185 protein-coding genes and 1 pseudogene are annotated in these 199,775 nt (G+C 71.1%); 123 read left to right on the plus strand and 63 right to left on the minus strand.

Features of this window, described 5'->3' with window-relative positions:
* Positions 1–184 precede the first annotated feature (184 nt).
* Positions 185–913, minus strand: coding sequence for an SAM-dependent methyltransferase (locus HNR30_RS36215; RefSeq protein WP_181614669.1), 729 nt, complete (start codon positions 911–913; stop codon positions 185–187).
* Positions 894–1,604, minus strand: coding sequence for a winged helix-turn-helix transcriptional regulator (locus HNR30_RS36220; protein WP_181614670.1), 711 nt, complete (start codon positions 1,602–1,604; stop codon positions 894–896). Before HNR30_RS36220 ends, HNR30_RS36215 begins: the two co-directional genes overlap by 20 nt.
* A 76-nt stretch (positions 1,605–1,680) precedes the next feature.
* Here HNR30_RS36220 and HNR30_RS36225 point away from each other — a divergent pair, with 76 nt between their 5' ends.
* Positions 1,681–2,649 carry a class I SAM-dependent methyltransferase gene (locus tag HNR30_RS36225; protein ID WP_181614671.1) on the plus strand — a complete coding sequence of 323 codons (969 nt, stop codon included), beginning with the start codon at positions 1,681–1,683 and terminating at the stop codon, positions 2,647–2,649.
* 23 nt (positions 2,650–2,672) lie between these two features.
* Here HNR30_RS36225 and HNR30_RS36230 read toward each other — a convergent pair whose 3' ends face one another.
* Positions 2,673–4,319 (minus strand): hypothetical protein, encoded by a 1,647-nt coding sequence (locus HNR30_RS36230; protein ID WP_181615244.1) that lies wholly within the window; start codon positions 4,317–4,319, stop codon positions 2,673–2,675.
* Between HNR30_RS36230 and HNR30_RS36235 the strand changes: the two genes are divergently transcribed.
* Positions 4,263–5,564: a hypothetical protein gene (locus HNR30_RS36235; RefSeq protein WP_220134425.1), complete on the plus strand. Its 1,302-nt coding sequence runs from the start codon at positions 4,263–4,265 to the stop codon at positions 5,562–5,564. The two genes, HNR30_RS36230 and HNR30_RS36235, sit on opposite strands and share 57 nt — an antisense overlap.
* A 121-nt stretch (positions 5,565–5,685) precedes the next feature.
* On the opposite strand, the gene HNR30_RS36240 is transcribed toward HNR30_RS36235, so the two are convergent.
* Positions 5,686–6,558 (minus strand): MBL fold metallo-hydrolase, encoded by an 873-nt coding sequence (locus HNR30_RS36240; protein WP_246380031.1) that lies wholly within the window; start codon positions 6,556–6,558, stop codon positions 5,686–5,688.
* Positions 6,559–6,721: 163 nt separating this feature from the next.
* Here HNR30_RS36240 and HNR30_RS36245 point away from each other — a divergent pair, with 163 nt between their 5' ends.
* Both HNR30_RS36245 and HNR30_RS36250 read left to right on the plus strand, forming a co-directional pair.
* Positions 6,722–7,123: a single-stranded DNA-binding protein gene (locus HNR30_RS36245; protein WP_181614672.1), complete on the plus strand. Its 402-nt coding sequence runs from the start codon at positions 6,722–6,724 to the stop codon at positions 7,121–7,123.
* 60 nt (positions 7,124–7,183) lie between these two features.
* Complete coding sequence (locus tag HNR30_RS36250) at positions 7,184–7,699, plus strand: MaoC family dehydratase (protein ID WP_181614673.1); 516 nt, start codon at positions 7,184–7,186, stop codon at positions 7,697–7,699.
* Positions 7,700–8,257: 558 nt separating this feature from the next.
* Here HNR30_RS36250 and HNR30_RS36255 read toward each other — a convergent pair.
* Complete coding sequence (locus HNR30_RS36255) at positions 8,258–9,499, minus strand: DUF1015 family protein (RefSeq protein ID WP_246380012.1); 1,242 nt, start codon at positions 9,497–9,499, stop codon at positions 8,258–8,260.
* Positions 9,500–9,550: 51 nt separating this feature from the next.
* Here HNR30_RS36255 and HNR30_RS36260 point away from each other — a divergent pair, with 51 nt between their 5' ends.
* Positions 9,551–9,943 (plus strand): tetratricopeptide repeat protein, encoded by a 393-nt coding sequence (locus tag HNR30_RS36260; protein ID WP_181614675.1) that lies wholly within the window; start codon positions 9,551–9,553, stop codon positions 9,941–9,943.
* A 426-nt stretch (positions 9,944–10,369) separates the two neighbouring features.
* Here the strand turns inward: HNR30_RS36260 and HNR30_RS36265 are convergent, their stop codons facing one another.
* Positions 10,370–10,792 (minus strand): TipAS antibiotic-recognition domain-containing protein, encoded by a 423-nt coding sequence (locus HNR30_RS36265; RefSeq protein WP_181614676.1) that lies wholly within the window; start codon positions 10,790–10,792, stop codon positions 10,370–10,372.
* Between the two features lie 49 nt (positions 10,793–10,841).
* Between HNR30_RS36265 and HNR30_RS36270 the strand changes: the two genes are divergently transcribed.
* The gene (locus HNR30_RS36270; RefSeq protein WP_181614677.1) at positions 10,842–11,834 is read left to right on the plus strand and encodes an HAD-IIA family hydrolase; all 993 of its coding nucleotides are present in this window, start codon (positions 10,842–10,844) and stop codon (positions 11,832–11,834) included.
* Positions 11,835–11,864: 30 nt separating this feature from the next.
* Here the strand turns inward: HNR30_RS36270 and HNR30_RS36275 are convergent, their stop codons facing one another.
* The 3 genes from HNR30_RS36275 to HNR30_RS36285 are packed head-to-tail and all read right to left on the minus strand — an operon-like array spanning position 11,865 to position 13,718.
* Positions 11,865–12,620 (minus strand): ABC transporter permease, encoded by a 756-nt coding sequence (locus HNR30_RS36275; protein ID WP_181614678.1) that lies wholly within the window; start codon positions 12,618–12,620, stop codon positions 11,865–11,867.
* Entirely contained in the window at positions 12,620–13,345 is a 726-nt protein-coding gene (locus tag HNR30_RS36280) for an ABC transporter ATP-binding protein (RefSeq protein ID WP_181614679.1), read from the minus strand. The genes HNR30_RS36275 and HNR30_RS36280 overlap by 1 nt, the downstream gene beginning before the upstream one ends.
* Before the next feature lie 34 nt (positions 13,346–13,379).
* Positions 13,380–13,718 carry an SCP2 sterol-binding domain-containing protein gene (locus tag HNR30_RS36285; RefSeq protein ID WP_181614680.1) on the minus strand — a complete coding sequence of 113 codons (339 nt, stop codon included), beginning with the start codon at positions 13,716–13,718 and terminating at the stop codon, positions 13,380–13,382.
* A 104-nt stretch (positions 13,719–13,822) separates the two neighbouring features.
* Here HNR30_RS36285 and HNR30_RS49640 point away from each other — a divergent pair, with 104 nt between their 5' ends.
* The 13 genes from HNR30_RS49640 (at position 13,823) to HNR30_RS36345 (ending at position 26,859) form a co-directional block, all read left to right on the plus strand.
* The gene (locus HNR30_RS49640; RefSeq protein WP_281389923.1) at positions 13,823–13,957 is read left to right on the plus strand and encodes a hypothetical protein; all 135 of its coding nucleotides are present in this window, start codon (positions 13,823–13,825) and stop codon (positions 13,955–13,957) included.
* Positions 13,958–13,979: 22 nt separating this feature from the next.
* Positions 13,980–14,792: a TlyA family RNA methyltransferase gene (locus tag HNR30_RS36290; RefSeq protein ID WP_181614681.1), complete on the plus strand. Its 813-nt coding sequence runs from the start codon at positions 13,980–13,982 to the stop codon at positions 14,790–14,792.
* Complete coding sequence (locus HNR30_RS36295) at positions 14,789–15,721, plus strand: NAD kinase (RefSeq protein ID WP_246380013.1); 933 nt, start codon at positions 14,789–14,791, stop codon at positions 15,719–15,721. Before HNR30_RS36290 ends, HNR30_RS36295 begins: the two co-directional genes overlap by 4 nt.
* A gap of 81 nt (positions 15,722–15,802) precedes the next feature.
* Entirely contained in the window at positions 15,803–17,506 is a 1,704-nt protein-coding gene (gene recN / locus HNR30_RS36300; RefSeq protein ID WP_181614682.1) for a DNA repair protein RecN, read from the plus strand.
* 73 nt (positions 17,507–17,579) lie between these two features.
* Entirely contained in the window at positions 17,580–18,776 is a 1,197-nt protein-coding gene (gene steA, locus HNR30_RS36305) for a putative cytokinetic ring protein SteA (protein ID WP_181614683.1), read from the plus strand.
* Positions 18,773–19,732: a copper transporter gene (locus HNR30_RS36310; protein ID WP_181614684.1), complete on the plus strand. Its 960-nt coding sequence runs from the start codon at positions 18,773–18,775 to the stop codon at positions 19,730–19,732. Before steA ends, HNR30_RS36310 begins: the two co-directional genes overlap by 4 nt.
* Before the next feature lie 2 nt (positions 19,733–19,734).
* A complete protein-coding gene (locus HNR30_RS36315; RefSeq protein WP_181614685.1) occupies positions 19,735–20,676 on the plus strand; it encodes a hypothetical protein in 942 nt (313 codons plus the stop codon).
* A gap of 67 nt (positions 20,677–20,743) precedes the next feature.
* Positions 20,744–22,369: a murein biosynthesis integral membrane protein MurJ gene (murJ, locus tag HNR30_RS36320; protein ID WP_312894891.1), complete on the plus strand. Its 1,626-nt coding sequence runs from the start codon at positions 20,744–20,746 to the stop codon at positions 22,367–22,369.
* Positions 22,370–22,408: 39 nt separating this feature from the next.
* Positions 22,409–23,839, plus strand: a complete 1,431-nt coding sequence (locus HNR30_RS36325) for a glycosyltransferase family 4 protein (RefSeq protein ID WP_181614686.1) — start codon at positions 22,409–22,411, stop codon at positions 23,837–23,839.
* 183 nt (positions 23,840–24,022) lie between these two features.
* Positions 24,023–24,997: a TerC family protein gene (locus HNR30_RS36330; protein ID WP_181614687.1), complete on the plus strand. Its 975-nt coding sequence runs from the start codon at positions 24,023–24,025 to the stop codon at positions 24,995–24,997.
* A 93-nt stretch (positions 24,998–25,090) separates the two neighbouring features.
* Entirely contained in the window at positions 25,091–25,735 is a 645-nt protein-coding gene (locus HNR30_RS36335) for a phosphatidylserine decarboxylase (RefSeq protein ID WP_181614688.1), read from the plus strand.
* A complete protein-coding gene (locus tag HNR30_RS36340) occupies positions 25,722–26,531 on the plus strand; it encodes a CDP-alcohol phosphatidyltransferase family protein (protein WP_181614689.1) in 810 nt (269 codons plus the stop codon). Before HNR30_RS36335 ends, HNR30_RS36340 begins: the two co-directional genes overlap by 14 nt.
* 64 nt (positions 26,532–26,595) lie before the next feature.
* A complete protein-coding gene (locus HNR30_RS36345) occupies positions 26,596–26,859 on the plus strand; it encodes a hypothetical protein (RefSeq protein WP_181614690.1) in 264 nt (87 codons plus the stop codon).
* 119 nt (positions 26,860–26,978) lie between these two features.
* Here the strand turns inward: HNR30_RS36345 and HNR30_RS36350 are convergent, their stop codons facing one another.
* Together HNR30_RS36350 and HNR30_RS36355 are read right to left on the minus strand one after the other, a co-directional pair.
* Complete coding sequence (locus tag HNR30_RS36350) at positions 26,979–27,620, minus strand: MBL fold metallo-hydrolase (RefSeq protein WP_181614691.1); 642 nt, start codon at positions 27,618–27,620, stop codon at positions 26,979–26,981.
* Positions 27,617–28,381 carry a maleylpyruvate isomerase family mycothiol-dependent enzyme gene (locus HNR30_RS36355; RefSeq protein WP_181614692.1) on the minus strand — a complete coding sequence of 255 codons (765 nt, stop codon included), beginning with the start codon at positions 28,379–28,381 and terminating at the stop codon, positions 27,617–27,619. The genes HNR30_RS36350 and HNR30_RS36355 overlap by 4 nt, the downstream gene beginning before the upstream one ends.
* Positions 28,382–28,592: 211 nt before the next feature.
* Between HNR30_RS36355 and uvrA the strand changes: the two genes are divergently transcribed.
* Positions 28,593–31,433 (plus strand): excinuclease ABC subunit UvrA, encoded by a 2,841-nt coding sequence (gene uvrA / locus HNR30_RS36360; RefSeq protein WP_181614693.1) that lies wholly within the window; start codon positions 28,593–28,595, stop codon positions 31,431–31,433.
* A 45-nt stretch (positions 31,434–31,478) separates the two neighbouring features.
* On the opposite strand, the gene HNR30_RS36365 is transcribed toward uvrA, so the two are convergent.
* Positions 31,479–32,219 carry a DUF2306 domain-containing protein gene (locus tag HNR30_RS36365; protein WP_181614694.1) on the minus strand — a complete coding sequence of 247 codons (741 nt, stop codon included), beginning with the start codon at positions 32,217–32,219 and terminating at the stop codon, positions 31,479–31,481.
* Between the two features lie 231 nt (positions 32,220–32,450).
* Here HNR30_RS36365 and HNR30_RS36370 point away from each other — a divergent pair, with 231 nt between their 5' ends.
* The 7 genes and pseudogenes from HNR30_RS36370 to whiA all read left to right on the plus strand — a co-directional run bounded on the left by HNR30_RS36370 (position 32,451) and on the right by whiA (position 39,566).
* Positions 32,451–32,870 (plus strand): Rieske (2Fe-2S) protein, encoded by a 420-nt coding sequence (locus tag HNR30_RS36370; RefSeq protein ID WP_181614695.1) that lies wholly within the window; start codon positions 32,451–32,453, stop codon positions 32,868–32,870.
* Positions 32,871–32,976: 106 nt separating this feature from the next.
* The gene (locus HNR30_RS36375) at positions 32,977–33,435 is read left to right on the plus strand and encodes a Rieske (2Fe-2S) protein (protein ID WP_181614696.1); all 459 of its coding nucleotides are present in this window, start codon (positions 32,977–32,979) and stop codon (positions 33,433–33,435) included.
* Between the two features lie 31 nt (positions 33,436–33,466).
* The gene (locus tag HNR30_RS36380) at positions 33,467–33,949 is read left to right on the plus strand and encodes a Rieske (2Fe-2S) protein (RefSeq protein WP_181614697.1); all 483 of its coding nucleotides are present in this window, start codon (positions 33,467–33,469) and stop codon (positions 33,947–33,949) included.
* A gap of 165 nt (positions 33,950–34,114) precedes the next feature.
* A pseudogene (gene uvrC, locus HNR30_RS36385) lies at positions 34,115–36,406 on the plus strand (excinuclease ABC subunit UvrC); the annotation flags it as partial.
* 14 nt (positions 36,407–36,420) lie between these two features.
* Entirely contained in the window at positions 36,421–37,284 is an 864-nt protein-coding gene (rapZ, locus tag HNR30_RS36390; protein WP_181614699.1) for an RNase adapter RapZ, read from the plus strand.
* 311 nt (positions 37,285–37,595) lie between these two features.
* Positions 37,596–38,513, plus strand: coding sequence for a gluconeogenesis factor YvcK family protein (locus HNR30_RS36395; RefSeq protein WP_181615173.1), 918 nt, complete (start codon positions 37,596–37,598; stop codon positions 38,511–38,513).
* A 72-nt stretch (positions 38,514–38,585) separates the two neighbouring features.
* Complete coding sequence (gene whiA / locus HNR30_RS36400) at positions 38,586–39,566, plus strand: DNA-binding protein WhiA (RefSeq protein ID WP_181614700.1); 981 nt, start codon at positions 38,586–38,588, stop codon at positions 39,564–39,566.
* A gap of 428 nt (positions 39,567–39,994) precedes the next feature.
* Here whiA and HNR30_RS36405 read toward each other — a convergent pair whose 3' ends face one another.
* Positions 39,995–40,573: a hypothetical protein gene (locus HNR30_RS36405; RefSeq protein WP_181614701.1), complete on the minus strand. Its 579-nt coding sequence runs from the start codon at positions 40,571–40,573 to the stop codon at positions 39,995–39,997.
* 173 nt (positions 40,574–40,746) lie between these two features.
* Here HNR30_RS36405 and gap point away from each other — a divergent pair, with 173 nt between their 5' ends.
* The 5 genes from gap (at position 40,747) to HNR30_RS36430 (ending at position 44,443) form a co-directional block, all read left to right on the plus strand.
* A complete protein-coding gene (gene gap / locus HNR30_RS36410; RefSeq protein ID WP_181614702.1) occupies positions 40,747–41,751 on the plus strand; it encodes a type I glyceraldehyde-3-phosphate dehydrogenase in 1,005 nt (334 codons plus the stop codon).
* A complete protein-coding gene (locus HNR30_RS36415; protein ID WP_181614703.1) occupies positions 41,751–42,926 on the plus strand; it encodes a phosphoglycerate kinase in 1,176 nt (391 codons plus the stop codon). Before gap ends, HNR30_RS36415 begins: the two co-directional genes overlap by 1 nt.
* Before the next feature lie 18 nt (positions 42,927–42,944).
* Positions 42,945–43,700 (plus strand): triose-phosphate isomerase, encoded by a 756-nt coding sequence (tpiA, locus tag HNR30_RS36420; protein WP_181615174.1) that lies wholly within the window; start codon positions 42,945–42,947, stop codon positions 43,698–43,700.
* A 94-nt stretch (positions 43,701–43,794) separates the two neighbouring features.
* Complete coding sequence (secG, locus tag HNR30_RS36425) at positions 43,795–44,025, plus strand: preprotein translocase subunit SecG (RefSeq protein ID WP_181614704.1); 231 nt, start codon at positions 43,795–43,797, stop codon at positions 44,023–44,025.
* Between the two features lie 73 nt (positions 44,026–44,098).
* Positions 44,099–44,443, plus strand: a complete 345-nt coding sequence (locus HNR30_RS36430) for an RNA polymerase-binding protein RbpA (RefSeq protein ID WP_181614705.1) — start codon at positions 44,099–44,101, stop codon at positions 44,441–44,443.
* A 94-nt stretch (positions 44,444–44,537) separates the two neighbouring features.
* Here the strand turns inward: HNR30_RS36430 and HNR30_RS36435 are convergent, their stop codons facing one another.
* The 3 genes from HNR30_RS36435 to HNR30_RS36445 form a co-directional block, all read right to left on the minus strand.
* Complete coding sequence (locus tag HNR30_RS36435) at positions 44,538–46,136, minus strand: amidohydrolase (RefSeq protein ID WP_181614706.1); 1,599 nt, start codon at positions 46,134–46,136, stop codon at positions 44,538–44,540.
* A gap of 52 nt (positions 46,137–46,188) precedes the next feature.
* Positions 46,189–47,964, minus strand: coding sequence for a PP2C family protein-serine/threonine phosphatase (locus HNR30_RS36440; protein ID WP_181614707.1), 1,776 nt, complete (start codon positions 47,962–47,964; stop codon positions 46,189–46,191).
* Between the two features lie 83 nt (positions 47,965–48,047).
* Positions 48,048–49,448, minus strand: a complete 1,401-nt coding sequence (locus HNR30_RS36445; protein WP_181614708.1) for an NAD(P)/FAD-dependent oxidoreductase — start codon at positions 49,446–49,448, stop codon at positions 48,048–48,050.
* Between the two features lie 75 nt (positions 49,449–49,523).
* Between HNR30_RS36445 and HNR30_RS36450 the strand changes: the two genes are divergently transcribed.
* Positions 49,524–50,549 carry a GNAT family N-acetyltransferase gene (locus HNR30_RS36450; RefSeq protein ID WP_181614709.1) on the plus strand — a complete coding sequence of 342 codons (1,026 nt, stop codon included), beginning with the start codon at positions 49,524–49,526 and terminating at the stop codon, positions 50,547–50,549.
* On the opposite strand, the gene HNR30_RS50805 is transcribed toward HNR30_RS36450, so the two are convergent.
* The gene (locus HNR30_RS50805) at positions 50,517–51,320 is read right to left on the minus strand and encodes a Clp protease N-terminal domain-containing protein (RefSeq protein WP_486348563.1); all 804 of its coding nucleotides are present in this window, start codon (positions 51,318–51,320) and stop codon (positions 50,517–50,519) included. The two genes, HNR30_RS36450 and HNR30_RS50805, sit on opposite strands and share 33 nt — an antisense overlap.
* 62 nt (positions 51,321–51,382) lie before the next feature.
* Here HNR30_RS50805 and HNR30_RS36460 point away from each other — a divergent pair, with 62 nt between their 5' ends.
* Genes HNR30_RS36460 through add form a run of 4 tightly spaced genes read left to right on the plus strand, consistent with a single transcriptional unit; the run spans position 51,383 to position 54,652 of the window.
* Positions 51,383–52,132, plus strand: coding sequence for a hypothetical protein (locus tag HNR30_RS36460; RefSeq protein WP_181614710.1), 750 nt, complete (start codon positions 51,383–51,385; stop codon positions 52,130–52,132).
* A gap of 36 nt (positions 52,133–52,168) precedes the next feature.
* Positions 52,169–52,999 carry an oxidoreductase gene (locus tag HNR30_RS36465; RefSeq protein ID WP_181614711.1) on the plus strand — a complete coding sequence of 277 codons (831 nt, stop codon included), beginning with the start codon at positions 52,169–52,171 and terminating at the stop codon, positions 52,997–52,999.
* Positions 53,000–53,011: 12 nt separating this feature from the next.
* The gene (locus HNR30_RS36470) at positions 53,012–53,572 is read left to right on the plus strand and encodes a TetR/AcrR family transcriptional regulator (protein WP_181614712.1); all 561 of its coding nucleotides are present in this window, start codon (positions 53,012–53,014) and stop codon (positions 53,570–53,572) included.
* 54 nt (positions 53,573–53,626) lie between these two features.
* Positions 53,627–54,652, plus strand: a complete 1,026-nt coding sequence (gene add, locus HNR30_RS36475) for an adenosine deaminase (protein WP_181614713.1) — start codon at positions 53,627–53,629, stop codon at positions 54,650–54,652.
* A 3-nt stretch (positions 54,653–54,655) separates the two neighbouring features.
* Here the strand turns inward: add and HNR30_RS36480 are convergent, their stop codons facing one another.
* The 13 genes from HNR30_RS36480 to tkt form a co-directional block, all read right to left on the minus strand.
* Positions 54,656–55,171, minus strand: a complete 516-nt coding sequence (locus HNR30_RS36480) for a hypothetical protein (RefSeq protein ID WP_181614714.1) — start codon at positions 55,169–55,171, stop codon at positions 54,656–54,658.
* 20 nt (positions 55,172–55,191) lie between these two features.
* Positions 55,192–56,448: a DUF58 domain-containing protein gene (locus tag HNR30_RS36485; RefSeq protein ID WP_181614715.1), complete on the minus strand. Its 1,257-nt coding sequence runs from the start codon at positions 56,446–56,448 to the stop codon at positions 55,192–55,194.
* The gene (locus HNR30_RS36490) at positions 56,445–57,419 is read right to left on the minus strand and encodes an AAA family ATPase (RefSeq protein WP_181614716.1); all 975 of its coding nucleotides are present in this window, start codon (positions 57,417–57,419) and stop codon (positions 56,445–56,447) included. Before HNR30_RS36490 ends, HNR30_RS36485 begins: the two co-directional genes overlap by 4 nt.
* Entirely contained in the window at positions 57,420–57,896 is a 477-nt protein-coding gene (locus HNR30_RS36495; protein WP_181614717.1) for a hypothetical protein, read from the minus strand.
* Entirely contained in the window at positions 57,893–58,567 is a 675-nt protein-coding gene (locus HNR30_RS36500) for a DUF4129 domain-containing protein (RefSeq protein ID WP_181614718.1), read from the minus strand. Before HNR30_RS36500 ends, HNR30_RS36495 begins: the two co-directional genes overlap by 4 nt.
* A gap of 70 nt (positions 58,568–58,637) precedes the next feature.
* On the minus strand, positions 58,638–59,324 hold the full coding sequence (locus tag HNR30_RS36505; RefSeq protein ID WP_181614719.1) for a DUF4129 domain-containing protein: 687 nt from the start codon (positions 59,322–59,324) through the stop codon (positions 58,638–58,640).
* A complete protein-coding gene (locus HNR30_RS50430; RefSeq protein WP_181614720.1) occupies positions 59,321–59,992 on the minus strand; it encodes a DUF4129 domain-containing protein in 672 nt (223 codons plus the stop codon). The genes HNR30_RS36505 and HNR30_RS50430 overlap by 4 nt, the downstream gene beginning before the upstream one ends.
* 33 nt (positions 59,993–60,025) lie before the next feature.
* Positions 60,026–60,598 carry an SLATT domain-containing protein gene (locus HNR30_RS36515; protein ID WP_181614721.1) on the minus strand — a complete coding sequence of 191 codons (573 nt, stop codon included), beginning with the start codon at positions 60,596–60,598 and terminating at the stop codon, positions 60,026–60,028.
* Positions 60,599–60,631: 33 nt separating this feature from the next.
* Complete coding sequence (gene pgl / locus HNR30_RS36520; RefSeq protein WP_181614722.1) at positions 60,632–61,408, minus strand: 6-phosphogluconolactonase; 777 nt, start codon at positions 61,406–61,408, stop codon at positions 60,632–60,634.
* A 104-nt stretch (positions 61,409–61,512) separates the two neighbouring features.
* Positions 61,513–62,424 carry a glucose-6-phosphate dehydrogenase assembly protein OpcA gene (locus tag HNR30_RS36525; protein WP_181614723.1) on the minus strand — a complete coding sequence of 304 codons (912 nt, stop codon included), beginning with the start codon at positions 62,422–62,424 and terminating at the stop codon, positions 61,513–61,515.
* On the minus strand, positions 62,421–64,028 hold the full coding sequence (zwf, locus tag HNR30_RS36530; RefSeq protein WP_246380015.1) for a glucose-6-phosphate dehydrogenase: 1,608 nt from the start codon (positions 64,026–64,028) through the stop codon (positions 62,421–62,423). Before zwf ends, HNR30_RS36525 begins: the two co-directional genes overlap by 4 nt.
* A complete protein-coding gene (gene tal / locus HNR30_RS36535; protein WP_181614724.1) occupies positions 64,025–65,122 on the minus strand; it encodes a transaldolase in 1,098 nt (365 codons plus the stop codon). Before tal ends, zwf begins: the two co-directional genes overlap by 4 nt.
* Position 65,123: 1 nt before the next feature.
* Complete coding sequence (gene tkt, locus HNR30_RS36540; RefSeq protein WP_312894894.1) at positions 65,124–67,217, minus strand: transketolase; 2,094 nt, start codon at positions 67,215–67,217, stop codon at positions 65,124–65,126.
* Between the two features lie 201 nt (positions 67,218–67,418).
* On the opposite strand from tkt, the gene HNR30_RS36545 reads away from it, so the two are divergent.
* From HNR30_RS36545 to HNR30_RS36560, 4 genes are read left to right on the plus strand one after another with little or no spacing between them, the layout of a single operon-like run.
* Complete coding sequence (locus HNR30_RS36545) at positions 67,419–68,372, plus strand: heme o synthase (RefSeq protein WP_181614725.1); 954 nt, start codon at positions 67,419–67,421, stop codon at positions 68,370–68,372.
* Between the two features lie 42 nt (positions 68,373–68,414).
* Positions 68,415–68,807, plus strand: coding sequence for an ArsR/SmtB family transcription factor (locus HNR30_RS36550; protein ID WP_181614726.1), 393 nt, complete (start codon positions 68,415–68,417; stop codon positions 68,805–68,807).
* Positions 68,797–69,744 carry a cation diffusion facilitator family transporter gene (locus HNR30_RS36555; RefSeq protein WP_181614727.1) on the plus strand — a complete coding sequence of 316 codons (948 nt, stop codon included), beginning with the start codon at positions 68,797–68,799 and terminating at the stop codon, positions 69,742–69,744. Before HNR30_RS36550 ends, HNR30_RS36555 begins: the two co-directional genes overlap by 11 nt.
* Before the next feature lie 17 nt (positions 69,745–69,761).
* Complete coding sequence (locus tag HNR30_RS36560) at positions 69,762–70,958, plus strand: PrsW family intramembrane metalloprotease (protein WP_181614728.1); 1,197 nt, start codon at positions 69,762–69,764, stop codon at positions 70,956–70,958.
* Here HNR30_RS36560 and HNR30_RS36565 read toward each other — a convergent pair whose 3' ends face one another.
* Together HNR30_RS36565 and HNR30_RS36570 are read right to left on the minus strand one after the other, a co-directional pair.
* The gene (locus tag HNR30_RS36565) at positions 70,959–71,612 is read right to left on the minus strand and encodes a SanA/YdcF family protein (protein ID WP_312894896.1); all 654 of its coding nucleotides are present in this window, start codon (positions 71,610–71,612) and stop codon (positions 70,959–70,961) included. It abuts the gene before it with no gap.
* A 30-nt stretch (positions 71,613–71,642) separates the two neighbouring features.
* Complete coding sequence (locus HNR30_RS36570) at positions 71,643–72,608, minus strand: COX15/CtaA family protein (RefSeq protein WP_312894897.1); 966 nt, start codon at positions 72,606–72,608, stop codon at positions 71,643–71,645.
* A gap of 52 nt (positions 72,609–72,660) precedes the next feature.
* Between HNR30_RS36570 and HNR30_RS36575 the strand changes: the two genes are divergently transcribed.
* From HNR30_RS36575 to HNR30_RS36630, 11 genes are all read left to right on the plus strand, one after another.
* Positions 72,661–73,215, plus strand: coding sequence for a hypothetical protein (locus tag HNR30_RS36575; RefSeq protein ID WP_181614731.1), 555 nt, complete (start codon positions 72,661–72,663; stop codon positions 73,213–73,215).
* 4 nt (positions 73,216–73,219) lie between these two features.
* Positions 73,220–74,182: an ArsR/SmtB family transcription factor gene (locus HNR30_RS36580; RefSeq protein ID WP_181614732.1), complete on the plus strand. Its 963-nt coding sequence runs from the start codon at positions 73,220–73,222 to the stop codon at positions 74,180–74,182.
* A 289-nt stretch (positions 74,183–74,471) separates the two neighbouring features.
* Positions 74,472–75,602: an NAD(P)/FAD-dependent oxidoreductase gene (locus tag HNR30_RS36585; protein WP_376771778.1), complete on the plus strand. Its 1,131-nt coding sequence runs from the start codon at positions 74,472–74,474 to the stop codon at positions 75,600–75,602.
* Positions 75,599–75,871 carry a (2Fe-2S)-binding protein gene (locus tag HNR30_RS36590; RefSeq protein ID WP_181614734.1) on the plus strand — a complete coding sequence of 91 codons (273 nt, stop codon included), beginning with the start codon at positions 75,599–75,601 and terminating at the stop codon, positions 75,869–75,871. The genes HNR30_RS36585 and HNR30_RS36590 overlap by 4 nt, the downstream gene beginning before the upstream one ends.
* Positions 75,868–77,268, plus strand: coding sequence for an FAD/NAD(P)-dependent oxidoreductase (locus HNR30_RS36595; protein ID WP_181614735.1), 1,401 nt, complete (start codon positions 75,868–75,870; stop codon positions 77,266–77,268). Before HNR30_RS36590 ends, HNR30_RS36595 begins: the two co-directional genes overlap by 4 nt.
* A complete protein-coding gene (locus HNR30_RS36600) occupies positions 77,252–78,145 on the plus strand; it encodes a dihydrodipicolinate synthase family protein (RefSeq protein WP_181614736.1) in 894 nt (297 codons plus the stop codon). Before HNR30_RS36595 ends, HNR30_RS36600 begins: the two co-directional genes overlap by 17 nt.
* Positions 78,142–79,143, plus strand: a complete 1,002-nt coding sequence (locus tag HNR30_RS36605) for a proline racemase family protein (protein ID WP_181614737.1) — start codon at positions 78,142–78,144, stop codon at positions 79,141–79,143. The genes HNR30_RS36600 and HNR30_RS36605 overlap by 4 nt, the downstream gene beginning before the upstream one ends.
* Positions 79,140–80,096: a proline racemase family protein gene (locus HNR30_RS36610; RefSeq protein ID WP_181614738.1), complete on the plus strand. Its 957-nt coding sequence runs from the start codon at positions 79,140–79,142 to the stop codon at positions 80,094–80,096. Before HNR30_RS36605 ends, HNR30_RS36610 begins: the two co-directional genes overlap by 4 nt.
* 95 nt (positions 80,097–80,191) lie before the next feature.
* Positions 80,192–81,505 (plus strand): ornithine cyclodeaminase family protein, encoded by a 1,314-nt coding sequence (locus tag HNR30_RS48555; RefSeq protein WP_246380016.1) that lies wholly within the window; start codon positions 80,192–80,194, stop codon positions 81,503–81,505.
* A gap of 19 nt (positions 81,506–81,524) precedes the next feature.
* A complete protein-coding gene (locus HNR30_RS36625) occupies positions 81,525–82,199 on the plus strand; it encodes a GntR family transcriptional regulator (protein WP_181614739.1) in 675 nt (224 codons plus the stop codon).
* A 117-nt stretch (positions 82,200–82,316) separates the two neighbouring features.
* Entirely contained in the window at positions 82,317–82,895 is a 579-nt protein-coding gene (locus HNR30_RS36630; RefSeq protein ID WP_181614740.1) for a DoxX family protein, read from the plus strand.
* A gap of 63 nt (positions 82,896–82,958) precedes the next feature.
* Here the strand turns inward: HNR30_RS36630 and HNR30_RS36635 are convergent, their stop codons facing one another.
* The 3 genes from HNR30_RS36635 to HNR30_RS36645 form a co-directional block, all read right to left on the minus strand.
* Positions 82,959–83,885, minus strand: a complete 927-nt coding sequence (locus HNR30_RS36635; protein WP_312894900.1) for an EamA family transporter — start codon at positions 83,883–83,885, stop codon at positions 82,959–82,961.
* A gap of 69 nt (positions 83,886–83,954) precedes the next feature.
* Entirely contained in the window at positions 83,955–84,671 is a 717-nt protein-coding gene (locus HNR30_RS36640) for an ABC transporter permease (protein ID WP_181615178.1), read from the minus strand.
* A gap of 133 nt (positions 84,672–84,804) precedes the next feature.
* A complete protein-coding gene (locus tag HNR30_RS36645; protein WP_181614741.1) occupies positions 84,805–85,713 on the minus strand; it encodes an ABC transporter ATP-binding protein in 909 nt (302 codons plus the stop codon).
* Between the two features lie 99 nt (positions 85,714–85,812).
* Between HNR30_RS36645 and HNR30_RS50695 the strand changes: the two genes are divergently transcribed.
* The 11 genes from HNR30_RS50695 to HNR30_RS36700 all read left to right on the plus strand — a co-directional run bounded on the left by HNR30_RS50695 (position 85,813) and on the right by HNR30_RS36700 (position 95,963).
* Positions 85,813–85,992, plus strand: a complete 180-nt coding sequence (locus HNR30_RS50695) for a VOC family protein (protein WP_344983263.1) — start codon at positions 85,813–85,815, stop codon at positions 85,990–85,992.
* Positions 85,993–86,073: 81 nt separating this feature from the next.
* A complete protein-coding gene (locus tag HNR30_RS36655; RefSeq protein ID WP_181614742.1) occupies positions 86,074–87,279 on the plus strand; it encodes a multidrug effflux MFS transporter in 1,206 nt (401 codons plus the stop codon).
* 81 nt (positions 87,280–87,360) lie between these two features.
* Positions 87,361–88,029 carry a helix-turn-helix transcriptional regulator gene (locus HNR30_RS36660; RefSeq protein ID WP_181615180.1) on the plus strand — a complete coding sequence of 223 codons (669 nt, stop codon included), beginning with the start codon at positions 87,361–87,363 and terminating at the stop codon, positions 88,027–88,029.
* Entirely contained in the window at positions 88,026–89,438 is a 1,413-nt protein-coding gene (gene sufB, locus HNR30_RS36665; RefSeq protein WP_181614743.1) for a Fe-S cluster assembly protein SufB, read from the plus strand. The genes HNR30_RS36660 and sufB overlap by 4 nt, the downstream gene beginning before the upstream one ends.
* The gene (gene sufD / locus HNR30_RS36670) at positions 89,438–90,556 is read left to right on the plus strand and encodes a Fe-S cluster assembly protein SufD (RefSeq protein ID WP_181614744.1); all 1,119 of its coding nucleotides are present in this window, start codon (positions 89,438–89,440) and stop codon (positions 90,554–90,556) included. The genes sufB and sufD overlap by 1 nt, the downstream gene beginning before the upstream one ends.
* Positions 90,553–90,870, plus strand: coding sequence for a non-heme iron oxygenase ferredoxin subunit (locus HNR30_RS36675; protein WP_181614745.1), 318 nt, complete (start codon positions 90,553–90,555; stop codon positions 90,868–90,870). The genes sufD and HNR30_RS36675 overlap by 4 nt, the downstream gene beginning before the upstream one ends.
* The gene (gene sufC, locus HNR30_RS36680; RefSeq protein WP_181614746.1) at positions 90,870–91,616 is read left to right on the plus strand and encodes a Fe-S cluster assembly ATPase SufC; all 747 of its coding nucleotides are present in this window, start codon (positions 90,870–90,872) and stop codon (positions 91,614–91,616) included. Before HNR30_RS36675 ends, sufC begins: the two co-directional genes overlap by 1 nt.
* Positions 91,613–92,860: a cysteine desulfurase gene (locus tag HNR30_RS36685; protein WP_181614747.1), complete on the plus strand. Its 1,248-nt coding sequence runs from the start codon at positions 91,613–91,615 to the stop codon at positions 92,858–92,860. Before sufC ends, HNR30_RS36685 begins: the two co-directional genes overlap by 4 nt.
* Before the next feature lies 1 nt (position 92,861).
* A complete protein-coding gene (sufU, locus tag HNR30_RS36690; protein WP_181614748.1) occupies positions 92,862–93,299 on the plus strand; it encodes a Fe-S cluster assembly sulfur transfer protein SufU in 438 nt (145 codons plus the stop codon).
* Entirely contained in the window at positions 93,296–93,658 is a 363-nt protein-coding gene (locus HNR30_RS36695) for a metal-sulfur cluster assembly factor (protein ID WP_181614749.1), read from the plus strand. The genes sufU and HNR30_RS36695 overlap by 4 nt, the downstream gene beginning before the upstream one ends.
* 298 nt (positions 93,659–93,956) lie before the next feature.
* Entirely contained in the window at positions 93,957–95,963 is a 2,007-nt protein-coding gene (locus HNR30_RS36700; RefSeq protein ID WP_246380017.1) for a DEAD/DEAH box helicase, read from the plus strand.
* A gap of 361 nt (positions 95,964–96,324) precedes the next feature.
* Here HNR30_RS36700 and HNR30_RS36705 read toward each other — a convergent pair whose 3' ends face one another.
* Both HNR30_RS36705 and HNR30_RS36710 read right to left on the minus strand, forming a co-directional pair.
* On the minus strand, positions 96,325–98,832 hold the full coding sequence (locus HNR30_RS36705; RefSeq protein ID WP_181614751.1) for a glycoside hydrolase family 9 protein: 2,508 nt from the start codon (positions 98,830–98,832) through the stop codon (positions 96,325–96,327).
* Between the two features lie 109 nt (positions 98,833–98,941).
* Positions 98,942–100,243, minus strand: coding sequence for a hypothetical protein (locus HNR30_RS36710; protein ID WP_181614752.1), 1,302 nt, complete (start codon positions 100,241–100,243; stop codon positions 98,942–98,944).
* Positions 100,244–100,831: 588 nt separating this feature from the next.
* Here HNR30_RS36710 and HNR30_RS36715 point away from each other — a divergent pair.
* From HNR30_RS36715 to HNR30_RS36740, 6 genes are all read left to right on the plus strand, one after another.
* Positions 100,832–101,449 (plus strand): DUF6875 domain-containing protein, encoded by a 618-nt coding sequence (locus tag HNR30_RS36715; protein WP_181614753.1) that lies wholly within the window; start codon positions 100,832–100,834, stop codon positions 101,447–101,449.
* Entirely contained in the window at positions 101,446–105,594 is a 4,149-nt protein-coding gene (locus HNR30_RS36720) for a non-ribosomal peptide synthetase (RefSeq protein ID WP_181614754.1), read from the plus strand. Before HNR30_RS36715 ends, HNR30_RS36720 begins: the two co-directional genes overlap by 4 nt.
* On the plus strand, positions 105,591–106,886 hold the full coding sequence (locus tag HNR30_RS36725) for an MFS transporter (RefSeq protein WP_181614755.1): 1,296 nt from the start codon (positions 105,591–105,593) through the stop codon (positions 106,884–106,886). The genes HNR30_RS36720 and HNR30_RS36725 overlap by 4 nt, the downstream gene beginning before the upstream one ends.
* Positions 106,887–106,894: 8 nt before the next feature.
* Complete coding sequence (locus HNR30_RS36730; protein WP_181614756.1) at positions 106,895–107,947, plus strand: SAM-dependent methyltransferase; 1,053 nt, start codon at positions 106,895–106,897, stop codon at positions 107,945–107,947.
* An 86-nt stretch (positions 107,948–108,033) separates the two neighbouring features.
* Positions 108,034–110,373, plus strand: a complete 2,340-nt coding sequence (locus tag HNR30_RS36735; RefSeq protein WP_312894903.1) for a glycoside hydrolase family 2 protein — start codon at positions 108,034–108,036, stop codon at positions 110,371–110,373.
* Positions 110,374–110,440: 67 nt separating this feature from the next.
* On the plus strand, positions 110,441–111,400 hold the full coding sequence (locus HNR30_RS36740) for an acetylxylan esterase (RefSeq protein WP_181614758.1): 960 nt from the start codon (positions 110,441–110,443) through the stop codon (positions 111,398–111,400).
* Positions 111,401–111,428: 28 nt separating this feature from the next.
* Here the strand turns inward: HNR30_RS36740 and HNR30_RS36745 are convergent, their stop codons facing one another.
* Positions 111,429–112,427 (minus strand): LacI family DNA-binding transcriptional regulator, encoded by a 999-nt coding sequence (locus HNR30_RS36745; protein WP_181615181.1) that lies wholly within the window; start codon positions 112,425–112,427, stop codon positions 111,429–111,431.
* Between the two features lie 51 nt (positions 112,428–112,478).
* Between HNR30_RS36745 and HNR30_RS36750 the strand changes: the two genes are divergently transcribed.
* A complete protein-coding gene (locus HNR30_RS36750; protein WP_181614759.1) occupies positions 112,479–112,682 on the plus strand; it encodes a hypothetical protein in 204 nt (67 codons plus the stop codon).
* Between the two features lie 11 nt (positions 112,683–112,693).
* On the opposite strand, the gene HNR30_RS49650 is transcribed toward HNR30_RS36750, so the two are convergent.
* Positions 112,694–116,020 carry a S8 family serine peptidase gene (locus HNR30_RS49650; RefSeq protein WP_181614760.1) on the minus strand — a complete coding sequence of 1,109 codons (3,327 nt, stop codon included), beginning with the start codon at positions 116,018–116,020 and terminating at the stop codon, positions 112,694–112,696.
* 239 nt (positions 116,021–116,259) lie between these two features.
* Between HNR30_RS49650 and manA the strand changes: the two genes are divergently transcribed.
* The 5 genes from manA to HNR30_RS36780 all read left to right on the plus strand — a co-directional run bounded on the left by manA (position 116,260) and on the right by HNR30_RS36780 (position 119,757).
* Positions 116,260–117,339 (plus strand): mannose-6-phosphate isomerase, class I, encoded by a 1,080-nt coding sequence (gene manA, locus HNR30_RS36760; protein ID WP_181614761.1) that lies wholly within the window; start codon positions 116,260–116,262, stop codon positions 117,337–117,339.
* Between the two features lie 73 nt (positions 117,340–117,412).
* Entirely contained in the window at positions 117,413–117,676 is a 264-nt protein-coding gene (locus tag HNR30_RS36765; RefSeq protein WP_181614762.1) for a phosphoribosyl-ATP diphosphatase, read from the plus strand.
* A complete protein-coding gene (gene hisG / locus HNR30_RS36770) occupies positions 117,676–118,521 on the plus strand; it encodes an ATP phosphoribosyltransferase (protein ID WP_220134429.1) in 846 nt (281 codons plus the stop codon). Before HNR30_RS36765 ends, hisG begins: the two co-directional genes overlap by 1 nt.
* Positions 118,522–118,744: 223 nt before the next feature.
* Entirely contained in the window at positions 118,745–119,089 is a 345-nt protein-coding gene (locus tag HNR30_RS36775) for a carbonic anhydrase (RefSeq protein WP_181614764.1), read from the plus strand.
* A gap of 62 nt (positions 119,090–119,151) precedes the next feature.
* Positions 119,152–119,757: a class I SAM-dependent methyltransferase gene (locus HNR30_RS36780; protein WP_181614765.1), complete on the plus strand. Its 606-nt coding sequence runs from the start codon at positions 119,152–119,154 to the stop codon at positions 119,755–119,757.
* Here the strand turns inward: HNR30_RS36780 and HNR30_RS36785 are convergent.
* Both HNR30_RS36785 and HNR30_RS36790 read right to left on the minus strand, forming a co-directional pair.
* Positions 119,745–120,167: a hypothetical protein gene (locus tag HNR30_RS36785; protein ID WP_181614766.1), complete on the minus strand. Its 423-nt coding sequence runs from the start codon at positions 120,165–120,167 to the stop codon at positions 119,745–119,747. The two genes, HNR30_RS36780 and HNR30_RS36785, sit on opposite strands and share 13 nt — an antisense overlap.
* A 39-nt stretch (positions 120,168–120,206) precedes the next feature.
* Positions 120,207–121,490: an aminotransferase class V-fold PLP-dependent enzyme gene (locus tag HNR30_RS36790; protein WP_181614767.1), complete on the minus strand. Its 1,284-nt coding sequence runs from the start codon at positions 121,488–121,490 to the stop codon at positions 120,207–120,209.
* 19 nt (positions 121,491–121,509) lie between these two features.
* Here HNR30_RS36790 and HNR30_RS36795 point away from each other — a divergent pair, with 19 nt between their 5' ends.
* A complete protein-coding gene (locus tag HNR30_RS36795) occupies positions 121,510–121,893 on the plus strand; it encodes a nuclear transport factor 2 family protein (protein ID WP_181614768.1) in 384 nt (127 codons plus the stop codon).
* Here HNR30_RS36795 and HNR30_RS36800 read toward each other — a convergent pair.
* Positions 121,871–122,908: an EAL domain-containing protein gene (locus HNR30_RS36800; RefSeq protein WP_312894905.1), complete on the minus strand. Its 1,038-nt coding sequence runs from the start codon at positions 122,906–122,908 to the stop codon at positions 121,871–121,873. The genes HNR30_RS36795 and HNR30_RS36800 overlap by 23 nt on opposite strands.
* Positions 122,909–123,017: 109 nt before the next feature.
* Here HNR30_RS36800 and HNR30_RS36805 point away from each other — a divergent pair, with 109 nt between their 5' ends.
* From HNR30_RS36805 to HNR30_RS36825, 5 genes are all read left to right on the plus strand, one after another.
* Complete coding sequence (locus HNR30_RS36805; protein ID WP_181614769.1) at positions 123,018–123,686, plus strand: acVLRF1 family peptidyl-tRNA hydrolase; 669 nt, start codon at positions 123,018–123,020, stop codon at positions 123,684–123,686.
* 110 nt (positions 123,687–123,796) lie between these two features.
* On the plus strand, positions 123,797–125,395 hold the full coding sequence (locus HNR30_RS36810; protein ID WP_181614770.1) for an ABC-F family ATP-binding cassette domain-containing protein: 1,599 nt from the start codon (positions 123,797–123,799) through the stop codon (positions 125,393–125,395).
* 113 nt (positions 125,396–125,508) lie between these two features.
* A complete protein-coding gene (locus tag HNR30_RS36815; RefSeq protein WP_020547488.1) occupies positions 125,509–125,724 on the plus strand; it encodes a helix-turn-helix domain-containing protein in 216 nt (71 codons plus the stop codon).
* Positions 125,725–125,858: 134 nt separating this feature from the next.
* Complete coding sequence (locus HNR30_RS36820) at positions 125,859–126,614, plus strand: enoyl-CoA hydratase/isomerase family protein (protein WP_312894906.1); 756 nt, start codon at positions 125,859–125,861, stop codon at positions 126,612–126,614.
* A gap of 69 nt (positions 126,615–126,683) precedes the next feature.
* On the plus strand, positions 126,684–128,570 hold the full coding sequence (locus HNR30_RS36825) for an ABC transporter ATP-binding protein (RefSeq protein ID WP_220134430.1): 1,887 nt from the start codon (positions 126,684–126,686) through the stop codon (positions 128,568–128,570).
* Between the two features lie 5 nt (positions 128,571–128,575).
* On the opposite strand, the gene HNR30_RS36830 is transcribed toward HNR30_RS36825, so the two are convergent.
* Positions 128,576–129,442: a sulfotransferase family protein gene (locus tag HNR30_RS36830; RefSeq protein WP_181614772.1), complete on the minus strand. Its 867-nt coding sequence runs from the start codon at positions 129,440–129,442 to the stop codon at positions 128,576–128,578.
* Between the two features lie 30 nt (positions 129,443–129,472).
* On the opposite strand from HNR30_RS36830, the gene HNR30_RS36835 reads away from it, so the two are divergent.
* The 4 genes from HNR30_RS36835 to HNR30_RS36850 are packed head-to-tail and all read left to right on the plus strand — an operon-like array spanning position 129,473 to position 132,514.
* On the plus strand, positions 129,473–130,192 hold the full coding sequence (locus HNR30_RS36835; protein WP_312894907.1) for an SIR2 family NAD-dependent protein deacylase: 720 nt from the start codon (positions 129,473–129,475) through the stop codon (positions 130,190–130,192).
* Positions 130,179–131,102: a S66 peptidase family protein gene (locus HNR30_RS36840; RefSeq protein WP_181614773.1), complete on the plus strand. Its 924-nt coding sequence runs from the start codon at positions 130,179–130,181 to the stop codon at positions 131,100–131,102. Before HNR30_RS36835 ends, HNR30_RS36840 begins: the two co-directional genes overlap by 14 nt.
* A gap of 42 nt (positions 131,103–131,144) precedes the next feature.
* Positions 131,145–132,035 carry a hypothetical protein gene (locus HNR30_RS36845; RefSeq protein WP_181614774.1) on the plus strand — a complete coding sequence of 297 codons (891 nt, stop codon included), beginning with the start codon at positions 131,145–131,147 and terminating at the stop codon, positions 132,033–132,035.
* An 11-nt stretch (positions 132,036–132,046) separates the two neighbouring features.
* On the plus strand, positions 132,047–132,514 hold the full coding sequence (locus HNR30_RS36850) for a hypothetical protein (protein ID WP_181614775.1): 468 nt from the start codon (positions 132,047–132,049) through the stop codon (positions 132,512–132,514).
* A 1-nt stretch (position 132,515) separates the two neighbouring features.
* Here the strand turns inward: HNR30_RS36850 and HNR30_RS36855 are convergent, their stop codons facing one another.
* Together HNR30_RS36855 and yczE are read right to left on the minus strand one after the other, a co-directional pair.
* Positions 132,516–134,270: a glycoside hydrolase family 15 protein gene (locus HNR30_RS36855; RefSeq protein ID WP_181614776.1), complete on the minus strand. Its 1,755-nt coding sequence runs from the start codon at positions 134,268–134,270 to the stop codon at positions 132,516–132,518.
* Positions 134,271–134,315: 45 nt separating this feature from the next.
* Complete coding sequence (gene yczE, locus HNR30_RS36860) at positions 134,316–134,912, minus strand: membrane protein YczE (protein ID WP_181614777.1); 597 nt, start codon at positions 134,910–134,912, stop codon at positions 134,316–134,318.
* Positions 134,913–134,973: 61 nt separating this feature from the next.
* Here yczE and yczR point away from each other — a divergent pair, with 61 nt between their 5' ends.
* Positions 134,974–136,401, plus strand: a complete 1,428-nt coding sequence (yczR, locus tag HNR30_RS36865) for a MocR-like transcription factor YczR (RefSeq protein ID WP_181614778.1) — start codon at positions 134,974–134,976, stop codon at positions 136,399–136,401.
* Between the two features lie 64 nt (positions 136,402–136,465).
* Here the strand turns inward: yczR and HNR30_RS36870 are convergent, their stop codons facing one another.
* On the minus strand, positions 136,466–137,080 hold the full coding sequence (locus HNR30_RS36870; protein ID WP_181614779.1) for a trimeric intracellular cation channel family protein: 615 nt from the start codon (positions 137,078–137,080) through the stop codon (positions 136,466–136,468).
* Between the two features lie 6 nt (positions 137,081–137,086).
* Positions 137,087–138,547: a peptide MFS transporter gene (locus tag HNR30_RS36875; RefSeq protein ID WP_181614780.1), complete on the minus strand. Its 1,461-nt coding sequence runs from the start codon at positions 138,545–138,547 to the stop codon at positions 137,087–137,089.
* 113 nt (positions 138,548–138,660) lie between these two features.
* Here HNR30_RS36875 and HNR30_RS36880 point away from each other — a divergent pair, with 113 nt between their 5' ends.
* The 5 genes from HNR30_RS36880 (at position 138,661) to HNR30_RS50435 (ending at position 143,970) form a co-directional block, all read left to right on the plus strand.
* Positions 138,661–139,845: a hypothetical protein gene (locus HNR30_RS36880; protein ID WP_181614781.1), complete on the plus strand. Its 1,185-nt coding sequence runs from the start codon at positions 138,661–138,663 to the stop codon at positions 139,843–139,845.
* A 133-nt stretch (positions 139,846–139,978) separates the two neighbouring features.
* Complete coding sequence (locus tag HNR30_RS36885; protein WP_181614782.1) at positions 139,979–140,458, plus strand: hypothetical protein; 480 nt, start codon at positions 139,979–139,981, stop codon at positions 140,456–140,458.
* Positions 140,459–140,607: 149 nt separating this feature from the next.
* Complete coding sequence (locus HNR30_RS36890) at positions 140,608–141,795, plus strand: RtcB family protein (RefSeq protein ID WP_181614783.1); 1,188 nt, start codon at positions 140,608–140,610, stop codon at positions 141,793–141,795.
* A 134-nt stretch (positions 141,796–141,929) separates the two neighbouring features.
* Positions 141,930–142,919 carry a GTP 3',8-cyclase MoaA gene (gene moaA / locus HNR30_RS36895; RefSeq protein WP_181614784.1) on the plus strand — a complete coding sequence of 330 codons (990 nt, stop codon included), beginning with the start codon at positions 141,930–141,932 and terminating at the stop codon, positions 142,917–142,919.
* 262 nt (positions 142,920–143,181) lie between these two features.
* On the plus strand, positions 143,182–143,970 hold the full coding sequence (locus HNR30_RS50435; protein ID WP_312894908.1) for an NTP transferase domain-containing protein: 789 nt from the start codon (positions 143,182–143,184) through the stop codon (positions 143,968–143,970).
* Positions 143,971–144,266: 296 nt separating this feature from the next.
* Here HNR30_RS50435 and HNR30_RS50440 read toward each other — a convergent pair whose 3' ends face one another.
* Positions 144,267–144,581 carry a DUF3099 domain-containing protein gene (locus tag HNR30_RS50440; protein ID WP_181615185.1) on the minus strand — a complete coding sequence of 105 codons (315 nt, stop codon included), beginning with the start codon at positions 144,579–144,581 and terminating at the stop codon, positions 144,267–144,269.
* Positions 144,582–144,702: 121 nt separating this feature from the next.
* Between HNR30_RS50440 and HNR30_RS36910 the strand changes: the two genes are divergently transcribed.
* Positions 144,703–145,719 carry a linear amide C-N hydrolase gene (locus HNR30_RS36910; RefSeq protein ID WP_181614786.1) on the plus strand — a complete coding sequence of 339 codons (1,017 nt, stop codon included), beginning with the start codon at positions 144,703–144,705 and terminating at the stop codon, positions 145,717–145,719.
* Positions 145,720–145,769: 50 nt separating this feature from the next.
* Here the strand turns inward: HNR30_RS36910 and HNR30_RS36915 are convergent, their stop codons facing one another.
* Both HNR30_RS36915 and HNR30_RS36920 read right to left on the minus strand, forming a co-directional pair.
* Entirely contained in the window at positions 145,770–147,125 is a 1,356-nt protein-coding gene (locus HNR30_RS36915; RefSeq protein ID WP_181615186.1) for a metallopeptidase TldD-related protein, read from the minus strand.
* Positions 147,126–147,136: 11 nt separating this feature from the next.
* Positions 147,137–148,630: a TldD/PmbA family protein gene (locus tag HNR30_RS36920; RefSeq protein WP_181614787.1), complete on the minus strand. Its 1,494-nt coding sequence runs from the start codon at positions 148,628–148,630 to the stop codon at positions 147,137–147,139.
* Positions 148,631–148,707: 77 nt separating this feature from the next.
* On the opposite strand from HNR30_RS36920, the gene fabG reads away from it, so the two are divergent.
* Together fabG and fabI are read left to right on the plus strand one after the other, a co-directional pair.
* Positions 148,708–149,403, plus strand: a complete 696-nt coding sequence (gene fabG, locus HNR30_RS36925) for a 3-oxoacyl-ACP reductase FabG (protein WP_181614788.1) — start codon at positions 148,708–148,710, stop codon at positions 149,401–149,403.
* 2 nt (positions 149,404–149,405) lie between these two features.
* A complete protein-coding gene (gene fabI / locus HNR30_RS36930) occupies positions 149,406–150,170 on the plus strand; it encodes an enoyl-ACP reductase FabI (protein ID WP_220134432.1) in 765 nt (254 codons plus the stop codon).
* Between the two features lie 32 nt (positions 150,171–150,202).
* On the opposite strand, the gene HNR30_RS36935 is transcribed toward fabI, so the two are convergent.
* From HNR30_RS36935 to HNR30_RS36950, 4 genes are all read right to left on the minus strand, one after another.
* A complete protein-coding gene (locus HNR30_RS36935; protein ID WP_181614789.1) occupies positions 150,203–150,967 on the minus strand; it encodes an AMP-binding protein in 765 nt (254 codons plus the stop codon).
* Between the two features lie 285 nt (positions 150,968–151,252).
* Positions 151,253–153,646, minus strand: a complete 2,394-nt coding sequence (locus tag HNR30_RS36940; RefSeq protein WP_181614790.1) for an ATP-binding protein — start codon at positions 153,644–153,646, stop codon at positions 151,253–151,255.
* 51 nt (positions 153,647–153,697) lie between these two features.
* The gene (locus HNR30_RS36945; protein WP_181614791.1) at positions 153,698–154,543 is read right to left on the minus strand and encodes a hypothetical protein; all 846 of its coding nucleotides are present in this window, start codon (positions 154,541–154,543) and stop codon (positions 153,698–153,700) included.
* Between the two features lie 112 nt (positions 154,544–154,655).
* The gene (locus HNR30_RS36950) at positions 154,656–155,600 is read right to left on the minus strand and encodes an aldo/keto reductase (protein WP_181614792.1); all 945 of its coding nucleotides are present in this window, start codon (positions 155,598–155,600) and stop codon (positions 154,656–154,658) included.
* A gap of 51 nt (positions 155,601–155,651) precedes the next feature.
* On the opposite strand from HNR30_RS36950, the gene HNR30_RS36955 reads away from it, so the two are divergent.
* The 5 genes from HNR30_RS36955 to mshC all read left to right on the plus strand — a co-directional run bounded on the left by HNR30_RS36955 (position 155,652) and on the right by mshC (position 159,700).
* Entirely contained in the window at positions 155,652–156,338 is a 687-nt protein-coding gene (locus HNR30_RS36955; protein WP_181614793.1) for an Rv2135c family putative phosphatase, read from the plus strand.
* Positions 156,339–156,347: 9 nt separating this feature from the next.
* The gene (locus tag HNR30_RS36960) at positions 156,348–156,914 is read left to right on the plus strand and encodes an Rv2134c family protein (RefSeq protein ID WP_181614794.1); all 567 of its coding nucleotides are present in this window, start codon (positions 156,348–156,350) and stop codon (positions 156,912–156,914) included.
* Between the two features lie 100 nt (positions 156,915–157,014).
* Complete coding sequence (locus HNR30_RS36965; RefSeq protein WP_312894910.1) at positions 157,015–157,785, plus strand: Rv2133c family protein; 771 nt, start codon at positions 157,015–157,017, stop codon at positions 157,783–157,785.
* A 60-nt stretch (positions 157,786–157,845) separates the two neighbouring features.
* Positions 157,846–158,520, plus strand: coding sequence for an NRDE family protein (locus HNR30_RS36970; RefSeq protein ID WP_181614795.1), 675 nt, complete (start codon positions 157,846–157,848; stop codon positions 158,518–158,520).
* Positions 158,489–159,700, plus strand: coding sequence for a cysteine--1-D-myo-inosityl 2-amino-2-deoxy-alpha-D-glucopyranoside ligase (mshC, locus tag HNR30_RS36975; RefSeq protein WP_181614796.1), 1,212 nt, complete (start codon positions 158,489–158,491; stop codon positions 159,698–159,700). The genes HNR30_RS36970 and mshC overlap by 32 nt, the downstream gene beginning before the upstream one ends.
* Positions 159,701–159,707: 7 nt before the next feature.
* Here the strand turns inward: mshC and HNR30_RS36980 are convergent, their stop codons facing one another.
* Positions 159,708–160,889 (minus strand): glycosyltransferase, encoded by a 1,182-nt coding sequence (locus tag HNR30_RS36980; RefSeq protein WP_181614797.1) that lies wholly within the window; start codon positions 160,887–160,889, stop codon positions 159,708–159,710.
* Positions 160,890–160,974: 85 nt separating this feature from the next.
* Here HNR30_RS36980 and HNR30_RS36985 point away from each other — a divergent pair, with 85 nt between their 5' ends.
* Together HNR30_RS36985 and HNR30_RS36990 are read left to right on the plus strand one after the other, a co-directional pair.
* Complete coding sequence (locus HNR30_RS36985; RefSeq protein WP_220134433.1) at positions 160,975–161,613, plus strand: HAD-IIIA family hydrolase; 639 nt, start codon at positions 160,975–160,977, stop codon at positions 161,611–161,613.
* A 69-nt stretch (positions 161,614–161,682) separates the two neighbouring features.
* A complete protein-coding gene (locus HNR30_RS36990; RefSeq protein ID WP_220134434.1) occupies positions 161,683–161,940 on the plus strand; it encodes a WhiB family transcriptional regulator in 258 nt (85 codons plus the stop codon).
* A gap of 108 nt (positions 161,941–162,048) precedes the next feature.
* Here the strand turns inward: HNR30_RS36990 and HNR30_RS36995 are convergent, their stop codons facing one another.
* Both HNR30_RS36995 and HNR30_RS37000 read right to left on the minus strand, forming a co-directional pair.
* On the minus strand, positions 162,049–162,729 hold the full coding sequence (locus HNR30_RS36995) for a hypothetical protein (RefSeq protein WP_181614798.1): 681 nt from the start codon (positions 162,727–162,729) through the stop codon (positions 162,049–162,051).
* A 122-nt stretch (positions 162,730–162,851) separates the two neighbouring features.
* Positions 162,852–163,274: a peptide deformylase gene (locus tag HNR30_RS37000; RefSeq protein WP_312894911.1), complete on the minus strand. Its 423-nt coding sequence runs from the start codon at positions 163,272–163,274 to the stop codon at positions 162,852–162,854.
* A gap of 167 nt (positions 163,275–163,441) precedes the next feature.
* Here HNR30_RS37000 and HNR30_RS37005 point away from each other — a divergent pair, with 167 nt between their 5' ends.
* The 7 genes from HNR30_RS37005 to HNR30_RS37035 all read left to right on the plus strand — a co-directional run bounded on the left by HNR30_RS37005 (position 163,442) and on the right by HNR30_RS37035 (position 173,058).
* Entirely contained in the window at positions 163,442–164,737 is a 1,296-nt protein-coding gene (locus HNR30_RS37005; RefSeq protein WP_181614800.1) for an MFS transporter, read from the plus strand.
* Positions 164,738–164,795: 58 nt separating this feature from the next.
* A complete protein-coding gene (locus tag HNR30_RS37010; RefSeq protein ID WP_181614801.1) occupies positions 164,796–166,838 on the plus strand; it encodes a molybdopterin oxidoreductase family protein in 2,043 nt (680 codons plus the stop codon).
* Positions 166,835–168,229 carry an FAD-dependent oxidoreductase gene (locus HNR30_RS37015; protein ID WP_181614802.1) on the plus strand — a complete coding sequence of 465 codons (1,395 nt, stop codon included), beginning with the start codon at positions 166,835–166,837 and terminating at the stop codon, positions 168,227–168,229. Before HNR30_RS37010 ends, HNR30_RS37015 begins: the two co-directional genes overlap by 4 nt.
* Before the next feature lie 65 nt (positions 168,230–168,294).
* A complete protein-coding gene (gene nirB / locus HNR30_RS37020) occupies positions 168,295–170,718 on the plus strand; it encodes a nitrite reductase large subunit NirB (RefSeq protein ID WP_181615191.1) in 2,424 nt (807 codons plus the stop codon).
* Complete coding sequence (gene nirD / locus HNR30_RS37025; RefSeq protein ID WP_181614803.1) at positions 170,715–171,044, plus strand: nitrite reductase small subunit NirD; 330 nt, start codon at positions 170,715–170,717, stop codon at positions 171,042–171,044. Before nirB ends, nirD begins: the two co-directional genes overlap by 4 nt.
* A 23-nt stretch (positions 171,045–171,067) precedes the next feature.
* Positions 171,068–172,237, plus strand: a complete 1,170-nt coding sequence (locus HNR30_RS37030; protein WP_181614804.1) for a uroporphyrinogen-III synthase — start codon at positions 171,068–171,070, stop codon at positions 172,235–172,237.
* The gene (locus HNR30_RS37035) at positions 172,234–173,058 is read left to right on the plus strand and encodes a sirohydrochlorin chelatase (protein ID WP_312894912.1); all 825 of its coding nucleotides are present in this window, start codon (positions 172,234–172,236) and stop codon (positions 173,056–173,058) included. The genes HNR30_RS37030 and HNR30_RS37035 overlap by 4 nt, the downstream gene beginning before the upstream one ends.
* Positions 173,059–173,534: 476 nt before the next feature.
* Here HNR30_RS37035 and HNR30_RS37040 read toward each other — a convergent pair whose 3' ends face one another.
* From HNR30_RS37040 to HNR30_RS37050, 3 genes are all read right to left on the minus strand, one after another.
* Positions 173,535–174,059 (minus strand): hypothetical protein, encoded by a 525-nt coding sequence (locus HNR30_RS37040; RefSeq protein ID WP_181614806.1) that lies wholly within the window; start codon positions 174,057–174,059, stop codon positions 173,535–173,537.
* A gap of 251 nt (positions 174,060–174,310) precedes the next feature.
* Complete coding sequence (locus HNR30_RS37045; RefSeq protein WP_181614807.1) at positions 174,311–175,165, minus strand: PAC2 family protein; 855 nt, start codon at positions 175,163–175,165, stop codon at positions 174,311–174,313.
* A 191-nt stretch (positions 175,166–175,356) separates the two neighbouring features.
* Complete coding sequence (locus HNR30_RS37050; protein WP_181614808.1) at positions 175,357–175,863, minus strand: universal stress protein; 507 nt, start codon at positions 175,861–175,863, stop codon at positions 175,357–175,359.
* Positions 175,864–175,920: 57 nt separating this feature from the next.
* Between HNR30_RS37050 and metH the strand changes: the two genes are divergently transcribed.
* The 13 genes from metH to HNR30_RS37115 all read left to right on the plus strand — a co-directional run bounded on the left by metH (position 175,921) and on the right by HNR30_RS37115 (position 193,338).
* On the plus strand, positions 175,921–179,379 hold the full coding sequence (gene metH, locus HNR30_RS37055; RefSeq protein ID WP_181614809.1) for a methionine synthase: 3,459 nt from the start codon (positions 175,921–175,923) through the stop codon (positions 179,377–179,379).
* A gap of 566 nt (positions 179,380–179,945) precedes the next feature.
* Positions 179,946–180,596: an HAD family hydrolase gene (locus tag HNR30_RS37060; RefSeq protein ID WP_181614810.1), complete on the plus strand. Its 651-nt coding sequence runs from the start codon at positions 179,946–179,948 to the stop codon at positions 180,594–180,596.
* Between the two features lie 125 nt (positions 180,597–180,721).
* Positions 180,722–182,398 (plus strand): ABC transporter substrate-binding protein, encoded by a 1,677-nt coding sequence (locus tag HNR30_RS37065; RefSeq protein WP_181614811.1) that lies wholly within the window; start codon positions 180,722–180,724, stop codon positions 182,396–182,398.
* On the plus strand, positions 182,399–183,406 hold the full coding sequence (locus HNR30_RS37070; protein WP_181614812.1) for an ABC transporter permease: 1,008 nt from the start codon (positions 182,399–182,401) through the stop codon (positions 183,404–183,406).
* Positions 183,403–184,311 (plus strand): ABC transporter permease, encoded by a 909-nt coding sequence (locus HNR30_RS37075; protein WP_181614813.1) that lies wholly within the window; start codon positions 183,403–183,405, stop codon positions 184,309–184,311. Before HNR30_RS37070 ends, HNR30_RS37075 begins: the two co-directional genes overlap by 4 nt.
* Positions 184,312–184,315: 4 nt before the next feature.
* Positions 184,316–185,302 (plus strand): ABC transporter ATP-binding protein, encoded by a 987-nt coding sequence (locus tag HNR30_RS37080; protein ID WP_312894913.1) that lies wholly within the window; start codon positions 184,316–184,318, stop codon positions 185,300–185,302.
* The gene (locus tag HNR30_RS37085) at positions 185,292–186,344 is read left to right on the plus strand and encodes an ABC transporter ATP-binding protein (RefSeq protein ID WP_181614814.1); all 1,053 of its coding nucleotides are present in this window, start codon (positions 185,292–185,294) and stop codon (positions 186,342–186,344) included. Before HNR30_RS37080 ends, HNR30_RS37085 begins: the two co-directional genes overlap by 11 nt.
* Positions 186,345–186,542: 198 nt before the next feature.
* Positions 186,543–187,082, plus strand: coding sequence for a cellulose synthase (locus HNR30_RS37090; RefSeq protein ID WP_181614815.1), 540 nt, complete (start codon positions 186,543–186,545; stop codon positions 187,080–187,082).
* A 317-nt stretch (positions 187,083–187,399) separates the two neighbouring features.
* Positions 187,400–188,410 (plus strand): ABC transporter permease, encoded by a 1,011-nt coding sequence (locus HNR30_RS37095; protein WP_181614816.1) that lies wholly within the window; start codon positions 187,400–187,402, stop codon positions 188,408–188,410.
* Positions 188,411–188,427: 17 nt separating this feature from the next.
* Positions 188,428–190,206 carry an ABC transporter substrate-binding protein gene (locus tag HNR30_RS37100; protein ID WP_181614817.1) on the plus strand — a complete coding sequence of 593 codons (1,779 nt, stop codon included), beginning with the start codon at positions 188,428–188,430 and terminating at the stop codon, positions 190,204–190,206.
* 68 nt (positions 190,207–190,274) lie between these two features.
* Positions 190,275–191,288, plus strand: a complete 1,014-nt coding sequence (locus tag HNR30_RS37105; protein WP_181615193.1) for an ABC transporter permease — start codon at positions 190,275–190,277, stop codon at positions 191,286–191,288.
* Positions 191,285–192,307 carry an ABC transporter ATP-binding protein gene (locus tag HNR30_RS37110; protein ID WP_181614818.1) on the plus strand — a complete coding sequence of 341 codons (1,023 nt, stop codon included), beginning with the start codon at positions 191,285–191,287 and terminating at the stop codon, positions 192,305–192,307. Before HNR30_RS37105 ends, HNR30_RS37110 begins: the two co-directional genes overlap by 4 nt.
* On the plus strand, positions 192,304–193,338 hold the full coding sequence (locus HNR30_RS37115; RefSeq protein ID WP_181614819.1) for an ABC transporter ATP-binding protein: 1,035 nt from the start codon (positions 192,304–192,306) through the stop codon (positions 193,336–193,338). The genes HNR30_RS37110 and HNR30_RS37115 overlap by 4 nt, the downstream gene beginning before the upstream one ends.
* 4 nt (positions 193,339–193,342) lie before the next feature.
* Here the strand turns inward: HNR30_RS37115 and HNR30_RS37120 are convergent, their stop codons facing one another.
* From HNR30_RS37120 to HNR30_RS37130, 3 genes are all read right to left on the minus strand, one after another.
* Positions 193,343–194,035 carry a response regulator gene (locus HNR30_RS37120; RefSeq protein ID WP_181614820.1) on the minus strand — a complete coding sequence of 231 codons (693 nt, stop codon included), beginning with the start codon at positions 194,033–194,035 and terminating at the stop codon, positions 193,343–193,345.
* Positions 194,036–194,048: 13 nt separating this feature from the next.
* Positions 194,049–195,209, minus strand: coding sequence for a sensor histidine kinase (locus HNR30_RS37125; RefSeq protein ID WP_312894914.1), 1,161 nt, complete (start codon positions 195,207–195,209; stop codon positions 194,049–194,051).
* A gap of 78 nt (positions 195,210–195,287) precedes the next feature.
* Complete coding sequence (locus HNR30_RS37130) at positions 195,288–196,148, minus strand: RecB family exonuclease (protein ID WP_181614821.1); 861 nt, start codon at positions 196,146–196,148, stop codon at positions 195,288–195,290.
* Positions 196,149–196,280: 132 nt separating this feature from the next.
* Here HNR30_RS37130 and HNR30_RS37135 point away from each other — a divergent pair, with 132 nt between their 5' ends.
* Together HNR30_RS37135 and HNR30_RS49665 are read left to right on the plus strand one after the other, a co-directional pair.
* A complete protein-coding gene (locus HNR30_RS37135; RefSeq protein ID WP_312894915.1) occupies positions 196,281–197,417 on the plus strand; it encodes a site-2 protease family protein in 1,137 nt (378 codons plus the stop codon).
* Positions 197,418–197,590: 173 nt separating this feature from the next.
* Positions 197,591–199,465: an FHA domain-containing protein gene (locus HNR30_RS49665; protein ID WP_312894916.1), complete on the plus strand. Its 1,875-nt coding sequence runs from the start codon at positions 197,591–197,593 to the stop codon at positions 199,463–199,465.
* The last annotated feature ends 310 nt before the right edge of the window (positions 199,466–199,775 follow it).

Here is a 199,775-nt window from a genome sequence, read left to right on the forward strand (position 1 = left end):
TAAGCTTCTCTGCGCCGATGGTACTGCACTCGCCAGGGTGTGGGAGAGTAGGTCGCCGCCGCACAAATATTGATCAGAAAGGCCCGCCCGGGGTGACTCGGTGCGGGCCTTTCTGCGTTTGCAGGAACACAGGAGACCCACCCGTGCACCGGGCCTCCTGGCGTTTACGTGGTCCCATCGACCCTCAGAGGGGCCGTGCGACGAAGACGCCCCATCCGAGGTGGTCCCGCTGCCACTCGAGATAGGGCCGGCGAGAGTTCGCCAGGAACTCCTTGACCTCCTCGATCTCCTCGTCGTCCGGGTTGTCGCGGATCCAGTCGCTGAGGGTCATCCACTGGCTGGCCACGTACCGATCCCAGCTGTCCTGGTCGGCCAGCACCATCTCGACGAGTTCGAGCCCGGCCGCCTCGAACCGTTCGGCGGTTCCCGCCAGCGAGGTGAACTCCGAGAACTCCTCGCCCTTGCCCTTCGGCGGAGGGCTGATCCAGTACGGCTCGCCGACGAGCACCAGGCCGGACTGCTTGAGCGGCTTGCGGATCAACTCCAAAGTCCCGGCGAGCCCACCGCCGATCCATGTCGCACCGATGCACGAGACGATGTCGAAGGAGTCCTCCTCCGCCTCGTAAGCGCCCGCGTCGCCGTACACGAAACTGACCTGGTCCTCGACACCCAGCTCCACCGCCCGCTTCCCGGCCGCCTCCAGGAAGACGCGGCTGATGTCGACGCCGACGCCCTGCAGGCCGTACTGAAGGGACCACGTGCTGAGCAGCTCACCCTTGCCGCATGCCAGGTCGAGCTGGCGGGTGCCGGGGGCTATGCGGCAGATCTCGCCGAGCAGGCGGAGTTTGTCCTCGGTGAACGGGTTGAGGATGCGGTGGCCGGCTTCGGCGATCTCATGGAAGCGGAGTGACATGGTAGCCATCGTGGCCCAAAGCGTCTGATTCGGGCGAATCCATTTCCGGACGCTCGACCGGCGCGAACTTGCTCAGCAGGAACCAGCGGGGCTCGAAGGAGCCGCTGACGCGCAGCTGGTCGCGTCGTCTGGCCTCCGCCCAGCTGACGTCGCCGCGCCAGACCGCGGTCATGATGGGCAGCGGCACCTCCAGCCGGGCGGCGACCTCGTAGCCGGGGTCGAAGTCGCACGTGTCCGCGCCGTCGCGGGTGAGCACCAGCCACCATTCGCGGCCCGCTCCCGGCAGGTCGCCGAAGACGACCTGGACCACCGTACGGCCGGTGGGCAGGGCGGTCAGGTCGACGCTGCGCCGGATGTCCCACATGAGCAGGTGAGGGTCGAGGTCGGGGTCGCCCAGATCGGGCATCCATCGTGTGCCCCAGGTGCCGAGCAGTTCGACGAGGGGCTGCAGCTCCTTGCCCGCGGGGGTGAGCAGGTAGCGACCGTCGGGGGTCTTGACCGCTATGCCGTACCTGACCAGATCTCTCAGGCGGCGGCTGAGCAGCGTCGGGGACATCTTGGGCACGCCCCGGCGGATCTCGTTGAATTGCTGGCTGCCGCACATCAGCTCGCGCAGGATCAGCAGCGTCCAGCGCTGATCGAGCAACTCGGCCGCCTTGGCGATGGGGCAGAACTGTCCGTAGCCCTTCATGCTCCATTTTGTGTACCAGTCGCGCTCCAGTTCCAGCACTATGCCGATATATCCCTGGACAGGGACCGTGGACTTCATGACAGCAGAGATTCTTCTCAACCACGTAGCCGGATACGTCGGACACCGGACGGTCTCCATGGGGCTGCGCACCGGCCTCATCGCCACCCTGGCCGAGGCGCCCGCCACCGCCGACAAACTGGCCGAGCAGCTCGGCTTCGACCCCTTCTACGTCGCCACCTGGTGCAGGGGCGCCTTCGCCGCCGGGGTCGTCACCCGTGAGGGCGACACCTACGCTCTCGACCCGCTCACCGCCGAGCTCCTGCTCGACCTCGACAGCCCCCGCTACGTCGGCGGCCTGTTCCCGCAGATGGAGCAGTACGAGTTCCTCACCCGTTTCGAGGAGGTCCTGGGCAGCGGCGAGCGGCTCTGGTGGGACGCGTGCCGTCCGGAGTTCATCGCGGGCGTCGCCAACACCGGCACGCCGTTCTACAACCGGCTCGTCCCCGACGGGCTCAACCGCATCCCCGGCCTCGCCGAGCGGCTTGAGGCGGGATGCAGGATCCTGGAGACCGCATGCGGTGCGGGTCGCGGTCTCGTACGGCTCGCACGGGCCTTCCCCGCCTGCTCGCTCACCGGCGTCGACGGAGACGCGTACTCGATCTCGCAGATCCGTGACGTCGACGCCACCCTCGTCGTGTCGCCGCTCGAGGAGATGAGCTTCGCCGAGCCGTACACGCTCGTGCTCAACAACATCTCCATGCACGAGTGCCGTGACATCGACGAGGTCGCCAAGCGGGTGTTCGCCGCGCTGGAGCCGGGCGGATGGTTCGTCATCTCCGACTTCCCCTTCCCTTCGACCGACGAGGGACTCAAGAGCGTGCCGGGCCGCATCATGTCCGGCGTGCAGTATTTCGAGGCGCAGATCGACGACCAGCTGCTGCCTCGCGAGCGGTACGACGACCTTCTGGCCAGGCACGGGTTCGTGGAACTCGGGTGGTTCCAGCTGTCCCCCGTACATGCCGTCACCTACGGGCGACGCCCTTGAGTCACGTGGGCATCACAGCCTTGCTAGGCTGGTGAGACCGGGCCACCCCACCACGGGTGGCCTTCGTCGCGTAAAGCGTCAGCCACGTGAATGGACCAGAAGTGAACAGAGACAACGGATCGGACGACGACCGCCGGCGCGAAGACTCCCCTCGGTACGGGGAGCGGCGCTCCTATGGTGGTGACCGGGGACGGGACTCCAGCGGGGGCCGTCCGTTCCGTTCTGGCGACCGGCCGCGCGAGGAGCGCGGCGGGCGTCCAGAGGGCGGCTACCAGCGGCGGGACGACCGCGGCGGCTACCGCGGTTCCCGCGACGACCGCGGCCCGCGCCGCGAGGACGGCCCGCGTGAAGGTGGCCCCCGCGAGGGCGGCTACCGCGGGCGTGACGACCGCGGGCCTCGTGAAGGGTCTCGTGAGGGCGGCGGCGGCCGTCCGGGCGGTTACCGTGACAACCCCGGCTACCGTGATGACCGCGGCCCCCGTCGTGAAGGCGGCGGCTACCGTGACCGCGACGATCGTGGTCCGCGTCGTGAGGGTGGCGGCTTCCGTGACAACCCCGGCTATCGCGGGTCCCGCGATGACCGCGGACCGCGTCGCGAGGGTGGCTACCGCGACCGCGACGACCGCGCGCCGCGTGAGGGCGGTGCCCGTGAGGGCGGCTTCCGTGACAATCCCGGCTATCGTGGCGGCCCCCGTCGTGAGGGCGGGTTCCGTGACGATCGTGGCCCTCGTCGTGAGGGCGGCGGTTTCCGCGACGGCGCTGGTGATCGTGGTCCTCGTCGTGAGGGCGGCTACCGCGACAACCCCCGCTTCGGTGACGACCGTGGTCCGCGTCGTGAAGGTGGCGGTTTCCGTGACGATCGTGGTCCGCGTCGTGAGGGCGGCGGTTACCGCGACAACCCCGGTAACCGTGACGACCGTGGCCCTCGTCGTGAGGGCGGTTTCCGCGATGACCGTGGCCCTCGTCGTGAAGGCGGCGGCTTCCGCGACAGCGCTGGTGACCGTGGTCCCCGTCGTGAGGGCGGGTTCCGTGACGATCGTGGCCCTCGTCGTGAGGGTGGCGGTTTCCGCGACAGTGCCGGTGATCGTGGTCCTCGTCGTGAGGGCGGCTACCGCGACAACCCCCGCTTCGGTGACGACCGTGGTCCGCGTCGTGAAGGTGGCGGTTTCCGTGACGATCGTGGTCCGCGCCGTGAGGGCGGCGGTTACCGCGACAACCCCGGCAACCGTGACGACCGCGGCCCCCGTCGCGAGGGCGGCTTCCGTGACGATCGCGGTCCGCGTCGCGAGGGCGGCGGCTACCGCGACAGCGCCGGTGACCGTGGTCCCCGTCGTGAGGGCGGTTTCCGCGACGATCGTGGCCCCCGTCGCGAGGGCGGTTTCCGCGATGACCGTGGTCCGCGTCGTGAAGGCGGCGGCTTCCGCGATGACCGTGGTCCCCGCCGCGAAGGTGGCGGTTACGGTGGCGACCGTCGCCCCTTCACCCGCGACCGTGACGGCGGCCAGCCCGGAGCCCGCGCCCGCTTCGGCAGGCCCGACCGTGAGGACGCGCCCCAGCGCGAGCGCCTCCCCGAGGTCGCACCCGACATCACCACCGAAGACCTCGACCGCGACGTGCGCGACGAGCTCCGTTCCCTGCCCGGTGACCTGGCCGACCTCGTCGGCCGCCACCTGGTCGCCGCCGAGCGCGCACTCGCGGACGACGACCCGGAGAAGGCTCACGAGCACGTCAAGGTCGCCCGCAGGTTCGCCGCCAGACTCGGCGTGGTCCGCGAGGCGGCGGGAATCGTCGCCTACCGCGCCGGCCACTACGCAGAGGCGCTCAGCGATCTTCGCGCGGCTCGACGCCTGACCGGCTCCGACGCGTACCTGCCCGTGATGGCCGACTGCGAGCGCGGTCTCGGCCGTCCCGAGCGTGCGCTCGACCTGGTCAAGTCCCGCGAGGCCGAGCGCCTCGACCGTGCGGGCCACATCGAACTGGCCATCGTCGAGTCCGGCGCCCGCCGCGACCTCGGCCAGCACGACGCGGCGGTCATCACCCTGCAGCGCCTCCCCGAACTGCGCGACCCCCAGCCGCGTCCCTGGTCGGCCCGCCTGGCCTACGCCTACGCGGACGCCCTCGCCGAGGCCGGCCACCAGCAGGCGGCCGTCGACTGGTTCGCCCGCGCGGCGGCCTTCGACGAAGACGGCGAGACCGACGCCGCCGACCGCCACGCCGAGCTGACGGGCGCGTTCATCGAGGACATCGAAGAGGACTTCGACGAGGACCTGGATGAGGACGCCGACGTCGACCTCGGCGACGTGCTCGCGTCCGACGCGACGGAGGACGACGAGGACGAAGACGACGACGAGGAGCGAGACGTCGAGGAGATCGACGACCGGTACGACGACCAGGACGACCAGGGCGAGGACCAGGACGACCGGTATGACGACGACCGGGACGACGACCGCGACGAAGACGACCAGGACGAAGACGAGCGAGACGTCGAGGACGCCCTAGACGGCGACGACGACCGCGAAACCGGCGAACTGGACGAGGACCTCGACGACGAGTACGACGCATACGACGACTCGGACGAGGACGACTCGGACGACGACGAGCGAGACGAGGACTTCGACGACTCCGACGAGGACGACGACGCCGCTGACGAGGACGAGGACGAGGACAAGTCGGACGAAGCGTCCGTTGAGGCCGACGCCCCCGTCGACGACGACCGAGACATCTCCGTCGACGCGGAGCAGTCCAAGGTCAAGCCCTCGAAGGCCCTCGACGGCGACATCGACGCCGAAGCCGACGAGCAGCGCAAGCGCGGCGTGACCCCCGCCTTCATCGAGCCCGTCTACGGCGACGTCCTCGACCAGCCCGCCGAGGACAAGGACAAGCAGCAGGACGAGGACAAGGGCGACCAGCACTGACCTCAGGCCCGCTCCGCCGTACAAGAGCGATCTCGTACGGCGGAGCGGGCACGTCACTAGCCCCCAACTCCCGCCAGCTACGGCGGAGCGGGCACAGTCACGAGCCCCCAGCTCCCGTCACCTACGGTGAGACCTTGCCCAGCCAGTGCATGATCCCCGCGACGTTCGACTCGGCCGGGCTGAGCAGTTCGAACCGCTCCGCGAGGTCGTCGGCCTTCAGTGCCGCGTAGCGCTCCCGGGTCCGATCACGAACCATCGCCACCGCGTGGTCGAGGTCCATGCCCTCCCCATGAGCCTGCCGGGTCAGATCAACCCAGACGTTGAGCTCCTCCGCCGACCGCTCCAGCACATCCTGGACTTCGTCGACCGGCCCGTAATGGCTGAACAGCAACCGCTGGGGCTGCAGGGCGCGGAAGAGCGAGATCGAGTCCAGCGCGGTCTGCAGGTCGAAGTCCGGTGGCGGCGTCGCCGGCCGTACATCGCCGGTTTCCGGGATGAACACCCCGGCCGCGTCCCCGACGTAAAGGTCGCCGGTGGCCGAGTCCACCAATCCCACGTGATGCTTGGCATGTCCCGGCGAGTAGTGGCTCGTCAGCTTCCTCCCGTTGCCGAGGTCGACGGAGCCGGTGTCGCCGAGGGCGACGATGCGTTCGGCCTCGGTGGGGGACATCTCGCCGAAGAGCGTGTCGAGCCGGTCACCCCAGACCATCCGGGCGCTGGCCATCAGGCGTCCAGGATCCACCAGATGCCTGGCGCCCTTCTCATGCACGACGACCTGGGCGTTCGGGAAGTATCCGGCGATGTCGCCGACCCCGCCCGCGTGGTCGAGGTGGATGTGCGTGACGACCACGGTGGCCAGGTCGCCGGGGCCGACCCCGAGGGAGGCGATGGCGTCGCGCACCGTCTGCGACGACGTCGCGGTCCCCGTCTCGACCAGGCATGGCCGATCGCTCATGATCAGATAGCCGGCGGTGATGCCCGAATAACCGGCCATCCTGGTGTCGATCTCGTATACGTCGCCGCCGAGGGCGGTGATGGTGTCGTCCACTGGCAACTCCCGACATGAACGGCTGTCCACAGAACGGCATTCGAGCCGCTCCGGCCTCCCCATCATCGTAAAGAGTGATCTCCGAATCCAACGCGACCGGGGAGGTCACATGGACCGCAACGAAGTGGTGCTGGTCGGACGTCTGTCAGCCGTGCCCGAGCAGAGATCGATGCCCAGCGGCGACACGCTCACCACCTGGAAGGTCATCGTCAAAAGGCGCCCAGGTCCTGGCCGCAGCCGCCGGCCCTGCGACATCGTCCCGTGCGTCACCTTCGACCCTGAGGTGGCCGACGCTCTCGCGGCCATCGAAGCCCGCACCATGATCGAGATGACCGGCTCGCTGCGCTCACGCATCTTCGGGCCCAACGGAGCCAAGGTCTGGCGCTACGAGGTCGAGGCCAAGACCGTGGCCCCCGTGGAGCCGTCCCTGTCAGAGCCATCCCCTGAGCCAACGGAGCCGGCGGAACCCTCCGCGCCGCGCAGCGTCTCCGACCTCGCCGGTGTGGCATGACGACCATTGACCGCGGAAACGTCAGATCATGAGCTTGGGCCCCCTGACAACGGAGGACGCATGACGGTGCACGAACCCGCCCTCGGCCGCTACTACGAGGATTTCCAGGTGGGAGATGTCTACCAGCATCCCCTCGGCCGCACGATCAGCGAAGCCGACAACACCTGGTTCACCCTGCTGACGATGAACACCAACCAGAACCACTTCAACGCGCACTTCGCGGAGAAGGCTCCGGTAGGCAAGATCATCGTCAACTCGGGTCTCACCGTAGCCATCGTCCTGGGGCTGTCCGTCATCGACGTGAGCCAGACCGCGCTGATGAACCTGGGCTGGGACAACATCCGGCTGACCCACCCGGTGTTCATCGGCGACACGTTGTACGCGGAGTCGCTGGTGACGGAGAAACGGGAGTCCCGGTCGCGGCCTTACGCGGGGATCGTCACGTGCCGGACCCGAGGGCTCAACCAGGACGGGGACGAGCTCCTCTCGTGGACGCGCACCGTAATGGTCTACAAGCGGTCGGCGCCGCATGACAAGGGCTACTTCCCGGCGGCGAAAAACGGGCCAATGACTTAACCGCGCCCTGCCTGCGCGGCACCCGGCCGGGCAACTGCGTGCGGTGGCCGGCCCGGCCCCGGCACGCCATTGGACGGGTCGGCACCTGCATGCCATTGGCCGGCCCGGCCGCGGCATGCGCGAGGGTTGGCCGGGCTGGGTGTGCGCGGTGATCAGCTGAGCTGGGGTGTGCGAGGCGGCCCGTCCGGCCTCGGCGTGCGGTGGTCGGTCAGGGTGCGGCGTGCGCGGTGAACGGTCGGCTGAGGCATGGGTGGCGGCCCGTCCGGCCAACGGCTTGCGGGGCGGGCGGTGCGGCCAACGGCATGTGCAGCGGCCGGTACGGACTGATCGGGCGGTACGAGCAGGTCGCCCGGCAATCGGGCGAGGAGTCAGGTCGTACGCCCACGGGCAGGAGGCGGCGCTTCCTCTGCCCCTGAGACGTGATCAAGACCAGCAGCTGAGGCAAGACGGCCCTGGGGCGCGTCCGACGTCGGCGCCGCCTCAATCCGGGGCAGCAGCGCTGGGATCAGTAAGTCGGCAGCAGCGCTGGCGTCAGCCAATCCGTCAGCAATGCTGGCGTCAGTCGATGTCGAAGGTCCTGAGCACCAGGCCCGTCCGAGGCTTGGGACCGAAGGAGGTGGACTTGCGAGGCACCCGTTCCCCCTCTGCCGCCACGGCGAGCACATCGCCGACCGCCAAGGCGCGCAGAATCACCGCCGTGCCCTGCGTCTCCACGGCCAGCCGTACGGCGGCCGCGGCGTCGTGGTGCACGATCCGCACCGAATGCTCGTCGTCCTGCATCCCCCACACCTTCGGCAGCACGAACTCGGTCAGAACGGCCGTGTTGAGCGAGTTCCAGCGGTCCGAGTGCTCCGCGGGCATGGCGTGGGCGAGTTGCAGAGGGTCGGGGTCGGTCATGAGATGGAAGCCGTCCTCGCCGCCGAGGAGGAAGGAGGGTTCGGTCGCGTCGTCGAGGGCTTCGAGGGCGGCGGGGAGCGAATCGAAGTCGTGCACCTGCCATGAGCCCTTGGCGCGGGCGGCGGCCTCCGACAGGGGCAGCCCCGGGATGACGCGGTGGATGGCTTTGAGGTCGGGCGGGTAGGCGTCGGAGTCGACGAGGAGGGCGAGGCCGAAGTCCCAGGGGCCGTCACCGCGGCCGGCGGCGCGTTCGCGGCGCTGCAGTTCGCGGTAGGTGGCGTAACGATGGTGCCCGTCGGCGATGAGCGCCTGCTTGTCGTGGAGGTGGGCGTTGATGTTCGCGATGGCGCCGGGATCGGTGATGGCCCACAGGCGGTGCCGTACGCCGTCGGAGGTCTGCGTGTCGATGAGTGGTTCGTCCGTCATCGACAGGTCGGGGCCGCCGGAGTAGAGCAGGAAGATGGGCTCCAGGTTCGCCTGGGTGGTGCTCATGAGCGCGAGCCGGTCGGCGACGGGGCCCGGCATGACGTTCTCGTGGGGGAGCACGATGCCCTGCGACGGGTCGGCCAGGCAGACGTCGCCGATGAGGCCGCGCTGGAGCACGCCGGGGCCGCTCTGCTCGTAGACGTAGAGGCCGGGGGTGTCGTCGGGCACCAGGACTCCCTTGGCCAGCCATTCCTGGAGGGTGTCGCGCGCCTGGTCGTACCTGCGGTCGCTGCCGCTGGGCAGGATCAGGCGGACCACGTTGTCGGGGTGCAGGTCGAGCAGCTCGTCGACGTCGGAGTCGGAGATCAGATCGTAGGGTGGGGAGGTCACCTTGGCCGGGTCGTCCACGGCGAACCGGACTCCGCGGAACGGACGCAGCATGAGCCCATCGGGCACCGGCAGTTCGGGTGTCGCCATATCGGGCATGTTCCCACATAGCCGGTGGAAGTCGTGAGGAGGCCCCAGACCATGACCGATCCCGAGGGTGATGTTTACGACTGGTATCAGCGCGGGGTGCGGTTGCTGAGCGAAGGGAGCCCGGCGGCCGCGGCTGCTCTCCTGGAGCGCGCCGCACTGGCCGAGCCCGAGTCACGCAGCATTCGTGAGGCGCTGGCCAGGGCTCAGTTCAATTCGCGGCAGTACGCCCTGGCCGCCGAGAGCTTCAGGAGGATCGTCACGGCCAACCCGGCGGAGGACTACGCCTACTTCGGGCTCGGGCTGGCGTTGTGGCGGACGGGGGACATGGAGGGGGCTCAGGAGCCGCTGGCGATCGCCGTCGCCATGCGGCCCGACGAGCGTCACTACGCCCAGGCGCTGCGCAGCGTCCGGGCCACCTTGCAGGCTCGTCGGCGGAGCGCCTGACGGGAGGCTCTGTCGTCGGGTTGACCCGGTGCGCGGGGGCGCCGGGCGGGGCTTTGGAAGGTCCGTGGGCGGCACGTGCGGGCGGGCGGGGGCCACGAAGCGGGCCGGGCAGGCGAAGCGGGCGGAGGCAACGCAACGGGCGGGGGAGACGAGGGGTGAGAAGGCCGGGGCGAGCCGCCTCAGGCAGTGGTCTCAGGCGATGGCTTCGGGTGGTGACCTGCGGGGCCGACCTGCGGGGCCGACCTGCGGGGCCGACCTGCGGGGGCGACCTGCGGTGGTGACCTGCGGTGGTGACCTGCGCGGCTGACCTGCGGTGGTGACCTGCGGGGTGCCCCTCAGAATCGGTGGTCTCGGCGGTGGCCTTGGGCGCCGGTCTCGGGCGCCGCCCTCGGGCGGTGGCCCGGAGGCGGGCCCGAGGTGGTGATCTCAGGCGGTGGCGCGGTTGGCGTTGGCCAGGATGGCGTCTCGCATGAAGACGGCCAGCCCCGGCTCCGTGCGGTCGATGTTGGCCGTGAAGCGGGGATCCGCCACGTACATCTCCCCAAGCCCCCGATGGATCTCGTACGTGCAGTCGTAGCACCACCGGGTCAGCAGCTGCCGGTGCTCCTCCGCCAGCTCCATGGCCGTGTCGCCCGTCGCGGGTGCGCCCGAGCGCAGCAGGTCCGCCATGCGGTTCGACAGGTCGCCGAAGGCCGCCATGAACTGCTGCCAGTCCTGCTTGCCGAAGGACGACATGCGACGTTGGGACTGCTCCCAGGCGTCCGTGCCGCCCCACCGCTGCTCGGCCTCCGCGGCGTAGTCGCCGGGGTTGAAATCGCCGAACAGTTCGACGCGTTCCTCAGGTGTCATGACCACGACGCTAGAGTCTCACGCAGCGTGAGAGTCAAACGGAGGCCCTGTGCTGATCGACGGCTACGACACCCTGCTGCTCGACCTCGACGGGGTCGTCTATCTGGGGCCGCAGGCGGTGGAGGGGGCTCCTGAGGCGCTGCAGCGGGCGCAGAAGACGACGAAGCTCGCCTACGTCACCAACAACGCCTCCCGCACGCCCGCCGCCATCGCCCAGCATCTGCGGGATCTGGGTGCTCCGGCGGAGGCGGGAGATGTGGTGACGTCGGCTCAGGCGGCGGCGCGGCTCATCGCGGAGCGGGTGCCCGCAGGGGCGAAGGTGCTGGTGGTCGGTGGGACCGGGCTGCGGCAGGCGCTCAGGGAGCGCGGGCTGCGGCCGGTGAGCACGGCTGCCGAGCGTCCGGCGGCGGTGGTGCAGGGGATCGCGCCGGGGATCTCGTACGGGTTGCTGTCCGAGGGGACGCTGGCGGTGCGGCAGGGCGCGTTGTTCGTGGCGTCCAACGGGGATTCGACGATGCCGACGGCCCGGGGGGAGCTGCCGGGCAACGGGGCGATGGTGCGGGTGATCGCGGCGGCCACGGGGGTGGAGCCCGTCTACGCGGGCAAGCCTCAGCCGCCGCTGCATCGGGAGTCGATCATCCGGACGGGGGCGGAGCGTCCGCTGGTCGTGGGGGATCGGCTCGACACCGACATCGAGGGGGCGACGGGGGCGGGGGTCGACAGCCTGCTGGTGCTGACCGGGGTGGCGGCTCCGGTCGACGTGCTGACCGCCGTGCCCCGGCATCGGCCCACCTACATCGGGCGCGATTTGTCGGCTTTGCAGGCGCCGTACTCAGAGGGCGACGACGGCGGGTGGCGGGCCGAGTGGCGCGAGGGGCGGCTGCACCTGGAAGGGGAGGGCGACGGGATCGTGGGGCTCCGGGTGGCGGCCAGGGCCGCCTGGGAGCGCGACAACACCGACGCCGCCGCTGTGGCGCCGGCGTTGGAGCGGCTCGACCAGGCGCTGAACGGAGCGGAGCGGGGCGGCAGAGCTACGGCGTAGCCGCGGGAGCAGTAAACGGGCGGCCAAGCGCTACGCCACCCGCTGCCCCGTCTGCCGCGCGAACTGCCACACCCCCACCCCCAGCAGCGCGCCGGAGGCCACCCCCAGCACCCCCAGCGCCACCGGCACCCCTCCGCCCCACCCCTCCATCACCAGCAACCGCATCGCCTCGATCGCGTACGTGAGCGGGTTGGCCCGCGCGATCGGCTCCATCCACGCCGGCATGGAGTCCACCGGCACGAACGCGTTGCTCATGAACAACAGCGGCAGCGTCGCGAACCCCGTGATCGCGAAGAAGGTCCCGTGGGACGGCGCCGCGCAGGCCAGGGCCAGCGCGGCCGAGGTGATCGCGAGGGTGAGCAGCGCCGTGGTCACCAGGATCCCGATCACCCCCGGCACGCCGGTCGCCGGCCGTACGCCCAGGGGGAGGGCGATGAGCAGGATCACGATCACCTGCGCGGAGTTCATCCCCACCTGGAACACGAACCGCGACAGCAGGATGGACCCGCGCCTGATCGGCATGCTGAGCAGCTTGTCGAGATAGCCGGTCTCCTTGTCGAACAGCAGCGGCATCGCGGCCGTCACACTGTTGCCGACGACGGTGAAGGCGATGACGCCTGGCAGGGCGAAGGCGATGTAGTCGTCGATGACGACGGCCCCCGACAGTCCTCCGGCGAAGAAGACGAGCCAGACGGCGGGCTGCAGCACGCTGAAGAGCAGGTTCAGCCGCTCGCGGAAAAGGATGATCACCCAGCGCCTGGTCAGGGCGAGGACCTCCTGTGTCATCAGGACACCTCCCGTCCGGTGTGGGCGAGGAAGACGTCGTCGAGGGTGAGCACGCCTAGAGCCTCCTTGAGCTCGGCGGGTGTGCCGGTGGCGACGGTGCGGCCGTGGTCGATGATGGTGAGCCGGTCGCAGAGCCGGTCGGCCTCGTCCATGTAGTTGGTGGCCAGCAGGACGGCGACGCCGAGGGTGCGGATGTGCTCCCACACGTGGTGGCGTGACTGCACGTCGAGGCCGAGGGTGGGCTCGTCGAGGATGAGCAGTTCGGGCCGGTGCAGCAAGCCGCAGGCGAGTTCGAGGCGCTTCTGCATGCCGCCGGAGTACTCCTGGACGAGCTGGTCGGCGTGTTCGGTGAGCCCGACGAGGTCCAGGACCTCGGCGGCGCGTTCCTTCACCCGTCTGCGCGGCACGTGGTAGAGGGACGCCTCGATCTCGGCCTTCTCGCGGCCGGTGAGCAGGTAGTAGCCCATGGGGGAGACCTGCTGCATGACGTAGCCGATGCTCCGCCGTACGGCGTCGGGGTCGTCGCGGATGTCGTGGCCGCACACGCGGGCGGTGCCCGAGGAGGCGGGCAGGAGCGTGGCGAGCATGCGGATGGTGGTGGTCTTGCCCGCGCCGTTGGGGCCGAGCAGGCCGACGATCTCGCCGGGCGCGATGTGGAAGGTGAGGGCGTCGACGGCGGTGCGTTCGCCGAAGGTGCGGCCGAGTGCCTCGGTCTCAACGATCATTAAGACCTCCCGTAACAGTTAACGCAAAAGTTAACTATAGCAGGCGGCGCAGGCGCAACAGGTCCCCGAAGCTCGCGTCGATCTTGACCTTGCCGCCGAGCAGGGCACGGCCCATGTCCAGTTCGCCGTCGACCAGCCTGATGAGGTCGTCGCTGGCCATCGTCAGCTTGATGTCGGCCTTGGCGTCGTCCGGAGCGTCGAAGATCTCCAGCCGGCCCTCGCGCAGGCGGCCGTGGAAGGTCACATCGAGGTCCGGAATGCGGCAGCTGACCGTACGGTCCACGACATGCTTGGCGCGGTCCGCCTCGCCGATCTCGTCGAACTGCGCGACGAGCTTGACCAGAGCCTCGCGGCACTCCTCGACGCTTGCCATGTGGCGCATCCCTTCGCAGGTCGATATCCGAGAACGTATCCCGGTGTCGACAGTTTGAACGTGCGACAGACCGGGTCGAGTGCCGGGTGCGTTACGGTCGTCTCATGAGTGATGAGCGGGTCGATGCGGTCGTGCGCGGGCTCGACCGCGTGGCCGGGCTGCCGGTGGGGGAGCAAGTGGCGGTTTTCGAGCAGGCGTGCTCGGCCCTGGAGGAGGCCCTGGCCTCGGCGGAGGCATGATCACAGTGCTCGGAGCACGAGGGTGAGCCGCCGGGTCAGGCTCGACGCCGAGCTGGTCCGCAGGGGGCTGGCCAGGTCCAGGGAGCAGGCCGCCCAGCTCATCGAGGAGGGACGGGTCGCCGTCGGCGGCCAGGTCAAGACCAAGCCCGCCACGCAGGTCGGCACCGACGCGGCGGTCGTCGTCAGCACCGACGAGGGCCCCGACTACGTTTCGCGCGGAGCGCACAAGCTGCTCGGCGCGCTGGAGACCTTCAAGGCGCTGCGCGTCGAGGGCCGCCACTGCCTCGACGCCGGAGCCTCCACGGGCGGCTTCACCGACGTGCTGCTGCGCCACGGCGCCGCCCGCGTGCTCGCCGTCGACGTCGGCTACGGCCAGCTGGCCTGGAGCCTGCGCACCGACGAGCGCGTCACCGTCATGGAGCGGGTCAACGTGCGCGACCTGACGCCCGAGATGATCGGCGACGTCCCGCCGAGCCTGATCGTGGGCGACCTGTCGTTCATCTCGCTCAAACTCGTCCTGCCCGCCCTGTCACGGGTCGCCGCCGCTGACGCCGACTTCGTCATGCTGGTGAAGCCGCAGTTCGAGGTGGGCAAGGAGCGAGTGGGCGCCGGAGGCGTCGTGCGCGACCCCGAACTCCGGGCCGATGCCGTACGGCAGGCGGCCGCGGCGGCGCGGCAGCTGGGCTTGACGGTCCGCGGCGTCACCTACAGCCCGCTGCCCGGACCGTCGGGCAACGTCGAATACCTGCTGTGGCTGGGCAAGGGCCAGGGCGAACCACCGGTCGACGACATCGAGGCCGAACTGCTGCGAGCCGTGGCGGAAGGGCCCCAATGAAGCGAGGGATGCGCGTGCCGTACACCAGTGGCACCAGGATCGTCCTGGTCAGCGTGCACACCGGACGCGAGGCCGCCATCGACAGCGCGCGGCTGGTGATCGGCCGCCTGCTCGCTGCGGGCTTCGTGGTCAGGGTGCTCGACACCGAGGCCCGCGACGTCGGCTGCCCCGGCGTCGAGGTGGTGTGCTGCGAGCCGGAGGCCGCCAAGGACGCCGAGATGATGATCGTGCTCGGCGGCGACGGCTCGCTGCTGCGCTCGGCCGAGGTGGCCAGGCCCGCGGGCACCCCGCTGTTCGCCGTCAACCTCGGGCACGTCGGCTTCCTGGCCGAGGCCGAGGTGGAGAACCTCGAGGCGGCCGTCGACAGCCTGGTCGCCGGGCGCTACGACGTCGAGGAGCGCATGACCATCGACGTGGTGGCCAGGCAGAACGGCACGCTGATCGCCGACACCTGGGCGCTCAACGAGGCCACCGTGGAAAAGCGTGATCGCATGCTGGAGGTCGTCGCCGAGATCGACGGCCGCCCGCTGTCGCGCTGGGGCTGCGACGGGGTGATCTGCGCGACACCGACCGGCTCGACCGCCTACGCCTTCTCGGCCGGCGGCCCGGTCGTGTGGCCGGAGGTCGAGGCGCTGCTGATGGTGCCGATCAGCGCCCACGCGCTGTTCGCCAAGCCGCTGGTGGTCTCGCCGCGCTCGACCCTGGCGGTGGAGATCCTGCCCGACACGCCCGGCGGGGTGCTGTGGTGCGACGGGCGCCGCCGCTTCGACCTGCCCGCGGGCACCCGCGTTGAGGTGCGCAGATCCGACACGCCGGTACGGCTGGCGCGGATCCAGGGTTTGGAGCACACCGGAGCGCCCTTCACCGATCGGCTCGTCGCGAAATTCGAGCTTCCGGTGCAGGGATGGCGTGGCAGGGTGCGTCCCTGAGACCCTTGATGCGCGGTCAAGTGCGTCCTGGTGAGCGTAGGATCACATGCGCACAGGTGTTCGGAGCGACGGGAGTGTGCGGTGCGACCAAGGGTCGAGGAGGTCCGCATCCAGGGGCTCGGCGTCATCGACGAGGCCGTGCTCCAGCTATCGCCGGGCTTCAACGTGGTCACGGGCGAGACGGGCGCGGGCAAGACGATGGTCGTGACCGGCCTCGGGCTGCTGTTCGGCGGCCGGGCCGACCCCTCGCGCATCCGGCCGGGCGCCGATCGCGCGACGGTCGAGGGCACGCTCGTCATCGAGGCGGGCGGCCGGGTGGCCCAGCAGGTCGAGGACATCGGCGGTGAGGTCGAAGAGGGCGAGCTGATCATCTCACGGACGGTGAGTGCGGAAGGCCGTTCGCGCGCGTGGCTGGGCGGGCGCACCGTCCCGGTCGGCACGCTGACCTACCTCGCCGACGACCTGGTGGCCGTCCACGGCCAGATGGACCAGCAGCGCCTGCTCCAGGCCGCCAGGCAGCGCGCCGCCCTCGACCGCTACGCCGGCGAGGACCTGGTCAAGCCGCTGCGCGCCTACCGCCAGTCCTACAAGCGCCACAAGCAGGTCTCCGCGCTGCTGGAGGAGCTGACCGCCAAGGCGCGCGAGCGGGTCCAGGAGGCCGACCTGCTGCGCTTCAGCCTCGACGAGATCGAGAAGGCCGCCCCCAAGGCGGGCGAGGACGTGGAGCTGCGCGAAGAGGAGGAGCGCCTCTCGCACGCCGACACCCTGCGCACCGCCGCCACCACCGCCCATACCGCCCTGCTGGGCGACCCCATGTCCGACAGCGCCTTCGACGTGATCGCCCTGCTCGGGCAGGCGCGCTCGGCCATCGAGGGGGTGCGCGACTTCGACCCGTCGCTGGGCGGCGTCGCCGAGCGGCTGGCCGAGGCGGGCTATCTGATCTCCGACGTGGCCACCGACCTGGCCGCCTACGCCGAGTCCATCGAGGCCGATCCCGTACGGCTCAGCGTCGTGCAAGAACGCCGGGCCCTGCTCACCGGCCTGATCCGCAAGTACGCCGACTCCTCGGAGGGCGTGCTCGCCTGGGCCGAGCAGGCCGCCGCCCGCCTGACCGAGCTCGAAGGCGACGACGACCGCATCGACGACCTCCAGCGCGAATACACCGAGCTCACCGGCAAGCTGACCGAGCTGGCCTCCGATCTCACCCGCATCCGCCAGGGAGCCGCCGAGCGGTTCGGCGACGCCGTGACCGAGGAGCTGACCGCGCTGGCGATGCCGCACGCGCGGGTGGTGGTGCATCTCACACAGAGCGGCGAGTTCGGCCCCGAGGGCGTCGACGAGGTCGAGCTGCGCATGGCCGCGCATCCGGCGGCGCCCCCGCTGCCGCTGCACAAGGGCGCCTCGGGCGGTGAGCTGTCGCGCGTCATGCTGGCGATCGAGGTGGTGTTCGCCGGTGCCGACCCGGTGCCGACCTTCGTCTTCGACGAGGTCGACGCGGGTGTCGGCGGCAAGGCGGCGGTCGAGATCGGCCGCCGCCTGGCCCGGCTGGCCCGCACCGCCCAGGTGATCGTCGTCACCCACCTGCCCCAGGTGGCCGCCTTCGCCGACCAGCACCTGGTGGTCGAGAAGGCCTCCGACGGCAGCGTGGTGCGCAGCGGCGTCGTCGCGCTCGACCACGAGAACAGGGTGCGCGAACTGTCGCGCATGCTGGCGGGGTTGGAAGATTCCGAACTGGGCAGGGCGCACGCGGAGGAATTGCTCGCACTGGCCGCAGCCGACAGGTGATCCTGCGTGACGTAACGGACACGCCGCGCAGTGCATGGCCCCCGGACTGCTGGGCTCTGGCAGGATGGTCTTGATGAAGGTACCCGGGAACAGATTGCCGGGCCTCCGCAGCAGGAAGGGCAACGACCTTCCCGGACTGACGGCAGTGGCGAGAATCGATCGCCGGACCAAGAGGCTGACCAAGCGTCTCAAGGCCGGCGAGATCGCGATCATCGATCACGTCGACGTCGACCGAGTAAGCGCGGAGGCCCTGGTCGCGTGCGGTGTCGCCGCGGTGGTCAACGTGGCCGCCGGGTGCAGTGGCCGCTACCCCAACCTCGGGCCCCAGATCCTCGTCGAGGCGGGTGTGCCGTTCGTCGACAACGCCACCCCCGAGCTGTTCGAGCGGATCAAGGACGGCGACGTCGTCAGGGTCCACGAGGGCGTCGTCTACCTCGACGACGAGATCGCCGGCAAGGGCGACGTGCAGACCCTCGAGACCGTCGAGGCCGCCATGGCGGAGGCCCGCGCCGGGCTGTCGGTGCAGATCGAGTCGTTCGCGGTCAACACCATGGAATTCGTCCGGGGTGAAGGCAAGCTCCTCATCGACGGCGTCAGCGTGCCCGAGATCAGGACCAAGATCGAAGGCCGCCACGTGCTCATCGTGGTGCGCGGCCACCACTACCGCGAAGACCTGGCCATGCTGCGCCCCTACATCAGGGAGTTCAGGCCGGTGCTCCTCGGCGTCGACGGCGGCGCCGACGCCCTGCTCGAGGCGGGCTACCTGCCCGACATGATCATCGGAGACTTCGACTCCGTCTCCACCAAGGCGCTGACCTGCGGAGCGGAGCTCGTCGTCCACGCCTACCGCGACGGCCGCGCCCCCGGCCTGGAGCGCGTCCACCAGCTCGGCCGCGAGGCCGTCGTCTTCCCGGCGATCGGCACCAGCGAAGACATCGCCATGCTCATGGCCGACGACAAGGGCGCCGAGCTGATGGTCGCCGTCGGCACCCACTGGACCCTCGAGGAGTTCCTCGACAAGGGCCGCTCGGGCATGGCCAGCACCTGGCTGACCCGCCTGCGCGTGGGCAGCAAGCTGATCGAGCCCAAGGGCGTCAGCCTGCTCTACCGCAGCAGGATCTCCCTCAGCTCGCTGATCCTCCTGGCCCTGGCCGCGCTCGTCACCATGGGCGTCGCCCTCGGCGTCTCCCCGCTCGGCCAGACGTGGCTGAACGGACTGCAGGACTTCTGGAACGGCTTCATCTTCTGGCTGGTCGGACTCTTCTCGTGATCGATTTTCGCTATCACCTCGTCTCCATCGTGGCCATCTTCCTGGCCCTGGCGACGGGCATCGTGCTGGGCACGACCCTGCTGCAGGAGCCGGCTCTCGAGTCGGCCAAGCAGGTCACCGACACCCTGACCGCCGAGAAGCAGGAGCTGCGCACCCAGCTCGACGCTCTCAACCGGCGCGAGAAGGGCAACGACGCCTTCGTCACCGCGATGACACCCCAGCTGGTCTCCGGCGACCTGACCGGGCAGCGGCTGCTGCTGGTCGACATGCCGGGCGCCACCGCCTCCCTGCGCGAACTGCAGGAGCAGGTGCTGCAGCAGGCGGGAGGGAGCATCGTCGGGCGCATCTCGCTGTCGGAGCGGTTCCTCGACTCCAACGACAACCTGCTCAACGAGTCGTCCACCACCCTCCAGCCGACCGGGGTCGCCTTCCCGCCCGACGCCACGCCGTACGACAAGGCGGGGATCGTCCTGGGCAACGCGCTGATGACCAAGGAAGACGCCACAGAGACGCTGGGCGGCCTGGCGCTCACCGCCTTCGAGAGCGGGGGGCTCATCTCCGTCGAGGACGAGATCACCGCCCGCGCCACGCTCGCGGTCGTGTTCGCCCCCGAGACGCCGTTCCAGGGGGAGACGGCCGAGGCGCAGGCCGCCGGGGTGGTCGCCCTGACCGACGGCCTCGACGCCTACGGGCGCGGCGCGCTCATCGCCTCCACCGTCACCTCCACCGCGACCGGCGGCGTGCTCGGGGCGCTGCGCGACGACGGCGACGCCTCCAAGCGGATCTCCAGCATCGACACCCTCAATATGCCCGCCGGGCGCGTCGTGGTCGTCTACGCTCTGCAGGAACAGGTGGCCGGCGGAGCCGGCCAGTACGGGATCGGCACCGGCGCCTCGGCCTTCCAGCCGCCGGTGCCCGCCGTCCCGACACCGACCCCCACCCTCTCCGGGAGCTGATCGTGGCCCGTGCGCTGCTGCACGCCCTGGCCGGCGGCGCCGTCGGCGCCGTCGCCGCCCGCGTCGCCTACACCGCCTTCACCCGGCGCGCCGCCGGCAAGGACGACCGGTGGAACCGCACCAACCACCGCGGCGAGACGCTCACCCTGCTCGAAGGCCCCGCGCTGGTCGCGGGCGCGGCGGCGGGCGCGGCCCTGACACCCGGGCTTCCCGGACGGCTGCGGCTGGCGGCGCTGGTGGCCGGCGCGGGCAGCGGCGCCCTGGGCGCCTACGACGACCTGTACGGCACGGCGTCGTCGAAGGGCTTCAAGGGGCACCTGAGCGCGCTCGCCCGCGGTGAGGTGACCAGCGGAGCGGTCAAGATCCTCGGAATCGGCGCCACGGGCATGCTGGCGGCGGGTCTGACGCGCGGCGGTGCGGGGGCGGCGCGCCCGGCATCGGACGTCGACGGCGCGTCGCTGTCCGGCGTCGCATCGGTTTCCGGCGGCGGCTTCGGCGTCTCGCCTTCCGGTGGCGGCCTCTTCGACGTGCTGGTCAACGGTGCTCTCATCGCAGGGAGCGCGAACCTGGCCAACCTCTTCGACCTGCGCCCCGGCCGGGCGATCAAGGTGGGCCTGCTCACCGGGGGCCCCCTGCTGGCCGCCGCCGTCCTGCGCGACCGGCCCGCCGCGGCGGCGCTGGCCGCGATCCCGCTGGGCGCGGCCGCCGCGCTGCTGCCCGAGGACCTGGGCGAGCGGGCCATGCTCGGCGACGCCGGAGCCAACGCCCTGGGAGCCCTCATCGGCCTGGCAGCCGCCACCCAGCTGGGGCGTCCCGGACGGCTGGCCGTCCTCGGCACCGTCGCCGCGCTGACCGCTGCCTCCGAGAAGATCAGCTTCACCAAGGTGATCGCGGGCAACCCGGCGCTCAACAAGATCGACATGCTGGGACGCCGGGCCGTCTGAGGTCCAAGACTGTCGCCGCCGTCTGCCAGGATGCATCTCTGTGGCGAAAGGACGGGGGGCTGAGCGAGTGAGCGGGCGGGCGGTCAAGACCGTCGCCGGGGCGGCGCTGCTGATCGCGGCGATCACGATGGTCGCGCGAGTGATCGGCTTCGGCCGCTACCTGGTGCAGTCGGTCACCCTCGAGAACGGCTGCCTCAACTCCGCCTACAGCACCGCCAACTACGTCCCCAACATCGTCTTCGAGCTGGTCGCCGGAGGCGCGCTGGCCGGGATGGTCGTCCCCGTGCTGTCGGCCGCCGCGGCCGACCCCGCGAGGAAGGACGAGACCGGCCGCATCGCCTCGGCGCTGCTGACCTGGGTGACGCTGGTCCTGCTGCCGCTCACCGTGGCCGTCGCGGTGTTCGCCGAGCCCATCGTGCGCCTGCTCACCCCCTCCGGCATGCAGGGGTGCGACAGCGCCCAGGTCATCGCGGTCGGCGCCGACATGCTGCTCGTCTTCGCCCCGCGCATGCTCTTCTTCGGCCTGGCCGTGGTGCTCTACGGCGTGCTGCAGGCGCACCGCCGCTTCCTCGGCCCCGCCCTGGCCCCGCTGGTCTCCAGCCTGCTCATCATCGGCTCCTACCTGGCCTTCCTGCCCGTCTCCAACGGCGCCCAGGACGACCTGTCCGCGCTGACGGAAGCCGGGGAGCTGGTGCTGTCGGTGGGGGCCACCATCGCCGCGGCGGCGATGGTCGTCACCGTGCTCGGGCCCGTGGCCAGGCTCCGGCTGCGCTGGCGGCCCACCCTCTCCTTCCCGCCCGGCGTCGCCGCCGAGGCGCGCAGGCTCGGCCTGGCGGGGCTGGCCGTCCTCATCGCCCAGCAGGTGACGCTGATCGTCGCGATCCGGCTGGCCAACAGCGCCGTCGGTGCGGTGCCGGTCTACAACTACGCGTGGGCGCTGCTGCAGCTCCCCTACGCCGTGCTCGCCGTACCCATCGGCACCAGCGCCTTCCCTTCGCTGTCCACCAAGGCGGCCAACGGCGAGAAGCAGGGCTTCGACGCCCTGTCCGCCTCGACCACGCGGGCGGTGCTGCTGCTGTCGGGGCTGGCGGCCGGGGTGATGGCGGCGGTGGCGATCCCGACGGCGCGGGTGTTCCTGGAGGGCAGGAGCGGGGCGGAGCCGGAGATGATGGCCTGGGCCGTCGCGCTGTTCGCACCCGGGCTGATCGGATACTGCCTGCTGTTCCACCTGGGGCGGGTGCTGTACTCCTCCGGCCACGGCCGGGCCGCGGCCACGGCGACGGTGACCGGATGGATGGTCACGCTCGTGTCGCAGCCGGCGCTGGTGGCCGTGATGGACTCGCCGCAGCTCGTGGTGGGGGCGCTGGCGCTGGGCAGCACGCTCGGGATGAGCGTGGGAGGGGTGCTGATCGGCCTGGCCGTACGGCGGGCGCACGGGTCCCGTGCCCTGGCCGGGCTCGGCCGGGCCCTGGCCGCGGCGGTCGCCGGGGCGGTCGTCGCGTTCCTCGCGGGCACGGCGCTGGCGTGGCCGCTTCGCGAGGCGGGGGCCGCGGCTAGCCTCGCGGTCGCGGTGGGCGCGGCCGTGCTGGCGGGTGGCGGGTTCCTGGCGGTCGCCTCCGTGGTCGACCGGGAGGACGCCAAGGCGGCACTCGGGCGCGTGCTGCGCCGGCGCGGGGTGCCCAGCGGTGGGTGATCAGTGTTGGTGGGTGGCGGTGCGGTGAGGGAGGCTTCGATGGGAGAGTCGCTTCGGGTGGCGCTGGTTCTCGGCACCACCTCGGGAGGCACGGGCAGGCACGTGCGCATGCTCGCCGCCGGGCTCGCGCGCCACGGGCACCGGGTCGTGGTGATCGGGCCCCGCAGCACGGAAGAGTCCTTCGACTTCACGGGAGCCGGGGCACGCTTCGTCGAGGTGCCCGTCTCCGATCGGCCGCACCCGGTCAACGACGCCCGCGCGGTGGCGGCGATGCGGCGCGCGACCAGGGAGGCGGATGTCGTGCACGCGCATGGGCTGCGTGCCGGAGCGCTGGCCGCGCTCGCTCTCGTCGGCGGGCGGGCGAGGCTTGTGGTGACGCTGCACAACGCGCTCACCGCCTCAGGGGCGATCGGGGCGGTCTACGGGGTGCTGGAGCGGATCGTGGCTCGCCGCGCCGACCTGGTGCTGGGCGTCTCGCGCGACCTGACGGAGCGGATGACGGCACTGGGGGCTCGCGAGGTGGGCCTGGCCGTGGTGCCCGCGCCGCCGCTCAGGCCGGTCACGCGCCCGGCCGCCGAGGTACGGGCCGAACTCCTGCGGGGCAACGGCGCCGTGGACCCAGCCGCCGGGGTGCCGGGCGGAACGGCGCCGGGCGGAACGGCGCCGGGCGGAACGGCGCCGGGCGGAACGACGCCGGGCGGGGCACAGGCAGATGGCGCGGGCTCGGGTCCCTCCGGCTCGGGTCTCGCGGGGTCGGGTCGCGCGAGCTCCGGTCTCGCAGGCGCCGATGCTGCGGGTTCGGGTGCTGCGGGCTCCGGTGCTGCGGGTTCGGGTGCTGCGGGCTCCGGTGGCGCCGGCTCGAGTCCCGCGAGCTCGGGTGGCGACAGCTCGGGCGACACCGCCTCCGGTGACACGGCCCCGCGTGTGGGAGCTGCGGCGGCGCGGGAGGGCGCGGAGCGTCCCATCGTCCTGAGCAACGTCCGCCTGGCCCAGCAAAAAGGCCTCGACCTCCTGCTCGACGCCGCCCGGGGCCCGTGGCCCGAGCCGGCGCCGCTGTTCGTGATCGCGGGTGACGGCCCCCTGCGCGAGGAGCTTCAGCGCCGCATCGACGCCGAGCACCTCCCCGTGCGCCTGCTCGGCTGGCGCGACGACGTGCCCGACCTGCTCGCCGCCGCCGACGTGGCGTTGTGGCCGAGCAGGTGGGAGGGCCAGCCCCTGTCGATGAGCGAGGCGCTCATGGCGGGCGTGCCCGTGGTCGCCACCGAGGTGGGCGGCATTCCGGACCTGCTCGCGGGTGCCGGGCTGCTGGTGCCGTACGGCGACGCGGCGGCGATGGGCCGTGCCGTACAGCAGGCTCTGCGGCGGCGGGAGGGGCTCGCGCGGGCGTCGGCCGAGCGCGGCAGCGCGCTTCCTGACGAGAGGGCGGCGATTGACGCAGTTTTGACGGTCTACCCCGTGAGGGGAAGATAAAGGGCTGGTTCGGCGTTCCCCTATACTGCTTGGGTTAGGGAGGGGAGTATCCCTTCGCGGCAGCCTCGTCATCACGGTGCAGCCCGATTCCATCGGGCCCCCGGGGCTGCCGGTCCGCACGCTATCGGGCTGGCGGGAGAGACCTCCGGTCGTCTGTCATGCGCGCCGGAAGGTTAGTGAACCGTGGTCGTACCTATGTGGGCGTGGATCGCCGTCATCGCCGGATTGCTGGTCGTCATCGCCGTTGATCTATGGATCGTCGACCGCGGCGAGGCCAAAGAGTTCACCATGCGCCAGGCGGGCTTCTGGGTGACGTTCTACGTCGCCTTGGCGGTCGCGTTCGGCATCGTGATGTGGATCTGGGGCGGCGGACAGGTGGCCGGTGAGTTCTTCGCCGGTTACATCACGGAATACTCGTTGTCCGTCGACAACCTGTTCATCTTCTTCATCATCATGAGCAGGTTCGCGGTGCCGCGCGAATACCAGCACAAGGTGCTGCTGGTCGGCATCCTGATGGCGCTGGTGATGCGCGGCATCTTCATCGCGCTCGGCGCCACGGCCCTCGAGCGGTTCTCCTGGCTGTTCTACGTGTTCGGCGCCTTCCTGGTGTACACCGCGATCAACATCGTGCGCGGCCACCTCAAGGGCGACGACGAGGAGTTCAAGGAGAACGCCCTGCTCCGCTGGGTGCGCCGGGCCTTCCCGACCACCCCGACCTATGTCGGCTCCAAGGTGACCGTCAAGATCGACGGCAGGCGCATGGTCACCCCGATGCTGATCGTGATGGTCGCCATCGGCTCCACCGACCTGCTGTTCGCGCTCGACTCGATCCCGGCCATCTTCGGCCTGACGCAGGACCCGTTCATCGTCTTCACCGCCAACGCGTTCGCCCTGATGGGACTACGTCAGCTGTACTTCCTGCTGGGTGGTCTGCTGGAGCGGCTGGTCTACATCAGCTACGGCCTCGCGTTCATCCTCGCTTTCATCGGGGTTAAGCTGGTATTCCACGCGCTGCACGAAAGCGGCGTCGCGTGGGCACCTGAGATCTCGATCACGGTCTCACTCGCCGTGATCGCCGCCACGATGGTCATCACCACCGTGGCCAGCCTCCTGAAGTCCAGGAGCGACAAGAAGAAGGCCGAACTGCCGCAGGGGTAGCGAAACGGCCCGTGAGGCGCTTTGCTTGTGAGGTTGCGCCACGTGATAGGTAACATCACGGCGAAGCGCCAGTCCGTAGTCACCGTCTAAAGGTTGTCCGTGTCAGATTCCGCTAAGCCCGGGCGCGTTCGTCTCGCCCGTGGTGTCACTCCGTGGTTCCTTCCGACGGTCGCCGCGGCGGCGACCACTGCGCTGCTGTCCGCCAAGGACAAGCGCTGGGCGCTGGCGGCCGTGCCGCTCACGGCGCTCACGGGAGGCATGCTCTGGTTCTTCCGCGACCCCGAGAGGGATCCCGGACTGGGCCGCGTTCTTTCGCCCGCCGACGGCGTCGTGCAGAGCATCGACCCGTGGCCCGACGGCCGCACCCGGGTCGCGATCTTCATGAGCCCGCTGAACGTCCACGTCAACCGCGCTCCCCTTGCGGGGACCGTCACTTCCGTGGAGCATGTGGCGGGTGGGTTCCTGCCGGCGTTCAACAAGGACAGTGACCAGAACGAGCGCGTGGTGTGGCATTTCGACACCGCGCTCGGCGACATCGAGATGGTGCAGATCGCGGGCGCGGTGGCGCGCCGGATCGTGCCGTACCTGACCGCGGGCGCCAAGGTCGTCCAGACCGAGCGCATCGGGCTCATCAGGTTCGGCTCGCGTGTCGACATCTACCTTCCCGAAGGCATCTCTCCGGCGGTCACCGTCGGGGAGAAGACGACAGCGGGGGTGACCAGAATTGACCGCGGCTGACGCGGGACGCTGGGAGGAGACCGCCGACGAGCCCCAGGGGCCCGTCGGAAAGGCCTTCCGGCTCTCGGCTGCCGACTCGCTGTCGCTGGGCAACGCCCTGTGCGGCTTCCTGTCCGTGTGCGTCATGGCCACGGCGGCGATCCAGTCGCTGCAGGCGGGCCACGGGCTGAAGGTCGAGCCGCGCTTCTTCGCGACCGCGGTCGTGCTCCTGCTCATCGGCGCCACCTGTGACCTGTTCGACGGCTTGGTGGCCCGGCGTTTCCGCGCCTCGGCCATGGGCGCGGAGCTCGACAACCTGGCCGACGTGATCAGCTTCGGCTTCGCGCCGGCCTTCATGGTCGTGATCTGGGGCAGTTCGTCCGGCGATCTGCAGCTGTGGAGCGTCCTGCTGGTCGCGGGCGCCATCCTGCTCGCCGGCGTCGTCCGGCTGGCGCGTTTCGCCTGCGTCAAGACCAAGAGCGGCGACTTCATGGGCCTGCCCATCCCGATGGGCGCCATGACGGTCATCTCGATCATCATGCTCTTCACCACGCCCAACTACCTGGTGCTGGCCGCCCTGCTGGGCGTCGCGTGGCTGATGGTCAGCCGCATCGAGTATCCCAAGCCGAAAGGCCAGCTGCTGGCCGTCGTGCTGGCCTGGATCCTGGTCAACGTCGCCTTCCTGACCTTCTGGGTGGCCTTCCCCGAGAACGGCGACCTGCCCATCAAGGTCGGCGGCGCGATGCAGATCGCGCTGGTGGCGGCCATCCCGCTGCGCATGCTGTTCTACAAGCGCGAGAAGCGCAAGGTCAGCTGAACGACCGACGACTTCTTCTTCGATGGCCGGGGACATTTGCCCGGCCATCGGGTTTCATGGCCTCATGCGCGAGCACACCCGCACCTACTTCCTGGGCCGGCTGGCCGACGAGCTCGAGGCGCGGGGGCTTGAGGTGACGCTCCGATCGGATCCGCCGGCGCTCAAGGTCAGCAGTGCGGAGTCGGCCATGCTCACCGAGACCGTCGACTGCGTGCCGCTGTCGGACGGCTGGTTCTACCGCTGGTCGTGGGGCGAGGTGCTGGGCCTGGCCGACGATCCGGAAGGAGCCGCGCAACGCATCGCGCGGCTCTTCCAATTCCGCGTCTGAACAGGGCCGCGTCCCGGCCGATCGCCTGAGCGCCGCTTCTGGCCGCGAAGCCAGAGTGCCGCCTCCGGCCGCGAAGCCCCTGAGCGAGGCGCTTCCGGCCGCGACGCCTGAGTGGGCCGTTACCAGCCGCGCTCCCTCCACTCCGCCAGCGACGGGCGCTCGGCGCCGAGCGTGGAGTCCTTGCCATGGCCCGGGTAGAACCACGTCTCGTCGGGCAGCCGCTCGAACAGCCGCTGCACCACGTCGTCGAACAGCTGCGTGAACCGCTCGGGATCCTTGTTGGTGTTGCCCACACCCCCGGGGAACAGCGAGTCGCCCGTGAACAGGTGACCGTTGTAGTGCAGCGCGATCGAGCCGGGCGTGTGGCCGCGCAGGTGGATCACCTCCAGCTCCACCTCCCCGACGGCGATCTTGTCGCCGTGCTCGACGGTGCGGTCGGCCGCGACGGGCAGGGCGGGGGCGTCGAGCGGATGGGCGACGGTCTTCGCACCGGTCACCCTGGTCATCTGCTCCAGCGCCTGCCAGTGGTCGCCGTGCTGGTGGGTGGTGACGATCGTGTCGAGCGAACCGCCGTCGAGCAGGGCGAGCAGCCGGTCGGCGTCGTTGGCCGCGTCGACGAGGAGCTGCTGTCCGGTCGCCGTGCAGCGGAGCAGGTAGGCGTTGTTCTCCCAGGGACCCACGGCCAGCTTGGTGATCGTCAGCTCGGGAAGTTCGCGCACGTCGGCCGGCCCGCCGACCTGGACGTCGCCGCTGTAAGTCATGGGTACTCCTCCGGGGGTGCTGCGGGCAGATCGGCGGGCGCCGTGGTGACCATCCAGGGTGGTGGCGATGGCGGCCCGCCCTTACCGGACACCACACTAACCCCCTCGCCTGCCGACCGCCCGGTGAGCCAGGCGAGGACATCCGCCGCCGATCCCGCGACCGCCGGGCCGTCGCCGAGGCCGCCGAACACCCCGCCGCCCGGTGACGGCAGGTGGATCTCGCTGATCGTGCTCATGCCGTACGGCCAGCAGGCCAGGCAATCGTGCAGCTCCCGGAGTGCGAAGGGTTCGGGCCAGTCCCGCGGGCCGTACCCGGCGGCGAGGTCGACGTGGTGGTAGCGCACCTCGCGGATCCTGCGCACCAGCAGGTACCAGCCGGGGTGCGGCGGAGGGAGCATGCCGCTGACCGTGCCCTGCCATGCGGAGGCGGGCATCGAGGCGATCTCGCCGGCCAGCCGTACGGACGTGGAGGTGAGGTCGGCCAGTTGCTCGGCGGCGGGGCGGCCGGCGCCGTGCTCGATCTCGGCCTCGCGGGTCTCGGGTGAGGGGTACTGCGGTGTCGGCTCGCCGGTGCGCGCCCAGGTGAGCAGGCGCACGATGCTCTCGGCGTTACGGGACAGATGGGTGAGCACGTGCCCGCGCGACCATCCGGGAAGCGCGGAAGGGGCGGCCACCTCGGCGTCGCCGAGGCGGGCGGCGGTGGCCTGGAGGTCGTCGGTGGCGTCGGCCAGTTCCCTCGAAAGCAAGGTGATGAGGGTCATGTGCCGATATTTCACCATGGCATAAAGCCGCACGCAGCAGGGTTGTACCTCTGAAGGCGGGGTGGCCCTATCCGGGAAGCCGTAGTCTGGAGGGGCCGCTGATTTTTGGCTGGCGCTTTCTGGCCGGTGGGTTGAGCGCGGCCCAAAATTGTCGGACCCCCCGCCTATCATCCCCGTGGACCTATCCACTCTCTACAGATCCGGGATCGCCGTGGCAGACCGCTTGATCGTGCGTGGGGCACGAGAGCACAACCTCAAGGACGTCTCGCTTGACCTTCCGCGAGACTCCCTGATCGTTTTCACCGGCCTGTCCGGCTCGGGCAAGTCGAGCCTGGCCTTCGACACGATCTTCGCCGAGGGCCAGCGGCGTTACGTCGAGTCGTTGTCCTCCTACGCGCGCCAGTTCCTGGGCCAGATGGACAAGCCCGACGTCGACTTCATCGAGGGACTGTCGCCGGCCGTCTCCATCGACCAGAAGTCCACCAGCCGCAACCCCCGCTCGACCGTCGGCACGATCACCGAGGTCTACGACTACCTGCGGCTGCTGTGGGCCCGCATCGGCAAGCCGCACTGCCCGGTGTGCGCCAGGCCGATCGCGCGCCAGACGCCGCAGCAGATCGTCGACCGCGTGATGGAGCTCGACGAGGGCACCCGCTTCCAGGTGCTCGCGCCGGTGATCAGAGAGCGCAAGGGCGAATACGCCGAGCTCTTCCGCGAGCTGCAGACCAAGGGCTTCGCCAGGGCGCGCGTCGACGGCACCGTCATCAGGCTGGAAGAGCCGCCGACGCTGAAGAAGTACGAGAAGCACACCATCGAGGTGATCGTCGACCGGCTCGCGGTCAAGGCCTCCTCGGCCAGGCGGCTCAACGACTCGGTCGAGACCGCGCTGCAGCTGTCCGGCGGCACGATCACGCTGGAGTTCGTCGACCTGCCGGAAGACGACCCCAACCGCGAGCGCTTCTACTCCGAGCACCTCTACTGCCCCTACGACGACCTGTCGTTCGAGGAGCTCGAGCCGCGCTCGTTCTCCTTCAACTCGCCCTTCGGCGCCTGTCCCGAGTGCACGGGCCTGGGCACCAAGATGGAGGTCGACCCCGACCTGGTCGTGCCCGACCCCGAGAAGAGTCTCGACGAGGGCGCGCTGCACCCCTGGTCGGGCGGGCACACGACCGAATACTTCGGCCGCCTCATCGAGGCCCTCGGCCTGGCCATGGGCTTCACCATGGACACCCCGTGGGAGAAGCTGCCGAAGAAGGCGCAGAAGTCCCTGCTGTTCGGTCACGACGAGCAGGTCCACGTGCGCTACTCCAACCGTTACGGCAGGCAGCGCGCCTACTACACCACCTACGAGGGCGTCATCGCCTGGGTGCAGCGCCGCCACGCCGAGGCCGAGAGCGACGCCACCCGCGAGCGCTTCGAGGGCTACATGCGCGAGGTGCCGTGCCCGGCCTGCAAGGGCGCGCGGCTCAAGCCGGTCTCGCTGGCCGTCACCGTGGCCGGCAAGTCGATCGCCGAGGTCTCGGGCATGTCGATCGGCGAGTGCGCCGGCTTCCTGGCCGAGCTGAAGCTGTCCGACCGCGACATGCAGATCGCCGAGCGGGTGGTCAAGGAGATCAACGCCCGGATGGGCTTCCTGCTCGACGTCGGCCTCGACTACCTGACCATGGACCGGGCGGCGGGCACGCTGGCCGGCGGCGAGGCGCAGCGCATCCGGCTGGCCACCCAGATCGGCTCGGGGCTCGTGGGCGTGCTCTACGTCCTCGACGAGCCCTCCATCGGCCTGCACCAGCGCGACAACATGCGGTTGCTCGACACGCTGATCCGCCTGCGCGACATGGGCAACACCCTGATCGTCGTCGAGCACGACGAAGACACGATCGAGGCGGCCGACTGGATCGTCGACATCGGCCCGGGCGCGGGCGAGCACGGCGGCCAGGTCGTCGTCTCCGGCACCGTCCAGGACCTGCTGACCTCGGAGGAGTCGCTCACCGGCGCCTACCTGTCGGGACGGCGCTCCATCGTGGTGCCGCCGATCCGCCGCCCGCGCAACAAGAAGCGGCAGATCTCGGTGAAGGGCGCGCGCGAGCACAACCTCACCGGCGTCGACGTCGACTTCCCGCTCGGCGTCTTCACCGCGGTCACCGGCGTCTCCGGCTCGGGCAAGTCGACGCTCGTCAACGACATCCTCTACAACGCCCTGGCCAAGGAGCTCAACGGCGCGCGTACGGTTCCCGGCCGCCACTCGCGCGTCACCGGCATGGACCAGGTCGACAAGGTCGTCCACGTCGACCAGTCGCCGATCGGGCGCACCCCGCGCTCCAACCCGGCGACCTACACCGGTGTCTTCGACCACGTGCGCAAGCTCTTCGCCGCCACCACCGAGGCCAAGGTCCGCGGCTACCAGCCGGGGCGGTTCAGCTTCAACGTCAAGGGCGGGCGCTGCGAGGCGTGCTCCGGCGACGGCACGATCAAGATCGAGATGAACTTCCTTCCCGACGTCTACGTGCCGTGCGAGGTCTGCCACGGGGCCCGCTACAACCGCGAGACCCTCGAGGTCCACTACAAGGGCAAGACGATCGCCGAGGTCCTCGACATGCCGATCGAGGAGGCCCTGGGCTTCTTCGAGGCCATCCCGGCCATCAAGCGCCACCTCCAGACGCTCAACGACGTCGGCCTGGGATACGTCCGGCTCGGGCAGCCCGCCACGACGTTGTCCGGCGGCGAGGCGCAGCGAGTCAAGCTCGCCTCCGAGCTCCAGCGGCGGCAGACCGGGCGCACCATCTACGTGCTCGACGAGCCGACCACCGGCCTGCACTTCGAAGACATCCGGCGCCTGCTCGGCGTGCTCGGACGCCTGGTCGACGGCGGCAACACGGTCATCGTCATCGAGCACAACCTCGACGTCATCAAGACGGCCGACTGGCTCATCGACATGGGACCCGAGGGCGGCTCGCGCGGAGGCACCGTGGTCGCCACCGGCACGCCGGAGGAGGTCGCCATGGTGGAGGCGTCGCACACCGGGCGGTTCCTGAAGAAGATCCTCGAGCTGTGACCCGGGTACGGCGGGGCGTCGTGCCCCGCCGTACCCTCCTAAAGGTCAGATCGCGGCACGGCGCCTGGCGCGGCGGCGGGAGGCGTCGCGTTCGAGCCACCACTCGGCGGCCAGGAGCGGCAGCACCCATCCCAGCCAGGTGTTCATTCCCGCGGCGGCCTCCGTCAGCCACGCGGGGTTGCCGGCGTAGCGGGGCACCTCCGACAGGCTGAGGATGGTGACCACGCCCCACAGGCGGTTGGTGATGATCGACATGCACAGCGCGAAGCTGCGCACCATCCACCTGCGGTGTTCGGCGAAACGACGGTGGCGGGCCAGGCGGAAGCCGACGAACGTGTAGCCCAGCCACAGCAGCGCCAGGAGCACGTCGCTGGCCATCGCCACCGGGCCGAAAGGGGTGGCGATCCCGATGACCAGGCCCATCAGGCCCGACGGGAGCACGCCGGCGAAGACGTACACCCGGCCGATGCGGCGATGCGCCGCCGGGTGACGGTTGCGGAACCAGGGCCAGATCTGCAGGCAGCAGCTGACCATGGCGATCGAGCCGAAGATCACGTGCAGCGAGAGCATGACGAAGTGCGGGGGGAACCACTCGGGGGCGGGAACGCGTGACCGGGTCGCGTCCAGGCTGAGGTAGGGCGGCAGCGAGAAGGCCAGGAAGGCGGCGACCACGACGAACAGTGGTGCCACCCAGGGGCGGCGCCACCAGCGCGGGGCTGCGGGCGGGCGTCGTGGGGCGGTGACGGAGGCGTCGGGCGTTCCGGGATCGGGGGTGATCGTCGTCATGACCGCGACGGTGCACCCTGCCGCTGACCGCTCGCCCACCGTGCGCTGACCGTGGGGGCACGGCACAGGGCAGACGACGGTAGGCGGGCTCCACCGGGGGCCTGGTCCTTGGATTCCCGCCCTTGATCTTGGCCACGCCCCCCGGATCACGGACCGGTCACCCCCGCCCATAAAGTTGTGTGACAGCAAAGGCCCCGTATGGCGTGGGCAACGGGGGAATCTGGAGGCAACATGTCGATCGGGGGTTCCGGCATGCCCGGAGTCGGGCGGCGCGAGGTTCTGGGCGCGGCCGGGGCGGCGGTGTGCGGGGTGGCGCTCGCCGGGTGCGGCGGCAACGCCAAGCCCAACGTCGCCGGCATCAAGGGCAAGGTGATCGCCAAGACGGCCGACGTGCCGGTCGGCGGCGGCGCCCTGATCGCCAAGTGGAAGATCGTCATCACCCAGCCCACCGCCGGCGTCTACAAGGCCTTCAGCGCCGCCTGCCCCCACAAGGGCTGCTCGGTCAGCAAGCCCAAGGACGGCAAGATGACCTGCCCCTGCCACGGCAGCCAGTTCTCCGCCGAGACCGGCCAGTGCCTCAAGGGCCCGGCCGACGCCCCGCTCACCGCCTACCAGGTGAAGGTCGAGGGCGACGGGCTCATCCTCGTCTGAACCGGTAATTCTCCCTAGTTCCGCCACTTCCGTTCCGCCAGGCTGAACCAGCGTCACGGCGCGAGCCGTACCTGAAGAAGAAAGACCAACCTGGGAGGAACGGATCATGGGTGACACGACACGTCGCGCGGTGATGCTCGGAACCGGGGGCGCCGGCCTGGCGGCCCTGCTGACCGCCTGCTCCGGCTACGGTCAGCCGGCCGCCGACACCAGCGCGGAGGTCGAGCCCACCGGCGACGCGGGCGGCGGCGCCGAGTCGAAGGCGCCCAAGAAGAAGGCGGCGGGTCTGGCCAAGACCGGCGACATCCCCGAAGGCGGCGGCAAGATCTTCAAGGACGAGAAGGTCGTCATCACCCAGCCGAAGGCCGGCGAGTTCAAGGCGTTCAGCGCCACCTGCACCCACCAGGGATGCACCGTGGGCAGCATCTCCAACGGCACGATCAACTGCCCATGCCACGGCAGCACCTTCAACATCGCCGACGGGTCCGTCGCCAGCGGGCCCGCACAGAAGCCGCTCCCGGAAATGGGGATAAATGTGGACGGTGACTCGATCACCCTTTCATGAATTTTTAACGAGCCTGCGCTTGGCTGATCGCATGCGAGAGCAATCACAGACGCGCAGGGCCGTCATCGCGGGCGTGGGAGTCGGCGGGCTGGCCGTGGCCATCGCCGCCTGCGGTGGCGAGACCACCACCGGCGGAGCCACGAGCGGCGCCACCAGCGAGGCCGCCTCGCCGACCACGCCCGCCTCCTCCGCCCAGGCCACCAGCGGAGGCGGCGGCGGCAGCGGGAGCGGCGCACTGGCCACGACCGCCGACATCCCCGTGGGAGGCGGCGCGGTCTTCAAGGACCAGAAGGTCGTCATCACCCAGCCGACGGCGGGTGAGTTCAAGGGATTCAGCGCCGTGTGCACGCATCAGGGGTGCATCGTCGCCAGCGTGGCCAACGGGGAGATCGTGTGCCCGTGCCACGGCGGGAAGTACAAGATCACCGATGGTTCCGTGGTCGCGGGGCCGCCGCCGAAGCCGCTCCCCGAGCAGGCGATCACGGTGGAGGGTGACAACATCTCGCTGGCCTGACCGGGCCTGCGCGGGTCGCTTCACCGAGCGCTGAGCCCGGGCGGGTGCCGTGCCGATCACGGCTCGCCCGGGCTACGCCGCGTTCGGGGCTCTGCCGTACGGCACGCGGCCCGGCACCCGCTTCTGGGGTCCCCTGACACTCGAGCGCGACCCCGATTGTCAGTCATGGCCGATAGGCTCGGGGACGTGGCGAGCACCTTGAGTTTCCGGCCCCGACCGGGGTCCATCCCCGACGAACCAGGCGTCTACCGGTTCCGCGACTCGGGCTCCCGCGTGATCTACGTGGGCAAGGCCAAGAGCCTGCGGCAGCGGCTCAACTCCTACTTCGCCGACTTCGCCGCCCTGCACCCCCGCACCCAGACGATGCTCTCCACCGCCGCCGCCGTCGACTGGACCGTGGTCGGCACCGAGGTCGAGGCGCTGCAGCTCGAATACTCCTGGATCAAGGAGTTCGACCCCCGCTTCAACGTCAAGTATCGCGACGACAAGTCCTACCCCTACCTGGCGGTCACGCTGGCCGAGGAGTATCCGCGCGTCCAGGTGATGCGCGGCGCGCGCAGGAAGGGCAACCGCTACTTCGGCCCCTACTCCCACGCCTGGGCGATCCGCGAGACGGTCGACCTGCTGCTCAGGGTCTTCCCGGTGCGCACCTGCAGCTCCGGGGTGTTCAAGCGGGCCGGTCAGATCGGCCGGCCGTGCCTGCTCGGCTACATCGACAAGTGCTCCGCGCCCTGCGTCGGACGGGTGACGGAGCAGGAGCACCGGGCGCTGGCCGAAGACTTCTGCGACTTCATGGCGGGCAACACCGGGCGTTTCATCAAGCGGCTCGAGAAGGAGATGCGCGAAGCCGCCGGCGAGATGGAGTACGAAAAGGCGGCGCGCATCCGCGACGACATCCAGGCGCTGCAGCGCGCGCTGGAGAAGCAGGCGGTGGTGCTGGGCGAGGCCACCGACGCCGACGTGATCGCGCTCGCCGAGGACCAGCTCGAAGCCGCCGTCCAGGTGTTCTACGTGCGCGGTGGGCGCATCCGCGGACAGCGCGGATGGGTCGTCGACAAGGTCGAGGAGACCACACCCGCCGAGCTCGTCGAACACTTCCTCCTGCAGATCTACGCCGAGGCCGAGATTCCGCGCGAGGTGCTCGTGCCCTCGCTGCCGCCCGACGTCGACGCCGTCACCGAACTGCTGGCCGAGCAGCGCGGCGCCCGGGTGGCGATCAGGGTGCCGCAGCGGGGCGACAAGAAGGCGCTCATGGAGACGGTCGAGCGCAACGCCAAGGAGTCGCTCGTCCAGCACAAGGTGCGCCGCGCCAGCGACCTGACCACGCGCAGCCAGGCTCTGCAGGAGATCGCCGAGGCGCTGGAGCTCGACCAGGCGCCGCTGCGCATCGAGTGCTACGACGTCTCCCACCTGCAGGGGGAGAACGTGGTGGCGTCGATGGTGGTGTTCGAGGACGGGCTGGCGCGCAAGAGCGAATACCGGCGGTTCGCGGTGAAGACCAAGGAAGGCGACGTCGCCTCGATCTACGAGGTGATCCAGCGGCGGTTCAAGCGCTATCTGGAGGAGAGGTCGGCGACCGGGGAGCTCGCGCCGGATCCGGGGGCGGGCGGGCTGTCGTCCGACGAGGCGGAGGTCTTCGAGTCGGCCGTCTCCGAGCCCCACCGCGTCACCGGCCCGGGAGGCGGCCGGGCGTTCGAGCGCGGCTCGGCTGGCGCCGGAGAGCGGGGCCGCGACAGCCGTACGGCAGGCGGCACGCAGCGCACGGGCGCCGAGGGCGGCGCGGCCCGTGGCGCCGCGCCCCAGGATGACGAAGGTACGGCGGGCGGCGCCGGGGTGGTGAGCGGTGGTGAGCGTGGCACGGCGGGCGGATCGGCCGATGTCGCCAGGGAGCCCGCGCCCGTCGCGGTCGCCGGTGGGGCGGCGGCGCGCAAGCGCAGGCGGCGCGGCGAGGTCGAGCCGCTCGGCGACGAGGTCGATCGCGCGGCCGGCCCCATCGACCCCGAGACCGGCAGGCCGCGCAAGTTCGCCTACCCCCCGAACCTGGTGGTGGTCGACGGCGGCCCCGCCCAGGCGGCGGCGGCCCAGCGGGCGCTCGACGAGCTCGGCATCGACGACGTCAGCGTCTGCGGCCTGGCCAAACGCCTCGAAGAGGTCTGGGTGCCCGGCGACGACCAGCCCGTCATCATGGCCCGTTCGAGCGAGGGACTCTACCTCCTGCAACGGGTCCGTGACGAGGCGCACAGGTTCGCCATCACTTACCATCGATCCAAGAGGGCCAAGAGCCTCAAGGAGAGCGCTCTCGACAGCGTGCCGGGCCTAGGGCCGGCACGCAAGCAGGCCCTGCTGAAGCATTTCGGGTCGGTGAAGCGGCTGCGCGAGGCGAGCGTCACTGAGATCTGCGAGGTCCAGGGCATCGGGCCCGCGATCGCCGAAGTGATCGTCGCGACTCTGAAAGGGGAGGGATAGGTCCCATGAGCGAGCCGGCATTCGTCATCGTCACCGGCATGTCGGGGGCGGGGCGGAGCACTGCCGCCAAGGCCCTGGAGGACTTGAGCTGGTTCGTCATCGACAACCTGCCGCCGGGCCTGCTGTTCGCCATGGCCGAGGAGGCGGGCCGGGTCAAGCTGGCCGCCGACAAGGTGGCCGCCGTGGTCGACGTGCGCAGCCTCGCCTTCACCACCGACCTCAACGCCGCCATCGAGGAGCTCGAGGGCCGCGGCGTGCCGGTGCGCGTCGTCTTCCTGGAGGCGGGCGACGAGGAACTGGTCAAGCGGTTCGAGAACGTCAGGCGCCCGCACCCGCTCCAGGGTGAGGGGCGGCTCGTCGACGGCATCGCGCGCGAGCGCGGCATCCTGCGCGAGGTGCGGGCCAACGCCGACCTCGTCATCGACACCTCGTCGCTCAACGTGCACGAGCTGCGCAACAAGATCGTCGCCTACTTCGGCGGCGAGCAGCGGCCCGGGCTGCGGGTCAACGTCGTGTCGTTCGGGTTCAAGTACGGCCTGCCGGTCGACGCCGACCTGGTCGTCGACTGCCGCTTCCTGCCCAACCCGCACTGGGTGCCCGAACTGCGGCCCATGAACGGGCTGGAGCCCCCGGTGCGCGACTACGTGCTCAACCAGCGGGGCGCCAAGGAGTTCCTCGACGCCTACGAAGAGGTGCTCGGGGTCGTCGCCGCAGGTTACACACGTGAGGGCAAGAGCTACGCGACCCTGGCCGTCGGGTGCACCGGCGGCAAGCACCGCAGCGTCGCCATGGCCGAGCAGATCGCCGGCCGGTTGCGCGACCGCGGCATGGAGGTCCAGGTCAGCCACCGGGATGTGGGCCGCGAGTGACCGACGTACCCCACGCCCTCGGCGCCGCTTCCCCCAGCACAGCGGCAGGCACCGAGGCGGCTGCCGTCGCGTGCCCGTTTTCTGGTGATAGTGGCGGAGTTGTGATGGAGGAGCTCGACAACCGGGCCGCTGCCGTACCCCCTGCGGAAGCCGTATTGAGCGACGCCGGGGCAACGGAACAGGTGGCGGCCAGGCCTGGTGACGGCGGGACGCGGGGGCGGGACGCGGGCGCGGAGGACAGTGGCGGGCAGGTGGCGGTCGTGCCGTCGAAGGAGCGGCCAGGTCCCGCGCGGGTGAGTGGCGGACCGCGGGTGGTGGCGCTGGGCGGCGGTCACGGCCTGTACGCCTCGCTCTCCGCCCTGCGCGCCGTCACCAGCGAGCTGACCGCCATCGTCACCGTCGCCGACGACGGCGGCTCCAGCGGACGGCTCAGGCGCGAGCTCGGCGTCCTGCCGCCCGGCGACCTGCGCATGGCCCTGGCGGCGCTCTGCGGCGACGACGAATGGGGCAGCACCTGGAGCGAGGTGGTGCAGCACCGCTTCAGGAGCGAGGGCGAGCTCCACGGCCACGCGGTCGGCAACCTGCTGATCGTGGCCCTGTGGGAGCTGCTCGGCGACCCGGTCAAGGGCTTGGAGTGGGTCGGCAGGCTCCTGGGCGCCCACGGCAGGGTGCTGCCGATGGCGAGCGTGCCGCTCGACATCGTCGCCGAGGTGGAGCTCGACGGGCGCATCAGCACGGTCAGGGGCCAGGTGGCGTGCGCGCTCACGCCGGGCCGCGTGCAGTCGATCTCGCTGGTGCCCGAGAACCCTCCCGCCAGGCCGGAGGCCGTCGAGGCGATCATGCAGGCTGACTGGGTGATCTTCGGTCCGGGCAGCTGGTTCACCAGCGTGCTGCCGCACCTGATGGTGCCCGAGCTGGCCAGGGCGCTGCACGACACGAAGGCGCGCAGGCTGGTGACGCTGAACCTGGCGCCGCAGCCGGGCGAGACGGACGACTTCTCCCCGCAACAGCACCTCGAGGTGCTCCGGCAGCACGCTCCCGAGCTGCCGATCGACGTGGTCCTGGCCGACGCGCAGATCGTCGACGACCGGGGCGCGCTCGACAAGGCGGCCGCGACAATGGGCGCCAGACTGGTCATGTCGGACGTTGCCGCGCAAGACGGATCGGCACGTCATGACCCACGACGTCTTGCCTCCGTCCTGGACGAGATTTTCCTCCAGAAGCGTTGATCCTGGTCGTCGCGCCCCAAAGGTGCGAGAGACTGCTGAGGAGCAAGTCTTAGTGGGGGAGGACTAACGCTTATGGCGATGACAGGTGTAGTGAAGGACGAGCTGAGCCGACTGCCGGTGTTGAAGCCTTGCTGCCGCAAGGCGGAGGTGTCGACGCTGCTGCGGTTCGCGAGCGGGCTGCACCTGGTCGGCGGGCGCATCGTGATCGAGGCCGAACTCGACACCAACGCCACGGCGCGGCGGCTGATCAAGGACATCGGCGAGGTTTTCGGGCACAAGGCCGAGGTCATGGTGCTCGCACCCGCCGGGCTGCGCAAGGGCTCGCGCTACGTGGTGCGCGTCTACAAGGACGGCGAGGCGCTGGCCAGGCAGACGGGCCTCATCGACAACCACGGCCGCCCGGTGCGCGGCCTGCCGCGCCAGGTGGTCTCCGGCGCGTCCTGCGACGCCGAGGCGGCCTGGCGGGGGGCGTTCCTCGCCCACGGTTCGCTCACCGAGCCCGGCAGGTCGATGTCGCTCGAGGTGACCTGCCCGGGGCCCGAGGCGGCACTGGCGCTCGTCGGATCGGCGCGCCGCCTGAAGATCCACGCCAAGGCGCGCGAGGTGCGCGGCGTCGACCGCGTCGTGGTACGCGACGGTGACGCCATCAGCGCCCTGCTCACCCGCCTGGGCGCTCACGACAGCGTGCTGGCCTGGGAGGAGCGGCGCATGCGCCGCGAGGTGCGCGCGACCGCCAACCGGCTGGCCAACTTCGACGACGCCAACCTGCGCCGCTCGGCCCGCGCCGCCGTGGCGGCCGGAGCGCGGGTGCAGCGGGCCCTGGAGATTCTCGCCGACGACGCGCCCGAGCACCTGGTGACGGCCGGGCGGCTGCGCGTCGAGCACAAGCAGGCCTCCCTGGAGGAGCTCGGCCAGCTGGCCGACCCGCCGCTGACCAAGGACGCCATCGCGGGCCGCATCAGGCGGCTGCTGGCCATGGCCGACAAGCGGGCCTCCGACATGGGGATCCCCAACACGGAGGCGAACCTCACGGCCGACATGCTCGCGCCGTAACGCGCCGTGAGGCTGAGACGAACGGGTCGCGCGCAGGGCGGGCGGCCCGTTGTCGTCTTCCCCGTGGGGTCGTGCGTAAGGGGCGCGGCTCGTTGTCGTCTCCCGCGGGTGAGGGTGATGGCGTAGCCGACGATGAGCCCCGCGGCGGGCGTTTGCCCGGGAACCCATGGCAGCCCGTTGCCCGCCGGCAGGGCACGCGCGAGCTCGTCGACGAAGCCAACGGCGACGCTGAAGGCGGTGGCGGCCAGGAGGGTGGCGATGGCGCCCGCGACCACGCAGAGAGGGCGTCATGCAGGGCGGAGCGCCTCACGGGGCCACGCAAGAGGCCCCGTGAGGCAGGGCGCCTCACAGGGCCACGCAGGAGGCCGTCGCATAAGGCAGAGCGCCTGACCGTGCCACGCAGAGGCCGTCGTGTAAGGCGGGGAGCCTCACAGGCCGCCCTCGGGCTTGTGCACCGGCACAGCGGGCTCGAAGGCGCCGCGGAAGCCGTCGTCCGCGTCGGGCGTGGGCTCTGTGGTCTCGACCACCGGCGTGGCGGCCTTGCCGCGCAGGCGCCGTACCCGCAGGCTCACGATGAGTGCCGCCGGCACGACTCCGGCGGCGAGTGTCCCCCAGAAGTCGCCGCTGGTCATGATCTCCGGATAGGTCCGCAGGTAGGCCAGGCCGCGCTCGCCGTAGGAGTGCGTGGGCTGGCCCAGCCGGAACAGCGCGGCGAGCATCGCGACGATGACGCCGAGCACCCTGGTCACGACGGCGAAGACGACGGCCGCGGCGGCCAGCAGGTAGGTGCGCGGACGCACCGCCGCGACGGACAGCCCGATCACCAGGCCGCCGAGAGCGCCGAGCACGTAGAGCTCGGACTTCTCCGGCGGGCCGAAGAAGTGAAGCACCGGCGTCGGGATCTGCGGCGCGAAGTAGCCGTAGGCGCCGTAGAGGGCCATGGCGGCGATCGTCGCCGCCAGCCCGGCTATCAGGCCTCGCAGTAGTCCCGTACTTCGCGCTTTCATCGGCACCCCCGTGCTTAACTCTGACGAGTCCGGGCACTTTACTCGATCTCTGCAAAATCCGTCCAAAAAAGCAGGCAAAAGAGGGTGCACCCTGAAGAGGTCTAAACCAATCCGGTTCCGATAGGGTTCGTGCTTGAGGTTTCAGCCCGCAGATTTCGAGGAGACCGGTTCCCGTGAGCATCCGCGTAGGAGTCAACGGCTTCGGCCGCATCGGCCGTAACTTCTGGCGAGCGGTGGCCGCCAGCGGCAAAGACATCGAGATCGTCGCCGTCAACGACCTGACCGACAACGCGACGCTCGCCCACCTGCTGAAGTACGACAGCATCCTGGGCCGCCTGCCGTACGAGGTGAAGGCGACCGCCGACGAGATCGTCGTGGACGGCAAGACCATCAAGGCCTTCGCCGAGCGTGACCCCGCCAAGCTGCCCTGGGGCGACCTGGGTGTTGACATCGTGGTGGAGTCGACCGGCTTCTTCACCGACGCCAACAAGGCCAAGGTGCACGCCGAGAACGGCGCGAAGAAGGTCATCATCTCGGCCCCGGCCAAGAACGAGGACGTCACCGTCGTCATGGGTGTCAACCATGACAAGTACGACCCGGCCAGCCACACGGTGATCTCCAACGCCTCCTGCACCACCAACTGCCTGGCCCCGCTGGCCAAGGTCCTCAACGACGCCTTCGGCATCGAGAAGGGCCTCATGACCACGATCCACGCCTACACGCAGGACCAGAACCTGCAGGACGGCCCGCACGCCGACCTGCGCCGCGCCCGCGCCGCCGCCCTGAACGTGGTGCCGACCTCCACCGGTGCCGCCAAGGCCATCGGCCTGGTGCTGCCGGAGCTGAAGGGCAAGCTCGACGGCTTCGCGATGCGCGTGCCGATCCCCACCGGCTCGGCCACCGACCTCACCGTGGAGCTCAAGGCCACCCCGAGCGTCGAGGAGATCAACGCCGCCTACAAGGCCGCTGCCGAGGGCCCCCTCAAGGGCATCCTCACCTACACCGAGGACGACATCGTCTCCGCCGACATCGTCACCGACCCGGCCTCCTGCATCTTCGACTCCGGGCTGACCAAGGTGATCGGCAACCAGGCCAAGGTCATCGGCTGGTACGACAACGAGTGGGGTTACTCCAACCGCCTCGCCGACCTCATCGAGCTGGTGGGCAAGGACCTCTGATGCTGCAAGACGTGAAGGGTCGGCGCGTCCTGGTACGCGCCGACCTCAACGTCCCCCTCGACGGGGACGTGATCACCGACGACGGGCGTATCCGCGCCTCCCTGCCGACCATCAAGGCGCTGCAGGAGCAGGGCGCGAAGGTCATCGTCTGCGCCCACCTGGGCCGCCCCAAGGGCGAGCCCAACCCCAAGTACTCCCTGGCCCCGGTCGCCCGGCGCCTGCGCGAGCTGCTGGGCGGGCAGGTGGCCTTCGCGAGCGACACCGTCGGCCCCGAGGCCGAGGCCGTCGTCGACGAGCTCCACGACGGCCAGGTGGCCCTGCTGGAGAACCTTCGCTACAACCCGGGCGAAGAGTCCAAGGACGAGGCCGTACGGCAGGCGTTCGCGCGGGAGCTGGCGGGCCTGGCCGAGCTGTACGTGGGTGACGGCTTCGGCGCGGTGCACCGCAAGCACGCCTCCGTCTACGACGTGCCCAAGCTCCTCCCGCACACGATGGGCGGCCTGGTCAAGGCCGAGGTCGAGGTGCTGAAGAAGCTCACCGAGAGCCCCGAGCGCCCCTACGTGGTCGTGCTGGGCGGCGCCAAGGTCTCCGACAAGCTCGGCGTCATCGCCAACCTGCTGACCAAGGTCGACCGGCTGCTCATCGGCGGCGGCATGGCCTACACCTTCCTCAAGGCCCAGGGCCACGAGGTCGGCAGGAGCCTGCTGCAGGAGGACCAGCTCGACCAGGTGCGCGGCTTCCTCAACGAGGCCGTCAAGCGCGGCGTGGAGCTCGTGCTGCCGGTCGACGTGCTGGCCGCCACCCACTTCGCCGAGGACGCCGAGTACGAGGTCGTCGCGGCCGACGCGATCCCGGCCGACCGCGAGGGGCTCGACATCGGTCCCAGGACGCGGGAGCTGTTCGCCTCCAAGCTGTCCGACGCGCGCACGGTGTTCTGGAACGGCCCGATGGGCGTCTTCGAGTTCGAGGCGTTCGCCGGGGGCACCAGGGCCGTGGCCGAGGCGCTGATCCGGTCCGAGGCCTACACGGTCGTCGGCGGCGGCGACTCCGCGGCCGCCGTACGGAAACTCGGCCTTCCGGAAGACGGTTTCTCGCACATCTCCACCGGCGGCGGTGCCAGCCTGGAGTACCTCGAAGGTAAGACCCTGCCCGGACTCGCCGCTCTGGAGGACTGACCCGTGCGCAAGCCGCTCATGGCCGGCAACTGGAAGATGAACCTCAACCACCTCGAGGCCATCAAGCTCGTCCAGTCGCTGGCGTTCGGCCTGTCCGACAAGGACTTCGACAAGGTGGACGTGGCGGTGCTGCCGCCGTTCACCGACCTGCGGAGCGTGCAGACGCTCGTCGACGGCGACCGCTACAGGATCGTCTACGGCGCGCAGGATCTGTCGCAGTACGACGCCGGCGCCTACACCGGCGAGATCTCCGGCGCGATGCTGGCCAAGCTGGGCTGCAGCTACGTGGTGATCGGCCACTCGGAGCGCCGGCAGTACCACGACGAGGACGACGCCCTGGTCAACGCCAAGGTGCACGCCGCGCTGCGGCACTCGCTGACGCCGATCCTGTGCGTGGGCGAGGGGCTGCCGGTACGGCAGGCGGGCGGCCATGTGGCCTACACCCTGTCGCAGCTCGACGGTGGACTGCGCAAAGTCTCCGCCGAGCAGGCACAATCGATGGTGGTGGCCTACGAGCCGGTGTGGGCGATCGGCACCGGTGAGGTGGCCACCCCCGACGACGCCCAGGAGGTCTGCGCGGCGCTGCGGCAGCGACTCGCCGAGCTCTACGACGCGCAGGTGGCCGAAGGTGTTCGTATCCTTTACGGAGGCTCGGTGAAGTCCGGCAACATCGCCGGGATCATGGCGCAGGCCGATGTCGACGGCGCCCTCGTCGGAGGGGCCAGCATCGACGCGGCCGACTTCGTCAAGATCTGCCGTTATGGCACCAACTGAGGCATAACGGGGGCGCGACTTGACAGCAGGTCGTACCCTCTAGAAGCAAGTTTGAATCGTCACGCGTTCAGAGCACCTGAAAGACAGGTTTACCGTGGTCATCGGAATCTCCATCGCCGTTATCCTGGCGAGCTGCCTCATGATCCTGCTCGTCCTGCTCCACAAGGGTAAGGGTGGCGGTCTGTCCGACATGTTCGGCGGTGGCTTCTCGTCGAACTTCGGTGGTTCCTCGGTGGTGGAGCGCAACCTCGACCGGCTGACCGTCATCACGGGCACGGTCTGGTTCGTCTGCATCATCGCTCTGGGCCTGCTGCTCAAGCAGTAGTAACGCCCGTCTGACGCGTGACAGTGATTCTCCCCCCGCGCGCGCGTGGGGCGTTCGAGCGAGGAGTTCATCCGTGGGTAGTGGCAACGCGATCCGTGGCAGCCGCGTAGGCGCCGGGCCGATGGGGGAGGCCGAGCGCGGCGAGGCCGCCCCACGTGTGCGCGTGGCGTTCTGGTGCGCCAACATGCACGAGACGCGCCCGAGTTTCGCCAGTGACGCGGCCGTTCCCGAGCTGTGGGACTGCCCGCGTTGCGGCCTTCCGGCCGGCCAGGACCAGGCCAACCCGCCGGCGCCGCCGAGGAACGAGCCGTACAAGACGCACCTGGCCTACGTGAAGGAGCGCCGGAGCGACAAGGACGGCAAGGCCATCCTCGAGGAGGCGCTCGAGCGCCTGCGCACGAACAAGAGTCCCTGGTAGGAGTTCTTCGCTGAAGCCCCCATCGGCCCAGGCCGATGGGGGCTTCAGCGTGCTCGGGGGGTGAAAACGCGCGACGGCGAGGGCCGCCGGGTGATCAGGCCTCGTGGACCGCCTCGCCGTCCACGAACGTCATCCTGACCTTCGTGGTCCACAGGTCCTGCGCCGGGAGGTCGAACGGGTCGCGGTCCAGCACCACCAGGTCGGCGGGGCGGCCCGGCTCGATGACCCCGGCGGGCGAGCGGTTGATCCAGGCGGAACCGGCCGTGTACGCGGTCAGCGCCGTCGTCAGGTCCAGCTTCTGGCCGGGAAGGAACGGCGTCTGCGCCGTCGGGTAGCCGGCGTGCACCGAGCTGCCCGGCTCGGTGCGGTTGACCGCCACGTGCATCGCCTGCAGCGGGTCGGCGTTGGAGACCGGCCAGTCGCTGCCCGCGCAGAAGCGGGCGCCCGCCTGCTGCAGGTCGGCGAAGGGGTACTGCCACGACGAGCGGGGCTCGCCGAGGTAGGGGATGGTCAGCTCGTCCATCTGGGCGTGGTGGGTCGCCCACAGGGGTTGCAGGTTGGCCGTCACGCCGAGTTCGGCGAAGCGCGGGATGTCGCTCGGCTCGATGATCTGCAGGTGCGCGATGTGGTGGCGGTTGGCCGGGTCGGTCCCGGTGAAGCTGTCGAGGGCCTCGCGCACGGCGCGCTCGCCGATCGCGTGGAAGTGGATCTGGAAACCGTGCCGGTCCAGCTCGGCCACGTAGCCCTTGAGCAGGTCCGGGTCCACGTACGACAGGCCCGTGCCGCCGCACAGGCAGTACGGCTCCAGCACCGCGGCGGTGTAGTTCTCCGCGATGCCGTCCTGCATGATCTTGACGGAGGTGGCCGAGAACCGGTCGAGGCCCTCCGCCGACTTGCGGCGCTGGAGGAGATCCTCGATCTGCTCGGCGCCCCTGGTGCGCTCCCACCACAGCGCGCCCACCACGCGGGCCCTGAGACGGCCGGAGGCGGCCGCGGAGACGTAGGTGGGCAGCTGGTCGTCGGAGCCCGCGTAGGAGCCCACGATGGCGTCCTGCCAGCCGGTGATGCCCAGGCTGAACAGGTGGCGCTGCGCGTCGACGAGGGCGTCGTCCATGTCCTGCTGGGTGGGCCGCGGGGTCAGCAGGCCCACCAGGTCCATCGCGCCCTCGTGGAGCACACCGGTCGGCGTGCCGTCGGCGTCGCGCTCGATCCTGCCGTCGGCCGGGTCGGGGGTCTGCCTGGTGATGCCCGCGCGCTCGAGCGCCCTGGTGTTCACCCAGGCCGCGTGGTGGTCACGCTGGATGAGGTAGACCGGGCGGTCCAGGAAGTCGAGCTGCTCGCGGCGGGGAAGGCCGCCGGGGAAGGCCGACATGTCCCAGCCGCCGCCGTCGACCCACTCCCTGCCGGGGTGGGCGGCCGCGTACTGCGCCACCCTGGCCACGTACTCATCCAGCCCGTAGACCTCCGACAGGTCGCACTTGGCCCGCTCCAGCCCGGCCTGCACCGGGTGGATGTGCGCGTCGGTGAATCCCGGCGTCAGCAGGCCGCCCGCCAGGTCGACGGTCTCGTGCGCTCCGGTGGCCAGGTCCCGGGCGGCGCCCACCGCCGCGATCACGCCGTCGCGCACCAGCACGGCTTCGGCGAAGTCGCCCTTGGCGGTGAAAACCCGGCCGCCCCGGAAGAGGATGTCCATGCTTCTCCTTTGGTGTCGGGATTGAGACTAGTGCTCCCGCTCACCGGAGAAGTCACAGGATCGTCAGCGCGAGCAGGCAGACGTCGTCGTCGGAACGCTCGGCTCCGAGCCTGCGCAGGATGATGTCGAGGCTCTGCTCGGGGTCGTCGCGCACGTCCACGTCGGCGGCCGCCTCCAGCAGCGCCCGCAGGCCCTCCTCCAGGTCGTGGCCGCGCCGCTCGATGATGCCGTCGGTGTAGAGCAGGAGCAGGTCGTGCTGCTTGAGCGGGGTGGTGGTGAGGGTGTACTCCATCGTCTCGAACGCGCCGAGCATGGCGCCGCCCCCGGACTCCAGCAGGCTCGCCTCTCCGTCGCGGATCAGGACCGGGCCGGGATGGCCGGCGTTCACCCATGACAGCACGCGGTCCGCCGGCCGGTAGTGACCGATGATCGCGGTGCCGGTGGCGGTGATCCCGGGGTTGGCGTGGTACATCAGCTCGTTGAGCCAGGTCGCCAGCCGGTCGGCCGGGGCGCCGGTGTAGGCCAGGCCCGCCAGGCCGCTGCGCATCGTGGCCATGAGCCCGGCCGCGGCCAGGCCGTGCCCCATGGCGTCGCCCACGGCGATGAGTACCTGGCCGTCGGGGAGCGGCCTGGCCTTGAACCAGTCGCCGCCGATGCGCCCGGTCTCCTCGTCCGGGTGGTAACGCAGCGCCACGCGCAGCCCCGGCAGGTCGAGCACGCCCCTGCGCACCGGCAGCAGCGTGTCCTGCAGGTGCGTGGCCACCAGGCGCTCACGCTCGGCACGCTCCTTCTCCGAGTCCGCGCGCTCGTGGGCGCGGACGAGGGCGCGTTCCCTGCGCCGGCTCTCGGTGACGTCCTGTGCCATGATCCTTATCGCCACCAGCAGGCCGTGCCGGTCGAGCACCGGCTCGCTCACCAGGCGCAGGTGCCGTACGCCGTGCCGCTGCTGGACCCTGAACTCCGACTCGATCGCCTCCCGGTCGGCGAGCAGGGCGCACATCTGCTCGCGCACCAGGGGCTGGTCCTCGGCCACCACCGTGTCAGGCAGCTCGTCCAGGCCGAGGGGTCCGTCGCGGGCGTCGCGGCCGAACATCTCGTACATCTGCGGCGTCCACAACGCCCGGCCCGTGGCCAGGTTCCACTCCGCCCAGCCCAGCTCCGCGATGCGCTGGGCGCGCTCCCAGCCCGCCACGAGGCGCTCCTCGTCGTCGTGGGTGCGCCAGGTGACCAGGATGCCGTCCTCGACCCGGACGGCACGCACGGTGACCGAGGCGGGCCAGAGCAGGCCGTCCCTGACCTCGACGTACTCGAACGGGCCACGACGGAAGGCCCTGCCGGTCTCGTAGACGCGCAGATACTCCTCGAACAGCCCGGAACGGGCCAGTCCGGGCGTGCGCAGGAGCACCCGGCCGCCCAGCAGGTAGTCGCGCCCGCGCCCGGTCACGTCGGCGGCGACGTCGTTGGCCTCGGCCACCGTGAAGTCCACCACCCTGCCCGACGGATCGTGCACGGGCAGCAGGTAGGCCGCCGAGACGTGGACCGCCTGCAGCGTGGACACCAGCCAGCGGGGTACGGCGTCCGGTTCGCCGGAAGGGGCCGGTTCCGGATCGAACTCCAGCGACCTGGCAACCTCGACCAGGTCCATGCCGCTCTCGGCCGAGAGCCTGGCCAGCTGGGCCGCCGCCTCCGCGGGCAGCACGTTGCGCTGCGCCGCGAGACGGCAGGTGGTGTCGGCGATGACCGCTTCGCGACGCATGGCGTGGCGCAGTTCGTGCAGCCGGCGGCGGATCAGCTCCACCGTGCCCGCGCCCTCCTCGAGGCCGTCCATATCCTGGTCTCTGCCCGGAGGGCGCGGATGAGTCCGGTGCGCGAGCCAAAGACTCGTCAAAGCTTGGGGCTGGCCCGCGGGCGTCAGTGCCCCGTGATGAGGTCGGCGAAGCGGGCCAGCACCGAGGTGCGCCGCATCGACCGCTCGCGGGCGTCGGCGGTGCGATACAGCCGGTACATCGAGTGCACGCCGAGCCACCGCAGCGGCTCGGGCTCCCACGCGCGCACCTTGCGCCCCACCCACGGCAGCGCCGTCAGCGCGGTCTGCTCGCCCAGGACGAGGTCACGCAGCGTACGGCCGGCCAGGTTGGTCGTCGTCACCCCGTGCCCCGTGTACCCGCCCGCCCAGCCGAGCCCGGTGTCGCGGTCGACGTGGACGGTCGAGCACCAGTCGCGTGGCACGCCGAGCACGCCGGACCAGGCGTGGGCGACCTTCGACGACGACGCGGCGGGGAAGAAGTCGACCAGAAGCTGCCAGAGCGCCTCGACGGTCCAGTCGTGGGTGTGGCCGCGGGCGTCGACGCGCGAGCCGTACAGGTAGGGCCGTCCGCGCCCGCCGAAGGCGATTCGGCCGTCGGCGGTGCGCTGGGCGTACATGTAGTAGTGGGCCATGTCGCCGAGCAGCTCGGCGCCCTGCCAGCCGACGGTCTCCCAGAAGGAGTCGGGCAGCGGCTCGGTGACGATCATCGAGCTGTTCATGGGCAGCCACTGGCGGCGCAGGCCCTGCAGGCGCGAGGTGAAGCCCTCGGTCGCGCGGATGATGAAATCTCCGGACACGACGCCGTACGGGGTCACCGCCCGCTTCGGCTCGATGGACAACACGGGCGTGCCCTCGTAGATCTCCACGCCGAGCGCGCGCACCGCCTCGGCCAGCCCGAGCGCGAGCTTGGCGGGCTGGATGCGCGCGCAGTGCGGGCTCCACGAGCCCTGCACCGTCCCCGCCACCCGCAGCCGCTCCTGCGACTCGGCGGCCGACAGCAGTTGCAGATCGCCGGGGCCGAAGCCCCAGGCCCTGGCCTCGTCGACGTGGGCGCGCAGCCGGGAGGCCTGGGCGGTGTTGCGGGCGACGGTCAGCACCCCGCCCTTGACGACGTCGGCGTCGATGCCCTCCTTGGCGCAGACCGCGATGACCTCGTCGACGGAGGCGAACATCTCCCGCTGCAGCGCGATGGCGGCCTCGGTGCCGTGCGATCTGGCGTACAGCTCGTGCGAACCGGCCAGATCTCCGGTGAGCCACCCACCGTTGCGGCCGGAGGCGCCGAAGCCGGCGAACTCCTGCTCCAGCACGACGACGCGCAGGCCGGGCGCCGATTTTTTGAGATAGTAGGCGGTCCACAGTCCGGTATATCCGGCGCCGACGATCACGACATCCGCCGACAACGGCCCATCGAGGCGCTGGCGCGGGGCGGGCACGCCCGAGGAGCGGTACCAGAAGGAGACCTCTCCGTTGATGAACCCGTCAGACAGTGGAACACGCGTACTCATGAGCTCAAATAATGCCATTTCTCTAGAAACGCGCACGTAGCGACGGTGTAACAGAGCTCCTTCATCCTCTTACACATGGGATTCCTGCGGATCAGAACCACAGTGGACGAGCGACCCGGGCGCCTGGCCAAGCTGGCCGCGGCCCTGGCCGAGCGCGGCGGCAACATCCTGGGCCTGAGCGTGCAGCCCGACGCGGACGGCACCGTCGACGAGTTCGTCGCCGACATCCCGGCCTCGCCCGAGGCCGTGCGCGAGGCGCTGGAGGCCGCGGGCGGGCGCCGGGTACTGGTCGTCCCGGCCAGCGCCCACGAGCTGACCGACGAGCCGACCAGGGCGCTGCTGCTGGCCACCCGGGTGCGCGCGATGCCCTGGCGCCTGCCCGAGCTGATGGCCGAGCTGCTGCGCGCGGACGACGCCCGGTGGATCTACGGTGAGAGCGTGAGCGATCTCCCCGACCCGACCCAGCTCGTCGTCCGCGTGGCCGAGAAGCGTTCGGTACGGCTGCGCCGTACCGAACTGCCCTTCACCATGACGGAGGCGGCCAGGGCGGCGGCGTTCGTCAGGCTCGCCCAGCCGCCGGTCGAGCAGGCGGGCAACGAGCGCAGCCTCACCCTCGGCGACGGCGCGGAGCTGGACGTACGGCCGCTCACCGGGATCTACCGCGAGGCCGTGCGCGACCTGCACGACAGGTGCAGCCCGGAGAGCCGCCGGTTCCGCTACTTCACCAGCATGCCCGCGCTGCCGCCGCGGGTGTTCGACCGGCTGGTCGACCGCTCGCGCGGGCAGTCGCTCGTGGCGTGCTTCGACGGCCAGGTGGTGGCGATGGCCAACCTCATGTTCACCCCGGACCCCGGGATCGCCGAGATGGCCTTCCTGGTCGAGGACCGGTGGCAGGGCAAGGGCGTGGGCACGGCACTGGCCAGGATGCTGGTGCAGATCGCACGCGACCACGGCTATGCCGAGGTGCGGGCGGCGATGCTGTCCGACAACGCGCGCATGCGCAGCCTGCTCGTCCGGCTCGGCGCGACCCTCGCCTACACCGAGGACCCCGGAGTGGTGGAGGCCCGCCTACCCGTGGCCGGCGTCGCGGCCCTCATCTGAGCGGCCTTCATCTGAGCGGTCCTCGTCTGAGCCGCCCGCATTGGATTCGCCCTCGTCCGAGCCGCCTTGTTCCGGGGTGGGCGGGTCGGTCGGGGGGCCCTCCGTCGGGCGGTCGAGCGGCGCATCCTCGGGTGCCGGCGGGCGCTCGATGCCCAGATGCCGCTCGATGCGCTCCACCGAGCCCTCCAGCCGGTCGAGCGAGGACTGCAGCCGGTCCAGCCGGTCGATGAGCCCGGGACCACGAGATCCGATGCCCGGCGGGGGCGGCGGGTGCGCAGGATGCGGCGGCAGGGGAGAGGACAGGTCGAGGGGAGGATCGTCGTCGTGCCGCTGCGGCCGTCCGTGCAGCAGCGTGACCACGACCTGCCTGATCCTGTTGAGATCGGCGCCGTACCTGACCAGCACCTGGGCGGCCACGCCCTCGCCCTCGCGGATCAGGCCGAGCAGGATGTGCTCGGTGCCGATGTAGTTGTGCCCGAGTTGTAAGGCCTCCCGCAGCGACAGCTCCAGCACCTTCTTCGCGCGGGGCGTGAACGGGATGTGCCCGCCCGGCGGCCTGTCGCCCATGCCGACGATCTCCTGAACGCCCTCGCGAACCTGCCCGAGGTCGATCCGGCACTGGCTCAGAGCGCGCCCGGCCACGCCCTCGCTCTCGTTGACCAGGCCGAGCAGGATGTGCTCGGTGCCGATGTAGTTGTGGTTGAGCAGCCTGGCCTCCTCCTGGGCCAGGACGACCACACGGCGGGCACGATCGGTGAAGCGTTCGAACACGGCGGCCTCCCTCGACCTCCACTATGCGCTAGAAAAGCGCTCAATTGGGGTATTCCTCAGGGGTGGATCTTGACGAGATCGCCACCCGCCTCTACGCCCTGCCGCCGGCCGAGTTCACCGCCGCGCGCGACGAGCGGGTGCGCGCGGCCAAACAGGCCGGTGACGCACCCCTGGCGAAGGAGATCGGCAAGCTGCGCAAGCCCACGGTGTCCGCCTGGGCGCTCAACCGGCTGGCCCACGAGCAGCCGGGCGAGCTCGACGAGCTGCTGGAGGTGGGGGAGCGGCTGCGCGAGGCCTGGCAGGCCCACGACGCCGACGCGCTGGCCGAGCTGACCCGGCGGCGCGCCCAGGCCACGGGAAGGTTGTCGCGGCTGATCCGCGAGCGGTCGGACCTGTCCGGTGCCGCGGCCGCGGAGGTGGACCAGACCCTGGACGCGGCGGTGGTCGACGCGGAGGCGGCCGAGCAGGTGCGCCGCGGCCACCTGGTCAAGCCGCTCAGCTACAGCGGCTTCGCCCCGGCTCCGATCCCTCGTGAGCAGGTACGGCGAGCCAAGGACAAACCGAGCGAGGAGGAGACCCGCCAGGCCGAGGAGCGCAGGGCCAGGGAGCGGGAGGAGGCCGAGGCCGCCTACACCGAGTGGCGTGACACGCTCGCGCAGGCCGTGCAGGCTCATGAGGAGCGCGCCGACAAGGTCGCCAAGCTCGCCCAGAAGCTCGACAAGGCCAGGAAGAAGCTGGCCGAGGCCCAGCAGCGGCTGGACGTGGCCAGGAGGGAGGAGCGGCTCGCGCGCCAGCGGCTGGAGCGCATGTAGAGTGTACGAAACGGTTTCGTACACCTAGGAGTCGGCATGAGAACCGCCATCGTCACCGGCGCCAACACCGGCATCGGCCTGCCCACCGCCCAGGCCCTGGCGGCTCAGGGCCTGCGCGTCGTCCTGGCCACCCGCTCGCGTGACAAGGGCCTGGCCGCCGCGGAGGCGATCCGCTCGGCCGTACCCGGCGCCGACGTCGAGCAGCGCACCCTCGACCTGGCCGACCTCGCCTCCGTGCACTCGTTCGCGGAGGACGTCGGGACCGTCGACGTCCTGGTCAACAACGCGGGCGTGGGCATGATCGCGCCACAGACGACCAGGGACGGCTTCGAGCTGCAGTTCGGCGTCAACCACCTCGGGCACTACGCGCTCACCGGACTGCTGCTGCCGGTGCTGCTGAAGAGCCAGGGGGCGCGGGTCGTCACCGTCGCCAGCGACGCGCACAAGTCGGGCCGGCTCGACTTCGACGACCTGCCCCTGAACAAGGGCTACGCGAAGATGAGCTCCTACGGCCGCTCCAAGCTCTGCAACATGCTCTTCGCCGCCGAGCTGGACCGCAGGGCCAGGCGGGCCGGGCTCGACCTGGTGAGCGTGGCGACGCACCCGGGCGCCACCGCCACCGACATCTTCAAGATGGGCCGTCTGCAGTGGGTGGCGGGGCTGCTGCTGAAGTCGCCGGAGAAGGGCGCGCTCTCCTCGATCCACGCCGCGACCTCGCCGAGCGTGCGCGGAGGTGAGTACATCGGCCCGAAGCTGCAGCGGCTCACCCCGTCAGCCGCCGCCCGCTCCCAGGAGCTCGCCACGCGCCTGTGGGACGTGTCCGAGCAGCTGACGGGCGTACGATACGAGCAGATCGCCGAGCGCTAGAAGGACGTGCACGTGGCTCCACTCGATCCCGACAGGGAGCGGGCCATCATCGACGCCACCCTCGAGCTGCTGTCGGAGGTGGGCTACGACCGGATGACGGTCGACGGGATCGCCAAGCGGGCCAGGGCCAGCAAGGCCACGCTCTACCGCCGCTGGGCGGGCAAGCCCGAGCTGGTCGTCGACGTGATCTGCAGCCGGTTCCAGCTCGACGTACCCGTCGTCGAGCCGACCGGCTCCCTGCGCGACGATCTGCTCACGCTGGTGCGGGGCCTGTGCGACATGATCGAGCGTAAGCACGGGCTGATCATCGGGTTGTCGTCGACGATCGTGTCGAACCAGGAGCTGGCCCGCGCGCTGCGCTCGCACATGCCGGTCAAGGACATCGGCGGGGCGGCGGCGCTGCTGGAGCGCGCGGGGTACGGCCAGGCCGACCCGTCCAGGCTCTACACGGTGGCCGAGGCCCTGGTGTGGCATCGGATGATCTTCATCGGCCCGTCCTTCGACGACGCCTTCGTCGCCGACACCGTTGACGGCGTGCTCGTGCCGCTCGTCGAATCTCACAAGTCTGTGTGAGATTTCGCCCCAAAGTCTTCTTGGGCACGAAATTTCGTGACAAGGTCGGGCGACATGACCACCCTTGACGCCTTCATCGACGCGCTCCCCAAGGTGGAGCTGCACGTGCACCTGGTCGGCTCCGCCTCGGTCGAGACCGTCCTGGAACTGGCCGGGCGCCACCCCGACCGCGGCGTGCCGACCGGCGAGCGGGAGCTGCGCGCCTTCTACACCTTCACCGACTTCCCGCACTTCGCCCGCGTCTACTCCAAGGTCAACTCCCTGGTGCGCGAGCCAGAGGATGTCCACACCCTGGTGACCGGCCTGGCCAGGGACCTGGCGGCGCAGAACGGCCGCTACGCCGAACTCCAGGTCACCCCGTACGCGCACTGGCTCATGGGGCTGCCCATGCGCGCGGTGACCGAGGCGCTCGACCTGGCAGCCGACCGCTCCTTCGAGGAGTACGGCGTGCGCATGGCCTACATCTTCGACATCCCCGGGGAGTACGGCGAGGAGGCGGCGGCCATCACTCTCAAGCATGCCTTCGAAGAACCTCCCAAGGCTTTGACAGGTTTCGGGCTGGCGGGCATCGAGCAGAGCCGCCCGCCGTACCGCCAGGTCTTCCGCGACGCGTTCGCGGCGGCCCGCGCGGCGGGTCTGCACAGCGTGCCGCACGGCGGCGAGATGACAGGACCCGAGACCATCTGGGAGGTCATCGAGGGCCTGCACGCCGAGCGCGTCGGCCACGGCATCTCCTGCCTGGGCGACGAACGGCTCGTCGCGCACCTGCGCGAGACGCGGCTGCCGCTGGACGTGTGCCCGACCTCCAACGTCCGCACCGGCCAGGTCGCCGCCATCGCCGAGCACCCGCTGCCCCGGATGCTGGAGGAGGGCCTGTTCGTCACCATCAACAGCGACGACCCGCCCATGTTCGCCACCACCCTGACCGAGGAGTACCGGGTCGCCGCCCGCGTGGCGGGGCTGGACGAGGCGGGCCTGGCCCGGCTGGCCGCCAACGCGGTGTCCGCCTCGTTCCTGGCCGAGGCGGACAAGCGGGCACTCGAGGCGGAGATCGATGCCCTCATCCCGTCGCCCGCCTGAGACTCACTCCGCCGCCGGCGGGCGCTGCAGCACGTGCCGGACGACCGCCGCGACGGTGACCGCCCCCAGCGCGCCCAGCGGCAGCATGACGAGCGTCGGCACGCTGCCCAGCAGCGGGGGAACCGTCACCACCACCAGGTAGACCAGGGTCGTGACCACCAGGACCAGGCCGGTCCGCAGCGCCCAGGGACCGATCAGCCGCGCCGGGATGTCGCTGGCCAGCGGCACCTGGGCGGCCAGCGCCGCCGAGGTGTGCTGCACGTACAGGGCGCAGCCCACCAGCAGGGCGCCGAGCGGGTCGATCGGCGCGTCGTAGACCAGCCCGCCGACGATCCAGATCGTCACGGTCGCGGCGATCATGCCGCTGACCGCGGGGGAGCGCGGCCACACGGCCGCGAAGATCGCCAGCGCGACCGACAGCGGCGGCCACAGCGGCCCGTCGGCGAACTGCGGCGGGAAGGACAGGTTCAGCGCCAGGCATCCGCTGGCCGCCAGCACCAGCCGCACACCCAAACTCACCCACGTAAACCGTGACCATTTCACCGGCTCATCTCCATCCGGGCCACGTCGCGCAGGACCAGGTCGAGGCTGCCCGAGCCCTGCCAGGGCTCCACCGGCACGCCGGCGTCCAGCAGGGAGGCGATGAAGTTGTCGCGCTCCAGCCACCACAGCCGCTCGGGCAGGCTGTCGCCATGCCGCTCGTGGAGCGTGTCGACGGCCACCACGGACCGGCGGCTCATGGCCAGGCGCGCCAGCCCCGTGACGCTGCGCCGGTCCAGCAGCGGCGTGAGCATGAAGACCACCCCGCGCCCCGGCGTCAGCGCGGCGCTGAGCATGCGTTCGCCCGACTCGTCGCTGGCTCCGCCGTTCGCGCGCACGGACGCCAGCCACTCCAGCGCCGCCAGGTGATGGCGCCGTCCCGTCCCCGGCCGCAGCCGGCGCCGCAGCGAGCCGAACTCGACGATCGTCACCCGGTCGCCCTTGCCCGTGTGGTGCGCGGCGATGGCAGCCGCGGCCCGTACGGCGGTGCCGAGCGGCGGCTCGTGCAGCACGTCGATGATGATCGTCACCTCGGCGTCGCGCTCTGACAACGTCGCGTTGACGTGGGTCTCGCCGGTGCGCACGGTCGTGCGCCAGTCGATGCGGCGCAACCGGTCGCCGACCTGGAAGCGCCGCACGCCCGCCAGTTCGCCGCCCTCGCCGGGACGGCGCGAGCGGTGCACACCCGACAGGCCGTTGGCGTTGGGCAGCTGGGTACGCGACTCGAAGCTGTCGGGATGCGGCAGCGACGCCACGCGCGCCACGGGGATGCGGAACTCGCGCTGCTCCAGCAGGCCGTCGCAGGCGAAGGCCGTCACGTGCACGGGTCCGACCTCGAGCATGCCCCAGGTCTTGGTGGTGTAGCCCCAGGTGACCTTGGTGAGGCGGCCGGGCCGTACCACCACCGTGCGGTGGCGCGAGCCGTACGCGGGCTCCAGGAACGGCGCGGTGCGCGGCGTCAGCAGGCAGTGGACCGGCACCTGGCTGTGCCCGGCGACGGTCACCTGCGCGTCGACGACCTCGCCTTCCAGGACCGAGGGGCCGGCCAGGGTCAGCGTGCCTGTCGGGTCGCCCTCCGGCCGCCGCAGCAGCGAGGCGACCGCGCCGATCACGAACGGCACCGCCAGCAGCAGGATGTCGGCGCGGCCCAGGACGAGCGCGGCGATCGGCAGCACGCCGCCGATCACGCTCGCCCGGCGCAGCGCGGGGGTCGGGGTCCAGCCGCCCGCCCGCGTGGGAGTGGGCCCGGAGCTCATCGGGTGCTGTAGGAGGGCAGCTGAGCCGAGGCGGGGGCGTGCACCTGCGCGCAGAGCTCGGCGACGACCGCCGACGGCTCGACCTTGCGCAGCCACACCTCGGGCCGCAGGCTGATGCGGTGCGCCAGCGCGGGACCCGCCATGTGCTTGACGTCCTCGGGGATGACGTAGTCGCGGCCCTGCAGCACGGCCCTGGCGCGCGAGGTGAGCAGCAGCGCCAGCGAGCCTCGCGGCGAGGCGCCCATCTGCACCTGCGGGTGCTTGCGGGTGGCGGCGGTGAGCTCGACCATGTAGCGGCCGACCGAGTCGTCGACGGCCACGTCCTCCAGCGCCTTCTGCATGGAGACCAGGGTCTCGGCGTCGACGACCGGGTCGAGGACGGCCTCCTCCTGGCGGCGTGCCATGCGCTTGGACAGCACCTGCCACTCCTGTTCCGGCGTCGGATAGCCGAAGGAGACACGCAGCAGGAAGCGGTCCAGCTGCGCCTCGGGAAGCGGGTAGGTGCCCTCGTACTCCACCGGGTTGGCGGTGGCCAGGACGTGGAAGGGCGTGGTCAGCGGGTGCGTGACGCCCTCGACGCTGACCTGTCGCTCCTGCATCGCCTCCAGCAGCGCCGACTGGGTCTTGGGCGGCGTGCGGTTGATCTCGTCGGCCAGCAGCAGGTCGGTGAAGATCGGGCCGGGGCGGAAGTCGAACTCGCCGCTGCGCTGGTTGTACAGGAACGAGCCGGTCACGTCGGCGGGCAGCAGGTCGGGCGTGAACTGCAGGCGGCGGAAGTCGAGACCGAGGGTCTGGGCGAAGCTGCGCGCCGTCAGCGTCTTGGCCAGGCCGGGGAAGTCCTCCAGTAGCACGTGCCCGCCGGCCAGGATGCCGGTGAGCACCGTCTCCAGGGCCTCGCGCTTGCCCACGACGACCGTCTCGACGCGGTCGAGCACGGAGCGCGCCAGGCGGCCAACCTCGGAGAGTTCCATCTATATCTCCTCAATACGAGTAATCATCCTGGCCAGCTCGGCCTCGCTCGGCACGGTGGTCACGGGGGTGGTCAGCAGGGTGTGCAGTTCCTCGCCGAGCAGGTCGCGCGCCTGCTCCAGGCGCAGGCCGCGGCGATGCTCGAGCCGGTCGGCCGTGATCTCGCGCAGCCGCTGCCGCACGATGAGGTCGAACCGCTCGGGGTCCTTGCGTGCCGCGCGCAGCCGCTGCTCCCACAGGCCCACGCCGTCGGCGACGGCCGGGCTGTGCACGGGGGTCTGCGACGAGCGCGGGCGGAAGGCCGGCTCCTTGGGTCGCGGCAACGTGTGGACCAGCGCGTAGACCGTGGTCCCCGCCAGCACCAGCAGCGCCATGCGCCAGCTCTCGAACGCGTAGCCGAGCTCCTCGCCCAGCGGCGGTGCGACGAACCAGGCGGCCACCGTGGACGCGCCGATGATCAGCAGCCATTTCCTCGTCATACCGGCTCCACCACGGGTGTCGCGGAGATCAGGGTCTCCAGCGCCTGCCTGGCGTCGGCCCGCTGCTCCTCGTTGACCTCGTGCGGGGCGTAACGCGCCAGGTGGTAGACCTGCTTGAGCCGCCGCAACGCCTCCTCGTCGAGGTCTTCGAGCAGCCTGTCGACCAGTTCCTCCGGAGTGTCGGCCGCCATCGGCGGCCGTCCCGCCTCCGTGGCCGCCCGCTCCAGCCGCAGCCAGCAGGCGATGACCGCCCTGCGCGGATCGTCGCCCTCGTCCAGTTCCTCCAGGCTTGCCCGCACCGCCGCCTGCACCGGTTCCGGCTCCGACTCGAACTCCACGCCCGGCCCGCGCGATGCGGACGGCTGGGGCGGGTCGATCTTCCTGAGCAGGTGCTTGATGAGGTGGTACAGGATGACCAGGATGGTGATCGCCAGGAGCGACACCAGGGCGAAGCCCGCGATGGTCACCCAGAGATTGGTGTCGAACGAGCTGTCGCGATAGCCGAAGACGCCGTCCGCCTCGGCCTTCTCGTCCTGGTTCATGACCTTCTCGACCTGGCCGGCCCAGCTGAAGTCGCCGATGCTGGAGTTGAAGTCGCCCTTGAAGTCGCCGATCGTGCCCGCTGTCAGCCCCACGGCCGTCAGTCCCGCCACGATCAGGGCAAGCGGCAACCATCTCCCTCTGCCCACAAGATCCTCCCCTACGGTGGAGGATACTCTGTCAGGCGAAGTGATGATATGTCTACTCATGGCTGGTTTCGACAAGGTTTCGTGATGCGTGGAGCTGCTGGAGCGCCCGCCTGGCCGCGCTCCGCAACTCCTCGCTCACCTCGTGCGGGGCGTAGCGCGCCAGATGATAGGCGCCCATGAGCCGCCGCAGCGCGTCCTCGTCGTGGTCGGCCAGCAGCCTGGCCACGAGCTCCTCCGGGGTATCGCCCACGAGCCGGGGCGCTCCCGCCTCGGCGGCCTCGTGCTCCAGCCGCAGCCAGCAGGCGATGACCGCCTTGCGCGGATCGTCACCCGCGTCGAGCTCCTGCAACCCGGCCCGTACGGCGGCGCGCACCAGCTCGGGGTGCAGTTCCTCCTCCTCGACCGCCGGTCCGCGGTGCGCGCTGGGCTGGTAGGGCCGGCGCCGGCTGAGCAGATACTTGATGACCTCGTAGATGATCACGATGATCGTCACACCCGGCAGGGCGACGAGCAGCCAGCCGAAGAGGCTGAACCAGAGATCGGTGTTGAACGAGTTGTCACGGAAGACGTAGTGGTCGCCGTCCCCGCCGCCGGGCTTCTTGGCGGGCGCGGGAGGTCCCAGGGCGGAGAAGTCGCCGACCCCGCTGTCGAACTCGCCGTGTATCCCGCTGATCGTCATCGACGCCAGCCCCACGATCAGGAGCGCCCCCAGGGCCAGTCCGACCGGCCACCATCTCATGTCGCGTGTGCCTCCACCCGTGCGAGTGCGTGCCTGGCTGTGCTGCGAAGTTCCTCGCTCACCTCGTGCGGGGCGTAGCGCGCCAGATGGTAGGCCCCCGTGAGCTGCCGCAGCGCGTCCTCGTCGTGGTCGGCCAGCAGTCTGGCCATGAGCTCTTCCGGAGTGTCGCCCACCAGCCGGGGCACTCCCGCCTCGGCGGCCTCGTGCTCCAGCCGCAACCAGCAGGCGATGACCGCCTTGCGCGGATCGTCACCCGCGTCGAGCTCCTGCAACGCGGCCCGTACGGCGGCGCGCACCGTTTCCTGGTGCAGCTCCACCTCCTCGACCGGCGGCCCGCGACCGGCGTTCCGCATGGGCGGATCGCGCTGCCGGATCAGGTTCCTGATGATGGCGTAGAGGATCGCCAGGATCGTGGCCACCAGCAACGCGACGAACGTCCCGCCCGCCAGGCTGTACCAGAGGTTGCTGTTGACGTCGCGCTCGCGGTAGACGAAGACGTGCTCCGACTCCGCCGCCTCCTGCATGGTCTTGGGGAAGCGCGGCGACCCGAACCAGCCGAAGTCGCCGACGCCGCTGTCGAACTCGCCCTTGAAGTCTCCTGCCGTCCCCGCTGACAGTCCGACCGCGAGCAGGGCGCCCACGATGATCACCGCCGGCCACCACTTCACGCCTCATACTCTGTCAGGCGAAGTAAAGCTTGTCTACCGCTCACCCGGCTGGTGCGCCGACGGCAGCTGCGCCAGCCCCGACTGGAACTCCGACACCCACTCCGAGGTCTCGTCGCTCATGATCGTCGAGATGTCCGTCACGAACGTGCGCAACGCCGCCAGATACTCCCGCACCGGCGGCGTCATCTGCTGGGCGTTCAGCGCCGTCCAGTCCAGCTGGAAGTCACGAAGGCGCCGCTGGATGCGCTGGGCGGTCACCATGTCGCGCATCCAGCGCGACGACAACCCCAGCAGATGGTCGAAGGCCACGCACACGCCCGCCCCGGCCAGCAGCACGTAACCCCAGCCCAGGCTGCCGGAGCCGGACGCCGCGGCGGCCAGCGGCTGCAACCCGCCCGCCGCCGCCAGCACGATCGCCAGCCCTCTGAGCGCCTTGGAGGTACGGCGCTGCCGCACCCGGTCCTCCAGGTACCAGCCGCACACCTCCATCGCCCACGCCTCGGCGTCGGTGTAGAGGCGGTTGAGCACCTCCTGGGGTTTCTTCCACTCCTCCTGGCTGATCAGCGGGAAGGGCTTGGGGCGCAGGTCGGGGGTCTTGCGCAACACGAAGGCTCCATGAGGTGGGGCGAATCTCAGGGTTCAGGGCGAGGCGATGCGGCCCAGCCCGGGCGGGATCTTGGTGGCGGAGGCCCGGTCGAGCAGGAACAACGTGCGCGAACGCCCGCGGGCGCCGGCGGCGGGAACCTGGACGGGCCCGGAGTCGGCCAGCGCCAGCCGTACGGCACCCGCCTTCTCCTCGCCCGAGGCCACGACCCACACCTCGCGGGCGGCCTGGATGGCGGGCAGCGTCAGCGAGATGCGGGTGGGCGGCGGCTTGGGCGAGCCGTGCACCGAGACCACCGGGCGGGTGTCGTAGAGCGCGGGCATGCCGGGGAAGAGCGAGGCGACGTGGGAGTCGGGCCCCATGCCCAGCAGCAGCACGTCGAAGGAGGGCACGGGCCCGTGGTCCTCGGGGCGGGCGGCCTTGGCCAGCTCCGTGGCGTAGGCGTCGGCCGACTCCTCGGCGCTCAGGCCCGAGTCGGGGCCGAGCATGACGTGCACGCGGGAGGGGTCGAGGTCGACGTGGTCGAGCAGGGCGCCGCGGGCGCCGGTCTCGTTGCGCTCGGGGTCGCCCGTGGGCAGGAACCGCTCGTCGCCCCACCAGACGTCGAGGCGCCGCCAGTCGACGGCGTCGCGGGCGGGGGTGGCGGCGATGGCCGCCAGCGTGGCGATGCCGACCGTGCCGCCGGTCAGGACCAGGTGCGCGCTGCCCTTGGCGGCCTGGGCGTCGACGAGGCGGGTGATGATCCGGGCGGCGACGGCGTTGGCCAGCACCTCGGCATCACGGTGGACTACTACGTTGGGAACGGAACTCACCCGGTAACTCTCTCACGGCGCGCCCGGACGGCCGCGCACGCCCGGCCCCGGCGACGCCGAAGGCCCGGCGTCACACGACGCCGGGCCCTCGAAGCGAGCCGTTCCTACCCCTTGTACGAGCGCGCCAGGCGCTTGACCGACGTCTCGTAGATCTCGTCGGAGTCGAGCCGCCGCAGCTCCTCGGCCAGCAACTCCGAGGTGTGGCGCCGGGCGAGCGCCACGTGCCGGTCGGGCTGCCCCGGCCGCGACAACGTGGCCAGGCGCGCGTCGGTACGGATCACCGCCAGCTCGCCGTCACCCAGCGACAGCCGTACGGCGGTCAGGCCGGGCCCCGCCGAGTCGGCGACCTTGACCGGAGCCCCCAGCCGCTCGGTGAGCCACGCCGCCAGCAGCGGAGCGCTCGGGTGACCGGCGGCGGCCTCCACGAAGCCCTTCTTGACCTTCCCGACGGGCTGGTCGAAGGCGGCGGCCAGCAGCGAACGCCACGGCGTGAGCCTGGCCCAGGCCAGGTCGGTGTCGCCGGGGGCGTAGGCCTTGGCCAGGTGGGCGAGGGTCTTGATGCCGTCGGCCCCGGCCTTGGCGTCGGTGATGCGGCGCTGCGCCAGGGCGCCGATCGAGTCCTGCGCGGGCACCGCGGGCGCCTTGCCCGGCCACCAGGCCACCACGGGGGTGTCGGGCAGCAGCAGCGGCGACACCACGGAGTCGGCGTGTTCGGTGAGCTCGCCGTACAACCGCAGGATCACCACCTCGCCGGGCGTGGACTCGCCGATGCGCAGCTCCGCGTCGAGGCGGTTGGCCTCGTCGCGCTCGCGGTTGATGACCGCCAGGATGCGCGAGGGGTGCTCGCGCGCCGCCTCCGTGGCCGCCTTCAGCGAGTCGTACTGGTCGCGCTCGTCGCAGACCACGACAAGGGTGAGCACCATGCCGATGGCGGGGGCGCCCATCTGGTGACGCAGGTGGGTCAGCTGCGAGGAGATCTTCCCGGCCGTCGTGTCGGCCAGAGCGAAGGTGGTCACAGTCTCCTCCAGGTGCGACCGTCACGGGCCATCATGGCGTCCGCCGAGGGCGGGCCCCAGGTGCCCGAGGGGTAGTCCTCCGGCTGGCCCTGCGTGGCCCAGAACTCCTCGACCGGGTCGAGGATCTTCCACGACAGCTCCACCTCACGCTGGTGCGGGAAGAGCGGCGGGTCGCCGATCATCACGTCGAGCAGCAGCCGCTCGTAGGCCTCCGGCGACGACTCCATGAACGACTCGCCGTAGGCGAAGTCCATGGACACGTCGCGCACCTCCATCGCCGTGCCGGGCACCTTGGAGCCGAAGCGCACGGTGATGCCCTCGTCGGGCTGGACCCGGACGACCAGGGCGTTCTGCCCCAGGATCTCGGTGTCGTCCTTGGAGAAGGGCAGGTGCGGCGCCCGCTGGAAGACCACGGCCACCTCGGTGACGCGGCGGCCCAGGCGCTTGCCGGTGCGCAGGTAGAAGGGCACCCCCGCCCAGCGGCGGTTGGCGATCTCCAGCTTGAGCGCGGCGTAGGTCTCGGTGGTGGAGTCGGCTGGGATGCCCTCCTCCTCCAGGTATCCGACGACCTTCTCTCCGCCCTGCCAGCCCGCGGCGTACTTGCCGCGTGCCGTACCGGTGGCCAGGTCGGCGGGCAGCCGGACGGCCTTGAGCACCTTCTCCTTCTCGCGCCGCAGCGAATTGGCGTCGAAGGAGGTCGGATCCTCCATGGCGACCAGGGCCAGCAGCTGGAGCAGGTGGTTCTGGATGACGTCGCGGGCCGCGCCGATGCCGTCGTAGTAGCCCGCGCGACCGGCCAGGCCGATGTCCTCGGCCATGGTGATCTGCACGTGGTCGACGTAGGAGCGGTTCCAGATCGGCTCGTAGAGGTTGTTGGCGAACCTCAGCGCCATGATGTTCTGGACCGTCTCCTTGCCCAGGTAGTGGTCGATCCGGAAGATCGACGACTCGGGGAAGGCCTCGTTCGTCGTCTCGTTGAGCTCGTGAGCGCTCTTGAGGTCGTGGCCGAACGGCTTCTCGATGACCACCCGGCGCCACGAGCCGTCGGGCGCGTCGGCCAGGCCCGTGCGCTTGAGCTGCTGCACCACGACCGGGAAGAACTTCGGCGGCACCGACAGGTAGAACGCGTAGTTGCCGCCCGTGCCCCGGGTCTGGTCGATCTCCTTCAGCGCCATCGCCAGCGCGTCGAAGGCGCCGTCGTCGGTGAACTCGCCGGGCACGAAGTGGATGCCCTCGGACAGCTGCTTCCAGACCTCCTCGCGGAAGGGGGTGCGCGCGTGCTCCTTGACCGCGTCGTGGGTCAGCTGGCGGAAGTCCTGGTGCTGCCAGTCGCGGCGGGCGAAGCCCACCAGCGAGAAGCCGGGAGGCAGCAGGCCCCGGTTGCCCAGGTCGTAGATCGCCGGCAGCAGCTTGCGCTTGGCCAGGTCACCCGTCACGCCGAAGAGCACCAGCACGCACGGCCCGGCCACGCGCGGAAGGCGCTTGTCGCGCGGATCGCGCAGCGGGTTGGCCGCGACCACCTCTTCGGTGGTCGCGGTCGCCGCCACGGAGGAGGCCACGACAGCGGCCTCCTCCACGGGCGCCTCCAGGGGCGCCTCACTCATGAGACGACCGCCAGTTTCTTGGACAGGCTCTCCAGGAGCTCGTTCCAGGAGACCTCGAACTTCTCCACGCCCTCGTCCTCGAGGACCCTGACGACGTCGTCGTAGTCGATGCCGGCCTCGCGCAGCGCGCTCATGGTGTTCCACGCGTCCTGGTAGAACGGGCGGACCGTGTCGCCGGTGAGCTGGGCGTGGTCGGCGCTGGCGTCGAGCGTCTTCTCCGGCATCGTGTTGACCGTGCCGTCGACCGCGAGCTGGTCGACGTACATCGTGTCGGAGTACTCCGGGTTCTTCACGCCGGTCGAGGCCCACAGCGGGCGCTGCGGGTGGGCCCCGGCGGCGGCCAGGCGCTTCCAGCGGTCGGAGGCCATGACCTCCTCGAAGGCGGCGAAGGCCAGGCGGGCGTTGGCGATGCCGGCCTTGCCCTTCAGCTCCGGCCTGCCGGCGGCGTCGAGGCGCTTGTCGATCTCGGTGTCGACGCGGCTGACGAAGAAGGAGGCCACCGACTCGATCGCGGCCAGGTTCAGGCCCTTGGCCTGCGCGGCCTCCAGGCCCGTCAGCCAGGCGTCCATGACCTGGCGGTAGCGCTCCAGCGAGAAGATCAGCGTGACGTTGACGCTGATGCCCTCGCTGAGCGCCTGGGTGATCGCGGGCAGGCCCTCGACCGTGGCCGGGATCTTGATGTGCAGGTTCGGGCGGTCGACCATCCACCACAACGCGCGAGCCTCGGCGACGGTCTTCTCGGTCTCGCGCGCCAGGCGCGGGTCGACCTCGAGCGACACGCGGCCGTCGACGCCGCCCGTGGCGTCGTAGATCGGGCGCAGCACGTCGGCGGCCCAGCGGATGTCGTAGGTGGTGACGGCGCGCACGGCCTCGCCGACGTCGACCCCGCGCACCGCCAGGTCGTGGAGCTGGGTGTCGTAGGCGTCACCCTTGGCCAGCGCGGCGGCGAAGATGGTCGGGTTGGAGGTCACGCCGACCACGTTCTTCTCGCGGATCAGCTGCTCCAGGTTGCCGCTGCGCAGACGCTCGCGGCTGATGTCGTCGAGCCAGATCGCCACGCCCTGGCCGGACAGCTTGTTCAGGTTCTCGCTCATCTCAGTTTCCCGTCGTCTCGCCCTTGTCGTGGCCGAGCTTGGCCAGCGACGCCTTAGCGGCGGCGGCCACCCGCTCGGCCGTGAGGCCGAACTGCTCGTACAGAGTCTTGTACGGCGCCGAGGCGCCGAAGTGTTCGAGGGAGACCACCTCGCCGTGCTCTCCGACGAACTCCCGCCAGCCCAGCGCGATTCCCGCCTCGACGGCGACGCGTGCCTTGACCGCGGGCGGCAGCACGGACTGCCGGTAGGCGGAATCCTGCCCCTGGAACCACTCGACACACGGCATCGACACCACGCGGGTCGGGAAGCCCTGCTCCTCCAGGAGCTTCTGGGCGTCGACCGCGATCTCGACCTCGGAGCCGGTGCCGATCAGGATGACCTGCGGCTGGGAGGTGGAGGCCTCGCTGATGACGTAGCCGCCCTTGGCGACGCCCTCGGCGTCGGTGCCCGGGTAGACCGGGACGTTCTGCCGGGTCAGCGCCAGGGCCGCCGGGCGGTCGGTGTGCTCCAGCACGGTCTTCCAGGCGGCCGCCGTCTCGTTGGCGTCGGCCGGCCGTACGACGTCGAGGCCCGGGATCGCGCGCAGCGCCCACAGGTGCTCGACCGGCTGGTGGGTCGGGCCGTCCTCGCCCAGGCCGATGCTGTCGTGGGTCCACACGTAGGTGACCGGCAGCTTCATCAGGGCCGCGAGCCGTACGGCGGGGCGCATGTAGTCGGAGAAGACCAGGAAGGTGCCGCCGTAGGGCCGGGTGCCGCCGTGCAGGGCGATGCCGTTGAGGATGGAGCCCATGCCGTGCTCGCGGATGCCGAAGTGCAGCGTGCGGCCGTAGCGGTGACCGGGGAACTCGTGGGTCTGGTACTCCTCGGGGATGAAGGACGGCTCGCCCTTCATCGTGGTGTTGTTCGAGCCGGCCAGGTCGGCGCTGCCGCCCCACAGCTCGGGCAGCACCGGCGCCAGCGCGTTGAGCACCTGGCCGCTGGCGGCGCGGGTGGCGACGCTGGTGCCCGCCTCGAAGGACGGCAGGGCCTCGGCCCAGCCCTGTGGCAGCTCGCGCCTGGCCATGCGGTCGAACAGCGCGGCGCGCTCGGCGTTGGCCGCGCGCCAGTCGGCGAAGGACTTCTCCCACTCGGCGTGGTCGGCCTTGCCGCGCTCGGCGACCTTGCGGGCGTGCTCGAGCACCTCGGCGGGCACGTCGAAGGACTTGCCGGGGTCCATGCCCATGATCCGCTTGGTGGCGGCGACCTCGTCGGCGCCCAGCTTGGCGCCGTGCACGCTCTCGGTGTTCTGCTTGTTCGGGGCGGGCCAGCCGATGATCGTGCGCAGCCGGATGAACGACGGGCGGTCGGTCTCGGCGCGGGCGGCCTCGAGCGCGTCGTGGAGCGCCTGGACGTCCTCGACGTAGTCGCCGGTCCTGGTCCAGTCGACGACCTGGGTGTGCCAGCCGTAGGCCTCGTAGCGGGCGACGATGTCCTCGTTCAGCGCGATCTGGGTGTCGCCCTCGATCGAGATGTGGTTGCTGTCGAAGACGACGGCCAGGTTGCCCAGCTTCTGGGTGCCGGCGATGGCGCTGACCTCGTGGCTGATGCCCTCCTCGAGGTCGCCCTCGGAGGCGAAGCACCAGATCTGGTGGTCGAACGGGCTGGTGCCGGGCGCCGCGTCGGGGTCGAACAGGCCGCGCTCGCGGCGGGCGGCCATGGCCATGCCGACGGCGTTGCCGATGCCCTGGCCCAGCGGGCCGGTGGTGGTCTCCACGCCGGCGGTGTGGCCGTGCTCGGGGTGGCCGGGGGTCAGGCTGTCCCATTGGCGCAGCCGCTCGATGTCCTCCAGCGTCAGCCCGTATCCGGACAGGTAGAGCTGGATGTACAGCGTCAGGCTCGAGTGACCACACGAGAGCACGAATCGGTCACGACCTACCCAATTGGGGTCGGAGGGGTCGTGGCGCATCGTACGCTGAAAAAGCAGATATGCAGCCGGAGCCAGGCTCATGGCGGTGCCAGGGTGACCCGAGCCCGCCTTCTCAACCGCGTCCATTGCCAGGGCACGGACCACATCGACCGCCTTACGGTCCAGGTCCGTCCACTCCAGGATGCTCACGTCCTCGATCTCCGCAATCTCGTTGTCTTCGGTGTTGGGCAGTTGCCCGCCACAACGGACCCTAACCGGTTCGACCTTGGCGGTAGTGACCCAACACCCCCGTTGACCGGACCGCGCCCCCCGGCGACTACAGTTGCTGTGTTCGTAAGGGATCCGCTCTATCAGAGGTTACGCGTTGACTCCGCACATGCTGGAAGCGCCTTGGCGGTGCTGACCAACAGGCACGCGACCGCCCCGCCGGGGACGGGCGCTCCTCGCCAGGCTCCCAGATCGTTCGGTGCGGTCATCGGGGCCTACATCGCGCTGACCAAGCCGCGGATCATCGAGCTGCTGCTCATCACCACTCTGCCGGTGATGTTCCTGGCCTCGCAAGGCCTGCCCGACTGGCGGCTCGCGCTTTCCGTGATGCTGTTCGGCACCCTGTCGGCCGGCAGCGCCAACGTGCTCAACTGCTACGTCGACCGTGACATCGACGTGAAGATGCGCCGCACCCGGCGCAGGCCGCTGGCCCGCCACCAGGTCGAGCCGCGCAACGCGCTCGTCTTTGGAATCGTCCTGGGAATTTTGTCCACTGTTGGCCTGTGGCTCACCACCAACTGGCTGGCCGCGGCGATGTCGACGGGCGCCATCCTCTTCTACGTCTTCGTCTACTCCCTGTGGCTCAAGCGCCGCACGAAGCAGAACATCGTGTGGGGCGGCATCGCGGGCTGCATGCCCGTCATGATCGGCTGGGCGGGCATCACCGGCGAGCTGGCCTGGGCGCCCTTCGTCCTGTTCGGGGTGGTCTTCTTCTGGACCCCGCCGCACACCTGGACCCTCGCCATGCGCTACAAGGACGACTACGCGGCGGCCAACGTGCCGATGCTGCCGGTGGTGGCCACCGAGCGGCGCGTGGTCCTGGAGTCGATCGCCTACACGTGGGCGACCGTCGCCTGCTCGCTCCTGCTGTGGCCGGTCGCGGGCACCACGCTGTTCTACCCGATCGTCGCCGCCGTGCTGGGCGCGGTGTGCCTGTGGGAGGTCTACCGCCTGCTGGGCAGGCTCAATGCCGGCAAGAGCGGCGTCGACCTGCGCCCCATGCGCTTCTTCCACTGGTCCAACGCCTACCTGGCGCTGCTCTTCCTGGCCGTCGCGATCGACCCGCTGCTCGCCTGAGCGCCTTGCCACCCGGTTGATCGAGTCTTTAACGTGATACGCATGAACATCTCTTCAGATGTTGACACGTGCCAGGAAAGGGTCGAAGCGGCACGCCAGCACCTGGTGACGCCGGAAGAGGCGACCCATCTGGCCGACCTGTTCCGGCTGCTCGGCGACCCCACCCGCGCCCGGCTGCTCTACGCGCTCCTGGAGGCGGGGGAGCTGTGCGTGCACGACCTGGCCGTCGAGGTCGAGGTCAGTGACACGGCCGTCTCCCACGCGCTGCGGCTGCTGCGTACGGCCGGCATCGTGGCCACCAGGCGCTCCGGCCGGATGATCTACTACCGGCTGGCCGACGCCCACGTGCGCATGCTCCTCGACCTCAGCCGCGAGCACCTGCGGCACGACGCCGTCGACCCCGCGCCCCGGCTGGGGCTCGCCCATGGGAACTGATCACGGCCACGGTCACGGCCACGGCCACGCTGTCAGCGCCGACGCCGACCGCCGCTACCTGATCGGAGCGCTCGCCCTCATCCTCGGCTACATGGCCGCCGAGGTGACCGTCGGCCTCGTCGCCAACTCCATGGCGCTGATCGCCGACGCCGCCCACATGCTCACCGACGCCAGCGCGATCATCCTGGCCCTGATCGCGATGCGCATCGCCGCCAGGCCCGCCACCGGCCGCTACACCTTCGGCTACAAGCGCGTCGAGATCCTCTCCGCGCAGATCAACGGAGCCACGCTGCTCCTGCTGGCGGCCTACTTCGTCTACGAGGGCGTCCAGCGTGTCATCGACCCGCCCGACGTCAAGGGCCCGCTCGTGCTGGTGACCGCGCTCGCCGGCGTGGCCGTCAACGCCCTGGCGGCCTGGCTGCTGTCCAAGGCCAACCGGCGCAGCCTCAACGTCGAGGGCGCCTTCCAGCACGTCCTCAACGACATGTACGCGTTCATCGCCACCGCGCTCGCCGGCCTCGTCGTCTGGCTCACCGGCTGGGCGCAGGCCGACGCCGTCGCCGCGCTCGTCGTCGCCGCCCTCATGGCGGTGGCCGGCTGGGGACTGCTGCGCGACTCCGGCCGGGTCCTGCTGCAGGCGGCGCCCAGCGACCTCGACCCCGACGAGATCGGGGCCGTCCTCGCCGCCGAACCCGAGGTGCTGGAGATCCACGACCTGCACGTGTGGACCGTCACCAGCGGTTATCCGACCCTGTCGGCGCACGTCATCGTCCGCGACGACTGCGGAACCTGCCACGACGTCCGCGGACGTCTGGCCTCCCTGCTGCACGAGCGGTTCGGTATCGAGCACACCACGCTCCAGGTCGATCATGGAGGAGAGCCCCACTGCTTCGATCCCCACGGACCCCGCCACCTGGGCGGGACACCTCGTGGCTAGTCCGTTACAGTCACACTATGGCGTCCCGTGATCCACGCTGGGTGTTCAAGGACCGCCCGTCGTTCGCGTTGATCATCGGGCTGGTCGTCACCGGCATATGCGCACTCGTCTCCTTCTCCTTCGACGTGATCAACGGTGCGCCCGTGCAGTTCTTCGTCTCGCTCGGCCTGGCCCTGGCACCCGTGCCGATCCTGCTGGCCGCCGTGCTCGGCCTCGACCGCATGGAACCCGAGCCGCGCAGCAACCTGGTCTTCGCCTTCGCCTGGGGCGCCGGCGTGGCGGTACTCGTCGCGGGCGTCATCAACTCGCTCAACCTGCACTACCTCATGCAGGCCGGCTCGCTCGAACTGCCCGCCGCCCGCAACATCGCCGCCACCTTCGGCGCGCCCGTCGTCGAGGAGACCATGAAGGGGCTCGTCCTGCTCGGGCTGCTGCGCTTCCGCCGCGCCGAGCTCGACGGCCCCACCGACGGCATCATCTACGCCTCCATGGTCGGGCTCGGCTTCGCCATGAGCGAGAACGTCAGCTACTACATCGCCGCGCTCAACTCCGACAAGGGCGCCCAGGCGCTCGCGGTGACGGTCGTGCTGCGCGGCATCCTGTCGCCGTTCGCGCATCCGCTGTTCACCTCGATGATCGGCGTGGCCGTCGCCTACGCCGCCCAGCGCAACGGGCCCGAGCGGGTGGTCATGATCCTCGCGGGCTGGGTGGGCGCCATGCTCCTGCACGGCCTCTGGAACGGCCTGGCCTCCTACGGCGGCGCCCTGGGCCTGGCCGTCGCCTACGGGATCCTGCTGGTGGTGCTGTTCGTGCTCATGGGCGTCGTCTGGCGCGACCGGCGTCGCATCGTCGGCCTCCTGCAGCGCTACCTGCCGCCCTACCAGCCGACCAAGCTGGTCAACACGGCCGACATCTACATGCTGTCGGCCCTGTCGCGGCGGCGCCAGGCCCGGCAGTGGGCGCAGGCGCACGGCGGGAAGAAGGGGCTGCGGGCGATGAGCGACTACCAGCTCGCGGCGACCGAACTGGGATTGCTGCACGAGCGGGCGGAACGGCACATGATCGACGACCAGACCTTCCACGAGGAGCAGCGGGCGCTGCTGGAGTGCATGTCGGTGGCCAGGGAGGGCTTCCCCGTGCCGCAGCAACACGCCTCGGCCATCGCGATGGGCTCCCCGCCGCCCGGCTACGCGCCGGGGGCTCCCAGCTCCTGATCACCTGTTCTGCGTGAGGATGTGCTCCAGCGAGGTCTCCCTGGGACCGGGGAAGACCGGGTCACTGCGCAGCACCGCGTCGGCCAGCCCCTTGGCGCTGGCGAAGAGCTCACGCGCCGCGTACGCGTACGTCGGCTCCGGCCACCGCCGCGCGGAGTCGTCGCCCACCCCGAACGTCTCCAGCCCCGCCGTACGGCACAATGCCACGGCCCGTGGCAGGTGGAAGCGCTGCGTGATCACCGTCACCCGGTCGGCTCCGAACACGTGCCGGGCCCGCAGGCACGAGTCCCAGGTGTCGAACCCGGCGTAGTCGAGCACGATCCGCTCCGCCGGCACGCCGCGGGCCGTCAGATAGTCGCGCATGGCCGACGGCTCGTCGTACCCCACCCGGCTGTTGTCGCCCGACACCAGGACGGCCCTGAGCTTGCCCGCGTGGTACAGCTCGGCGGTGATGTCGAGCCGGCGGGCCAGCATCGGCGACGGCCGCCCGCTGTAGAGCCCCGCGCCCAGCACGAGGGCGGTGGGGGAGTACGGCACGCGCTCGGCCCACCCGTCACCCTCGGCGAGGGCCCGGTGGCCGTCGCTGCGCAGCCAGGCCCAGGTCAGCGGGGCGATGGCGAGAAGGCTGGCGACGGCTGCGACCTGGAAGAGCACACGTCTGACTTTTCGTGACAAGTCACACCTTCACGCCGGTGGGGGAGTGGCCGACCTTTCACCACCAACACTGACATAAGTCTCCGCCTCGGGGGCGTCGTCAGCGGGGGAGGGGAGGCGTGTCCGCATCGACGTGACGAGCCTCAGCGTGAAGATCCATACCAGTGTGGAGCCGAACACGTGCAGCCCCACCAGCAGCGCGGGCACCCCCATGAAGTACTGCAGGTAACCGATGAACCCCTGGGACAGCTCGACCGCCAGCAGCGCCACCGCCGCCCGCCGGGCCGTCCGCGGCGCGTCGGTGACGTGCAACGCGAACAGCAGCGCGAAGCTCAGCCCGATCACGACGTAGACGATGTCGGCGTGCAGCCGCGCCACGGTCTCGATGTCGAACGGGAAACGCGAGGCCAGCGAGTCGCCCGAGTGCGGCCCCGTGCCGGTGACCACCACGCCCGCCACGAGCAGCACCGCCACCGCGGCGACCAGCACGTGACCCAGGCGCAGGATGTCGCGGTGCACCAGCCGCTCGGCGGGACCGTCGCTCTCCTTGGCGCGGACGTACAGCACCCAGGCGCCGGCCGTCATCGCGATCGACAGCAGGAAGTGCACGCTCACCGTGACCGGGTTGAGCAGCGTGTGCACCACCAGCCCGCCCCACAGGCCCTGCACCGCGCACCCGATCGGCTGCAGCCACGCCAGCTTCACCAGGCCGGGCCTGCGCGGCCGCTGCCGCATGGCCACCAGCAGGCATCCCAGGGCCACGGCGAGCACCAGGAACGTCAGCAGCCGGTTACCGAACTCGATGGCCGTGTTGACCATGGAGATCTCGGCGTGCGGCGCCGGGAGGTAGCTGTCGGGCGTGCACCTGGGCCAGGTCGGGCAGCCCAGCCCCGAACCGGTCACGCGGACGGCCGCGCCCGTGACGGTGATGAGCGAGTTGACGACCACGGCGGCCAGCGCCCAGGCGGGCATCGTTCGTGGCTGCAGGAATTTCACTTTCCCGATGGTAGGTGTCCCTGGCACCGGTCTGGAGTTTAGGGTGGGGCGCATGCACGGGGAATCCTTGTTATCACGGCCTCCGGGGCTGGTATTCACGGGGCTGGTCGGCGCGAGCGCCGCGCTGACCCTCTACGGCGCGAGTGTTCCCGGAGGAATTCCGGGAGTCCAGAACACCGCCGCCTTCCTCTCCTTCGTCCTCGCCGTCACCTGGATCGTCCGCATGGCCGGCAGCCGTCGCGGGCCCGCCCGTGCTCTGCCGGGCCGCTGGGTGATCCCGATGATCGCGGTGGTCACGATGGGCCTGATGATGGCCGACGCGCCGCTGAAGACCCGTTTCCTGCTCTCGGAGAGCGCGCTGCGGCAGCAGGCCCACCAGATGGCGGGCAAGCTGTTCGTCGTCAACACCTACCAGCGGCTCGGGCTCTTCAACGTCTCGAAGGTCGTGCCGGTCGACGACGGTGTCCTGCTGCGCACCCGCGACGGCGATCACGTCGACCACGGTTTCGCCTGGATGCCCGAGGGCCCGATGGGGTTCGGCCGGGGCTACGACAACGACGGTTACGAGCACCTCATCGGCGACTGGTACGTCTGGACGAAATACTGACGGTGTGATCGACGTCTTCCTGGGTCCTGGCGATCTGGCCAGGATCCGTTTCGGCCGTTCCCCTCTCCAGGAACTGGTCGGCAGCCTCCACCTGCTCGGCGACCCGTCCCGCCAGGCGACCTTCCGTCCCTGGCTGGCCGGGGTGCGCGGCAGGATCCCCGCTCTGCGGCTGCTGCCGTCCCTGGTGGGCGGCCCGCACTGGGCGGCCGACTTCCTGACCCCGCCGCCGCGGCACCTGGCCGTGGAGTTCGCCGAGGAACTGGAGCGGGTCAGGGCCACCGATCCCGGCCTGGTGAGGGCCTCGATCGAGGAGATGCACGAGCGGGTGCCCGAGCCGCTGGCCGGGCTGTACGACGATCCGGAGCGGGAGCTCGGCGCGGTGGCCGACGAGCTCGGCGCGTACTGGCGGGCCGCGGTGGAGCCCGTGTGGCCGCGCCTGCGGGCGGTGGCCGACGCCGACCTGGGTCACCGTGCCCAGGCGCTGACGACGGGCGGCCTGGCCAAGCTGCTGGCCGATCTGGACCCGCGCATCGAGCACACCCCGGACGGCATGCGCCTCGACACCCCCAGCTGGCACGGCGAGCACGTGCTCAACGGCTCCGGCCTGGTGCTCGTGCCGTGCGTGTTCGCGTGGCCCCGGCTGGTCATGTTGTTCGACGAGCCGCGCCAGTCGATGTTCTCCTACGCCCCGCGCGGCATCGCGAACGTGTGGAACGACCCGCAGGACATGCGCGGCGAGCCGCTGGGCGAGCTCATCGGCCGCAGCCGCGCCAGCCTGCTGTCGCATCTGGAGCTGCCGCTGTCGACCACGCAGCTGGCCGCCTATCTGGGGCTGACCCCCGCGGCGGTGAGCCAGCATCTGTCGGTGCTGCGCCGTACGAGCCTGGTGACCTCGCGTCGTGACGGCCGCGAGGTGCTCTACCAGCGCACCTCGCTGGCGACCGAACTGCTCAACCAGGCCGGATAGACCGGGTTGCGCCCGACCACGCCGGCGTAGGCGCGTGCCGCGGGTCCGGCGATCTCGCCGCCGACCGGCCCCTCCACCTCGTGCGCGACCCTACGAGGAATCGGGGTGTATCTGGCGGTGAAGGCCGGTCGAGGATGTGTGCTATTTCACTGGAGGAGGGGTGGTGGGAGGCGGTCGTCACCAATAGGGGTAGTTATCTGCAGGGAGTCCGGAAGATTCGATGATGCGAGACAGTTGAGCGTCGTATAAGGTGTGACATATTACTGAGGAGGGAGTGGTTTTGGCCGATGTGATCGTCGTCGGCGCCGGAGTCGTGGGCGCGGCCTGCGCCTACTACGCCGCTCGCGCGGGCCTCGACGTCACCGTCCTGGACCGGGGCCCGGTCGCCGGCGGCACGACCGGCGCGGGAGAGGGCAACATCCTCGTCTCCGACAAGGAACCCGGTCCCGAGCTCGATCTGGCGGTGCTGTCGAACAAGCTCTGGCGCGAGCTCGCCGACGGCGTCGACTTCGAGTTCGAGGCCAAGGGCGGCCTCGTGGTCGCCGAGACCCCCGCCGTCCTGGAGCAGCTCACCGCCCTGGCCGTCAAGCAGGGCGTCGAGCACACGCTCGCCGGCGACCTGGCCGCCTACGAGCCGCACCTGGCGCAGGGCCTGGCCGGAGGCGTCTTCTACCCGCAGGACGCCCAGGTCCAGCCGATGCTGGCCGCCGCCAGGCTCATCAGGGCCGCCCAGGACCGCTACGGCCACCAGAAGGTGCGGCTGCGCACCGGCGTCACCGTCACCGGCTTCCTGCGCTCGGGCGGACGCGTCACCGGCGTGCGCACCTCCGAGGGCGACCTGCTCGCCGCGGCCGTCGTCAACGCCGCCGGCACCTGGGGCGGCGAGGTGGCCCGGCTCGCCGGCGTGCACCTGCCGGTCCTGCCCCGCCGCGGCTTCATCCTCGTCACCGAGCCCCTGCGCACCCCGCTCGTGCGCCACAAGGTCTACACCGCCGCCTACGTCACCAACGTGGCCAGCGACAACGAGGGACTGGAGACCTCGGCCGTCGTCGAGGGCACCCCGTCGGGCACCGTCCTCATCGGCGCCTCCCGCGAGCGTGTCGGCTTCGACCGCACGATCTCGCTGCCGGTGCTCCAGAGACTGGCCGCCCAGGCCGTCGCGCTCTTCCCCGTCCTGCGCGACGTCCGGGCGATCCGCACCTACTGCGGCTTTCGCCCGTACTGCCCCGACCACCTGCCCGTCATCGGCGCCGACCCCCGCATGCCCGGCCTCTACCACGCCTGCGGCCACGAAGGCGCCGGCATCGGCCTGGCCCCGGCCACCGGCCACCTGCTCGCCCAGCTCCTGTCGGGCCAGTCGCCCTCGCTCGACCTGGGAGCCTTCCGACCGGACCGTTTCCCCGCGGAGGCGCACTCATGAAAGACCTGGCCGGGGCACGTCCCGAACCCGCCTTCGAGATCACCGTGGACGGGCGGCCGGTCTCCGTGCTGCCTGGACAGACCGTCGGGGCCGCGCTGCACGCCGCCGGGATCCGGTCGTGGCGAACGACCAGATTCGGCGGGCGGCCCCGCGGCCTGTTCTGCGGGATCGGCGTCTGTTTCGACTGCCTGGTGAGCGTTAACGGCAGCCCCGAGCAGCGCGCCTGCCTGCTCGTGGCGCGCGCGGGCGACGAGGTGGTCACCTCATGAACGCCTACGACCTCGTCGTGGTCGGCGGCGGCCCCGCGGGCGTCGCGGGGGCGCTGACCGCCGCCCAGGCCGGGCTGCGGGTCGCGCTGCTCGACTCGGGCGCGCGGCTCGGCGGGCAGTACTTCCGCCACCTGCCCGCCTCCTTCCACGCCTCCCGCGAAGGCATGCTGCACCACGGCCTCGACCGTTTCGTACGGCAGAGCGGCACGCTGGAGCGGCTGGCCGATCTCCGGCTCGGCCACCAGGTCTGGGCGGTGACCAGGCAAGAGGAGCTCCTCGCCGTCCACGCCGTCATGACCTCCGACGGACCCCACGGCCACCCGGTCGAGCTGCCCGTCGTGCTCCGCACGCGCGCCCTGCTCATCGCCACCGGCGCCCACGACCGGCCGCTGCCCTTCCCCGGCTGGGACCTGCCGGGCGTGCTCACGGCGGGCGGCGCCCAGGCCCTGCTCAAGGGCAACCTCGTCGCCGCCGGCCGCCGCGTGGTGGTGGCGGGCACGGGACCGTTCCTGCTGCCGGTCGCCGCCGGCCTGGCACGCTCGGGCACCCGCGTGGCCGAGGTGCTGGAGGCCAACGGCGGGCTCGGACTGGCCGGGCACCCCTGGCTCGCCCTGTCCAAGGCGGGCGAGGCCGCCGGGTACGCGGCCACGCTGCTACGGCACCGCGTGCCGTACCGGACCCGTCACGCGGTCGTCGCCGCGCACGGCGAACGGGAGCTCACCCACGTGAGCGTCGCCCGGATCGACCGCGACTGGCGGATCCGCGCCACCCGCACCGTCGAGTGCGACACCCTGGCGGTCGGCTACGGATTCGTGCCGCAGATCGACCTGGCCACCCAGCTCGGCTGCGACACCGGCCACGACCTCGACGGCAGCCCGATCGTCACCGTCGACGCCTCGCAGAGCACCTCGGTGCCGGGCGTCTACGCGGCCGGCGAGCCCACGGGCGTGGGCGGCGCGGTGCTGTCGGAGCTGGAAGGGCGCATCGCCGGGCTGGCCATCGCCGCGGAGCTCGGAACGCCCCCGGCAGGCGAGCCGCCCGCCGTACCCGGTCTGCTGCTGCGCCGCCGTACCCGCCTCAGGGCCTTCGCGCGAGCACTCCAGCAGGCCTACCCCGTCCAGGACGGCTGGCAGAGCTGGCTGGCCGACGACACCCTGGTCTGCCGCTGCGAAGAGGTCACCCTCGGCGCGATCCGCGAGGCCCAGCGCCTGGGCGCCACGGACGCCCGCTCGATCAAGCTGCTGGCCCGGCCCGGAATGGGCTGGTGCCAGGGCAGGATGTGCGGTCACGCCGTCGCCTGCCTGGCCGGGCAGGCCCCCCAGCCGCCCCGCCGCCCCCTTGCCCAGCCGATCACCCTCGGCGCACTAGAGAGGATTTCCGATGACAAGCCGAACTAAGCCCTGGCACGGCATCATGGTCGCCACCGCGCTGCCCCTGCGCGACGACCTGTCCGTCGACTATGACGCGTATGCCGAGCACTGCCGGTGGCTGGTCGACAACGGCTGCGACGGTGTGGTGCCCAACGGTTCGCTGGGCGAGTACCAGACGCTGACCGCCGAGGAGCGCGCCAAGGTCGTCGAGACCGCCGTGGCCGCCGTCGGCGGGCGCAACGTGATGCCGGGTGTGGCGGCCTACGGCTCGGCCGAGTCGCGCCGCTGGGCCGAGCAGGCCGCCGAGGCGGGCTGCGGCTCGGTCCTGCTGCTGCCGCCCAACTCCTACCGCGCCGACGAGCGCATCGTGGTCGAGCACTACCGCGAGGCGGCCAGGGCGGGCGTGCCGATCGTCGCCTACAACAACCCCATCGACACCAAGGTCGACCTCACCCCTCCCATGCTGGCCAAGCTGTTCGACGAGGGCCTGATCGTCGCGGTGAAGGAGTTCAGCGGCGACGTGCGCCGCGCCTACGAGCTCGACGAGCTCGCCCCCGGCCTGGACCTGCTCGTCGGCTCCGACGACGTGCTCCTGGAGCTGGCCGTCGCCGGCGCGGTCGGCTGGATCGCGGGCTACCCGAACGCGCTGCCGACCTCCAACGCCGCGCTCTACCGGGCGGCCGTCGCCGGTGACCTGGAGACGGCGCTGCCGCTCTACCGCAAGCTGCACCAGCTGCTGCGCTGGGACTCCAAGACCGAGTTCGTCCAGGCGATCAAGCTGTCCATGGACGTCGCGGGCCGTCACGGCGGGCCGTGCCGCGCCCCCCGCCTGCCGCTCGTGCCCGAGCAGGAGGCCTCCATCCGCGCGGCCACCGAGAAGGTACTGGCGGAGGGCCTGCGATGAGGACCCGCCGGGTCTTCCACGCCGTCGACTCGCACACCGAGGGCATGCCCACCCGCGTGATCGTGGGCGGCGTGGGAACGATCCCGGGCGCCTCGATGGCCGAACGCCGCATCCACTTCCGCGACAACTTCGACCACATCAAGCAGCTGCTGATGAACGAGCCGCGCGGCCACGCCGCGATGAGCGGCGCCATCCTGCAGCCGCCCACCCGGCCAGACGCCGACTGGGGCGTGCTGTTCATCGAGGTCTCCGGCTACCTGCCGATGTGCGGCCACGGCACCATCGGCGTGGCGACCGTGCTGGTGGAGACCGGCATGGTCGAGGTGGTCGAACCCGTCACCACCATCCGCCTGGAGGTGCCCGCCGGCCTCGTCGAGGTCGACGTGGCGGTGCAGGACGGCATGGCGATGAGCGTCACGCTGCGCAACGTGCCCGCCTACTGCGACCGGCTCGACGCCGTCGTGGAGGTGCCCGGCTTCGGAGCGATCCCCTACGACCTGGCCTACGGCGGCAACTTCTACGCGATCGTCGACCTCGACGACTACAAGCTGCCCTTCGACCGGGCGGCCAAGAACGAGATCATCGCGGCCGGGCTGGCCACGATGGAGGCGATCAACGCCGCCGACGAGCCGGTGCACGTCGAGGACTCCCGCATCCGTGGATGCCACCACGTCTACTTCAAGGCGCCGGGCTCCACCGCGCAGCACTCGCGTCACGCGATGGCCATCCACCCGGGCTGGTTCGACCGCTCCCCGTGCGGCACCGGGACCAGCGCGCGCATGGCCCAGCTGCACGCCCGCGGCGAGCTGGGGCTGGAGACGGACTTCGTCAACGAGTCGTTCATCGGCACCCGCTTCATCGGCCGGCTGCTCGGCGAGACCACGGTGGGGGAGCGGCCCGCCGTCCTGCCCACCATCACGGGCCGGGCCTGGGTGACCGGCACCGCCCAGTACTTCCTCGACCCGCGCGACCCCTTCCCCGAGGGGTTCATCCTGTGATCAGCACGGTGGACTACCACACGGGAGGCGAGCCGTTCCGTATCGTCACCGGGGGCGTCGGCGAGATCCCCGGCGCCTCCGTCCTCGACCGGCGCACGAACGCCTCGCGGCCGGAGTTCGACCGGGTGCGCCGCCTGCTGTGCCACGAGCCGCGCGGCCACGCCGACATGTACGGCTGCTTCCTGGTGCCGCCGAACTCGCCTGACGCCCTGCTCGGCGTGCTGTTCTGGCACAAGGACGGCTACTCCACCGCCTGCGGCCACGGCACCATCGCCCTGGGCGTGCACGCCGTGCAGGAGGGACTGGTCCAGGCCGACCCCGACGGACTCACCGACGTGGTCGTCGACGTGCCCTCCGGGCGCGTGACCGCCCGCGTGCGCTGCTCGGGCGGGCGCGTCGAGTCGGTCACCTTCCGCAGCGTGCCCTCCTTCGTCCTGGCCAGGTCCGTGAAGGCCGGGGGCGTCGAGGTCGACCTGTCGTACGGCGGAGCGATCTACGCCTCGCTGCCCGCGTCGTCGGCCGGGCTGTCGGTGACCCCCTCGGACCTGCCGGAACTGATCGCCGCGGCCCGCCGGATCAAGGCCGAGCTGGCCGGGCATCCCGCGACCGAGCACCCGCACGACCCCCGCCTCTCCGGCGTCTACGGGGTGATCTTCTACGACGAGCTGGGCCCGGCGCGCCAGCGCAACGTCACCGTCTTCGCCGACGGCGAGGTCGACCGCTCACCCTGCGGCTCGGGCACGGCGGCGCGGCTGGCGGTGCTGCACGAGGACGGTTTCACCGGCACGCTGACGCACGAGAGCATCGTGGGGAGCGTCTTTTCGGGGCGAATCGCCGACATCACTCCAGAAGGCGTCATACCGGAGATCGAAGGCATGGCCTACCGTACCGGTAGGCATCTGTTCGAGCTGGACCCCGCCGACCCGATCGGCACCGGGTTCACTCTGCGATGACTCCGGCTCCGGCCGGGGCGAAGCACCGCGCCCTTCGCCCCGGCCGGTCTGGACCCCCCGATCTGGAGACGCCGATCCATGGAGCAGCGCGCCGCATGAACTACCTCGACGCCGCCGCACTCACCAGGCTCGTGCCGCCGGCGCGTGCCGTACAGGTGCTCGAAGAGGCACTGAAGGCCGGGCTCGACCCCGAGGCCACCCCTCCGCGCGCCCACGCCGACCTGCCGGCGGGGCAGCTGCTCATGATGCCCGCCGGCGGCGGGCGCTACGCCGGGGTGAAGGTGGTCAGCGTCGCACCCGACAACCCGCGCCGCGGGCTGCCGCGCGTGCAGGGCACCTACCTGCTGTTCGACGGCGACACCCTCGCGCCGCTGGCGGCCATCGACGGCATCGCGCTCACCTCGCTGCGCACTCCCGCCGTCTCCGCGCTCGCCGTACGCCACCTGGCCGCTCCCGACGCCCGCCGCCTCGTGGTGTTCGGCACGGGACCGCAGGCGTGGGGCCACATCGTCGCCCTGCGCGCCGTCCGGCCCGTCACGCACGTCACCCTGTTCGGACGCTCGCCGGCAGGGGTGCAGGAACTGGCCGCCCGCTGCTGGGCGGCGGGGCTGCAGGTCGAGACCGGGTACGGCACGGCCGCGTCGTCCCACGTCACCCAGTGGGCGGCCACGTCGCCCGCCCCGAGCGCCTCCCCGGGCAGCGGCACCGGCATCGCCGCCCCCGGCCCCTCGCCGCTTCCGGGCGCCCGCCCGTCCGGCATTCACGGCGAGCCCGGCTTCCCCGGAGGGCCCACCCCGCCGGCTTCTCCTCCCTCGGGCCCTGCCGATGCCCGCAGGCCAGCCCCTCGCCCCGGGCCGCGGCCCGACGCGGTCGTCTGGCCGCCCGCGCGCCCCGCGAGCCCGCCGCCCCCGCCGCCTGCGCAGTCCGCGCAGCCCTCTCCCGTGCCACTCTCTCCCGCGCCACCCTCTCCCACGCCGGCCCCTCCCGCGCCGCCTCGGCCCTCGCACGGCTCCAAGGGCGTCACCACCACCCAGGCCGTCGCGGAGGCCGACATCATCGCCTGCTGCACGACGGCGAGAAACCCGCTGTTCCCCGGTAAGCTCGCCCGCGACGGCGCCACCGTAGTCGCCGTCGGATCCCACGAGCCCGACGCCCGCGAGGTCGACGACGACCTGGTGGCACGCGCGATCCTCGTCGTCGAGGCGCGATCGGCCGCACTGGCGGAGGCCGGGGATGTGATCGTCCCTGTCCGGAACGGTACGATCACGACTGGTCATCTCGCCGGGAACCTCGCGGATCTGGTCTCCGGCAAGGTGCGGGTCGGACCGGGGCCACGCTTGTTCAAGAGCGTGGGCATGGCCTGGGAGGACCTGGTGGTCGCGGCCGCCGCCTACGAGGCGTGGGCGTAGAACGGAAGGATGTGCGGGGATGGCTGCGGAGGGTCGACTGGACCTGCCGGTCGTCGGGGAACGGCAGAGCCTGCGCGAGCAGGTGGCCAACGCCCTGCGCGCGGCGCTCATCACCGGCGAGATGCGTCCAGGGGTGGTGTACTCCGCGCCCGTGCTGGCCGGCCAGTTCGGCGTGTCCGCCACTCCGGTGCGCGAGGCCATGCTCGACCTGGCCAAGGAGGGCCTCGTCGAGGCGGTGCGCAACAAGGGCTTCCGTGTCACCGAGCTGTCGGAGCGTGACCTCGACGAGCTCACCGAGATCCGCGAGCTGATCGAGGTGCCCACCGTCTCCCGCTTGGCGGCCTCGGCCGACCTCGACCGCCTGGAGCGGCTGCGCCCGATCGCCGAGGAGATCGTCTCCGCGGCCGAAGGGGGCGATCTGCTCGGGTATGTCGACGCTGACCTGCGGTTTCACGTGGAACTCCTCTCGCTGGGCGGCAACGGCCACCTGGTCGAGGTGGTGCGCGACCTGCGCAGCCGGGCGCGGCTCTACGGCCTGTCGGAGCTGGCGAGCCGGGGCACGCTCGTCGACTCCGCGCGCGAGCACCTGGAGCTGCTCGACCGGCTGATCAGCCGCGACTCCGACGGGTCGGGGCAGCTGATGGCCCAGCACATCGGCAAGGTGCGCGGCATCTGGGCGAGCCCCCAGGAGTAGTGCCTTTTGGGGTCTAGTGTCCGTTTTGTGATACTCTCCGAAGGGAAGAGATCGGCTACGCAGCGCGCGAGCTTGTGAAAATTTTCACGATCTTGCGCGAGGATTCCGGGGGGAATCATGACCACGCAGATCGTCGAACGCCCGCACGGCCGTCACGCCGCGCCGTACCGCCCCGAAACGGACCAGCCCGCGGCTCCCGCACCCGCAGGCCGTACCGGCTGGGCGCCACGCGTGTGGGCGGCGACCAGGATCGCCCTCGGCTTCGTCTTCCTGTGGGCCTTCCTCGACAAGACATTCGGCCTCGGGTTCTCGACCCCGGCGCAGAACGCCTGGATCAACGGCGGCAACCCCACGGCCGGGTTCCTCGGCGGCGTGGAGGGGCCCTTCAGCGGCATGTTCCACGCCATGGCCGGCAACCCGGTCGTCAACGTCCTGTTCATGGCGGGGCTGCTCGGCGTCGGGGTGGCCCTGATCCTCGGGATCGGCATGCGCGTCGCCGCCGTGTCGGGGGCGATCATGATGGTCCTCATGTGGATGGCGTCGCTGCCGATGACCAGCAATCCGGTGATCGACGACCACGTCATCTACGCGCTGGTGCTCGTCGGGCTCGCCGCCGCGAAGGCGGGCGACACCTTCGGCCTGGGCCGCGCCTGGGCCCGCACCGCCCTGGTCCGCAACCAGCCCTGGCTCCGCTGACCGGGCTCGGCTCCTCTGCGGGGCCGTACAAGCCCGCACCCTTCCCGGTGCGGGCTTTGTCCGTCATCCGCCCGTCTTGTCGCCCGCCCGCGTCGCGCCCAGGCTGGCCGCGATGATGCACCCGATCGCCGCCCAGTGCAGCACGTCGAGGATCTCGCCCAGCACCAGCAGCCCGATCATGGCCGCCGCCGCGGGCTCCAGGCTCATCAGCACCCCGAACACGTGCTTGGGCATCCGGCGCAGCGCCTTCAGCTCCAGCGAGTAGGGGATCACCGACGACAGCAGCCCCACGCCCAGGCCGATCAGCAGCAGCTCCGGCTGGAGCAGGTCGGCGCCGCCGGTCGTCACGCCCACCGGTGCGATGAACACCGCCGACACCACCATCGCGAACGTCAGCCCGGTCGTGCCCGGAAATCGGCTGCCCGCGGCGGCCGACAGCAGGATGTAGGCCGCCCAGCACGCCCCGGCGACCAGCGCGAAGCCGATGCCCAGCCAGCTGACCGACGCCGACTCCTGCCACGGCGCCATGAGGGCGACACCGATCGCGGCCAGGCTCACCCACAGCAGGTCGAGCCGCTTGCGGGAAGCGGCCACCGCCACACCCAGAGGGCCGAGGAACTCGATGGCCACGGCGATGCCCATGGGCAGGCGCGACAGTGCCTCGTAGAACGACAGGTTCATCAAAGCGAGCGTGCCGCCGAAGGTCAGGCCGATCGCCCAGTCGCGCCACGACAGGCCCTTGAGCTTGGGCCGCGCCACCAGCAGCATGACCAGGGCCCCCGCGCCGATGCGCAGGAAGACCACCGCGCTCGGCGGCAGCACGGCGAACAGCTCCTTGGCGAAAGCGGCGCCCACCTGGACCGACAGGATCCCGAGCATCACCAGACCCGACGGCGGGATGGCGTCGGCGGCATGCCGGGCCAGCGAGCCCAGCCGTGGAAGGCGGGACTTGCCGTCGTCGAAAGGACGATCAAGGGCGTTGACGGTCACGGGGGATCCTCACATGTCGGGCGGAGAGCTCCGAGCCTACTCAGCCGGGCCGACATTTCCGATCCCGGGTCACTCCCAGCGGAAGGTACGCGCGGCCAGCCCCAGCGTCACCACGGTCCACGCCGCGAGCACGGCCAGCGGCCCGAGCGCGAGCCCCTCGCCGTCCATCAGCACCGCCCGCAGCCCGCCGGTCAGCGCCGAGATCGGCAGCAGCTCCAGCACCGACTCCACCCCGCCGGGGAAGACCGACAGCGGGAAGACCACGCCGCCGCAGCCGAGCAGGACCAGGTAGACGAGGTTGGCCGCCGCCAGGGTCGCCTCCGCGCGCAGGACGCCCGCCATGAGCAGGCCCAGCCCGCTGAAGGCCGCGGTGCCCAGCAGGAGGTACGGCACGGCCGCCAGGAGCGAGCCCGCCGGGCGCCATCCCAGGGCCAGGGCGACGCCGACGATCACGACGATCTGGAGCAACTCGACGGCCAGGACGGCGAGGGTCTTGGCGAGCAGCAGCCCCGCACGCGACAGAGGAGTGGCGCCCAGGCGCTTGAGCACGCCGTAGCGGCGCTCGAAACCGGTGGCGATGGCCTGGCCGGTGAAGGCGGTGGACATGATGGCCAGCGCCAGCACGCCGGGGGTGAGGAAGTCGATCCTGCGCGCCTGGCCGACGTCGACCAGGGGGGCCAGGGAGAAGCCGACCAGCAGCAGCACCGGGATGATCAGCGTGAGCAGCAACTGCTCGCCGTTGCGCAGGATCGCCCGGATCTCGGCGCCCGCCTGCGCGGCCACCATGCGGCCGAGCGGCGCCGCGCCGGGGGCCGGGGTGAGGTCTAGGGCGGTCACGAGCTGCTCCTGTGATCGGGTGCCTGGTCACGATGGCGGGAGGTCCGCGCGCCACGTGTCGTGCCGCTTCGCCGTACGGAGGTCATCGCAGCTCCCTGCCCGTCAGCTCCAGGAAGACGTCTTCCAGGGTGCGCCGCTCGATGCTGAGGTCGTCGGCGGTGACGCCCTCGGCGGCGCACCAGGCGGTGACGGTCGCCAGCAGCTCCGGGTCGACCTGCCCCTCGATGATGTAATGCCCGGCCGGAGACTCCTTGGCCGCGCTGCCGGTGGGCAGGGCCGTCAGCAGCTCCTCCAGCGCCAGTCCCGGGCGGGCGCGGAAGCGGAGCTGGCGCTCGGCACCGGTCAGGGACGCCGGGCTGCCCTCGGCGACGACGCGCCCGCGGTCGATGATGACCACGTGGTCGGCCAGCCGTTCGGCCTCGTCCATGTGGTGGGTGGTGAGCACGACGCCGACGCCTGCCGTACGCAGGTCGGCGACCAGGTCCCAGCACGCGTGGCGGGCCTGCGGGTCGAGCCCGGCGGTGGGCTCGTCGAGGAAGACGAGCTCGGGCCGGCCGATGACGGCGGCGGCGAGCGACAGGCGCTGCTGCTGGCCCCCGGACAGGCGGCGGTAGGGCGTGCGCGCGTGGTCGGTCAGGCCCAGCCGGGCCATCAGGGCGTCGGGGGCGAGGGGGCGGGCGTAGAAACGCGACACCAGCCGCAGCCACTCGCCGCAGCGCACCGCGGGCGGAACCCCTCCGGCCTGCAGCATCACGCCGACCCTGGCGCGCAGCGAGCCGTCGGAGGGCGGCAGGCCCAGCACGCGCACGGTGCCGCCGTCGGCCTCGCGGAACCCCTCGCAGATCTCGATCGTGGAGGTCTTGCCCGCGCCGTTGGGTCCGAGGATCGCGGTGACCGCGCCACGGGCCGCCGAAAGGGTGAGCCCGTCGACCGCGGTGGCGCCGCCGTAGCGTTTGACCAGATCGATGACCTCGACGGCTGGGGAGTCCATGGCCACGAGTTTAGGGACCCCGGGCGCCGGTCAGCGCCCCAGGAGCGCTTTGGCGGCGCAAGGTACGCCAGAACGGAGATCGGCAGGCCTTCGAGTGCGATGCGTGAAAGGCTGACTACGTTCTTCGCCGTGGCCGACCTCGACGCCACCATCGCCCGTGCCCGGGAGCTGGGCGCGGCCGTCTACATCCCGCGCATGGACTCGCCGAAGGGGACGTTCGTGGCCTTCCAGGACCCGCAAGGCGCCCATTTCTACGTCATCCAACTAAATGGGGAATAAGGGATGACCGGATAGCTGTTAGCACTCCTCGGCCCTCGCCGGGGGCCTTTTCCAGGCCCGCGAGGAAAGAGGAGTGCGCGCATGTCCGTGGCAGTGGAGGTCCCCGCCCAACGCAGGGAACGCCGGGGACTGCTCCTGATGATCCTGGGAGCGTTGTCGGCGATCGGCCCGCTGTCGATCGACATGTACCTCCCGGCGCTGCCGGCCATCACCCATGAGATGGCCACCGGGCCCGCGCAGGTCCAGCTCACGCTGACCGCCTGTCTCATCGGCGTCTCGCTCGGCCAGGTCATGGCGGGGCCGCTGAGCGACAGCCGCGGACGCCGCCTGCCGCTGCTCGTCGGCGTCGGCGGCTACACGATCGCCTCGCTGCTGTGCGCCTTCGCCCCGAACGTCGGCTCGCTCATCGTCCTGCGCCTGCTGCAGGGCATCCTGGGCGGCGCCGCCCTGGTGATCGTGCGGGCCATCGTGCGCGACATGTACGACGGCGCCGCCATCGCGCGCATCTTCGCCAACCTGATGCTGGTCAGCGGCCTGGCCCCGATCCTGGCGCCGATCGCCGGCGCGCAGCTGCTGGAGTTCACCTCCTGGCGCGGCGTGTTCGTCACCCTGAGCCTGGCCGGGCTGGTGCTGCTGGCGATGACCTTCCCCGGCGTGCGCGAGACGCTGCCCGCCGGGGACCGCGTCGCGGGCGGCCTGCGGCCGACGGCCGTCACCTTCTGGAAGCTGATGCGCGACCGCAGGTTCATGGCGCCGGCGCTCGCCTCCGGCCTCGGCTTCGCCGCCATGTTCGGCTACATCTCCGGCTCGCCTTTCGTGCTGCAGGAGATCTTCGGCGTCTCGGCCGGACAGTACGCCCTCATCTTCGGTGTCAACGCCCTGGCCCTGACCGTCATGGCCCAGATCGGCGGACGCCTGGCCGGCCGGGTCGATCCCGGCAAGCTCGTCATGGCGGGCCTGTTCGTCAGCCTCGGCGGCGGCGCGCTGGTGCTGGTGTCCGCGCTGGCGGGCCTGGGCCTGTGGGGCGTGCTGACGGGCCTGTTCCTGCTGCAGGCGGGCGCCGGACTGGTCATGCCGGGAGCGGGCGCCCTGGCCCTGGCCAGCCAGCCCGCGCAGATCGCCGGAAGCGCGAGCGCCCTGCTCGGCGTGCTGCAGTTCGCCCTCGGCGCCCTGGCCGCCCCCATGGTGGGCCTGCTGGGCGGTACGGCTATCGCGATGGGGGTCGTGATCCTCGTCCTGATGGGTTGTGCTTTCGCCGCATTCACGCTGCTCAGAAGAGTTAGGTAAGCCTACCCTGCGTGAGAAATTCCATTCCCGGTTCGTTTGGTGACCGGGAAGGAATTACGGCACACTGATGTTGTGAAAAACATGCAGGGGATGGACTCAGGCACGCGTGCGCGCGTCGCCAGGCTCATTCTCGAGCATGGCCCCATCACGGCAGCGGCTCTCGGGGAGCGGCTCGGACTGACCCCAGCGGCGGTCCGGCGCCACCTCGACGCGCTGGAGGCCGAGGGGATGATCGAGCCCCGCACCATGCGACCGCGCGGGCAGCGCGGACGCGGGCGACCGGCGAAACTCTTCGCCATCACCGATGCGGGGCGCAGCGCCTTCGAGCACGCCTACGACGACCTGGCCGGCAGCGCCCTGCGCTTCCTGGCCGAGCGCCTGGGCGAGGAGGCGGTGTCCGACTTCGCCCGCTCCCAGGTCAAGGGCCTGGTGGAGCGGCTGGAGCCGGTCATGAGCGCAGTGCCCGCAGACCGGCGCGTGCAGATGCTGGCCGAGGCGCTGTCGGCGGAGGGGTATGCGGCCAGCGCCAGCAAGGCGAAGTCCGGCGGCGACCAGCTCTGCCAGCACCACTGCCCGGTCGCGCACGCAGCCGCGGAGTTCCCGCAGTTGTGCGAGGCCGAGACCGAAGCATTCGCGCAGCTGCTCGGCACTCCGGTGCAGCGGCTGGCCACCATCGCACACGGCGACGGGGTGTGCACCACGCACGTGAGCCCCGTACGGATCAGAGAGAGCAAGGAGACCGGAAGGTGACTGTCACCGACCGCCCGGAGCTTGAGGGCCTCGGGAATTACAAGTTCGGCTGGGCCGACTCCGACGAAGCCGGGGCCGCGGCCAAGCGTGGCCTGTCGGAGGAGGTCGTCCGCAACATCTCCGCGCTCAAGAACGAGCCGGAGTGGATGCTGGACCTCCGCCTCAAGGGCCTGCGCCTGTTCGGCAAGAAGCCGCTGCCCACGTGGGGCTCCGACCTCACCGGCATCGACTTCGACAACATCAAGTACTTCGTGCGCTCCACCGAGAAGCAGGCCGCTTCCTGGGACGAGCTGCCCGCCGACATCAAGAACACCTACGACAAGCTCGGCATCCCCGAGGCGGAGAAGCAGCGCCTCATCGCCGGCGTCGCCGCGCAGTACGAATCCGAGGTCGTCTACCACCAGATCCGCGAGGACCTGGAGGAGAAGGGTGTCATCTTCGTCGACACCGACACCGGCCTGCGCGAGCACGAGGAGCTCTTCAAGGAGTACTTCGGCTCGGTGATCCCGGTCGGCGACAACAAGTTCGCCGCGCTCAACACCGCGACCTGGTCCGGCGGCTCCTTCATCTACGTGCCGCCGAACACCCACATCGACATCCCGCTCCAGGCCTACTTCCGGATCAACACCGAGAACATGGGCCAGTTCGAGCGCACCCTGATCGTCGTGGACGAGAACTCCTACGTCCACTACGTCGAGGGTTGCACCGCGCCGATCTACAGCTCCGACTCGCTGCACTCCGCGGTCGTCGAGATCGTCGTGAAGAAGGGCGCCCGCTGCCGCTACACGACCATCCAGAACTGGTCGAACAACGTCTACAACCTGGTCACCAAGCGCGCCGTCGCCTACGAGGGCGCCACCATGGAGTGGATCGACGGCAACATCGGCTCCAAGGTGACCATGAAGTACCCGGCCGTCTACCTCATGGGCGAGCACGCCAAGGGCGAGACCCTGTCGGTCGCCTTCGCCGGTGAGGGCCAGCACCAGGACGCCGGATCCAAGATGGTCCACCTGGCGCCCAACACCAGCTCCACCGTCATCTCCAAGTCCGTCGCCCGCGGCGGCGGCCGCACCTCCTACCGCGGTCTGGTCCAGATCGAGGAGGGCGCCCACGGCTCGGCCTCCACCGTCAAGTGCGACGCGCTCCTGGTCGACCAGATCAGCCGCTCCGACACCTACCCCTACGTCGACGTCCGCGAGGACGACGTCTCCATGGGTCACGAGGCCACGGTCTCCAAGGTCAGCGACGACCAGCTGTTCTACCTCATGAGCCGCGGCCTGGGCGAGGACGAGGCGATGGCGATGATCGTGCGCGGCTTCGTCGAGCCGATCGCCCGCGAACTGCCCATGGAATACGCGCTCGAGCTGAACCGGCTGATCGAGCTGCAGATGGAAGGAGCCGTCGGCTGATGGGCCTGAACGAAAAGCCCCTGTCGACCCTGCACGAGAAGTCTTCGTTCAACCTCGAAGACTTCGACGTCCCGAGCGGCCGCGAGGAGAGCTGGCGCTTCACGCCGCTGTCCCGCCTCAAGGGCCTGCACAAGGGCACGGCCGCCGCCGGGCACATCACGGTCACGGTCGACGCCGCCCCCGAGGTGACCGTCGAGACCGTCGGCCGCGACGACGCCCGCCTGGGCCAGTCGTTCGCGCCCGCCGACCGGGTCAGCGCGCAGGCGTGGAACAGCTTCGAGAAGGCGACCGTCATCACGGTCCCGCGCGAGGCCGTCGCCTCCAAGCCGACCGTCGTCACCCTCACCGGCTCCGGTGAGGGCGCCGCCTTCGGCCACCTGCTGATCAAGGTCGAGCCGATGGCCGAGGCCGTCATCGTCCTGGAGCACGTCGGCTCGGCGGTCTACGCCGACAACGTCGAGTTCGTCGTCGGCGACGGCGCCACCCTGAAGGTCATCAGCCTCCAGGACTGGAACGACGACGCCGTCCACGTCTCCCAGCACCACGCCCAGATCGCCAAGGACGCCACCTTCAAGAGCTTCGTGGTGACCCTCGGCGGCGACCTCGTACGGCTCTCGCCGAGCGTGACTTACACCGCCCCCGGCGGCGACGCCGACCTGTCGGGCGTCTACTTCGTCGACGCCGGCCAGCACCTGGAGCACCGCCTCCTGGTCGACCACTCGCAGCCCACCTGCAAGTCGAACGTCGACTACCGCGGCGCGCTGCAGGGCCAGGACGCCCACGCCGTCTGGATCGGCGACGTGATCATCCGGGTCGAGGCCGAGGGCACCGACACCTACGAGCTCAACCGCAACCTCATCCTCACCGACGGCGCCCGCGCCGACTCGGTGCCCAACCTGGAGATCCTCACCGGCGAGGTCGCCGGCGCCGGCCACGCCAGCGCCTCCGGCCGCCTCGACGACGAGCACCTGTTCTACCTCCAGGCCCGCGGCATCCCCTACGACGAGGCCAAGCGCCTGGTCATCCGGGGCTTCCTCGGCCAGCTCATCGAGAAGATCGAGCTGGATGAGCTGCGCGAGCGCGTGTTCGCGAAGGTCGAGGCGGAGCTGGCGCGATGACGTTCGAGAAGGTCTGCCAGATCAGCGACATCGACGACGGCGGCGTCCTCGGGCTCGAGGTCGGGGAGACTCCCGTGGCGCTGGTCCGCAAGGGCGAGCAGGTCTACGCCCTGCACGACGTCTGCTCCCACGCGGAGGTCAAGCTCAGCGAGGGCGAGGTCTACGACGGCACGCTCGAATGCTGGCTGCACGGCTCGTGCTTCGACATCGCCACCGGCAAGCCCACCGGCCCGCCCGCCACCAAGCCCGTTCCCGTCTACCAAGTCAAGATCGAGGGCGATGACGTTCTCGTCTCGCTTTCGAAGGAGTCATAGTGTCCACGCTTGAGATTCGTGACCTGCACGTCGCCGTCGAGGACAAGCAGATCCTGCGCGGTGTCGACCTGACCGTGCGCGCCGGTGAGACCCACGCCATCATGGGCCCCAACGGCTCCGGCAAGTCGACCCTGGCCTACGCCATCGCCGGCCACCCGAAGTACACCATCACCGGCGGCAGCGTCCTGCTCGACGGCGAGGACCTCCTCGAGATGTCGGTCGACGAGCGCGCCCGCGCCGGCCTGTTCCTGGCCATGCAGTACCCCGTCGAGGTCCCCGGCATCAGCGTCTCCAACTTCCTGCGCTCGGCGGTCACCTCCGTGCGCGGCGAGGCGCCGAAGCTGCGCGAGTTCGCCAAGGACCTGAAGGCCGGCATGGACGCCCTGTCCATCGACCCCGCCTTCGCCCAGCGCAACCTCAACGAGGGCTTCTCCGGCGGCGAGAAGAAGCGCCACGAGATCCTCCAGCTCGAGCTGCTCAAGCCGAAGATCGCGGTGCTCGACGAGACCGACTCCGGCCTCGACGTCGACGCCCTGCGCGTCGTCTCCGAGGGCATCAACCGCTTCCGCGGGACGGGCGACACCGGCGTGCTGCTGATCACCCACTACACGCGCATCCTGCGCTACGTGAAGCCGGACTTCGTCCACGTCTTCGCGGGCGGGCGCATCGTCGAGGAGGGTGGCCCCGAGCTCGCCGAGAAGCTGGAGGCCGAGGGCTACGCGGCCTACACCAAGGACGCGGCGTGAGTTTCGACGTCGAGAGGATCAGGAAGGACTTCCCGGTCCTCTCACGTGAGCTGCCGGGCGGGCGCACGCTCGTCTACCTCGACTCGGGTAACTCCTCGCAGAAGCCCACGCCGGTCATCGAGACCATGCGCGAGCACCTGGCGATGCACTACAGCAACGTCGGGCGCGCGATGCACGTGCTGGGCAGCGAGTCGACCGAGGCCTACGAGGCCGCCCGCGACAAGATCGCCGCGTTCGTCGGCGCTCCGTCGCGCGACGAGGTGGTCTTCACCAAGAACGCCTCCGAGGCGCTCAACCTGCTGGCCTACAGCCTCGGCAACCGGTCCAACACCGACCCGCGCTTCACCCTCGGCGAGGGCGACGAGATCGTCATCTCCGAGATGGAGCACCACTCCAACATCGTGCCGTGGCAGATGCTCGCCCAGCGCACCGGCGCGACGCTGAAGTGGTTCGGCGTGACCGACGACGGGCGGCTCGACCTGTCGGGCGACGTCATCACCGACCGCACGAAGATCGTCTCCGTCACGCACCAGTCGAACGTGCTCGGCACCGTCAACCCGGTGGCCGAGATCGTACGGCTGGCGCGGCAGGCCGGCGCGCTGGTGGCGCTCGACGCGTCGCAGTCCGTGCCGCACCACCCGGTCGACGTCGCCGCACTGGGCGCCGACTTCGTGGCCTTCACCGGCCACAAGATGGTCGGCCCCTCCGGCATCGGCGTGCTGTGGGGCCGCCAGGAGCTGCTCGAGGCGATGCCCCCGTTCCTGGGCGGCGGCGAGATGATCGAGGCGGTCTGGATGGACCGCTCGACCTACGCGCCGGTCCCGCACAAGTTCGAGGCCGGCACGCCGCCGATCGTCGAGGCCATCGGCCTGGGCGCGGCGGTCGACTACCTGACCGGCGTCGGCATGGAGGCCATCGAGGCGCACGAGCGCGACCTGACGGCCTACGCCATGCGGGCCCTGCAGGAGATCTCCGGCCTCAAGGTCATCGGGCCGACCGATCTCGGTGACCGTGGCGGAACCATCTCTTTCACCCTGGAAGGGATTCACCCCCACGACGTCGGGCAGATCCTGGACGACCAGTTCGGCATCGCCGTACGGGTCGGACACCACTGCGCCCGCCCGCTGCACCTGCGTTTCGGAATACCGGCGACCACGCGGGCGTCGTTCTACCTGTACAACACCACGGGCGAGATCGACGCCCTGGTGCGCGGCCTCCACCAAGTCCAGAAGGTGTTCGCCTGACATGATCACCGACTCCATGTACCAGGAACTCATCCTGGAGCACTACAAGCGCCCGCAGGGACGCGGGCTGCGCGAGCCGTACGAAGCCGAGGTTCACCACGTGAACCCGACCTGCGGCGACGAGATCACGCTCCGGGTGCACCTGGAGGGCGACAAGGTGGCCGACGTGTCGTACGAAGGGCAGGGCTGTTCGATCAGTCAGGCCGCCGCCTCCGTGCTGCACGAGCTCACCAAGGGGTCCACGGTCACGGAGTCGCTGTCCGTCGTCGACGAGTTCACCCGCCTCATGCAGGGCAGGGGACAGGTCGAGCCGGACGAGGACGTGCTGGGCGACGCGGTGGCCTTCGCCGGGGTGGCGAAGTTCCCTGCCCGCGTCAAGTGCGCCCTGTTGTCGTGGATGGCCTACAAGGATGCTGTTGTGAGGAGTTCTGCCGTATGAGCAAGCCTGTTGAGACCCCCACCGGCTACGACGGCGAGGCGACGCACGACGAGGTCATGGAGGCCCTGAAGGACGTCGTCGACCCCGAGCTCGGCATCAACGTGGTCGACCTCGGACTGATCTACGGCCTCAACCTCGACAAGGTCGAGGGCGCCGAGCGTCCGGTGGCCACCATCGACATGACGCTGACCAGCGCGGCCTGCCCGCTGACCGACGTCATCGAGGACCAGGCGCACTCCGCCCTGGAGGGCATGGTCTCCGACGTGAAGATCAACTGGGTCTGGCTGCCGCCGTGGGGCCCCGACAAGATTACCGACGAGGGTCGCGACCAGTTGCGTATGCTAGGCTTCAACGTCTGATTCTTTCTGGTACGGCTGGCATTCGTCCCATGAATGCCAGCCGTTTCGGCGCGCACTCGGAATAATCCACCACGACGTGCGCGTTGACACCCACGTGTACCTGACGCACCAGTGATGTGCGTAATGCCGCCTGCGCCGGCTTCTCGGGTGCGCGTATGACGGGCCCGCACGACAAGGCCCAGTCCCCACCCGACAGGGGCGTGCAGACACGCCCGCATGTAACCAGGCTCGTCCTTTCGCAGAAGTGACGTGCCGCTTTAGTGAAAGGCACGATTACGTGACCATGCTCGACGCTGCCATGCCCGAAATCTCCGAAGACAACACCGTCTCGGAGTTCGAGCTGCTTGGGCTGCCCAAGCCGCTCGTGACCGGTCTGGCCAGGCAGGGCATCGCAGCTCCCTTCCCGATCCAGAGCGCCACCATCCCCGACGTCCTCGCCGGCAACGACGTGCTCGGCCGAGGCCAGACCGGCTCCGGCAAGACGCTCGCGTTCGGACTGCCCACGATGGCCCGCATCGCCGGCCGCCGTCCCAACCCCGGCGCTCCCCGCGCCATGATCCTGGTCCCCACCCGCGAGCTGGCCCTGCAGGTCCACGACGCCCTCGAGCCCCTGGGCCGCGGCCTGGGCCTGCGCATGAAGGTCGTCGTCGGCGGCATGTCCATGGGCAAGCAGATCGAGGCGCTGCGCCGCGGCGTCGACCTTGTGGTGGCCACTCCCGGCCGCCTGGGCGACCTCATCCGCCAGGGCGAGTGCTCCCTCGACGAGATCGAGGTGAGCGTCCTCGACGAGGCCGACCACATGTGTGACCTGGGCTTCTTCCCGGTGGTCTCCGAGCTGCTCGCCCAGACCCCCACCGACGGCCAGCGCCTGCTCTTCTCCGCCACGCTCGACGGCGACGTCGACAAGCTGGTGCAGCGCTTCCTGAAGAACCCGATCACCCACTCCGTCGCCCCCGCCACCTCCCCGGTGGACACGATGGAGCACCACCTCATGCAGGTCTCCCGCGACGACAAGTTCGACATCGCCGCCGAGATCGCCAACCGCGAGGGCAAGACGATCGTCTTCGTCCGCACCCAGCACGGCGTCGACCGCCTCTGCAAGCAGTTCGCCCGCGTCGGCGTCAAGGCCGGCGGCCTGCACGGCGGCAAGCGCCAGAACCAGCGCACCCGCATCCTCGCGGAGTTCCGCGAGGGCGCCATCGACGTGCTCGTCTGCACCGACGTCGCCGCCCGCGGCATCCACGTCGACAACATCTCGCTGGTGCTGCACCTCGACCCGCCGCAGGACCACAAGAGCTACCTGCACCGCGGTGGCCGTACGGCACGCGCCGGCGAGAAGGGCACCGTGGTCACCCTCGTGCTGCCCAACGAGCGCCGCTCCACCGACGCCCTCACCCGCAGGGCCGGCATCAAGCCGTTCAAGCTGAGGGCCGAGATCGGGCACCCCCGCGTGGCCGAGGTCACCGGCGCCCGCACCCCGAGCGGCGAGTCCATCCCGGTGTGGGAGCCCGACGTGCGCAAGCCGCTGCGCCCGCGCCGCGAGGGCTCGTTCGGCGACCGCGGACCGCGCCGCGGCCGTCGCGAGTTCGACGGCGAGCGCCGCCCGCGCCGCCACGAGGGGCAGGGCGAGGAGCGTCGCCCGCGCCGCTTCGACGGCGAGGACCGTCCGCGCCGCTTCGACAACGACCGTCCGCGTCGTTTCGACGGCGACCGTCCCCGCTCGTTCGACGGCGACCGCCCGCGTTCGTCCGAGGGCGAGCGCCCGCGTTCGTTCGAGGGTGACCGCCCGCGTCGTTTCGAGGGTGACCGTCCCCGCAACACCGACGGTGACCGTCCCCGCTCGTTCGAGGGCGACCGCCCGCGCTCGTTCGACAACGACCGTCCGCGCCGTTTCGACAACGACCGCCCCCGCAACACCGACGGTGGCCGCCCGCGTCGCTCCGACGGCGACCGCCCCCGCTCGTCCGAGGGTGACCGCCCGCGCGGCTTCGAGGGTAACCGCCCGCGTTCGTTCGAGGGTGACCGCCCGCGTCGCTTCGACGGCGAGCGTCCGCGCACGTTCGGCGAGGACCGCCGCGCCGGGGGTTTCCGCCCCCGCCGCGACGACTTCCGTCCCGGTGGCGACCGCGGCCGTCCGTTCTCCGCTGAGGGCGGTTCCCGCTCCGGCGGCGGCCACCGCTCGGGCGGCTTCCGCTCCGAGGGCGACCGCGGCCGTCCCTTCTCGGCCGACGGCCGCCGCTTCGAGCGCCGCGACGGCGACCGCCCGTTCCGCGGCAACGACCGAGGCGACCGCTACGGCCGCTGAGCTGCCGACAACGGCATCGGCCACTGCGACCGCGGCGGCCGATGACCTGCCGACAACGGCAACGGCCGCTGAGCTGCCGACAACGGCATCGACCGCCGGGGTCGCGGCAGCCGCTGACGGCTGAACGGCTCGACACGACAACGGGGCAGGCCCAACCGGGCCTGCCCCGTTTCGCGTTCCCCGGCGCCTCAGGTCACGACAGCCAGGCGCTGGAGGCGCGTTCCCTGACCAGCCGGTTACCAACGTCGAACTCCCGAGCGGCCGGTGCCCGTGCTCGGCCACCAGCGCGATCTCGGGCTCCAGCCTGGACCCCGGGTCGGGCCGCTGTCACAGATTGGACAGCGGCCCGACCGTCACGAGCTCAGGAGCAACGGCCCCCGTTCAGCGTGAACACCTCGGGCGCCGGGTTCGGTCCTTCGGCCTGGGTGCCCAGGAAGCCGAGCGTCACCGACTGGCCGGGCGCGATGCGGGCGTTCCACGGCAGGCTCTTGGCCGTGACCACGGAGCCCTCCTGCCGCACCGCGGCGTTCCAGGCGCGCCGCACTTCCTGGCCGCCGAGGAACCACCACTGCAGGGTCCAGCCGTTGATGGCCTTGGACCCGGTGTTCTCGACGGTGACCTGCGCGTTGAAGCCGTCGGGCCAGCTGCCGTGCACGGTGTAGGAGATCGTGCACGACGAGCTCGGCCGGCGGTCGGCCAGGAACGAGGAGATCCAGGCCAGCGGCGAGTTCCAGTTGATCGTCAGCTCGTTGGTCGACCAGGACTCGATGTCGTCGATGTAGCAGAACTGCGGCTTGCAGCCGCGCAGCAGCCGCTGGGCGACCGGGTCCTGGATGGCGGAGTTGGGCCCGCCGGACAGGGTGCCGCGCGGCGGGTTGGGCAGGGCCGGGTCGAGCTGGCGGGCGTACCAGCGGCTGTGCTGGTTCTTGGAGGAGACCTCGCCGTACCCGGTCACGTAGGACTGGTTGAGAGCGTTGCGCCCGAGGATATAGTCCATGCCCTCGCGCACCCCGGCGCGGTACTTCTCCTGGCCGCTGAGGTCGTGGGCGACCGCCATGACGACCATGTTGTTGAGGACGAGGTTGTTGGAGCCCCAGTCGAAGTCGGGCGGGCCGTACGGCAGGCCGTACGCCTGGCCGCGCAGGACGGCGAGGTACTTGTCGGCCCCGGCGAGCACGGACTGGCGCACCCTGGCCCGGTCGGGCAGGGCGTTGGGCACGGCGGCGAGCTGGAGCCGGCCGAGCTGGGCGGTGTTGCCCCAGTCGAAGCCGCGCTCGCGCCAGACGTCGGCGGTGTGGTGCGGCGAGGCCTGGACGGCCTCGCGGTAGGCGCGCTTGCCGGTGGTGATGAACAGTTCGGCGGCGGCCCAGTAGAACTCGTCGCTGACGTCGGCGTCGGCGTAGCTGCCGCCGCCCACGCCGTCGTCGGGGGAGGCGTACACGGCGGGGTTGCGGCGGGCGGCCTGCCAGGCGCGTTCGGCCGCGGCGAGGGCGCGCTTGGCGAAGGCCGCGTCGTAGGGGGCGTAGAGCCGGGCGGCCTGCGCGGCGGTGGCGGCCAGGTTCAGGGTCGCGGCGGTGGAGACCGGGTGCAGTTCGCGGGGCTGCGGGTCGAGGTGGGGGAGCAGCGGCAGTCCTGTCCAGGCCGCGTCGTGGATCTTGTGATGGACCATGCCGTCGTCACGCTGCATCTTCAGCAGGAAGTCCATCTCCCATCGGGCCTCGTCGAGGACGTCGGGGACGGAGTTGCCGCTCTCGGGGATGGCCAGCTGGCCGTCGGGGAAGGCGGTCTTGTCGCGCTCGTAGGCCGACATCAGCTGGTGCACCGAGATGCCGCCGTTGACCACGTACTTCCCGTGGTCGCCCGCATCGTACCAGCCGCCGCTGACGTCGAGGCTGTAGTCGCACACGCCTTCCTGGCACGGCACCTGCCTGTCGCCCTGGTTGGGGGCGACCTGCGTGTGCCCGGCGGGCCTGCCGTACCCGGGCCGCAGGGAGTCGAGGATCTCGATGCCGCTGCGCTGGGTGTAGTAGAACTTCAGCGCGTCGACGCGCATCTGGTCGTAGAGGTCGGCGGCGATGTCGAAGGGCCGGCTGGTCTGGCCGTCGGCGACGAGCGTGAAGCCCTCGCCGCGCCCGCGGTAGGTGCCGAAGTCGATGGTGTGGACGTTCTGCCCGGAGCTGGCGTCGATGCCGCGCGGCGTGCTGGAGCCGGTGGCCGCCTCGGCGCCGGCGGAGTCGAGCAGCCGCCAGCTCACCGCCTCGGTCGCCTCGGTGACCAGGGTGGCGTTCTTGGGGCCTTCCGGCAGGTAGCCGACCATGTTGACGCGCACGCGCGGTCCGGTGTCGGGCTCGTAGACGTCCGGCGGCGCACCGCCCTTCAGCGAGACGTTGTCCAAGCAGAACCTCCAGGGTTCGGCGCTGCCACCCAGCTGGAAGGCCACCTGGGCGTTGGGGAGCGAGGTCGGGGCGGTGAAGGTGAAGGAGTAGTCGTTGCCCGAGACGCTGAGCTCGGGCGAGGCCGACAGGTACTGCGTCCACGGGTCGACGGGCAGCTGGATCAGCGCGCGGGCGACCTTGGGCGTGCTGGAGGAGGCGAAGAAGCGGTAGGCGTAGCTCTCGCCCTCGACCAGGGCCAGGTCGTTCTGGCCGATGATGACGTCCCACGGGTTGGCGGTGCCGCCGGGGATGTCGGCGCACAGCCGGCCGTCGACGATCTGGGAGGTGACGTTGCCGGTGTGCCACCACGGCGGGAGGCCGTCGTCGAAGGAGCCGTTCACGATCTGTTCCGGGGGCTCGTCCGCGGCCGCGGCGGGGGCGGGGACGAGCGTGGCTAACAGCAGGGCGGCTACCGCGAGCAGGGTACGTGTCATGGGTGACCTCTCGAGGGTGGTTGGGAGCGCTCCCATCTTCGGCCCCTCACCAAGGGCCGTCAATGGCGGTGAAAGGTTCAAGCGCTGAGCGCCGGAACGCGGGCCTCGGTCACGAGGCTTTTCCCATCGAGAGCAGCTCCTCCTCGATCCCGGCCAGGAACTCCCTGGCCTGTGCCGCGTCCAGGTACCGCTCGTCCACGCTCAGCTTGCACACCAGACGGGGTGCGAGCTCGTAGACCGTGAGCGTGAGAGGGGTGTCCTCGGGGCCGGTGGAGGTCTCCAGGCGGGGGCCGGGGCCGGGGTCCGCTCCGGGGTAGCCGCTGATGTTGTTGACCACCACGTCGCGGTGCCGGACGATGCCCAGCTCCGCGATCGTGCGTTTGAGCCTCTCGTGGTCGTATCTGCCCCGCCGGTAGGCACGCAGGGCCGAGCCGTGCAGGACCGTGGAGGTCTGGATGAGGCAGGCGCCCGGCGGGATGGTGTAGCCGACCAGCGTCTCCTGGGAGATCGTCCCGATGTAGTGGGCGGTCTCCGGTTGCTGGCGGTTGGCGCACAACACGTGCAGGACACCCTCCGCGCCGCCGTACCTGCGGTCGATGGCACGCGCGAGCGCGGCGAGCACGACCGACGACGGCGCGCACGGGGCGCGGCGCGTCAGGACGTCGCCCGCCTCCGGCGAGCGCAGGATCACGTGGTGATGCCTCCGATAGGGGGAGTCGTCGCGCGGCGGCAGGGCCCTGGCCGGGTGGCGGCCGAGCACGGTGACCCAGTGCTCGATCGCCGCGTCGAGTTGCCGGCGCGCCCGCGGTGACCGCTCGGCGACGGCCAGGTCCGCGGGCTGGATGGCGGGCTGGATGGCGGGCTGAACAGCGGGCTGAACAGCGGGCTGAACAGCGGGCTGAACAGCGGGCTGGACAGCCGGCGGTGGCGCCGCGCGCTCACCGGCCAGCGCGCCCGTCAGCTCCCGCCGCAGCAGCACGGCCGCCGCCCAGTCGGCGGCGATGTGCGACAGGTGCAGGACGAGCAGGTACGGACGGTTGCGCCGGGTCAGGATCGTGACGCGCAGGGGGTACTCCTCCGCCAGGCCGAACGGCCGGTCCTGCGCCGTGGCCAGGGCGAGCTCCTCCTGCGTCCCGGCCTCGACGAGAGCCGCCCGCAGCTCGCCGCGGCCGGCGACCCGCTGCGTCCCCTGCTCGGGCAGATGGGTGGAGCGCAGCGATTCGTGCCTGGTCAGCGTGGCCGACAGCGCGTGGCGCAGGGCGGGAAGCCCGGCCCTGGTCCAGATCCGCAGGGTCAGGACGTCCGCGGCTCCGAGTGAGTCCTTGCCGACCCAGTCCAGCACGTTGCGCTGCCCGAGGGTCTGGGGCCAGAGCCCCGAGCGGGGGCCGCTGAAGGGGATGGTGAGCGTCACCGCGGATCCTCGGCGATCCCCGCCGGGCGGCGGATGAGGAGGAACGGGGGGTCCGGTGTGTTCCTGGTCATGGGCACCCTTGGGAGGACGACAGATTGGGAGCGCTCCCACACAAGGTAGGAAGCTGTCAACACAAAAGCAACACGTAACAGGACGTTTGCTGGCGATGTGTTACCGCTGTTGACCTGCGGGTCGTTAATTCCCGACGATTATCCACGTTGAGTAGCGGCCGCAATTCCGTCCGTGAAACACGTCTTGACGTCTGCCGAAAGCCCTACCTAGCCTGTGCCGTGGGAACGCTCCCACCCGATCAAGTGCTTCAGCCGATCCGTCTTCCCGGACGTAGTGCCGACGATCCACGTCGCCTGCGGAAACGTTCCAGAGGATGTGAGTGATGAGCCCGCCAACCGTCCAGGCCCTGCTGCGATTACGGGTGGACGAGGAACCCGGCAAGGAAACGATCACCGCGGACGGACCCGGGCCGCCCACGTCCCCCGCCTGGCGCGACCGCACGTGCGCCCCGGTGTCCCGGCTTGTCAGGCGAGGCATGTGCCCGCGCGCCGGGACGGCGCTCGGAGGTGCCGCGCGATGATCGTCCATCCCCTGGACCCGGCGCTCAGCCTGCTCGAGGTCTCCGACGTCGACGTGGCGGGCACCATCGTCGACTGGGCCAGGCAGTACCTGTGCCGGCCCCACCCCGAACTCGGCCGCAAGGGACCGACCTGCCCGTACACCCAGCCCTCGCTCGACAAGGGCCGCTTCTACGTATCGATCTTCGCGGGCCCGCCGGCCACGGTCGACGAGATCATCCGCCGCGTCGAGGCCTACCGCGACTGGTTCCTCGAACTCGCCCCCCGCGAGCGGCATGCCGCCCAGTTCACCACGATCCTCGTCGCCTTCCCCGAGCTCGGCGGGCGCACCGAGCTGATCGACGAGGCGCAGCGGCGGCTCAAGACCGGATACGTCGAGCTCGGGCTGATGATCGGTGAGTTCCACGACGGCCCGCCGGACAAGGCGGGCCTGTGGAACGCCGACTTCCGCCCCCTCGCCAGCCCGGTCCCGCTGCTGGCCATCAGGCACATGGTCCCCACCGACCTGCCGTTCCTGCGCGACGATCAGGGCCAGCTCAGCGCCTACCAGCGCTACTTCGGCCACCGGGTGCCCTCCCACCTGCGGGAGACACCGACGGCGGTGACGTCCGATTGAACGCGACCCTGAGGCCCGCCCAGCGCCGCCTGTGGTTCCTGGACCGGGCCGGGTACGGTACGGCCTACCTGATCTGGCACGCCTACCGGCTGACCGGCCCCCTGGACGGGGCGGCGCTCGAAGCCGCGCTCCTGGCCGTGGTGAAGCGCCACGACGCCCTGCGGAGCGTGGTGGCCGAGCACGACGGCGAGCCGGTGTGGGTGACCGGCCAGGACGCCCGCGCCCCGCTGATCGTCCGCGAGGCCGGGCGCGCCGGCGAGGCCGCGCGGATCGCCGGCCGGATCGCCCAGGAGCCACTCGACCTGGAACACGGACCCCTGTTCCGCGTCGGCCTGGTCAGAAGCGGTCCCGAGGAACACCTGCTGGTCCTGACCTTTCATCACATCGTCTGCGACGGCCCCTCGATCGGTATCGTCCTGCGCGACCTGTGGGCCTGCTACCGAGCCATCCTGACCGGCCGCGAGCCCGTGCTGCCCGCGCTGCCCGTGCCGCCCGTGCCGCCCGCGCTCCCGGCCGTCGCGGCGGACCAGGAGCCCGCGGCGACGCAGAGTGCCCGTGCCTACTGGAAGGCATCGCTGACGGGCGCGCCGCCCCTGCTGGAGCTGCCCGCCGACCGTCCGCGCAGGTCCACCGCGGGCAGGGGAGCACGTCACCCCGTACGGCTGGAGCAGGGGACCGCGGCGGCCGTGCTCGGTCTGGCCAGGCGTGAGCGCTGCACGCCCTTCATGGTCCTGCTGGCCGCGGCCGCCGTCATGATGGCCAGGCACAGCGGTCAGGACGACATCGTCATCGGCACCCCCGCCACCGGGGCCGACCGGCCGGGGCCGGACGCCGTGGGCATGTTCGTCAACACCCTGGCCCTGCGCGTCGACCTGTCGGGCGATCCCACGGCGCGCGAGCTTCTGCGCCAGGCCCGCCGTACCACCCTGGGCGGCCTGCAACATCAGGGCTTCCCGTTCGACGAACTGGTGGCCGAGCTGGATCCGGGACGCGGCTCCGGCCACAACCCGCTCTTCCAGGCGATGCTCGTGGTGGAACACCCGCCGGGCGCGCAGGAGCCCGCCCCCGGACTGTCGGCGGTGTGGCAGGACCTGACCCCCGAGACCGCCCGGTTCGACCTCACCCTCCTGGGCCTCGTCGGGACGGAACGCGACCTGGAGCTGGTGCTCGACTACTCCGCCGACCTGTTCGACCCGGGCACGGTCGCCGGATTCGCCGCCAGCCTGGTCACCATCCTGACGGCGATGGCCGCGGACCCGGCCTGCCGGGTCTGGGATATCCCGCTGGCCGAGCCCTCCCTCACGGCGGTCCGCGAGGAGTGGACGCGGCCGGTGCACGAGCAGTTCGCCGCCCGCGCCGCCACCGCCCCCGAGGCTGCGGCCCTGGCAGGCGACACCGTGCTGACCTACGGGGCGCTGGAGCGGCGGGCCAACCGGCTGGCGCACCGGCTGCGGGATCTCGGCGTTGGCCCCGGCTCGCCGGTGGCGGTGGTCCTGCCCGCGGGAGCACAGGCGCTGGTCGCCGTCCTCGGCGTGCTCAAGGCCGGGTGCGCCTACGTGCCGCTCGATCCCGCCCAGCCCGTAGAACGCCTCAGCCTGCTCATCGCCGAGTCCGGCGCCCGTGCCGTGATCGGCGCCGGCGGCCTGACGCCCGGCGAGGACGAGGCCGACGAGCCGCCCGCCCGGCCCGTCGGGCCCGGCGACCTCGCCTACATCGTCTTCACCTCGGGCTCCACCGGCCGGCCGAAGGGCGTCATGGTCACCCACGGCACCCTGGCCGAGCTCACCCGCTCCTTCCGCGAGGTCCACGAGTGCTTCGAGCCGGGACAACGGGTGCTGATGCTGCCCCCGCTGACCTTCGACGCCTCCGCCGGCGACCTCTTCCCCGCCCTGACCGGGGGAGCGGCGCTGGTCCTGCACCCGGACCCGGCCGAGCTCGACGGTCCCGGCCTGGTCCGCTGGTGCGTACGGCACGGCGTCACGGCGGTCGACGCGCCCTCCTCGCTCTGGCAGCAGTGGGTGCACGACCTGCGCGACCCTCACGACCTGGGCGGCGCCACGGTCGAGTGGCCCGTCACGACGATGATGGTCGGCGGTGACCGGGTGCCCGTGGAGTCCGTGCGCGCCTTCTCCCGGCTGACCGGCGGGACGGTGGCACTGTTCAACCACTACGGCCCGACCGAGGCCACCGTCTGCGCCACCGTGCTGCGCACCGTCGACGCCGCCGAGTTCGGCGAGCTCGGTCACCTGCCCATCGGCCGGCCCCTGCCGCACGTCCGCGCCCACGTTCTGGACGGCAGGGGCAGACCCGTCCCTCCGGGCACGCCCGGAGAGCTGCATCTGGGCGGCGCCTGCCTGGCCCGCGGCTACCTCGGCGAGCGGGAGGCGACCGACGAACGTTTCGTGCGGGACCCGTTCGCGGGCGGGCGGATGTACAGGACGGGAGACCTGGCCCGCCAACGGGCCGACGGCACGCTGGAGTTCCTCGGCCGCGCCGACCGGCAGGTGAAGATCAACGGCTACCGTGTGGAGCCCGCGGAGGTGGAGGCGGTCGCGCTGGCCTGCCCCGGCGTGCGGGACGCCGTCGTGGTCGCGGCGGACGGGCGGCTCATCGCCTACACCGCGGGCAGCGCCCATCCCGGCGACGTGCGGCGTTTCCTGCTGGGACGGCTGCCGAGGCAGTTCGTCCCCGCGGCGGTGGTGCCGCTCGGGGAGATTCCGCGTACGGCGCACGGCAAGCCGGATCACACCCGGCTGCCCGCCGCCCACGAAGCCGCGCCCGTTCACGAGGCTCCCCGCGGACCGCTGGAGCGCGCGCTGGCCGAGGCGTGGCGGCGGGCGACGGGAGCCGCGCGGGTGGGCAGGAACGACAACTTCTTCGCCCTGGGCGGCTCCTCGCTGGTCGCCGTGCGCATGTTGCGCGAGGTCGAGCGGTCGGCAGGGGTGCGGCTGACGCTCTCGGCGCTGTTCGAGACGGCGGATCTGGCCGAGTTCGCCGCGTCGGCCGGCCAGGCGAGCCAGGAGCCGGACGCCGCCGGCCTGCGTGCCCGCGCCGCCCTGCCCCGCGACCTGCGCACCGCCCTGCGGTCCCGGACCCTCGCATCTCCCCGCACGGGCGAGCGGGCAACCGCGCCGCGCGTGGTGCTGCTGACCGGCGCCACCGGCTTCCTGGGCTCCTTCCTCCTCGCCGAACTGCTGCACCAGGGCGCCGGCCACGTCTACTGCCTGGTCAGACCCACGGCCGCGCAGGATCCCGCGGCCAGGCTGCGTCAGGCGATGACCGGGCGCGGCCTCGGGGAGCCCGCCACGAGTGAGCGCATCACGGTCCTGCCCGGCGACCTGACCCAGCCCCGGCTCGGCCTGGTCGCGGAACGGTACGAGGCCCTGGCCGGTGAGACCGACCTGATCGTGCACTACGGCAGGCACGCCAGCTTCGCCCAGCCGTACCGCTCGCTCGAACCCGTCAACGTCGGCGGCACCCTGGAGGTCCTGCGCCTGGCGGCGCACCGCCGCCTGATCCCGGTGCACGCCGTCACCACGCTCGGCCTCTACGCGGCCGGGCGGGGGACGGTGACGGAGGGGCGGCAGCCGGACGAGCCCGACGGCCTGGCCTCGCCGTACTATCAGAGCCGCTGGGTCGCCGACGCCCTCGTCCGCGCCGCCCGCGAGCACGGCCTGCCCGCGGCGATCCACCGGCCGGCCCGCGTCGGCGGCGCCAGCGGGTCCGGGATCTGCGACCCCGGCGACTACTTCAGCAGGCTCCTGCGCACCTGCAGGCAGCTCGGCATGGTGCCCGACCTGCCGGGCGGCCACGACGCCGCGCCGGTGGACCACGTCGCGGCGGGTATCGTCCGCTTGGCGCTCGATCCCGCCTCGACCGGCCGTGACTATCACTACGCCAACCCCAAGACGATCTCCTCGCCGGAGCTGGCCGGCGCACTCGGCGCAGAACTGGTGCCGTGGCGGCGCTGGCAGGAGGAGGCCGACGCCCGCGACGACGTCGCGATGGCCGCGTTCGCGGGCGACGAGCCATGGGGTTCGACCGTGGACAGGTTCGACTGCGCCGCGACCGTCGGCGCGGCCGGACTGCGGTTCCCGCCGCTCGACGGCCGGCTGATCGGGCTGTACCTGGAGACGATGCGATGACCAGGTTCGCCTCCCTCTGGCTCGCCGAGCTCGTCTCGGTCGTCGGCTCGGCGCTGACGGCGTTCGTCCTGAGCGTCTGGGTCTACCAGGAGACCGGCTCCGAGCTGCACTTCGCCGCCACGCTCCTGTGCGCGGTCGTTCCCGGCCTCATCGTCTCTCCCGTCGCCGGAGTGATCGCCGACCGGTTCGACCGCAAGCTGATGCTGATCCTCGGCGATGCCGGGGCCGCGTCGTGGACGCTGGTCCTCGCCTGGCTGATCTCCACCGGCCAGCTCGCCGTGTGGCACGTCTACGTGGGCACGGCCCTGGGCGCGGCGGCGGCCGCCTTCCACCTGACCGTCTACCAGGCGATGACACCGCTGCTGGTGCCCAGCCGCCACCTGGGCAGGGCCAACGGCCTCATGCAGGCCTCCTGGGCGATGCAGATCGCCGCGCCGGTGGCAGCGGGAACGTTGCTGGAGTCGGCCGGGCTGCGCGGAGTGGTCCTGATCGACCTGGCCTCGTTCGCCGTGGCGGTCGGCGTGGTGCTGGCCACCAGGCTGCCCGCCCATGTGGTCAGGCCGGAACCGGCGCGACCGCCCAGGTGGCGCGCCGACCTGCTGTACGGCCTGACGTACCTGCGCGACCACGGCCTGCTCCCGCTGGTGGCCATCTCCGCCGGGTTCAACCTGATCTTCGCCGCGGCCGGGGTGCTCATCCGGCCGCTGATCCTCTCCTTCGCCTCGCCTGCCACGCTCGGTCTCCTGGTCTTCCTGGGCGGCGCCGGCATGTTCGCGGGCAGCCTGGTCATGGGCGCCTGGGGCGGGCCGCGGGCGAAGGTGGCGGGCGCCGGGGCGTTCATGCTGCTGGCGGCGGTGGCACTGGCCGCGCACGGGCTGCGGCCGTCGGTGGCGCTGATCGCGGTGGCCGCGCCCCTGTTCCTGTTCACCCTCCCCGCGGTCACGAGCTGCCTGGCCACGGTGATCCAGACGAAGACCGCCACCGCGGCCCTGGGGCGGGTGCAGGCCACGGGGCGCACTCTGGGACAGCTCGCCATGCCCCCGGCCTACCTGGGCGCGGCGCTGCTGGCCGAGTGGTCGGCCGAGCCGCTGATGCGTGAGAACGGCGCGCTGGCCGGGAGCGTGGGCGAGCTGATCGGCACCGGGCCGGGCCGCGGCATCGCGCTGCTGTACCTGGTGTTCGGGCTGCTCATGGCCGCGCTGGCGGCGATCGTGCTCCTGCTGCCGCGCCTGCGGGGCATCGAGGATCGGATGCCCGACGCGGCCCGCGACGCAGAACCATCCGTCCCCTAGGAGGACCCATGCCGCTCTCGCTCCCGCCGCAGGAGGCCGCCCGCTACCTGGTCGCCGGGCAGGCTCCCGCGCCCCTCGTCGACCTGGTCCACACGATGGCCTTCCACGCGGCCGCGGCCGGGCTGCGGCTGGGCCTCTTCGACGCCCTCGCCGGCGGGGCGCGCGGGCCGGAGGAACTGGCGGAGGAGCTGGGCGCCGAGCCGTACAGCCTGCGGGTCCTGCTCGACGCGCTGGCCGCCACGGGCTATCTGGAACGGGACGGTGACCGCTACGCCAACGGTGTGGCCGCCGGCTGGCTGCTCTCCTCGACGCCCGGCTCGTACGGCACGGCGCTCGGCTTCTGGCATGCCCTCATCTCCGAGTTGTGGAGCGGCCTGGACGGCTCGGTGCGCACGGGCACCCCGGGAGCCGACTTCTACGCCTGGCTGGCCACCAGGAGCGAGGTGTTCCGCGGCTTCCACGCCCTCCAGCGCAACCTCGCCGACTGGCTGTTCGAGGAGGTGGCCGAGGCGGTGCCGCTGCCGAAGGGCGCCGCCCGGCTGCTGGACCTGGGCGGCGGCCACGCGCGCTTCAGCATCGGCTACTGCCTGTTGCACGAGGGGCTGTCGGCGACCGTCGTGGACCTGCCGGAGGCGCTGGAGACCGGCCGCGCGAACGCCGAGGCCGCCGGGCTGGCCGGCCGGGTGGGGTTCGCCACCGAGCCCGGCACCGGCCACGACGTGGTCCTGCTGTTCAACGTGCTCCACGGGTTCGCGCCGGAACCGGCCCGCCGTCTGGTGGAGGAGGCCGTGGCGGCGCTGCGGCCCGGTGGCCTGGCGCTGGTCCTGGAGACGGCGCCGTCCCCCGTGGGCGCGGGAGTCGTCGACACGGCCTTCGCCCGGTGTTTCGAGCTGAACCTCCTGCACACCCAGGGCGGCCGCCTGTATCCCGCGCACGTCCTCGACGAGTGGCTGAGGCTGGCGGGGTGTGGCCCGGCCACCGTGCATCCGCTGCGCCGCATGGCCACCCGCGTCCTGCTGGCCGCCGTCAAGGGTGATACACATTATGAAACGGTTCAGTAGCTATTGAAACTTAACGGGTTAAGTGATGACATGTTTCGCACTATCCCGATTATGTGGCCGGAGTGTTCATGAGTTCCCTGCGCCCCTTGCATCACGGTTGGACCCTGCACCAGGTGGAGGGCGACCTGAGCGCCCCCGCGACGATACCCGGGTGCGTGCACACCGACCTGCTCGCCGCCGGGCTGATCCCGGACCCCTACCTCGACACCCACGAGCTCGGCCTGACGTGGATCGGCCGCTCCGCCTGGCGTTACGAGACCACCCTCACCTGGGAGCCGTCCGGCCACGAGCGGGCCGACCTGCTCTTCGAGGGTCTCGACACCGTGGCGGAGATAGAACTGAACGGCGCGCCCGTGGGGAACACCGCGAACATGCACCGCTCCTACCGCTTCGACGTGCGCGGAACGCTCCGGCCCGGGCGGAACACGCTCACGGTGACCTTCGCCTCGCCGTACGCCTATGCCGAGCGCCTGCGGGCCGAGCTGGGGCAGCGGCCGGGCGCCTACGCCGAGCCGTACAACATGATCAGGAAGATGGCCTGCAACTTCGGCTGGGACTGGGGGCCCACCCTGGTCACGGCGGGCATCTGGCGCCCGGTCGGCCTGCACGAGTGGAGCGGGGCCCGCCTGTCCCGGGTGCGCCCGGTGGTCCGCGTGCGGGACGGCGTGGCCCGCGTCAGCGTGCACGTGGAGCTGGAGCGCACCCACGACGAACCCGTCGAGGTCGCGGCGGAGCTGTGCGGCCTGCGCGTGGTCGGCGCGATCTCCCGCGAAGGGGTGCTGGAGCTGGAGGTGCCCGACCCGGCGTTGTGGTGGCCGCGCGGCCACGGCCGGCAGCCGCTGCACGAGCTGACCGTCACGGCGGGCCAGGACGTCTGGCGGCGCCGGATCGGCTTCAGGACGGCCGAACTCGACACGGCCGATGGAGCCTTCACCCTGAAGGTCAACGGCCGGCCGGTGTTCGCCAAGGGTGTCAACTGGATCCCTGACGACTGCTTCCCCTCCCGGGTGGGCCGCGACCGCTACGCCGAGCGGCTGGAGCAGGCGTGCCAGGCCGGGGTCAACCTGATCAGGGTCTGGGGCGGCGGCATCTACGAGAGCGACGACTTCTACGAGCTCTGCGACGAGCTGGGCCTGCTGGTGTGGCAGGACTTCCCGTTCGCGTGCGCGGCCTACCCCGAGGAGGAGCCGCTGTGGAGCGAGGTCGCGGCGGAGGCCGAGGAGAACGTGGTGCGGCTGATGCCGCACCCCAGCCTGGTGTTGTGGTGCGGCAACAACGAGAACATCTGGGGCTATGCGGACTGGCAGTGGAAGCCCGCCCTGAACGGCAGGTCCTGGGGCGAGAGGTACTACCTCGGCCTGCTCCCCGAGATCGTGGGGAACATGGATCCGTCGCGGCCCTACTGGCCGGGCAGTCCCTACTCCGGCTCGATGGAGCTGCACCCCAATCTCCCAGAGGTCAACAACATGCACATCTGGGATGTGTGGAACGAGCGCGACTACGTTCACTACCGCGACTACCGTCCACGGTTCGTGGCCGAGTTCGGCTGGCAGGCCCCCGCAACCCACGCCACCATCGCCCGCGCCATCCACGACGAGCCGCTCACCCCGGACTCGCCCGGCCTGCGCCACCACCAGAAGGCCGACGACGGCAACGGCAAGCTGGCCAGGGGCCTGGCCCACCACTTCGACGAGCCGGACGGCTACGACGACTGGCTCTACCTGACCCAGCTCAACCAGGCCCGCGCCATCCAGCTCGGCGTCGAGCACTTCCGCTCGCTGTGGCCGTACTGCGCGGGCAGCGTGGTCTGGCAGCTCAACGACTGCTGGCCGGTCACCTCGTGGTCGGCCGTCGACGGCGACGGGCGCCGCAAGCCCCTGTTCCACGCGCTCAGGCGCGCCCACGCCGACCGCCTGCTGACCGTCCAGCCCCGCGCGGAGGGCCTGGCCCTGGTCGCGGTCAACGACGACGACGAGCCCTGGCGGGCCGAGGCGCTGGCCGTCCGGCTGTCCGTCTCCGGCGGGGAACTGGCGCGCGAGCACCTGGAGCTGGAGGTACCGCCGCGCGGCGCCCTCACCCTGCCGCTGGACCGCGAGCTGGCCGAGAGCGGTGACCCGGCGCGCGAACTGATCGCGGTGAGCGCCGGCTCCACCCGGGCGTTGTGGTTCTACCTGCCCGACAAGGACCTCGACCTGCCCAAGGCCGCCTACGCCGCCCGCCTGGAGGGCCGCACGCTGCACGTGACCGCCCACACCCTGCTCAGGGACCTGGCGGTCTTCCCCGACCGCCTCGACCCGGCGGCCGAGGCGGACGACCAGCTCATCACGCTGCTACCGGGCGAGAGCGTAAGTTTCGACCTGGGCGTCTCCGGCCTGGATCCGCTGAAGGTCACCGGCAGGCCGGTGCTGAGGTGCGTGAACGACTGAGGACGCGCACTTCACCGAGACGCCCACGCACGACGTCCCAGCCCTCCGCCCCCCGAGGAGTCCCCTGTTGTTCGTTGACATGCCGCTGGCTCAGCTACGCGACTACCTTCCGGCTCGCGAGGAGCCCGGCGACTTCGACGCCTTCTGGCAGCGCACCCTGGAACAGGCGCGCTCCCATGAGCTGGACGCCCGCATCGAGCGCATCGAGACGGAGATCGTCACCGCCGACGTCCACGACGTCACCTTCAACGGATTCGGCGGCCACCCGATCAAGGCCTGGCTGCTCACCCCCGTCTCGGGGCCCGCGCCCTGCGTCATCGAGTACCAGGGGTACGGCGGCGGCCGCGGCCTGCCGGTCGACTGGCTGGCCTGGCCCTCCTTCGGCTATGCCGTCCTGGCCGTCGACTCGCGCGGCCAGGGCGCGGGCGGCTGGCGGCGCGGCGACACCCCCGACCCGCATCCCGGCTCGGGGCCGACCACGCCCGGCGTGATGACCTCGGGCATTCTCGACCCCGGCCGGCACTACTACCGCCGTCTCTACACCGACGCCGCCCGCGCGGTCGAGGTGGCCCGCGCGCACCCGGCGATCACCAAGGTCGCGGTGAGTGGCGGCAGCCAGGGCGGCGGCATCGCCCTGGCCGCCGCGGCCCTGTCGGGCGATGTCGACCTGGCCCTGATCGACGTGCCCTTCATGCAGCACATCAGGCACGCCGTGGACATCACGGACGAGTACCCCTACCAGGAGCTCGCCGTCTACTGCAAAGCCTTCAAGGACCAGGTCGAGCAGGTCTTCCAGACGATCTCCTACTTCGACGGCCTGAACTTCGCCGCCCGCTCCGCCGCGCCCGCTCTCTACTCGGTGGCGCTGCGCGACGGCGTCACCCCGCCCTCGACCGTCTTCGCCTCGTTCAACCACTACGCGGGCGCCGACAAGGAGATCGAGGTCTACCCGTTCAACGGCCACGAGGGCGGCGAGTCGACGCACCTGCTGGCCAAGGTCCGCAAGGCACGGAAGGTCCTGGGATGAGTCCCGGCGGGTCCCACGTCAGCGTGGGCTAAGCGGGCCGGGTGGTGCTCCCGCGCGGTGTCAGGCGCGCCGCCTCGACCTCGAAGCTGCCCGGCGGCCCGCCCTCGACCAGGGCGAGCAGCCGCCGGGCGGCGTGCGCCCCGAACGCCGGGATGTCGCGGCTGACGGCCGTCAGCGGCGGCCGCACCACCTGGCACAGCGGCGAGTCGTCCCACGCCACCAGCGACAGTTCCTCCGGCACCGGCAGGCCCATCTCCTGGGCCACCGACAGGCCCGCCACGGTCATGATGTCGTTGTCGTAGAGGATCGCCGTGGGCCGGGCGGACGAGCTGAGCAGGCGCCGGGTGGCCCTGGCGCCCTGCTCGCCGGTGTAGTCGGTGTGCACCGTCCAGTGCTCCAGGTCCGCGCACGCGTCGGCGAAGGCGCGGTCGCGGATCACGGTGTGCATGAGCGAGGGCAGCCCGGCGACGCGGGCGATGCGCCGGTGACCGAGCGCGATCAGGTAGCCGGTCGTCTCCCGCATGGCCGTCACCTCGTCGGACCAGACCGACGTCAGCGAGCCGGCCACCGAGGGGTGGCCCACCACCACGGCGGGCAGGCCCAGCTCCTGCAGCGCGGGCACCCGGACGTCGTCGGCGTGCAGGTCGACCAGGATCACGCCGTCGACCCGGCCCTCGCCCCACCAGCGCCGGTAGACCTCCAGCTCGGCGTGGTGGTCGGGGACGGTCTGCAACATCAGCGCGCACGAGCCGAGCTCGCTCTCGATGCCGCTGATCAGCTCCATGAAGAAGGGCTCCACCCCGAGGAAGCGCGCCGGCCTGCACACCACGAGGCCGATGGCCTGGGCCCGCGCGCCGCTCAGCGTTCGCGCCGCCAGGCTGGGCTGCCAGCCGATCTCGGCGGCGATGGCCAGCACCCTGGCGCGTGTCGCCTCCGACACGCCGGGCTGGCCGTTGAGCGCGTAGGAGACCGCGCCCTTGGAGACGCCCGCCCGCCGCGCGATGTCGGCGATGGTCGGCCGCTTGATGGGTGCCACGGCACTGAACCGTATCAGTTCGCCGGATGTCACAGTGGGAGGATGAGAACCTCCTACGTGGTGCGCATCGAGGTGCCGCTCGAGGAGTTCCGGCGCACGCTCGCCGGGCTCGACGGGGCGGTGCTCCATCGTGAGCTGAGCCCCGGGCGGGTGGTCGTGCTCGGCGACCGCCCGCTCGGGACCCTGCTGCCCGGGCTGGCCGGGGTGGTCGGCGTCACGGCCGACCTGCCCCGGCCCCTGGACTAGCTACGGACCGGCTACTGCACGGTTATCTTGTCCACCTCCACGGTGATGCCCTTGACCTGCGGGGTCGAGGTGGCCGTGGTGACCGAGTCGGTCCCCGCCAGCACGCCGCGTACCCGCATCGTGTAGGTCAGCGAGCCTCCGGGGGCGCCGGGGGTGCTGGTCACGCGCAGGTCGGTGGTGGGCGGACCGGTGATCTGGCCGCCGGCCGTACCCTCGTCGTTCTCCACGCCGACCGTCAGGCCGTAGCCCGCGGGCGGCGACCCGGGGGCGCTCGGGTAGGCGTAGGTGATGTCCTCGGTGCCGTTGGTCCCGATCCACTGCTGGAAGATCTTGAGATCGCTGGTGCCGAAGAGGTTCACCCGCCACTCCACCACGACCCAGGAGTCGACGCCGTCGGTGAGCGTGGCCGCGTAGATGCCGGGCGCGCCCGTGCCGTCCAGGTCGGTCCAGTAACTGGCCAGGACGTTGTTCGGCCGGGCCGGGCCGGGCAGGTTCTGCGGCTGGAAGGCGATGTCCTCCCCGCCGGTGGTGCCGCCGATGACGGAGTAGCCGTTCGAGGTGATGCCGAGCCGGTTCCAGGTGCGGCCCGCGAAGACGAACGGCGGGGTGTTCAGGTTGAGCGCCTGCTCGTCGCCGATCGGCACCGGCGTGACGCCGAACGCGTCGAGCGGGAGGTAGCCGAACAGGCTGCCCTCGGCGATCCCCGGCCGGTCGGGCTGGCGGGCCGCGAGCGTCTGCTTGGCCGTGGCGATCTGCGAGCCCACCTGGGTGGCCCCGGTCACGCCGTTGAGCCGCAGCCGCGCGCCGAGCGTGCTGATCGCGGTGACCTCGGCGTCGGCCAGGGTGCTGTTCTGGACGGTGACCGTGCAGACCGACTCGCCGCTGTTACGCGGGATCGTCGATGGCGCGCACGTCTGGTCGACCGGCACCGCGCCCTCCTTGCGGACGAACGCGACCGGCAGGTGCAGGTCGCGGTTGCCGCCGACCTGCTTGAAGTTCACCTGGCCGAAGTACTGGCCGCCCTCGGCCAGTTCCGGCGCCGTGATCACGATGGAGACGGTGACGCTCTTGCCCGGCCGTACGGTGAACGCCGGCGGGAGCACCACGATGCTCGCGCCCGCGACGGTCTTGCCGGTCGCGACGTAGGCCAGTGTCTTGTCGGTCACGTTGGTGAGGGTGCGCTTGGCGGTGATGACGCCCGGCATGACCGGTGCGTTCACCGAGGGGAGGTTGAGGTCGATCCGGTTGAGCGAGTCGGTCTCGGCCGCCACGAAGTTGGCCGCGGTCTCGTCGATGGTCAGGCCGGGGTCGCCCGCCTTGCTCAGGTCGACGCGGCCGCCGCCGAAGTCGAACGGGTCGGCGGGGGTGGTGCCGTCCTGCTTGACGACGCTGGTCTTGGCGGTGGTCTCCAGAGCCGACTTGACCTGGCCCGGCGTCCAGGTGGGATGCAGGGCGAAGATCAGCGCCGCCGAGCCCGCCACGTGCGGCGACGACATCGAGGTGCCCGCGATCGCCTGGAAGTACTGTCCGGACGGGCCGCCGGTCGGGTCCTCGAGCGTCGGCGTGGTTCCGGCCAGGATGTGCAGGCCGGGCGCGGTCACGTCGGGCTTGAGGAAGTCGCCTCCCGGACCGCGTGAGGAGAACGTGGTCATCACGTCGCCCTGCCACGTGGTCTTCGTGCCCTGCGTGAACGACGCCTTCGCGGTGCCGGGGTTGGCCGCCACGAACGCCAGCAGCGTGTCGGTCTCCGGCTTGTTCAGGTGAACGGTCGGCAGCCAGTGGTTGTCGGTCATCACGTCGAGCGGGGTGGTGTTGACCAGCAGCATGCCGGCCGCGCCGCCCTGCCTGACGTTGAAGCCGCGGATCACCCGTCCTGGACCGCGCTCACAGATCACGATCTTGTTGGTGAAGATGCCGGGCGGCGCCGGAGTGGTGCATCCCGCGTTGTTGTACGGCGGAGCCGACGCGAGCACGAGCGTCGTGGGAGCCGCCACCCCCGCGGTGATCGTGGCGCCCTTGACCGTGGCAGAGGAAGAGGCCCCGGTCAGCGTCACGGTCGACTGGAAGGTACGGCTCTGCGTGGAGGCGGCCACCGTGGTCACCCACGGGCTCAGGTGGTTGACCGTGCCCGCGCCAGGACCGTCGTTGCCGGCCGAGGCCGACACCAGCACGCCGGCCGCGTACGCGTCGAGGAAGGCCAGCTCCACCGGGTCGCTGTAGGGGTCGGTGCCTCCGGAGATCGAGAAGTTGATCACCCGGACGCCGTCGAGGATCGCCCGGCCGACGGCCTGTGCCGAGTCGGAGGGGAAACAGCCTTCCACGCCGCAGACCTTGTAGACCGAGACCTGCGCCGCGGGGGCGATGCCGTGAATCGGTCCACGGCTGATGCCGAGCGGGTTGGCGTCGGCGACCGGACCGCCCGCGGAGGTGGTGGCGGTGTGGGTGCCGTGGCCGTTGGAGTCACGTGCCGAGTCCGGGTAGACCTCGCCGCCGATGACGGCGTTGTAGGTGTCGAGGAAGGGCGCCCCGCCGATCAGCTTGTTGTTGCAGGTGAAGACGTCGGCGGCCGGGGTGAGCGGGTTGTCGCCGAAGTCGCACACGCGCGGTGTGCCGTCCCTGGTCGGTCCGGGAGCGGGCAGCCCGCCCGGGTCGGCGAACGACGGGTGCTCCGGCCAGGCGCCGGAGTCGAGGATGCCGACGTTGACGCCCTTGCCCGACTGGGAGCTGCCGCCGAGCTTGCCGTAGATCGTCGGCGCGCCGATGAAGGCGGGGCTGGAGTCGGTCAGCATCTGCTCGGGCTTGTCGGACTGGACGGCGGCGACGCCCGGCAGGGCCAGCAGCCGGCTGCTGGCGTTGGCGGGCAGGCGCAGCGCGATGCCGCCGTAGACGACGCGCAGCCGCTGCCCGACCTGGGCGGCGGGCAGTTGCGCCGCCAGAGCGTCCAGGAAGGACTGCTCCACCTTCTCGATGTGCTTGGTGTACTTCTGGGCCGCGTCACTCTTGACGTCCAGCGCCTTGCCGGTGGCCGCGGGACTCGTGGCGGGCAGGTCCTTCAGGCCGCCCCGGTAGGCGGCGAGGGAGTCGTAGTCCAGCTTGACCACGACGCTGACCGGAGCGGGAGAGGTGGACCTGAGCAGGGCCTGGTCGCTCTCGGCCAGCTTGCCGGTGGCCGACTTGTCGCCGTCGACCAGCTCGGCGCCGGTCAGTGGAGTGGCCTTCCAGCTCTTGGACGGCGACGGGGTGGGATCGGCCGATGCCGGCGGGCTCATCGACACGATGAGGACCAGCCCGGCCACGAGGGCGCCTAGGCGCCGGGGTAACAGGGGAGTGCTCGACATTGAGAAAACCTCCGCGACGGGGTCTGTGCACCCACGGGAGGCTCGCCGCTTCCACCACGGAGGGAACTCGGCGAACCCTCCCCGGTGGGCGACTCAGACGATCAACTCCTGGACGTTATCCCTGCGGCACGCGGTGGCATAGAGCTCCAAGTGGACAGGTTTCTGTCACGAAATTCACGCGCGTTGTTCGCCCGACGTGGACGCCCGGCGATGCGTGGGACCGCGCTAGGCTCTGCGGCATGATCGACCGGCTCAGCAACCAGATCAAGGACTACGCGTGGGGTTCGACGAGCGCGATCGCCACGCTGATGGGACGCCCTGTCCCGTCTCCTGGACCTGAGGCGGAGATGTGGCTCGGGGCCCACCCGTCGGGGCCCTCGATGCTGAAGCGCCGCGGCGCGAGCCTGTCGCTGCAGCAGGTCGTCGCCGCCGACCCCGAGGCGGAGCTGGGGGCCGCGACGGTGGAGCGGTTCGGGCCGCGCCTGCCGTACCTCATGAAGCTGATCGCGGTCGGCGCGCCGTTGTCGCTGCAGGTGCACCCGTCGGCCGAGAGGGCACGCGGCGGCCACGAGCAGGGCACCTACGTCGACCCCTTCGCCAAGCCCGAGCTGGTGTGCGCGCTGACGCCCTTCACGGCGCTGGCCGGCTTCCGCCACCCGCGCGAGGCGGCCGAGCTCGTCGGGGCCCTCGGCGTCGCCGCACTGGAGCCGGTGGTGGCCAGGCTCAAGGCGGGCGAGACCCTGCGGGCGCTCAGGCTGCTGCTGGAATGGCCGCACGAGGAGCGCGCCGGGCTGGTCGAGGCCATCGCGGCGCGTGGCGACGCCATGGTCGGGCTCCTGGCCAGGCTCTACCCCCGCGACCCCGCCGTGCTGGCGCCGCTGCTGATGCGCCGCCACGAACTGCGCCCCGGCGAGGCGCTGTTCCTCGGCGCGGGCGTGCTCCACGCCTACATCGAGGGCTTCGGCGTGGAGATCATGTCCGCCTCCGACAACGTGCTGCGCGCGGGCCTGACGCCCAAGCCGATCGACGTCGAGGAACTGCTGGCGGTGACCGAGCCGACGACCCAGCCCCTCGGGGTCGAGCCCTCCCACCACCTCTACCGGGTGCCCACGCCGGAGTTCGCGCTCGGCAGGGCGGTCAACCCCCGGCTGCGCCTCGACGGCGGCCTGCCGCGCATCCTGCTGTGCACCGAGGGCGAGGTGCTCGCGGGCAGGCAGCGGCTGGCGGCGGGGGAGTCGGCGTTCGTCAGCGCCTCGGCCGGTGACGTGGAGGTGCACGGCAGGGGAACGATCTTCTGGGCGCAGCCGAATCTCGTCTGACGGACACGCGCGACCCGCCCCCTCCGGGGAGACTAGGCTGGTCCCCGCCGTATCCGACTCTGGAAGAGAGCCCATGAAGACCTTCGATGAACTGTTCGCCGAGCTGTCCGAGAAGGCACGCACCCGGCCCGCGGGCTCGGGCACCGTGGCCGCGCTCGACGCCGGCGTCCATGCCATCGGCAAAAAGGTCGTGGAGGAGGCGGCGGAATCCTGGATGGCCGCCGAGCACGAGTCCGCCGAGCGGGCCGCGGAGGAGATCTCTCAGCTCCTCTACCACGTGCAGGTGCTCATGCTCGCCAAGGGCCTCAAGCTCTCCGACGTCTACCGGTGGTTGTGATGCTGCGCCTGGCCGTGCCCAACAAGGGCGCGCTGAACGAAGCCGCCCAGCTCATGCTGAAGGAAGCCGGCTACCGCGGCCGCCGCGACAGCAAGGAACTGGTCGTGGTCGACCAGGACAACGCCTGCGAGCTGTTCTTCCTGCGTCCGCGCGACATCGCCGTCTACGTCGGCGAGGGCACGCTCGACGCCGGCATCACCGGCCGTGACCTGCTGATCGACTCCGGCTCGCCCGCCGAGGAGATCATGCCGCTCGGCTTCGGCGGTTCCACCTTCCGCCTGGCCTCCAAGTCCGGCGCGCTGTCGGGCGTGAAGGACCTGGCCGGGCTGCGGGTGGCCACCGCCTTCCCCGGCCTGCTGGAGCGCTACCTGGCCGACAGCGGCGTCGACGCCCGCGTCATCAAGCTCGACGGCGCGGTCGAGACCGCCATCCGGCTGGGTGTCGCCGATGCCATCGCCGACGTCGTCGAGACGGGCACCACGCTGCGCAACGTCGGCCTGGAGGTGTTCGGCGAGCCGATCATGCGCTCCGAGGCCGTGCTGGTCAAGCAGCACGGATCGCCGGAGACTCCCGGCCTCGACCAGCTCATCCGCCGCCTGCAGGGCGTCATCCACGCCCGCGACTTCGTCATGATGGACTACGACATCCGCGCCGAGCGGATCGAGGAGGCCATCGCGCTCACCCCCGGGATGGAGGGGCCGACGGTCTCGCCGCTCCATCGCGAGGGCTGGGTGGCGGTGCGCGCCATGGTCAGGCGCAAGGGACACCAGCAGGTCATGGACCAGCTGTGGGAGATCGGCGCCCGGGCGATCCTGGTCACCGACATCTACGCCTGCCGCATCTAGACGCGATCGGCTCCAAGCCTCACAGTCATCACTGTGAGTAACTTCGCGATCGCGCGACGTGGCCTGCTCGTGGCCGCAGGGGCGGCGTTCGCCGGCATGGGATTCGCCGGGGGCGTCGCCCTGGGCCGCTCGCAGCCCGCCGTTCCGAGCGAGCCCGCGCCGCACGGGGCGGGCGAGGCCTGGGCCGCGCTGATGCGCGGCAACGACCGCTGGTCCGGCGGGCGTGGGCGACCTCATGGTGGTCCGTACGGCGGCGCACACGCTCGACCCGCTGGTCAAGGCGGCCGTGGAGTACGGCCCGCAGCACCTGGGCGTGCCGCTGGTCGTCGTCCTGGGCCACCAGCGCTGCGGCGCGGTCACCGCCGCCCGCGAGGCCATCCGCGACGGCCGGCGCCTCCACGGCGACCTGCAACGCGTCGTCGACGAGTTGCTGCCCTCCTACCGCGGCGACGTCACCGGGATGATCCAGGCGCACACCCGGGCGTGCGTGCGCAGGCTCGGCGGCCTCGGCGTCACGGTGATCGGCGCCTACTACTCGCTCGACACCGGCGTCGTGCGTCGGATCTGATCGTTTGCCGTTCCGGCAACGCGGCTTGCGCTCCGCGGCGGTCGTCCAGCACAGTCGGAGTCATGTTCGACCAGGCCTTCTGGGAGGAGCGTTACAGCTCGGCTCCCGCCATCTGGAGCAAGAATCCCAACCCTCAGCTCGTCACCGAGGTGTCGGAGCTCACCCCCGGCACCGCGCTCGACGTCGGGTGCGGCGAGGGCGCCGACGCCCGCTGGCTCGCCGCACGCGGATGGCGCGTGACCGGCGTGGACATCTCGCCCACCGCCCTCAAGCGCGCCGCCGAGGCCGAGCCCTCGGTGGAGTGGGTGCACGCCGACCTCTTCGGCGCCTGGCCCTTCGCCGGGCGCGCCTTCGACCTCGTCTCCGCCCAGTTCATGCACCCGCCGGCCGACGAGCGCGCCGTCCTGTTCGGCGCGCTGGCCTCGGCCGTGGCGCCCGGAGGGACGCTGCTCATCGTTGGTCACCATCCGCTCGACCTGGAGATGGGCGTGCCCAGGCCGCCGATGCCCGAGCTGTTCTACACGGCGGAGGACCTCGCGGCGGCGCTCGCCCCAGGGGAGTGGAGCGAGGTGGTCACCGACACCCGGCCCCGGCAGACGACCTACGACGGCCAGGAGTACACCATCCACGACGCCGTCCTGACCGCCCGCCGCACTCACGCCAGGTAGATCGCGACGACCACCGCGGCCACCCCGGCCCTGACGCTCCAGTGCGCCCGCTCGTCGGTCCCCAGGACGGCCAGCGGGAAGGCGATCGCGCCGCCGAGCACGATCAGGTTCATGCCGGGGGAGTCCATGGTCCACAGCCCGTGCAGGCAGATCGCCGCCAGCGCCGCCGCCGCCCACGCGGGCCGGATCCGCAGGGCGCGCAGCAGCGGCCACGCGATCGGCAGCGCCACCCAGGGGCCGTGCTCCCACAGGGCGTCCAGGAGGGCAAGCCATCCGTAGGATCCGCTCGCGAGGCCGGGGAAGACGGCGGCGGTGACGAGGACCAAGGCGATGAGCGCGATGGGCAACCCGACGCCGAGGAGAGCGGCGAAGACCACGCGTTCGGCCACGGAGCGCTCGGGGGGCGTCATGGGCGGTTCGACGACGGAAGATCGGCTTTTGTTCGCCCGTCACCGCAGCGCCGCCACCGCCCTGACGGCCTGGTCGACCTGCTCCGGGGTGTTCATGATGGTCGTCCCGAACCGCAGCAGCGGCTCGGCGTACGGCGTCACGCTGGTCTCGATCCGGTGCTGGAGCCGCAGCCGTTCGACCGCCTCGAAGGGCTCCATGCCGGTCACCGACAGGCACACCAGCCCGGCCGACACCGACGGCGACAGCGGCGTGGCCAGCCGCACGTTCGGCAGCGCGCGCAGCCCGTCCTTGAGGCGCGTGGCCAGCGACTGGATGCGCTCCTGGACCCGCTCCTTGCCGATGCGCCGGTGGAAGGCGAAGGCCTCGGGCATGGCCCAGCGGTGCTCGAAGGCCTTGTAGCCGCCGGGGGTGAAGTAGTCGCCCGACGCCCGGCCGGGCTCGGCGCCGCTCTGCCACGACCGGAAGGCGGTGGCGCTGAAGCTGGGGATGAGCGCGGAGAGCGGCTCCCACGTGCGGCCCCACAGGATGCCGGTGCCGCGAGGCCCCGCCAGCCATTTGTGGGTGCCGCTGGCCAGGAAGTCGCAGCCGAGGTCGTCGACGCCGTCGGCCATGGCGCCGAAGCCGTGCACGCCGTCGACGCACAGCAGCGCCTGCTCGCCGTGGTTGCGGGAGCGGTTGGCGTCGGCGACCATGTCGGCGATCGCGCGGACGGGCAGGCGCACGCCGGTGCTGGAGTGCACCCAGGTGACCGCGACGACGCGGGTGCGCGGGGTGATGCCCGCCTTCAGGGCGGCGACGATCGCGTCGGCGGAGGCGGTGGCGGGGTCGTCGTAGAGGCGTACGCGGCGCACGGTGGCGCCGGTGCGCTCGGCCAGCAGGCGCAGGCCTTCGTGGGTGGCCAGGAAGTCGTGCTCGGTGGTGAGCACCTCCTGTCCCTCGCGCAGGCGCAGCCCCGAGTAGAGCAGGCCCAGGCCCATGGTGGTGCTGTCGGTGATGGCGATCTGGCCGGGCTGGCCGCCCAGGTACTCCGCCGCCGCCTGGGTCACCGCCAGGTCGGGCGTCCCGCCTCCGGCGGGGGTGTAGTGGGGGTCGGCGTCGAGGGCGTCACGATGGCCCTGGATCGCCCGCCGTACGGGCTCCGGATGCGGGGCCAGGACGAAGGCGGCGAAGTTGGCCACGTCGGGCTTGAGACTGAACTGGGCGCGCACGGCCTCCCAGTCGTCGAGCGCGGGCCGCGCGAGCGGCGGCTCTTCGGAGGAGGTGCAGCCGGCCAGCGGGGCGAGTAATCCGGCGCCCAGGAGCGCCCGTCGGTTCAGCGTCACAAGCCCCTAGTCTGTAGCCATGACGAACGCGGTGGAACGTCTGTACGCGGCGATGTTAAAAGTTGATGTTCACGAACTGCTGGCCGTTCTGCATCCGGAGTTCGTGCTTGACGTGAGCCGGGGCATGCCCCTGGGGGTCGGTGGTGTGCACCATGGGCCCGAGTCGGCCGTCAAGGACTGCTGGGGTGTGATCTTCGGCGCCTACGAGACCGCGCCGGTGCCCGACGAGTACGTCTGGGCGGGTGAGGAGCGGTGCGTGGCGATGGGCGCCTACCGTGGCCGGCTGCGCGCGACCGGCCAGGAGTACGAAGCCGCCTTCGCCCACGACCTGCGTCTGCGTGACGGCCTGATCGTGCGGCTGACCCAGTTCACCGACACCGCTAGCTGGCCCGGGCCGCGCTGACCCGGCGCATCAAATCCGACACGCGCACGATGCCCATGCACCTGTTCACCTCGTCGGTCACCACCAGGTCGTCGTAGGCGCGCGTGCTGTCGCGCCCGGCGACCTGCATGGCCGCGATGGCCGGTGTGGTCTTCGGTACGGCACGCGGCGGGTCGGCCAGCCGCAGCGCCGGCTTCCTGCCGTGCAGCGCGTGCCCGAAGCGCGAGGAGAACGACAGCAGGAAGCGTCCGCGGTCCAGGCTGCCCTTGGGCCGCTGGTAGTCGTCGACCAGGATCACGCTGGTGATCGACGGCTCGGTGCCGAACGCCTCGATCACCTCTTCCGCGGTGGCCTGCTCCGGCAGTGTCACCGCGGGCAGCAGGAGCTCCTGCACGCGCGGCCCCAGCAGGGCGGCGTTCGGCTCCTGAGGGGGTGTCGGCAGCGGCACGTGCACCCGCCCGTCGCGTCCCGGCGCCAGCAGCGGCCCCTCCGCCAGCCGTACTCCCCAGTCGCGCACCTGGCCGAGCTGCGGCTCGTCCTCGACGCCCGGCGCCAGGACGTGCGCGCCGATGCCGCGCGCCATCGTGACGACGGACCGGGCCACCGCCGCCCGCCGCGGGTCGCGCGGCGCGCGGCCGACGACGTCGGTGGACAGGCACAGCAGGTACGGCGAGGCGTCGGCGATCAGGTCGGGCGGCATGCTCTCGGCGCCCAGCCCGCCGAAGGCCAGCAGGTACCCGATGGCGCGCAGCCCGTCCAGCCCGACGGTGAGCAGCCGCCGCTCGGCCTCCCCGCAGCCGCCGCGCAGCACGAGGATGACCTCGCGCGGGCGCCTGCCCGAGCGCCTGAGCGCCTCGTGGAGGGGCGCCAGCGCGCCCGAGCCGTTCAGGACCACCCGGACGGGCAGGTCGAGCAGGAGGGGGAGCATGCCCTCCCGGCGCGCGGCGTCGATGGCGTCGGGCGGGGTGCGCAACGCCACGACACCCCCGGTGTCGAGGTCGACGACGGGGGTGATGGAAGTCAGCTGGGCCAGCACGTACGTGATGATCCTCCGTGTTGCTCCCGTTACAGAAGGGGGCGCCTATGAAGTTCACCGACATTTCCCCGCGAGTTCCCGACGCCTCGGGTGGGTTACCCTGCTGCGCATGACTGCCCGGCCCGCCAGCGGCGGCGGGCGCTGGGTGGACGTGCCGCCCGAGCGCCTCAACAAGTGGATCGACGGCTTCGCCGGCCGCCACGGACCGATCACCGCCGTCGCCGAGCCCGACGTGCTGCGGCTGACCGCCGCCGACGGGTCGACCGCCGATCTCGTCGTGCCCTTCCCGCCCTTCGAGCCCGCCGCGCCGTACATCTCGCGCTTCATCGCCCACGCCTCCCGGCAGCGCACCGTCGGCGTGATCCTGCTGCGGCTGGGCGGGCACGCGACCGGCGTGTTCCGCGGCGCCGAGCTGGTGGTGTCGAAGGTGGGCTCCACCTATGTCCAGGGCCGCACGGCCGCGGGCGGCTGGTCGCAGCAACGTTTCGCCAGGCGGCGCGGCAACCAGGCGAGCAAGGCCGTGGAGGCGGCGGGCGACACGGTGGCGCGCGTGCTGCTGCCCTACGACAAGGAGCTCGACGCGGTGATCCTGGGCGGCGACCGCAGGTCCGTCGAGGTGCTGGGCGAGGACAGGCGGCTGGCTCCGCTGCTGGCCAAGGTGGTGGAGCCGTTCCTGACGGTGCCGGATCCGAAGCTCGCGGTGCTCAAGGAGACCCCCGCGCGCTTCCGCGCGGTGCGGGTGCGCGTCGTCAACGCGGGTGAGCCGGCGGCCGGTTAACCAGGCGAGGCTCCGGCCCCCTGACCGTAGACTGATGCTCATGCGTGCTCCCGATTGACCCCGGCTCCGGCCGCCCTCCTTTCCCACGACCCATCGGGAGCCCCTTCCTCATGATCATCGCGAACGACATCGAACTGCGCGCCGGATCGCGCCTGCTCATCGAGCACGCCTCCTTCCGCGTCAACCCGGGCGACAAGATCGGCCTGGTGGGCCGCAACGGCGCCGGCAAGACCACGCTGACCAAGGTGCTGGCCGGCGAGGGCCTGCCCGCCGCGGGCACGGTGACCACGAGCGGAGCCATCGGCTACCTGCCGCAGGACCCGCGCACCGGCGACCTCGAGGTGATGGCGCGCGACCGCATCCTGTCGGCGCGCGGGCTCGACGAGGTCATGCGCAAGCTGCGCCTGGCCGAGCAGGGCATGTCGAGCGCCGACGAGAAGACGCGTGAGAAGAACGTGCGCCGCTACGGCCGGCTCGAGGACCAGATGCACGTCCTCGGCGGTTACGCGGCCGAGGCGGAGGCCGCCTCCATCGCCTCCAGCCTGGGCCTGCCCGACCGGGTGCTCAAGCAGCCCCTGGCGACCCTGTCCGGCGGTCAGCGCAGGCGTGTCGAACTGGCCAGGATCCTGTTCAGCGGAGCCGAGACTCTCCTTCTTGACGAGCCGACAAACCACCTCGATGCGGACTCAATCGGGTGGCTTCGTGATTTTTTGCGTTCGCATCAGGGCGGCTTGGTGATCATTAGCCACGATGTTGATCTTTTGGACGCCACGGTCAACAAAGTGTTGCATCTCGACGCGAACCGCTCCGTCATCGACACCTACAACGTCGGCTGGAAGGCCTATCTGGCCCAGCGCGAGACCGACGAGAAGCGCAGAAAGCGCGAGCGCGCCAATGCGGAAAAGCAGGCGAGCGCGCTGCTTCAGCAGGCCGACAAGATGCGCGCCAAGGCCACCAAGGCCAAGGCCGCGCAGGACATGGAACGCCGCGCCAAGCGCCTGCTGGCCGGCACCGAGGCGGAGCGCGCCTCCGACAAGGTCGCCAAGCTGCGCTTCCCGCAGCCCGCGCCCTGCGGCAAGACCCCGCTGACCGCCGCCGAGCTGTCGAAGTCGTACGGCTCGCTGGAGGTCTTCACCGACGTCGACGTGGCCATCGACCGCGGCAGCAGGGTTGTGGTGCTGGGGCTCAACGGCGCCGGCAAGACCACGCTGCTGCGCATCCTGGGCGGCCTGGAGCAGCCCGACACCGGCGAGGTCAGGCCCGGCCACGGCCTCAAGATCGGCTACTACGCGCAGGAGCACGAGACCCTCGACGCCGGCCGCACGGTGCTCGAGAACATGCGCTCGGCCGGCCCCGACGTGACCGACGCCGAACTGCGCAAGGTGCTCGGTTCCTTCCTGTTCTCCGGCGACGACGTCGACAAGCCCGCCGGGGTGCTCTCCGGTGGCGAGAAGACCCGTCTGGCCCTTGCCACACTGGTGCTTTCGAGCGCCAACGTCCTCATGCTCGACGAGCCCACGAACAACCTCGACCCGGTCAGCCGCGAGCAAGTGCTGAACGCTCTTCACTCTTATTCAGGGGCAATCATCCTGGTTACGCACGACGAGGGAGCGGTTGACGCTCTTGCACCAGATAGGGTGATCTTGCTACCGGACGGAACTGAAGACGCCTGGAGCGAAGAATTTTCCGATCTTGTGGCACTTGCCTGATCTTAATTTGAGTGGGTACGGATCTTTTCCCGTGGAGTAGGTAGCCGATCCCGCTGAAATGACTGATCATGGCGGAGTAACGCTGCGGAAGTCTGGCACTACAGGAGGTACTCGTGGCCGAGACTCTCAAAAAAGGCACCCGGGTCACCGGGGCCGACCGGGAAAAGCTGGCCGGTGATCTCAAGAAGCGCTACGCCGCGGGCGAGAGCATTCGCGCCCTGGCCGCTTCCACCGGCCGGTCGTACGGGTTCATCCACCGCATCCTGTCGGAGTCCGGCGTGACTCTGCGCGGGCGCGGCGGGGCGACCCGGGGCAAGTCCAAGAGGTAGATGGACTGCCGACCGGCGAAGCAGGGAACGCGCGTCCGCAGCCGCTCGTCCCTACCCGCGGAGCTTGTCACGCCCGAGCAAAGTTCTAGTAGGCTCGGGCGTGACGAGCCGGGGATCTAGGGAGGGCTGTGCGCGTGCATGGGGGGAATCCGGAGAACATCGCCAACACTGGCGGCCTCCGCTTCGAGGTGGACGGTGAGATCGCGACGATCACGCTGGACCGGCCCGAGAAGCGCAACGCCCAGACGTTCGCCCTCTGGTCGGAGCTGACCCGCATCGGCGAGAACCTGCCGGAGCAGGTGCGCGTCGTCGTCGTGCGAGGTGAGGGACCGTCCTTCTCGGCAGGCATCGACCTTGCCATGTTCGGCACACTAACGGCTGGAACCAACCTCGACGACCAGATCGCGGAGTTCCAGCGAGGATTCCTCTGGCTACGCCGTCCCGAGATCGTGTCTGTCGCCGCGGTCCAGGGACACGCCATCGGCGCCGGGTTCCAACTGGCGCTCTCCTGCGATCTGCGCATCGTGACCGACGACGTGAAGTTCTGCATGAAAGAGCCCGCCCTCGGGCTGGTGCCCGACCTGACAGGCACCAAGCCGCTGGTCGAGCTCGTCGGCCTGGCCAAGGCGATCGACATCTGCCTCACCGCCCGCGTGGTGCAGGCCGAGGAGGCGCTGCGGATCGGGCTCGCCGAACGCGTCGTGAGCCGGGAGGACCTGGCTCAGGCGGTCAAGGAGAAGGCGGCCGAGCTGCTGGCGGTCAACCGCGACGCGGCGATCGCCACGAAGCGGCTACTCCAGGGCGCGAGGGGGCGCTCCCTGGAGGAGCAGAGCGCCGCGGAACGCGCCGAACAGGTGCTCCGCATCCGCGCGATGTCCAGCGGTTCCTGACCGGCGTCCGCACGTTCGCCTCCAGCTGACCCGGGAATCACCTGAGGCGAAGGAGGCGCTGTAACAGGCATGTCGATGGGTTTCGGGCCAGGGGCCATGCGCTCGCTGAGGCGTGACGAATCAGTCATGGAGCAGCGGCTCAAGCCCGGCACCGTCCGCCGCATCGCCCGCTACTCCAGGCCCTTCAGCCGTCAGATCATCGCCTTCCTCGTCCTCGTCGTGCTCGGCGCCACCATCGTCGTGGCCAACCCGCTGCTGATGAAGGCGATCGTCGACGACGGCATCCTGGCCAAGAACACCGGCCTGGTCATCGGCCTGGCCGTCGCCATCGCCGTTCTCGCGGTCGTCGACGCGGGCCTGAGCCTGGCCCAGCGCTGGTTCTCCGCCCGCATCGGCGAGGGACTCATCTACAACCTGCGCACCGAGGTCTTCGACCACGTGCAGCGCATGCCGGTGGCCTTCTTCATGCGCGCCCAGACCGGCGCTCTGGTCTCCCGGCTCAACACCGACGTGATCGGCGCCCAGCGCGCCCTGACCAGCACCCTGTCGAGCGTGGTCTCCAACGTCGTCAGCCTGGTCCTGGTGCTCGGCGCGATGCTGGTGCTGTCGTGGCAGGTCACCCTGGTCGCCCTGATCCTGCTGCCGATCTTCATCGTGCCCGCCAAGTTCGTGGGCCGGCGCATGTCGGCCTTCACCCGCGAGCAGATGAAGCTCGACGCCGAGATGAGCTCGGTCATGACCGAGCGCTTCAACGTCGCGGGCGCGATGGTCGCCAAGCTGTACGGCAGGCCGGAGGAGGAGGCCGAGATGTTCGGCGGCCGGGCCGCCCGGGTGCGCGACATCGGCGTCACGGTCGGCATGTACGGCGCGGTCTTCCGCGTGGCCCTCGGCCTAGTCGCCGCGCTGGCCACCGCCCTGGTGTACGGCATCGGCGGCGTGCTCGCCGTCAACGACATCTTCGAGCTCGGCACCCTGGTCGCCCTCGCGGCCCTGCTCATGCGCCTGTACGGCCCGCTCACCTCGCTGTCGAACGTGCACGTCGACGTGATGACCGCGCTGGTCAGCTTCGACCGCGTCTTCGAGGTGCTCGACCTCAAGCCGATGGTCGCCGAGAAGCCCGGCGCCACCGACGTTCCCGGCGGCCCGGTCACGATCGACTTCGACGACGTGCACTTCCGCTACCCGAGCGCCGAGGAGGTCTCCCTGGCCTCGCTGGAGTCGGTCGCCCGCCAGGACACCGGCCCTTCGCACCCGGTGCTCAAGGGCGTCACCTTCACCGCGGAACCCGGCCACCTGGTCGCACTCGTCGGGCCCTCGGGGGCGGGCAAGACCACGATCACCTCGCTGGTCTCCCGCCTGTACGACGTCGACTCGGGCGCCGTCAGGCTCAACGGGCTCGACGTGCGCGAGGCGACGCTGGCCTCGCTGCGCGACACCGTCGGCGTCGTCATGCAGGACGCCCACCTCTTCCACGACACCATCGGCGCCAACCTCCGCTACGCCCGCCCCGAGGCGAGCGACGAGGAGGTGTGGCAGGCCCTGCGCGCCGCGCAGATCGCCGACCTCGTGGCCGCCCTGCCCGACCAGCTCGACACCGTCGTGGGCGACCGCGGCTACCGGCTGTCGGGCGGCGAGAAGCAGCGGCTGGCGCTGGCGCGGCTGCTGCTCAAGGCGCCGCGCGTGGTCGTCCTCGACGAGGCCACCGCCCACCTCGACTCCGAGTCGGAGGCGGCGGTGCAGCAGGCGCTCAAGACCGCCCTGCGCGGGCGCACGTCACTGGTCATCGCGCACCGGCTCTCGACGATCCGCGAGGCCGACGAGATCCTCGTCATCGCCGACGGCCAGGTGGCCGAGCGCGGGCGGCACGAAGAGCTGCTGGAGAGGCAGGGGCTGTACGCCGAGCTGTATCGCACGCAGTTCAGCGCCTCGGGCAGCCCGGTGCGCCTGGCCGACTAGACCTGTCAGGGGGCCAGGTAACCGAGTCTGCTGAGCTCCTCCTTGGCCACCTTCTCGACCAGCTCGCGGTCGGCCGGGCGCAGCCTGCCCGCGCTGGGCTGCAGCCGCCTGCCGTACAGGGCCACCTTGGAGATCTGGGTCTCCAGGAACGCCGAGAGCGTGGCGAGCGACTGCGCGGGCGCGCGCACCAGGTCCTCGTAGCGCACGGTCAGCAGCTGGTCGGCGGGCAGGTCCTGGCGCAGGCCGGCGCTCAGCCTGATCGCGCTGCGCCAGCGCAGCGCCGCCTTGCCCGCCACCGGCATGCTCTTCCAGTTGTCGCGGTGCTCGCCCTTGCTCAGGCCCAGGAACGGGTTGGGGAACTCGGTCTCGTCCGACAACATGACGGGCTTGAACCAGGCCAGGCACGCCGGGTCGGCCAGCATGTCGGCGGCCACGTCGCGGCCGTCGCGGATGAGCTGGACGAAGCGGGCGTCGGGGAAGGCGTTCAGCAGCGCGGTCGCGCTGTAGAGCAGGTCGGGGCTGGCGTCGCAGAACCGGCTCAGCGACGCGGCCGAAACGCACGGGCCCGTCCCCGTCACACCGCCGGCCTCCCGGCACGCGTCGGGGCACTGCGCGCAGGCGCCGGGCACCACCTGCCACGCCTCGGCCAGCGCGTCGCGGATCACGCGGGCCGCGCCGGAGCTGCGGCTGATCGAGGGACGGCGGGCGAAGGCGTAGACGACGTGGGCGACGCAGGTGCGGCCCATCGTGACGTGGAAGCCCGGCGAACGTTTCAGGGCACGCCCCAGGAGGTCCGCGCCGGAGTGCGGGGCTCCCATGAGGAAGACCGGCCTGCGGACCTTGATCCCGTTGACCACGAGGATGTGTCGCATACCTGGGTCAAGTGTGACACCGTTTTCGTCGTGAACGTGACTGTCCTCACCGGTGCCGGCATCAGCACCGAGTCCGGCATTCCGGATTACCGCGGACCCGAGGGTCTGTGGACCCGCGACCCGGACCACGAGAAGCTCGTCACCATCGACTACTACCTGGCCGACCCCTCCATCAGGGAGCGGTCCTGGCGCATGCGCCGCTCCAGCCCCGCCCTGAGCGCCGAGCCCAATCCGGGCCACCACGCGCTCGTGGACCTGGAACGTGCCGGGCTGCTGCGGCTGCTGGTCACCCAGAACATCGACGGGCTGCACCAGAAGGCCGGCTCCACCGGCGTCGTCGAGCTGCACGGGAACATGAACGGCGTCGTCTGCGTGGGCTGCGACGCGCGCACGACACTGCCGCAGGCCTTCGAGCGCATCGATGCGGGGGAGCCGGATCCGGCCTGCGTGGAGTGTGGGGGCATCCTGAAGACGACGACGGTGATGTTCGGGGAGTGGCTGGAGGCGGACGTGCTCGGCAAGGCGATCGGCGCGGCCAAACGCAGCGACGTCTTCGTGGCCGTGGGCACCTCGCTGCAGGTGCAGCCGGCCGCGACGCTCGCGGGGCTGGCCGTGGAGTACGGGGCCCGGTTGGTGATCATCAACGCCTCGCCCACGCCGTACGACCAGTACGCCTCGCGCGTCGTCAGAGAACCCATCGGCAAGGCGCTGCCCGCGCTGGTCAAGGAGCTGATCGATGAAGCCAGGTGACACCGTCGCCATCGTCTGCCCGTCCGGCCCTCCGGATCCGCTGCGGCTGCGGCGGGGGATCGGGCGCCTGGAGGAGCTCGGGCTGAAGGTCGTCGTGGGCGAACACGTGCTGGACCGGGGCGCCGGTCCCGGTGCGGGCCGGTCAGGCGGGCCGCTCGGCTACCTCGCAGGACAGGACGCCGCGCGGGCCGCCGACCTGCAGGCCGCCTGGTGCGACCCGGCCGTCTCCGCCGTCGTCTGCGCCAGGGGAGGGTACGGCGCGGCCCGCTTGCTCGGCCTGCTCGACTGGGACGCCATGCGGGCCGCGGGGCCCAAAGTCCTGCTCGGCTCCAGCGACATCACCGCCCTGCACCACGTCTTCGGCGTCGAACTGGGCGTGCCGACCCTGCACGGTCCCATGCCCGCCTGCACGCCGATCTCCGAGGAGCCGGGGCCCGAGCCGCGGACCTGGGAACACCTGCGGGCGGCCCTCTTCGGCCGGGCGCTGCCGGTCTGCGGCACCCACGCTCTGGTGGAGGGCCGGGCGGAGGCGATCGTGGCGGGCGGGAACCTGTCGCTGCTGGCGTCGATGTGCGGGACGCGCTATCACCCCGATTACGCCGGAAAAATCGTGTTCTTGGAGGATATTGGGGAGGAGCCCTATCGAATCGACCGCATGCTCACCCAGCTCCTGCAGGCGGGCGCCTTCGACGGGGCCGCCGGATTCGTGCTCGGCTCCTGGGAGGGCTGTGGCGACCCCTACCCGGTCCTCGCGGACCGCCTCGTCCCGCTCGGGGTGCCGATCCTGGCCGGCGTGCCGGTCGGGCACGGCTCGCCGCAGCTCAGCGTGTGGCTTGGGGCTCTTGGGGTTATCGATACCGAATCGTGCTCCCTGGCTGGCCGGTTCAGCAACGAGGACCAGGCAAGGTAGGAGCAGCGCAGAGGGACAAACCAGACAGAAAGGGCATGGCGCGTGAACTCTTTCCGGCCTGCACGGTCGCGATCGGTCGAGGAAGTAGACCTCGACTCGCTGCTCGCCCTCGTCGCCGACTCCCTCGGCCACAGCTGTACCTTCGCCGCCGACGGCGCCCGCCTCACCCTCGGCCCCCAGCCCTCGCGCGACGGCCACCAGGCCAACGGCAAGCACCTCACCGTCCACCTCACCGGCCTGCGCCGCGAGGCCGGACGCCGGCCCCGCGAAGACTGGCCCATGCTCGTCTCCGAGCACCTCAAACGAGCCCTCGCCGACGCCTCCCTGCCCGACCCGTGCGATCTCGACCAGGTCCGCCCCCTCCTGCGCACCCGCGTCGAGGCCGTCGAGGAGGTTCCCGACCTCACCCGCGTCGTCGGCCGCCACCTCGGGCCCGACCTCGTCGAGCTCCTCACCGTGCACGACCGCCCGGTGCGCCCGGAGGAGGCCGGCTGCTGGCCCATCCCGTCCGCCCAGGCCCTCGAGGTGGCGCTGGCCAACGTACGGCAGGCCGACCGGCCCGCCCTCACCCCGTCCGACCTGGGCGGCACACCCGTCTGGCACCTGCACGGCACCGTCGCGGCCGCCTCCCACCTGCACTGGCTCGACGACCACCTGCCCGTGCCCGCCGACGGCGTGCTCGTCATCATGCCGGGCGCCGACTCCCTCGTCGTCCACCCGGTCGACGGCATCGGCGTCGTCCGCGCCATCGAACGGCTGCGCGTCCACGCCCTGCGCGCGGGCGGGCCCAGCGAGCAGGTGTACTGGTGGCATGCGGGGAGGCTGACGCTCATCAGGGCCGACATCGTGATGCAGGAAGGGCAGACCCGCCTCGTGGTCGCCCCACCGCCGGAGTTCGCCCGCGTCCTGGCCCGGCTGGCCCAGCAGCACTAGACTCCGCGATCATGCGGAGCGTCATCAAGGGCGCTGTGGTCGCCATCGGCGCGCTCACGATGCTCGCCGGCATCCTCGCCCTCCCCGTGGTCCTCTACCTGGGAAACAACTACCTCAAGTGCGCGAGCCAGCAGGACGCGGCAGACGCGGCCCTGGAGGAGGGCGATCTCACGCGACCACAGCTTCCCGGAGCGGTCCCGCTCGGCGCACGAGACGCCGACTGCGAGAGCGACGACCACTGGGTGTCCGTGACCAGACGCTTCCGCCTTCCCCGCGAAACGCCCTCGGCGCACGTCGTGGCCCACCACCAGCGACTCGCCGCCCGCCACGGCTGGCGGTTGGTCCGGTCGGAGGGGGACGAGGCACAGGAGTGCCTCGTGAAGGAGGTCGACGGGACCGAGGTGATCCTGACGATCTTCCCTGAGGGCGAGCCGACCACGCGTGAATACTCCGTGAGCGTCTCCACCTGGCCCTGCTGACCTACGACAGTGCCTTGGCCGCGTGGACCAGGGGCACGTGGCTGAAGGCCTGGGGGAAGTTGCCCACCAGCCGCGCGTACCGGGGGTCGTACTCCTCCGCCAGCAGCCCCACGTCGTTCCTCAGCGACAGCAGCCGCTCGAACAGCTCCGTCGCCTCCTCCCGGCGCCCCATCATGGACAGCACCTCCACCAGCCAGAAGCTGCATGCCAGGAAGGCGCCCTCCCCGCCCGGCAGGCCGTCGACCGAGTTGTCCTCGGCCACCGGGTATCGCAGGACGAACCCGTCGGCCATCAGCTCGCGCTGGATCGCCTCCACGGTGCCGATCACGCGCGGGTCGTCGGGCGGCAGGAAGCCGGTGAGGGGGATGAGCAGCAGTGCCGCGTCGAGTTCCGTGGAGCCGTACGACTGGGTGAAGGTGTTGCGCGCCGGATCGTAGGCCTGGCGGAGGATCTCGGCGTGGATCTCGTCGCGTACGGCACGCCAGCGTTCGACGGGTCCGGTGCGGTCGAAGTTCTCCACCTGGCGGATGGCCCGGTCCATGGCGACCCAGCACATGACCTTGGAGTGGGTGAAGTGGCGGCGCGGCCCCCGCACCTCCCACAGGCCCTCGTCGGGCTCGTCCCAGTGTTCCTCGACGTACGACAGCAGCTGCTGCTGGATGGCCCAGGCGCGGTCGCTGGCGGGCAGGCCGGAGGTGCGCGCCAGGTAGAGGCAGTTCATCACCTCGCCGTACACGTCGAGCTGGAGCTGGTCGACGGCGGCGTTGCCGATGCGGACGGGACGTGACTGCTCGTAGCCCGCCAGCCAGTCGAGGGTCGCCTCCGGCAGGCGGCGCTCGCCCGCCACGCCGTACATGATCTGCAGGTCCTGGGGGCGGCCGGCGATGGCGCGCAGCAGCCAGTCGCGCCAGCTCTCGGCCTCGCCGGAGTAGCCGGAGTCGATCAGCGCCTCGAGGGTCATGGTGGCGTCGCGCAGCCAGCAGTAGCGGTAGTCCCAGTTGCGCACGCCGCCCAGGTCCTCGGGCAGCGAGGTGGTGGGGGCGGCGACGATGCCGCCGGTGGGCTCGTAGGTGAGCGCCTTGAGCGTGATGAGTGAGCGCACCACCGCGTCGCGCCAGGGCCCCTTGTAGGTGCACTGGGCGACCCATTCCGCCCACATCGCCTCGGTCTCGGCGAGGTGGGTCTCCGGGTCGATCATCGTGGGCATCGGCTCGTGCGAGGGGTGCCAGGTGAACACGAACGGCACCCGCTCGCCCGCCGAGACGGTGAAGGTGGCCTGGTGGGCGTAGTCGCCGCCGATGAGCGGCACCGCGGAGTGCAGCCAGACCGAGTCGGGGCCGCCGACGGCCTGCAGGTGGCCCTCGGAGCGGCGCACCCACGGCACGATGCGGCCGTAGTCGAAACGCACCCGTAGTTCCGTGCAGACCTCGACGGTGCCGGAGACGCCCTCGACGATGCGTACCACGTCGGGGTTGCGGTCACGAGGCGGCATGAAGTCGATCACCCGGACGGTGCCGGTGGGGGTGTCCCACTCGCTCTCCAGGATCAGCGTGTCGGGCCGGTAGCGGCGGCGGGTGGCCATCGGGCGGCCCGAGGGACCCACCCACCAGTGGCCGTTGTGCTCGCCGCCGAGCAGCGCCCCGAAGCTGGAGGGTGAGTCGAAACGGGGCAGGCAGAGCCAGTCGATGGAGCCGTCGCGGCCCACGAGCGCGGCCGACTGCATGTCTCCGATGAGTGCGTAGTCCTCGATCCGCATGCCACCGACGCTACAAGGTCGCCGGACGATCTACGGGGATCTGGTTCACGACAGCGGGAATTTGCGGGAGAACTGCTGCACCAGCGGCCCGATGGCCAGCGCGAACAGCAGGGTGCCGATGCCGGCCGTGCCACCCAGCAGCCAGCCGATCGACAGCACCGTGATCTCGATCAGGAACCGGGCCAGCCGCACCGACAGCCCCAGCCGGACCAGGCCGGTCATGATGCCGTCGCGCGGTCCTGGACCGAGCTTGGCGCCGATGTAGAGCACGCTGGCGAAGGCGAGCAGCAGGATGCCGGAGACCAGGTACAGCCACTGCAGCGGCCACACGTGCGGCGAGGGCAGCAGCCACAGTCCCGCGTCGCAGGCCAGGCCGACCAGGAACACGTTGCTGATCGTGCCCAGGCCGGGCTTCTGCTTCAACGGGATCCAGACCACCATGACCGCGGCGCCCACGATGATCACCCACGTGCCGACCGACAGGCCGAAGTGCACGGCCAGGCCCTGGTGGAACACGTCCCAGGGGGAGCCGCCCAGCGCGGACTTGATCTGCAGGGCGATGGCCAGGCCGTACAGGGTCAGGCCGGTGTAGAGGCGCACCAGCCGGTGGGACAAACGAGGAGACAGGTCAATTGCGGTCATAGAACCCGAGAATGGCATGATAAAAGAGGAGAATACAGGTCCAATTCGGGAAAGTGGTCTGATGAGATACCTCAGCGCCGCCCAGGTGGCCAGGCTCGTCTCCGCAGGTCCACGGCCCAGGCCGTACTACCGCGCCCTGGCCGACGAACTGCGCCGGCTCATCATGGACGGCCGCATCCCCGTGAACGTGCGCCTGCCCGCCGAGCGGCACCTGGCAGAAACCCTCGGCGTCAGCCGTACCACCGTGACCTCCGCCTACGACCTGCTGCGCGAGCGCGGCTACGTCGACAGCCGCCAGGGTAGCGGCAGCCGGACGGCGCTGCCGGACCCGGCCACCACCGCCGACAACCCGTGGCTGACGATCGACGGCGACGGCATGCTCCAGTTGCACGCCGCCGCTCCCGCCGCGCCCTCCCAGCTGCCCGCCGCGATCGAGGAGGCCGTCGCGCACCTGCCCAGGTACGCCATGGGCACGGGCTACGAGCCCATGGGCCTGGCCGTGCTGCGCGAGCGCGTCGCCGCCCGCTACACCGCGCGCGGCCTGGCCACCCGGCCCGAGCAGATCCTCGTCACCGGCGGCGCCCAGGCCGCCCAGCACCTGGTGACGAGCCTGCTGGTGAGCCAGGGCGACCCGGTCCTGCTGGAGTCGCCCACCTACCCGCACATCATCGACGTCGTACGGGCCCGCGGCGCCCGCGTCGTGCCCGTCGGCATCGACGCGGACGGCTGGCAGGCCGACCTGGTCACCAGCGCGATGCGCCAGTCGGCCGCGCGCCTGGCCTACCTCATCCCCGACTTCCAGAACCCGACCGGCGCGCTCATGCCCGACGCCGTGCGCGCCGAGATCGTCGGGCAGGCCCGCCGCTCCGGCACCACGATCATGGTCGACGAGACCTGGGTCGAACTGGCCCTCGACGAGGTCCCCCCGGCCAGCGCCATGGCGGCCTTCGACACCGACAACCGCGTCATCAGCATCGGCTCGGCCTCCAAACTGTGGTGGGGCGGGCTGCGCATCGGCTGGATCCGCGCGGGAGCCGCGCTGATCCGGCGCCTTGCCACCCACCGCTCCGCGGTCGACCTCGCGGCCCCGGTGCTGGAACAGCTGATCGTGGCCGCGCTGTTCGACCGGATCGAGGAGACCCGCGCCGAGCGCCGCCGCACCCTGCGCGCCTCGCGCGACGTGCTGGCCGCCGAACTGCGCGCCCGCCTGCCCGAGTGGCGTTTCACCGTGCCCGCGGGCGGCGGGTCGTTGTGGATGTGGCTGGCGGGCGAGAGCGGGGTCGAGCTGGCCGAGGCGGCCTTCGCCCGAGGGGTACGGCTCGCGCCGGGACCGTGGTTCGGGGTCGAGGGCACGCTCGACGGCTACCTGCGCCTGCCGTACACCCAGCCGCCGCAGGTCCTCGTGGAGGCGGTACGGCACATCGCCGAGGCCCGCTCGTCGAGCCAGGCGGGAACCCGGGCGCTGGAGCGGGTCAGCCCGATGGTGTGACACGCCGGGCTCCTGGGCTCTGCCGCCTCACTCCTGAGACGGCCCGCTCCTGGGCTCTGGCGCCTCAGTCCTGAGGCCGGACGCCCTTGGCCAGCGGCGCGCGCCAGCCGCGACGCATCGCCGCGATGCGCAGCAGGAAGGCCACCGTTGCCGCCGCCAGCGTGGTCACCCAGCCCTGCAGATGCACCTCGAACAGCACAGCCCGCAGGGCGGCACCCACCATCGCGGGCACCGCGTACAGCTGCCGGTCGTACAGCAGCGTCGGGATCTCGCCCGCCAGGATGTCACGCAGGATGCCGCCCCCGACCGCCGTCATCACCCCGAGCACGCAGGCGTGCAGCGGGTTCAGCCCGTACGTGAGCGCCTTCTCGGTGCCGACCGCGCAGAACAGCCCGAGCCCCGCCGCGTCGAGCACCATGATCGCCGGGAGCACCTTGGTGACGTGCGGGTGCCAGAAGAACACGATCACGGTCGCCAGCACGGGGGTCAGGATGTAGCCCAGGCTCTGGAAGGCGGCGGGCGGCACGTTGAGGACCAGGTCGCGCAGCACACCGCCGCCGAGAGCGGTGATCTCCGACAGGACCAGCATGCCCACGACGTCGAGGCGTTTGCGCACGCCCATCAGGGCACCGGTCAGGGCGAAGACGAAGATACCGACGAGATCCAGCAGCTCGGACACGGGGACCTAGTCTCCCATAAGGGCCTTCACCCTCTTGACGAACATGAACAGCAGCAGTCCGGCCACCACGGCCGACATCGCCAGGCTGAAGTAGTACACGGGCATCGAGACGACGGTGGTGAGCTTGTACATCTGGCCGCCGATCGAGTCGCCCAGCGCGGTGGCCAGGAACCACACGCCCATCATCTGGCTCAGGAACGCCCTGGGCGCCAGCTTGTTGGTCACCGACAGGCCCACCGGGCTGAGGAACAGCTCGCCGACCGTCTGGACGAGGTAGGTCGTGGTCAGCCACAGGATGCTGACCTTGGTGCCGTCCGAGGCCTGGATCGAGGCGAGCGACATGACCACGAAGCTCGCGCCGACCAGAACCAGCGCGACCGCGAAGCGGGCCGGGATGCTGATGCGGTCGCCGTACCTGTCCCAGATCTTGGAGAACACCGGCGACAGCGCGATGATCGCGATGGAGTTGACGTTCGAGACCTGGCCGGGGTCGATCGACAGGCCGAAGACGTTCAGGTCGGTGTTGTCGGCGGCGAAGAAGGTCAGCGCGCTGCCCGCCTGGTCGTAGATCATCCAGAAGATCGCGGCGGCCAGGAAGAGCCACACGTAGGCACGCAGCTTGACCCGCTCGGCCGCGGTCACCTCGGGCGAGCGGAACAGGAACGCGAAGTAGGCGATCGGCACCACCGCGCACACGACCGTGAAGGCCAGCGTGAAGCGCGACAGCGTGAACGTCCCGCTCCACCACCACAGCAGCAGCGCGGCCACCACGCCCAGCACCGACAGCAGCAGGACGCGCAGGAAACGGGCGCGCTCGGCCGAGGTCAGGCGGTGCGTCGGCTCGGCGCCCGCGCCCTTGAGCGACTTGCGCCCCAGGACGTACTGCACCAGGCCCAGCGCCATGCCGATCGCCGCCAGGCTGAAACCGCGATGCCAGGTGTCACCGTCGGCGGGGGCGACCATCGGCACGATCAGGATGCCCAGGAACGCGCCCAGGTTGACGCCCAGGTAGAACAGGGCGAACCCGGCGTCACGCCGGCGGTCGGGACTGTCGCGGTACAGCTCGCCGACCATCGTGGAGATGTTGCCCTTGAGCAGGCCGCTGCCGAACGCGATCAGGCACAGTCCCAGCCAGACCGTCACCCCGTTGGACGGGACCGCCATGCTGATGTGGCCGCACATGATGACGAAACCGCCGTACAGCACGGTGCGCCGCGCGCCGAACAACCGGTCGGCGACCCACCCGCCCGCCAGGGCGGTCAGGTAGACGGCGCCCACGTAGATGCCGTACAGCCCGGCGGCCGTGGCGTCGTCGAGCCCCATGCCGTCGCGCGCCGCGGGGGCGGTCAGGAACAGCACAAGGATGGCGCGCATGCCGTAGTAGCTGAACCGCTCCCACATCTCGGTGCCGAACAGCGTGGCCAGGCCCCACGGGTGACCGAAGAACGTGCGCTCGGATGCCACCATGCCCCCCCTTTGTAGCTGATCCACTACTCTACGTGATCAGTGTGGCGAGCTTTGCCAACCGGGGCGCGTGTCATGTGCTGGGGCATTACCGGACGCTTCCTAGCGTCTCGAACATGACCAATCGAGTACTGCTCGCCTCGCTGGCGGTGGGGGCGCTCGCCGCGCCGCTGCCGGGCCCGGCTGCCGCGCTCGCCGAGCCGGCCATCAAGGAGATCGTCATCCGGCCCGTCGAGCCGGTTGTCGGTCCCAGTGGGTCGGTGCGGCTGGTGATCGACGTCATCGCCAGAGGCGCCGAGGGGGAGGACGGGGTCACCATCGACGTGGCGCCCGGCAGGCCGCCCAAGGGGGCCCCCCCGGCGCCGGAACCGGCGATCTCGCCAGAGCCCGACCCCACGCCGCCGCCCCAGGAGCCTGTCACCTGGACGGGCGGAGTGGAGCCTTCAGAGCCACCTTCAGAGCCGCCTTCGGAGCCGCCCTCGCAGCCACCGTCCGGACCGCCCTCGCAGCCACCGTCTGACCCGCCCGTGGAGCCGCCGTCGCAGTCGCCCTCGGATCCGCCGTCCGACTCCTCGGGTCGTTCGTCGGTTCCGTCGGCGGGCCAGTCCTCGGGCCAGTCCTCGGGGCAGTCGTCGGTGCCGTCGGTGGGCCAGTCCTCGGGGCCGCAGTCGGGCACCCCGTCGCCGACCGCGGCCTCGCCGTCGCCCGGGTCCACCCGCCCGACCGCCGACCCCACGGCCATTCCCGCCGTCGCTCCTGCCGCCCGAACCTCCATGGACCAGGGGGCCGCTCCCGCGCGGCACGCCGAGCCGATGTCCGCCACCGGCATGCGCCACGCCGCGGCCCCCGGCGACTGGGAGACCTGGCGTTTCCTCCCCGCCCGCGGGCTCAACCGCTTCTACCCGACCGGCGTCTGGACGATCACCGCCACCGCCCGCACCGAGGCGGGCGTCAGAGCCGTCGCCTACTCCACCTTCACGCTGCGCCGCGAGACCCGGCTGGCCTCCGTCCGGGCCACCAGGGTCCGCGGCGTCAAGGCGGTACGGCTCAGCGGCGCGCTCAACCGCGTCGACCCGCAGGGCTACACCGACTACGCGCCCTTCGCGGGCACGCGCCTGGAGATCCTGCACCGAAGGCCCCGCAGCCAGGAATGGACCACCGCGGGCACCGCCACCACGCGCCGCGACGGCAGCTTCTCCCGTACGGTCTCCGGCCGCGCCAAGGGCTGGTGGCAGATCCGCTACACAGGAAGCGCCCACTATGCCGAAAAATCCAGCACAGTGCTGAAAATCGGTCGATAAACGTATAAAACTCCCCACCTTGACGGCTGTTGCCGGATTGTGATCTGCAATCCGGCAACAATTCTTTACCGTTGAGCGTCGTTGGCCGTAGGCCCACATGGGCCTGTCAGACGACGGGGAGAGGAATTCCTTCATGATGAGACGTCTCGCCGCCGGGGCCGCCGCAGCGGCGCTGGGCGCCGCCGTGCTCGCGGGCGCGGCCGCACCGGCGTCGGCAGCCACCCACGGCTATGACGGCAACACCAGCCTCAGCTTCGACGCCGGACCCGAGCCGATCCGCCGGGGCGCCGACCTGTCGCTCCAGGGCAAGCTCTCGGTCGAGTGCGACGAGGACTACATCGACGGCATCGTCGCGGTCTTCAACTCCGACAAGTGCGACGACGACGAGCGCTGGCACCGGCTCGGGTGGAAGAAGGTCGTGATCCTCTTCCAGCCCGCCGGCTCGCACAGGTGGGACTACGTCGACACGGTCCGCACCGACCGTAACGGCTACTTCTACACCGAGGAGACCGCCTACGTCTCCGGCACCTGGCGCGCGGTCTTCGAGGGCTCCAGGTACCTGGAGGGCAGCGAGGGCCGTGACTGGGTCAAGGTCTACGGGCACCGCCACTGAGGTCAGGCGCGGTTCAGTCCTGCGAAAAACCCGGCCCAGTGCCGGGTTTTTTCGTCTTTCCGGCCAGAAATGAAGTTGCGATTCCCCACGCGATTCTGGCGTCATTGATCACGTTCAACGACGGACGTTCCGGGAAGGAGGCGACAGAGATGGCGTACACGGAGGTTGAGGGGACCAGGCATCCCCTCCGCATGTGGGCGGATCCGCACACGGTCGAGCAGCAGGCGATGCAGCAGCTCCGCAACGTGGCGAACCTGCCCTGGGTCCACGGTGTCGCCGTGATGCCCGACGTCCACCACGGCAAGGGCGCCACGGTCGGCTCCGTCATCGCGATGCGCGAGGCCGTCTCGCCTGCCGCCGTCGGTGTCGACATCGGGTGCGGGATGAGCGCGGTCAAGACCACATACAAGATCTCGCAGCTGCCCGACAACCTCGCCTACCTGCGCTCCAAGCTGGAGCAGGCGGTCCCCGTGGGCTTCGGCCACCACAAGCGCCCCGTCGACCCCACCAGGATCCACGGGATGAAGGGCTCGGGCTGGACGGAGTTCTGGAAGGGCTTCGACGAGCTGGCGCCTGCCGTACACGCCCGTCGCGACCGCGCCGAGGTCCAGCTGGGCACCCTGGGCGGCGGCAACCACTTCCTCGAGGTCTGCGCCGACGGCGACGACTTCGTCTGGATCGTGCTGCACTCCGGCTCGCGCAACATCGGCAAGGAACTGGCCGAGCACCACATCGGCGTCGCCCGCAAGCTCAGCCACAACCAGGGCCTGGTCGATCGCGACCTGGCGGTCTTCCTGGGCGGCACGCCCGAGATGGACGCCTACCGGCGCGACCTGTTCTGGGCGCAGGACTACGCCCGCCGCAACCGCGCCCTCATGATGGGGCTGGTCTGCGACGTGCTCCGGCGCCACCTGCCGAACATCGCCTTCGAGCAGACCATCTCCTGCCACCACAACTACGTGGCGGAGGAGCGCTACGACGGCGTCGACGTGCTCGTCACCCGCAAGGGTGCGATCCGCGCCGGCGGCGGCGAGCTCGGCATCATCCCCGGCTCGATGGCCACCGGCACCTACATCGTCAAGGGCCTGGGCAACGGTGCGGCGTTCAACTCCGCCTCGCACGGCGCGGGACGCAAGATGAGCAGGACCAAGGCGAAGAAGACCTTCACCGTCAAGGACCTCGAGGAGCAGACGTTCGGCGTCGAGTGCCGCAAGGACGCGGGCGTCATCGACGAGATCCCCGGCGCCTACAAGAACATCGAGGACGTCATGGCGGCCCAGACCGACCTCGTCGAGGTCGTCGCGCACCTGCGCCAGCTGATCTCCATCAAGGGCTGAGCTGTCGGATCCACCAAGGAATCCCGCGCACCCGTCGCGGGTTCTTGGTGGGTGACACACCATTTTTGAGAGCTGTCGGTGGCGCGTCGTAGGGTGGGCCTCCACAGCTCGACGTGAACAGGAGGTGAGGCCGCATGTTGCGAGACTCGTTCGGACGGGTGGCGACTGACCTGCGGGTGTCCCTCACCGACAAGTGCAACCTGCGCTGCACCTACTGCATGCCACCCGAAGGGCTCGACTGGCTGCCCAACGCCCAGCTGCTCAGCGCCGACGAGATCGTCAGGCTCGTCACCATCGGCGTCGAACGCCTCGGCATCACCGAGGTCCGCTACACCGGCGGCGAGCCGCTGGTGCGCCGCGAAGTGGTCGACATCGTCCGGCGCACCGCGCTGCTGCGGCCCCGGCCGCAGATCTCGATCACCTCCAACGGCATCGGCCTGGCCCGCATGGCGCCCGCGCTGGCCGAGGCGGGGCTCGACCGGGTCAACGTCTCGCTCGACACCCTCGACCGCGACCACTTCAAGCGGCTCACCCACCGCGACCGCTTCGACGACGTCATCGCCGGCCTGCGCGCCGCGCACGAGGCGGGGCTGCGGCCGGTGAAGGTCAACGCCGTGCTCATGCGCGGCATCAACGAGCCGGAGGCGGTGCCGCTGCTGCGATACTGCCTGGAGCAGGGCTACGAACTGCGTTTCATCGAGCAGATGCCGCTCGACGCCCAGCACGGGTGGGACCGCGCCTCCATGGTCACCGCCGACGAGATCCTGGAGCTGCTGTCGGCCTCGTTCGACCTGACGCCCGACGACCTCGAGGACCGGGGGAGCGCCCCGGCCGAGCGGTTCCTCGTCGACGGCGGTCCCGCGCGCGTGGGCGTCATCGGGTCGGTGACGCGGCCGTTCTGCGGGGCCTGCGACCGCGTCCGCCTGACCGCCGACGGGCAGGTGCGCAACTGCCTGTTCGCCACGGAGGAGTCCGACCTGCGCGGCGCGATGCGGGCGGGGGCCTCCGACGACGAACTGGCCGAGCGCTGGCTCGCCGCCGTCCGCGGCAAGCGCGCCGGGCATGGCATCGACGACCCGTCCTTCCTCCAGCCCGCCCGCCCGATGTCCGCCATCGGCGGCTGACCGCCGCCCCTGCGCCCGCCGCTCTGCCCCGGCAGTCGAGCAGGCGGGCGGGCGTAGTGAGCGGTCAGTCTGCGAGCCCCTGCCGCGAACGCCGCGTGCTTGGCGTCGTGCCGCGTGTTTTGCGCCGCCGCGCGTGCATGGCACTGCCCCGCGTACTTGGCGCCGCGTCGTGTGCTTGGCGTCGCGTCACGTCCTGACGTCCAAGGGCGTTCGAGGCCGCCGGCCCGGCCTGTCCCAGGCGGAGGCCAGTAGCCTGGGGCATGTGATCCCCTACGACGCGATCATCCTCGCCGGCGGCCGGGCCAGGCGGATGGAGGGTGCCGACAAGCCGGGTGAGCTGGTCGGCTCCAGGAGTCTGGTGCGGCGGGTGGCCGATGCGGTCGCCGACGCGGGCAGGGTGGTCGTCGTGGGCCCCGAGCGGCGGCTCGACGGCGTGCTGTTCACCCGGGAGGATCCGCCCGGTGCGGGCCCGGTGGCGGCGCTGAGGGCGGCGTTGCCGTTGGTGACGGCGCCGGTGGTGGCGTTGCTGGCGGCCGATCTGCCGTTCCTGCGCGCCGAGCACGTGCGGGCCCTGCGCGCGCAGGCCGTCCCGCACGCGCTCCTGGTGGACGAGGAGGGCCGCGATCAGTGGCTCGCGGGTGTCTGGGACACCCAGGCGCTCACCGGGGCTCTCAGGGCGTATCAGGGCCAAAGCCTCAAGGGGCTCATGGCTCCGCTCAACCCGCGGAGGCTGGCCCTGGAGGGCCGCCCGTGGTTCGACTGCGACACCATCGACGATCTTCAGGAGGCACGTATGAACGTCCTGGCCGAGTGGACCGCGCTGGCCTGCAAGGAGCTGGGGGTGGACCCGGCGACCGTCGACCGGGATCTGATCCTGGATCTCACCAAGGACGTCGCCCACGGCGTGGCGCGTCCGGCCGCGCCGCTCACCGCCTACCTGCTCGGTCTGGCCCAGGGCGCCGGCACGGCTCCGGAGGACGCGGTGGCCAGGCTCACGACGCTGGCCCGCAACTGGGAGCAGGCGACGACGGAGACCCTGACTGACGGCTGAGACCTCACGAAACTCCAGCCGTCAAGCGGAACCTGAAGATTGGCTGTGAGTTTTCTGTGCGCGACCCTGTAAACGATTTCGGGAAAGTGTCCCTACCAGGACTTCTTGGACACTTCGTCTAACGAAATATTCCGTAAAAAAGGGCGACGCCGGGTGGTTACGGGGGCAAACCACCCGGCGTCGCGTCATCGGCGTTCCGACGGGGGCCCGGAACGCCGGCACCAGTGCTCCGACGGGGGACCGGAGCACTTGGCTAAAGCGTACACCTACAACCCGTGGGATGCGTCAAGACTTAGTCACGACCCGATCTCGCGTCGATGGCGTGGTATCTCGCTTTGGTTAGCTTCCGGTGTGTGAAACGTCGGGGGAGGGACATCATTGCCCCTCTCGTTCGCCCCGATAACGGCTATGTACGGCAAAAAGATCGCACCCGCGATGAACAGCAAGCGGTACGGCCACGGCAACGGCAGCACGACCGCGAGGATCAGGCAGAGCGTCCGGATGCCCATCTGGACGAGGTAACGCTTCTCCCTGCGGCCGATGTCGTCGGTCAGCGACGCCTGAGCGTCCGTCACCTGATGGACGACCGGTTTCCTGCGCCAGCCCTTCACATCTTTCACCCTACGCCTCACCCGCGACCGTGCCGATACGACCCTTCGAACGTATCGGGCGCCCGCGGTGGTCCCCGTCGCGGGCTTCCTGGTTCGGCCGCGGGATGAAACACTCGGGAACGTGAGGCTTCGCCGTACTGCCGCCGCGCTCGCGTCAGCCGTCCTGGCCCTGTCGGCGTGCGCGCCATCCGTCCAACAGCCACCCGCGCCCGCGCAGCAGGCGGACCGGCCCGCCAAGGCCGCCGGGCTGCTCAAGCAGACAGCCGAGCAGATGACCCGCACCTGGAAGAGCCTGCGCCAGCTCGACGACATGCCCATGTACGAGATGACCTACCACGGCGGCTACGACGCCGAGGCGCCGCTGTCGCCGGACGAACTGGCCCGCGACCAGGACGGCTGGGCGTGCTCGCTGTTCGTCAGGAAGACCGCCAAGGGCCTGGAGTACGGCCGCAACTTCGACTGGAACCCCAACCCGGCCATGGTCGTGCGCGCCGACCCGCCCGACGGGTACGCCTCCCTGTCGGTGGTCGACGTCTTCTACGTCCTCGGCGACCGCGACCCCGCCGACCTCACGCTCCCGTCCGACCGCCGCCGCCTGGCCCACGCGGTCCTGGCGCCCTTCGACGGCATGAACGAGAAGGGCCTGGCGATCGGCCTGGCCTCCACCCCGACCGTCGAGCTCCCGCCCGCCGCGGGCAAGCCGACCGTGTCGGACCTGCGCATCATCCGGCTGGTGCTCGACCGCGCCGCCACCGTCGACGAGGCCGTCGCCCTCATGCGCCGCTACACCCTCGACTTCGGCGGCGGCCCCCAGGTGCACTACCTGATCGCCGACCGGACCGGCCGCTCGGTCGTGGTGGAGTACGACAAGGGCGGGCTGAACGTGGTCGAGGACAAGATCCTGACCAACATCACCATGATCGGCACCCAGCAGTCCGACCGCCTGGCCGACCGCCGTTACCGAACCCTGGCCGAGGGCTTGCCGACGGGCGCGAGCGGGATGGAGCTCCTCGGCAGGGTCGCCCAGGGCCACACCCGCTGGAGCATCGTCTACGACCTCGAACGGCTGACCGCCGACCTGGTCACGATCATGCGCTGGGAGCGCGTGCACAAGCTCACCCTCGCCGGCGCCACCTGAGGGCACGCGGCGGACCGCTCCGCCGCGTGCCCCCGCTGATCGATCCGGGGTCAGCTCGCCTGGCTCACCGTCGACATGTTGAAGTCGGGCACGCGCAGCGCGGGCATGACCGTGCGGGTGAAGTAGTCGTTCCACTCGCGCGGCAGCGTCGGCTCGCTCCTGCCCACCTCGGTGACGCGCCCCAGCAGGTCGACCGGGCTCTCGTTGAAGCGGTAGTTGTTGACCTCGCCCACCACGGTGCCGTTCTCCACCAGGTACACGCCGTCGCGGGTGAGCCCGGTCAGCAGGAGCGTCTGCGGGTCGACCGTGCGGATGTACCACAGGCAGGTCAGCAGCAGCCCGCGCTCGGTGGAGGCGATCATCTCCTCCAGCGACCTGCCGCCCTCGGGACCGGACATCAGCAGGTTGTCGATGCCCGGCGTCACCGGCAGGCCGCTCGCCGCGGCCGAGTGCCTGGTCTGCTGCAGCGCCCGGAGCTCGCCGTCGGCGATCCAGTCGGTGGCGGACAGCGGCAGGCCGTTGTCGAAGACCGACGAGTCGCGGCCCGAGGCGTGCACGACGTTGAACGGCGCGCACTCCAGCCCGGCCGCGGCCGGGTCGCTGTACAGGCGCACCGGCAGCGGCGAGAGCCGCTCGCCGACGCGCGTGCCGCCGCCGGCCTTGCTGAAGACGCTCTGCCCGTCGACGGCGTCACGCGCGCCCGCCGACCAGTACATGTAGATCATCAGGTCGGCCACCGCGCTCGGCGGCAGCAGCGTCTCGTAGCGCCCGGCGGGCAGCTCGACGCGGGTGCGCGCCCACTCCAGGCGCGTGGCCAGCGCCTCGTCGAGGGCGAACACGTCGACGTCGGTGAAGTCGCGGGTGTGCACGCCCGTCCAGGCCGAGCGCTTGAGGTCGGCGGACTTGCCGTTGAGCTCCAGCCGCCCGGTCGGCTGGTCGTGGCGCAGCCGCAGCCCGCTGGAGGTGCCGACGAAGGTCGAGGTGACGATGTGCTCGGCGAAGCCGTACAGCCTCCTGCCGCCGGCCTCGGCCGCCGCGAACGCGCGCCCGAGCGCCGGGGCGAAGCTCTCGAACACCTCGATGCCGGTCGGCTCGACCGGCCGCGCCCACCCGGGCGACTGCTCGCCGCCGGACACCAGCGGCCCCGCGTCGTCGGCCGGCTGGGCCTCCCGCGCGGCCCGGTCGGCCGCCGCGACCAGCTCCTCGAGCTGGTCCTCCCGTACGGCGGAGCGCGACACCACGGCGGCAGAGCGCCCCACCACCGAGATCACGGTGACGCGGGTCGACTCGGTGGTGCCGTTGGTGGTCAGCGTGTTGCCCGCGAAGCGCAGGTTGGCGGTGGAGGTGTGCTCGGCGATGACCACGCAGTCATCGGCGCGCGACAGCTCCAGAGCCTTCTCGACCATCCCCTGGGAGCTCACTTGCCGCCCTCCTGCACCGTGTTGAGAATCCGGACGTCCCTGAACAGCGCCGACGGGCAGCCGTGGCTGACCGGGGCGACCTGGCCGGGCTGGCCCTTGCCGCAGTTGAACGCGCCGCCCAGGACGTAGGTCTGCGGGCCGCCGACGGCCTCCATGGAGCCCCAGAAGTCGGTGGTGGTCGCCTGGTAGGCGAAGTCGCGCACCTGGCCGGCCAGGCGGCCGTCCTGGATGCGGAAGGCCCGCTGGCCGGTGAACTGGAAGTTGTAGCGCTGCATGTCGATCGACCAGCTCTTGTCGCCGATGATGTACAGCCCGTTGCCCACCCGCGAGATGAGCTCCTCGGTGGAGGGCCCGTCGGGTGCGGCCTGCAGCGACACGTTGGCCATGCGCTGCATCGGCATGTGGCCGGGGGAGTCGGCGAAGGCGCAGCCGTTGGAGCGGCCGAAGCCCTGCATCAGGGCCATGCGCCTGTCGAGCTGGTAGCCGACCAGGATGCCGTCCTTGACCAGGTCGAAGCTCTGCGTCCGGACGCCCTCGTCGTCGTAGCCGATCGAGCCCAGGCCGTGCTCGACGGTACGGTCACCGGTGACGTTCATGATCGGCGAGCCGTACACCAGCGAGCCGAGCTGGTCGAAGGTGGCGAACGAGGTGCCCGCGTAGGCGGCCTCGTAGCCGAGCGCCCTGTCGAGCTCGGTGGCGTGGCCGATCGACTCGTGGATGGTCAGCCACAGGTTAGACGGGTGGATGACCAGGTCGTAGGAGCCCGCCTCGACGCTCGGCGCGGCCAGCTTCTCGGCCAGCAGCGTCGGCAGCTCGGCCAGCTCCGCCTGCCAGTCCCAGTGCGCGCCCGTCAGGTATTCGTAGCCGCGCCCGACCGGCGGCGCGATGGTCGACATGTCGTCGAAGCCGTTCGGCCCGATCTTGACCGCGTTCAGCTCCGGGTGCACGCGCACCCGCTGCTGCAGCGTGCTGGTGCCCTCGGAGGAGGCGTAGAACTTCTGCTCCTTGACCTGCAGCAGCCGCGCGCTGACGTGGTCGACGCCCTTGAGCAGCCCCGCCGACCAGTCGGCCAGCAGCGCGACCTTCTCGCTCTGCGGCACCTCGAACGGGTCGACCTCGTAACCGGAGACCCACACCGCCTCGCCGTACGACGGTTCGGGGGCCAGCTCGATCGGCTCGCGGTTGATCGGCTTGCTCACCTCCGCCACGCGCACCGCGCGCTCGGCCACGCGCACGGCCGCCTCGGGGGTCAGCTCGACGCCGGAGGCGAAGCCCCACGTGCCGTCCTTGACGACGCGGACCGCCAGGCCCAGGTCGTCGGCGTCCATCGCGCCCTCCAGGCGGGCGTCGTACAGGCTCAGGGTCTCGGCCCTGATGCGTTCGAGGCGGAAGTCGGCGTGCTCGGCACCCAGCTCGCGCGCACGTTGCAGCGCGGCGTCGGCCAGCTGCCGCAACGGGAGCGAGCGGAAATCGTCATCGATCTGGCGCATGCCCACGATCCTAACGGTGGGATCTTGTCCCACCCGGACAACTGGTTACCGGTGGGTAGCAGATAGCGTCTGGACCTATGGCACGCTCCGTACTCGTCACCGGCGGCAATCGCGGCATCGGGCTCGCGATCGCCCGCGAACTGGCCGCGAACGGCGACTCCGTCGCCGTCACCTACCGCTCGGGCGAACCCCCCGAGGGCCTGTTCGGCGTCCGTTGCGACGTGACCAGCAGCGAAGACGTCGACGCCGCCTTCGCCAAGGTCGAGGCCGAGCAGGGCCCCGTCGAGGTGCTGGTGTCCAACGCCGGCATCACCAAGGACACCCTGCTGGCGATGATGAAGGAGGAGACCTTCACCGAGGTCGTCGACGCCAACCTGACCGGCGCCTACCGGGTCGCCAAGCGGGCGATCCGTCCGATGATGAAGCTCAAGCGGGGGCGCATCATCCTCATCTCCTCGGTCGTGGGCCTTTCCGGCCAGGCCGGGCAGGCCAACTACGCCGCCTCCAAGGCCGGCCTGGTGGGCTTCGGCAGGTCCCTGGCGCGCGAGTACGGCTCGCGTGGCATCACCGTCAACGTGGTCGCGCCCGGTTTCGTCAAGACCGACATGACCGCCGAGCTCGACGGCGAGTCCATCGTCAAGAACATCCCGCTAGGCCGCCAGGCCGAGGCGGCGGAGATCGCGCGCGTCGTGCGCTTCCTGGCCAGTGACGACGCCTCCTACATCACCGGCGCGGTCATCCCCGTCGACGGCGGCCTGGGAATGGGGCACTGATCATGGGAATCCTCGACGGCAAGCGCATCCTGGTGACCGGTGTCCTCACCGACGCCTCCATCGCCTTCAACGTCGCCAAGATCGCGCAGGAGGAGGGCGCCCAGGTCGTGCTGACCGGCTTCGGCCGCCTCAGCCTGGTCGAGCGCATCGCCAAGCGGCTGCCCCAGCCCGCGCCGGTGCTGGAGCTCGACGTGCAGAACACCGACCACCTCGACAGCCTGGCCGCCCGCGTCGGCGAGCACGTCGACGGGCTCGACGGCGTCGTGCACTCCATCGGCTTCGCCCCGCAGAGCGCCCTGGGCGGCAACTTCCTCAACACCTCGTGGGAGGACGTCGCCACGGCCCTGCACGTGTCGACCTACTCCTTCAAGTCGCTCGCCGTGGCCTGCCTGCCCCTGATGAAGGAGGGCGGCTCGGTCGTCGGCCTCGACTTCGACGCCACCAAGGCCTGGCCGGTCTACGACTGGATGGGCGTGGCCAAGGCGGGCCTGGAGTCGGCCAACCGTTACCTCGCCCGCGACCTGGGCAAGCAGGGCATCCGCGTCAACCTGGTTTCGGCCGGTCCGCTGCGCACCATGGCCGCCAAGTCCATCCCGGGCTTCAAGGAGTTCGAGGACAGCTGGCCCGAGAAGGCCCCGCTCGGCTGGGATCTGGCTGACACCGTCCCGGCCGCCAAGGCCGTCGTGGCGCTGATGTCCGACTGGTTCCCCGCCACCACGGGCGAGATCGTCCACGTCGACGGCGGCGTGCACGCCATCGGCGCCTGACCCCGGCCCTACCCGCCGACCGCCCGCCGCCGTCACACCCGGCGTGGCGGGCCGTCGCCCGACGCCGTCACGGTCACCCCGAAGTCCTGACAGGTGCCCGCCGGGTCGGCCGTGGCCACCGGGCAGGCACCCACCAGCATGGCCCCTCTGGCCAGCACCAGGCAGCCGAGGGTGGCCAGCGCGGCGTCGATCGGGCACGTCGCCAGCACCACGTCGGAGGCGTCCAGCCCGACCGGGCGGTCCAGTTCGGCCATGCGCGCCAGCATGCCGGCGTGCGTCACGGCCACGCCGTCGCGCAGCACCATCGCCACCTGGCCGCGGGGATCGACCTCGGGTAGCGCCACCGGCGCCAGCGCGAGCAGCTCGGCGAAGTCCAGCGTGCCGTCAGCCGGGCCGAAACACACGACCTGGCGCACCCGCGAGGCGTCGGCCGCCCTCAGCGCCGCGGGCGCCAGGTCCTGGGTGACGAACAGCGTGCGCGCGTCCCACGAGCGCAGCAGCCGTACGACCTCCTCCACCGGCAGGCGCGGGTCGATCGGCGCGGCGATCCCGCCCGCGGCGATCGCGGTGTGCACGGCCAGCGTCTGCGTGGTCGCGTTGCCCGCCAGGACGCCGACCACCTGGTCGGGCCTGGCCCCCCGGCGGACCAGCCCGGAGGCGGCCGCGGCGACCTCGGCGGCGAGCCTGCGGTAGCCGTACACCCGTCCGCCGTGCAGGTCGACGAGCGCCGGCCGGTCACCGTGTGCGGTGGCGGCGCCGAAGACCTCGTGCGTCAGGGTGGGGGTGGCGACGTCCATGCCACGCACGCTACGGGTGGGGTGCCAGGGGCAGCATCCGCCGATGTATGCATATCGATGTGTAGGCATGACCACTCCGGCGTCAGGCGGGCGGCCGCATGCCGTCGTCGCGGACCCCGCCCCTCCTCGGGGCGCGACGCCGGCATGCGGCCTTCGGGGCGGCCGGTCCGGTCGGCGTGGGCCTGTGAGGCCCCCTGACCGGCCACTTCCGACACTAGGCGGGCCCGCCGCTCCTGCCATGCGCCGTGCTGACCATCCGGCCATGCAGGTGGAGGTGTGTACGGCTCAGCGCTGGGCGGCGATCCACGACGCGATCTGTGTACGCGTGGTGAAGCCGAGCTTGCCCAGGATGTTGGCCACATGACGCGCGACGGTCGCCTTGCTGATGACGAGCTCCTCGGCGATGGCCCGGTTGCTCAGCCCGCGCGTGATGAGCCCGGCGATCTCCAGCTCGCGCGCGGTGAGCCTGCTGTCCTGCGGCGTGTCACGCAGCGCCCGCGGCGCCACCTCGGGCACCTGGCCCGACAACGCGCACTCGACGGCCTCCTCCAGCGTCATCGTGCGGCCCTCGCTCCACAACACCGCCACCAGCGTCTCGCCCAGGGCGGCGCGGGCGGGACGCAGCACCCGCTCGGTGCGCGCGTCGCCCTGCCTCTCGCGCAGTGCGAGCGCGCAGGAGGCCAGCAGGACCGCCCGCCGCTGGTCGCCCTCGGCGGCGCACAACCGGGCCCACGAGCCGAGCAGGCGCGTCACCGTCAGACGCGACCCCGCGTCGACGGCCAGGCGCAGCGCCTCGGTCAGCCTGGTCCTGGCCTCGGTCAGCGCGCCCAGTTCCAGTGCCACCAGTCCCAGCCCCGACAGGCACGTGATCACTTCCTGGCGCAGGTCGAGCCGCCGCATCACCTCGAGCCCGCGCTCGTAGTGGGCGCGTGCCTCGCTCACGTCGCCCTCGTGCCTGGCCACCTGGGCCAGGCCGCCGTGCGCGAGCCCGGCGGCCCAGGCGTTGCCTGCCCCGGCCGCCCGCGCCAGCAGGTCGGTGTAGAGGCGCTTGGACTCGTGCATCAGCCCCGCCAGGTAGGCGAGCAGCGCCTTGATGCCGAGGATGTACATCTCCACGACCTCGCCGCCGCTGCGGCGTGTCAGCGCCAGCGCCTCCTCCAGCGGCTCCGGCCGCAGCGTGGCCAGCGCGAGCGCCACCAGCCCGAGCGCCTGGCCGTGCACGTCGCCGTCGGACCGGCACAACTCCAGGCCGCGGCCCGCGTCGTTCCTGCCCGTGGCCGGGTCGCCCTGGCGGATCGCCACCTCCGCCCGCATGATGAGCGCCCGCCCGCGCGGCCGGGCGGGCAGGCCGGTTCCTGCGGCCTCCAGCAGGCGTTCGAGCCAGCTCCGCTCGCCGAAGGAGCGCCCGCTGGCCGTCACCAGGATGTGCAGGTCGGTGACCATGGTCGTCGCGCGTTCCTCGGCGCCCGACGACAGCGCCCACTCCACGGCCGCGCCCACGTCGGCGACGAACGCCTCCAGCAGGTGCCCGACCCGCACGATCGACGGCCACGTGAAGGCGCCGCCCGGCTCGACCATCGCGCCGAAACCGGCTGCCACCTCGGCGAAGGCGGCCAGGTGGCGGTCGCGGGCCTCGGCTTCCCCGCCGGCCGCGCGCAGCTGCTCCAGCGCGTACTCGCGGATGGTCTCCAGCATGCGGTAGCGCGCCTCACCCGCCGCCTCGCCGTCGACCACCACCAGCGACTTGTCGACCAGATCGCACAGGCGTGCCAGGATCTCCTCCTCGCGCAGCCCCGATCCGGCGCCGACCCGCTCGGCCAGCGACAGGGTCCAGCCGTTGCGGAAGATCGCCAGCCGGTTGAGCAGCAGCGCCTCCTGCTTGGACAGCAGCCGGTAGCTCCAGTCGACGGTGGCGCGTAACGTCCGCTGCCTCGGCGGCGCCGTACGGTCGCCTCCGGCCAGCACCCGGAAGCGGTCGCCGAGCATCGAGACCAGCTGCGGGATCGACAGCACCCGGGTCATGGCCGCCGCCAGCTCCAGCGCCAGCGGCATCCCGTCGAGGGCCCGGCACAACTCCACGACCCGCGGCATCAGCTCGTCGGTGAGCGCCAGATCCGGCCGTGCCGCCGCCGCGCGCGCCGCGAACAGCCGTACGGCCTCGCACGCGCGCGGATCCTCGTCATCGCGCGGCAGCGACAGCGGCGGCACCCGCCACACCGTCTCGCCCGGCACCCGCAGCGGCTCGCGGCTGGTGGCCAGGATGGCGATGTTGGGGCAGGCCGCCAGCAACGCCGCGCAGGTGCTCGCGCACTGCGCCACCACGGGCTCGCAGTTGTCGATCAGCAGCAGGATCCGGCGCTCGCCGATCGCCTCGATGAGTCGAGCCTCGCTCTGCTGCCCGTCGCGCAGGCCGAGAGCGGTGTGCAGCCGCGCGGTGATCTCGCGGCCCGGCTCCAGGTCCGCCAGCTCCACCAGTCGCACGCCGCCGGAGAAGGCGCCGGCCGTCAGGCCCGCCACCCGTAGCGCCAGGCGGGTCTTGCCGATGCCGCCGCTGCCGCACAGCGTCACCACCCGGGCGGAGCGCAGCAGCTGCAGCAGCTCGGCGACGTCGGACTCGCGGCCCACGAAGAGGTTGGGCTCGGCGGGCAGGGCAGCGTGCTGGGCGGGTTCGGCGAGCATCGGCCCCTCGGGGGAGTTCGGGCTCCGTGGTCACTCCGAGTGTGTCACCGATTACGCTTCCCCGGCGAGCCGGTGACGGCCCCCGACCCGGATCGGCTCGAAGGGGATGGACGCCGGCTCCTCCTCGCGCCTGCGGCGTTTCTGCGCGATGTGGGTGGCCAGCGCGGCCGAACCGAGGAGGGCGGCCGTCAGCGCCGTGCCCACGATGTCGGAGCTCCTCTCGCTCGGCCGTACGACCTGGCGGTCGTTGAGCGGCCTGGCCAGGTGTTCGATGAGCGGGAAGGGCAGCAGCAGCTCGACCCCGCTGTGCTCCGGGTCGGCGGGCGGCGGCTCGATCGTGTGCTCGGTGGTGTTCATGAGGTACGGCTCGCTGACCGGCGGCGTCTGCGGCGCCGACGGCATGAGCTTGGCCGCACCGGGCTCCGTGGCGCCGGGGGAGGACTCGGCGGCGGGCCGGGGCTTGCCGCTCGGCGACGGGGTGGGCCGGCCGGTGAGGCTCGGCAGCACGCCCTGGTCCTTGCAGGCCAGCACGGGCAGGCAGACGTCGTCGAGGACGGTGGGCAGCAGACCGCCGGGCTCCTCGGAGGCGCCGGGGCCCGGCTGCTTCTGCCCGGGCGTCGCCGACGGCTCCGGCGTGCCCGTGGGCACGGTCTCGCCGAGCGTGTCGTTGACGGTCTCGCCGGTCTCGTCGAGGGTGTCGGTGACCGGGTCGAGGCTGTCGCCGGTGAGGCTGTCGACCGTGTCGGTGACGCCGTCGACCAGCTCGCACAGGCCTCCGGTCACCGAGCCGAGCAGGCCGCCGCCCTGCTCGCAGTCGGGCGAGGAGGCCACCGCCGGCGTGGCTCCCAGCGTGATCGCCGCAAGGGCGAGCGCCAGAACCCCGGCCGTGCGTCGCATCCGCTCTCCCCTCCATGCCGTCGTCGGAGAAATCTTCGTGGACAAGCCAGTCGCTACCCGCGGAAAGTTGCGATTCGGTATCGACTAGTGATACGCGAGCGGGACTCTCGTTCTAGAAGGACGAGACGTCGTCGAGGGCCTCGCGGATCTCCCTGGGCAACTCCAGATCCTCCGCCTGCAGGATGGCGGCCAGCTGGGCGTGGGTGCGGGCGCCCACGATCGCCGAGGAGACACCCGGCTGGTCGCGCACCCACGACAACGCCACCGCCAGCGGCGAGCGGCCCAGCCCGTCGGCGGCCGTCATGACCGACTCCACCACCCGGCGGGAGCGCTCGTCGAGGTAGGGCCGGACGAAGTCGACGAAATGCGGCGTCGCCGCCCGCGAGTCGGCGGGGATGCCGGTGCGGTACTTGCCGGTCAGCACGCCGCGGCCCAGCGGCGACCAGGCCAGCACGCCCGCGCCGACGTGCTCGGCGGCCGGCAGCACCTCGCGCTCCACCTCCCGGGCCAGCAGGGAGTACTCCACCTGGGCCGAGGTGATCGGGGTACGGCCGGGCACGGCGCGCTGGGCGGTGGCCGCGGCGGCCAGCTGCCATCCGGCGTAGTCGCACACCCCGGCGTACACCGCCCGCCCCGAGTCGACGATCGCGTCGACCGCGGCGAGGGTCTCCTCCAGCGGCACCTCGGCGTCGTAGGTGTGCAGCTGCCACAGGTCCACGTAGTCGACCCCGAGCCTGGCCAGCGACGCGTCGGCGGCGGCCAGCAGGTGGCGGCGGGAGGCGTCGCGCTGGCGCCGCCCGCTGGGGGTCACCACGGCCTTGGTCGACACCACGATCTCGCTGCGCGGCACCGCGTCGCGCAGCAGTTGCCCGAGCAGCCGCTCTGCGTCGCCTCCCGTGTAGACGTCGGCCGTGTCGACCAGCGTGCCGCCGGCCTCCACGAACGTGCGCAGCTGCGCTCCGGCCTCGTCCGGATCGGTGTCCCGCCCCCAGGTCATGGTGCCCAGTCCGAGCCGGGACACCGACAGGCCGCTGCGGCCGACATAACGCTGTTCCATGATCCGGCTAGATTACGCCACCAGCCTCCTCGGCTGGCCATACTTTGCCGTGTGACGACATTGCTGCTGGCCCGCCATGGGCTGACCGATCTGACGGGGCCGGTGCTGGCCGGGCGGATGCCCGGGGTGCACCTGAGCCAGGCGGGGCAGGCCCAGGCCGCCGCGCTGGCCGGGCGCATCCGTTCCGTACGGCTGGACGCCATCGTCTCCAGCCCGCTGGAGCGCTGCCAGGAGACGGCCGCCGCCGTCGCAGAAGGACGCGGGCTCACCCTCGAGACCGACGAGCGGTTCGTGGAGTGCGGCTACGGCGACTGGACCGGGCGGGAGCTGAAGGAACTGGCCAAGGAGCCGCTCTGGGGGGTCGTGCAGGCCCACCCGAGCGCGGTGACCTTCCCCGGCGGCGAGTCGATCCCCGGCATGCAGGCGCGCGCGGTGCGCGCGGTGCGCGAGTGGAACGAGCGGATCGGGGAGAAGGGTGTCTACCTCGTCTGCAGCCACGGCGACGTGATCAAGTCGATCGTGGCCGACGCGCTCGGCCTGCACCTGGATGGTTTTCAGCGCATTGCGGCAGATCCGGCGGCCTTGACGGTGATTCGCTACACCCCCATGCGCCCCTTTGTCCTCAAACTTAACGACATGGGGGAATTGCGGCTTCCCGAGGGTTCGGAGGAGAAAGACGGGGGAGAAAACCTCTCCGGGAGCGATGCCGCCGTCGGGGGCGGATCGGGAACCACGTAAGGTCAGGCTATGCCGGTGTTCGACTACGACCAACCCGAGCGGTTCGTGGCCGGTGCCGTGGGGCAGCCGGGCTCGCGAGCGTTCTTCCTGCAGGCCAGAGGAGAGGGCAGACTGACGACGGTAGCGCTGGAGAAGCTGCAGGTGGCAGCCCTGGCGGGCAGGCTCGACGAGATGCTCGACGAGGTGCTGCGCCTGTCGGGCGGCACCGCGCCGGTGCCCGCGATGGCCCCCGCCGACCTCCTCGACAACGGCCCGCTCGAACAGCCGATCGAGGAGGACTTCCGGGTCGGCACGATGTCGCTGGCCTGGGACGAGAACTCCGCCCAGGTGATCATCGAGGCGCGCGAGCTGGTCCCCGGCGAGGACGACCTCGGAGACGACCCCGACGTCTTCTCCGACCGCGAGGTGCTCCGGGTGCGCATCAGCCCCGGCGTCGCCCGCGCGTTCACCCGGCGTGCCCTCGACCTCGTCGCCGCCGGACGCCCGCCGTGCCCGCTCTGCGCCCAGCCGCTCGACGCCGAAGGACACGTCTGCGTGAGGCTGAACGGCTACCGCGGAGGTGAGGTGGCCTCATGATCGTCGTGCTCTCGGGAGAGGAGGTCACGGACATCTCGAAGGCTCCGCCGATGTCGTGGTTTGCTGGGATCACGACGGTTCACGGGAAGGGGGGTGGCAGGTGAGCAGCGCGCCGGAGAGCGAGCCCGCACTCAGCCCGCCGCCGACCCTGTCCGGGCTGCCCGATTCCGAGACGCTCGAACTCCTCACGCACGGACGCATGGAAGTCGTCGGCCGCCTGGTCGAAGCCACCAACATGACGCTCTACTGCTCCATCACGCTGGGCGCCACCACGGCCGCCTGCGTCTACAAGCCCGTACGCGGCGAACGGCCGCTGTGGGACTTCCCCGACGGCACCCTGGCCGCCCGCGAGGTCGCAGCCTTCGAGGTCTCCCGCGCCATCGGCTGGCGCATCGTGCCGCCCACCGTCCACCGCGAAGGCCCGTTCGGCCCCGGCATGTGCCAGCTGTGGATCGACACGGAAGAGGAGACCGACCTGATGGCGCTGGTGCGCAGCCGCCATCCGGCGCTGCGCCGCATGGCCGTCTTCGACGCCGTCGTCAACAACGCCGACCGCAAGGGCGGCCACCTGCTGCCCCAGCCCGACGGGCACGTCTACGGCGTCGACCACGGCGTCTGCTTCGCCGTGGAAGACAAACTGCGCACCGTGTTGTGGCAGTGGCGCGGCAAGGCCCTGACCAGGGAGGCGCTGGAGACCCTCGCGGCGCTCGAGCGCGACCTCGAATCCGGCGGCCTGGGACGCCGCCTGCGCGAGCTGCTCACGCTGGCCGAGGTCGAGGCCACCTGGCTGCGGGTCAGGCGCCTGCTCGACACCGGGCTGCACCCCTACCCCTCCAAGGACTGGCCGGCCGTTCCCTGGCCGCCCATCTGAGCCGTCCCCTTCACCCCGTTCCACCTGGGCATCGCCTGGCCGAGCTCAAGGATTACGCGCATGTGCACTGTGATCATCAAGCCGGGTCTCCTCATGGGGATCCGCGACGAACTCGCCGACCGGCCCTGGGAGGGGCCGGGCGAGCACTGGCCCGAGCAGTACCCCGGCGTGCTCGGCGGCCGCGACCTCAAAGCGGGCGGCACCTGGCTGGCCGTCCTTCCCCACGGGGCCTCCTGGCGGGTCGCCGCCCTGCTCAACAACCACGGCGTGCCCGCCCCCGACACCGTGCGCGTCTCCCGGGGCGACCTGCCCCTGCGCGCCGTGGTCGCCGGCGAGCTGCCCGACGTCGACCTGACCCGCTACGACCCGTTCCACCTGGTCGTCACCGACCTGACGGCCTCCCGCCTGTGGTCGTGGAACGGCGCCGACCTGGCCGTCACCACCCTGCCCGGCGACACCGCCATGATCGTCAATTCCGGGCTCGACCCCGACAGTCCCCGGGTCCGCACCCACCTGCCCCGCTTCCGGGCCGCGGGCGACGACTGGTGGCCGCTCACCGGCCTGGAGCCCTCCAGCGCCGCCGACGCCCTCATCCTGCGCCATCCCCTCCCCGACGGCCGCGTCTTCGCCACCCTCTCGGTCACCCTGATCACCCCCAGGGCCTACGAGTTCAGCGATCTGTCAGGGCAGATAGGCTCAAAGCATGAGATCGTGGTCCGCTCCGCACATCCCTAGCCTGCCCGGCGCCGCCGTACCGCTCCGGCTCTTCGACACCGCGACCCACCAGGTCCGGAAGACCGACCCCGGCCCCACGGCGCGGATGTACGTGTGCGGCATCACCCCCTACGACGCCACCCATCTGGGCCACGCCAACACCTACCTCGCCTTCGACCTGGTCGGCCGCGTCTGGCGCGACAACGGCCACGCGGTGCACTACACGCAGAACGCCACCGACGTCGACGACCCGCTGCTGGAACGTGCCGAGCAGACCGGCCAGGACTGGCGCGAGCTGGCCGAGCGCGAGATCGAGCTGTTCCGCTCCGACATGGTCGCCCTGCGCATGCTCCCGCCGCGCGACTACGTGGGCGTCACCGAGGTCATCGACCAGGTCGTCGAGCTGGTCGAGCGGCTGGGCCCGCTCACCTACACCCTCGACGGCGACGTCTACTTCAGCCGCGCCGACGCGCCCAAGTTCGGCGAGGTGTCCGGCTACTCCGAGGCCGAGATGCTGGCGCTGTCGGCCGAGCGCGGCGGCGACCCCGGCCGTCCCGGCAAGCGCGACAAGCTCGACTGGCTGCTGTGGCGCGCCGAACGCCCGGGTGAGCCCGCCTGGGACAGCCCGCTCGGCCGCGGCAGGCCCGGCTGGCACATCGAGTGCACCGCCATCGCCCTGAACACCATCGGGGGCGGCTTCGACGTCGCCGGGGGCGGCTCCGACCTGATCTTCCCGCACCACGAGTGCGGCGCCTCCGAAGGCCACGCCGCCACCGGCGACTGGCCCTTCGCCCGCTTCTACACCCACGCCGGCATGGTCGCCCTCGACGGCGAGAAGATGTCGAAGTCCAAGGGCAACCTGGTCTTCGTCTCGCGCCTGCGCGCCGAGCACGACCCGATGGCGGTGCGCCTGGTCCTGCTGGCCCACCACTACCGCACCGACTGGGAGTACACCCCCGACCAGCTCGCCGCGGCCGAGCAGCGCCTGGCCGTCTGGCGCGCCGCCGTCGCGGGGGAGCGCGGCCCCGACGCCTCGCAGCTGCTGGCCACGGTCCGCGAACGGCTGGCCGACGACCTCGACGCGCCGGGCGCGCTCGCGGCGGTCGACGAGTGGGCCGAGCGTGCCCTGTCGGGCGGCGGCGAGCACCCCACCGACCTGGTCCGCCACACGGCCGACGCCCTCCTCGGCGTCGCACTCTAGCGGCCGGTCAGGGCCCGTACGCCAGCAGCGGTGTGAGCCGTCCGTGCACCACCTGCTCGTACACCTGCTCCATCCGTTCCGCCACCGACGCCCAGCCGAACCGCTCGGCGGCGCGGCGCGCGCCCGCGCGCCCCAGCTCGGCGGCCAGTTCCCCGTCGCCGAGCACCTGGCGCAGCGCCCTGGCCAGGGCCTTGGGGCGCCGGGGCGGGACCAGCAGCCCGCAGCCCGCCACCGTGTCCAGGTGACCACCCACCGCCGAGGCGACGACGGGCACCCCGCACGCCATCGCCTCGACGGACACGATGCCGAAGGGCTCGTACCAGGGCACCGACACGACCGCCTGCGCCGAGCGCATCAGCGTGGGCACCAGGTGCCGCGGCACGCTGCCCATCACCTCGACCCGCTTGTCCAGGCCGTACGCCCTGGCCAGTTCGCGCAGCCGTACGGCCTCGGGGTCGTCGTGGGTGCCGCCCGCGACGACGAGCGACGCGCCGGGCACGTCGCGCAGGGCGCGCACGATGGTGTCGACGCCCTTGCGCGGCACCAGCCGCCCGATGCTGAGGATGCGGCCGGGCACCGGGCGTTCCCGCTCCGAAGGCCGGAACAGGTCGAGGTCCACCCCGCACGGCACGATCGACAGGCGCCTGCCCGGCACGCCCATCGCCCGTAGCTCGGCCACCTCGTCGGTGCAGGTCGCCACGACGGCGTCGGCGGTGCGGCCGACCTCACGCTCGGTGGCCTGCCGGTGCTCGGGGCTGGTGTCGGAGGAGCCCTGCCAGCGCCGCTTGACGGTGCCCAGGGCGTGGAAGGTCTGCACGACCGGCACGCCGCGCGCGGCACGCAGCGCCGCCTGGCCGCTCATCCAGAAGTGGGCGTGCACCACGTCGGGCCGCAGCCGGCGCCAGCGGCGTTCCAGCTCGCGGGCGAACTGCGGCATGTAGGGCGGGAGGTCGTCCTTGGACAGGGGGACGGCCGGTCCCGCGGTGACGTACTCGACCTGAACACCGGGCGCCATGGCCACCCGCTGGGGCTGGCCGGGGGAGGTGCGGCGGGTGTGGACCACGACCTCGTGACCCCGCCCGGCCAGCGCGCAGGCGAGTGCGCCGACGTAGACGTTCTGCCCGCCGGCGTCCACTCCGCCGATGACGGCGAGAGGGTCGGCGTGCTCGGAGACGAGCGCGATTCTCATGCCCCTGAGCTCCCCGGTCAGGCCCCGGTTTACCGGGGCTGACCTCGGGTAGTCGCCACGCACTTCCTGGAGGTGTGAGATGTCAATGAGCCGCCGTCCTGCCGCCGTGCTCTTCGAGCGCGACGGAGCGTTGATCCGCGACGTGCCGCGCATCGCCGATCCCGAACAGGTGAACCCGGTGCCGGGCGCCGCCGACGCGTTGAGCCGGTTGCGGCGCGCGGGAGTGATGATCGCCGTGCTGGCCAGCGAGCCGGGGGTGTCGACCGGCGAGGTGTCGGCCGACGAGTTGCACCAGGTCAACGCCCGGGTGGAGGAACTGCTCGGGCCTTTCGACGCCTGGGCGATCTGTGTGCACGACGTGGCCGACTCGTGTTCCTGCCGCAAGCCGCGGCCGGGGCTCATCATCAGGGCGGCGGCGATCATGGATATCAGCCCGCTCGACTGCGTCATCGTGGGCGACGAAGGAGGCGACTCGCAGGCCGCCAAGGCGGCGGGCGCCCGCAGCATCCTCATCTCGCAGGCCAGGAGGTCCGCAACCGTGCGCAACGTTCTCGTTCCCGACCCGCGCAGCGGACGCCCGCCGGCCGCGCCCGACCAGACGGCCACCGACCTCACCGAGGCCGTGGACCAGATCATGGAGCTGGAGCCGGTCGAGCGGCTCAACCAGCTGGTCGCCGGGGGAGCGCTGCACCCCGCCCAGGTGGCCGCCTGGAGCAGATGGTGAACGTGGTGGTGTGAAGGCGCGCGCCGCGGGTAGGCGCGCGCCGACCGCATCTTCGTCTACGGAAGCGTCATGGCCGTCATCATCGACTGGGTCCGCCGGGCCGCGTGCCTGGACCACGACCCCGACCTGTTCTTTCCGATCTCGTTCGTCGGCCTCAGCCGCGCGCAGGTCGACCGCGCCAAAGCCGTCTGCGGCTCCTGCCCCGTACGGCAGGCGTGCCTGACCTACGCGCTCGACACCGGGCAGCAGCACGGTGTCTGGGGCGGGCTTGAACCCGACGAACGCCGCACCGCCCACAAACACCACACCATCCGCCACGCCGCCTGACCAAACCGGGCCAGCTCAACCAGGCCAGCTCAACCGGGCTCTCAACCCGGCCCGTTCAACCGGGCCCTCAACCCGGCCCGTTCAGCCAAGCCCTCAAGGTCGGCCGACTCAGCCGAGCCCGAACCACGGCTCCGCCGCCAGGCGCCGCTCCAGCACGTCGCGGTCGCCCGCCCCGGCGAGGGCCGCGGTCAGGGAGCGCGCCCGCGCCAGGTGCCCGGCCGCCTCCCGCGTCAGCCCCGCCGCCGCGCACGCCCTGGCCAGCCCCTCCGCGGCGAAGGCGTGGTCCCAGTCGGCCATCGCCTCCGGATGCTCCCGCACCAGCTGCGCGCAGCGCCGCGCGTGCCGCAGCGCCACGTCGGGCAGCCCGACGGCGACCGCGGTGGCGCTGATGAGATGCTCGGCCCGCGCGTGGTTGGCCTCGTCGCCCACCTCCAGCCAGTGCAGCGCCGCCGCGTACGCGCCGTAGAGCGCCCGCTCGCGCTCGGCGGGGGTGCTGCCGGGCGACAGGTCCTGCTCGATCTGGTCCCAGGTGTCGTTGTTGAGCTCCACGGCGAACCACCGGTGCAGATCGCGTTCGGCGATCATCTTGTCGCCCGCCGCGGAGACCAGCTCGTGCCAGCCCGCGTAGCCGTACTCCCTGGCCAGGACCAGCTGCGCCTCGCGCAGCGTGAAGCCCTCGGCCGCCGCGCCCGCGCGGGCCAGCGCCGCGGGGTTGCCCTTGGCCACGGCCCGCCGCAACTGCTTGGCCTGGGCCTTGAGACTGTCGAGTGAGGGCAGGGTGCGCGTCATGGTCGACCTCCGGTCAGCCTCGCGTCCGCTGATGCCGAGGCATGACACGAAGAACGGCGAAGAATCCAGGTGCACTCGGTGCTTGCCGCGGACGAGGGGCGCCCTGGTGCGCGCTGCTCACATCATAGCGGGATGACCACCCCGTCGAGGTGGTCCACCTCGTGCTGCAGGATGCGGGCGAGCATGCCGATCGCCTTGACCGTGACGGGCTTGCCGCTCATGTCGCGGCCGCGTGCGGTCACCGCGAAGGCACGTTCCAAAGCGCGCCACTGGCCGGGCGCCGACAGGCACGCCTCGTCGGCCACGATCGTGCGCTCCGACAACTCCAGCCGCGGGTTGACCAGGTGGCCCGCGCGGCCGTCGTAGTTGTAGACCAGCACCCGCAGCGGCACCCCGAGCTGGGGCGCGGCCAGCCCGGCTCCGCCGACGGCCGAGCGCATGGTGAGGGTGAGGGATTTGACCAGCTGTCTCAGCTGCTTGTCGAACACGGTCACGGGTTCTGCCATCGTTCGGAGGGCAGGATCGTCAATGGCACAGATAGGCACACGCAACTCCCCGATGCGTCGCGACGTCTCCGACCAGGATGCCCGCAGCCGGCGGAGATCAACCGCACAAACCTGTTAACGGCGTGTTGCGCGGATGAGCGTGAAGTTACTGCCGCACAGTGAGTCCGCGCCGAAGTGCGTAACGGGCGATACCTACCTTCTGGCCCATGACGCGATGGATCACCGACTGGCGCCCCGACGAGGCGGCCTTCTGGGAGAGCAAGGGCAAGCGGGTGGCCAGGCGCAACCTGGTCTTCTCCATCCTGGCCGAACACCTCGGCTTCACGGTCTGGACGGTGTGGAGCGTCGTGGCGACCCGGCTGGGCGGCTACGAGTTCACCACCGACCAGCTGTTCTGGCTGACCGCGCTGCCGAACCTCATCGGCTCGGCGCTGCGCATCCCCTACACCTTCGGCCCGGCGCGGTTCGGCGGGCGCAACTTCACCGTCTTCAGCGCGCTCATGCTGATCGTCCCGGCCATCGGGCTCGGCATCGCGGTCAACAACCCGGCCACGCCGTTCTGGCTCTTCCTGGTGATCGCCGCGACCGCCGGTGTCGGCGGCGGCAACTTCGCCTCCAGCATGGCCAACATCACCTACTTCTACCCGCAGTCCAAGCAGGGCTCGGCCCTCGGGCTGAACGCGGCGGGCGGCAACATCGGCGTCAGCACCGTGCAGATCATCATGCCGCTGGTGATCGGCGGCCTGGGCCTGGCGGCGGCGGGCTGGTTCTGGATCCCCCTGGCCATCGTCGCGGCGGCCTGCGCCTGGTTCTTCATGGACAACCTGACCACCGCCAAGGCCTCGCCGCGCGAACTGCTCCAGTCGACCAGGAGCGGCCAGACCTGGATCATGTCGTTCCTCTACATCGGCACCTTCGGCTCGTTCATCGGCTACTCCACGGCCTTCCCGCTGCTGGCCAAGAGCCTGTTCCCGGGCTTCCCGACCTGGGTGGCCTTCGCGGGGCCGCTCATCGGCTCGCTGATCCGCCCCGTCGGCGGCTGGTTGTCCGACCGGCTCGGCGGCGGCCGCGTGACGTTGTGGAACTTCGCCGCCATGGGCGTCGGCGTCGTGCTGGTCTGGGCGACCACCGGCTCGGGCAACTTCTGGCTGTTCTTCCTCGCCTTCCAGCTGCTCTTCCTGACGGCCGGCATCGGCAACGGCTCCACCTACCGGATGATCCCGGCCATCTTCCAGACGCTCGCGCTGGCGGCGGGCAGGAGCGCGGAGTACGGCAAGCGCCAGGCCTCCGCGGCGATCGGCATCATCTCGGCGGTCGGCGCCTTCGGCGGATTCCTCATCAACCGCGCCTTCGGCATGAGCTTCGCCGCCACCGGCAGCCCGGCCTCGGCCTTCCTCGCCTTCGGCCTGTTCTACGTGGCCTGCTTCGCCACCACCTGGTGGTGCTACACCCGCACGGTCGGCGTCGCCCGTGTCCCGAGCCTGGCCCACGCCCGGGTGTGAATTCTCACCACCGGACGTGAAGGCCTGTTAGCACGCCGGTAACAGAAGGGACCCAGGTGTGAAATCGCACCAAAGCACGATCGACGTCGTGAGAACGCACTGCCCGTATTGCGCCCTGCAATGCGGAATGACCGTCACGGCCGGCACGCCGGTCGTGATCGAACCGCGGACCGACATACCGGCCAACGCGGGCGGTGCGCTGTGCCAGAAGGGCTGGACGTCCGGCGAGCTGCTCTCCCACCCCGACCGGCTGACCACCCCGCTGCTGTACGGCAAGCCCGCCACGTGGGACGAGGCGCTCGACCACATCGCCTCCCGCCTGGCCGAGCTGCGGCGCGAGCACGGCCCCGACTCCGTCGGCGTCTTCGGCGGCGGCGGCCTGACCAACGAGAAGGCCTACACGCTGGGTAAGTTCGCCCGCGTCGCCCTGGGCACCAGCCAGATCGACTACAACGGCCGCTTCTGCATGTCGTCGGCGGCGGCCGCCTCCATCCGCGCCTTCGGCATGGACCGCGGCATGCCGTTCCCGATCACCGACCTGGCCTCCGCCGACGTCGTGATGCTGGCGGGGGCGAACGTGGCCGAGACCATGCCGCCGTTCGTCCGCCACCTGCCGCGCCTGATCGTCATCGACCCCCGCCGCACGGCGACCGCCAAGCTCGCCTGGCTGCACCTGCAGCCCGCTCCCGGCACCGACCTGGCCCTGGCCCTCGGCCTGCTCCACCTGGCCATCGCCGAAGGCCTGGTCGACGACGACTACGTCGCCCGGCGCACCAACGGCTTCGACGCCGTCAAGACCTCCGCGGCCGCCTGGTGGCCCGAGCGTGTGGAACGTATCACCGGCGTGCCCGTGGCCCGCATGCGCCAGGCCGCCTTCGCCCTGGCCAAGGCCGACAGGGCGATCATCCTGACCGGCCGCGGCGCCGAGCAGCACGCCAAGGGCACCGACACCGTCACCTCCTTCATCAACCTGGCGCTGGCCCTCGGCCTGCCCGGCCGCGAGGGCTCCGGCTACGGCTGCCTCACCGGCCAGGGCAACGGCCAGGGCGGCCGCGAGCACGGGCAGAAGGCCGACCAGCTGCCCGGCTACCGCAAGATCGACGACCCCGCCGCCCGCGCCCACGTCGCCGGCGTCTGGGGCGTCGACCCCGGCACGCTGCCAGGTCCCGGCCGCAGCGCCTACGAGCTCCTGGCCGCCCTCGGCACCGCGGATGGCCCGCGCTCGCTGCTGCTGTTCGGATCCAACCCCGTCGTCTCCGCGCCCGCCTCCCTGGCGGTCGCCGAGCGGCTCCGATCACTGGACTTCCTGGTCGTGGCGGACTTCGTGCGGTCGGAGACCGCCGAGCTGGCCGACGTCGTGCTCCCCACAACGCAGTGGGCCGAGGAGAGCGGCACCATGACCAACCTCGAAGGGCGCGTGCTCCTGCGCCGCCAGGCCGTCGAACCGCCCAACGGCGTGCGGTCCGACCTCTTCGTCCTCGCCGAGCTCGCCGCCAGGCTGGGCGACCACAAGTTCGCCACCGAACCCCGCGAGGTCTTCGACGAGCTGCGCCGCGCCAGCGCCGGAGGAAGCGCCGACTACTCCGGCATCACCTACGAGCGCATCGCCGACGAGACCGGCGTCTTCTGGCCCTGCCCCTCCGAGGACCACCCGGGCACGCCCCGGCCCTTCCTCGACCGCTTCGCCCACCCCGACGGCCGCGCCCGCTTCGTCGCCGTCGAGCACCGGCCGCCGGCCGAGGAGGCGGACGACGACTACCCCGTCTACCTCACCACCGGCCGCGTGCTGGCGCACTACCAGAGCGGCGCCCAGACCCGCAGGATCGCCCCGCTCGTCGAGGCGGCCCCCGAGACCTTCGTCGAGATCCACCCCGCTCTGGCCGAGCACCTGGAGATCAGCTCCGGCGACCAGGTCCGCGTGACCAGCCGCCGCGGCAGCACCGAAACAGTGGCGCGCGTCAGCGACACGATCCGTCCCGACACCGTGTTCATGCCCTTCCACTGGGAGGGCGCCAACCGGCTGACCAATCCGGCCCTGGATCCCACCTCGCGCATGCCGGAGTTCAAGGTGTGCGCCGTCCGACTGGAGCGCGTCGCATGAGAATCGTTGTCGTCGGGAACGGGATGGCCGGGTCCCGCTTCGTCACCGAGCTGACCGACCGGACCAAGGACTTCCGCGTCACCGTCATGGGCGAGGAAGCCTGGCAGCCCTACAACCGGGTGCTGCTGTCGAACGTCCTGGCCGGAGGCTACGGCCCCGACCAGGTCCGCCTCCTCGACCCCTCCTGGTACGGCGAGCACGGCGTCCAGGCCCTGCTCGGCACCCAGGTGCACCACATCGACCGCGAGACCAGGGCGGTGATCGCCGCCTCCGGCGAACGCGTGCCGTACGACATCCTCGTGCTGGCCACCGGCAGCGAGGCCGTCGTCCCGCCGATCCCGGGCGTCGAGCGCGCGATCAGCTTCCGCACCCTCGACGACTGCCAGCAGATCCTCGCCCGCTCCACCGGCGCCTCGCGCGCCGTGGTCGTCGGCGGCGGCCTGCTCGGCATCGAGGCCGCCCGCGGCCTGGCCGGGCGCGGCCTGCCCGTCACCCTGCTGCACCTCGCCGGCCACCTCATGGAACGCCAGCTCGACGCCGAGGCCGGGCTGGTGCTCGGCGAGACCCTGGCCGCCCTCGGCGTCGAGGTCCGCACCGGCGTCAACGTCGCCGAGGTCCTCGACGACGGTGTACGGCTCGCCGACGGCGAGTTCGTCCCCGGCGACCTGGCCGTCCTGGCCTGCGGCGTACGCCCCCTGACCCGCCTGGCCCAGGACGCCGGCCTGGAGGTACGGCGGGGCGTCGTCGTCGACGACGAGATGCGCACCGACGACCCGTCCATCTTCGCCATCGGCGAGTGCGCGGAACACGCGGGCACCGTCTACGGCCTCGTCGCCCCCGCCTGGGAGCAGGCCGAGGTCGCCGCCACCGTCATCGCCGGTGGCAAGGCCCTCTACCGCGGCTCCCGCCTGGTCACCCGCCTCAAGGCCCGCAGCGTCGAACTGGCCGCCATGGGCGAGACGCACCTAACCGAGGAGCACGCCGAGGTCGTGCGCTTCAGCCACCGCGCCAAGGGCACCTACCGCAAGCTCGTGATCAAGGAAGGGCGCCTGGTCGGCGCGATCGTCCTGGGGGAGAGCGACGCCGTCGGCACGCTCACCCACCTGTTCGACCGCGGCGGCCCCCTCCCCGGCGACCGGGCCGGGCTGTTGTTCCCCGGCCTCTCGGGGGCCGCCGCGGCCGACAGCCCGGTCCGGATGCCGGACTCGGCCAAGGTCTGCCAGTGCAACAACGTCACCAAGGGCCAGATCCGGGCCTGCTGGGAGGCCGGAGCGCGCGACGTGGCGGGCGTGGCCGCCGCCACCCGCGCCACCACCGGATGCGGGTCGTGCAAGGCCGCGGTCGAAGGGATCGTCGGCTGGCTTTGTGAGCAGGAAGGGGTGTCGGCATGACCAACCGCAGGAACGAGGACGTGGTCATGCCGGCGACCGCGAGCGGGCGAGCCAAGGGGCAGGGCATGAGCAGGGTTGTCGTCGTTGGGTATGGCCCCACCGCTCACCGCTTCATCGAAACGATGCGGTCCAGGGGCTTCGCCGGGTCTCTCACCGTCATCGGCGAGGAGCCCAGGCCCGCCTACGACCGGGTCGCGCTGACCACCTACCTCACCGAGGACGCCTCGCTGGAGTACGCGGTGCCCTCCGGGATCACCACGCGGCTGTCGACACGCGTGACCGAGATCGACCGCCAGGCCCGGGAGGTGGTCACTCTTGACGGCGAGCGCGTGCCGTACGACACCCTGGTCCTGGCCACCGGCTCGGCGCCGTTCGTGCCGCCGGTGCCGGGACGCGGGCGGGCCTTCGTCTACCGCACCATCGACGACCTGGAGGCCATCCGCGAAGCCTCGCTCGGCTCCACGCACGGCGTCGTCGTCGGCGGCGGCCTGCTGGGCCTTGAGGCCGCCGACGCGCTGCGCGGCCTCGGCCTCAAGACCGGCATCGTCGAGATCGCCCCGTGGCTGATGCCGCGCCAGGTCGACGAGGGCGGCGGCAGCGTCCTCAAGGGCCACATCGAGTCGCTCGGCCTGGAGGTCCACGCGGGCGTCATGCTGCAGAGCATCGAGGCCGACACCGTGCTGCTGGCCGACGGGCGCGCCATCCCCGCCGAGGTCGTCGTCTTCTCCGCCGGCATCCGGCCCCGCGACGAGCTGGCCCGCGCCGCCGACCTGGAGGTGGGCGAGCGCGGCGGCATCGCCGTCGACGCCGGCATGCGCACCTCCGACCCCTCCATCTACGCCATCGGCGAGTGCGCCCTGGCCGGCGGCGTGGTCTACGGCCTGGTCGGCCCGTGCAACACGATGGCCGAGGTGGCCGCCGACCGCATCCTGGGCGGCTCCTCCACCTTCGGCGGCTCCGACCTGTCGACCAAGCTGAAGCTCCTCGGCGTCGAGGTGGCCCAGTTCGGCGCCATGGAAGGCGCGCTCGACGTCACCTACATGGACCCCGTGGCCGGCGTCTACAAGCGGCTGTTCGTCTCCGACGACGCCTCCACGCTGCTGGGCGGCATCTGCGTCGGCGACGCCTCGCCGTACACCTCGCTCAAGGGTTTCGTCGGCAAGCCGCTGCCCGCCTCGCCGTCCGACCTGCTGTTCACCGGCGGCGGGCTCTCGCTCGACCTGCCCGACGACGCCCAGGTCTGCTCCTGCAACAACATCTGCGCCGGCACCGTGCGCGAGGCGATCGCCGAGCAGGGCCTCACCGACGTGCCGTCGATCAAGAAGTGCACCCGCGCCGGCACCACCTGCGGCTCCTGCGTCCCGATGCTCAAGCAGCTCCTGGAGAAGTCGGGCGTCGAGGTCAGCAAGGCCCTGTGCGAACACTTCGACTACAGCCGCGCCGAGCTCTTCGACATCGTCAGGGTGCGCGGCATCTCCACCTTCTCCGAACTGGTCTCCACCGTCGGCACCGGGCGCGGCTGCGACATCTGCAAGCCCGCCGTCGCCTCGATCCTGGCCTCGCTCAACGGCGAGCACGTGCTCACCGGCGAGCTGGCCGCACTCCAGGACACCAACGACCACTTCCTGGCCAACATCCAGAAGAACGGCACCTACTCGGTCGTGCCGCGCATCCCCGGCGGCGAGATCACACCCGACAAGCTCATCGTCATCGGCGAGGTCGCCCGCGACTTCGGCCTCTACACGAAGATCACTGGCGGGCAGCGCATCGACCTGTTCGGCGCCCGCGTCGAACAGCTGCCGCAGATCTGGGCCCGCCTGGTCGAGGCCGGATTCGAGTCGGGCCACGCGTACGGCAAGGCGCTGCGCACGGTCAAGTCGTGCGTCGGCTCCACCTGGTGCCGCTACGGCGTGCAGGACTCCGTGGGCCTGGCCATCGCCCTGGAGCAGCGCTATCGCGGCCTGCGCTCACCGCACAAGCTCAAGTCGGCCGTCTCCGGATGCGCCCGCGAATGCGCCGAGGCCCGCTCCAAGGACTTCGGCATCATCGCCACCGAGCACGGCTGGAACCTGTACGTCGCGGGCAACGGCGGCTTCAAGCCCCGCCACGCCGACCTGCTCGTCTCCGACGTGCCCACCGACGAGCTCATCCGGATCATCGACCGCTTCCTGATGTTCTACATCCGCACCGCCGACCGGCTGCAGCGCACCTCGACCTGGCTGGAGTCGCTCGACGGCGGCCTCGACTACCTGCGCCAGGTCGTCGTCGAGGACTCGCTGGGCCTGGCGTCCGAGCTGGAAGCCCAGATGGAACGCCACGTCGCCGGATATTTCGACGAATGGCGTGCCGTTCTCGACGACCCCGACAAGCTTCGCCGCTTCACCAGTTTCGTCAACGCGCCCGGTGTCCCCGACCCGTCCATCACCTTCGAGACCGAGCGCCAGCAGATCAAGCCCGTCCTGATCCCCCTGGAGGTGGTTCGTTCATGAGCACCCTGACCTGGACTGCCGTGTGCGCCTTCGACGACCTGCTGCCCGAGCGGGGCGCCTGCGCCCTCGTCGACGGCCGGCAGATCGCCGTCTTCCGCGACTTCGACGGCGCCGTGTACGCCATCGGCAACCTCGACCCCTTCAGCGGCGCCAACGTGCTCTCACGCGGCATCGTCGGCACCCGCATGGGCGAGCCCACCGTGGCCTCGCCCATGCACAAAGAGGTCTTCTCCCTGGTCACGGGGATCTGCTTCGACGATCCGGAGGTGGTCGTCCCGACCTACCCGGTGCAGGTCCGCGACGGCCGGGTCGAGATCGCCGCCTAGTGACCACCCAGAAAGGTAGTTCCATGAGTGCTCTGATGGCGGAGACCCCGCTGCAGACCCCGCTGGAGACCGCGCCGGACGCACTGTCCGGCTTCACCGTCGGCGTGACCGCGACCCGGCGCCGTGAAGAGTTCGGCGCGCTGCTGGAACGGCGCGGCGCCCGGGTGGTCAGCGCGCCCGCCATCCGTCTGGTCCCCCTGCCGGAAGACGCCGAGCTGCTGGCCGCCACCCGCGAATGCCTCGAAGCTCCCGTCGACGACGTCGTGGTCACCACCGGCGTCGGGCTGCGCGGCTGGGTCGCCGCAGCCGAAGGATGGGGCCTGTCGACCGAGCTCATCGAACACCTGGGCCACGCGCGCATCCTGTCGCGCGGCCCCAAGGCCCGCGGCGCCGTGCGCGCCGCCGGACTGGGCGACCACTGGACCGCTCCCTCCGAGTCGTGCGCCGAGGTCCACGACTACCTCGTCCAGCAGGATCTGCGCGGCCGCCGCATCGCCGTCCAGCTCCACGGCGAGCCGCTCACCGAGTTCGTGACCGCCCTGCGTACGGCGGGCGCGTACGTCATCGAGGTGCCCGTCTACCGGTGGCTGCCCTACCGCGACCCCTCGCCGCTGCGGCGCCTGATCAGCCAGGCGATCTCCGGCGGCGTCGACGCCGTGGCCTTCACCAGCGCCCCGGCCGTGATCGCGATGCTCAACGCCGCCCGCGCCGAAGGGCTGGAGGACCAGCTGCTGGCCGCCTTCGGCGGCGGCGTCGTGGCCGCCTGCGTCGGGCCCGTCACCGCCGGGCCGCTGGTGGCGCGCGGCGTGCCCGTCGTCCAGCCAGAACGTTCCCGCCTCGGCGCGCTCGCCCGCACCCTGGCCCGCCACCTGCCCGAGCACAGCGTCACCCGGCTCGTCGCGGGCGGGCACTCGCTGGAGATCAGGGGCCATGCGGTCGTGGTCGACGGGGAGCTGCGGCCGCTGCCGCCGGCGCCGATGGCGGTGCTCAAGCGGCTGGCCGACAAGCCCGGATATGTCATCAACCGGGGGGAGTTGCGCACCGTGCTGCCGGGAAGCCACACCCGGGACTCGGCCGAGCACGCGGTCGAGATGGCCATCACCCGCCTGCGCCGCGCCCTCGGCGCACCGGGCATCGTCGAAACGGTCGTCAAACGGGGGTACCGGCTGGCATGCGACAGGGACGGCCTGTGAACGGCACCCCGCTCCGGCGTACGGCAGGCGAGGGCACCCTGGCGCGCCCCGCCCACGGCGGCCGGGGGGCTGACGGCGAGGCCACCCTGACCGCCCGCGTCACTCCGCACGGCGCGGGGGAGGGCACCCTGACCGCCCACGGCTCTCCGGACGGCGCGGGCGAGGGCACCCTGGTCCTCGCCGCCCACGGCACCCGGAGCGCCGCCGGTGAGGCCACCCTCGCCCGCCTGGCCGACGAGGTGCGGGCCCAGCGCCCCGGCCACCGCGTCGAACTCGCCTACCTGGAAATCAGCCGCCCCCTGCTCGCCGACGTCCTCGACGCGGCCGACGGCCCGGTCACCGTGGTGCCGCTGCTCCTGGCAGGCGGCTACCACGTGCACATCGACCTGCCCGCCGTCGTCGAGCGGGTGCGCCCCGACGCGGTGCTCGCCCGCCACCTCGGCCCCCACCCCGTCCTCGCCGAGGCCCTGGCCCGGCGCCTGACCGAGGCTGGGCTGCGGGCCCACCACGACATCGTCCTGGGCGCCGCGGGCTCGTCGGACCCGGCCGCCCTGGCCGACGTGCGCGGCACCGCCCAGCACCTGGCCGTGCTCCTCGGCCGCCCGGTGACCGCCGCCTTCGCCTCGGGCGGCGCCCCGTCGCTCGCACAGGCGGTCAAGCCGGGGACGGCCATCGCGTCGTACCTGCTGGCGCCGGGGTTCTTCCACGACCGCCTGTTGCACGCGGGCGCGGACCTCGTCACCGCCCCGCTGGGCACCGAGGTCGCCGAACTCGCCTGGCTCCGCCACGACGAGGCCCGCTGCGCCCTTTCCCCCCGCTGACCGCCGCCGCTGGAGACCTGCGAGCGCACCATGGGGAGCGGCCCGCGGTGACGACGCCCCTGCTGTGACGGCGACAGTGCCTCGCGACGACGCTCGGCCGTGACACGATGTCAGCGGCGCCAGAGGGCCCCCAGCCAGCAGTGGCGTGGCGGCGGTGGCCGCGACATCGCGGCGCGGATCTGCGGCGACGCGAGACGGCGTCCGACCCCGGCCCGGTGGCATCCGATGGCGGCTCGCCGTCGTACGGCGGCTTGCAAGCATGCGGCGGCCCCTGAGCAAGCGTGGGCCCGCGGGCATGCGGCGCTCGTGCGCAGACGAGGGCCCTGCGCAGGCGGCCCGTGGGCATGCCACAGCGCCGATGGTGGCGGGCGGGCGGGACCCCCGCGGGCAGTACGGCGTGCTCCGCAGGCCGAAGGCATGCAGTGCGGCGCCCGGCCCGAGGGGGTTCCCGAAGTCACCACCACCGGAGGCTCAGGTCAGGACGCGGGCCCGCCCCGCTCGGCGCCCTGCTCGCCCTCGCCCGCGCCCGGCTCCAGTCGCAGCTCGCGGACGATCTCGACCGCCGCGTTCTCCCGCGTGGGCCCCGCGTCGGCGCCCACGAACATCTCGTAGTAGGCGTGCTGGAAGCATCCCGCCAGCAGCAGCCGCGCCGTCGCCTGCGGGTCGGCCGAGGCGACGATGCGCCCCAGCCGCTGCTCGGCCTCCAGGTACGCGGCCAGCGGCAGGATCTCGGCCATCGGCCCGAGCCCGCTGTCGCGGACGGCCTTGCGGAATCTGACGGTGACCGAGGGTTCGGTGAAGGCGGGAAGGGCCGCCGACTGCACCTCCACGTAATGGTCGATGCCGGCGCGTGCGACGAATATGAGGTTGTCCGTGACCCGGCCGCGACCGGGCGTCAGGTTGTGGAGGATACGCAGCCAGAGCGGCAGACGGTCTTGAAGCAGGGCCAGAAATTGATCCACCGGCCCGCCCTTGCGCTCTTCGCGCAGGGACAGAGCCATCCCCAGAACGCGTCGCCTGGTGTCCTGACTTCTTTGGTGCGGATCTACATGGGAAGTCGCCATGGTTGGCCTAACGTGCGCAGTCACATGGGTAGGTTCGACGTGGCACAGCTGGAATTCGCCGTTGTTACAGAGCCGTGTTTCTCCTGGTTATGGAATTGTTGTCGGCTGGAGTTCCACCTCGGTGCATTGTGGTGAAACTCGGGCTCGGGCCTGATTATTACGCGAAACGGGAGCGAAATGGCTGAAAATCAGCTGTCAGTGTTGCCGTTGCGACGACGGAGGTAACGCTCGAACTCCGCCGCGATCGCGTCGCCGCTGGCCTCGGGCAGGTCGGCGGCGTCCTTGCGCTCCTCGAGCTCCTTGACGTATTCGGCCACCTCGCTGTCCTGCGAGGCCAGTTCGTCGACGCCGTGCTCCCAGGCGCGCGCCTCCTCCTCCAGATCGCCGACGGGCATCGGGATGTCGAGCAGGTCCTCCACCCGGCGCAGCAGCGCGAGGGTGGCCTTCGGGTTGGGCGGCTGGGCCACGTAGTGGGGGACCGACGCCCACAGCGACACCGACTTCAGCCCCGCCTGGCCCAGGGCGTGCTGGAGCACGCCCACGATGCCGGTCGGGCCTTCGTAGCGGCTCAGCTCCAGGTTGATCTCCCGGGCCAGCGCCTCGTCGGAGGCGGCGCCGATGATCGGCACGGGGCGGGTGTGCGGGGAGTCGTTGAGCAGCGCGCCGAGCATCACCGACAGCTCGATGCCCAGCTCGTGGGCCACGCCGACGATCTCGTCGCAGAACGAGCGCCAGCGCATGTTGGGTTCGATGCCGCGCAGCAGCACCACGTCGCGCTCGGAGCCCGGCGGCCGGGCGTAGGACAGGCGGGTGGTCGGCCAGATGATGGATCGGGTCAGGCCCTCGCCCAGCTCCACGATCGGGCGGGTGACCTGGAAGTCGTAGTAGTCCTCAGGGTCGAGCGCGGCCAGCGGCTGCGCCTGCCACGCGGTCTCGAGGTGGGCGATCACGCCGCTCGACGCCTCGCCCGCGTCGTTCCACCCCTCGAACGCGGCGATCAGCACCGGGTCGACGAGTTCGGGGAGCCCTTCGAGCTCGATCACGCGCCCCGCCTCCTCTCGCTCTGGTGTGGCTAAGCCTATGCGGTGGGACGGGGGTCACGTCACGTGTTGAGATCCCTTCCGCTTCTAGCGCACTTCGCGCCGGTTCCGTGGCCTGATGTGCCCGTACGGCATGCGTTCAACAGGTTTCGCACCCGCGTCCGGCGGGTTTCGCGCCCGCCCGCACCCTCACTTCAGGAGCGCCCGCCCGGCGTCGTGTGCACGATCAGCACGTCGCATCCCGCCCGGTGCGTGACCGCCGACGGCACCGAGCCGAGCAGGCGGCCCGCCAGGCTGTTGAGCCCCCTGTTGCCCACGACGATCAGGTCGGCGCGATGCCGCTCGGCCAGCCTGACCAGCACGTCGACCGCTTCTCCCTCCTCGGCCTCCAGCACCGTGCGCGTGGCGCCCGCCGCCACGGCCCGCTCGCGGGCGGCGCGCAGCGCGTCGTCGGCGGGCGTCGACCCGCCCACCTTGTAGGCCAGCTCACCCAGCCGGTCGGCGGCGGCCGCGCGCTCGCTCTCGCGCATCGGCAGGTAGGCGCAGGCCAGCACGAGCGTGGCGCCCGTCGCGGCGGCCAGTCCCGCGGCCGCGCCGACCGCGCGCAAGGACGAGGACGATCCGTCGGTGCCCACGACGATGGTCCGGTAGGCCCGCGAGCCACCGTCTGTTTTCCCTGCGGACGCTAATGATTCGCTCATGTCGGAGCCTCTCATTGGACGCGATGTTCAATTGCCGGGAGCACTAAGCTTAGGCGCATGAGCAACACGCCCTCCTTCCGTGAAGTCCTGTCCGAGCGCGTCATCGTCGCCGACGGGGCGATGGGGACGATGCTCCAGGCGCAGGACCCCACGCTCGACGACTTCGAAGGCCACGAAGGCTGCAACGAGGTGCTCAACGTCACCCGCCCCGACATCGTGCGCGGCGTCCACGACGCCTACTTCGAAGCCGGCGTCGACTGCGTCGAGACCAACACCTTCGGCGCCAACCTCGCCGCGCTCGGCGAGTACGACATCTCCGAGCGCGTCTTCGAATACTCCGAGGCCGGCGCCCGCATCGCCCGCGAGGCCGCCGACCGCTGGTCCACCCCCGAGCAGCCGCGCTTCGTCCTGGGCTCCATGGGGCCGGGCACCAAGCTGCCCACCCTCGGCCACCTGCCGTACTCCACCCTGCGCGACGCCTACCGCGACAACGCCGCAGGCCTGGTCGCGGGCGGCGCCGACGCGCTCATCATCGAGACCTGCCAGGACCTGCTCCAGGTCAAGGCCGCCGTCATCGGCGCCAAGCGGGCCATCGCCGACGCCGGACGCGACGTGCCGATCATCGCCCAGGTGACCATCGAGACCAACGGCGCCATGCTCCTCGGCTCCGAGATCGGCGCGGCCCTGACCGCGATCGAGCCGCTCGGCGTCGACCTGGTCGGCCTCAACTGCGCCACCGGCCCCGCCGAGATGAGCGAGCACCTGCGCCACCTGGCCCGCCACTCGCGGCTGAAGCTGTCGTGCATGCCCAACGCCGGCCTGCCCGTCCTGACCTCCGACGGCGCCTACTACCCGCTGTCGCCGGGCGAGCTCGCCGACGCGCACGAGACGTTCGTGCGCGAGTACGGCCTGGGCCTGGTCGGAGGCTGCTGCGGCACCACCCCAGAGCACCTGCGCCAGGTCGTCGAGCGGGTGCGCGGCAAGCAGCCCGCCACCCGCAAGCCGCATCCCGAGCCCGGCGCCTCCTCGCTCTACCAGAGCGTGCCGTTCCGGCAGGACACCTCCTACCTGGCCATCGGCGAGCGCTGCAACACCAACGGCTCCAAGGCCTTCCGCGAGGCGATGCTCGAAGGCCGCTGGGACGACTGCGTCGAGACCGCCCGCGACCAGGCCCGCGACGGCGCCCACATGCTCGACCTGTGCGTCGACTACGTGGGCCGCGACGGCGTGGCCGACATGAAGGAACTGGCCTTCCGCTTCGCCACCGCCTCCACCCTGCCGATCATGCTCGACTCCACCGAGCCCGCCGTCCTGCAGGCCGGCCTCGAGATGCTCGGCGGGCGCGCCGCGGTCAACTCCGTCAACTACGAGGACGGCGCCGGCCCCGACTCCCGCTTCCAGAAGATCATGCGGCTGGTGAGCGAGCACGGCGCCGCCGTCGTGGCGCTGACCATCGACGAGGAGGGCCAGGCCCGCACCGCCGACTGGAAGGTCCGCGTCGCCGTACGCCTCATCGAGGACCTGGTCGACAACTGGGGCATGCGCGTCGAGGACATCATCGTCGACTGCCTGACCTTCCCGATCGCCACCGGCCAGGAGGAGACCCGCCGCGACGGCCTGGAGACCATCGAGGCCATCCGCGAGCTCAAGCGCCGCTACCCGGCCGTCCAGACCACGCTCGGCCTGTCCAACATCTCCTTCGGCCTCAACCCGGCCGCGCGCATCGTGCTGAACTCCGTCTTCCTCAACGAATGCGTCAACGCCGGGCTCGACTCCGCCATCGTGCACGCCTCCAAGATCCTGCCGATGGCGCGCATCCCCGACGAGCAGCGCCAGGTCGCCCTCGACATGGTCTACGACCGCCGCCGCGAGGGCTACGACCCGCTGCAGCGCTTCATGGACCTGTTCGAGGGCGTCGACGCCGCCGCGCTGCGCGGCAACAAGGCCGCCGAGCTGGCCGGGCTGCCGCTGTGGGAGCGGCTCAAGCGCCGCATCATCGACGGCGAGAAGAAGGGCCTGGAGGCCGACCTCGACGACGCCCTCACCCAGCGCCCCGCGCTCGAGATCATCAACGACGTGCTGCTCGACGGCATGAAGACCGTCGGCGAGCTGTTCGGCTCCGGCCAGATGCAGCTGCCGTTCGTGCTCCAGTCGGCCGAGGTCATGAAGACCGCCGTCGCCCACCTCGAGCCGCACATGGAAAGGGTCGAGGGCGAGACCAAGGGCCGCATCGTGCTGGCCACCGTCAAGGGCGACGTGCACGACATCGGCAAGAACCTGGTCGACATCATCCTGTCCAACAACGGCTACGAGGTCGTCAACCTCGGCATCAAGCAGCCGGTGTCGGCCATCCTCGAAGCGGCGGAAGACAAGCGCGCCGACGTGATCGGCATGTCCGGCCTGCTGGTGAAGTCGACCGTCATCATGAAGGAGAACCTCGAGGAGATGAACTCCCGGGGCATCTCCACCCGCTACCCCGTCCTCCTCGGCGGCGCCGCCCTCACCCGCTCCTACGTCGAGCAGGACCTGGCCGCCATGTTCGAAGGCGACGTGCGCTACGCCCGCGACGCCTTCGAGGGCCTGCGCCTCATGGACGCCTTCATGGCCCACAAGCGCACCGGCGCCCCCCTGCCCGAGCTGCGCGAACGCCGCGTCAAGACCGGCGCCGTGCTGCGCCGCACCGCCGTCGAGGAGCTGCCCGCCCGCTCCGACGTGGCCGCCGACAACCCCGTGCCCGTCGCGCCCTTCCTCGGCGACCGCATCGTCAAGGGCATCTCGCTCAACGACTACGCCGCCTTCCTCGACGAGCGCGCCCTCTTCCTCGGCCAGTGGGGCCTCAAGCCCACCCGCGGCAACGACGGGCCCTCCTACGAGGAGCTCGTCGAGACCGAGGGACGGCCGCGCCTGCGCATGTGGCTGGAGCGCATCCAGACCGAGGGCCTCCTGGAGGCCGCCGTCGTCTACGGCTACTTCCCGGCCGTCAGCGAGGGCGACAGCCTCCTCATCCTCGGCGACGACGGCTCCGAGCGCACCCGCTTCACCTTCCCGCGCCAGCGCCGCGACCGGCACCTGTGCCTGTCCGACTTCTTCCGCTCGCGCGAGTCGGGCGAGACCGACGTGGTCGCCTTCCAGGTGGCCACCATGGGGTCGCGCATCTCCGACGCCACCGCCGAGCTGTTCGCCAAGGACGCCTACCGCGACTACCTGGAGCTGCACGGGCTGTCGGTGCAGCTGACGGAGGCGCTGGCGGAGTACTGGCACGCCCGCGTGCGCGCCGAGCTGGGGATCGGCGGCGACGAGTCGCTCGACGACATGCTGAAAGTGAACATTCAGGGGTGTCGTTACTCGTTCGGCTATCCGGCATGCCCGAACCTGGAGGACCAGCAGCAGCTGTTCGAGCTGCTGGAGCCCGAGCGGATCGGGGTGACGCTGTCGGAGGAGTTCCAGCTGCACCCGGAGCAGGCGACGTCGGCGCTGGTGGCGCATCACCCGGAGGCCAAGTACTTCAACGTGTGACGGGGCTGGGGCGGCGCGGGGCCTGGCGTCCTCGCCGCCTCGCTGCCTCATTTCCGTGTCCTTGGCGGGTGGCCTTCATGCCCGTGCTGGTGGCCTTCGCGCTTGCCTGGATGGCCTCGCGCTGGTGCCGGGTGGCTGGCCGCCGCATTCCGCGCCGGGCGTCGCCGTACACCGCCACGCCGACTCCGGCGCTGCGTTGGGCGCGCGTTGTGCGCGGGCCTGCGTGTCCGTAGGTCCACGTTGTCGGCGGTGGTGCGTCGGTAGGCGTCCGCCGTCTGCACGTGGCGCTCCCGTCTGCACGTGGCGCTCCCGTCAGGCGTGCGCTCCCGTCAGGCGTGCGCTCCGTCGGGCGTGCGCGGTCGGTAGGCGTGGCTGTGGTCCGGCAGCGGGCGCGTGCAACGGGCTGTGCGGCCTCCTCGCAGCGTGCGAGCCGCCCCCGTGGCAACCGCTCCCCCGGGGCAGAGGGCGGTGGCGATGGGTCGGGCATAGGTCGGCCAGGCTCGTCGGGAATGATCGAGGCGGGCGGATCGTTGCATCCTGCCCAAACAGTCAACCAGGGGGGATGAATGGAAGCAGCGTTCTTCGACATGGACGGCCTGCTCGTCGACACCGAGAAGGTGTGGCTCGACATCGAGACCGACGTGATGGCCAGGCTCGGCGGCGAGTGGTCCCACGAGCATCAGACGCACCTGGTGGGCGGCTCGATGGAGCGCACCGTCGACTACATGCTCGGCGTCTCCGGCGCCCAGGTCGCCCCGGCGCGGCTGCGGCAGTGGCTGATCGACGGCATGGTCGAGCGCCTCAGGTCGGGTGTGGTGGCCATGCCCGGCGCGCTGGAGCTGCTCGACGAGCTGCGGCGGGAGGGGGTGCCCGTGGCGCTGGTCACCTCGTCGCTGAAGGAGATCGCCGAGGCGGTGCTGCACTTCGTGGGCCGTGACCGGTTCGACGTGATCGTGACCGCCGACGACGTCACCAGGACCAAGCCCGATCCCGAGCCGTATCTGACCGCGGCCCGCCTGCTGGGCGTGGAGCCGACGCGGTGCGTGGTGCTGGAGGATTCCCCCAACGGCGTGGCGGCGGGAACGGCCGCGGGATGCGCGGTCGTGGCGGTGCCGAGCCTGCTGCCGATCGAACAAGCGCCTCGACGCGTAGTCGTGGCGTCACTTACAGATGTGAGTGTGTCTCAACTTCGTGACCTTTCGCAGCTTGGGTCATAGACCAATCACGATTGCGACACAGGTCGTGACAAGGGCTTTTCTCACACTCCGAGACATGGCGACCATACACCGAAGACCCATGACCGGGTCCGTCCAACGGTGGGCGGAACTAACTGAGGTGGATTATGGAAGCACGCAAGCGACTGTCCGCAGTCGCCGTGGGGGGAGCGATGCTCCTGGCCGTCGCGGCCTGTGGCGGCGGCGGCACCGGCACCAGCAGCACGCCGGGCGCGACCCAGCCCCCCGCCGCGGGGGGTAGCGACAAGGCGTTCGTCTGGGCGCTGTCGGCCGAGCCCAAGGCGCTCGACGGCGCGTACGTCAGCGATGGCGAGTCGCTCCGTGTGATCAGGCAGATGTTCGAGGGCCTCGTCGGCACCAAGCCGGGCAGCACGGAGGTCGTTCCGGCCCTGGCCACGAAGTGGGAGTCCACGGACGGCACGAACTGGACCTTCACCCTCAAGCAGGGTGTCAAGTTCCACGACGGCACCGACTTCAACGCCGAGGCCGCCTGCTGGAACTTCGAGCGCTGGTACAACTTCAAGGGCGCCCAGCAGAACCCCGCGGTGAGCTACTACTGGTACACCGTCTTCGGCGGCTACGCCAAGAACGAGGACGCCTCGCTGGCCCCCAGCAGCTACAAGGGCTGCAAGGCCGAGGGCACCGACAAGATCACCATCAGCCTGGCCGCCCCGTCGGCCAGCTTCATCGCGGCGCTGAGCCTGCCGTCGTTCTCGATGGTGAGCCCCGCGGCGATCCAGAAGAGCGGCGACGCCGTCGAGATGAAGGGTGACGCGCCGGAGTTCACCGGCAAGTTCGCCACCGAGGCCCCCGTCGGCACCGGCCCGTACAAGTTCGTCTCCTGGCAGCGCGGTGACCGCGTCACCCTGCAGGCCTTCGACGGCTACCACGGCGAGAAGGCCAAGATCAAGGACTTGATCTTCCGCGCCATCTCCGACGCCCCGGCCCGCCGCCAGGCTCTGGAGTCCGGCGAGATCGACGGCTTCGACCAGGTCGAGCCGGCCGACGTCGACACCCTCAAGGGCGCCGGCTTCCAGGTCCAGGAGCGCTCGGCCCTCAACGTCGGCTACATCGGCTTCAACCAGAAGATGGCGCCGCTCGACAACCCCAAGATCCGTCAGGCCATCGCCTACGCGATCAACCGTGAGGCCCTGGTCCAGGCCAAGTACCCCGCGGGCTCGCGGGTGGCCACCCAGTTCATGCCTCCGGAGCTGACCGGCTACAACGAGGGCGTCACCACCTACGGCTACGACGTCAACAAGGCCAAGCAGCTCATCGCCGAGTCCGGCGTCGCCAACCCGACGATCGAGCTGTGGTACCCGACCGGCGTGACGCGTCCGTACATGCCGGACCCCAAGGCCAACTTCGAGGCCTTCAAGGCCGACCTCGAGGCCGCCGGCTTCAAGGTCACCGTCAAGTCCGCCCGCTGGACTCCCGAGTACCTCGACGCGGTCGACAACGGCAAGGCCATGGTCTACATGATCGGCTGGAACGCCGACTTCGCCGACGCCGACAACTTCGTCGGAACCTTCTTCCAGCAGTTCAACAAGCGCTTCGGCTTCGAGAACAAGGAGATCTTCGACAAGCTGAACGCCGCTGAGCAGGAGACCGACGCGGCCAAGCGGACCACGCTGTACCAGGAGGCCAACAAGCTCATCATGGACTTCCTGCCCGGCCTCCCGTACGTGCACAACAAGTCCTTCGTTGGCCTCGGCAAGGACGTTCAGGGCTTCCTGACCGACCCGCTGAGCAACGAGAACTTCTCCCTGGTGTCCCGCGGCTAAATGCTTCGGTTCATCGTCCGGCGGCTCCTGGTCCTCGTACCCGTTCTCCTGGGGCTGTCGATAGCACTCTTCGCGTGGGTGCGCGCGCTCCCCGGATCGCCTGCACAGGCGCTCCTGGGCGAGCGCGCCACCCAGGCGCAGATCGAAATGATCAATCGCCAGATGGGTCTGGACCAGCCGCTGTACGAGCAGTACCTGCGCTTCCTGGGCAAGGTCGTGCGGCTCGACTTCGGCACCTCGGTCCAGACCAGCCAGCCGGTGATCGACGAGATGATCCGGCGCTTCCCCGCCACCTTCGAACTCGGCGTCACGGCGCTGCTGATCGCGGTGGTCGTGGGCGTGCCCCTGGGTTACTTCGCCGCGCGCCGCAACGGCACCTGGCTCGACTCCGCCACGATCACCGGTTCGCTGATCGGCATCACGATCCCGGTGTTCTTCCTGGCCTACATGCTCAAGTACGTCTTCGCCGTGAAGCTCGGCTGGTTCCCCAACACCGGCCGGCAGGAGGCCCGGATGCTCGACGTCGAGCACCCGACGGGCTTCTACGTGCTCGACGGACTGGTGACCGGCAACATGGCGGCCTTCTGGGACGCCATCCTGCACCTGGTGCTGCCCGCGATCGCGCTGGCCACGATCCCGCTGGCGATCATCGCGCGCATCACCCGGGCCGCCGTGCTCGACGTGCTCAACGAGGACTACGTGCGCACCGCCGAGTCCAAGGGCCTCACCTCGGGCGTGGTGACGCGCAGGCACGTGCTGCGCAACGCGCTGCTGCCGGTGACCACCGTGATCGGCCTGCAGTTCGGGCTGCTCATGTCGGGCGCCATCCTGACAGAGACCGTCTTCGCCTTCCCCGGCGTGGGCAAGTTCGTCGCCGACGCCATCCCCACCCGTGACTATCCCAGCCTCCAGGGCTTCATCCTCGTGATCGCCACCCTGTTCGTGCTGATCAATCTGGTGGTGGACGTGGCCTACGGCCTGATCGACCCGAGGGTGAGGGTGAGATGAGTCTCGGAGCCGCAGAAGCGGCGATCACCGTCGCCGAGGACCACGGCGGGGGAGTGTGGCGCGAGGCGTTCAAGCGCCTGTCGCGCAACCCCGCGGCCATCATCGGCGCCGTCCTCATCGCGCTCTTCCTGTTCGTGGCGATCTTCGCCGACTGGCTCGCGCCGTACACCGCCCTGGCCCCCGACCTCAAGCAGATCAAGGGTCCTGGCCACATCCCCGGTCCCACCGCCGAACACTGGCTGGGCCTCGACGACCAGGGCCGCGACCTGCTGTCGCGCATCATCCTGGGGGCGCGGCAGTCGCTGCTGGTCGGCGTCGTCTCGCTGCTGTTCGGCATGATCGGCGGCATCATCCTGGGCCTGCTGGCCGGGGGACTCGGCGGCTGGTTCGACACCGGCGTCATGCGCCTGGTCGACATGATGCTGGCCGTACCCGGCCTGCTGTTCGCCATCGGCATCGCCGCGATGCTCGGCGAGGGCCTGCTCGCGGTGATGATCGCCATCGGGGTCGTCAACGTCCCGGTGTTCGCCCGGCTGCTGCGCGGCCAGATGCTCGCCCAGCGCGAGGCCGACTACGCCATGGCGGCCAAGTCGCTCGGCGTCAAACGGCGGCGGGTCATCCTGGGCCACGTCTTCCCCAACTCGCTCACCCCCGTGATCGTGCAGGGCACGCTGACCCTGGCCACCGCCATCATCGAGGCCGCGGGACTGGCCTTCCTCGGCCTGTCGGGCGCGGACCCGTCCATCCCCGAGTGGGGCAGGATGCTGGCCGAGTCCCAGCGGCACCTGGCCATCGCACCCCAGCTCGTCATCGCCCCCGGCCTGGCCATCGTGCTGGCCGCCCTCGGCTTCACGCTGCTGGGCGAGTCGCTGCGCGAGGCCCTCGACCCGAAGTATCGGCGGTGACACCGTGAACAATCTGCTCGACGTCAACGATCTCGAGATCGTCTTCAGCCGCCGCGGCCGCAAGGACGTGCGCGCGGTCGACAAGGTCAGCTTCTCGGTGGCGCCCGGCGAGACCGTCGGCCTGGTCGGCGAGTCCGGCTGCGGCAAGTCGGTCACGTCGCTGGCCATCATGGGCCTGCTCCCCAAGCGGGGCGTACGGCTCGGCGGCAGCATCGCCTTCGAGGGCACCGAACTGATCGGGCTGCCGCAGGACAAGCTGCGGCGTATGCGCGGCCGCGACCTGGCCATGGTCTTCCAGGACCCGATGACCTCGCTCAACCCGGTGGTCCCCATCGGCACGCAGGTGACCGAGGTGCTCGTACGGCACCGCGACATGGGCGCCGACGCGGCCCGTAAGGAGGCCGCGGATCTGCTCGCCCGCGTCGGCATCCCCGACCCGAGCCGGCGCCTCAAGGAGTACCCCCACCAGCTGTCGGGCGGCATGCGCCAGCGTGCGCTGATCGCGATGGCGCTGGCGGCCAAGCCCCGCCTGCTCATCGCCGACGAGCCGACCACGGCGCTCGACGTGACCATCCAGGCGCAGATCCTGGAGCTGCTCAAGGAGCTGGTCCGCGAATCCGGCACCGCCCTCATCATGATCACGCACGATCTGGGCGTGGTCGCGGGCATGTGCGACACCGTGCACGTCATGTACTCAGGGCGCATCGTGGAGCGGGCGCAGCGGCACGAGCTGTTCGCCCACCCCCGCCACCCGTACACCGGCGGCCTGCTGGCTTCCATCCCGCGCCTGGACCAGCCGAGGGGAGAGCGGCTGGAGCCCATCCAGGGCTCCCCGCGCGACATGCTGGCGTGGTCGCAGGGCTGCGCCTTCGCGCCGCGCTGCCGCAACCGCGTCGACGAGTGCGTGGGCGAGGCCCCCGTGCTGGCGCCCGCCCGGCCGGACCACGAGGTGCGCTGCTACAACCCGCTCGGGGGATCCGATGACCGATGACGTTCTGATGTCCGTGCGCGGGCTCAAGGTGCACTTCCCGATCAGGAAGGGCGTGCTGGTCGACCGCGTGGTCGGTCACGTGCGCGCGGTCGACGGCGTCGACCTCGACATCCGGCGCGGCCAGACCTACGGCCTGGTCGGCGAGTCCGGCTGCGGCAAGTCGACGCTGGGCCGGGCCATGCTGCGCCTGGTCGAGCCGACCGACGGCACCATCACCTTCGACGGCACCGACGTGCGCGCGCTGAAGACGGAGCCGATGCGGCTGCTGCGCAAGCGGCTGCAGATGGTCTTCCAGGACCCGCTGGCCAGCCTCGACCCGCGCCAGAGCGTCGAATCGGTGCTGACCGAGCCGCTGCGCACGCACGGCTTCCCCGGCAAGCCCGCCGACCGGGTGCGCGAGCTGCTCGACGTGGTGGGCCTGCCCGCCAACGCGGCCGGCCGCTACCCGCACGAGTTCTCCGGCGGCCAGCGCCAGCGCATCGGCATCGCCCGCGCGATCGCGCTCAACCCCGACCTGATCATCGCCGACGAGCCCGTCTCGGCGCTGGACGTGTCGATCCAGGCGCAGATCGTCAACCTGCTGGAGGACCTGCAGGAGCAGCTCGGCCTCACCTATGTCGTGGTCGCCCACGACCTGGCGGTGGTGCGGCACGTCAGCGACACGATCGGGGTCATGTACCTCGGCTCGATCGTGGAGGAGTCGCCCTCCGACGACCTGTACGCCGAGCCGCTGCACCCGTACACGATCGCGCTGATGTCGGCGATCCCCATCCCCGACCCGGTGGTCGAGGAGCGGCGCGAGCGCATCCTGCTCACCGGCGACCTGCCTTCGCCGGCGAACATCCCGCCCGGTTGCCGCTTCCACACCCGCTGCCCCTTCCGGCAGACCACGCGGTGCGCGGACGAGGTGCCGTCGCTGCGCGAGATCAGGCCGGGGCGCAAGGTGGCCTGCCACTGGTCGGAGGAGATCGTCTCCGGCCGCATCCAGGCCGCCGCCAGCTCCCACGACCCGACTGCCACCGAGGTGGGCGCGCCGGTGTGACGAGCCCGTCCGGTACGGCGGAGCATGCCCCCCGGGTGCTCCGCCGTACCGGATGTCCTACGGGAGCACCTCGCGCTTCGCTGTACCGGAGGGCGTCTCCTGGTTCCCCCTAGGGGCAGGACCCTTCTTCCGGAGGAGCGCTGATCCCCGGAGAAGGTGCCAGGATGGGAGGCAAAGCCGAGACGAAGGGCGGCCCCCATGCCTGTCGATCAGATTGCCTGGTTCCCGATCCTCGCCGGGGCGAGCGTGGTGGGCCTGGTGTTCACCTTCCTCACCTGGCGCCGCCGGGGAGCCCTGGCCGCGGCCCGGGTGCTGGCCTGGTCGCTGCTGCCGATGGCCGCCTACCTGACGGGGGCGTTCAAGGCGTTGTGGACCGTGGGCTCGACGCTGGTGAGTTTCGTGGCCGGGCTGGTGCTCAACCCGCTGGTCTGGGCGGGCGTGATCCTGGCCGGAATCTCGGCCGTGCTGTTCGTGGTCACCGGCGTGCTCAGGGGCAGGAAGCTGGCCAAGGCCGACCGCCTCGACGCGGGAGGCGAGCCCGCGGTCTCCGGACGGGCGCGCAAGCCCGCCGTCCAGGCCGCGCCCAAGGCGGCCCAGCAGGCCCAGCGGCCCCAGCAGGCCCAGCAGGCCCAGAAGCCCGTCCCGCAGCCCGCGGCCGCGCAGACCAAGAAGAAGCCCGCCGCCGACGATGACTTCTCCGACATCGAGGACATCCTCAAGCGCCGCGGAATCAATTGATGTCACGATTTCCGGACACAATCGGAACGGTCCCTCGATAAACCAGCCAAGATCAACACGAATGCGTTTCACGCTGATCACGGTTGAGCCACATAGCGCCTTAGGGGACTAGTCACCGCAATTGGCGCATTACATCCTCCTTCGTGGGACCGGCACCGCGGTCCCTCGCACGACCAGACGGCCTCGCATCAGAGGGACGTCTGGTAGGACACGCCGTCTGCGACCCAGGGGCTGCACATCCTCGTTAAGGCTGCGCAGTGCCCTTGGTCATGCGAGGGAGGATGCATGGCCGAACGAGGCTGCTCGAGGGCGGCTTTATGACGGCGCCGCTCGACGTCACGGGAACGGCTGCCGAAGCCCAGCCCGAGGCCGTGCTCCAGGGCGTGGGCGCCAAGGCCATCCAGGGACGATCGCTGGGACAGATCGCCTGGACCCGCCTCAAGCGCGACAAGGTCGCCATCGCGGGAGCCGTGATCGTCGTCTTGCTCGTCCTGGTGGCCGCCCTGGCCGAACGGCCCTTCGGCGGCCTCATCGCCCTGTTCGGCGATGACCCCAACGTCCCCAACCAGGACGCGATCGACCCCCTCACCAGCGCGCCCCTGGCGCCCTGGGGCGGCATCAGCCTGGAGCACCCGCTCGGCCTGGAGCCCGTCAATGGACGCGACATCTTCGCGAGGATCCTGTCCGGCGCCCAGATCTCCCTCCTGGTGGCCTTCCTGGCCACCCTCCTGTCAGTGATCATCGGCACCCTCATGGGCGTGCTGGCCGGCTACTTCGGCGGCTGGATCGACACGATCATCAGCAGGCTCATGGACATGTTCCTGGCCTTCCCCCTGCTGCTGTTCGCGATCGCCATCGTCGGGGCCATGCCCGACCGGGCCTTCGGCCTGTCGGGCAACGGGCTGCGGATCGGCGTGATCGTCTTCATCATCGGCTTCTTCAGCTGGCCGTACATCGCCCGCATCGTGCGCGGCCAGACGTTGTCGCTGAAGGAGAGGGAGTTCGTCGACGCCGCCCGCTCGCTCGGCGCCACCAACGGACACATCATCTTCAAGGAGGTGCTTCCCAACCTGGTCGCGCCGATCCTGGTCTACTCCACCCTGCTCATCCCCACGAACATCCTGTTCGAGGCGGCGCTGTCATTCCTCGGCGTCGGGGTGGCAGAACCCCAGGCCTCCTGGGGCGGCATGCTCACCCGGGCGGTCGACTACTACCAGAGCGCACCCCACTTCATGATCATCCCAGGTCTGGCGATCTTCATCACCGTCATGGCCTTCAACCTGCTGGGCGACGGGCTGCGTGACGCCCTCGACCCAAGGAACCGATAGAAGGGATGTAGTTTTCAATGAGGAAGACCCGTTCCCTGGCGCTCACCGCGCTGGGCGCATCCTTAGCCCTGGCCTTGGCCGCCTGTGGCGGCACGGCGGGCGGCGGTCCCCAGCAGCCGGCCGCGACAGGTGGCGGCCAGCAGCCCGCGGCGGCCGCGGCCAAGCACAACGACGGCTACACCAAGGTCGTCAACCCCTCCGACAAGGCCGGCGGCACCCTGAAGTTCGCCCTCTCCGACGAGCCGGACTCGATGGACCCGGGCAACACCTACTACGCCTTCAACTGGAACTTCACCCGCCTGTACGCCAGGGCCCTGCTGACCTACGAGCCCGCTCCCGGCGACGCCGGACTCAAGCTCGTCCCCGACCTGGCCGAAGGCCTGGGCGAGGCCAGCGCCGACGGCAAGACCTGGACCTACAAGCTCAAGAAGGGCATCAAGTACGAAGACGGCACCGAGGTCAAGGCCATCGACGTCAAGAACGCGATCGCCCGCAGCAACTTCACCGAGGAGCTGACCGACGGACCCAAGTACTTCGCCGAGTACCTGGACGCCGGTGAGTACAAGGGCCCGTACAAGGACAAGGACCTCGCCAACTTCACCGGCGTCGAGACTCCGGACGACTACACCATCGTCTTCAAGCTGAAGGCGCCCTTCTCCGAGTTCGACTTCCTCGTGGCCAACCCGCAGTCGGCCCCGGTGCCGCAGGCCAAGGACACCGGCCTCGACTACGAGAAGACCGTCCTGTCGACCGGCCCCTACAAGATCGAGTCGCACGAGGTCGGCAAGCAGTTCAACCTCGTCAAGAACGACCAGTGGGACGCCTCCACCGACCCGACGCGCAAGCAGCTGCCCGACCGCATCGAGGTCCAGTTCAAGCAGGACGCCAACGACATCGACAACCGCCTGCTGGCCGGCCAGCTCCAGGTCGACCTCGGCGGCACCGGCGTGCAGCCCGCCGCCCGCGGCAAGATCGTCGCCGACGAGAAGCTGAAGGACTCCACGGACAACCCGTACACGCCCTTCAACCGGTACATGATGATCTCGACGCAGGTGAAGCCGTTCGACAACATCGAGTGCCGCAAGGCCATCCAGTACGCCGTCGACAAGGTCGCCACCCAGGCGCCGTGGGGCGGACCGCTCGGCGGAGACATCGGCAGCACGCTGATGACCCCGACCACCGTCGGCTACCAGGCCTACAACCTCTTCGAGACGCCCGAGAACAAGGGCGACCAGGCCAAGGCCAAGGAGCACCTGACCGCCTGCGGCCAGCCCAGCGGCTTCGAGACCAACATCGCCGTCCGCGGTGACCGCACCAAGGAAGTCCAGGTCGCCGAGGCCGTGCAGGCCGCGCTGGCCAAGGTCGGCATCAAGGCCACGATCAAGAAGTACCCCTCGGGCGACTGGAGCGCGCAGTACGCCGGCAAGCCGGAGTTCGTGCACGCCAACAACCTGGGCCTGATGATCGCCGGATGGGGCGCCGACTGGCCGTCCGGATTCGGCTTCCTCTCCCAGATCGTCGACGGCCGCTTCATCAAGGCCTCCGGCAACTACAACATGATGGAGCTCAACGACAAGGCCGTGAACGACCTGCTCGACAAGGGCATCCAGACCACCGACCCGGCCGAGCGCAACAAGATCTGGGCCGAGGTCGACAAGAAGGTCATGGAGTCCGCCGCCTTCGTGCCCTTCGTCTACGAGAAGACCCTCATCTACCGTCCGGCCAACCTGACCAACGTGTACGTGCACCCGGCCTACGGGATGTACGACTACACCTGGCTGGGACTGTCCCAGTAACCACTGAAGGCAGGTGAAGGCGCAGGCACCCGGGGCGCAGCCCGCCCCGGGTGCCGGGCCGACCGATCGTGCTCGGATTCCTCGTACGCCGCGGGGTCGCGGCCGTCCTGATGCTGGCCATCGTCAGCTTCGTCACGTTCTCGATCTTCTTCCTGATCCCGCGCGCCATGGGCCAGACCCCCGAGGGCATGGCCACGCGGTACGTCGGCCGGGACGCCACCCCGGCGGCGATCCAGGCCGCGGTCAAGCGGCTGCACCTGGACGACCCGATCCTCGTGCAATACGGCCGGTTCGCCGCCGGCATCGTCGTGGGCGTCGACTACTCCCTCGGCCCCAGGAAGGCCGAGTGCCCAGCACCGTGCTTCGGCTTCTCCTTCAACAACAACCAGCCCGTGTGGCCCACCCTCATGGACCGGCTGCCCGCCACGATCTCGCTGGCCGCCGGAGCCGCCGTCATCTGGCTGTTCGCCGGGGTCTCCATCGGCGTGATCTCGGCACTCAGACGCGGCTCCGCCGTCGACCGATCGGCGATGACCATCGCACTGGCCGGCGTGTCGCTGCCCATCTACTTCACCGGCCTCGTCGCGCTGGCGGTCTTCGCCTATGCGCTGGGCATCTTCCCCGGCGGCGGCAGCTACTACCCGATCACCCAGGACCCGCGCCAGTGGTTCCAGGCGCTCGTGCTGCCCTGGATCTCCCTCGCCTTCCTCTACGCCGCCCTGTACGCGCGACTGACACGCGCGGGCATGCTGGAGACCATGGGCGAGGACTACATCCGTACGGCACGCGCCAAGGGCCTGCCCGAGCGCACCGTCGTCACCAAGCACGCCCTGCGCGCCACCCTGACGCCCATCCTCACCATCTTCGGCCTCGACCTCGGCCTGCTGCTCGGCGGCGCCGTCCTGACCGAGAGCACCTTCTCCATCCCCGGCATCGGCAAGCTGGTCATCGACGCCATCCGCGGCAACGACCTGCCCGTCGTGCTCGGCGTGACGCTGTTCGCGGCCCTGTTCATCGTGCTGGCCAACCTCATCGTGGACGTGCTGTACGCCGTGGTGGACCCGAGAGTGAGAGTGACGTGAGCCCCTTCCTCGAGGTGAAGGACCTGCGCATCCACTTCAAGACCGACGACGGCCTCGTCAAGGCCGTCGACGGCCTGTCGTTCGAGCTGGAGCGCGGCAAGACCCTGGGCATCGTCGGCGAGTCGGGCTCCGGCAAGAGCGTCACCAGCCTGGGCATCCTCGGCCTGCACAACCGGGCCCAGATCTCCGGCGAGATCTGGCTGCACGGCGAGGAACTCGTCGGCGCCGGATCCGACCACGTGCGCGGATTACGCGGCAAACGCATGGCGATGATCTTCCAGGACCCGCTGTCGTCGATGCACCCGTACTACACGGTCGGCGCCCAGATCATCGAGGCCTACCGCATCCACAACAAGGTCACCAAGGCCGTCGCCCGCAAACACGCCGTCGACATGCTCGGCCGCGTCGGCATCCCGCAGCCCGACCGGCGCGTCGACAGCTACCCGCACGAGTTCTCCGGCGGCATGCGCCAGCGCGCCATGATCGCCATGGCGCTGTCGTGCGACCCCGAACTGCTCATCGCCGACGAGCCCACCACCGCGCTCGACGTCACCGTCCAGGCGCAGATCCTCGACCTCATGCGCGACCTGCAGCGCGAGTTCGACTCCGCGCTCATCGTCATCACCCACGACCTGGGCGTGGTGGCCGAGCTGTCCGACGACATCCTCGTCATGTACGCCGGCAAGTGCGTGGAGTACGGCACGGCCGACGACATCTTCTACCGCCCAGAACACCCCTACACCTGGGGGCTGCTCGGCTCCATGCCCCGCCTGGACCGCGAGCCGAGCGAGCGGCTGCTGCCCATCAAGGGCACCCCGCCCTCGCTCATCAACGTCCCGCCCGGCTGCGCCTTCCACCCGCGCTGCCCGCACGCTGAGCTGACCGCGGGACGGGCCCGCGCCGAGGTGCCCGACCTGCTGGCCAGCCAGCCTGGACACCTCGTGCGCTGCCACCTGGCGCCCGCCGAGCGGCGCCGCCTGTGGGACGCCGAGATCAAGCCCCACCTGGAGACCCAGTGACAGAGCCGTTGTTGTCGGTACGGGACCTGACCAAGCACTTCCCCGTCACCAAAGGCCTGCTCAGACGGCAGGTCGGCGCCGTCAAGGCGGTCGACGGCGTCTCCTTCGAGGTACGCAAGGGCGAGACGCTCGGCCTGGTCGGCGAATCCGGATGCGGCAAGACCACCACCGGCCGCCTGATCACCCGCCTGCTGGAGCCCACCGGCGGCCGCATCGTCTTCGAGGGCGTCGACATCACCCACGTGAAGCAGGGCCGCATGCGCCCCCTCCGGCGCGACATGCAGATGATCTTCCAGGACCCGTACTCCTCGCTCAACCCCCGCCACACCGTGGGCACCATCGTCGGCGCGCCCTTCCGCATCCAGAACGTCAAGACCGAGTCGGGCATCAAGAAGGCCGTCCAGGACCTGCTCGAACTGGTCGGGCTCAACCCCGAGCACTACAACCGCTACCCGCACGAGTTCTCCGGCGGCCAGCGCCAGCGCATCGGCATCGCCAGGACGCTCGCGCTGAAACCCAAGCTGATCATCGCCGACGAGCCCGTGTCGGCACTCGACGTCTCCATCCAGGCCCAGGTCGTCAACCTCCTGGAGGACCTGCAGGGCGAGCTCGACCTGACCTACGTGGTCATCGCCCACGACCTGTCGGTGGTGCGGCACATCAGCGACCGCGTCGCCGTCATGTACCTCGGCAAGATCGTCGAACTGGCCGAACGCAAGGCGCTCTACGACTCGCCCATGCACCCCTACACCAACGCGCTGCTGGCGGCGGTGCCCGTCCCCGACCCGCGCAAGCGCGCCGACCGCGACCGCATCCGGCTCACCGGCGACGTGCCCTCACCGATCAACCCGCCGCCCGCGTGCCGCTTCCACACCCGCTGCTGGAAGGCGCAGGACATCTGCAAGACCCAGGAACCGCCGCTGGAGGCGCTGGCGAGCGGCCACCTGGTGGCCTGCCACTTCCCCGAGAACGCCCCCGACAAGCCCGCCGGCGTGGGCGCGCACCCCGCCGAGGAGCGAGCCACGACCTGACCCTCTACGGCAGCGCCCCCGGCGTGATCAGCCCGGTCTCGTAGGCCAGCACCACCGCCTGCACCCGGTCACGCAACCCCAGCTTGGTCAGCACGTTGCCCACATGCGTCTTGACCGTCGTCTCGCTGACCACCAGCTTGGCGGCGATCTCGGCGTTGGACATGCCGCGCGCGATGAGCTTGAGCACCTCGAGCTCCCGCTCCGTCAACCGGTCGAGCCGCGCCGGAGTGGCCTGCTCGTAGGCGGGCGGCAGCTTGGCCGCGAACCGGTCGAGCAGCCGCCGCGTCACGCTCGGCGCCACGATCGCGTCGCCGTCGGCCACCACGCGGATCGCCGTGACCAGCTCGTCGGGCGGCACGTCCTTCAGCAGGAACCCCGAGGCCCCCGCCCGCAACGCCTCCACGATGTACTCGTCGAGATCGAACGTCGTCAGCACCAGCACCTTCGGCACATGCGCGCCCGCCGCCCCGCGAGCTCCGTCACGCACGATGCGGCGGGTCGCCTCGATGCCGTCGATGCCCGGCATGCGGATGTCCATCAGCACCACGTCGGGCAGCAACGCCCGCGTCTGCTCCAGCGCGTCCTTGCCGTCACCGGCCTGGCCGACCACCGTGATGTCGGGCTCGGCCTCCAGGATCAGGCGGAATCCGGTGCGCAGCAGCGGCTGGTCGTCCACCAGCAGCACCCTGATCGTCACTGACCCTCCACCGTCACAACGGGAACCTGGCCTGGATCTCGAAACCGCCACCCTGGCGCGGTCCGGCCCTCAAGATTCCACCATAGAGCGCCACCCGCTCGCGAATCCCGACCAGCCCATGGCCGCCCCGCCCCTCACCCTCCGGCTCCGGACCTCTGCCGTCGTCGCGGACCTCCACGTCGAGCTCGCCCGGCCGGTGCCGTACGGTCACCACCGCCTGAGCCGCCGAACCCGCATGCCGCAGGCTGTTGGTCAGCCCCTCCTGGACCAGCCGGTAGGCGGCCAGATCGACACCGGCGGGCAGCGCGGCCGGCTCGCCCTCCACCACCAGGCTCGTCGGCAGCCCCGCCTCGCGCATCTGCTCCACCAGCTGCGGCAACAACCCCATCCCCGGCTGCGGGCCGCGCTCGGCCGGGCCGCGCAGCACCTCCACCAGGTGGCGCATCTCCCGCATCGCCACCCTGCCGGTGCTCTCGATCGCCGACAACGCCTCACGCGCCTGCTCGGGATCCTCCGTCAGCACCCGCCGCGCCGCCGCCGCCTGCACGGTCATCACGCTGACGTGATGGGCCACCACGTCGTGCAGCTCGCGGGCGATGCGCGAACGCTCCTCGGCCCTGGCCGCGCGCGTGTCGGCCTCGCGGGCCCGCTCCAGCCTGGCCGCCCGGTCCTTCAGCTCGTCGAGATAGGCGCGGCGCAGCCGCAGCGTGCGGCCCAGCCCCCACGCGCCACCCAGCAGCACCAGACCCACCAGATAGTCGGCCCAGCCCATCACCGGGGTGAACATCGCCGCCAGCGCCGACACGTTCGCCGCCAGCGCCAGCAGCAGCCCGAGCAACGCCACCGCCAGCCCCCGATAGGCCGCCACGGAATACAGCAGCACCAGCGGGGCCAGCCCCGACAGGCCGTAGCCCAGGCCCGCCGCCAGCATCTCGGGCACCAGCCCCAGGCACAACGCCGCCAGCGGCCAGCGCCGCCGTACGGCCACCGGAGCGCACGACAGGACCACCAGCGCGGCGCCCACCCCATCGGGCGGGCGGAACGCCACCACCGGCCCGGCCGCGGCCACATCGGCCATCATCTCGGCCGGGCGGGTCAGATACAGCGCCAGCGAGGCCACCGCGAGGCAGGCGGCCAGCACCGAGTCGAAGAGCGAAGCCCGGCGGTTGTGCACGCCTCCACTGTAGGCCCGGCCCTCGGCCGCACTCCTCCTACCTGGGGAGGAGCTACCGGCGGCGGGAAGAACGAGCCCCTACAACTCGTCGGTCGCCGCCCGCCGGGTGCTGCGCCAGCGATCACCCGGCTTGCGGTCGGGCACCGGCGGGGGAGTGCCGCCGAACTCCGGGCACAACGCCTGATGGTCACACCAGTCGCACAACCGCGACGGCCGCGCCCGCCACTCGCCCGACTCCAGCGCCCGCTCGATCGCCACCCACAACGCCTGCACCTTGCGCTCGGTCGCGCGCAGATCCGCCTCGTCGGGGGAGTAGCGCAGCACCTCGCCCCTGCCACCCAGGTAGACCAGCTGCAGCAGCCTCGGCACCTCGCCGCGCAGCCGCCACAGCACCAGCGCGTAGAACTTCATCTGGAACAACGCCTTGGCCTCGAAATCGGGCCCGGGAGCGCTGCCGGTCTTGTAGTCGACCACCCGCACCTCGCCGGTCGGCGCCACATCGAGCCGGTCGACGTAACCGCGCAACATCAGGCCGCTGTCGAGCACCGCCTCCACATACAGCTCGCGCTCGGCCGGCTCCAGCCGCGTCGGATCCTCCAGCGTGAAATACCGCTCCAGCATCCCGCGCGCCTGCTCCAGCCACGTCGCCTGCTCCTCCTGCGAGGCGAACATCTCGCCGAAGGCCGGCTCCTCGGCCAGCAGCCTGCTCCACTGCGGCTCCAGCAACTCCAGCGCCGCCCGCACCGAACGGGCCGGAGCGGGCAGGTCATACAGCCGCTCCAGCACCGCGTGGACCAGCGTGCCGCGCACGGCCGCCTGCGACGGCTTCTCCGGCAACTGGTCGATGACACGGAACCGGTAGAGCAGCGGACAGGTCATGAAGTCACCCGCCCGCGAAGGGGAGAGCGCTCCGATGATCACGGGCTCCGTCAACGTCATGCCCCGAACTGTAGGTGAAACGGCCGACAGAATGGCGCATCACCGAGCCCGTGACAAGAGGATCAGCGTCCGGGAACGCGTAGCATCAAGGGCGACAGGCACGGCACGACCTTCGAGGAGTGGTGACAGCCGGTGAGCGAGCAGGACCCGCCGCAGGAGTTCTCCGGCATCCGCATGGGCAGGCCCTTCGGCATCCCCGTGTACGTCTCGTGGACATGGTTCATCGTGGCGGCCGTCATCACGTGGATGTACGCCGAGGCGGTCCGCACCCAGCTGCCCGGCATCGACACCGTCGTCTCCTACGTCGTCGCCTTCGTCTTCGCCGTCCTGCTCTACGTCTCGGTCCTGCTCCACGAGCTGGCCCACAGCGTGGCCGCCAAGATGTACGGCCTGCGCGTCCGCCGCATCACCCTCTACCTCCTCGGCGGCGTCTCCGAGATCGAGAGCGAGCCCAAGTCGCCCGGCCGCGAGTTCGTCATCGCCGCCGTCGGCCCGCTGCTGTCGCTCGGACTGGCCGGCCTCGGCCTGGGCCTCGACTGGCTGCTGTTCAACGAAGGCGGCATCGCCGAGGTCCTGGTGCGCATGCTGTGGTTCGCCAACCTCATCGTCGGCGTGTTCAACCTGCTGCCGGGCCTGCCGCTCGACGGCGGCCGCATGCTGCGCGCCGGCGTCTGGAAGGCCAGCGGCGACGCGAGCACCGCCACCGTCGTGGCCGCCTGGGTCGGCCGCGGCCTCGCCGTCCTGCTGGTGCTGGGACCCTTCCTGCTGTCGGTGATGAGCGGCCAGCCGCTCGACGAACGCAACATGATCTGGTCCTTCATCCTGGGCGCCTTCATCTGGATGGGCGCCAGCCAGTCGCTGCGCGTGGCCAAGGTCCGCGCCCGGATCCCGCAGGTCGACGCCCGCGCCCTGGCCAGACGGGCGGTGCCCGTCACCCCCGACGTGCCGCTGTCGGAGGCGCTGCGCAAGGCCGCCGAGCAAGGAGCCGGCGCCGTCGTCGTCACCGACTACGAGGGACGGCCCACCGCGATCGTGCACGAGGCCTCCGTCCAGGCGACCCCCGAGCACCGTCGCCCCTGGCTGACGGCCGGCTCCGTGGCGCGCACACTGGAGCCCGAAATGGTGCTCCCCGCCGACCTGACGGGCGAAGCCCTCATCGAAGCCATGCGCCGCACGCCCGCCGCCGAGTATCTGCTGGTCGAGCGGGGCGGAGAGATCTACGGCGTGCTCGCCACCAGCGACGTCAACCGGGTCTTCAGTGGCGTGTGATGCGGGGGTTGATCGCCCACTTTCGGGCGATTGACCGTTGCGGATAGGGTTATCGGCGTCCAGCGGATTCACCGAATCGAGACCGACGCCGCGTGACAGGGCGAGTCACGGCTGGGTATGCGTTAGGCCATGAGTCCGCTACGGCAGGGGCTGCTGCGGGGAGGAGAAGTTCAGTGACCGACCAGGGCTTCGGGGTGGTGCGACCGCTTCCGGGCAACGGACTGGTCGCCCACATGGGCGGACTGCTGCTGGTGTGCGACGCCGGAGAAGCCGGCACCGACCTGCTGCAGGCGTTGCGCGAGACCGCGGCCGGGGGCGGCGACGGACGGGCCCTGGCACGCCGGGTGGCCCAGATCCTCGACCGTTCGGTCGCCGGCAACCCCGCGACGTGCGCGGTGGCCTGGCCCTCCGGAGGCGGCGTGGCCGTGATGGTGAGCGGCGAGGCCGTCGCCGTCGTGCGCGCCGGCGACGGCGAGCACCGCCTGGCCGGCCGCGACGCCCTGCTCACATGGACCGACCGGCTGTTCAAGGGACCGATCCAGACGGTCGAGCTGAGCCTGCCCGGCGCCGGCCAGCCGCATCCGGCGATGCGGCTCGACGACGGCGTCGTGTTCGGCGGCGGCCTGGTCGTCGAGGTGGGCGAGCAGACCTCCCGCCCCGCCCCTGCCTCCGGCGAGCGGCCCTCGGGCGCGCAGCCCGCCTCCTCCTACCCGCTGACCATGGACCTGCCGCCCACGGGCGTGTTCGAGGACCCCGACCTGCTGCCCAAGAAGGACCGCCAGCAGCCCGCGGCGCCCTACCCGTGGCCCTCCGACGGGCCCGAGCGCCAGCCGGCCTCCGGGCCGATCGGCGTGCCCGACCAGCACGGTCCGGGCTCGGGGCCGCAACTGCCCGGCTCCGGCCCCCAGGGTCCCGGCCTGCCCGGCTCGGGCCCCCAGGGTCCCGGCCTACCCGGCTCTGGTCCGCAGGGTCCTGGTCCCCTTGGCCCGCATGGCCCCGGTTCTCATGGGCCCGGCTCCCACGGTCCCGGCTCGCAGGGTCCGGGTTCGCAGGGCCCCGGCTCGCACGGGCCGCAGGGCCCCGGCGGGTCCGGTGGTCTTGGTCCCGGTGGCCCCGGCCCTGGCGGCCCCGGTCCCGGTGGCCCCGGCGGTCCTGGTCCCGGCGGCTCTGGTCCTGGTGGCCCCGGTCCTGGCGGCTCTGGTGGTCCCGGCCAGCAGGGTCCCGGCCAGCTCGGGCCGCTCGGACCCGCCTCCGGCCCCATGCCGCCCCTCGGCCCGCCGTCCGGCCCGATGCCGCCGGTGGGTCCCCCTTCCGGCCAGGCAGGCCCCGACTACAACCCCGATTACGGCTCCGACTATGGCCCCATGGGCGGCCAGCCCGGCGGCCCCATGAGCGGTCCGATGCCGGGGCCGATGGGCCCCGGACCTCAGCCGCCCTCAGGACCACAGGGGCCAGGTCCGCTCGGCGGCCCCGAGGGTCCCGGCGGGCGTCACCTGCAGTCCGTCCCGCCGCAGGGCAACGGCACCGCGCCCGACGCCCTGCCGTACGACCAGGGCGAGGAGTCCGCCGACGGCAAGCCTCTCGTCTACGGCGTCGACTGCAAGAACGACCACTTCAACGACCCGCGCCTGCCGTACTGCGCCTCCTGCGGGGTGGCGCTGGTGCAGCGCACGCTGGTGCCGTACAAGGGTCCGCGTCCGGCGCTCGGCGTGCTGATCCTCGACGACGGCACGGCGCTGCCGCTGGAGAGCGACTACCTGCTGGGCCGCGACCCCGACCGGGCGCCGGAGGTGGCCGGCGGCACGGCCAGGCCCGCCAAGGTGACCAGCCCCGACGGGTCGGTCTCGCGGCGGCACCTGCGGGTGGCGCTCGACGGCTGGGACGTGAACCTGGTCGACCTCGGCTCGGTCAACGGCACGCAGATCCAGCCGCCCGGGGATCCGAACTTCTACGACATCCCGCCGAACGAGCCGGTTACCATCACGCCGGGCACGACCGTCCGTATCGGCGTCTCTCGCACCATGCGGTTCGAGTCCCGCCGGCCCTGACCGTCGCTTTCGTACGGCAGGCATGGGTCGCCGCCACCCGCCGACCGTGGCCGGTGGCCTTCCAGGGTGACGCTCACCGGCCGCGTCACCCGCCCGCCGTCACGGACCTGGTTCCTGGGTACGTGGCTCACCCGCCTGCGGTGTCACGATGCCGGTGGCGGCTGGGTGAGGCTGACTCGGCGGCGCCTTGACGGCGGCGCCGCGCTGACCGTGTCGCGCTGACCGTGTCGCGCTGACCGTGTCGCGCTGACCGTGTCGCGCTGACCGTGTCGCGCTGACCGTGTCGCGCTGACCGTGTCGCGCTGACCGG

The sequence above is a fragment of the Nonomuraea soli genome, from assembly GCF_013761175.1.
Taxonomy (GTDB): domain Bacteria; phylum Actinomycetota; class Actinomycetes; order Streptosporangiales; family Streptosporangiaceae; genus Nonomuraea; species Nonomuraea soli.

Excerpts from the sequence above, each read along its gene's own strand:
- rapZ (WP_181614699.1), top strand. The coding sequence starts at position 36,421 with ATGAGCGAGCCGGCATTCGTCATCGTCACCGGCATGTCGGGGGCGGGG.
- HNR30_RS36915 (WP_181615186.1), bottom strand. The coding sequence starts at position 147,125 with ATGGTCGAGAAGGCTCTGGAGCTGTCGCGCGCCGATGACTGCGTGGTC.
- HNR30_RS37015 (WP_181614802.1), top strand. The coding sequence starts at position 166,835 with ATGAGAATCGTTGTCGTCGGGAACGGGATGGCCGGGTCCCGCTTCGTC.
- HNR30_RS36605 (WP_181614737.1), top strand. The coding sequence starts at position 78,142 with ATGAGGACCCGCCGGGTCTTCCACGCCGTCGACTCGCACACCGAGGGC.
- HNR30_RS36945 (WP_181614791.1), bottom strand. The coding sequence starts at position 154,543 with ATGCGACGCACGGCCGGGGTTCTGGCGCTCGCCCTTGCGGCGATCACG.
- HNR30_RS36875 (WP_181614780.1), bottom strand. The coding sequence starts at position 138,547 with ATGGTGGCATCCGAGCGCACGTTCTTCGGTCACCCGTGGGGCCTGGCC.
- HNR30_RS37030 (WP_181614804.1), top strand. The coding sequence starts at position 171,068 with ATGAGTGCTCTGATGGCGGAGACCCCGCTGCAGACCCCGCTGGAGACC.
- HNR30_RS36375 (WP_181614696.1), top strand. The coding sequence starts at position 32,977 with ATGGGTGACACGACACGTCGCGCGGTGATGCTCGGAACCGGGGGCGCC.
- whiA (WP_181614700.1), top strand. The coding sequence starts at position 38,586 with ATGGCGATGACAGGTGTAGTGAAGGACGAGCTGAGCCGACTGCCGGTG.
- HNR30_RS36600 (WP_181614736.1), top strand. The coding sequence starts at position 77,252 with ATGACAAGCCGAACTAAGCCCTGGCACGGCATCATGGTCGCCACCGCG.
- HNR30_RS36240 (WP_246380031.1), bottom strand. The coding sequence starts at position 6,558 with ATGGCCGGTTATTCGGGCATCACCGCCGGCTATCTGATCATGAGCGAT.
- HNR30_RS36630 (WP_181614740.1), top strand. The coding sequence starts at position 82,317 with ATGACCACGCAGATCGTCGAACGCCCGCACGGCCGTCACGCCGCGCCG.
- HNR30_RS36750 (WP_181614759.1), top strand. The coding sequence starts at position 112,479 with ATGAGAACCTCCTACGTGGTGCGCATCGAGGTGCCGCTCGAGGAGTTC.
- HNR30_RS36885 (WP_181614782.1), top strand. The coding sequence starts at position 139,979 with ATGATGAGACGTCTCGCCGCCGGGGCCGCCGCAGCGGCGCTGGGCGCC.
- HNR30_RS36825 (WP_220134430.1), top strand. The coding sequence starts at position 126,684 with ATGTCGATGGGTTTCGGGCCAGGGGCCATGCGCTCGCTGAGGCGTGAC.
- HNR30_RS36850 (WP_181614775.1), top strand. The coding sequence starts at position 132,047 with ATGCGGAGCGTCATCAAGGGCGCTGTGGTCGCCATCGGCGCGCTCACG.
- HNR30_RS36940 (WP_181614790.1), bottom strand. The coding sequence starts at position 153,646 with ATGCTCGCCGAACCCGCCCAGCACGCTGCCCTGCCCGCCGAGCCCAAC.
- tpiA (WP_181615174.1), top strand. The coding sequence starts at position 42,945 with ATGGCCGGCAACTGGAAGATGAACCTCAACCACCTCGAGGCCATCAAG.
- HNR30_RS36295 (WP_246380013.1), top strand. The coding sequence starts at position 14,789 with ATGAAGCGAGGGATGCGCGTGCCGTACACCAGTGGCACCAGGATCGTC.
- HNR30_RS37050 (WP_181614808.1), bottom strand. The coding sequence starts at position 175,863 with ATGAGCGAATCATTAGCGTCCGCAGGGAAAACAGACGGTGGCTCGCGG.
- HNR30_RS36555 (WP_181614727.1), top strand. The coding sequence starts at position 68,797 with ATGGGAACTGATCACGGCCACGGTCACGGCCACGGCCACGCTGTCAGC.
- HNR30_RS36705 (WP_181614751.1), bottom strand. The coding sequence starts at position 98,832 with ATGACACGTACCCTGCTCGCGGTAGCCGCCCTGCTGTTAGCCACGCTC.
- HNR30_RS36225 (WP_181614671.1), top strand. The coding sequence starts at position 1,681 with ATGACAGCAGAGATTCTTCTCAACCACGTAGCCGGATACGTCGGACAC.
- HNR30_RS36855 (WP_181614776.1), bottom strand. The coding sequence starts at position 134,270 with ATGCGGATCGAGGACTACGCACTCATCGGAGACATGCAGTCGGCCGCG.
- HNR30_RS36275 (WP_181614678.1), bottom strand. The coding sequence starts at position 12,620 with ATGACACAGGAGGTCCTCGCCCTGACCAGGCGCTGGGTGATCATCCTT.
- HNR30_RS36255 (WP_246380012.1), bottom strand. The coding sequence starts at position 9,499 with ATGGCGACACCCGAACTGCCGGTGCCCGATGGGCTCATGCTGCGTCCG.
- HNR30_RS36700 (WP_246380017.1), top strand. The coding sequence starts at position 93,957 with ATGCCCGAAATCTCCGAAGACAACACCGTCTCGGAGTTCGAGCTGCTT.
- yczE (WP_181614777.1), bottom strand. The coding sequence starts at position 134,912 with ATGACCGCAATTGACCTGTCTCCTCGTTTGTCCCACCGGCTGGTGCGC.
- HNR30_RS36725 (WP_181614755.1), top strand. The coding sequence starts at position 105,591 with ATGACCAGGTTCGCCTCCCTCTGGCTCGCCGAGCTCGTCTCGGTCGTC.
- HNR30_RS49640 (WP_281389923.1), top strand. The coding sequence starts at position 13,823 with ATGAGTGATGAGCGGGTCGATGCGGTCGTGCGCGGGCTCGACCGCGTG.
- HNR30_RS36560 (WP_181614728.1), top strand. The coding sequence starts at position 69,762 with ATGGCGTCCCGTGATCCACGCTGGGTGTTCAAGGACCGCCCGTCGTTC.
- HNR30_RS36675 (WP_181614745.1), top strand. The coding sequence starts at position 90,553 with ATGACGTTCGAGAAGGTCTGCCAGATCAGCGACATCGACGACGGCGGC.
- HNR30_RS36550 (WP_181614726.1), top strand. The coding sequence starts at position 68,415 with ATGAACATCTCTTCAGATGTTGACACGTGCCAGGAAAGGGTCGAAGCG.
- HNR30_RS36260 (WP_181614675.1), top strand. The coding sequence starts at position 9,551 with ATGACCGATCCCGAGGGTGATGTTTACGACTGGTATCAGCGCGGGGTG.
- HNR30_RS36485 (WP_181614715.1), bottom strand. The coding sequence starts at position 56,448 with ATGAGCTCCGGGCCCACTCCCACGCGGGCGGGCGGCTGGACCCCGACC.
- HNR30_RS36505 (WP_181614719.1), bottom strand. The coding sequence starts at position 59,324 with ATGAGATGGTGGCCGGTCGGACTGGCCCTGGGGGCGCTCCTGATCGTG.
- manA (WP_181614761.1), top strand. The coding sequence starts at position 116,260 with ATGATCGACCGGCTCAGCAACCAGATCAAGGACTACGCGTGGGGTTCG.
- HNR30_RS36985 (WP_220134433.1), top strand. The coding sequence starts at position 160,975 with ATGAGCCGCCGTCCTGCCGCCGTGCTCTTCGAGCGCGACGGAGCGTTG.
- add (WP_181614713.1), top strand. The coding sequence starts at position 53,627 with ATGACCACCCTTGACGCCTTCATCGACGCGCTCCCCAAGGTGGAGCTG.
- HNR30_RS36880 (WP_181614781.1), top strand. The coding sequence starts at position 138,661 with ATGACCAATCGAGTACTGCTCGCCTCGCTGGCGGTGGGGGCGCTCGCC.
- fabI (WP_220134432.1), top strand. The coding sequence starts at position 149,406 with ATGGGAATCCTCGACGGCAAGCGCATCCTGGTGACCGGTGTCCTCACC.
- HNR30_RS36495 (WP_181614717.1), bottom strand. The coding sequence starts at position 57,896 with ATGACGAGGAAATGGCTGCTGATCATCGGCGCGTCCACGGTGGCCGCC.
- HNR30_RS36325 (WP_181614686.1), top strand. The coding sequence starts at position 22,409 with ATGGGAGAGTCGCTTCGGGTGGCGCTGGTTCTCGGCACCACCTCGGGA.
- HNR30_RS36780 (WP_181614765.1), top strand. The coding sequence starts at position 119,152 with ATGTTCGACCAGGCCTTCTGGGAGGAGCGTTACAGCTCGGCTCCCGCC.
- HNR30_RS36575 (WP_181614731.1), top strand. The coding sequence starts at position 72,661 with ATGCACGGGGAATCCTTGTTATCACGGCCTCCGGGGCTGGTATTCACG.
- HNR30_RS37070 (WP_181614812.1), top strand. The coding sequence starts at position 182,399 with ATGCTTCGGTTCATCGTCCGGCGGCTCCTGGTCCTCGTACCCGTTCTC.
- HNR30_RS36285 (WP_181614680.1), bottom strand. The coding sequence starts at position 13,718 with ATGGCAAGCGTCGAGGAGTGCCGCGAGGCTCTGGTCAAGCTCGTCGCG.
- HNR30_RS36795 (WP_181614768.1), top strand. The coding sequence starts at position 121,510 with ATGACGAACGCGGTGGAACGTCTGTACGCGGCGATGTTAAAAGTTGAT.
- HNR30_RS37065 (WP_181614811.1), top strand. The coding sequence starts at position 180,722 with ATGGAAGCACGCAAGCGACTGTCCGCAGTCGCCGTGGGGGGAGCGATG.
- HNR30_RS36715 (WP_181614753.1), top strand. The coding sequence starts at position 100,832 with ATGATCGTCCATCCCCTGGACCCGGCGCTCAGCCTGCTCGAGGTCTCC.
- HNR30_RS37130 (WP_181614821.1), bottom strand. The coding sequence starts at position 196,148 with ATGACGTTGACGGAGCCCGTGATCATCGGAGCGCTCTCCCCTTCGCGG.
- HNR30_RS37075 (WP_181614813.1), top strand. The coding sequence starts at position 183,403 with ATGAGTCTCGGAGCCGCAGAAGCGGCGATCACCGTCGCCGAGGACCAC.
- HNR30_RS36950 (WP_181614792.1), bottom strand. The coding sequence starts at position 155,600 with ATGGAACAGCGTTATGTCGGCCGCAGCGGCCTGTCGGTGTCCCGGCTC.
- HNR30_RS37090 (WP_181614815.1), top strand. The coding sequence starts at position 186,543 with ATGCCTGTCGATCAGATTGCCTGGTTCCCGATCCTCGCCGGGGCGAGC.
- HNR30_RS37100 (WP_181614817.1), top strand. The coding sequence starts at position 188,428 with ATGAGGAAGACCCGTTCCCTGGCGCTCACCGCGCTGGGCGCATCCTTA.
- HNR30_RS36810 (WP_181614770.1), top strand. The coding sequence starts at position 123,797 with ATGATCATCGCGAACGACATCGAACTGCGCGCCGGATCGCGCCTGCTC.
- HNR30_RS36490 (WP_181614716.1), bottom strand. The coding sequence starts at position 57,419 with ATGGAACTCTCCGAGGTTGGCCGCCTGGCGCGCTCCGTGCTCGACCGC.
- sufD (WP_181614744.1), top strand. The coding sequence starts at position 89,438 with ATGGGCCTGAACGAAAAGCCCCTGTCGACCCTGCACGAGAAGTCTTCG.
- HNR30_RS36660 (WP_181615180.1), top strand. The coding sequence starts at position 87,361 with ATGCAGGGGATGGACTCAGGCACGCGTGCGCGCGTCGCCAGGCTCATT.
- HNR30_RS36970 (WP_181614795.1), top strand. The coding sequence starts at position 157,846 with ATGTGCACTGTGATCATCAAGCCGGGTCTCCTCATGGGGATCCGCGAC.
- steA (WP_181614683.1), top strand. The coding sequence starts at position 17,580 with ATGAAGGTACCCGGGAACAGATTGCCGGGCCTCCGCAGCAGGAAGGGC.
- HNR30_RS36365 (WP_181614694.1), bottom strand. The coding sequence starts at position 32,219 with ATGACGACGATCACCCCCGATCCCGGAACGCCCGACGCCTCCGTCACC.
- HNR30_RS36920 (WP_181614787.1), bottom strand. The coding sequence starts at position 148,630 with ATGCGCCAGATCGATGACGATTTCCGCTCGCTCCCGTTGCGGCAGCTG.
- HNR30_RS37005 (WP_181614800.1), top strand. The coding sequence starts at position 163,442 with ATGACGCGATGGATCACCGACTGGCGCCCCGACGAGGCGGCCTTCTGG.
- HNR30_RS36990 (WP_220134434.1), top strand. The coding sequence starts at position 161,683 with ATGGCCGTCATCATCGACTGGGTCCGCCGGGCCGCGTGCCTGGACCAC.
- HNR30_RS37060 (WP_181614810.1), top strand. The coding sequence starts at position 179,946 with ATGGAAGCAGCGTTCTTCGACATGGACGGCCTGCTCGTCGACACCGAG.
- HNR30_RS36625 (WP_181614739.1), top strand. The coding sequence starts at position 81,525 with ATGGCTGCGGAGGGTCGACTGGACCTGCCGGTCGTCGGGGAACGGCAG.
- HNR30_RS37095 (WP_181614816.1), top strand. The coding sequence starts at position 187,400 with ATGACGGCGCCGCTCGACGTCACGGGAACGGCTGCCGAAGCCCAGCCC.
- metH (WP_181614809.1), top strand. The coding sequence starts at position 175,921 with ATGAGCAACACGCCCTCCTTCCGTGAAGTCCTGTCCGAGCGCGTCATC.
- fabG (WP_181614788.1), top strand. The coding sequence starts at position 148,708 with ATGGCACGCTCCGTACTCGTCACCGGCGGCAATCGCGGCATCGGGCTC.
- HNR30_RS36840 (WP_181614773.1), top strand. The coding sequence starts at position 130,179 with ATGAAGCCAGGTGACACCGTCGCCATCGTCTGCCCGTCCGGCCCTCCG.
- HNR30_RS36345 (WP_181614690.1), top strand. The coding sequence starts at position 26,596 with ATGCGCGAGCACACCCGCACCTACTTCCTGGGCCGGCTGGCCGACGAG.
- HNR30_RS36765 (WP_181614762.1), top strand. The coding sequence starts at position 117,413 with ATGAAGACCTTCGATGAACTGTTCGCCGAGCTGTCCGAGAAGGCACGC.
- HNR30_RS36595 (WP_181614735.1), top strand. The coding sequence starts at position 75,868 with ATGAACGCCTACGACCTCGTCGTGGTCGGCGGCGGCCCCGCGGGCGTC.
- HNR30_RS36830 (WP_181614772.1), bottom strand. The coding sequence starts at position 129,442 with ATGCGACACATCCTCGTGGTCAACGGGATCAAGGTCCGCAGGCCGGTC.
- HNR30_RS36960 (WP_181614794.1), top strand. The coding sequence starts at position 156,348 with ATGCCGGTGTTCGACTACGACCAACCCGAGCGGTTCGTGGCCGGTGCC.
- HNR30_RS49650 (WP_181614760.1), bottom strand. The coding sequence starts at position 116,020 with ATGTCGAGCACTCCCCTGTTACCCCGGCGCCTAGGCGCCCTCGTGGCC.
- HNR30_RS36440 (WP_181614707.1), bottom strand. The coding sequence starts at position 47,964 with ATGGACGGCCTCGAGGAGGGCGCGGGCACGGTGGAGCTGATCCGCCGC.
- HNR30_RS36435 (WP_181614706.1), bottom strand. The coding sequence starts at position 46,136 with ATGGACATCCTCTTCCGGGGCGGCCGGGTTTTCACCGCCAAGGGCGAC.
- HNR30_RS48555 (WP_246380016.1), top strand. The coding sequence starts at position 80,192 with ATGAACTACCTCGACGCCGCCGCACTCACCAGGCTCGTGCCGCCGGCG.
- yczR (WP_181614778.1), top strand. The coding sequence starts at position 134,974 with ATGAGATACCTCAGCGCCGCCCAGGTGGCCAGGCTCGTCTCCGCAGGT.
- HNR30_RS36995 (WP_181614798.1), bottom strand. The coding sequence starts at position 162,729 with ATGACGCGCACCCTGCCCTCACTCGACAGTCTCAAGGCCCAGGCCAAG.
- HNR30_RS36220 (WP_181614670.1), bottom strand. The coding sequence starts at position 1,604 with ATGAAGGGCTACGGACAGTTCTGCCCCATCGCCAAGGCGGCCGAGTTG.
- HNR30_RS36405 (WP_181614701.1), bottom strand. The coding sequence starts at position 40,573 with ATGAAAGCGCGAAGTACGGGACTACTGCGAGGCCTGATAGCCGGGCTG.
- HNR30_RS36890 (WP_181614783.1), top strand. The coding sequence starts at position 140,608 with ATGGCGTACACGGAGGTTGAGGGGACCAGGCATCCCCTCCGCATGTGG.
- HNR30_RS36380 (WP_181614697.1), top strand. The coding sequence starts at position 33,467 with ATGCGAGAGCAATCACAGACGCGCAGGGCCGTCATCGCGGGCGTGGGA.
- HNR30_RS36245 (WP_181614672.1), top strand. The coding sequence starts at position 6,722 with ATGGACCGCAACGAAGTGGTGCTGGTCGGACGTCTGTCAGCCGTGCCC.
- HNR30_RS36250 (WP_181614673.1), top strand. The coding sequence starts at position 7,184 with ATGACGGTGCACGAACCCGCCCTCGGCCGCTACTACGAGGATTTCCAG.
- HNR30_RS36645 (WP_181614741.1), bottom strand. The coding sequence starts at position 85,713 with ATGGACTCCCCAGCCGTCGAGGTCATCGATCTGGTCAAACGCTACGGC.
- HNR30_RS36805 (WP_181614769.1), top strand. The coding sequence starts at position 123,018 with ATGACTGCCCGGCCCGCCAGCGGCGGCGGGCGCTGGGTGGACGTGCCG.
- HNR30_RS36730 (WP_181614756.1), top strand. The coding sequence starts at position 106,895 with ATGCCGCTCTCGCTCCCGCCGCAGGAGGCCGCCCGCTACCTGGTCGCC.
- HNR30_RS36785 (WP_181614766.1), bottom strand. The coding sequence starts at position 120,167 with ATGACGCCCCCCGAGCGCTCCGTGGCCGAACGCGTGGTCTTCGCCGCT.
- HNR30_RS36640 (WP_181615178.1), bottom strand. The coding sequence starts at position 84,671 with ATGGTGGCCGCGCAGGCGGGCGCCGAGATCCGGGCGATCCTGCGCAAC.
- HNR30_RS36655 (WP_181614742.1), top strand. The coding sequence starts at position 86,074 with ATGTCCGTGGCAGTGGAGGTCCCCGCCCAACGCAGGGAACGCCGGGGA.
- HNR30_RS37040 (WP_181614806.1), bottom strand. The coding sequence starts at position 174,059 with ATGGCTCTGTCCCTGCGCGAAGAGCGCAAGGGCGGGCCGGTGGATCAA.
- HNR30_RS50695 (WP_344983263.1), top strand. The coding sequence starts at position 85,813 with ATGCGTGAAAGGCTGACTACGTTCTTCGCCGTGGCCGACCTCGACGCC.
- HNR30_RS36935 (WP_181614789.1), bottom strand. The coding sequence starts at position 150,967 with ATGGACGTCGCCACCCCCACCCTGACGCACGAGGTCTTCGGCGCCGCC.
- HNR30_RS37085 (WP_181614814.1), top strand. The coding sequence starts at position 185,292 with ATGACCGATGACGTTCTGATGTCCGTGCGCGGGCTCAAGGTGCACTTC.
- HNR30_RS36280 (WP_181614679.1), bottom strand. The coding sequence starts at position 13,345 with ATGATCGTTGAGACCGAGGCACTCGGCCGCACCTTCGGCGAACGCACC.
- sufU (WP_181614748.1), top strand. The coding sequence starts at position 92,862 with ATGATCACCGACTCCATGTACCAGGAACTCATCCTGGAGCACTACAAG.
- tal (WP_181614724.1), bottom strand. The coding sequence starts at position 65,122 with ATGAGCGAGAACCTGAACAAGCTGTCCGGCCAGGGCGTGGCGATCTGG.
- HNR30_RS36215 (WP_181614669.1), bottom strand. The coding sequence starts at position 913 with ATGTCACTCCGCTTCCATGAGATCGCCGAAGCCGGCCACCGCATCCTC.
- HNR30_RS36980 (WP_181614797.1), bottom strand. The coding sequence starts at position 160,889 with ATGAGAATCGCGCTCGTCTCCGAGCACGCCGACCCTCTCGCCGTCATC.
- HNR30_RS36415 (WP_181614703.1), top strand. The coding sequence starts at position 41,751 with ATGCTGCAAGACGTGAAGGGTCGGCGCGTCCTGGTACGCGCCGACCTC.
- HNR30_RS36265 (WP_181614676.1), bottom strand. The coding sequence starts at position 10,792 with ATGACACCTGAGGAACGCGTCGAACTGTTCGGCGATTTCAACCCCGGC.
- mshC (WP_181614796.1), top strand. The coding sequence starts at position 158,489 with ATGAGATCGTGGTCCGCTCCGCACATCCCTAGCCTGCCCGGCGCCGCC.
- hisG (WP_220134429.1), top strand. The coding sequence starts at position 117,676 with ATGCTGCGCCTGGCCGTGCCCAACAAGGGCGCGCTGAACGAAGCCGCC.
- HNR30_RS36355 (WP_181614692.1), bottom strand. The coding sequence starts at position 28,381 with ATGACCCTCATCACCTTGCTTTCGAGGGAACTGGCCGACGCCACCGAC.
- HNR30_RS36450 (WP_181614709.1), top strand. The coding sequence starts at position 49,524 with ATGGGATTCCTGCGGATCAGAACCACAGTGGACGAGCGACCCGGGCGC.
- HNR30_RS36350 (WP_181614691.1), bottom strand. The coding sequence starts at position 27,620 with ATGACTTACAGCGGCGACGTCCAGGTCGGCGGGCCGGCCGACGTGCGC.
- zwf (WP_246380015.1), bottom strand. The coding sequence starts at position 64,028 with ATGAGTGAGGCGCCCCTGGAGGCGCCCGTGGAGGAGGCCGCTGTCGTG.
- HNR30_RS36370 (WP_181614695.1), top strand. The coding sequence starts at position 32,451 with ATGTCGATCGGGGGTTCCGGCATGCCCGGAGTCGGGCGGCGCGAGGTT.
- nirD (WP_181614803.1), top strand. The coding sequence starts at position 170,715 with ATGAGCACCCTGACCTGGACTGCCGTGTGCGCCTTCGACGACCTGCTG.
- nirB (WP_181615191.1), top strand. The coding sequence starts at position 168,295 with ATGAGCAGGGTTGTCGTCGTTGGGTATGGCCCCACCGCTCACCGCTTC.
- HNR30_RS36695 (WP_181614749.1), top strand. The coding sequence starts at position 93,296 with ATGAGCAAGCCTGTTGAGACCCCCACCGGCTACGACGGCGAGGCGACG.
- HNR30_RS36465 (WP_181614711.1), top strand. The coding sequence starts at position 52,169 with ATGAGAACCGCCATCGTCACCGGCGCCAACACCGGCATCGGCCTGCCC.
- HNR30_RS36445 (WP_181614708.1), bottom strand. The coding sequence starts at position 49,448 with ATGAGTACGCGTGTTCCACTGTCTGACGGGTTCATCAACGGAGAGGTC.
- moaA (WP_181614784.1), top strand. The coding sequence starts at position 141,930 with ATGTTGCGAGACTCGTTCGGACGGGTGGCGACTGACCTGCGGGTGTCC.
- HNR30_RS36590 (WP_181614734.1), top strand. The coding sequence starts at position 75,599 with ATGAAAGACCTGGCCGGGGCACGTCCCGAACCCGCCTTCGAGATCACC.